Raw genomic sequence first — 230,686 nt, forward strand, 5'->3', positions numbered from 1 at the left:
AATACCCTGCCGTAACGGGTAATTGATTTTGTCCCGCACGTTTTATAAACACCTTAAAAAAGAGGAGCAACGAATATTTCATAGAATGATTTAACCTTGAATTTCAACCAATATTGGCATTATATGTAAAAATTTAAGAGAAAACGACCGCTTATCAACATTAAATCTTGACCTTGTTTTTATTCCTTGCTTTAATGAACGACCGATTTTAGATTTTTGCATTTGTATAAAAAAGAGGCACATTATGGCAGAAAGTTTTAGCGTAACTCGTCGTTACTTCGATGATAAAAATTACCCACGTGGTTTTGCTCGCCACGGCGATTATACTATTCGTGAAGCACAAACCTTAGAACAATATGGTCAAGCATGTTTAGCATTAGAGACCGGGGAACGTAAAGCTAAAACCGCTGAAGAAGAACGTTTTGTTGCTGTGATGAAAGGCGATGAAATCGCAGAAAGCATTATTGAGAAAGCGTGGTTAAAATATCGTTCTCTAACCAGTAAATCTAAACGCATTTACACCCTTTCCGGTAACGCTGGTAGCGATGCTGGAGATGATTTCAGCGCAGCTGAATAAATTTGTTTTTCTTGAAGATAGGGTGCATTTTTGCACCTTGTTTTTTTATTAAATACCGCAATTCCATTTTTAATATGACCTTAGCAACCGAACAATACGCCGATTTACTTGCAAAAAAAGTAGCAAATTTAACCGCTTTACTTTCTCCCTTCCAAGCACCTGAATTAGAGGTTTTTGCTTCAAAGCCACAGCATTTCCGTATGCGTGCTGAATTTCGTGTTTGGCACGATAAAAATGAAAAAGGGGAAAACGAGCTATATCATATTATGTTCGATCCTGAGACCAAACAGCGTTATCGTGTTGATCAATTCCCGATTGCCAATGAACTCATCAACAAAATGATGAAATCACTTTTAGCAGAAATTCAAGGCAACGAATTACTGACCCATAAACTGTTTCAGATCGATTACCTCAGCACTTTAAGTGGGGAAATTGCGGTTTCTTTGCTTTATCACAAAGCACTTAATGAAGAATGGGTTGAACAAGCACAATTATTGAAACAACGCCTTACTGAACAGGGATTTCGTGTTCAACTGATTGGGCGAGCAACCAAACAAAAAATTGCCCTTGATCACGACTACGTTGAAGAAGTACTCCCTATTCACGGCAAAAATTATGTTTACCGCCAAGTTGAAAATAGCTTTACTCAACCTAATGCGGAAATGAATATTAAAATGTTGGAATGGGCAAGAAGTTGCACACAAAACAGTCAAGGCGATTTGCTTGAGCTTTATTGTGGAAATGGGAATTTCTCAATTGCATTAGCCGAGAATTTCAGAAAAGTATTAGCTACCGAAATTTCAAAATCTTCGGTACAATCAGCTCAGTATAACATTGAGCAAAATGGTATTGATAACTTACAGATCATCCGAATGTCTGCCGAAGAATTTACCCAAGCGATGAATGGCGTTCGAGAATTTAACCGCTTAAAAGGCATTGATCTCAAAAGCTACGATTGCAACACGATCTTTGTTGATCCACCAAGAGCAGGACTTGATCCGGATACGCTAAATATGGTTCAAGGTTATGAGCGTATTTTATATATCTCTTGTAACCCAAATACGTTGGCAGAAAATTTACAACAACTTTCTCAAACTCACCGTATTGAACGAGCTGCATTATTTGATCAATTTCCGTTTACCCATCATATTGAAAGTGGTGTTTGGCTCATAAAACGAACCTAGGTTCATTTTAACGCTCAAAAAAATAGCAATTGAATAAATGCAACCAATTTTTGCTTGACCAGAGAGAAATAAACCGATAATATTTTGCTCGTTTTCAACGGAGGAATGGTCGAGTGGTTGAAGGCACCGGTCTTGAAAACCGGCGAGGGTTTACGCCCTCCGTGAGTTCGAATCTCACTTCCTCCGCCATCAAATTCTAACCGCCTGTTATTGCAAAATAACAGGCGGTTTTTTTATTTTAAAGATATCTAAATGAAAATAAAGGCTACTATGATTACTTAATCATAATAGCCTATTAACTTACAACCACCCTTTCCGTTTAAAATAAATATACGGCGTTGCAGCGGCGCAAATCATCAGTCCGATTGCCATTGGGTAACCATATTCAAAATGCAATTCCGGCATAAATTCAAAGTTCATACCGTAAGTGGAAGCCACCAATGTTGCCGGTAGGAACATAACCGATACGACCGAGAAGAATTTCATAATTTTATTCTGCTCAATATTGATATAACCCATTGCCGCTTGCATTAAGAAGTTTACCTTTTGGAACAGCGACTCATTATGCGGTTGGAGGGATTCAATATCTCGCATAATATCTCGAGCTTGTTCTAGCTGGTTATTTGGCAAACGTGTTTTACGAAGTAAGAAACTTAACGCACGTTGAGTATCCATCAAGCAAAGACGAACTTTAGAACTCACGTCTTCTAATTCTGTTAAATCAGAAAGTGCTTCATTTAGGCTGTTACCTTCCTGTTTGCCATCTAAGATAATGTGGCTGAAATTCTCTAAATCTGCATAAACGGTTTCAATAACATCCGCTAACTGCTCAATTTTTGTTTCAAAAAGATCGAGTAATAATTCATAAGCGTTACTATCCAGTAATTTTGCTCGGCGAGAACGCATACGATATAAACGAAAAGCCGGCAAATCACGTTCACGTAAAGTAAATAAACGCCCATCGCGAATGGTAAATGCCACCGTTGCAATGTCGGCATAATCGTCATCATCTAAACAGTAGAAAAATGAGTGAAGGTGTAAACCATCTTCATCTTCAAAAAAACGCGCGGAAGCCTCTAAGTCTTCCAATTCGTGTTCTTCAGCGAGGGTTTGGTCTAATCCGAGTTTTAAGACACTCCGTTCATCATCACTTGGATCAATTAAATCAATCCAAATAGAATCATTGAGTTGGTCTTTAGAAGTTTCATCAACACTGACTAAGCGTGCGTTATCTAATGCAAATGCACGAATCATTTTGTTTCTCCATTAGGTTAGGAGGCGATGAACAAAAAGGAACAAAAAGATACTAGACAAAAGTTACCGACCAAGTCGGCAACCTGAGGGTTGGACAAGGCGGGTTAATTCATAAAGAAAATTGACGAGTATCGACTATGACTGTCCAAAATGTGTAATCCTCAAGTAAAAATAGTGTGCGAATGGTACAGATTTCAAGAGATATAGTCAAGCAAGCATTGGCTTACAAAGAGGCTTTCCTGATATTTTTACCCCATCTACCAATTTCAAGGAGATTTCTTTTTTTTGAATTAGGGGTATAATGGACAAGATTTAATTTTAACCGACCTAAAAAGAGGAATTTATTATGGGTGGCATTAGCATCTGGCAATTACTGATTATCGTCGCAATTATTGTATTACTTTTCGGTACAAAAAAATTACGTACATTAGGTACGGATTTAGGCGAATCTGTTAAAGGCTTTAAAAAAGCAATGGCTGACGATAAGAAAGATGCTGAATTTGAAAAAGTCGAATCAAAAGCGGCAGAATCAACAGAACAAAAAGCAAAAGATAAAGAGCAGGCATAATCCGTGTTTGATATTGGTTTTTCTGAATTAGTGCTGATATTTATTGTGGGCTTAGTGGTTCTCGGCCCACAAAAAATGCCTATTGCGATTCGCACCGTAATGGGGTGGATTCGCACCATTCGGGGGCTGGCAGCTAACGTGCAAAATGAATTAGCACAAGAGCTTAAATTGCAAGAGCTTAAAGACAGCATCAAAAAAGCTGAGGCATTAAACTTATCTTCCCTTTCGCCTGAATTAAGCAAAACGGTCGAAGAACTTAAACAATCTGCTCAACAAATGCAAGAAAGTTTAAATACAGCTAAAAACGATATTACCAAATTAACCGATGAGCAAGTCGCGGATATTCAGGCAAAAATTTCGGCTGAAAGTGAGCAACTTGACCAAACTTCTGAAAATCAAGTCGCAGAAAGTGCGTTGCAAAAAAATACAGAAAACGCACCGCTTGCATCAGAAAATGAAGCCAAGGAACTTTCACCAGCAGAACTGGCTGAAATGGCTGAATTAGATGAAGAAAAATTAAGCGAGCAACTCTCTGCTTATTATCCGCCTGATGATGAAATTTCTCCGGCAACAAAGAAGGAGAAAAGCAATGCAAGCTGATCAATCCCAACCACTTATTAGCCATTTACTTGAGTTACGCAATCGTTTATTGCGTTGTGTCGTTTGCGTATTAGTGGTTTTTTGTGCTCTTGTTTATTGGGCAAACGATATTTACACCTTGTTAGCGACACCGCTGACAAGCAACTTGCCGGAAGGGGCAACAATGATTGCAACCAATGTTGCGACACCATTTTTTACCCCGATTAAATTGACGATTGTCACGTCCATTTTTCTCTCTGTGCCTTTTATTTTGTATCAAATATGGGCTTTTGTTGCACCGGCGCTTTATAAACATGAAAAGCGTTTAGTTTATCCGCTATTAGTATCCAGTACTTTATTGTTCTACTGTGGCGTTGCTTTTGCTTATTATGTTGTCTTCCCATTAGTTTTTGGTTTCTTAACCAGCACAGCGCCAGAGGGTGTGCAAATGGCAACAGATATTAGCAGTTACCTTGACTTTGTTTTAACCATCTTTATGGCGTTTGGTATCTGCTTTGAAGTGCCGGTTGCGATTATTTTACTTTGCTGGGCAGGCGTAACAACACCGGAAGATTTACGTGAGAAACGCCCGTATATTATCGTGGCAGCATTCGTGATCGGTATGTTACTTACCCCTCCGGATGTTTTCTCTCAAACACTGCTTGCCGTGCCAATGTGCTTATTATTTGAAGTAGGTGTAATTTGCGCCAAATTCTATAAGCCAAAAGAAGAGAGCGAGGAAACCGCTTAATTTACGATAACTAGCCCGCTTACAAGCGGGTTATTTTTTCCATTTTTTTGCAATTAAGGACATATTATGAGTCAATACCTGAACACAGCTTTCCCACAACGCCGTATGCGCCGTTTACGTAAACATGATTTTAGCCGCCGTTTAGTCGCTGAAAATCAATTAACGGCAAATGATTTAATTTATCCTGTTTTTGTTATTGAAGGCGAAAATGAACGAGTGAAAGTGCCTTCCATGCCGGGCGTTGAGCGTTTGACGATCGATCAGTTATTAGTCGAAGCAGCTTTATTAGTGAAGTATGGTGTACCCATGATTGCCATTTTCCCTGTTGTTGGCGATGCCAAAAAATCACTAATGGCTGAAGAAGCTTATAACCCTAACGGGCTTGCGCAACGTGCCGTAAAAGCATTAAAAGCAGCTTATCCTGAATTGGGGGTCATGACTGATGTGGCGCTCGACCCTTTCACAACCCACGGTCAAGATGGGATTATTGATGAAGAAGGCTATGTCCTTAATGATGTCACAACAGAAATTCTGGTTAAACAAGCCCTCTCTCACGCTGAAGCAGGTGCTGATGTTGTTGCACCAAGTGATATGATGGATGGACGTATCGGCGAAATCCGCAAAGCCCTTGAGGAAAAAGGCTTCATCAATACCCAAATTATGGCTTATTCGGCTAAATACGCCTCAAATTATTACGGACCTTTCCGTGATGCGGTTGGCTCTGCCGGTAATTTAAAAGGCGGAAACAAATATACCTACCAAGTTGATCCGGCAAATGGCAATGAAGGTTTACACGAAGTGGCAATGGATATCCAAGAAGGTGCTGATATGGTTATGGTTAAACCCGGAATGCCTTATTTAGATATGGTTTGGCGTGTGAAAGAGACCTTTGGTGTGCCAACTTTTGCCTACCAAGTATCCGGCGAATATGCGATGCATATGGCAGCTATTCAAAACGGTTGGCTAAAAGAGCGTGAATGTATTATGGAAGGTTTACTCTGCTTTAAACGTGCAGGTGCAGACGGTATTTTAACCTACTTCGCCAAACAAGTCGCGGAGTGGTTATATCAAGATAGCCATAAGTAAGCAGTTGAAAGGCTATTCATTGCAATAGCCTTTGTTTTTACAAGCGGTCTAATTTGGGAGATTTTTTGCAAAATCCCTCAATTTCAAGGATAATACGCCCATTTTTGCAGACGAATTAAGAGAAAATATGTCATTAAATAACTACCCTCAAGAAGTGAATAAACGCAGAACCTTTGCGATTATTTCTCACCCCGATGCCGGTAAAACAACCATCACCGAAAAAGTGTTACTTTACGGAAACGCCATTCAAACGGCAGGTTCAGTAAAAGGCAAAGGCTCGCAAGCGCACGCCAAATCCGACTGGATGGAAATGGAAAAACAACGTGGGATTTCGATTACCACCTCCGTAATGCAGTTCCCTTACAATGATTGCTTGGTGAACTTACTTGACACGCCGGGACACGAAGACTTCTCGGAAGATACCTATCGTACCTTAACGGCGGTGGATAGCTGTTTGATGGTGATCGACAGTGCTAAAGGGGTTGAGGAACGTACCATTAAATTGATGGAAGTCACCCGCTTGCGTGATACGCCGATTTTAACCTTTATGAACAAGCTCGACCGTGATATTCGTGATCCGATGGAACTGTTAGATGAAGTCGAGAGCGTGTTGAAAATCAACTGTGCGCCGATCACTTGGCCGATTGGTTGCGGTAAGTTGTTCAAAGGGGTGTATCATCTCTATAAAGACGAAACCTATCTCTACCAAACAGGGCAAGGACATACCATTCAGGAAGTGCGTATCGTCAAAGGGCTAAACAATCCAGAGTTAGACCAAGCCGTAGGCGATGACTTAGCTCAACAACTACGTGACGAATTAGAGCTTGTACAAGGGGCAAGCCACGAATTTGAACTGGACGCTTTCTTAAACGGCGAATTAACCCCTGTTTTCTTCGGTACAGCATTAGGTAACTTTGGGGTCGATCACTTCTTAGACGGCTTAACCGAATGGGCGCCAGCTCCGCAAGCCCGTGAGACTGATTTACGCAAAGTGGACGCAAACGAAGAAAAATTCAGTGGCTTTGTGTTTAAAATCCAAGCGAATATGGATCCAAAACACCGCGACCGTGTTGCCTTTATGCGTGTGGTATCGGGCAAATATGAAAAAGGAATGAAGCTCAAGCACGTTCGTATCGGCAAAGATGTGATCATTTCCGATGCCTTAACCTTTATGGCAGGCGACCGTTCCCACGCAGAAGAAGCCTATGCCGGCGATATTATCGGCTTACACAATCACGGCACAATCCAAATCGGCGACACCTTTACCCAAGGGGAAAACTTGAAATTCACGGGTATTCCGAACTTCGCCCCTGAATTGTTCCGCCGTATCCGCCTAAAAGATCCGCTCAAGCAGAAACAGTTGCTTAAAGGTTTGGTACAACTATCGGAAGAAGGTGCGGTGCAAGTGTTCCGTCCATTGATGAATAACGACTTAATCGTTGGTGCAGTCGGTGTACTTCAGTTTGATGTGGTGGTTTCACGCCTGAAAACCGAATATAACGTCGAAGCGATCTATGAAACCGTCAATGTGGCGACAGCCCGTTGGGTGGAATGCAAAGATGCGAAGAAGTTTGAAGAATTTAAACGAAAAAACGAGCAGAATTTAGCCTTAGACGGTGGCGATAACTTAACCTATATTGCCCCGACAATGGTAAATCTCAACTTGGCTCAAGAGCGTTATCCTGATGTGGAGTTCTTTAAAACGAGAGAGCATTGATTTAGACATTTCTACAAGCGGTCAATTTTTGATGCCATATTACAAATCATCGGTATTATGTAGCAGTTTCACAAAGAATCATTTAGCTCAAAGACCTTCGCTCCCTCCGTTTACGGAGGGAGCTGCCGAAGGCTGAGGGAGGGGAAATAATATAACGAGTGAAAGTTAAATTTTTCCCTCCCCCCTATCCCCCCTCCGTAAACGGAGGGGGAGAAATTAAATAAAATTTTGAGTAACTGTTCCATAATACCGTAAATCATCGAAAAAATTGACCGCTTAACTTTTTATTCTTTCTTGAAAATTTCCTCAAAATACCTATATAAAGCGCACTTATTGAGATAAATCTTGCCAAAATAGGCGGAAAAAATGGTATAATCCACTACTATTTTTTTGCCTGCTCAAAAACGGAAATCATTATGGAACAACACGTAGATCAACAATTAGAACAACAATCTCAAATCGAACTTCTGATTGCTCAAGGTCGTGAACAAGGCTACCTTATTTTATCTGAAGTCCACGACCACTTACCTGAAGAATTGGTTGATGCAGAGCAAATTGAAGACATTATTCAAATGATTACGGATATGGGGATCCAAGTTTTAGAAACCGCCCCAGATACCGATGAGCTAATGCTTGCCGAAAATATTACCGATGAAGACGTGGTAGAAGAGGCAACAAAAGTGCTTTCTACCGTAGAGTCTGAACTCGGTCGTACAACTGACCCTGTGCGTATGTATATGCGTGAAATGGGTACGGTTGAACTTTTAACTCGTGAAGATGAAATTCAAATTTCAAAACGTATTGAAGAAGGGATTAACGAAGTACAATGCGCTGTGGCTGAATACCCAGAGGCATTAGTGGGCGTATTAGAATGTTATGCACAAGTTGAAGCCGGCGAAATGCGTTTAGTCGATCTGATTAGTGCTTTTGTTGATCCAAATGCACAAGAAGAAGCTCCGATTGATGAAGATGCTCATTTAAATGAGGATGAAGAAAGCGATATCGTTGCTGATGTTGATGATGAATCTGAAGACGAAGATGGCGATAGTGGTTCAGATAGTGCTGATGATAGCTCAATTGATCCAGAACTAGCTCGTGAAAAATTTGCGGCATTAAAAGCTCAACACGAAAAAGCATTACTGGCGATTCAAAAACACGGACGTACGCATGCAAAAGCGAAAGAACAAATTAATGCGCTTTCTGATATTTTCCGTGAGTTCCGTTTAGTGCCTAAACAGTTCGATTTACTGGTAGGCTCAATGCAAAAATTGATGAAGCAAGTTCGTGCGGAAGAACGTCAAATTCAACGTTATGCCGTTGAATATGCTGGCATGAAAAAAGCAGATTTCTTGAAAGCATTCCAAAATAACGAAACCACTGAAGCTTGGATCGAGAAAGCCATTAATGCTAAAAAAGGTGGTGCGCCTAAATTAGCTAATTATGTGGAAAAAATCCGCATTAATATTGTGAATTTACAAAATCTTGAGCAACAATCCGGCTTAACGATTGCACAAATTCGTGAAATTGGTGGACGTATTGCCAATGGTGAACTTAAAGCTCGCCGTGCGAAAAAAGAGATGGTGGAAGCAAACTTGCGTCTAGTGATCTCAATTGCGAAGAAATATACCAACCGTGGTTTACAATTCCTTGATTTAATTCAAGAAGGTAACATTGGTTTGATGAAAGCGGTTGATAAATTTGAATACCGCCGTGGTTATAAATTCTCAACCTATGCAACTTGGTGGATTCGTCAAGCGATTACCCGTTCAATTGCAGATCAGGCTCGTACAATCCGTATTCCGGTGCATATGATTGAAACGATTAACAAATTAAATCGTATTTCTCGTCAATGCTTGCAAGAAATGGGGCGTGAAGCAACGCCGGAGGAGCTAGCTGAACGTATGAATATGCCGGAAGACAAAATCCGTAAAGTGCTGAAAATTGCGAAAGAGCCAATCTCAATGGAAACCCCAATTGGTGATGACGATGATTCACATTTAGGCGACTTTATTCAAGACGAAAGCCTTGAGTTACCATTAGATTCTGCCACAGCGGAAAGTTTGCGCATTGCGACAAATGAAGTTCTCGAAGGCTTAACACCACGTGAAGCAAAAGTATTGCGTATGCGTTTTGGTATTGATATGAATACCGACCATACACTTGAAGAAGTGGGCAAACAGTTTGATGTTACCCGTGAGCGTATTCGTCAGATTGAAGCCAAAGCATTACGCAAATTAAGACATCCTAGCCGTTCAGAAACATTACGCAGTTTCTTAGACGATTAGTTCTAAATCCTCAGTCTTTGGGCTGGGGATTTTTCTCATTAGCGATAAGGAAAATAACAATGAAAAAATCACGCTTAGCGATATTGCTTACCATGACTTTTATCCTCGCCGGTTGCGATGATGCCAATTTATCCCAAAAAGTGATTGAAACAGAAAAGCAATTCGTTCAATTACAGACTGATTACAAAAAATCACAGGCAGATTTAACCGCCAAAGAAAATGAATTTAATGCGCTTAAAGCCGATTATACAAAATTGCGTGCTGAGTATGATGAGCTACAAAAACGTACCGCCTCATTCCCAGCATTGCAAGTTGAAATCACGAAGTTGATTGATAAATCCGAAACGTTAAAATTTCCGAAAGATCCCAAAGATGAATTTGCTCGCGAAGAATCTAAAGTGAGTGTTTTTGTAAATACCGCCATGACGCATATTGAGTGGTTAGATCAACTCTTATTACAAGAGTTATTAAAGCTTTATCTCACAAAAGATGAATCGGAGAAAGTGAACCTTACCGCAGTAAAACCACAAGATATTGTTGAACGCTTTGAAAAAATATACCAAGAGTTGGAAAAAGATGCGAAAGAGTATAAACCTTTTGCAATGGAAGAAAGCGTCTATACTCAATATTTAGGACAGCGTAATCATATTGTCTCTTTTACGCAGAGTACTTACACCTTTACCGGTGGCGCTCATGGTACAGGCTATACAAATTATCTTAACATTGATACGAACAAAAAAGCATTGATTACACTTAATGATGTGGTCAGCGAGAAAAACCAAGCAAAACTTAAAGCGCTTTTATGGGAAACATACACCTCAGAGCGCAGTGGTGAAGGGCAAACCCCATTGTTTGTCGAGAAAAAAGATTTCCGTATTTCTGACAATTTCTACTTTAGCAATGATGGAATTGTTTTTGTGTATCCGGTATATGAATTAAGGGCTTATGCAGAAGGTGAAATTGAGTTAGCCATTAACTACTATCAACTTAATGAGCTACTTACCCCAGAATTCAAACAAACTGAAAAAGATGGGTTTTATACCTTTCCTGAAGGTCAATAAGTTCTTTCCCTAGTTCAAAAATCCGTAGGCTTCCTTCATTAGCGAAGGGAGCCACGACTTTGCCTTACATATTCAAATAAAATTCCCTCGTAAAATGCTTAAATGCTTCACTGTATTGCTGATCTTGTTGATAAATCGTTAAGTGTTCTTCCTGACAAGGCGCAAAAGTCGGGCTAAAGGTTACAATCATACGTTTAGGTAAACTATTGACTTTAGGGCTAATTAACCAACGAGAAATGCAATGAAGTGTTGTCTCTTGAATCAATTTCTCGCCAGCATCAACGGGCAAAATAAACGTGATTTTACCTGTTTCATTTAACCATTCTTTTGCCTGATTAAGCCAATCTAAATGGCTTTGTACCACAGTACGTGCTAAATCGCGCTGTGGGTTGCGTGTAGCCAAACTTTGTGAAAAATAAGGTGGATTAGACACAATTAAATCAAATTTTTCTGAGAAAACCGCATTCATCACATCGCCATGAACAACGTTAATTCTCGCAGACCATGCAGAATTTTTCACATTTTCAACCGCTTGTTGGTAAGCATTTTCCTCTAATTCTAATGCTGTAATTTGACAACGTTCTTCTGTTCGTTGCGCTAACATAAGCGCAACCAATCCCGATCCTGTGCCCATATCTAAAATGCGTTGAACATTCGAAATATCTGCAATGGCACCTAATGAAATGCCATCGGTATTCACTTTCATGGCACATTTATCATGTGCTACGCTAAATTGTTTAAATTGAAAAGGTGCTGATTTTTTCATTTCTACATACAAATTTGATTTGAGATACGCTATAATCTCATTGTTTTTTTACCTCTACAACAGAAGGAAATCAAAATGGGCTTAGAAAACGTACCAGCTGGTAAAGAATTACCAGATGATATTTATGTTGTGATCGAAATTCCAGCGAATTCAGATCCAATCAAATACGAAGTGGACAAAGAAACTGGCACTTTATTCGTAGATCGCTTTATGGCAACAGCAATGTTCTATCCGGCAAACTACGGTTATGTGAACAACACGCTTTCTTCAGATGGCGACCCGGTAGATGTATTAGTACCAACACCATACCCACTTCAACCAGGTTCAGTGATCCGCTGCCGTCCGGTTGGTGTATTAAAAATGACTGACGAAGCAGGTGGCGATGCAAAAGTAGTTGCAGTTCCACACACAAAATTAAGCAAAGAATACGATCACATCAAAGATGTTGGTGATTTACCGGCATTATTAAAAGCACAGATCCAACACTTCTTCGAAAGCTATAAAGCATTAGAAGCAGGTAAATGGGTTAAAGTTGAAGGCTGGGAAGGCGTTGAAGCTGCTCGCCAAGAGATCTTAGAATCTTTCGAACGTGCTAAAAAATAATCTTTAACAAAGAAATGAAAATGCCAGAGTTTTGCTTTGGCATTTTTTATACTTCATTGAGGATATAAAAATGAAAATGATCAAGCGCCTTGCCCTTTCTGCTTTTATCGTTACTGCGATTGCAGCTTGTGTGAATACACAACAAATGAACGCAAAAGCATTACAAGGTTATGCACAAATGAAGCAACAAAATGCCAAAGCTATTGATACCTCATCATCAACAGCTAAGCGCATTCATGCTGTCTTTAATCGCATGAAGCCTTATGCGGAAAAAGCCAATAAAACCGGCGTACCTTTTAGTTGGGAAATTACCGTCTTTCGTACAAATGAGTTAAATGCCTGGGCAATGGCCGGCGGAAAAATGGGGTTTTATACGGGGCTTGTTGAAAAACTCAAAATGACAGATGATGAAATTGCAACGGTAATGGGGCACGAAATGGCTCATGCCTTGGAAGAACATAGTAAATCGTCTTATAATTTTGAAATGACTACTGGTATTTTGGGCTCCATTGCAGATGCTGCCGCAACTGCAGCATTAGGTGTTGATACTGGGGGACTTCTCAGCACAGGAACAGACTTGATCGCTAATAAACCATTCTCTCGTAGTCAAGAAACGGAAGCAGATGAAATCGGTTTAATGTTAATGGCACAAGCGGGCTATAATCCTTCAGCTGCTCCAAATGTATGGGTAAAAATGAGCCAAGCAAGTGGTGATTCAGGCTTATCCATTTTCTCAACTCACCCATCAAATGCAGATCGTAAAGAAAATCTAGAACGCTTAATTCCTGAAGCGATGAAGGTATATCAAGCGAATAAACGCTAATTCAAGCGGTCAAATTTGACAGATATTTTACTATCGTAGAAACCAATAGGGGCAATTTGAAATTGCCCCTTTATCTTTTTAAAGCATAACTTTTAATGCCTCTGTCAATTTCTGATAACGTTGGTATTTAGCCTGATATGCTGCGTAATGATTTGGATTTGGCTCAAACACTTTCATTTCTGAGGTCAATGCTTTTAGCTCCGTGGTTTTTCTGCCCGTACCTTGCATCGCCATCATTGCTGCTCCTAAACAACCCGTTTCTTCGACTTGTGGGATTTCTAACCTCATACCACTAAGATCCGCTAACATCTGCATCCAAACAGCCGATTTTGCCGGTCCACCGGTTACCCGTAAAATATTTGCGTGAGGAAAACGTTGTAACATTCGGTTTAAATGGTGCATTAAACTAAACAAAACGCCTTCATAAATCGCTTGCAGTAAGTGCATTTGCGTATGATGAGCTTGTATGCCGTAAAAGCTCGCTTGCATACCCAAACCAGCATTTGAGCCATACAAAAACGGTACAAATAAGATCGAGCTACTTGCCGGCGCAAGTTTAGTAATACCTTCATTGATTTGCTGGTAACTGAGATCGCTCCATTGTTTTAAAAACCATTCTAAATTTGCGGCAGAAGTCGGGCTGGCTTCGTGAACGATAAATTTATTGGCTTCTACGTAACGTCCATAAACAAACGGAAGTGTCTGTGTTTCATCAATATGATCTGTAATACCACTTACTACCGACCAAGTTCCTAACACCACATTTAATTTTGTTTCATCATCTAAGCCTGCACAATAAGCGGTAGAAACTACATCAAACAAGCCCCCTACCACGGGCGTGCCTGCTGCCAGTCCTGTTTGTTGTGCGGCTTGCTCGGTTACATAGCCTGCAATTTCATTCGGTTTAATCACAAGCGGTAATTTTTCTAAGATATTTTGCAAGCCTAACCGTTCGGCTAAGGCAGGATCATATTTTCCTGCGGACATATTATAGAGATTACTCTCTGAAATGTTTGTTTCTTCGCAATGTAATTGCCCTGTTAAACAAAAACGCAGATAGTCGTGCGACATCAGCACTTTATCAATTTTCGCATAACGCTCCGGTTCATTTTCTTGAAGCCATTTTAAGATCGAAACAGGATGCCCCGTCCAAAGTGTTTGACGTGTAAGAGGATATAACTGTTGAGGGATTTCTTCAGCCTGCCAACGTTTTACATTCTCCAACGAACGTTGATCCGAAGATAAAATGGCTCGCCCAAGTGGTTGCTGTTCTTTATCCAGTAAGAAGGCTCCCTTTCCTTGTGCCGAAATGCCAACCCCTTTAATGTCTTCAGCATTGATTTTACTTTGAATGATGACGTTTTTAATCACATTGGCACATACGGCCCATAATTGCGACATATCGCGTTCCGCATAGCCAGCTTGCTCGCTGATAACGGAAACATTTTCTCGAGCAAGACTTTGTACGATGCCTTGTTCATCAAACAGTGCGGCTTTCACAAAAGTACCGCCGCAATCAATACCGAGATAGTAGTTCATAACAGTTCCTTTTCTACAAATCAAAATACAGAAAAGAAAAGCGGTCTGATTTTGCAAAAATTTCGCAAAATCTAACCGCTTGTCTTGCCATTATTGTGCTAATGCATCCACTTTTTTCAACAGCTCATCGCCGTGTTTTTCCACAAAACTTTTACGTACTTGTTCTTCAATAACCGCTTTAAACGGCTTAGTATCCACTTGTTCAATCACTTCGATACCTTGTTTACGTAAATTCGCAATGATCTCTTGCTCGTTTTTCACATTAAGATCACGTTGGAACTGCCCGGCTTCTTTTGCTGCTTCAACAATAGCGGTTTGAAGTTCTGGTGCTAAGCTATCAAATTTGGCTTTGTTCATTACCACAATTAACGGAGTATAGCCGTGGTTGGTTAAGCTTAAATGTTTTTGTACTTCATACAATTTTGAAGACCAGAAAATCCCGATTGGGTGCTCTTGTGCGTCCACTGCACGGGTTTCGAGTGCGGTATAAAGCTCCGCCAATGGCATTGGCACAGGGTTACCACCTAACAATTTGAAGGCTTCGATGTACATTGGGTTTTGGTTAGTACGAACTTTTAAGCCTTTAATATCTTCCGGTTTTGTTACTGGGTGTTTTGAGTTAGAGAATGCACGGAAGCCAACGTCCCAGAACGCTAAACCTTTTAAGCCTTGTGCTTCAAGATCTTTCAATAAACCTTGTCCAATTTCGCCATCTAACACTTTATAAACGTGAGCACGATCTTTAAAAATAAATGGAATATCAATCACATTTAATTTTGGCTCAATGCCTGTAAAGTTTGGTGAACCAGACATCTCAAGATCAATGGTACCGCCACGCACACCGCTAATCATCGTTTGTGCATTACCTAAAGTGCTATCTGGGAAAAGTTTTAACTTAACTTCGCCTTTGGTTTTTTCATTTAATAAATCATTGAATTTTTTGGCTGCAATATGCTGACTATCACTACGTGGTGCTTCATAACCAAAACGTAATGAAACTTCTGCTTGTGCGACACCAGAAAATGCAACCGCTGATACCACTACAGCAGCTAATGTTTTTAAAGCTGAATTTACAATCCAAGTGCAACAAAAAAAGAAGTACTCATCAACTAGAATATAATTTTGTTTCCACACAAAAACCACTTCCAAATGATGAGTACTTCCTACCGACATCTTACAATAAACGAGCGAGAAAAGATAATGATTTTACTCGCACAGGGCAAAAAACAAGCAGAAATTGCCAAAGCACTGGGACGTAGCTCCAGCACCATTTCTCGCGAGCTGAAACGACACGCTCTAGAAAGCTACAGTGCAACGAACGCACAAAACAGCTATTTGAAGCATCGTCAAAATAGCAAAGCACAGCGCAAATTAGAGCAGCCTGAATATTTCAATTTGGTGCAAGAAAAGTTTCTGACAGAAAACTGGTCGCCCGAACAAATCAGCGCACGATTAAAATTGGAAAAATCTGAATTATCCATTAGTTATTCAACCATTTATCGTGGTATTTATTCAGGGTTGTTTGATATAGGCGAACGCAAAGCCAGTCGCAAACTGCGCCACAAAGGCAAAACACGGCATACAAAAAATCATCATGAAAAACGTGGCAAAATTCAGATATCCAACCATTTGAACGACCGTCCCATTTCGGCGCAAAATCGCAGTCGCTTTGGACATTGGGAAGCCGATACCGTACTGGGTAAAGCGGGTGGAGCTTGTTTGCTGACGCTGACGGAACGCAAAAGTCGTTTTGAGTTGGTGAAGAAAATTCCTGCCAAAAAAGCCGAAGCAGTCCAAAAAGCCATGATTGAATTGCTGGATTCACATATATTGCGGTCAATTACGCCAGACCGTGGTAAAGAATTTGCCCAACATCGTTTGGTAACAGAAGCACTGGGTGTAGAATTTTACTTCCCCGAGCCGCATCAACCGTGGACACGGGGAACGAATGAAAATACAAATGGGTTACTTCGTGAATACTTTCCGAAGCACCAAGACATCAATCAGTGGAGCGAAGTTGATATTCAACAGGTGATCAATAAACTGAATTTACGACCACGTAAATGTTTAGGTTGGAAAACACCTTATGAAGTTTACTTCAAAAAATCGTTGCACTTGGTTTGACAATTCAAGAATTAAAGAATGTTTTCATAGAGTTCTCCTATGGATTAGTGTTTTTATTATCCCTTATGAAAACATAAGGGATACTTTGTAAAATTTTTGCGAAAGCTGACCGCTTGTTATTGCATCCATTGTAATGGTACTAACACCAACTCTGGTACAAAAACAAAGGCAAGTAATAACGCAATCATCATCATTAAATATGGGAATACCCCTTTCGCTGCCTGATCAAACGGTAATTTTGACACACCGGTAATGACGTTTAATACGTTGCCGACCGGTGGTGTAATTAAGCCGATAGAGGTATTTAAGATAAATAACACACCAAAGTAAACAGGGTCGATACCAGCCTCTTCAACAAGTGGCATAAGCACAGGGGTTAAAATCAATACCGTCGGGGTTAAATCCATAACCATACCAATAACAAATACTGCTAGCATAATCACAAGCAATAATGTTGTTGGGCTTTCAATGAGAGGTTCTAACAACTCTGTAAGCATAGTCGGTAATTCAGCCACGGTAATTAACCAGCCTGTTACATTAGCAGCTGCCACCAAGAACATCACCACAGCGGTTGTTTTTGCTGCCGCTAAGATCACTTTATATAAATCTTTGATTTTGAGTTCACGATAAACAAAGAGCGAAACCACAAGAGCATAGAAGGTTGCAACAGCACCGGCTTCCGTTGGGGTAAACATACCTGAACGGAACCCACCAATGATGATGACAGGGAGTAATAATGCCCAAATACTGTTTTTAAATGAAATACAAAGTTCTTGTTTCGTTGCTTTAGAGAAGGTCATCAAGTCAAGGCGTTTTGCTTGCCACCACCATAATGCGGCTAAACAGATCCCCATCATAATGCCTGGGAAAATACCGGCTAAGAATAATTTGGTAATGGAAACACCGCTTGCTACACCAAACACGATAAACGGAATGGAAGGTGGAATAATCGGCGCAATAATACCAGCTGTCCCAATCAGACCGGCTGAACGATCTAACGGATAGCCAGTGGTTTTCATCATTGGTAGCAACATTGCCGCCACTGCCGCTGTATCCGCTACTGCTGATCCTGAAAGGCTTGCCATAATCATTGCCGCCAAAATGGCAACAAAACCTAAGCCACCACGTTTATGACCCACCAATTTCATTGGTAAGTCAATAATGCGTTTAGAAAGCCCACCTTCATTCATAATTTCGCCGGCAAGAATAAAGAAAGGAATTGCCATTAACGAAAAACTATCTGCACCGCTCACAATTTGTTGCGCAAGAATTTGTGCATCGAAGAGGTCTAAATGAAGCATTAACGCTACGCCACAAATCAATAAGGCGAAAGCAACAGGCACACCAAGAAGAATAGCACCTAATAATACTGAGAGGAAAATAGCAACGGTCATTGTGCTTCTCCTTTTCCAAGGCTAACAATGGTTGTAAACATTCTCGCCACAATTAAAATACCGATTAAACTACCTGCAATCACGCTGGCTAAATAAGTAATTCCCTGCGGTAAACCGGAAATCGGGGCAAGATTATTGAGGTTTAATTGAAATTGGATCCAGCTTCCATCAATAATAAGGTAGCAACAAAACAGCATTGCAGCATCGGTAACGAGACGTAATAATGAGCGACCTACCGGCGATAATTTATCGGTTAAAACCGTTACGCTCACGTGCTGATTTTCGCTAAAAGCTAGAACCGCACCTAAAAATGCCAGCCAAACAAACATATAGCGAGAGACTTCTTCGGTTATGCTGATACTACTATTAAAGCCGTAGCGTAAAACCACATTCACAAAAACTAAAATAGACATTGCGGTAAGAATAAGCACACATAGAGCTTCAAGTGCTTTTCCAACCAGTTGAGCCAGAGATTTCATAAATCACTCCTCAATTTCGCTCATCGCAATTTTGACGACAATTTTTCGGATCATCTCCGTACCATCATAAATTGCGGTTCTATGGGTATCTTCAGGAAAAAAGACAGCAAAATTACCACTCACACAACGGAATTCATTTTCGTTTTCCGCTGTGGCGTAGTATTGAATATCACGAGTTTCATCATATGCCTGTGCAATCGGGTTTGTGCCTAAATCCGTTGCCGCCGCCATCACTTCTTTCCCTTTGTGTAGATATTGCACATCAAGATAACGGCGATGAACTTCCGGCTGAAATGCCGATTTAGGTTGAGTTACCAAGTCTAAAACTTGAACAAAAATTTCACGTCCTTTTAACTCATATACACCGGCTTCCATCTTATCAAAATCGGTCTTTTTCAGATAATCTAAAGCAAAGGCGATTGCTTTTGGATATTGTTTGGGATTGTAATTTGAGATATGACCAAAAAACATCATTTGCTCCTTTGTGAAGCCGATTTGCAAAACATTTCAATATTTTGACCGCTTGCGCATCGGCTTTTCACACTTCCGTTATAAAGATTTCAATTTCGCCCAAACCGTATCATCAACAGGAATACCGTTTGCTTTGTTATCCGCTAAAATGGTCGTAAATTCGTGCCCCGGTAAACGCACTTCCACATTTGGATCTGACGGTTCAGCTGTTTTCACATATTCCATAATGCGGTTAAGTTTTTCCTCTTTTGTTTTACCATCAATCAAACGATCAACTTCAATGGCAATAAAGACTTGCGATACACAATACTCATCACTTTTATCTTCTGTCACTGCGGCTGTGGATTCGCCGTTTGAAAGCAATGTTGCAATCATATCCAACACAATAGATAAACCCGAACCTTTCCAGAAGCCCATCGGTAATAAACGGCGATTTTTCTCAACCGTTGCTGGATCACGGGTTAAATGACCATCATCATCAAAACCGGCATCAACAAAAGTTTGGCGACCGGCTAAACGATGTACTTCTAACATACCGTAAGAGTACATTGAACAAGACATATCCACCATGGTAATTGGCGTTGTCGGCACTGCGATAATTAACGGGTTCGTCCCAATACGGCATTCTTTTGCGCCCCAAGGTGGCATAACCGCAAGTGCATTCGTCCAACAAATGCCGATATAACCTTTTTCTGCTGCTTGCCAGCCATAAGAACCACCACGCATCCAATGGTTTGCATTTCGTAATGCGACCACGCCAATACCATTCTGTGCCGCTAATTCCATTGCACGATCCATCATTTTCTTCGCCGTTAAATTCCCAATGGCTTGATGTGCATCCCATTGCTCAATTGCACCTAAACTTAATACTTTGGTAGGCTCGGCTTCAGGGACAATATCGCCGTTTTCAAGCTGCTGAATAAAACGAGGAAAGCGGTTTACTCCGTGCGAATAAGCACCGGCTTGTGTTGTGTCAGTAAAAACCGTTGCACATTCTTCTGCGATCTCTTCACGAACTTGGCGAGCAAGTAATACACGTTTAAACTCCGCTTTTAATTCATCATAGGATACACGAATAGTCATAATGGCTCCTTTTAGGCTATAATTTCATTTTATGAAATGCTATTTCATATTTGAATATTAGAGGGTTATTTATTAGACGTTAAGCGGGAAAATTCAATTTTGTGAGATCCCTCACATTTTGAATTCTAAAAGTGTGAACTCCATCACATTTTTTATTCGGAAATTCTCTTTTAATAAAAAAGACTAATCAAAAATCAGTACGGAATGGATATGACAGAAGAAAAAGCAAACGGAAATCAAAGCTTAATTCGAGGGCTAAAATTACTGGATATTTTAAGCAATTACCCCAATGGTTGCCCTTTAGCACAATTGGCGGAAACAGCAGAGTTAAATAAGAGTACAGTCCATCGCTTACTGCAAGGGCTACAACAAGAAGGGTTTATTCAACCAGCGACCACGGCAGGAAGCTATCGGCTCACGACAAAATGCCTTTCGATTGGGCACAAAATGTTTTCGTCACTCAACATTATTCATGTTGCTGCTCCTTACCTTGAGCAACTTAATTTAAAAACGGGTGAAACGGTCAATTTTTCAATGCGAGAAGATGATCATGCCATCATGATTTATAAGTTAGAACCAACAACGGGCATGCTACAAACTCGTGCTTATATCGGGCAACGCCTCTCGCTGTATTGTTCGGGTATGGGGAAACTCTATCTTGCTTACGATAAAAATTCACTCGATTATTTAGAAAAATACTGGGAGAGTCATCAAGAGATTATTCAACCGCTCACGTGTAACACGATTACGGATATCAATGCAATGCAAAATGAACTCGAGGAAATCAAACAGCAACATTTTGCACTCGATAAAGAAGAAAATGAAATTGGTGTAACTTGCATCGCCTATCCCATTTTTAACTTTAAAGGCGAAGTTAAATACGCCCTCTCGATTTCAACATCGGTATCAAGGTTGCATCAAATTGGCACAGATTTCTTACATCAAGAAATTAAACAAACCGCTTTAGCGATTTCAAAAGAACTAGGGTGGGAAAAAGCCGGTACTATGTAGCAATTGCACAAAAGTCAATTTTAAGAAGATTTAATGTAGGGGCGGGGATAAACCCCGCCCCTACGAAAATATTAAATATTTGTGCAAATGCTACATAATACCGTAAATCTGCAAAATTCTAGAAAAAACGACCGCTTGTAAAAGGTATAACAAGCGGTCAAATTTTTATAATGGAAAGAAAATCGGCACAAGGAATACCGTGGCGAGCATAACCAAAATGGTAAACGGCACGCCGATTTTGACAAAATCCATAAAGCGATAACCGGCAGGACCAATGACCATGGTATTGACCGGTGATGAAATTGGGGTCATAAAGGCGGCGGAGGAGGCAATTGCAATGACCATTACCAATGCCGTTGGCGAATAACCCAGCTGTTTGGCAACTTCAATGGCAATCGGTGCCATCAAAATTGCCGTTGCCGTATTTGAAATAAATAAGCCGACCACCGCGGTTAAAGCAAATAAGCCTAATAGAATAAAATAAGCATTCGTCTGTGCACCACCGGTTATGCGGATAAACTCTTCAACCATCAAACTTACTCCGCCCGTTTTTTGCATGGCGATGGAGAACGGCATCATGCCGACAATCAAAATCAAACTCGGGAAATGGATAGAATCATACGCAGATTTCATATCAATACAGCGGAACTTGCCGAGTAACAGACAGGCAATTAACGCCGCAATCACGTTTGGTACAATACCGGTAATCATCAACACCACCATCAAAAACACGGAAAAGAGTGCATGTGGCGCTTGGCTTGCTGCCGGTACTGCCAATTTGCTCTCTTTTGGCAAGCCTAATAGAAAGAAGTCTTTACGTTCTTTGGCAAGCGTTTCAATTTTCGACCAGATCCCCATAACAAGTAGAATATCGCCCGATTGGATCGTTTCGCTTAATAGATCGTTGTGTAGAATGTTTTTCTCACGCTTAATGCCAATAATGCTTAATCCATAAGAAGAACGAAAACGTAATTCAGGAATTGTGCGACCAATGGTCTCCGTTTCCGGCATGACCGCAAGTTCTGCCATGCCAACGGATTTCGCTTGCGTTGAGAAATAGCTACCTTTTAATTCAATTTGTTGAAGTTTAAAGAGTTCGCATAATTCAAGAAAACGAACTTCATCGACACCAATATCAACCAATAAAATATCTTTTTTCTGTAACTGATCGTTGCCATAAGCCGCAATCGTAATATGGCGGAAATTCTTAAAACGCTGAATGGCGATAATGTTCATTTGATAAACCGAACGAAGTTTTAGCTCATCAATCGTTTTACCAATCAGCGGTGAATCCTCTTTTAGAATGACCATTTTTGCCCGACCGTTAAGTCCATATTCTTCGATCAATTTCGCCATCGAATCTTCGTTGCTATTGTTCACATTATTTGCAACCCCATCATCTAACCAACGACGAGCAACTAACATATACAAGATACCCAAACCAAGAACTACGATACCGATCGGCGTAAAACTAAAGAAATGAAAGCCTTGATAGCCTGCTTTAACTAATTCTGAATGGGTAACCAAGTTCGGTGCGGTGGCAATTAATGTCATCATACCGCTAATTAACCCCGCCACACTTAACGGCATCATTAAACGGCGAGGGGAAATATTCATGCCGGCACAAATCGCTAAGACCACCGGAATAAAAATCGCCACAATGCCGGTTGAACTCATAAAAGAGCCAAGCACACCAATGGATAACATCAACAAAACAAGAACTTTCGTTTCGCTCGCGCCAGCTACTCGCATAAGCCAATCGCTGATACTATTTGCTACGCCGGTTCGAGATAAAGATTCGCCAATGATGTAAAGTAATGCCAACAAAACGATATTTGGATCGCTCAAACCGGCAAAGATTTCTTGAGTGGTTAAAATGCCACTTAAACTAAAGCCAAGCATTACTAATAATGCCACTACGTCCATTCTGAGCTTGTTTTGAATGAAAAGAATAATGGCGACAGCAAGGAGTGCCAACACAATAAATAAAGGTTGGAATACCATATCAGGCAGGTAAGAAGAAAGAGAATTTAAGGTATTCATAGCCACCTCAATTGCAAAATATTTGAAAAATTAGACCGCTTATCCACTTAGGTCTTTTTCTTTCTCGCTCTAGGATGAGCCGCATCATATACTTTTGCTAAATGTTGAAAATCCAAATGGGTATAAATTTGCGTGGTTGCTAAACTACTATGCCCTAGCAATTCTTGCACGGCACGTAAATCGCCCGAGCCTTCCAACATATGGGTCGCAAAAGAGTGTCGAAGTTTGTGAGGGTGTAAATGCGTTTCTAACCCTTGCTTTCTCCCCCACTTTTCCATAATGAGCTGAATTGAGCGATGAGACAAACGTCCGCCTCGATTATTAAGAAAAACCGCATTATCCTGAGGATTAAAACTCATACGCACCTCAAGCCAACGATGTATCGCTTCAAGTGCTTTCGAGCCAATTGGCACAATACGCTCTTTATTTCCTTTACCGAGTAAACGTACTTCTCGGGTGGCTAAATCCATGCAGTCAAGATCCAACCCTTGTAATTCGGAAAGTCGTAACCCTGAGCTATACATCAGCTCCATCATCGCCAAATCACGAATTTCTAAAGGCGTGGTCGCTTCCGTATTTAATAATTGAGCGACCTGCTCGGCATCCACATTTTTAGGTAAATGTCGCCCTACTTTTGGGGCTTTAATCCCAAGAGCCGGATTTGCCGGCAGTTGTTCGTGTTTGACTAAATAAGCAAACCACTGTCGCAATGCGACTAGCCTTACACCGATACTTTTAGCGCCTAAACCTTGTTTATGGCTTTGGCTCAAAATCCAGCGAATAACCGAAGCATCCACCTCTTGCCACGAACTGATTTGATGCTGCTTTAACATCGCACAGACAGCTTGTAGCTGGCGTTGATAGTTACTCAACGTATGGGGACTAACTTGTTTTTCTGCTCGAAGATAATCCCAATAAGGCTGAATTTGAGCGTAAAGCGTATTGTCCATCACAAATTAAGCTAAACCTAATTGCCCAATTTTTACGCCGACATTACCTAATGCCACGGGGCTTAGATACTGTCCTAAGAACTCAAATAATTCATCTAAATCCGTAAATTCACGTTGCACTTTAATATCATCTTCTACTTTACGTACAAATGAATAGATCGTTTTTGCTGATGAAATATGTGCTTCAAGAGTAATATACACCGTTTCAAAAAAGTGATTTACATTGCCTTCTTCGCCTGGGTCACTCACGCGAACATTCCAATGATTACTAAATAAAACTTCGGTTTTAATTGACATGTTTACCTCTTAGTATGTTGTGTTAAATATCGATATTATCTAAACCAATAAATTTCGCTTTCGGAAAATATTGTTGTAAATAATTTAATAAATATGCTTCTGTATTTTGACTGATCAGAGAGTCTTGATCAAGATAACGATTATAAACCAATGCTTCTAAAGGAATTTGGTATTGCTGGCACGCCATCAAACTGAGTAACGTGTGATTAATACTGCCTAATTTACCTGAACTAACCAAAATTAGCGGATATCGCTGTGTTTTCAAATAATCTAAGGTGGTTCTCGTTTCGGTGTAAGGCACAGCCAGTCCGCCGGCGCCTTCTAACAAGACATAATCATATTTCTGTCTTAATTGATGAACCGCGCGGTTAATTTTATTTTCATCAATTTCCGTATGCGCTAAACGCGCCGCTAAATGTGGCGAACAAGGATAAGGAAAAACATAAGGGCAAGTCAAACCTGCTTTATCTTCAGGCAATAAATCAATGCCTTGAATTTTGCGATGCACTAAAATATCGGCCGCAATCCCTTCACAGCCGGTTTGAATCATTTTTTGCGTAATGACGGAAAATCCCTGTTCCAGCAATTTCTTAGCATAAAAACCTGTTGCAATGGTTTTCCCTACATCGGTATCAATACCCGATACAAAAATCACTTTACCAAGCATGTTATTTCCTTTTTTTACGAGCCATTACATAAAGTGGCGTATAAGTTAATGTAACGCCTAAATTCTGCTGAAATCGCGTACGATAACGCTGTTCAAACTGAGTTAGACGTTTGTCCGACCATTTAGAGGGATCAATAATGCTTACCCCTGTTTTATTTAAATGGATCAATACTGACAATGCCGAATCAAAATAGAGTGGGATTTTGTCTGTTGTTAAAACAAGAACTTCAAATTTATCGGCTAATAATTTATACCATTCGTCTTCGGTGGGATAAGTTAATCCTGTTTTAAGCAGACACTTAATTTCATAAAGATTTTTAGGAGAAAATGTATTAAACAATAAAATGCCGTCATCATTCAGCATGTTGACCGTCTTTTTCAGGAAGTTCGCTTCGTTTTCAAACCATTGAACCGAAGAAGCGGAAATCACCAAATCATAACCCATGCCGAAATTTTCTCGCTCCGCGTCACCGAAGTGATAATGCACCGAAGAATAAGGTAATTTTTGGCGTAAAGCAGGCTCATAATCGCGACAAAGATCGTTTAGTACCAAACGCTCGAAAGAGCATTGCGATACAAGTTGTTCACTTAACATACCTGTGCCGCAACCTATTTCAAGTATTTTGCCAAAAGCTTTGCCTTGGATTGCGAGTAACGCCATCAGCTTTTGTACAATACATTGTTGAGCAATCGCATTATTATCATATTCCGATTTTGCTTGTGAAAATCGGATAGCGACTTGCTGTTTATCCACTAACTGCACGCGGTATCCTTAAGCAGTTCTTGCCAACCGGAAAAGTGATTAAAAAGATAATGCTCCGCATCAATAAGCTGAATTTTGGTTTGCGGTTGATTTTGCCAGTACTCAAGCTGATTTTGTGTTGGAATAATTTTATCTTTGTTGCCAATAATAGCTTTTTGCCACACTAGCAACCCCGTTCGATTATCTTGCATAATACAATCATTTAAGTGCGCTAACTCTTGTTTTACTTCTGTGAAATCTCGCTTTTCAGGTAACAAGCGGTAATTTTCTAGGGCAATTTTACCGCACATTCTGCGTTCAAATTTTGCAAGATTTTCTTCGCTTAAAGACGCAAGCGTACCGTCAAACACTGCCGTTGGAATGCCAAATTGATCGTGTTTAGGTGCCCCCGTTCCATTGATCGCCACAGCGTGAGTCAAAGGAATAGCATGTAAAACACGTTCAGCCACCCAAACGCCTAGAGACCAAGCCACCACATAAATTTCTTGATAGCCCGAAAAATCAAATTCAAGATGCAAATCTCGGTAATCGTAACAAATCAGTAAATCGAAATCGTTCGATAATTCCAAGTATTTCGCAATACTGATTGGCGTTCCCCAGCCGGAAAAATACACAAGCAATTTACGCTGTTGGCGTGCAATATGTTGATAGCGCACTTAATTCTCCTTTTATAAATATGCGATTAAGCCTTTTATTTCTTGTTCGGTTAAATCTGCGGTTAATGAAAAACGCAAACGTGCCGTGCCTTTGGGTACTGTTGGCGGACGAATAGGTAAGCAATAATAGCCTTGTTTTTGCAAATAATCGGCTTTTTCCACCGCTTGCTGATTTTTACCTAAGATATATGGCACGATGCAAGTTTCGCTTAACAGCGGAAATTCACTTCTTTTCGCCACTTCAGTTCGCAAGATTTGGCTTAATTTCTCAAGATGATGACGCTTTTCGGTAAATTGCGGTAATTGTTCAAATAAAAAGTAAGTCCAAGCAACATTAATCGGTGGAAGTGCGGTAGAAAAAATTAAAGGACGCATCGTATTGATTAAGTATTCTCTTATCTCGCTATCACAAACAAGATAAGCCCCCATAGATGCCAATGCCTTACCAAAAGTCCCCACTAAAAAGTCAATCTCTTGAATACAGTCGAAGACTTCTGCCATTCCCAAGCCTTGTTGCCCGTATACACCTATGGCGTGGGCTTCATCAACATACAGTAGCACATTGGTGTAACGTTTTTTGAGTGCAACTAACTGTTGAAGATCCGCAATATCGCCGTCCATACTAAAAACACTTTCTGTAACAATAATCACTTGTTGGTAGCGCTCTGAATGTGTCTGCAATAGCAGCTCAAGATGAAGATAATCATTATGCTTATAACGGAAAAAATCCGCCCCGGAAAGTCGAATGCCGTCAATCAGACTGGCATGAACAAATTTGTCGGCCAAAATTAAGGTTTGTTTATCAGCCACTGCAGGCAAAATACCAATATTGGCGTGATAGCCGCTATTAAATAATAGAGCGGATTCTCGCTGAAAACGTTGTGCTAATAGCGTTTCAAAATCCTGATAAATCGGGAAATTGCCCGTTAATAAACGAGAAGATGATGATGTGAGCGGTTGATTTTTACCGATAGATTGCAAAAATCTTTCCACCTGTTGTGCATCATTTGCCAAACCCAAATAATCGTTAGAGGATAAATTCAACATCGTCAGACCACGAGCAACAACAAATTTTCCCTGATGTTCAATATCAGGGAATTGGCGTTTCTGCCCAATTTCATCTAATTGCTGAAGATGTTGAGTAAATTTATTCATCATATTCCTCTTTAACTACGGCTAATAATTGCTCGGTTAAAAAGCTTAATTGGTTAGGTTCGATAATAAAAGGCGGCATAATATAAATAAGTTTACCAAAAGGACGAACCCAAATGCCCTTTTCTACAAAGCGTTTTTGTAAAGAAACCATATTGACTGCTTCACGCATTTCCAGCACCCCAATCGCCCCTAGAACACGGACTTCAGCAACGGATTTAAACGCTTTAGCCGGTGCAAGTTCAGCCTTGAGCTGCGCTTCAATTTGATGGATTTTATGTTGCCAATCGCTTTCCAGTAAAAGTGACAGAGATTCATAGGCTACCGCACAAGCCAGTGGATTCCCCATAAACGTTGGACCGTGCATAAAGCATTTTGCCTCGCCTTCACTGATGGTATGAGCAATATACTCGGTAGTAATGGTTGCCGCTAATGTTAAGTAACCGCCGGTTAATGCTTTGCCGATACAAAGAATATCCGGCACAACATTGGCATATTCTAAAGCAAATAATTTGCCTGTCCGCCCAAAACCTGTAGCAATTTCGTCAAAAATCAGCAATACACCATGTTGATCGCAAAGTTCTCTCGCTCGTTTTAAATACATTGGCGAATAGAAATACATTCCGCCGGCGCCTTGCACAATGGGCTCTAAAATCAATGCGGCAATGTGGTGTCCTTCCTGAGCAAGCAATTCTTTCAATGGTTCAATCGCACTTTCTTGCCATTCTTCATCAAATTTAATCGAAGGTTGGGGTAAAAAATGTTGAATCGGTAAGCGGTGGCGGAATAAGCCGTGCATACCCGTAACAGGATCGCAAACAGACATGGCGTGCCAGGTATCGCCGTAATAGCCCGAACGCACGGTGGCAAATTGATTTCGCTCTTCCCCTTTCGCTTGCCAATATTGCAATGCCATTTTCAATGCCACTTCCACCGCAACAGAACCGCTATCGGCAAAAAATATTTTGTTTAATGATTGGGGTAAAATGGTCAGCAATTTTTCCGTTAATTTTACCGCCGGTTCGTGCGTGATACCGCCGAACATAATATGGCTCATTTTGGCTAATTGTTCAGTGATTGCGTTGTTTAAGCGTGGGTGGTTATAACCGTGCAAAGCTGCCCACCAAGACGACATACCGTCAACCAGCACACGACCGTCTTTAAGATAAATTTCAACGCCCTTTGCACTTTCCACCGCATAAACGGGTATAGGTTGCGTCATTGATGAATAAGGATGCCAAATATGCGCTCGGTCAATCTCAATTAATTTGTCTAAATCCATTTTACCACCATAAAAAAGCCCTATTTTGTGAATAGGGCTTCATCATTGTCATTATTGCAGTAACGAAATATCCGCAACCTGTAAGAACAAGTTACGTAAGTTGTTCAGAATTGCTTGACGGTTTTGGCGAAGTTTTGGATCTTCGGCATTAACCATCACTTTATCGAAGAAGTTATCCACCACTTCACGTAAACCGGCTAAGCGGTCAAGTGCGGTTTGATATTCGCCTTTTTCAAATAGTGGTGCAAGCTCTGCTTGTAATGCAATTACTTGTTCTGCAAGGGCTTTTTCTTCCGCTTCCACTAATAAAGTGCGGTCGATTTCTGATGAGATTTCGCCTTCTACTTTCGCTAAAATGTTGCTCACACGTTTATTCGCTGCCGCCAACGCTTCTGCACTGTCTAAAGTGCGGAAATGCGATACCGCACGCACACGAGCGTCAAAGTCTGCTGGGCGAGTTGGACGGCGAGCGAGAACCGCTTGGATAACATCCACCGCAATGCCTTCATCTTGATACCACGCACGGAAACGACCGAGCATAAAGTCCACCACTTCTTCCACAACGTTGCTGTTGGTGAGTTTGTCGCCAAACAATTTTGCAGAAGTCGCCACTAAATCGCTCAGATCAAGCGGTAAGTTTTTCTCTACAATAATGCGTAACGCACCGAGTGCCGCACGGCGTAAAGCGAATGGGTCAGCACTGCCTTTCGGTTGCTGACCGATACCGAAAATCCCTGTGAGCGTATCAAATTTATCCGCCAATGCAACAGAACTTGCCACCAGCGATTTCGGCAATTCATCGCCTGCAAAGCGTGGCATATATTGCTCGTTTAACGCCACCGCCACTTCTTCATCTTCGCCATCGTGACGAGCATAGTGCATACCCATTACGCCTTGCGTATCGGTAAATTCAAACACCATATTGGTCATTAAATCACATTTCGACAACAAGCCGGCACGTTTCGCTTTGGCTTCATCAGCACCGATTTGTTTTGCAATTTCGCCTGCAAGTTGTTCAATGCGAGCGGTTTTGTCACGCAACGTGCCAAGCTGTTGTTGGAACAACACGGTTTCTAAACGTGGTAACTGATCTTCCAAACGTTGTTTTAAGTCGGTTTTGAAGAAGAATTCCGCATCGGTCAAACGTGGACGCACCACTTTTTCATTCCCTTCAATGATTTTGCTTGGATCTTCAGGGTTGATGTTCGACACAAAGATAAAGTGCGGTAAAAGTTTTCCGTCTTTATCATAAATCGGGAAGTATTTTTGGTCGCCTTTCATTGTGTAAACCAAGGCTTCCGCAGGCACGGCAAGGAAACGCTCTTCAAACTTCGCCGCTAACACGTTCGGATATTCCACTAAAGACGTCACTTCGTCTAACAAGTCTTCTTCAATATCCGCCACGCCACCTAAAGCGGTCGCTTTTTCTTGAGCTTTTGCAAGAATTAATGCTTTACGCTCGTTGAAATCCGCAACAACTGAGCCTTTTTCTTTTAACAACGCAGGGTATTGATCCGCGTGGCTGATTTGGAACTCACGCTCGCCTAAGAAACGGTGACCACGAACGGTTGTACCGCTGGCTACGCCTAAAATTTCGCCTTCGATTAGCTCATCGCCTAACAATAAGGTTACAGTGTGGACAGGACGCACGAACTGTTCGGTTTTATCGCCCCAACGCATTGTTTTTGGAATAGGCAATTTTGCCAACGCTTGGCTGATAATGCCCACCAACAAGTTTTTGGTCGGCTGACCTTCGATCACCGCACGGTGAACCAGCCATTCACCTTTATCGGTGGCAATACGCTCCGCCTGCTCAACGGTAATGCCACAGCCTTTCGCCCAGCCTTCCGCCGCTTTGGTCGGCTTACCTTCCGCATCAAACGCCGCCGACACCGCCGGACCACGTTTTTCCACTTCTTTGCTTGGCTGTGCTGTCGCAAGCCCCAATACTTTCACCGCTAAACGGCGTGGTGCTGCAAACCATTCCACTTTGTCAAAGCTCAAACCCGCTTGGTTTAATTCCGCTTCAACATTCTCCGCAAATGCGGTCGCTAATTTTTTGAGTGCCTTCGGTGGCAACTCTTCTGTGCCGATCTCGGCGAGGAAGTTTTGTGTTGTCATTTTTCTATCTCATTGTAGGGTGCGTTTTAACGCACCGTTTGATTTTAAATTGAATCTTTTTCAATAGTAGCTTCACATTTCACAGGGAAATTGAGTGAGTTTGCAATAAAGCATGCCTGATGTGCATTTTTGTGTAATGCTAATGCTTTATCTACATCCGACTCTTTCGAAATTCGCACACGAGGTTTTAATGTCGCTGAAAGGAAACGCCCTGCTTGTTCGGAACTGCCTTCATCCATCACTGCGATTGCCTCATCACAATATTCCAACACAACTATGTTATTGACCGCACAAAAATGTAAATACCATAATTTATGACAGGCGGAAATGGATGCCAATAACATATCTTCGGGATTCCAACGAGTTTTGTCGCCACGAAAAGCAGGATCAGAGGAACCTAAAATATTGGGTTTATGAGGTGCCGAAACAATAAAATCTCTCCCATAGGTAGTATAAGATGAGGTACCCGAGCCTAAATTTCCAACCCATTTCACAATAACTTGATAGAGATGTTGTTTCATTATTTCTTTCCTTTAAAACCCCGATAATACTCAGCAGAGTAGGACATTATCATTTTGAATTTTTACAAATTTCAGACAAAATCTGACCGCTTGTTACTTCCCCCATACTGACGTATGGGGTTATGCATAGTGCGGTTGCTCCGCAACCTATTAGCTTGTCGCAGAGCGACAACACTATGCTTAACCTAGTACGTCAGTGCTAGGGCTAACTCAGCTAAATCCAACACCACTCTCTCATCTTCCAACACTAACGCTGGAATACCGATATAGCCATTTGCTTTGGCATCATCAAAAGCAGGGTGGCGATCACGCAATCTGAGAAAGGGTTTAAAATTTGCACCGCTTTGGGTAATATCCACCGCTTCGTAGTCCACGCCTAAACGTTGTAATTCAGCGACAAACGGGGCGGTGTCTGGGCACCAATGGGCGAAATATAAAACGGGTTTGGTCATCTTGAACTCCATTATTTTTCCACTTTAGCCTTTAAACTGTTCTGCAAAATTTGTTGGAAGCGGTCATATTCACATAATCCTTTGCTATCCAATGAACAATCCGTTAATTCTAATCTTGCTCGATAAGGAGGTGTAGATAAATTTAACGGAGTAAGGTTTATTAGTTGTTCTGTTGTTTGATAAACGTACTCTAAGCGAAATTTTCTCTGTCCGCTATTCTTATGTTTCCAAACTTCAAAGAATAATTTTCCACCGATTGGAATATTTTCCAATGAATTTTCCAATTCATAAGGCTTTACATTTAATGCTGCAAGTAAAGCCACTATATTAGAGTCATGTCCCACCAGTAAAATAATTTTATTTTCGCTGTTTAATTGTTGCTGAATAAGTTGTAAAAGTGGCTGAGAAACATTTTGTGCTAGAGCCTGATTTCCTTTAAATAAGGTTCGATAATAAGCATTTTTGATTTCGTTAATCGCTTGCCATTTCTCTTGAGTATCGATATTCCCATGGGCAATATCAGCACTAGGTTTACCAACATAATGAGCAAGAAGTAATGCACCCACAATTTTCTTTGCGGTACTAATTGACCCTGTAATTTTTACCGATTTATTATCTTGGATACTATATTCACCAGATTTTTCGCCTAAATCACACTGATTTTTTTGGAGACAATTCGTTGAATGGCGGTAATCAATCAGTTCACTTAATAAGGCATAATGTGGTTTCAGTTGCTGTTGTAATGCAGTTAAATCAATATTACGCTTAGCTTGTTCAATAAGCATTTCATCTGGTTGATGAGCCACAGCATCAAAAATGGGATCTTTTTCTGTCCCCACTTCGCCTTGATGTTGTAAATTAACAGAACAACCTGAAAATGCTCCAGCAACAATAGCTTGTCCAGTTGCAACAGTACGTTGCACGCTATTAGCATAAGCCCAAATTCCTTTACCCGTTGCACAGCGTTCTGTTGTCAGTAATGCTTGTTGAGCTAGCCATTGTCCAATATATTGCCCAAAGTAAGTTTCTAAAATGGTTCCTTTAGCCGTTAAATAGCCCGAAGGTACATCCCATTTAGCCCAGGAATAAGGAGAATACTTCTCCATTTCTTTAGGATCTTTTTCTACTGGGGAACGCAATCCGTGTCGGCTAAAGATCAACACTTTATCCAGCTCATATTCATCTAATGATAAATCATTTAGCTGTTCGGCTACGACACTATTTGCCAACACAGATGTGCAGAAAATAGCGGTCAAATATGGAAATACTTTTGTAAGATAACGCTTCATCACTAGACTAGCCTCTTTATATACTATTCAGATTTCGCCGCCAATGCTGTTGGGTTTGGCGTAGGTTCTGCAATTTTAGTCAAACGGTTACGATCTGTATGATGGAACGGTTCAGGATAATTCGGGATAATCATTACCGTATCTTGTTCATAAGACCAAGTACCATCATCATTGATTTTTACCTTAATGGTATAGCTTTCAGTCGTAAAGTTCTGTTCAATAAATGGGTTTGAAATAATGCCATTTGTCAGCGAGCCGCGTACGGCTTTCACGGTAAATTCTTTCGCATCCGCTGGCGCATTACCTGTTGCCATGAGCGTTTGTCCACGAGGAATACTGAGCGTGAAAAGAATATTGCCTGTTGCAGGCTCCCATAACCAATAACCAACTTGATCGTGGAATGTTTCCACCTCATTTGGCTGCACAATACGAGTATGATAGCGTAAGCCATAAAACAGTTGAGGGCCGTTTGTTTGAGCATCAATAGGCTGTAATTCAACATGCTCAATATAAGGATCTTTTTCTGGTCCCTCGGCTTTTGGATTAACATCTAGCCCACGCTTACCTTCCCACACGCCAGCCATTGCCGTTAAAGGACCTAAATTGGCTAAGGTGTTTACATCCGGTTCCGCTTCTGTGTAAATATCTTTTGGGTATTGATAGTCTGCCATTTCTTCCTCTTTTGGTTCTTTTATCTGTGCTTATAAAGTCGGTTTAGTTGCTTGCAATGCAGGATATTTCTCATTCATCATTGCCGCCCAAGCGGTCAGATTTGGGAAATCTTTTGCTAAATCATAACCTGTATTATCAGGGCGGAACTGCCACCAATCAATTAAGCAAACGGCGGTTAATGTGCCGATATTTAACTCATCGCCAAATTCTGCCAGCTTTTCTTCAAGCTGTTTAAAGCTACGAATATTGCGATCCATCAACTGTTGATGGCGAGCTTTCCACCACTCATTTTCAGGGCGAAAACGGCGTTCGGTAACAATGGTTGGGGTGGTATTTTCCAAGATACCTTCAACCAATGCGTGCAAACTTAATACACGCCAACGTTTTTCATCTTTTGGAAATAATGTGGGTTGCGATCCCATTTCATCTAAATACTGGCTGATCAGAAAACTGCCAAACAGCCATTCGCCGTTTTCCATTTGTAACGCAGGAATACGCCCTAACGGATTATCCTTGTTATGTGGCGAGTCGGGGTCAAATGAATTAGTAATACGCAACATCTCCACTTGATTTTCCAGTTGATGATATTTCAATGTCGCCACCGCTTTGCGTGCGAACGAGCTCGTTGTTGAGTACCAAAGTTTCATTTTCTCCCCCTTTCCTTATTTTTTACAACCTGGGAACCCTAACGCTTCACGGCTTGCATAGTACGCTTCCGCCACGCCTTTGGTTAAGGTGCGAATACGTAAAATGTAGCGTTGGCGTTCGGTGACAGAGATCGCTTTGCGTGCATCAAGCAAGTTGAAACTGTGTGCCGCTTTTAAGATACGCTCGTAAGCTGGCAATGGTAACGGTTTTTCTAATGCTAATAACTCTTGAGCTTCTTTTTCGTATTGATCGAAGCAGTAGAATAAGAAATCGGTATTCGCATATTCAAAGTTGTAAGTCGATTGCTCCACTTCGTTTTGGTGGAACACATCGCCGTAAGTGGTTTTGCCAAGCGGACCGTCCGACCAAACAAGATCGTACACGCTATCCACGCCTTGAATGTACATTGCTAAACGTTCTAAGCCGTAAGTAATTTCGCCCGTTACCGGTTTACACTCTAAACCGCCCACTTGTTGGAAGTAGGTAAATTGAGTGACTTCCATACCGTTTAGCCACACTTCCCAACCTAAGCCCCACGCGCCTAGCGTTGGGTTTTCCCAGTTGTCTTCCACAAAGCGAATGTCGTTTTGCGTTGGGTCGAAACCTAACATTTTCAGGCTGTCTAAATAGAGTTCTTGAATGTTATCCGGTGATGGTTTGATTACCACTTGGAATTGATAATAGTGTTGTAAACGGTTCGGGTTTTCGCCATAGCGACCATCAGTCGGACGGCGTGAAGGCTGAACGTAAGCAAACGCCATCGGCTCAGGACCTAAAGCACGCAAACAAGTCATCGGGTGAGATGTCCCCGCGCCGACTTCCATATCGAATGGCTGAACTACGGTGCAACCTTGGTTTGCCCAGTAATCTTGCAGAGCTAAAATCATACCTTGGAAAGTTTTAACGTTAAATTTCGATGTCATTGTCTTTTTCCTAAAATCATTCTAAAAAATACCGCTATTATAGCCTGTAAGCGGTCGGTTTTTGTGATTTTTTTGCAAATTTTCATTTTGGTTATGCTTTTATCCACAAAAATTTGCGATCTACCCCTCATTTTTTGTAATCTTTCCGTGAATTCTTTGTAAAACCTCGCTAGAATAAAGGTATTCATCACTCTAAGAAGGAACGCCTTATGAACATTCCATTCTGTTTGCCCGAAAACATTTCTGTTCAAGATTTTTTGCAAAATTATTGGCAAAAACGACCGCTTCTAATCCGTAATGGGTTACCACAAATTGTCGATCTCTTTGAGCCGAGCGATATTTTTGATTTGGCTTTAGAAGAAGAGGTTACTGCTCGCCTTATTCAATGCCACGATGAGCAATGGTCTGTCAAAAACAGCCCGTTTGAGCCAAGTGATTTAGAAAATCTTGCTGAACAATACTCTATTATGGTGCAAAACTTAGAGCAATGGTCACCGGAACTCGGGGCATTATGGCAAGCCTTTAGCTATATTCCACAATGGCAACGAGATGACATTATGGTTTCTTGCTCACCAAAAGGCGGTACTGTCGGTAAACATTATGATGAATATGATGTATTCCTTGTTCAAGGCTACGGACAACGCCGTTGGCAAGTGGGCAAGTGGTGTGATCCTTCCACAGAATTTAAACCTAATCAGCCGATCCGTATTTTTGACGATATGGGCGAATTAGTAATTGATGAAGTGATGAACCCAGGCGATGTTCTTTACGTACCTTCACGTATGGCGCATTATGGTGTGTCTGAAAGTGATAGCTTAACCTTCTCTTTCGGCTTACGTTACCCAAATGCGGCGGACTTATTGTGTAAATTCACGCAGGCGCTCGATCAACATAATGAAGCGATGGCGACATCAGAATTTAATATTCCGTTCCGTCTATCGCCAAATGAACAACCGAATGCGTTGCTCGATCCGAAAATGGTCGCAACATTCAAACGCCAATTGATTAACTTGTTGCAAGATTCCGAGCAATTTGATGCGATTTTTACCCACGCAGTTGCTTCTGCGGTAAGTTCTCGCCGTTATGAATTGTTGCAAACCGAAGGCGAAAATTATCCTGATGAAATCCAAGAAATTTTGGAAGAAGGCGGCTGGATTCAACAAGATGCAAACGTAAAAATTCTCTATACCGAAAATCCACAGCGCATTTACGTTAATGGCGAATGGATTGATGAGTTAAATGAAGCTGAAGCCAATTTGCTGATTCGAATTGCAAACGGCGACTCGATTTCTTGGAATAAACTGGCTTCAAAAGCCAAAGATCAAGAAGAGCTAGAATTATTGCTTGATACACTTTGCGATTGGCTCGATTCCGGTTGGGTTATTCTAGAAGAAGCAGAATAAGCAATTTGCAAGCGGTAAGATTTTTTCTACCGCTTGCATTTTTTATATCTAATACACATTGCATAAATTGCAACACAAACTCTCAATATTATCAATTTACGCAACCAACCGTTTGCGTTATACTGCGCCTAATTTAATCAAACCCTATTTTTAATCATAAGGAATAAAAAATGGCTAACTATTTCAACACATTAAACTTACGTGAAAAACTTGACCAATTAGGTCGTTGTCGTTTTATGGATCGTAGCGAGTTCGCGGACGGTTGCAACTTTTTAAAAGGCAAAAAAATCGTGATCGTAGGTTGTGGTGCGCAAGGTTTAAACCAAGGTTTAAATATGCGTGATTCTGGTTTAGATATTGCTTACGCATTACGTGCAGAAGCGATTGCAGAAAAACGTGCATCATTTACTCGTGCATCTGAAAATGGTTTTAAAGTTGGCACATACCAAGAGTTAATCCCAACCGCAGATTTAGTGATTAACTTAACCCCAGATAAACAACACTCTAAAGTGGTAGCAGATGTGATGCCGTTAATGAAACAAGGCGCAGCATTCGGTTATTCACACGGTTTCAACATCGTTGAAGAAGGTGAGCAAATTCGTAAAGACATCACCGTTGTGATGACGGCACCAAAATGCCCAGGTACAGAAGTGCGTGAAGAATATAAACGTGGTTTCGGTGTGCCGACATTAATCGCAGTTCACCCTGAAAACGACCCGAAAGGCGAAGGTATGGCGATTGCAAAAGCGTGGGCAAGTGCAACAGGTGGCGACCGTGCAGGCGTGTTAGAGTCTTCATTCGTAGCAGAAGTAAAATCTGACTTAATGGGTGAGCAAACCATCCTTTGCGGTATGTTACAAGCAGGTTCTATCGTGTGCTACGACAAATTAGTGGCAGACGGTAAAGATCCGGCATATGCAAGCAAATTAATTCAATACGGCTGGGAAACCATTACCGAAGCATTAAAACAAGGCGGTATCACATTAATGATGGATCGTCTTTCTAACTCAGCGAAAATCCGTGCCTTTGAATTAGCGGAAGAAATCAAAGCACAGTTAAACTTCTTATATTTAAAACATATGGACGACATCATCAGCGGTGAGTTCTCATCAACAATGATGGCAGACTGGGCAAACGGCGATGCAAACTTATTAAAATGGCGTGAAGAAACAGGCAAAACAGCCTTTGAAAACTCACCAAAAGCAGACGGTATCAAAATTTCTGAACAAGAATACTTTGATAACGGCGTAGTAATGGTTGCAATGGTAAAAGCAGGTGTTGAAATGGCATTTGATGCAATGGTTGCAAGCGGTATCTACGAAGAGTCTGCATACTATGAGTCATTACACGAGCTTCCGTTAATTGCAAACACTATCGCTCGTAAACGTTTATACGAAATGAACGTAGTAATTTCAGATACAGCGGAATACGGTAACTACTTATTCTCACACGTTGCAACGCCAATCTTAGCTGAGAAATTAATCCCGATGTTACAAAAAGGCGATTTAGGCGAACCAACACCAACCGTTGAAATCGACAATGTGTACTTACGTGATATTAACGATGCAATCCGCAACCACCCAGTTGAGTTAATCGGTCAAGAATTGCGTGGTTATATGACTGATATGAAACGCATCGCTGTTGGCGACTAATTTTTAGTGATAGAAAAGCCTGCTATGGAAATAGTGGGCTTTTTGTGTTTTTTATTAAGGATATTATTGATATGAGAAAATTAAAATTATCTGCGGTTTATACTGCTTTAATTGCGAGTGGGTTAGCGGTCAGTTCTGCGGAAAGTTTTGCAAGAAATTGTGATCTAGACACTAATGTTATTAACCAGACTAATGCAATATTGGACAGCTGTACCACTTCTTTTAGCTATAATGGGAAGGAAGAAACCTATCTAGTTGATTTAATGGATAGCACATTAAATGTTAGTGCAAGTAATGTAGGTTTTACATCTACGGATGAATCATTTCCACACGATATTTTTCGTGCCAATAACTCAACACTCAATATCCAAAATAGCGATGCTCATCTTAATGCTAAATTAGGCGATATAATCCAGCTTACTAATTCAAGTAGTACGCTTAAAAACAGTAGTCTAGGAGCAAAAAATGGCGCCAATAATATTTCCCTTGAGAATAGCACTATTACGATAAATGATGGTTGGATTTGGGGTTCTGATGATGGCGTTATCGTTGAATTATCAAAAACAGGAAATACCGTTAATTTTAATAATGTCAGTATTCCTCGTTCTACCACGGTTTTTGGACAAATAATCAAAAGTAATGATACTGCTATTAAGGCTAAGATAAACCTAGACAATACTAAGATTCAAAGTAAATTCTTAATTCTAGCAGGCAGTAATGATGATGCGGGTCTTACCAATCCATTAAATGAGGAATACGATCTTACTGCTACAAATTATTCTAGACTATCAGGCACAATATCCATTATTCCTGATAGTATGAGTAAAGACCCAACGATAAATCTTACTCTCAATAATTCTGAATGGACTGTTTCTACATTCACAGACACAGAAGAAAACATAAAATACGAGAATGCCATCACAAACTTAGCTCTTAATAACGGTACTGTGAATATACAAAAAGAGACACCATTTCAAACTCTAACCATCGGTAACTTAACGGGAAGTGGTACTTTTATTGTTAATACCGATATTGCAGAGCAAAATTCAGATAAAATTGTGATTACTGGTTCGGCAGAAGGCAGCCATTCTCTTCGTGTTAAAGATACCTATAAGGAACCTAATACGTCAGATGGAAAAGTTATCTTAGTAAAAATATCTGGAAAAGGAGATGCAACCTTTGGTTTATTAAATGGCGACTACATTAATGCTGGAGCTTACCGCTACTATTTAGGTAAAGATGGAAATGATTGGGTTCTATCTCATAAAGTGAGCCAACCAGAAAAACCTGTTGAACAACCAAAACCAGTCGCACCAGTAGAAGAGCAGCCAGAACCGACTACACCTCCAACTTCGGAACAAACAACAGAAGTCAGCCCAACACCACCTGTTGTGCCGGTTATCCCAACGGAACAACCTGAACCAACAACGCCAGAATCTGTTGTTCCGCCAATGGTTGAAAAAGCTCTCAGTGAAAAATCCAATGCCCTTGTTTCACTCCGCCAAGCACAACTTGCCTTAGTGGAAAGCAACCTTGAAGGCTTACATCAACGTTTAGGCGAATTGAAAAACGGCGAAAAAGGCAATGTGTGGGTGCGTAATGTGAACTCTCGCAACGATTTCGCTTCAACCCGTACTGCTAGCGATTCGCACTCATCAGGCTTTGAGCAAGATGTTCACAGCGTTCAATTAGGCGCAGATGCTGCTTTAACTGATAATATCCGCTTAGGTGGCTTTGTGGGTAATGCTCGCTCTGATGTGGATTTTGATGGCGAATATGGTTCAGGCAAAGTGAAAACTCAATCACTCGGTCTTTACGGCACTTACCTTGCCAGCAACGGTTTCTATTGGGATAACGTGGCAAAATATGAATACGTGAAATCAGAGTCGGCAAGCACTGGCAAACGCAAATACAATGCTTATACCCTTTCTACTGAAGTCGGACGTATTCATCAGCTAGGTCAAGGCTGGACGGTTACCCCACAAATTCAAGCAGCGTGGACAAGATTATCCAGCCAAAGCGATGAAGAACGCTTATCCGCTCTAACTGCCCGTGCCGGTGTGCGTGTGGCAAAAGCCATTGAGTTTGATGGCTGGAAACTTCAACCTTATGCGGAAGTGAATGGTATTACTACGCAAACCAACCAAAGTACGGTGCGTGTAAACCAATATCTGTTTGATGTCTCTGAAAGCAAAGGACGTATTCAAACGGCTTTAGGTATTAACGCTGCCGTAGGCAATCATAGATTAGCCTTAGAAGGCTCTGTAACCAACGGTAAATACTTAGATCAGCCGTATAAAGTCCAAGCGGTTTATCGTTATAGTTGGTAGATCAAACGATAAAGGGGCAAGATACTTTGCTAATTTGCCCCTTTATACTAAGAAATTAAATATTTATTCAATTACTACATAATGCCGTATTTTTTATTAAGGATATTATTGATATGAAAAAATTTCAACTTAGTGCAATTACAGCAAGTTTAATGTTTGCTTTTTCAAATGCTTATGCAGCAGACATTAATCATACTTGTAATGTTCAAACACAGTGTAATTATGGGTTGTTCTATAAGGGATATACAAACCTATCTACAAATGAACGTAGAACTGAAAGATATTGGATTTTAAATAGTAATACAGAAGCCCCATTAGGTGTCTATGAAGATAACTTAAAAGTTAAGGTTGTTCCACAGCACTATCAAAATACAGCGGCAACAGAGTCCACTACTACTCCTAGTTCTTCTACCCATTTAATTTCTGTTTCAAATTATGCAGAATTTAATCCTATCACGAACAAAAGGGAAGATACTCTAAATAACGCATACATTACTATTCCAACCGGCACAACAGCAACATTATCAGAATTATCAGGAAATGGAGATATTTTGAATCTTGCTAATGTGAATGCCGTCATAGAAAAAGGGGTAAAATTTACTTTAGAGCCAAACTTTGAAGAAAAATATAATTTAGGAGATAGTTATTTTTCAAATGCTATTCATGCCACCGGTAAACATGCGAACGTAACTACTTCTGCTGATATTATTGTTAATGCGCCCGAAGCAACAGGTATTGATATAGATAACGAAGCAAAATTAACTGCAAAAGATCACATCATTACACTCAATAGTGCTGAAGCTTGGGGCGTTGAAATTAATAGTGGTGCACAAGCAATTATTAATAATGTTCGTATCTCTGGCAGTAATTATAGCCAATCAGGTATTGGTATAGGATACCCAAACTCTTACGTTCAAGTAAATAATAGCTCAATTTCCTTAACTAACGATAGTTTAACTTCAGGCATCAACTTATATAGCGGTAAAGCTGAAGTAAATGATAGTCAAATTGAAGCACAATATGCAATTACCGCCGATGCTTTTGGTTATACAGGACAAGATCGTTTTATAACAGGCAATCATAATGTTATTAACATTACAAACAGCACATTTACTGGGCGAAATGCATTACTTTCAGTTAATCCAGATACAGATGAAAACCCTGATGTGGATCAGTTTATGACACATAGCACAACATTAAATGCTGAAAATAGTAACCTTTACGGTGCCGTCAGAACAAATACCTATTCCGATGATATTCAAACACCAGAATGGTTTAAAAATAATGTGTCAATGACTCTGAAAAACAGCCAGTGGACAATCAACAACGATAGCGAAGTTGATCTTCTTGCTGTATCTAAATCTAACATTACATTTGAGCCATCTAGCTCTGCTTTTAAAACATTAGCAATTACTGATCTCATCGGCAATGCAAACTTTACATTGAATACCGATCTTGCTAACCAACAATCGGACAAAATTGTGGTAACTGGCTCTGATAGCGGTTCATTTGGTTTAAACATTAATGATTCAGGTAATGAACCCAATGCAGCAAATGGTAAAGTAACCCTTGTCGAAACCGTAACAGGCACAGCTCAATTTGCCCTGTTAGGTAAAGATTATGTCGATGCCGGTGCGTACCGTTATCGTTTAAATCAAGAAGGGAATAACTGGGTGCTTTCTAATAAAGCTGGCGAATCATCAAAAACAACAACTCAACCAGAAAAACCTGTTGAGCAGCCAAAACCAGTCGCACCAGTAGAAGAGCAGACAAAACCGACTACACCTCCAACTTCGGAACAAACAACGGAAGTGAAGCCAACACTGCCTGTTGTACCGGTTACACCAACGGAACAACCTAAACCAATAACGCCAGAATCTGTTGTTCCGCCAATGGTTGAAAAAGCTCTCAGTGAAAAATCCAATGCCCTTGTTTCACTCCGCCAAGCACAACTTGCCTTAGTGGAAAGCAACCTTGAAGGCTTACATCAACGTTTAGGCGAGTTGAAAAACGGCGAAAAAGGCAATGTGTGGGTGCGTAATGTGAACTCACGCAACGATTTTGCTTCAACCCGTACCGCAAGTGACTCGTTCTCATCAGGCTTTGAGCAAGATGTTCACAGCGTTCAACTCGGTGCAGATGCTGCTTTAACTGATAATATCCGCTTAGGTGGATTTGTGGGTAATGCGCGTTCTGATGTGGATTTTGATGGCGAATATGGTTCAGGTAAAGTGAAAACTCAATCACTCGGTCTTTACGGCACTTACCTTGCCAACAACGGTTTCTATTGGGATAACGTGGCAAAATATGAGTATGTAAAATCTGAGTCAGCAGCCACTGGCAAACGCAAATACAATGCCTATACCCTTTCTACTGAAATCGGACGTATTCATCAATTAGGTCAAGGCTGGACGGTTACACCACAAATTCAAGCAGCGTGGACAAGATTATCTAGCCAAAGCGATGAAGAACGCTTATCTGCCTTAACCGCCCGTGCTGGTGTGCGTGTGGCAAAAACCATTGAATTTGATAGCTGGAAACTCCAACCTTATGCTGAAGTGAATGGTATTACTACACAAACAAATAGCAATCAGGTTCGTGTAAACCAATATCTGTTTGATGTTGCTGAAAGCAAAGGGCGTATCCAAACAGCTTTCGGTATTAACGCTGCCGTAAGTAATCATAGATTAGGCTTAGAAGGCTCTGTAACCAACGGTAAATACTTAGATCAGCCGTATAAAGTCCAAGCGGTTTATCGTTATAGTTGGTAATCATCAAGCGGTCAGAATTGCGAAATAATTTGCAAATCTGACCGCTATATTTATATTTTTGCCTTAAAACAAAAATCTCGCCAAAGTAAGAGTGGTAAACCTTTATTTTACCTGTGCTAAAAATTGATAAATCGCAGCCATATCCACTTCACTTAAACCAGCGTCATTTGCCTGATTGTAGCTAGTTGCGGCTTGTTCGATAAGTGGGAACGATCGACCTTGTTTTAACATTTCTGCTTTAGCTAAATTAAAATCTTTCGTCATATGTTTCATCATAAAAGCTGGGCTAAAGTCGTCTTGTAGATACATTGGTACTTTCGCTTGGAAAATAGCTGTGTTCATTGCTGAACCTGAGATCATCTCGATGACTTTTTCTTTAGGGATACCATACTGATCTGCAAATACAAGGGCTTCGCCATAGGCTTGAATGAAAATACCTAATAATGAGTTAATCATTAATTTCATTCCACCTGCTTTTCCAACTTCGCCGTAATAAAAAGTCGTGGTGCTAAACGCTGAGAATAATGGTTTAAGCTGCTCAACAATTTCCTCTTTACCTGCAGCTAAAACTAACAATTTACCTGCTTCAGCAACCTTGCTTGATCCAGAAACCGGCGCCTCCACAAATTCTGCACCATATTGTGCTAATAATGCTTCCACTGCTTGGTTTTGAACAGGCGAGATCGTGCTCATATTCACAATGAGCTTCCCTTTTAATGCTGATAAAACCTTTTCGTCTAATACCTGCTGTACCGCTTGATAGTCTGCAATCATTAAAAAGATTATCTCATTTGCTTGCACTAATTCTAAGACGGAATCGTAAGCCGTTGCACCTAATGCCACAACTGCTTCACATTTTGCTTTGCTACGGTTATAAACACCTACTTTAGTGCCTTGATTTAATAAATGCTTAACCATAGGCTCGCCCATTTGACCTAAACCAATCCAGCCAACTTGATTTGTATTAAATTTTTGCATAATTTTCTCCTTTATTATTGAACTATGCATTTCCTTGATTAAGGGCTTTCGCAAATCGCTATACCGTGAGGATTTGCTGATAGCACTATAACATAATCGATATCGTCATCTCAAAATTTGTACAAATTTGTTGCAAATCAATGCGATTGGTCAAAAACAATTATTAAGTGAGGGTAAAGAGTATTTTTACTGAAGAAGGGTTTATCCTCATTATACTTTTTATTAAAATGACTTAACTTTTTTATCCCGTATTTTATTTAAAGAGGAATCCGATTATGGCAAAACAAATCGCCGTACTTATTGGTAGCGCAAGCAAAACATCAGCAAGCCGACTTGTTGTTAAACACTTACAAAAATTGCACCGGCAAGCATTCAGTTAAATATCGTTGAAATTGGCGATTTACCACTTTACGACCGTGATTTAGATGAAAATTCTCCGGCAGAATATACTCGTGTTCGTGAAGCTGTGGCAAATGCGGATGGCGTACTTTTAGTTAGCCCGGAACACAATGCGGCAATTTCAGCAATGTTAAAAAATGCGATTGATGTTGTTTCTCGCCCAATGGGTCAAAGTAAATGGATTGGCAAACCGGCTGGTATCGTAACCGTTGCGGCAGGTATGGCTGGCGGTGTGCGTGTCGCAGATCAATTACGCGCTATTGCATCAGGTACTTTTATCAACATGCCTGTTTATTCACAAAATGCGTCTGTAGGTGGTGTATTTAATGGCGTGTTTAACGAACAAGGCGAAGTAGTACTTGAGCCTGTTGTTCAACTGTTAGAGAGCTTTATCCAAGGCTACGCAAAATTTGTTGAGAAATTTTAATTTTCTTCGATAAAACAAGCGGTCGTAAATCATCAGAAATTTACGACCGCTTGTTTTTTTACGCTAAAGTTTCTGTACTTAACTGCCACCCCATTTGGCGATATTGCTTATAACGTTCACGCGCTTGTGTTTTGTCCGCTTCATGAATCGGAACAAACTCAATCACTTGCGTAAAACTCGCTACATATTCTGGAATATCTTGTTGCAGCGAAATCAGCAGATCTCTGCGCTGTGCGTTGCGTTTTCCTTTCCAAGAAATCTCGATAGGCGTAGCGTATTGTGTTACTTCACCAGACAAATTGTGTGGCACAAAGGAATCCGGTTCTCTCGCCCAAAGCCGTTCGTCAATTTCAAACGCTTGCTGTTCCGTTTCACAAGCAATAAGTACTCGTTTTCCTAATCGCCATGCTTTTGCAGCTAAATCGCAAGTGTGTTCATAAATGTTATCTTGGGTTAAAACATAAAATTGTACTTGTTTCACATCATATTCCTTCAAGCGGTCAGATTTTTATCTTTTTTTACCACGTTTTAAAATCCCCCTATCCCACCCATTTTTACTTCAATCAATACAGGGTTGTACAAATTACACGGTTACTTTACGCTTTAACTTGTACGGAGCTACACAGTATATCAATGAAGCTGCTCTTCGCTTCTGTACAATTTTCGACGCTATATAACCTTAAGCGAGGTTTTGTATTCGCCTTGAAGTAAAAATTACCCTTTTAAATTAAAGATCGTTTAGCCAGTTAGCTTGCTGGATTTGTGTATCAAGTTCTCGATGTTGTTTTGCAATGTGATCAATGCGTTTACGCAGCTCTTTAACATCGATCGCAGATAACATTTTGATTTCACTACGGCTATAACGATCAAAGGTTGGCGTTGCGGCGTTTGCTAATTCTACTAACATAGCATGTTCATTTTTCAATCTGTCTCGTTGTGCAAGTGCAGAGACCATCAACAAGCCATTTTCTAAATAAATGCGATGGTTTGCCATATTGATTTTAGTCACCATTTGCTCTAATAACAGCGTAATTTGATGATATTCATTAAGCAAGCTATTCGGATCTTCAGTAGGTTGCTCGCCTTCTTGATATTGAGCATTTTGGCGTAATCTTTGCTTTAATTGTTCTAAACGGCGTTGTAAATCTGCGCGTTCAATCAAGGCTTCTGCTAATTTCATCATTTCTCCCTGAACTAAATTGATTTACAATACTCTAACATAAGAGCTACATCATTTCGATGAAATGATGTTAAAATTTACTTTCCAATTAACCTAAACATGAGGATATGAAAATGGGTTTATTTGATTTCGCCGCAGATATCGGTCGCAAGTTATTTACAAAAGAAGAGGAAGCATCAAGTGCAGTAACAGAACATCTTGCACAAGATAATCCTGGTGTTGAAAATGTACAAGTTACCGTTGAAAACGGCGTAGCAAGTTTAAGTGGTGTTGCTTCAACAGCGGCGGCAATTGAAAAAGCAGTATTAATGGCTGGTAACGTAGCGGGTATTGATACCGTTAATATTGATAATGTCCAAATCGCAAATGGCGAACAAATTGCCGGTGATGATGAATTCTACATCATTGCTAAAGGCGATACCTTATGGAAAATCGCAGAAAAAGCTTACGGTAACGGTGCAAAATATACAGCAATCGTTGAAGCTAACAAAGAAGTTATTAAAGATGCGGATAAGATCTTCCCAGGTCAAAAAATCCGTATTCCAAAAGGTCTTTAATCCTTAAAATATCAAAATGGAGAATAGTATTTCACTATTCTCCATTTTTTATCACACAAACCTTGCGATTTCCTCTCGACAGATCTCTGATAGATCGCTACAATGTTCGTCTATTTCTCTATCTTTTATATACTCAAATTGAGGTTTAAGAATGTCAATTTCTATTGAAACTTTAGAAGGCTTACAACGCCGTGTAACAATTACCGTAGCAGCAGATAAAATCGAAGCTGGTTACAAAGAACAATTAAAAGGCTATGCAAAAAATGCTCGCGTAGATGGTTTCCGTAAAGGTAAAGTGCCACACTCAATCATCGAGCAACGTTTTGGTTTAGCGGCTCGTCAAGATGTATTATCTGAAGAAATGCAACGTGCATTCTTTGATGCGGTTATCGCTGAAAAAATCAACCTTGCAGGTCGTCCAACTTTCACACCAAACAACTACCAACCTGGTCAAGATTTCTCATTCACAGCAACTTTTGAAGTGTTCCCAGAAGTTGAATTAAAAGGCTTAGAAAACATCGAAGTTGAAAAACCGGTTGTTGAGATCACAGAAGCTGATTTAGACAAAATGGTTGATGTGTTACGCAAACAACAAGCGACATTCGCAGAAACGGCTGAAGCCGCAAAAGCAGATGACCGTGTAACAATCGACTTCGTAGGTTCAGTAGATGGCGAAGAGTTCGAAGGTGGTAAAGCATCTGATTTCGTATTAGCAATGGGTCAAGGTCGTATGATCCCTGGTTTTGAAGAAGGTATCGTAGGTCACAAAGCGGGCGAACAATTCGACATCAACGTAACTTTCCCAGCAGAATACCACGCTGAAAACTTAAAAGGTAAAGCTGCGAAATTCGCAATTACCTTGAAAAAAGTAGAAAACACCGTTCTTCCTGAATTAACAGAAGAATTCGTGAAAAAATTTGGTTCTGCAAAAACCGTTGAAGAGTTACGTGCAGAAATCAAGAAAAACATGCAACGTGAGCTAAAAAATGCATTAACTGCTCGTGTGAAAAACCAAGTAATCAACGGTTTATTAGCAAACAACGAAATCGAAGTACCGGCTGCAGCAGTTGCGGAAGAAATTGATGTATTACGTCATCAAGCGGTTCAACGTTTCGGTGGTAAACCTGAAATGGCAGCACAATTACCGGCTGAATTATTTGAAGCGGATGCAAAACGTCGTGTTCAAGTAGGTTTATTACTTTCAAGCGTGATCGCATCTAACGAATTAAAAGTAGATGAAGCACGTGTTGAAGCGATGATCGCAGATATCGCATCAGCTTACGAACAACCAGCGGAAGTTGTTGCTCACTATGCGAAAAACCGTCAATTAACTGAAAATATCCGTAACGTGGTATTAGAAGAACAAGCGGTAGATGCAGTGTTAGCAAAAGCGAAAGTAACTGAAAAAGCAATGTCATTTGATGAAGTAATGGCACAACAAGCTTAATCTCTTTAAGTTTAAAAGGTGGGCAAATGCCCACCTTAAAAATAAATGGTCAATGACACCAATTTTTATTTGATAAGACTTAGAGAATTTAGCTATGGAACAACTTACTTTTACTCAACAACTTCAACAATTCATTTCAGCACACCCTGTACTTGTGGCAGCGTGGGTTGCGGTTTTTGTTGCGGTTCTGTTTAGCCTGTACAAAGGCTTAACCAGCAAATTTAAAGTGGTTAATAACGCACAAGCAACTGAATTGGTAAATCGTGATAATGCCGTTTTCTTAGATATTCGTTCTGATGAAGAATTTAGAAATGGACATATTGCTGAAAGCCACAGCATCCACCCAAGCGATATTAAAAGCGGTAAAATCAATGCCATTGAGAAATTTAAAACTCAACCCGTCATTGTTGTTGATGGCAACGGTTTTAATGCAAACTCATCGGCAGAACAACTTACCAAGCTTGGCTTTGCTAAAGTTTATGTGCTAAAAGAAGGGCTTTTAGGCTGGAGATCAGCAAACCTTCCAACTGTAAAAAAATAAGGAAATCGTATGTCTGAAGAAAATCAAGTTGCGACTCAAGAAACAGAAGTACCTTTTGAGTTTCAAATTCAACGTATTTATGTTAAAGATGTTTCTTTCGAAGCACCAAACTTACCTAACATTTTCCACCAAGAATGGAAGCCACAATTAGGTTTTGAACTTGATACTGAAACACGTGAATTAGGCGAAGATCTTTATGAAGTTGTGTTACATATCAATGTTTCTACAACCTTAGAAGACAGCGGTGATACAGCCTTCATTTGTGAAGTTAAACAAGCCGGTGTATTTACCATTAAAGGTTTAGAAGGTATCCAATTAGCGCATATGCTTGCGGCACAATGTCCGGAAATCCTCTACCCTTACGCTCGTGAGTTAATCGCAAGCCTCGTAAATCGTGGCACATTCCCAGCGTTAAATCTTTCTCCGGTAAACTTCAACGCTTTATTTGCGGATTATCTTGCTCGTCAAGAAGCAGAACAAGCTGAACAAGCAGTAAACTAATTACGCTCAGAAAAAATAGGTATGTGAAAGCATGCCTATTTTTTTATTTTTGACTATGGTATAAAGCGGTCTAATTGATCTTATTTTTTGCAAAGGAATATCTATGACATCAATGTATTCGGCACCTGTTACAATTTTAGGCGCAGGTTCTTACGGCACGGCGCTCGCCATTGCGTTATCACGTAATGGGCACAAAACTTACTTATGGGGTCATCAAGCCGAAGCGATGCAGGTATTAGCTCAAGATCGGGAAAATAAAGCCTTTCTGCCAAATATTCCGTTCCCTGAAGCACTCGAAATCGAGAGTGATCTCGCGCAAGCCCTTTCAAAAGCGAAGGATTTATTGATCGTGGTACCAAGCCATGTATTTGCTGATGTTTTAAAAACAATGAAGCCCTTTATTCGCCCGGAACACCGTATTATGTGGGCAACAAAAGGGTTAGAGCGAGATACAGGGCGATTACTTCAAGACGTTGCTTTGCAAATTTTAGGTAAAAATCATCCGCTTGCTGTGCTTTCCGGCCCGACTTTTGCGAAAGAATTAGCAGAAGGCTTACCGACTGCGATTTCTTTAGCTTCAAACGATCCTCAATTTGCGGATGAAATGCAGCAACGCATTCACTGTTCTAAAGCATTCCGTGTCTATCTTAACACCGATATGATCGGTGTACAGCTTGGCGGCGCAATTAAAAATGTGATTGCGATAGGTGCAGGTATTTCAGATGGGATGGGATTTGGTGCAAACGCACGCACCGCTTTAATCACCCGTGGCTTAGCTGAAATTAGCCGCTTAGGACTTTCTCTCGGAGCCGATCCTAAAACCTTTATGGGCATGGCAGGACTTGGTGATTTAGTGCTGACATGTACCGATAACCAATCACGTAACAGACGTTTTGGGCTCGCCTTAGGGCAAGGCAGAAAAGCGGAAGAAGCCATTGCCGAAATCGGGCAAGTGGTAGAAGGCTTTTACAACACCAAAGAAGCCTATTTGTTAGCCCAAAAACAAGGGGTTGAGATGCCGATTGTTGAACAAATCTATCAAATGCTGTTTGAAGGAAAAAGTGCAACAGATGTTGCCAAAGAGCTACTTGGTCGTGAACGTAAAGGAGAGTGAGCCGTATGAAAAACGAAAAAGCACAACAGATTTGGCAAGAAATCCGTAAAGAAGCTCAAGAGCTTGTTGATAATGAGCCAATGCTAGCCAGCTTCTTCCACGCAACGATTTTAAAACATACCGATTTAGGCAGCTCTCTTAGCTATATTTTGGCAAACAAATTAGCAAATGCAATTATGCCTGCCATCGCATTAAAAGAAATTATTGAAGAAGCCTATCTCGCCGATCCGCAAATTATTAACAGTGCCGCCAGCGATATTGAAGCGGTACGAACACGCGATCCTGCTGTGGATAAATGGACCACGCCACTTCTCTACCTCAAAGGCTTCCATGCATTACAAAGCTATCGTGTGACCCATTACCTTTGGCAACAAGGACGTAAAGCCTTAGCGATTTACTTACAAAATGAGATCTCGGTGGCATTTGATGTCGATATTCACCCGGCAGCCCGTGTCGGCTGTGGCATTATGTTCGACCACGCAACGGGGATCGTTGTTGGCGAAACGGCTGTTATTGAAAATGATGTGTCCATCTTACAAGGGGTTACCTTAGGGGGAACAGGAAAAGAACACGGTGATCGCCATCCTAAAATTCGAGAAGGGGTAATGATTGGGGCGGGTGCCAAAATTTTAGGTAATATTGAAATCGGTCAATATGCCAAAATTGGGGCAAACTCTGTCGTATTACAACCCGTTCCTGATCATGCAACAGCCGCAGGGGTTCCGGCTCGTATTATCAGTAAATCGTCAGAACAAAAACCGGCATTTGATATGAACCAATACTTTGAGGATATCGAAGGCACCTACGGAGAAGGGATTTAGCATAACCGCCAAGTTATGAGGCTTGGCGTGTTTTAATCGTTCTAATACGAAAGAAGAAATACCAATACTGAAATAAAACGAGAAGAATTAACGCACCCCTTGCCCAAATGCTATTTGTCGTTAAGAAAGCAAAAAGACAAAATGGAAAAGCAATGGCTAAAATTGTGAATTTTTGTCTCATGGTCATCGCTCGTTTTTCATCAAATTCCTTTAAATACTTTTGATAAAACAGGCTATCGACAAACCACCGATGTAACCTTTCTGAACTACGGCTAAAGCAGAATAGTGCCAGTAACAGAAACGGCGTGGTTGGAAGAACAGGCAAGAAGATCCCCAAAATCCCCAAGCCAAGTGCCAAACCACCTATTCCCATATAAATCCACTTCTGCATCCTAGCTCCATTGCAATTTGACAGGTCGAATACCCACCTCATCACTGTTCAACCCTATTTTTAATTGGTTAATCTGATGACAAATCTGTGCCGTAACTGCTTCAGCTTGCGCTATTTTTTCTGGTGTAACACCCTTTGGCTGTGTGCCAAATAACAGCGCATCGAGTAACCTTTCCGCATGCATACCTTCTCGGCAATAATGCAAGACACCAACATCTTGAAAAGCGGTAGCAACTCTAGCCACTTTTGTGGTAGCGATCCCCAATGCCCCATCTTCTCCGCCTAATTCTCGGAACAGCGCATGTTGTGGAAAACCGCCACAGGCTAAGAAAAAAGCACGGCGAAAAACAACGTTGCCGCCACAGGTCATTCGCATATGTTGCCAAGCGAAATCAAAGTCAGCGTGGGAAGCATAACGCTCCGGAATCCCCACCGGTTTTAATTCTAAGCGAACAACAGCCGTTTCAGGTTGGAACTCAAAAATCGCTTTGGCGACTTGTAATGCTCCATTTTCGTAAGCATCATCCGCATCCAAAAATGCAATAAACTCCGCCTCACTTTGCAAAGCTCCCCAATTTCTGGATTTTGCAACACCACCATTTTGCGGCATTTTCTCCACCCGAATTTTATCAGGGAGTTGCGCCTCAAAAGATTTTGCAAGCGCAAAAGTCTGATCCGTTGAGCCATCATCAACAATCCACAATAGACCTAATTCAGGCTGATTTAATACGCTCTGCACAGCACGCTGTAATGTCGTAGCTGCGTTATAACAAGGAATAACAACATCAATCATATAAATTCCGCCCCTTGCTTATCCACTTTCAGAATAGAAGCATAATCTGCTTTCCAATCGCCTAGCACAATTCTTGTAAAATCAGGTTCAAAATGCACCGCTTGTCGGTGGGTATGCCCATGAATCAGTTGTGTGGCATTAAATTTTTTTACCATATTGGTCGTAAATGCAGCATTAACATCCATAATCGTGTTGGATTTAGTCTGCTTATCAAGCTGGCTTTTCATTCGGATTTTCTGGGCAATTTTTAATCTTAATGATAATGGCAAGCGTAAAAATAACCATTGACGCCATTTTTGATGCACTTTTTGCCGAAATTGTTGATATTTCACATCATCAATACAAAGAGTATCGCCGTGGCAAAGTAAGGTGCTTTTGCCATAGAGTTCGATGCAATGATAATCCGGAAGCAATATCATACCTGTCTCATTCGCAAACCGCTTACCAATTAAAAAATCACGATTTCCGCAAATAAAATAGCATTTCACACCGCTTGCGGTAAGCGTTTTAATGGCTGACTTAACCTTGCTAATCAACGCAGATTGTTCATCATCGCCAATCCAAAAATCAAATAAGTCTCCCAAAATATAAACCGCCTCTGCAAGCGGTGCTTTTTGCTGCATAAATTGCAAAAAAAGCTGCGTCATCTCAGGTTGAGATTCATTAAGATGAAGATCGGAAATGAAATAAATCATAGGTATTATTCGCTAATCATGGAAATACTCTAATTTAGCGAAAAGTAGGTAGGGTTGCAAATAAAAATCTAACTATAAGAGAAACTCTATTTAAGTAGAGTTTCTCAAGGAATGGATCTAAATATTTTTTATATGTTGATAAAGTTCTATAAATTTTTGCCGTTTCTGTTGGTAATAATTATAACGATGCATATTCGGTTGATACACCGCCTCAAGCACTAAAGGCTGGCAGAACTGAGCAATATCCTGCTTTGGATTTAACGCTATTTGGGCTAGTTTTGCTGCACCTAATGCAGGTCCAACATCACCGCCAGTGCGATACTCGAATGTTTTACCCGTAATATCTGCAAGCAGTTGTCGCCAATAAGCACTTTTTGCTCCGCCACCAATTAGGGTGATTTGATTTGCTTGTACGCCAGTTTCGTGCAATACATCAATGCTGTCAGCTAAAGCAAAACTTACCCCTTCAATCACGGCTTTGGCTAATGTTGCTTGGTTATCATTATGGGTTAATCCCCAAAAAACACCTTTGGCATAAGGATCATTATGTGGAGTGCGCTCACCTGATAGATAAGGTAAAAAAATCACATCAGAATTTACCGTACTTTTTTCGGCTAGTTGGAACAAGGTTGGAATATCACTAATCCCCGTTATTTTTTGCGCCCAATCAACAGCAGATGCTGCGCTTAAAATCACCGACATTAAATGCCAACAATTTGGTAAAGCGTGGCAGAAACTATGTACTGCTTTTTGTGGGTTTGCGGTAAATTTATCTGTTACCACAAAATAAACCCCAGAAGTCCCTAGCGACAACATCGCTTGCCCACTTTGATATAACCCCACACCAATCGCCCCAGCCGCGTTATCGCCACCGCCTGCAACCACAGGCACGGAGTTCATTTGCCATTGCTGTGCAACCTCTTTACGCAAATAGCCTGTAATTTGATTACCTTCAAATAGTTTTGGCATATTGTTGAGATCTAAGCCACAAGCATTCAGTAGCGGTAAGTTCCAATCTCTTTTTGCCACATCAAGCCACATTGTACCTGAGGCATCTGACATATCTGAGGCATATTCCCCTGTCATCAATAAACGCAGATAATCTTTTGGTAATAGTACTTTGGCGACTTGCTCTGCAATTTGAGGTTGGTGCTTATCTACCCACTTTAATTTAGGTGCGGTAAAACCAGGCATCATTAGATTGCCTGTGATTTCTCGGCTGTTTGGGACTAACTGTTCAAGCTCAGCACACTCAGCAAAACTGCGACCATCGTTCCATAAAATAGCGGGTGAAAGCACATTATCCGCCTTATCTAGCAAAGTTGCGCCGTGCATTTGCCCTGTTAAACCAATCGCTTTGACTGCTCGTAAATCATATTGGCTGGCAAGTTCTTGCATCGCTTGATTGGTTGCATTCCACCAATCCTGTGGGTTCTGTTCTGACCAAAGTGGCTGTGGGCGAGAGATAGGTAGTGCGCGGCTAGCCGTTGCGATAAGACGTTGATTTTCATCTAATAAAATAGCTTTTACGCCTGATGTGCCTAAGTCGATTCCGATATACATACGAACTCCTTGAAAGAGAATACAAGCGGTCGGAAATTGCAAATTTTTTGCAAAAAACGACCGCTTGTAACATTAACGATAGATATAGCTATTCACTAAATTTTCTAGATATTCTTGCTGACCTGAAATCGGTTTCGGATCTAAGTTTTGGCTTTCAACAACTTTTGCAAGATCTGCGAGGCTCGCTTTACCTGTTAAAATCTGCTGACCTAATTCCCCCTTCCAACCTGCATAACGTGTATCAACAACATTTTGGAGTTGTTGATCTTCAATCATTTTAGCTGCGCGTTTAAGTGAAAGCGCCAACACATCCATTGCACCAATATGAGCGTGGAATAAATCATAAGGATCGGTACTTTGACGACGAATTTTAGCATCGAAGTTAAAGCCACCTGTGGTAAATCCACCTGCTTTCAAAATTTCATACATCACAAGGGTATTTTCTTCCACACTGTTTGGGAATTGATCGGTATCCCAACCTAATTGTGGATCGCCACGGTTCGCATCAATTGAGCCGAAAATGCCTAATGCTGTTGCGGTTGCAATCTCGTGTTGGAAAGTATGGCCTGCAAGGGTTGCGTGGTTTGCCTCAATATTCATTTTGATCTCATTTTCTAAACCAAATTGTTTGAGGAAACCATAAACAGTTGCCACATCATAATCATATTGATGTTTAGTTGGTTCTTGTGGTTTTGGTTCGATCAATAACGTCCCTTTAAAGCCAATTTTATGTTTATGTTCTACAACCATTTGCATAAAACGACCAATTTGTTCACGCTCACGTTTTAGATCTGTATTCAGTAAGGTTTCATACCCTTCACGGCCACCCCATAATACATAATTTTCACCGCCTAAACGTTTAGTTGCGTTCATTGCTGTAAATACTTGTGCCGCAGCCCAAGCAAAAACCTCAGGATTTGGATTGGTTGAAGCCCCTGACATATAACGTGGATTTGTAAAGCAGTTTGCCGTTCCCCATAGGAGTTTTACCCCTGTTTCTGCTTGTTTTTGCTCTAAAAGATCGACAATGGTATGAAAATTCTGTTGATATTCTTTAAATGAATTACCTTCAGGGGCAACATCAACGTCGTGGAAACAGTAATAAGGCACACCTAATTTGGTAAAAAATTCAAAGGCAATTTCTGCTTTTTGTTTTGCTCCCGTTAATAAATCCCCTGTTTTTTGCCAACTACGATCAAGGGAACCCACACCAAACATATCATTTCCCGTCCAACAAAATGTATGCCAATAGCACACTGCCAAACGTAAATGTTCCGCCATTGTCTTTCCTAAAATCACTTCATTAGGATTATAATGCTTAAAGGCAAATGGATTTGTTGAGCTTGCACCTTCATATTGTACTTTCTCAATTTTGTCGAAATAGTTAGACATATACTTTCTCCTATGAATATTGGAAATATTGAGGTCGAAAGCATAATGCGAGAAATCAAAAAGCCATTCAATTACGTTATTTCGTTTTTTAATTTCGATTATTGGTTAATGTGATATTAGTCACAAAAGTGAAAAAACATAATATAAAAAAACATTTTTAGAAATTGATAGAAAAGAAATGGTATGAAAAATACATAAATGCATGATTACAAAATCTATTTAAGGAGATTAATAATGTCTGCACCGAAAATAAATATTTATGTTATGAGTATAACCTTAATAGCAACTTTAGGTGGCTTATTATTTGGTTATGATACTGCAGTAATATCAGGTACTGTTGCTTCGTTAGATACCGTGTTTATTCAACCCAAAGGGCTACCAGAAATATCCGCAAATTCATTATTAGGTTTTTGTGTTGCCAGTGCATTAATTGGATGTATCATTGGTGGAGCTTGCGGAGGTTATCTTAGTAGTAAATTTGGACGAAAAAAAGCATTGCTAATTGCTGCAATTCTCTTTCTAATCTCTGCGTTGGGCTCAGCATATCCTGAATTCGGTTTACGAGATATTGATGAGACAGATATTCCTACCTATTTAAGTAATTTCCTCACGGAATTTGTCATTTACCGAATTGTTGGAGGTATCGGTGTAGGTATTGCATCCATGGTTTCTCCTATGTATATAGCTGAGATTGCACCAGCTCATATACGAGGAAAAATGGTTTCTTTTAACCAATTTGCCATCATTGCTGGACAACTAATAGTTTATTTTGTGAACTATTTTATTGCCTTAAGTGGAGACAATACATGGCTAGATACTGTCGGTTGGCGTTATATGTTCTTATCAGAAGTAGTTCCTGCTGGTTTATTTTTAGTCCTTCTATTTTTTGTACCGGAAAGCCCTCGTTGGTTAGTACTACAAAATAAATTCTCTCAAGCCGAAATTACGCTATTAAAACTATTAGGCGAACAATCAGGTAAAAAAGAATTACAGAATATTGTAACATCTTTAGAACATAGAGTAGTTAAAGGAGTGCCATTACTTTCATTCGGTATTAGCATTATCATAATTGGTATCTTACTCTCCGTATTCCAACAATTCGTAGGTATTAATGTTGCGCTTTATTATGCACCTGAAATTTTTAAATCACTCGGCTCAAGTACTAATAGTGCTTTACTCCAAACCATTCTAATGGGTGCAATAAACCTTTCGTGTACCTTAATAGCTATTTTTACAGTGGATAAATATGGTCGTAAACCATTACAAATTATTGGTGCATTAGGTATGGCTATTGGTATGTTTGTATTAGGTACCGCATTCTATGCCAACCTTTCTGGGGGTATCGCTCTCACTGGTATGCTATTTTATGTTGCATCCTTTGCGGTATCTTGGGGACCGGTATGTTGGGTATTACTCGCTGAAATTTTCCCGAATGCTATCCGAAGCCAAGCACTAGCCATTGCTGTCGCAACACAATGGATTGCCAACTATCTGGTGTCATGGACATTCCCTATGATGGATAAAAGCTCTTACTTAGTAGAACATTTTAACCATGGTTTTGCATATTGGGTTTATGGTGTAATGAGTGTGCTAGCAGCATTATTTATGTGGAAATTTGTACCTGAAACAAAAGGAAAAACATTAGAAGAATTAGAATTACTTTGGAATAAAAATTAGCCATCTTAAATAACAAGCGGTCACATTTTTGCAAAATTTTGTAACTATTTGACCACTTGTTATTTCTCTCTTTCTCCATTTCTTTTATAGTAAGCTAAAAGAAGGAGAAACACATGGAACAAAGATTTAAAGTCGCTTTGCTATTTAACGCAAATAAGATTTACGATCGCGGTGTAATTGAAGGCATTGGGCAATATATCCAAGCCTCACAATGTACTTGGGATATTTTTATGGAAGATGAATTTATCTATCATAAAGATACCATTCAACATTTATCTATTGACGGCATTATTGCCGATTATGACGATTTAGAAACCGTTGAGTTATTAAAAAATATCGAAGTTCCCATCATTGCCGTAGGCAGTTCTTACCAAAATCCTGATTATTACCCGAATGTTCCCTATATTGCCACAGATAATACCGCATTAATTGAAAGTGCTTTTTTACACTTAAAACAAAAAGGTATCAACCAGTTTGCCTTTTATGGTTATCCTACTGAACATAACAAACATTGGTCTGTGGAACGTTTGAATGCCTTTATCCAATTAATGGAAAAGTATGAACACGAACCCAAATTTTATTTAGGCGATCAAATTCACTCACAAAATTGGGGTGCTTCACAAGAAAAACTTTGTGCTTGGTTAAAAACATTACCTATTCATACAGGGATTATTGCTGTAACAGATGCAAGAGCTAGACATTTACTCCAAGCCTGTGAATATTTAAGAATTGCTGTACCTGACGAACTCTGCATTATTGGTATTGATAATGAAGAGCTGATCCAATATTTATCTCGCGTATCCCTTTCTTCCGTAGTTCAAGGAACCAAACAAATCGGATACCAAGCAGCCAAGCTATTACATCAAAAATTGATTGGAAAAGCCGTACCACAAAAGCCTATTCTTATTCCACCTGTTAAGGTTGAAGAGCGACGTTCTACGGACTATCGTTCTTTACAAGATCCTCTTGTTATCCAAGCTATGCACTTTATTCGACATCGTGCTACACAAGGAATAAAAACAGAACAAGTGTTAGATCATCTACGCATTTCACGCTCCAATTTAGAGCAGCGTTTTAAAGGAGAAATGAATAAAACTATCCATCAAGTCATTCATGAGGAGAAATTAGAAAAAGCAAAATATATGCTGCGTTTTACTGATATTCCAATTCAAGAAATTGCTAATATTTGCGGTTACCCTTCGTTACAGTATTTCTACGCGGTAATGAAAAAAGAGCTACAGCAGACTCCTAGAACATTCAGAGAAAAATAGTCGTTATATCAACAAATTAGCCCACTTATCAAAGCGGGCTAATAGATAAAGCAACTTATTCTTTGCGGAAAATACCACGAATCAGTTGAACAGAAAGGAAAAAGAGTAATGCGATTACCGCATAAAGCACATAGCTTACAATCGGGCGAGAAACCGTTTCATCGGCTTGCAGCGGCTTAATTGAAACAATGTTTCTAAACTCATTTAACCAGTTAATCCGCCAACCGTAGTATTTAATTTGCACACGTTGGTGCTCATTAGCATAGGCTTGCGCTTTGGCTTGAATATCCGCTGAACCAAATTTGAAATAAGGCGGTAAGCCCCAGCCGGTATCTTCATTACGGTAAACCATGATTTTTTTCGTTTCAGGGTTTTCTGTAAAAAGGAAATAAACATCACGAACTTCGCCATCTGCCGGATTGGATTTGCTGATAACGCCGTCTTTATCCATACGGCGAACTTCCATACCGGTAACAACCGTATCTTCATAACTTGGCATAGCGTAATTAACCGCGCCACCTAAGACGATGAAGAAAGAAAGCGACACTAAAATCAGAAAATATTTAAGGATAGCTTGCATAGTAAATGTCCTTATAAGTTAATTTTGAATAAGTTTTGCACATTTTGCGTGGTAATGCGAGCAAATTCTTCCGTTGAAACCCCTTTGAGGGTCGCAACATATTCACAAGTTTCACGCACATAAGCCGGTTGATTTGGTTTTCCTCGATAAGGAATCGGTGCCAAATAAGGCGAATCCGTTTCAATCAATAAACGATCAAGCGGTATTTTTCTCGCTACATCTCGCAATTCTTCTGCATTACGGAAGGTAATGATCCCAGAAATCGAGATATAAAAACCAATATCTAATGCCCGTTTTGCCATGGCATAATCTTCGGTAAAACAGTGCAATACGCCGCCACATTTTTCTGCGCCGTGTTGCTCTAGCATATCCATTGTATCTTGACGCGCTGAGCGGGTGTGAATAATAAGAGGTTTATTCACTTTATTTGCTACTTCAATTTGTTGAGCAAATAGCTGCTGTTGCAGGGCTTTTGTTTCAGGCGTGTAGTGATAATCTAATCCCGTTTCACCAATCGCCACCACTTTTGGATCTTGTGCATATTGCCATAATTTTTCGTAGTCAAACGGTTCCTCTTCCACATTCAATGGGTGTACGCCACAACTTAACGACACATCATTACGATGAGCGGTTAATTGCTTCATGGCTTCAAATCGCCCTAATGTGGTACACACAGAAAGAATATGCTGTACGCCCCGTTTTTTGGCGTTTTCAATGACTTCGTCCACATTTTTATGACGCGTTTCATAGTCTAATGCATCTAAGTGACAGTGGGAGTCAATAATAAATAAATCGTTCAAAATGCTTTCCTAATCTCACTAAATTGGTTTGGCATTATACCGCAAATTCCTTAGTAAAAACTTAAGAAAATGTGACCGCTTGCAAATAAAAAATGCGGTTAAGCAACCACATTTTTCTCATCTATACTAACCGTTAGAATGAATAACGTACGCCAATTTTATTTTCTCACTCGAATAACAACACCAATTTGCTCATTTGGCTGTAATAATTGGCTAAGGCGTGCAGTTTCAACACAAACCATAGTTCGGTAACCCTGCTCGTTCATTCCGCTCATTGCTTTATGCCACGGGTTCCAAACAACAATTTCGCTCGCATGTTGGTGCGCAACCTCAATTTGTCGCTGATATCCGATATCTTCAATATAGCTATCGCCTTGTGCAAGGTAAATTTCATCGACTAACTCTGCAATTTTTCTTGGAGAATCAACCGCTTGTTGCCGTTTCGTTAAGGCATTAAAGACTGTATTAGGTAAACCAAAAAGTTCGGTCTTTTCAATATCTTGAACATAGAAATAACTATGTAATGCTGCTTGAGCAGGCTCTTTACCAAGATGGGTAAAGCACAGTTCACAGGTTTCGCCCAACGCCATCTCCATTTTAGCTTCTAGGTTTTTGTTTTCATCAAACAAAGAAAATGTAAGTTTAACATTCTCTTCTTGCTCTACATAATCGGTAAGTTCCCATAAGCGATTGCGAGCAGTACCATGAGCCGGCTGTTTGGCTGCTCCAAACCAAGGATAGCAAATCGGCACACCACCTCGAATCGCCTGACCAAGGCTAAAAGGTTCAACCTCACTTAACCAGAATACATCTTGATTAGCATGAGCTGGCTTCCAGCTTAATAATTGAGCGCCTTGTAGCGAAATTTTTGCACTCATTAAAGCATGCTTAATTTCAAGAACAGGAATATCGTTATAATTCACGAATTGGCATGTTGGTGGTAGGGTTAATGTTTTCATAAAATTTCTCCTTTAAATAATTAGAATTTATTATTCATGCGCGTTGCTTTATTCATCACACGAATGCAACATAATAGGGCTGTTTTAAAAGCAAATTTAGCTAGGTATTATGCTAACATGGAAAAAAATGAGCTTCTATGATCGAAAGCTGAATCTGTGAAGTGTGTCAAAATTTTAAAATAAACCCGCTTTTTCATTAAGATAAAAGCGGGTTTACATCATATTACTCTGCAGTTGGTGCAATCTCTTCTGTCGGAACAGCTTGTTGTTCTTCCGGCACCTCGGCTTTAGTATTTTCGGTTTGAGGTTTACTTAAAGAAAGTGCTTCCAATACTGTTGGTTTTTCAGCCTCAATAACAGCACCTGCGGAAGTGCAATAACGCTGTCCTCGATCTCGCCACATTGGGATTTGGCGGCTGTTATCGCAGTTAATACTGCCATAACTATTGATCCCCACCCATTGAATATTTTTCGATTTTGGCAGGCTGAATTTTGTCGGCGATGCACGTTTTAAGTACTCTTTATAAACATACAATGCCCCACTTGAACCGGTTAAATAAGTATCGGAGTTGTTATCCTTCCCTAACCACACAGTAGTTACATTTTCGCCGTCAATACCCGCAAACCATGTATCACGTGCATTATTAGTCGTACCCGTTTTACCGGCAAGACGTAAATGAGCAAACTCATTTTGTAAGCTACGTGCTGTTCCTCGCTCAACCACTTGTTGCATTGCATACAACGTTTGAATGGTCGCTTCTTCAGGTAATACTCGTTCGCTTACGGCGTCAAGGTTACGTTGATAAAGTGGTTTACCATCATGCCCTGTAATGGATTCAATCGTGGTTAAAGGCACTTTTAAGCCATTATTTGCCAGTACTTGGTAAGATTTTGTCACATCATAAGGCGAAATAGAGTATGAACCGAGCAACATTGCGGGGTACGCTGGGATTTCAACTTTATCCCATCCCATTTCTTTTTGTTTTTCAATGACCTTTTTCAAACCATACTTCATACCAATATTTACCGTTGGGATGTTCAATGAGCGCACTAAGGCATCCATCAACATAACAGAACCACTAAAACGCTTATCGTAGTTTTTTGGTGACCAAGGTGCTGAGCCTTTGGTATAAATTGTAATCGGTTTATTATCAATTGGCGTATTTAAACGGAAGCTTTTTGGATTCGATAACGCAATCGCATAAATGGATGGTTTGACTAAAGAACCAATTTGTCGCTTCGTTTGAATCGCACGGTTAAAGCCGGCAAACTGTGTTAAGCGGTCGCCCACAATAGCACGCACTTTCCCCGTTTTATATTCCGCTACAACAATCGCCGATTGTAAGTCTTTGATTTTCTTATCACTATTTTCTAAATCTTCTAAACCGTTAATGACTGCTTGTTCCGCGGAACGTTGCTGCTTACGATCTAAGGTCGTAAAAATCTTCGCCCCCGATAATAATGCAATACGATTCTCACCTAGCTCATTTTTAAGGTCTAAATTTAAGGCTTGCATAAAGGCAGGCTGTTGGCGATAAATTGTGCCTTTTTCTTTAACCCCAAGCGGTTGCTTAATTAAAAATTCATAATCGCTTTGCGTAATCGCATTATTTTCTTGGAGTAATTTTAGCACCACATTACGGCGCTCAATCGCTGCCTGTGGGTGTCGCCATGGGTTATACAACGAAGGACCTTTTACCATTCCAACTAACAACGCCATTTGTGAAGGCGTAATTTCTTGAATTGGACGACCAAAATAAAATTGGCTGGCAAGCGCAAAACCGTGAATTTGATAACTTCCGTTTTGACCTAAATAAATTTCATTGAGGTAAGTCTCTAAAATTTTATTTTTATCGTAACGTGCATCTAAAATTAGCGACATTAACGCTTCATTCACTTTTCGGCTTAATGATTTTTCACTGCTTAAAAAGAGGTTCTTAACCAATTGTTGGGTTAAAGTACTCGCCCCTTGCACTGTTCTACCGGCTTGGTAGTTTGCCACCAAAGCACGTGCAATCCCCATTGGGCTGATACCATCATGCTGATAAAAACGTTTATCTTCCGTTAAAAGTAACGCTTGAATCAAAAAATAAGGATATTGCTGTAAACGAAGCGCTTGGCGTTCTTCATCACTTTCAGAATGGATCATTGCAATCAGTTTAGGATCCAAACGGAATTCTTCCACCAACTTTTGTTGCACAAGATCTTCTATATACGTTAAACGATCATTTTGAAAGCGAAGTCTTAATACTCGCTGTGCTTCCGGCGTTTCAGGAAACGGGAAAGCTCGGCGTAACATCACAATATTATTTTCTTCGATTTTGAAGTCGCCCGGCGTTGCGATTTGAGAAACTTGACGATAGCCGTTATCTAATAGTGCGGTTTTTGTTTGTTCTAGCGTTAGGTTATCTTCAATCCGGATACTTTCAATACGTGCATAAACCTCCGCAGGCAGTTGCCACACTTGCCCGTCCATTTTCGTCCGTATCTTACCGTCTAGATAAATGGCGTAAAATGCCATAAAGCTGGCACAAACCAGCCCCACTTTTAAACCTGTCGCCATAAAGCTCGAAAATATCGATCTTTTTTCAGGCGCTTTTTCTTGTTGTTCCAATTCAGGATTTGACATGATTTCAAACCAAAAAGTAAAAGCGGTGAGATTTTGCAAAAGATTTACGAAATATCACCGCTTGCTTCGTATGGATTATGGATTGCGTTTAAACTTACTAAAGTCTGGGGCGCGTTTTTCGTTAAATGCGTTACGACCTTCTTGGCCTTCTTCTGTCATGTAGAACAACATCGTTGCATTACCTGCTAATTCTTGAAGACCCGCTTGTCCGTCACAGTCCGCATTTAACGCTGCTTTTAAGCAACGTAATGCAATCGGGCTGTTGCGTAGCATTTCACGACACCAACGCACCGTTTCTTTTTCCAAATCTGCATAAGGCACAACGGTATTTACCAAGCCCATCTCTAAGGCTTCTTTCGCATCATATTGACGGCATAAAAACCAAATTTCACGCGCTTTTTTCTGCCCAACGATACGCGCCATATAACTTGCACCCCAACCGCCATCGAATGAACCCACTTTCGGGCCTGTTTGACCGAAAATCGCATTTTCTGCGGCGATGGTTAAGTCACAAAGCATATGTAAAACGTGACCGCCACCAATCGCATAACCCGCCACCATTGCCACCACAGGCTTCGGACAGCTACGAATATCACGTTGGAAATCCAATACGTTTAAGTGATGTACGCCACTATCGTCTTTATAACCGCCGTAGTCGCCACGTACTTTTTGATCGCCGCCAGAACAAAATGCTTTTTCACCTTGACCTGTTAAAACAATCACACCGATTTTTTCGTCAAAACGTGCATCAGAGAAAGCTTGAATCATCTCTTTTACTGTTTGCGGACGGAATGCATTACGCACTTCAGGACGATTAATGGTAATTTTTGCGATACCATCTGTCGATTTGTGATAAAGAATATCAGTATAACCTTCGCTATGATCCACCCATTCAACAGGGGCATAAAGAACATCATCTTTTGGATTTTGCATTTTTTGTTCCTTTCTAATCAAAAATAAAAAATTCGATCAATTATAGCCGAATTCAGTTTGATGAGAAGAAAAAGCGGTCAAATTTGCAAAATATTTTACAAACTTGACCGCTTATTACGATGATTTGGCTAATTTTTAATAACCTTCACAACACCATTCAGTTTCATTAAACGCTGAATAACAACATAAAGGTGTGCATTGTCCGTCACTGAAATTTGCAATTTGACTTGGTAATTTCCATTCTCTTTTGGCTGGCTATGAACCGCACCAATGTTGCTATTTAAGGCGGCAATGGTATTCGTCAGACTTGCTAAAACACCCGGTTGGTTCTTAATTTCAAGCTCAATATCGACATCTTGATTTTCCGGTTTTTCTTCTTCCACCAAAATTTCATCAAGACTTTCAAGATGTTTTAGTGCCTGTTTGATTTTAGAACGGGCTTTTGCGCTCACAACAAAGCTGAGCCAAGAAGGGCTTGGGCGTTTCCCTTCTTCTGTTAAAATTTCAATGGTTTGCCCTGATTGTAACGGTTGTGAAATCGGGTAAGGTTGTCTATCCACAATCGCCCCCACACAACGATCACCAATATCAGAGTGAACTGCATAGGCAAAATCAATCGGTGTTGCCTTAGCCGGTAACTCAACAATGCGTCCTTTCGGTGTAAAGACATAAATATCATTTGAGAAAAGATCCGATTTGACATTTTCGATAAATTCTTCGGAATTGCCAGCGCTTTGTTGCAACTCAATAATGCTTTGTAGCCATTTTTGTGCTTTTTGTTGCACAGTGGTTGCTTTAAGTGGTTCATCGGTATAGCGCCAAAATGCCGCAACGCCTAATTCCGCCATTTGATCCATCTCTTCTGTACGGATTTTCACTTCAATCGGTAAACCTTTATGTCCAATCATTGACGTGTGAAGAGATTGATAGCCGTTAGTTTTCGGCACCGCAATATAATCTCGTACTTGGTAAGGACGAGGTTTATATAAAGCGTGAACTTGTCCTAACGCACGATAGCAATTATCAACATTTTCAACCACCACGCAAAACGCATAAATATCTAAAATGGAGCGGAAACGTTGATCACGCTGACGTAATTTGTGGTAAAGAGAATAAAGATGTTTCTCACGACCGTAAATACGGGCTTTAATACCGAACTCCATTAAACGGCTTTCAATTTCGTGAGAAATTTTCGCTAATAAATCCTGACGTGTCCCTCGCGCCATATCAATTGCCATACGAAGCACGTTATAACGATGCGGATACATCGCTTTAAAACAAAGATCTTCTAATTCATTTTTAAGGTGGGTAATCCCCAAACGGTGCGCAAGAGGGCTATAAATCTCAAGCGTTTCTTTCGCAATTCGCATTCGTTTATCCGGGCGTAAAGCACCAAGTGTACGCATATTGTGAGTACGGTCGGCTAATTTGATTAAAACGACACGAATATCTTTGGTCATCGCCAAAATCATTTTGCGGAAATTTTCCACCTGAGCTTCTTGGCGAGTACGGAATTTTAATTTATCTAACTTAGAAACACCTTGCACAATTTCTGCCACATTTGAACCAAATTCAGCAGCAAGCTGTTCTTCTGTATAGGGGGTGTCTTCAATAACATCGTGCAATAATGCCGCCATAACAGCTTCATGATCAAGCTTCATCTCTGCAATGATGCCGGCAACCGCCACCGGATGCGTAATATAGGGTTCGCCACTTGAGCGGGTTTGCCCTTCGTGAGCATCTCGTGCGATGACAAAAGCACGTTTGACTAACTCTATTTTATCTGCCGGTAAGTAAGTTTGAATAATGCGATCTAAAGGTTCAAAAAGATACACGCTACACCCCACAAAAGATAAAAAAACGGATAACGAACAATTTGCAATATTTTCGGTTAATGTAACCGCTTGCTTTTAAATTGTCCATTATCCATTTAAAAGATAATAAATTAAGCTTTAGCTTGAACGTCTGCTAAGAAAGAAATGGCTTCTTTTTCTGCAATATCTTGTTGAGCCGCTTGGTGATTATCAAATTGATCCATAATCTCGCTGTTGATTAAACCTTCTTCGATCTCACGTAATGCAATCACTGTCGGTTTATCGCCTTCTTCCGGCACTAACGGTTCACGAGTGTGAAGTTGGATTTGTCTTGCACGACGTGCTGCAGTTAAAATTAAATCAAAACGGTTGCCGATTTTTTCTGCGGCAGCTTGAACGGTTACACGAGCCATTTTATTACTCCAAAGGATTTTGCAAAATTCATTCTTCTAAAAGATCGGAGATTATACAAAAATTCCCACATTCTGACAATGAAAAGCAAAGGATCTGTTTGGTAAAATATTTTTACATCATTTGCTATTTACTCATTTTTCAGCAAGAAAACCCCATGCCCAGAGAAATGAATATAGGCTTCAGTAATATGCGTATTAAAATGTTCGGGATTTGCATTGATGAGTAATTCTTTACTTCCCCATTCAGCGATAATTTCCCAATGATTTCCCATATAAACTGCATTTTTTATTTTACAATACTGTGCTTTTTCGCCATGTGTTTGTAAACTAATCGCTTCAGGTCTAATACCGACTAAACATTTTCCATCATTTAAGCCGAATTGTTCACTATTTGGTAAGGCAAACTGATAGCCTTGAACAGAAACCACCCCATGTTTGAGCTCTCCTTCAAAAATACTACTTTCTCCCATGAAATTCGCCAAAAAGAGAGAATTTGGTCGGAGATATAATTCTTTAGCTGGTGCTTTTTGCATAATTTTACCTTTATGCATCACAATAACTTCATCGGATACAGCAAACGCTTCTGTTTGATCATGGGTAACATAGAGAGAGGTAATACCTAAGCTTTGTTGTAATTCTCGGATTTTTTCTCGCATTGCTCGTCGTAAATTCGCATCTAAATTACTTAATGGCTCATCAAAAAGTAATACCTTAGGTTTAAGCACCAATGCTCGAGCTAATGCAACACGTTGTTGCTGTCCCCCTGAAATTTGATCGACATAACGATCTTCAAACCCAGCTAAATCAACCAGCTCTAATGCTTCTTTCACTCTCTGCTGAAGCTCCGGTCCTTTTACGCCTTGCATTTTTAGTCCATAACCTACGTTATCGCCAATAGACATATGCGGAAAGAGTGCGTAGGACTGAAACACAATACATATATCTCGATTTTGAATAGAAGATTTTGTTACATCTTGTCCATCAATAAATATTTGACCTTCTGTCGGGCTTTCCAGCCCTGCAACAAGACGTAATATTGTCGTTTTTCCACAACCAGATGGACCTAATAAAGTGACCATTGTGCCACGTTTAATCGTTAAATCTAAGTTATCAATAACTACCGTTTTACCGAAAGATTTTGTAATGTTTTTTAATACTAAGAAATTGTTGCTCATATAATTACCTATCAATATTGTTATTGTCTTACCGTATTTTTTATCATTTTCTCTAATTCATTTTCTTGGCTTTAGATCGAGATATTCTCGTCTCTCCAACAATCCAATCAAACAGTAATATAATCGCCATCATGACAACAATTAAGATTGATCCATAAGCGATAGCCACCCCATATTCACCATCTTCAACTCGATTTAGAATGTAAGAAGTTGCAACTCGAGTATCTGCAGTGACTAAGAAGACGATAGCACTCACCGTTGTCATTGCTCTCACAAAACTTGTTACTAAGGCAGATAAAAGTGCTGGTTTTAACAGTGGAAATACGATAAAAACAATGGTTTTGAACGAACTACCTTTTAATGATAAAGAGGCTTCATCTAAAGACTTATCTAATTGCCCTAAACCTGCAATAGCAGCTCTCATACCTACAGGCATATTTCTCATAACCATAGACAAAATGATAATAATGCTTGTTCCTGTAATGTAAATAGGTGCATCATTAAACGCTAAAATATAAGATACACCAGCTACTGTTCCCGGTACCGCAAAGCAAAGTAATGTTAAAAACTCTAACGTTTTTTTACCTTTAAAATCTCTTCGTACCGTAATGTAAGCAATAAGTAAGCCCAAAATTGCTGTAATTGGTGCCGCACTTGCAGCAAAAATAACAGTTTGAATTAAAGATGGCCATGCTCCATCACTAAACCCTTGCCCAAATAGGGTAATATAATTTTTGAGTGTTAAGGTATAATCAACCCCCCAGTTTACAGTAAAACTTCCATAGAAAATACTTCCATAAAGCACTGTATTAAATAGAACCCAGAAGCAAAGTAGAAAGATAATCATGTATTTCATCAATTGTGGAAGGTCTTGAACATCTCCTCTGTATGATTTTCCTGATACTGTGACATATGATCGATTACCAATCCAAATATACTGAATAATAAAAATGGATAAAGAGAAAATAAGTAATAAAGTCCCTAATGTACTCGCAGATGCATAGTCTAATTGTGAGCCTGCGATATAAAAATAGATTTGAGATGAAATAACATCAAAACTTCCACCAAGAACTAATGGGGTACTAAAGTCTGCTAAAGATTGAATGGCAACCACTAAAAAAGAATTTGCGAGAGCAGGCTTTAAGAGTGGGAATATAATATTAAAAAACGTTTGATAGCGGTTTGCTTTCAAAGTATAAGAAGCTTCTTCAACTGACGGATGAATAGATTTTAAAGCCCCTTCTAAAAGCATAAAAGACATGGGCGTTAAAGCAAGGGTATGAGCAATAACAATACCCGTAAAACCATAAAGCCAATTATTATTAAACCCTAAATACTCCACAAGGAAATTTGTTACATAGCCCGATCTTCCCAACATTAAAGTAACACCTAGCCCAACAACAAAGGGCGGAGTAACAATAGGAAGAATTGAAAAGATTTTACCAATAAATGCGGTCTTTTTAGCAATACGAGTCGTATATAATGCAAAAATAAGCCCAAAAAGTGTTGATAAAATACCGACTGTGCCTGCAACACTTAATGAGTTCATAATAATTCGTAATATATAGGGTTGCTTAATAATCGTCAGTACTTGGCTTGGTACAAATTCACTCCCGTCATAAAACATGGAAATAAAAATGGCAAATGTCGGATAAACAATAAAGAAGAATATCAGTAAGACTATGCTAATGAGAGAAGCGATAATAAATTTGTCGCCCTGCATTATTTTCATTTTGGCAAGTGCGTTCGTAGCTAAAGCAATTAGCGTGATCAATAAAATAAGTATTGCATAACCTAAGCTGATTTTGGCTACGATTGCAGAAATAAAGATGAATCCAAAAATAATAACTGTGATGCAGAACTCGAAAACACCTTGGATATATTCATTTTTATGTTTTAGAAGTTGAGAGACAGTGGGAACGAGAAGTACTGAACTAAACCATAACCAACTAAGATTAGGAGAAGACCATCCCATAGATTGCCATATTTCATCGTAAGTGGAATTAAATATTCCATAATAGAGTGCTGTTGATGGAAGAAAGATAAAACCCAATAACGAAAATAAAATCCAAAATAAGTTTGTACTGAAACATGGTGTCCACTTTCGCATAATACCTCCATGAGAGCTTCATCTAGCAAATTTGACTTCCATATATCAAAAGCGGTAACAAATTTTATGAGTACTACAGTTATAAAAATCAAACCGACTAAACTAAACTCATCAAGTTCTAAAATATAAATATGATGCCTATTAAAATCGTTAAGCAGCAAATATTGTGTAATTAGCGTAAAGCTTAGGTACTTTACGCTAAAAATATTTGAAATTTATTTTGCTAATTTAACGTCATCAACCCATTTTGTAATTAAGCGTTTACGTTCATCAGCAGATCCATATTTTTCAAAATTATAATTTATCAGTTTTAATTTTGTCGGTTCAAATGCGACAGGAGATTGCTCCGCTGTTTTATTTGTCAAAATTTGGAGAGCTTTGCCTTTTTTCCATGCTAATTCTTGACCTTCTTTAGATAAAGCCCAATCAACAAATAACTTCGCATTTTCCATATTACGAGCATTTTTTATGATACTTACCCCACCTAATTCATACCCTGTACCTTCACAAGGCACGATTAATTCAAGTGGAGCACCTTGAAGTTTTTCTTGAGCATAATCATGTAAAAAGCCTATACCTATAGCCGTTTCGCCTCGTGCTGCATTACGTGATGGTGCAATACCTGACTTGGTATATTGGGAAATATTAGGGTGAAGTTGTTTAAAGTAATCAAATGCAGCATCTTCTCCCCATAACTGAACAAAAGTTGCTATTGCAGTGTATGCCGTTCCTGAACTTTGAGGATCTGCGATTTGGATTTCACCTTTAAAACGTGGATCGGTTAAATCTTTCCAGCATTTTGGTATATCAGTAATACCTAGCTTTTTCAAACGCTCCGTATTTACACCAAAACCTAAAATCCCCATATAAATAGCGGATGTGTAATTCCCTTTTATTTTAGCTGGATCTTGGAATTGTTCGACAATTTGATCTACGTTTGGAGAACGGTAGGCTTGTAGTAGCCCCAAATCCCCAGCTTGAGATTGCGGATCAAGTGTTCCACCATACCAAACATCTGCTTGAGGATTATTTTTCTCAGCTTCAATTTTAGCAAATGTACTACCTGAACCATTGCGAATAAAGGAGGCATCTACGTCGTATTTCTTACCAAACGCATTCGTTTCAGCCTCACACATATCATTCGTTGCACTGCAATATACAATCAAGCGACCTTTTGCTTGAGCTAATTGTGGATGTAATAACACACTCGCACCAAGAAACATCGTTGAAATAACTAAAGAAACAGCTTTCATCTTCATCATAGAATCTCCCTTATTTTTAATTAAAATGTATTTCCCATGTTAATTTTTACATCTTATATGATATAAAATTAATCAATTAAAGCAGTGGGTAAAGTGTATGCTATAAAAATAAGAAATACTGTGAGCAGGTTCACAAAATAAGAAGTTATTTAAATATTTGGGAATATTTCTGCTAATCGCTATGCTTAAATCAAACCAATCTATAAAAAATTACTCGTTTTTAACCGCTTACATTAAGAATAATCTAAACCCGAAGAAGATAAGATGTGATGAATAGAATTCACTCACTAAGTATTGAAAATAAGAAAAATATAAGTATAAAAAAATCTGCACTTCAATTTGTGCACTTAACACAACATTTGGAGCGCAGATTATCTTAGATAGCGTTATTAATCTAAAAATGGCAAAACTTTTTACAAATCAGACCGCTTTCAAATTATTGTGCAATATCGAATGTTAAAGTCGCATAATGTTTGGCTTTTTGACATTGTGCCGGATCTTTAAATGGTACATCGTAAACAACAGATGCCTTCCAGAAACCTGCTTTCAACGGAATAATATCCACTGTGCCATCTTCGCCTGTTACATCAGAAAACGCTTGAGCTTCAACTTTATGCGTGTGATGGTTGTCGCTATTATCAAAACCTTTGAAGGTTGCTGTGAGTGTAGCATCCGCAAGGGGTTCGCCTTGATATAACACAACCACTTTAAAGCGTTCTCCCACTTTGATATTAGCAGGGTTTTCCATTGGCACTATTTCCAATTCGTGCCCAACCACTTCAGCAACAGAGGCTTTATCCGCCACATTTCCGATATTAATGATATTTTTGCCGTACATTGCTGTTTGCTCACAATAACTGGCGTTTGGCGTGTTTTTCATATCGGCTTGCTTCCAACCTTCCGCATTTTTAGACCAAAATGTTGGCTTATATTCTGCGGCTAAAACATAGCTTCCTTCTTTTATAGGAGCTTTGCTTTCAAAGTGATAATTTTTATCGCCTTTTTGTGCGAGTTGCTGCTTCCCTTCGCTATTTACCAACACCATTCCTTTATCAAAGAAGTGAAGACGTTTTTCAGAAATTTGTTCTAATGTCGGAAATTCTCCATAGCCGAGATCCGCTTTTAAAATTTCATTCGGTTTTGTCGGCTCACTTTGTACCCAAACCCGATGCGCTTGTGCCGAAAATGCCACAGAACAAATCGCTGTTGCCAATAGTAGTTTTTTCATTTGCTTTCCTTATCTTTGCCGTGCTTTGAAACGTGGATTGCTTTTACAAATCACATAAAGTTTGCCTTTGCGGCGTACAACCTTACAATCTTGATGACGTGTTTTTGCACTTTTTAATGAATTTAAAATTTTCACATTGTCTCCTTTTATTTACGAGTAACGAGGCTCGCCATACCTTTAAATTTATCACTGAACTTACTTGCTCGCCCTTCGGTATTGGCTTCACGGCGTTTACCGGTATAAACCGGATGAGACGCTGAAGAGGTATCTAACGGATAAAATGGATACTCTTTACCATCTGTCCATACCATTGTCTTTGTTGTTGCCGCACAAGAGCGAATAACCCAACCCTGCTGAACAGAGCCGTCATAAAATAATACCTCACGATAATTTTCAGGATGAATACCTTTTTTCATTTTGTCCCCTAAATAATAACCATTATTAAATTATGGAAATATCATACAGGAAAGATTTTTTATTTCAATAATTTTTTTATGGTTTTATAAAAGATTTTAATTTTGAGAGATTGATCGCGTTATTCCGTACATTTTTATGTTAGGCTATAGCTACTTGATTGGTAATAAGGAAAACTTTATGGCTCAACAACCTTTTCTCATTGCACCTTCGATTTTATCTGCAAACTTAGCCAAGTTAGGCGAAGATGTAAAAAACGTCCTCGAGGCTGGAGGGGATATTATTCATTTTGATGTCATGGATAATCACTTTGTTCCTAATTTGACCTTCGGTCCAGCAATTTGTCAGGCATTACGTGATTATGGTATTACCGCTCCGATTGATGTTCATTTAATGGTTAAACCGATTGAACGTCTCATTCCGGAATTTGCTAAAGCGGGGGCGAACTACATTACGTTCCACCCTGAAGCAACGGATCATATCGACCGTAATTTACAACTGATCCGTGAATTAGGCTGTAAAGCCGGATTAGTATTCAACCCTGCAACACCACTACATTATCTTGACTATGTAATGGATAAAGTCGATATGATTTTATTGATGGGGGTAAATCCCGGCTTTGGCGGACAAAAATTTATTCCGGCAACATTAAATAAATTACGCGAAGTCCGTAAACGTATTGATGCGAGCGGATTAAGCATTCGTTTAGAAGTTGATGGCGGCGTGAAAATTGACAATATTGCTGAAATTGCAGAAGCCGGCGCAGATACTTTTGTTGCGGGTTCAGCTATCTTTGATTTGCCGGATTATAAAGCCGTCATTGATAAAATGCGTGCGAAATTAGCAACAATCTAACCCGTTTTTGATTAAATTCTAGAAAATTTTAGTCTTTCAAACGGCTTTTAATGGATAAACCTCAGACATAATGGTAGAATACTAAGGCTTTTTGCTTACACCCTGTAAGTAAACCTTTTAACTAGTGTATTTTAAAATTGCCTGGTTTGACCTTGCTTATTGGGCTTGAATTTCGCAAAATTTAGATTACACTAATTAACTCTCGCATTAAGCGATTTTATATAGGAAACAAAACATGAGCATTGAAGAACGCGTAAAAAAAATTATCGTTGATCAATTAGGTGCAGACGCTGCACAAGTTAAACCTGAAGCTTCATTCATCGAAGATTTAGGCGCTGACTCTTTAGACACAGTTGAGTTAGTAATGGCTTTAGAAGAAGAATTCGATATCGAAATTCCAGATGAAGAAGCTGAAAAAATCACAACTGTTCAATCAGCGATTGACTACGTGACAAAAGCTAACGCATAATAAAAAGTGAGGCGGTATAAACCGCCTTATTTTTTATCTTTTCTAACTAAAATAAACAAACCTCATACATTTTATCAATCACTTCCTCTAAATAGCATTTTCATTATTTTCCTTACTTTTTTATAACTACTATGCCATGCCTACAATAAACAAAAAGCACTTATCATACATGATAAGTGCTTTTACTAATAAAATTCTTAAGATTATTTCAATCCTAATTTTTTTTCAAGGTAGTGGATGTTTGTTCCACCTTTACGGAAATTCTCATCTGCCATAATTTGATGATGGAGTGGAATATTTGTTTTAATACCATCCACAATAGTTTCTGATAAAGCATTTTCCATACGGCGAATAGCAATATCACGATTTTCAGCAAAAGTAATCAATTTACCAATCATTGAATCATAATGTGGTGGTACTGAATAGCCTGCGTAAATATGAGAATCCCAACGAACACCTAAACCACCCGGCACGTGTAAACGATTGATTTTACCCGGAGAAGGCAAGAAGGTATTTGGATCTTCAGCATTGATACGACATTCCATCGCATGACCTTTCACTTTAATATCATCTTGTGTGATAGAAAGCGGTAGGCCAGCTGCAACACGGAGCTGCTCTTTTACTAAATCAACGCCGGTAATCATCTCTGTAACAGGGTGTTCAACTTGCAAACGGGTATTCATTTCAATGAAATAGAATTCACCATTTTCAAATAAGAATTCAAAAGTACCTGCACCACGATAGCCAATTTCACGACACGCATTCGCACAACGTTCACCGATAAATTTACGTAACTCAGGTGTAATTCCCGGAGCTGGTGCTTCTTCAACCACTTTTTGGTGACGGCGTTGCATTGAACAGTCACGCTCTGCTAAATAAACAGCATTACCATGTGTATCGGCTAACACTTGGATTTCGATATGGCGTGGATTTTCAAGGTATTTTTCCATATACACCATATCATTATTAAATGCTGCTTTCGCTTCAGCTTTCGTCATTGCGATGGATTCTTCAAGATCTTTCTCGTTATAAACCACACGCATACCACGACCACCGCCGCCGCCCGATGCTTTAATAATCACCGGATAGCCAATGCGTTTTGCAATTTCTTTATTTTTTCTTGCATCGTTACCCACCGGACCATCAGAACCCGGAACACAAGGTACACCTGCTTTTTTCATTGCATTGATGGCTGAAACTTTATCGCCCATTAAACGGATAACATCTGCAGTCGGACCAATAAAGATAAAACCTGATTTTTCTACCTGCTCGGCAAAATCTGCATTTTCAGATAAGAAACCGTATCCAGGGTGGATAGCATCTGCACCTGTTACTTCCGCTGCCGCAATGATAGCCGGAATATTTAAATAACTTTTTACTGATGGCGCTGGACCAATACAAACCGTTTCATCAGCTAATAGTACGTGTTTTAACTCACGGTCTGCCGTAGAATGAACCGCAACCGTTTTAATACCTAACTCTTTACACGCACGTAAAACTCGCAACGCAATTTCGCCACGATTGGCAATGACCACTTTTTCTAACATTGCTTGTTCCTTTTGGAAATGACTTTATTTTCCTACGATAAAACTAGGAAACTTAAATTATTCAATAATTACTAATTTTTGATCAAATTCAACCGCTTGTCCGTCATTCACAAGAATTGCTTTAACAACACCAGCTTTATCTGATTCAATTCGGTTCATCATTTTCATTGCTTCAACAATACAAAGTGCATCGCCAACTTTTACTTGCTGACCAACTTCAATAAATGGTTTCGCATCTGGGCTAGGGCTACGATAGAAAGTTCCCACCATTGGAGAAAGTACAGCGTGTCCAGACACTTCTGATGATGAAGCTGTCGTTTCAACTGCTGATATAGCTTGTGGTGCAGGAGCTGCCGGTGCTACAGTCTGTTGTGGAGCTGCAACATATTGTACCGTTGCTGGAGAAGCAACCGGTGCAGCACGACTAATACGTACTGTACCTTCTTCTTCAGAAACTTCTAATTCTGTGATACCTGATTCTTCAACTAATTCGATTAATTTTTTAATTTTGCGAATATCCATAGTGAAATTCCGTTATGTGAGACAAAAATAGACCGCCCGCTTATAAAGATAAGCAGACGGATAATCAAGATGTGCGTAGATTACCCGATTTTCGCTAATTTTGCGAATAAAATCTTACAAATTTAACGATTTTATAAGAACTTAGACCACTTGAAAATAGATTGATTCCAACAAATAAACAAAAAGGCTCATCTTTCGATGAGCCCTCTTTCGCTTTCATAGCGTCAAATAATCAATCTAATTATTTGATAATTTTCGCTACAACGCCCGCACCTACTGTACGACCACCTTCACGAATCGCAAAACGTAAACCTTCGTCCATCGCGATTGGGTGGATTAAGCTTACTGTCATTTTGATGTTATCGCCTGGCATTACCATTTCCACGCCTTCCGGTAACTCGATTGTACCTGTTACGTCAGTTGTACGGAAATAGAATTGTGGACGGTAACCTTTGAAGAATGGAGTATGACGACCACCTTCTTCTTTTGATAATACGTAAACTTCTGATTCGAAGTCTGTGTGTGGTGTGATTGTACCTGGTTTCGCTAATACTTGACCACGTTCGATTTCTTCACGTTTTGTACCACGTAATAACGCACCTACGTTCTCACCCGCACGACCTTCGTCTAATAATTTACGGAACATCTCAACACCAGTTACTGTTGTTTTCGTCGTTTCTTTGATACCTACGATTTCAACTTCTTCACCTGATTTGATGATACCACGCTCAACACGACCTGTTACTACTGTACCACGACCTGAAATTGAGAATACGTCTTCGATTGGTAATAAGAATGGTTTATCAATCGCACGCTCTGGCTCTGGGATGTATGTATCTAAGTGGTTTGCTAACTCAAGAATTTTCTCTTCCCACTCCGCTACGCCGTTTAACGCTTGTAACGCTGAACCACGTACGATTGGTGTATCATCACCTGGGAAATCATATTGTGAAAGAAGTTCACGAACTTCCATCTCAACTAATTCTAATAACTCTTCGTCATCTACCATGTCGCATTTGTTTAAGAATACGATGATGTATGGTACACCTACTTGGCGACCTAATAAGATGTGTTCACGAGTTTGTGGCATTGGGCCATCTGTCGCTGCTACTACTAAGATAGCACCGTCCATTTGTGCCGCACCCGTGATCATGTTTTTAACATAGTCCGCGTGTCCTGGGCAGTCAACGTGTGCGTAGTGACGTGTTGCTGTATCGTACTCAACGTGTGAAGTGTTGATGGTGATACCACGCGCTTTTTCTTCTGGCGCGTTATCGATTTGGTCGAATGCACGAGCTGCACCACCGAAGTGTTTCGCTAATACAGTTGTGATCGCTGCTGTTAAAGTTGTTTTACCATGGTCAACGTGGCCGATTGTACCCACGTTAACGTGCGGTTTTGTACGTTCAAATTTTTCTTTAGACATTTTTAAAAAGTCCCTCTAAACAAACACGGTTACGATGGTACTTTACCACATTAACCAAATGTAGAAATTAATTACTAACTGTTTCAAGGAAAAGATGAAGATAGAAAAGGTAAGTGGTGCTGATAGGCGGATTTGAACCGCCGACCTCACCCTTACCAAGGGTGCGCTCTACCAACTGAGCTATATCAGCGTTTGGAGCGGGCAGCGGGAATCGAACCCGCATCATTAGCTTGGAAGGCTAAGGTAATAGCCATTATACGATGCCCGCTGTTCTAAATTCGTCTGTCCCATAGGAATTCAATTAAAGAAATGGTGGAGGGAGAAGGATTCGAACCTTCGAAGGCTGAGCCAACAGATTTACAGTCTGCCCCCTTTGGCCGCTCGGGAATCCCTCCACGATAATTGAATACTCGTTTACGCTAAGCTAGAATGGTGCCGACTACCGGAATCGAACTGGTGACCTACTGATTACAAGTCAGTTGCTCTACCTACTGAGCTAAGTCGGCGTTGCGTTGTCGTAAGCAAGTGATGTGCATTATAGGGATTTTTAAAAACCGTGCAAGCATTTTTTTCAAAAAATTTAAAAAAAACGCTCTTTCGATTATTTAATGATCCAAATGTTGAATTTTTGTAACTTTTTAGGCTTTTTCTTTGAATAAAATCCCCTAAAATCCCTTTTATATTGTATAGTTCGCACCATTATATTTGCGAATAAACCGCAACGTTTTCATTACAAAACAGAGATTTTGGCCATGAGCCTTGAAAAAAATAACAAAATAACGCCTTTTTTAACTTTTAATCGTGAACAATGGGCTGAACTTCGGAAATCGGTGCCATTAAAACTCACAGAACAAGATTTAAAACCTTTATTGGGATTTAACGAAGATCTTTCTTTAGAAGAAGTACGCACGATTTATTTACCGCTTGCCCGTTTAATTAACTACTATATAGAAGAAAACTTAAAGCGTCAGACAGTATTACATCGCTTCCTTGATGTTGAATCGCCTAAGGTTCCTTATATTATTAGTATTGCAGGAAGCGTATCGGTCGGGAAAAGTACCTCTGCACGTATCTTACAAGCACTGCTTTCGAATTACCCTAACGAGCGTAAAGTCGACTTAATTACCACGGATGGCTTTCTTTATCCATTAAAAACATTAGTCGAGAAAAATTTACTCAAACGCAAAGGCTTCCCTGAGTCTTATGATATTCACCGTTTAATTGAATTTGTTTCCGATCTAAAATCAGGTAAAACACAAGTCAAAGCGCCTATTTATTCGCATTTGACCTACGATATTGTTCCGGATCAATTTAATGTTGTTGAACAACCTGATATTGTGATTTTAGAAGGCTTAAATGTTTTACAAAGTGGCATGAATTATCCTTCTAGCCCACACAATGTCTTTGTTTCTGATTTTGTGGATTTCTCTATTTATGTTGATGCAGATGAAGATCTCTTAAAACAGTGGTATATTGATCGCTTCTTGAAATTTCGCCGAAGTGCATTTTCCGATCCAAATGCTTACTTCCACCACTATTCAAAACTTTCGGAAGATGAGGCGATACAAACCGCTTCAACTATCTGGGATGAGATTAATGGGCTAAATCTCAAAAAGAATATTTTACCAAGCCGTGAGCGTGCGAACCTGATTTTAGAAAAAGGGGAAAACCATGCCATTCAAACGGTGAAACTGCGTAAATAATTTTGTAAAAATATCACTAAAAACAACCGCTTATACGATGAAAAAGAAATTATTACTTCCTTTAATTATCTTCTTAGCACTTGCCATTACTCTAATGGTTCAATTAACCCGAAATGCGCAAGGTGAAGATCCGAAAAAATTAGAATCCGCTTTAATTGGCAAAAGCGTTCCTGCTTTTAATTTAGAATCCGTACAAGATGAAAAACAATTCATCGACCAAAATGTACTTAAAACAGGTTCGCCACGTTTATTAAATGTTTGGGCAACTTGGTGTCCGACTTGCTATGCGGAACACGAATACCTAACGCTTTTAGCGAAACAAGGGGTTGAAATTGTTGGTGTTGATTATAAAGATGAACGCCCTAAAGCCATGAAATTTCTGATGACTTATGGCAATCCTTATAAAGCGATCATTTACGATCCAAAAGGTTCGTTAGGCTTAGATCTTGGCGTATATGGCGCACCTGAAACCTTTATTGTGGATGGTAATGGTATTATTCAATACCGCCACGCCGGTGATGTGAATGAGCGAGTATGGAATGAAGTGTTAAAACCGATTTATGAAGGGTTAAAGTAAATGTTACCATTCAAACCATATAGACATAGAAAAAATAATGATTACTTAAAAGAATATAATATTATAAATAGTACTGTTGGAATCCTTGCCATTACAGCCATAATTACAGGTATTCTAACAAATGCTTTTATATTAAAATATTTAAAAGAAATAGATTCCTCTGAGTTATTTATAGAATCTATTTCTAATAATTTCTCAGCAATTTTTATTCCTATATCAATAGTTATTTTTTACTCTCTATTCTTAATGAATTCACTACCAATTAGATCATTTTTTGCAGTAAAGAGAAACAACAACTACTCAAAAAATAGACTCTATATAGAAATAATCTGTTTAATGGAAATAATTTTCATTCCATTAATATCTATAGTATTAATAAAAGGGGGATGGGAATTATTAATTATAACATTACCTATAATATCAACATATTTTTTCCTACTTCATTCTATAAGACAGTCAATCGAATTTTTTCCATATTTTTGTTTTACCATATCTATTTTTCTTATATCTCCGATTATAATCATAATATTTGATGGGGATATCAATAATCTAACTATAGAGAAAATGGCATTTCTCTATTTTATTTTTATGGGGTTTAGTTTTTTTCTAAATAATACGTATCTGCTAAATATAAAGAAACATAAAAGAGCTCCTGTCCGTTTTTACCTATTATCATCCGTTACCATTATATTTGCTGTTTCTACATCGCCATTTGAGATTTTTAAAATAGATATTGTGAGAAATTCATTGAGATCTATTGGCATTATAGATAATAATAGTAAGACTTATTTTATAGAAAAAACATTTATACAAAAGTCCCTTAAAAACACACATAGTCTAACTAATACTAAACCAACAAATACAGAGCAATACAAAGCTTACTGTGGTAAAATTTACTGGAAAAGTAATACTGAAGTTGTCTTTAAACAAATGAATGATAATGAGTATATTAGGATTCCTAAAGACAAAGTATATGAATTTCAGGGAAAACACATTTTGTGTGAGATAGATTTTTTAATCACTAAGTAATAGATTATTATTTAATATGAAAAAACAACTATACATTCTACTTTTTGCCAATTCTCTTACCCTCGCTGCCCCTGTGGAATTCAACCAATTCGATAATCCACAACAAGAAGCAGATTATAAAACGCTCATCGCAGAGCTACGCTGTCCGCAATGTCAAAATAATAACATTGCAGATTCCAATGCGACCATTGCAACCGATATGCGAGCAAAAACGTTGGAATTGCTGAAACAAGGGAAAAGCAAAGACGAAGTCGTTTCTTATATGATTGAGCGATATGGCAATTTTGTGACCTATAATCCTCCAATCACGCCTGCGACTATTTTGCTGTGGGTAATGCCTGTCTTGCTGATTTTATTTGGTATCGGGCTGATTTTAAGCCGTAAGAAAAAGACACAAGCGGTCGAAAATCGACAATCTGTTGCAAAATCAACAATCGATCAAGCCCGTTTAGACAAAATTCTGAATAAGGACGAAAAATGACATTTTGGATCATCATTGCTGTTATTACTCTTATTGTTTGCCTCGTAGGTTTTTACCCTTTATTCAGAAAAAATACACTCGAGGCAACACACCAACGTGACCTGTTAAATAAAACGTTTTATCTGCATCGTTTAAAAGAGACAGAACGTGAGGTTGATGAAGGTATTATTGAAGATCATTCGCAAACCCAACTTGAGCTTCAACAAAGTTTATTAGAGGATATTCCTGAAACGGCGACAGCCCCTTCAGAAAGTAAAACGGTAATCCATAAAGCATGGTTTATTCCCCTTTTTATTGGGGTTGCCGCAATCAGTACCGCCTCTTATTTTACCGTAGGTTCATGGCAGGCAACTTCAATGATTGAGATGACGCATAAAAAACTCGACTATTTTTATGAGCGTATTAAAGATGAAGAAACCAATCCGCTTTCAGAAGCAGAACTCAATCAGTTTGCCATTGCCTTACGAGCGGAGCTACAAGAAAATCCGACCAATGCCAAAGGTTGGTTTATGCTCGGTCAGGTTGGCATGGCAAAAGATGATGGACAACTTGCTTATGAAAGCTATGGTAAAGCTGCTCAACTTGAGCCCAAAAATTTGCAATATAAGTCAAGCTACGCCCAACTTTTAATGCTTTCGCAAGATAAGGCGGATAAAGAAAAAGGGAAAGTCTTACTCAAAGAGTTGATTCGTGAAGATCATACAAATTTAGATGCATTAAGTATGTTAGCTTTTAATGCCTTTGAGGAAGAAGATTTTAAAATGGCTGCCATGACTTGGGGTATGATGTTAAAGCTGATCCCCGAAGATAACCCTAGACGAAAAACCGTTGAAAAGAGCATTGATATGGCAATGCAAATGATGAAAGCGCAGGAAACGCCACCTCCTGCACCAGAGAAAAAATAATCATAGGCGGAAATCTTTTCCGATATTATGTAGCAGTTGTACAAACCTTAATTTTTGTAGGGTGGACGTAAGTCCACGCATTAAGATCATTATTTTAAGCGTGGACTTACGTCCACCCTACGCGACTTCTTAAAAATTAACTTTTATGCAAATACTACATAATACCGATCTTTTCCGCCTCATTTTTAACTGCAAAAGAAGTAAGAAAAATGACCGCTTTAAGTAAAGATAAATTAAAAATTGGTTTAGTTTCCGTCTCAGATCGTGCCTCTCAAGGCATCTATCAAGACCAAGGCATTCCTGAATTACAAGCATGGTTAGAAAGCGCTTTGACCGCCCCTTTTGAGGTTGAAACCCGCTTAATTCCTGATGAACAAGCCGTTATTGAGCAAACACTCATTGAGCTTAGTGATAAACATGCTTGCCACTTAATTCTTACCACAGGTGGAACAGGCCCGGCAAAACGTGATGTTACGCCCGATGCAACCCTTGCCATTGCAGATCGTGAAATGCCCGGTTTTGGTGAGCAGATGCGTCAAGTGAGCCTACACTTTGTCCCTACGGCAATTTTATCTCGCCAAGTCGGTGCTATTCGTGGCGAAACGTTAATCTTAAATCTCCCAGGGCAACCGAAAGCCATTAAAGAGACGCTTGAGGGCGTAAAAGATGAGCAAGGCAAGACCTTAGTCCGTGGCATTTTTGCTGCTGTGCCTTACTGTTTACAGCTCTTAAGTGAAATTTATATCGAGACAGACCCAACGGTTTGTGAGAGCTTTAGACCCAAATCAGCAAGAAGATAAATACGCATGACATTAAGATCGCTATTTTATGGTTTATTCGGGCTGTGGCTCTCTACTGCTGCCCTTGCGGATACAGCAACCTCACCAAAAGAGGTAACTTCAAATTTGCAAAATTCCACTGAAAAAGAACCGCTTTTCAAAGACGGGAAAGGCTTTTATACCTATAAAAAGCCGTTAAACATTACACTACCTAAAGATGGAAAAGTGTTAATCCAATACTTTTATCAATATGGTTGTGAAGTCTGCTCCCATGGTTTGGATTATCTCAAGCTGTACGCAGAACGAAATAAAGATAAGGTAATTTTGCAATACTCGCCGAGTTTTGCGAAAGGCAATGCGTTTACCGGGAAAATGCATGCGACTTTTTCGGAATATGGTCGCCCTGAATTAAGTGAACTCTATTTATTTGACAGCCTTGATCGTAAAGATAAAGAGAGCCTGACAGAGAATAATGAGGCAATCCAACGTTGGCTCAAGCGAAATGGTATTGATATTGCTAAGTTCTACCAACTCTTTACGTCAGCTCAAGTTGAAAAACGTATGGAGCAAGATCTAAGCGTTTATCGTCAATACGAACCGCCACCCTTTACACCCATTGCGGTTTTAAATGGTCACTATGTGTTATTAAAAAATACACTGTATAACGATGACTATACTTATGCGGTGTTAGATTTTTTAGTCGAAAAATTACAACAAGAAAAATAAGAGGAAAAACATGAAAAGTAAAATTGGAATTATTGGCGCAATGCCTCAAGAAATTGAAATTTTGCGTAGTCTGATGATCGAGCCTAAATTAACCGAAATTGCCGGTTGTAAAATTTTTGAAGGTAAAATCAATAACCGTAACGTTGCGCTATTACAATCCGGCATCGGTAAAGTTGCTGCTGCAGTCGGCACGACATTACTATTAGAACTTGCCAAACCGGATATGATTATTAACACAGGCTCAGCCGGTGGATTAGATCGCCAATTAAATGTGGGCGATATCGTGATTTCAAATGAAGTCCGCCATCATGATGTAGATGTAACCGCCTTTGGCTATGAAAAAGGACAACTGCCTGCTAACCCTGCAGCCTTCTTACCGAATATGCAATTAGTGGAAGTTGCCCAAAAAGAAGCACAAAAAGCAGGAACCAATGCAGTTATCGGTCTTATTTGTAGCGGTGATGCATTTATCAATGGTGCAGAAAAACTTGATCAAATTTGTTGCGATTTCCCAACCGTTGCTGCCGTTGAAATGGAAGCAGCCGCCATTGCACAAGTGTGCCATGCCTTTGGTGTACCATTTGTTGTTGTGCGCGCCATTTCTGATGTTGCAGACAAAGCTTCTCATCTTTCTTTTGATGAGTTCTTACCGCTTGCGGCAGAAAAATCCTCTGAAATTGTACTTGCTATGTTAAATACATTAAATTAGTACTTCTATCTTCAGAAATTTACAAAACTTTATGCAAAATTGACCGCTTATTCTCACATTTTTACGCCAAGTTTTGTAAAATAACCCAACTGAATACCACTACGTTATGTAGTGGTCTTTTTGATCGATCAATTTATTATTTTTTATGACGAATTCAACTCCCAATATTGGTTTTATTAGTCTCGGTTGCCCTAAAAATTTAGTGGATTCCGAGCGTATTTTGACTGAACTCCGTTCAGATGGTTATAACATTATTCCAAGCTATGAAGGTGCGGATCTTGTGATTGTAAACACTTGCGGCTTTATTGACAGTGCCGTGCAAGAATCACTAGAAAGCATTGGCGAAGCCCTAGAAGCTAATGGCAAAGTGATTGTAACAGGCTGTTTAGGTGCGAAAGAAAATCAGATTCGTGAAGTACATCCTAAAGTTCTAGAAATTACCGGCCCACATAGCTATGAAGCGGTCATGAAGCACGTTCACAAATACGTGCCTAAACCAGAATACAATCCGTATGTGAATTTAGTACCAAAACAAGGTGTTAAATTAACACCTAAACACTATGCCTATTTAAAAATTTCGGAAGGCTGTGATCACCGTTGTACGTTCTGTATCATTCCTTCTATGCGTGGGGATTTAGATAGCCGTTCTATCGTTCAAGTTTTAGATGAAGCAAAACGTCTTGTGGATTCTGGTGTAAAAGAGTTATTGATTGTTTCACAGGATACTTCTGCTTACGCCTTAGATAAGAAAAAAGAAGAAGGCACCAAAACCGTGTTCTGGAATGGCATGCCAATCAAAAATAATCTTATCACGCTTTGTGAGCAATTAGGCTCAATGGGCGTGTGGGTTCGTTTACATTATGTTTACCCTTACCCACATGTAGATGACCTTATTCCACTGATGGCGCAAGGCAAAATTTTGCCTTACTTGGATATTCCGCTACAACACGCAAGTCCAAAAATTCTAAAAGCGATGAAGCGTCCCGGTTCCATTGAACGAACGCTAGAACGTATTAAAAAATGGCGTGAGATTTGCCCTGAACTAACATTGCGCTCAACATTTATCGTTGGTTTCCCGGGGGAAACAGAAGAAGATTTCCAAATGTTATTAGACTTCTTAAAAGAAGCGCAATTAGACCGTGTTGGTTGCTTTAAATTCAGCCCTGTTGAAGGTGCTGTGGCAACAGAAATGGCAGACCAAGTACCAGAAGACGTTAAAGAAGAACGCTTCCACCGTTTTATGCAATTACAACAAGAGATATCAGCACAACGTCTACAACAAAAAATCGGTAATACATTAGCCGTGATTGTTGATGAAATTGATGATGAGGGCATTATTGGCCGTTCAATGGCAGATGCGCCTGAAATTGACGGCGTAGTCTATGTCGATAATCTTTCAGAAATGGAAGTTACGGTAGGACAAATTATTTCTGTAACAATTACCAACGCAGATGAATATGATCTGTGGGGAACTTGCTAAATATTATAAGGACTTATTATGTCAGAAAATAACAAACCAAGCGTGATTCGCTTTGAAAAAGCTGTAGAAACAAAAAATTATGAAGAGGCTTGTAGTCAATTGCTTGCTATATTAAGTCAAATTGATAGCAACTTTGGTGGCATCCAAGACATTGAAATCAACATTCCTGAGCAATTAACTAACTTAGAAAAAGAACGCACAGTATATTTCTGTACTCGTATGGCTGTAGCTATAACTCAATTATTTGAAGATCCTAAGTTAGAAATTTCAGACTCAGGAGCACAACGCTTTTTTAGTTTACAACGTTGGATCGGCTTAATTTTTGCTAGTTCTCCTTATGTTAACGCCGATCATATTTTACGCTCCTATAACAAAAGCGTAAATGAACAAGATATAAACAGTATTCAAATCGATGCAAGCAAGTCTGCATTGATAAAATTCTGCATCATGTATCTACCCGAATCAAATATCAATTTGAACTTAGATACTATTTGGCAAATGAATCCTCTAATCTGTGCATCATTATGCTTTGCTCTACAGTCTCCTCGTTTTATTGGTACTCCAGCCGCATTTGGGAAACGTGCAGCTATTCTACAGTGGTTTCCAGAAAAACTAGCTCAGTTTCAAAATTTAAACCATATTCCGAGCAGTATCTCTCATGATGTGTATATGCATTGTAGTTACGATATTTCACCAAATAAACATGACGTTAAAAAAGCACTCAATCAGGTAATTCGTCGCCATTTACTTGAAAGCGGATGGACTGATAGAAATATTCAACATATTGGCTATAAAGATGGAAAAGCCGTTATGGTAGTACTCTTGGAGCATTTTCATTCGGCTCATTCAATTTATCGTACTCATTCAACATCAATGGTTGCAGCCAAAGAACATTTTTACCTAATTGGCTTGGGCGGCAAAGCGGTAGACAAAGCTGGACAAGATGTTTTTGATGAATTTCACCTTATCCAAGGTAATAATATTTTTGAGAAATTAACATTCATTAAAAATCTTTGTGAACAACATGGAGCATCAATATTTTATATGCCAAGTATTGGTATGGACTTATTACCTATTTTTGCAAGCAATACTCGCTTAGCACCAATTCAAGCGATTGCATTAGGACACCCTGGTACAACTCACTCTGATTTTATTGAATATGTTATTGTAGAAGATGATTACGTTGGATCTGAAGAATGTTTTAGCGAGACCCTATTACGTTTACCTAAAGATGCGTTACCTTATGTGCCATCTGCACTTGCACCAACAAATGTAGAATATCGTTTACGTGAAAATCCTGAAGTAGTAAATATTGGTATCGCTTCAACAACAATGAAGTTAAATCCATATTTCTTAGAGGCACTAAAAGCAATTCGAGATCGTGCAAAAGTAAAAGTCCATTTCCATTTTGCATTAGGTCAATCAAATGGAATTACGCATCCTTATGTAGAACGATTTATTAAAAGCTATCTAGGAGATAATGCAACTGCACATCCGCATTCACCATATAACCATTATCTATCAATCTTACATAACTGCGATATGATGGTAAATCCATTCCCATTTGGAAATACTAACGGCATTATCGATATGGTAACGTTAGGTTTAGTGGGTATTTGCAAAACCGGCCCTGAGGTGCACGAACATATTGATGAAGGATTATTCAAACGATTAGGCTTACCAGAGTGGCTTATCGCGAATACTGTTGATGAATATGTAGAAAGAGCAATCCGTTTAGCAGAGAATCATCAAGAACGTTTAACATTACGCCGTCATATTATTGAGAATAATGGACTGAACACACTCTTTAGTGGTGATCCTCGTCCAATGGGGCAAGTATTCTTAGCAAAATTAAAAGAATGGGCTAAAACAAATAAAATTAAGCTAGAGATTACATCGAAAGAAACTCCAAAAGAAAAGCCTCGATCAACAAAGGCTAAAACAACGGCTAAAAAAACAACTGTTAAAAAGGATTCTTCTTCAAAAGAAACAACTAAAAAGCCCAAAAAGAAATAGGTAAATACCTTATAATAAGCTATTCACTAAAGCACCAAATACATTTGGTGCTTTTTTACTCCTATAAAGAATGTAAAACAAGCAAAGAAATATCATCAATTAGAACTTCTTAAAGAAAAATTCGTCTTAGTAATGCATTTAATGCATATCAAAAATCATTGATGAGGTATTTTATATGAAAAAAGTAACCACAATTATTACTGTATTAGCAATGGCAGTGGGACTATCTGCTTGCAACGGATTAAGTAAAAGCCAACGTAATACAGCTATCGGCGCAGCAATTGGTGGCGTAGCTGGAAATATGATTGGTAACTCAACCGGTGCAACATTAGGTGGTGCCGCACTTGGTGGCGTCATTGGAAGCCAAATCAACAAATAACACAAAGCCGTTTGAATCGCTCAAACGGCTTTTTTATTGCAAAAAATTAAACAAATTTAACCGCTTATTCCCAATAAAAAACCTAGTCAAATTTGACTAGGTTTTTAAACTTAATTGCGGTTAATAATTAGAAACGATAACCTACACTTGCACCACCCATATAGTGACCAGAGTTATTCACACTACCCGTCACTTTTAAGATGATTTTACCGTTATCTGATACTTTCGAATAACCTAATGCTAATGCAGAAGATCCACGGTAAGTACCACCACCTACAGCTAACAAGCTATCGCTTGGATTATATGCCTGAACAAGAGAACCAATCGCAACAGCTCCAGCAATACCACTACGTAGTTTCTTATCTACAGAGTGAATTCTATTATTTACTTTACCAATTGCATCATCTAATTGATTCATATTTGCAGCATCGTTCGTCCCAACACGACCTGGCGCAACATTTGTGATACGCTTATTATTCATATCAATACCATTCGCATTGATTGATGGACCATTAGCGATATTCACTTCATCAGCAGTCACTGACTTCGCTGTAACTGAGCTAAATGTTGGTGTATCTGATGTTGCAATATTGATATTTTTGCCTGAACCGCTAATTACAATATTACGTCCCGCATTTACCGATACAGTATCTCCAGCTTTAACTTTATCGCCACCGGTGTAGCCACTTGCATTACCATTAGTACCTTCTACTTTGCCAGCTTTAACCGCCCAAGAAGCATTATTTACTGCTTTAGCGACATCGCCTGCTGTTGCCACTTTGGTTTCATCGCCAGAAGTAACTTCCACTTGGCCATTAGAATTTGTACTAATATCTCCTGTAACAACTTCTAAACCATTTGAACCGTTACGGATTGTTGCACCATCAGTTTTCACTGAAATATCGTAGTTATTGCCTGATGATACTACAGCGATAGAACCATCTTTTGAGGAAACCGTTGTCTTAGATGCTGTAATAGTGTCTGTTAATTGTTTCACATTAACTGCATCAGTATCCGCAGTCCCCTCTGCAACACCAGTAATTTTCGTATTACCAGCATTAATGCCATTTGCATCAATATTTACGGTATCGCCTACTTTAAACGTATCGACAGCAATATCTTTTGCAAGATCAACGGTAAACTCTTTACCACCTGTGCTATTAGTACTTTCACTCACAACAATATTGCTACTTCCTGCTTTCACAGTTTCTTCTTTCGCAAGTTGTTTCTTCGTGTCCGCATCTAAATCCAACATATACGTTGTTGTATAGTTGTCTGCATCTGTTGTTGCCGTAACAGTTAAACCAGAGTCAGCTTTTGCTTCTACAACAGATTTATCTGCATTTACAGTGTAAATAGATTGACCGTTATTACCTGTTTCTGAAGTAACAGTTGTATTTTTACCTGCAACGACTTCTGTTTTAGCGGCTTTCGCGGCTTCTTGTACTTGGTATAACTGGCTACCATTTACTGCATCTGTGCTAGTTGATGAAATATCACCTGCTGCCACACCAGTGATTTTTTGGTCACCAGCATTGATACCTGATTTAGTAACGCTTGGTCCACCATTAATGGTTAAACCATTGCTGTTTAACACCGTATCGCCCGCCGTAATCGTATTTACAACAAGATCTTTCGACGTCGCGACCGTGTACACCGTTTGACCGTTTGTACCCGTTTCTGAACTTACCTGAATATTCTCGCCTTCTTTCACTTCGGTCTTCGCCGCTTTAGAGGCATTGTTAATCGCGTTCGCAACATCGCCTGCTGTCGCAAAACTGTTGCCGGTATCACCCGCTGTAACATTACCATCTGTCGTGGTTAAGTTCGTGGTCTTGATATCAAAGGTAATATTACCGTTGTCATTACGAGCCGTCGTCCCCGTTCCGTTTACAAAACCAACATCATTATTGTCTTTGCTAATGGTTTCAACATTGACTCCATTCACGCTTGTTGTGAATGTTTGTAATGCACTGTCTGCCACGGTTTGTACCGAGTATAGCTGACTACCATTGACCGCATCTTGGCTATCCGCTGATACTGTTCCATTGGTTACATTGGTAATTTTATTATCCGCCGCATCAATACCACTTGTCGTAATACTTGGACCATTGTTAATGGTTAAACCTGTACTGTTTAATACCGTATCGCCTGCCGTAATCGTATTTATAACGAGATCTTTCGACGTCGCGACCGTGTACACCGTTTGACCGTTTGTACCCGTTTCTGAACTTACCTGAATATTCTCGCCTTCTTTCACTTCGGTCTTCGCCGCTTTAGAGGCATTGTTAATCGCGTTCGCAACATCGCCTGCTGTCGCAAAACTGTTGCCGGTATCACCCGCTGTAACATTACCATCTGTCGTGGTTAAGTTCGTGGTCTTGATATCAAAGGTAATATTACCGTTGTCATTACGAGCCGTCGTCCCCGTTCCGTTTACAAAACCAACATCATTATTGTCTTTGCTAATGGTTTCAACATTGACTCCATTCACGCTTGTTGTGAATGTTTGTAATGCACTGTCTGCCACGGTTTGTACCGAGTATAGCTGACTACCATTGACCGCATCTTGGCTATCCGCTGATACTGTTCCATTGGTTACATTGGTAATTTTATTATCCGCCGCATCAATACCACTTGTCGTAATACTTGGACCATTGTTAATGGTTAAACCTGTACTGTTTAATACCGTATCGCCTGCCGTAATCGTATTTACAACGAGATCTTTCGACGTCGCAACCGTGTACACCGTTTGACCGTTTGTACCCGTTTCTGAACTTACCTGAATATTCTCGCCTTCTTTCACTTCGGTCTTCGCCGCTTTAGATGCATTGTTAATCGCATTCGCTACATCACCTGCTTTCGCAAAACTATCGCCTGTCGCATCGCCTGCTGTTACGTTGCCTGCTGCATCTGCTGTTAAGGTTGTCGTCTTGATATCAAAAGTAATGTTACCACTGTCATTACGTGCGGTTGTACCTGTACCGTTTACAAAACCAACATCGTTGTTATCTTTGCTGATGGTTTCTACATTTACTCCATTCACGCTTGTCGTGAAAGTTTGGAGCGCACTTTCTGCCACGGTTTGTACCGAGTATAGCTGACTACCATTGACCGCATCTTGGCTATCCGCTGATACTGTTCCATTGGTTACATTGGTAATTTTATTATCCGCCGCATCAATACCACTTGTCGTAATACTTGGACCATTGTTAATGGTTAAACCTGTACTGTTTAATACCGTATCGCCTGCCGTAATCGTATTTACAACGAGATCTTTCGACGTCGCAACCGTGTACACCGTTTGACCGTTTGTACCCGTTTCTGAACTTACCTGAATATTCTCGCCTTCTTTCACTTCGGTCTTCGCCGCTTTAGATGCATTGTTAATCGCATTCGCTACATCACCTGCTTTCGCAAAACTATCGCCTGTCGCATCGCCTGCTGTTACGTTGCCTGCTGCATCTGCTGTTAAGGTTGTCGTCTTGATATCAAAAGTAATGTTACCACTGTCATTACGTGCGGTTGTACCTGTACCGTTTACAAAACCAACATCGTTGTTATCTTTGCTGATGGTTTCTACATTTACTCCATTCACGCTTGTCGTGAAAGTTTGGAGCGCACTTTCTGCCACGGTTTGCACTGAATATAACTGGCTACCATTTACCGCATCTTGACTATCCGCTGATAGCGTTCCATTAGTTACATTGGTAATTTTGTTATCCGCTGCATCAATACCATTTGTAGTGATACTCGGACCGTTGTTAATCGTTAAACCATTACCATTTAATACCGTACCGCCTGCCGTTACGCTCGTAAACGTTGGGTTCGCTGACGTTGATACATTGTAAATCGTTTGACCGTTTGTACCTGTCGCACTCGTTACTTCAATGTTGTCGCCCGCTTCTACTTCCGTTTTCGCCGCTTTAGATGCATTGTTAATCGCATTCGCTACATCACCTGCTTTCGCAAAACTATCGCCTGTCGCATCGCCTGCTGTTACGTTGCCTGCTGCATCTGCTGTTAAGGTTGTCGTCTTGATATCAAAAGTAATGTTACCACTGTCATTACGTGCGGTTGTACCTGTACCGTTTACAAAACCAACATCGTTGTTATCTTTGCTGATGGTTTCTACATTTACTCCATTCACGCTTGTCGTGAAAGTTTGTAATGCACTGTCTGCCACGGTTTGCACTGAATATAACTGGCTACCATTTACCGCATCTTGACTATCCGCTGATAGCGTTCCATTAGTTACATTGGTAATTTTGTTATCCGCTGCATCAATACCACTTGTAGTGATACTCGGACCGTTGTTAATCGTTAAACCATTACCATTTAATACCGTACCGCCTGCCGTTACGCTCGTAAACGTTGGGTTCGCTGACGTTGATACATTGTAAATCGTTTGACCGTTTGTACCTGTCGCACTCGTTACTTCAATGTTGTCGCCCGCTTTCACTTCCGTTTTCGCCACTTTAGATGCATTGTTAATCGCATTCGCTACATCGCCTGCTTTCACAAAACTATCGCCTGTCGCATCGCCTGCAGTTACGTTGCCTGCTGCATCTGCTGTTAAGGTTGTCGTCTTGATATCAAAAGTAATGTTACCATTGTCATTACGTGCGGTTGTACCTGTACCATTCACAAAACCAACATCGTTGTTGTCTTTTGTAATCGTTTCAACAGGTGTTCCGTTCACGCTTGTCGTAAAGTTTTGAATTGCTGTATCTGCTTTTGCTAATTGATCTTTAGTTGTTTGGCTTAAATCTACCGCATAATCCGTTACGCCATTCGCATCTTTTGTGCCCGCCGTGACAGTTACTGCATTTGATCCTGCACTTGCAGTGGTTTTTTCCGCATCAACTTTATAAACAGTCTCGCCATTAGTTCCTGCGATTGGTGTTACCGTTGTATGGTTACCTGCTTCAACAGATACCCCTTTAGGTAATGCACTTGCATTAACAGTAAGTTTGCCGTCACTGCCTACATTGATCGTTTTACCATCTACATTAACATCAAAGCTAACATTCGCACCCGTTACATTAGATACCGTACCACTACCATTCACGAAATTAACTTGATCACCAAATTTAATTTGTGCGGTTTCCGTACCTACGTTGTTACCGACTTTCCAATAACCTTTACCAATTGCATCCGCCACATCTTGCGTTGTAGCCACACCATTAGTTGCTGATGAAACAACGCCATTATTTGTTGCCAATGTTCCTTGAGTTAGGCTCACTTTATAATCGGTTACTGTTGCATTTCCGACTGTTTTTGAGCCATTTGCCGCAACAGTTAATAAGCTACTATCTGTTGAAACGCTTGCGCTAGTATCGTCTGCATTAATGGTATAAGTTGTACCATCTGCACCTGTGGTATTAGTAACTGTTGTATTTTTACCTGCAACCACTTTAGTGGTATTAGCTTTTAACTGCGACACATTCACCGCATCTGTATCATCTGTACCAGCCTCCACATTCTGGACTTTGTTACCGCCCATATCTACAGTTTGTGTACCATCAACCATAATGCCGCCTTGGAAGACAGATTCACCTGCGACAGATAGCTCACCGCCTACAGAAATACCACCTGTTGAATTTACACTGCTAAACGTTGGACTTTCTGCAATTTGAACTTCTACTTTATCCTGAGTGACCACGGTTTTAACATTCGCAGAGCTATAAGTACCAGACGTAGAAGCATCACCACTAATATTTAATGTCGAACCAAGTTGTTGTTCTGTCGTTCCTGTATTACCCGCAAAAGTAAGAGGGCGATTAGCTAATGCGGCAGTTGCATTTAGTTGTTGTAAATTAACCGCATCGGTTGGATTTGTACCATTAGCAAGATTAGTAATTTTGCCATTTGTCATATCAAGATTACCACCTATCGTTGCATCCCCTGTTGTAGTAAGCATTGTAAAGGTTGGCGTCATTGATGTAGCGACAGTAATGTTATTACCTGATTTTGTGACAAGGATATTATCACCTTGTTTAAAGTTTACTGTATCGCCTGATTTAACAAATGAATTCGTTGCCCCATTCGCTTGTAAATTAAAGCCTGTATTGTTAACCGCGTTTACTACATCAGCAGCAGTAGCCAAACCTGCTGTTGTACCAGATACCGCTGCAACACCATTTGCTGACGTAATAGCTTGGTTTACTACATTAAAGACAACTTTTGAGCTATTTGCACCATCCGTCACGCTCGCGGTAGTATAAGTGCCGTTGGCAAAGTTGATGATATTGTTATTATTAATACGCGATTTCGCCGTACCATTTTCTTGAATATTAAAACCAACATTAGTTACCACATTATAAAGCTGGCTACCGTTGATCGCTTCCGTAGATGTTGCTGTTACCGCCCCAGCTGCGAGATTAATAATTTTGCGCTGATATGTACCATTACCAACAGAAACAACAGAGTCTGCTTTATCTTTTTGAGCGCTAGCTGCAACAGTTGAGCCTGCATCATTTGCAAAGTTATAGCTTAAAGTTGTAGCTGGAACTGATGTGCCCGTTATGGAATTATTACCCAATGCAACTGAACCAGCTAATGTCGCATTTGCATTTGCACCAATAGCAGTACTATTTTCAGCGGTAGAGGCATTTGCACTAGGACCAATAGCTGTTGAGTAATTTGTATTAGCTTTTGACTGAGCACCAATTGAAACTGCGCTTGTTGCATTTGCACTTGAGCTTGAACCAATCGTAATAGCACGTGCTCCCGTTGCATTTGAGTAAGAACCAAATGCCATTGAGAATTTACCTGTCGCATTTACTCCATTACCAATAGCAACCGTACTTGTAGAAGAAAGCGTGCTATTTACCGTACCATCCGCATTTAAGACTTGTTTACCAGAGGTAGTAGCATGACCAATCGCAATAGAAGAATCGCTTAATGCCTTAGAATTAAAACCGGTTGCAATAGAATTTTGCTCAGAGGCAGCAGCATTAAGACCTGTGGCTATTGCTCGATCTCCTGTAGCCGTTGCGTTCATACCTATAGCAATGGTTTGCCCCTTAGTTGCTTGTGCATTCAAACCTGTCGCAATAGCTTGTCCACCACTTGCTGTCGCATTTGCACCGATTGATGTTGCGTTGGCACCACTAGCTTTAGCATCTACACCGATAGCTGTCGTAAAGTCAGCCACCGCTGAACTATTAATACCCAGAGCTGTAGAACTATTGCCACTTGATGTTGAGTTTACCCCTCCGGCAAAACTACCAATACCAGAAGCATTTGAGAATGTACCTAAAGCAGTTGCGCCTTCTGCTACAGCTAAAGCATTAGAACCATATGCCGAAGAAAAATTGCCCGTTGCTTTTGCTAAAGAACCCACTACAACAGCAGCATGTCCACTTGCTGTAGGTGATACATAAGCAGAATTACCGTTACCTTCAATAGTAAATGTTTTGCCTGCAACGGTGTAACTTGTTGCTGTACCAATATCATCCCCACCAATAACAATTGAACCATATCCTGAAGCATTTGCATTATTACCAATTGCGGTACTTTGAGGTCCGCTTGCATTAACTGAAGATCCTAATGCAACGCCTTGAGCGCCTGAAGCCTTTGCTTCTGTACCTAATGCTACTGATGTTTCTCCACTGGAAGTTGAATTAAATCCATAAGCTGAAGATAAATACCCACTTGCAGTTGAGTTTGAACCAACCGCAGTAGTATCTCTATAAATTGCAGCTGAAGCACCTCTACCTATTGCTATTGCATTAAGTTGTGTCGCTGTAGAACCAACTCCAATTGCAATTGAGTTTAGTCCTGTTGCCGAACCGCCATCCCCGGTATATGCTCCCCATGCATTCGCAGATAAACCTAATAATACAGATAAAGTACCTATCGACCATAAACTCTTATCTGAACGATTTACTTCTACACTAACTTCAGATGTTGTTGATGATTTTACCCTGCCCTTTGCTAATTCAGATACAGCAACCCATGTTTGAGTAGATTGGTTCCAAATTACTCTAAAAATTTGATTCATTAAATTTCTCTTCCTCTATAAAACAGCAAAATATTGCATTGTCTCGTTTTTAATCAAATGGAGTGATTATAGTACATCAATGGTAAATAAGTTGTTGAATTATTAAATAAATGTAAATTTTTAATATTACGTAAATTAAATATCAAATAAAGAAAAAGACCTATTTTTAATAGGTCTTTTTAATAGAATAGGTAAGGGCTAAAATAACTATTTTAAATGACGTGAAAATAAGCTAAGCCATGTTTCAGCCGTTTCATCATGTTCAAAATTACTTGAAACATTAATACGCTCAGATTCACAAACTTGCTGAGCACCTTTCGCTTTAAGCGTATTCTCAACGATGTTTACTGCATTACAGAAAGTGTCATAATCACGGCTACCTAACCCAACAACGCCGAATTGCATTTGGCTTAAATTTAAATCGCTTTGTTCAAGCTCATCAAACAGTGGCTTAATGTTATCAGGCAGCTCACCTGCGCCATGTGTTGAGGTCACTACCAATAAAATTTCTTGTGATTGAATGTCGTTTAATGTTGCGTGATTAAATAAGGCAACCTCAAAACCTTGGTTAGTTAAGCAGCTTTCAAGGTGATCAGCGACATATTCCGCACCACCTAAGGTACTTCCGGTAATAATACAAATTGATTTGGTCATAGAATTGAAATATGAATGGCGGAAGGGCATGGGAGTCGAACCCACCCGAGAACGCTGGCGTCCTCAACAGGATTTGAAGTCCTGCCACCTCACCGGAGATGACGCCCTTCCATTTGAAAATGTAGCTATATTCTACTTTATTTATTAAAATTGTCCAAAATTTCTAGCACTTTTTTAGGGTGTAATCTTTATGCAAATGCTTTTTCGTCAAATTCCTTCCCTCGATCGCTTACTAAAACAGCCACAAGCGGTCGAATTTATTGAAAAATTTGGATATTCTGCGGTGGTTAAAACACTTCGCCTTTTACTTGAACAGGCACGCGTTTCCATTCAACAAACCCAAACCCTGCCTTCTTTTTTCGCTGACGAAACAACCTTATTTACGCAACTCGAACATCAACTTACCCAATCACAAAAAGTTGAACTGCGCACGGTGTTTAATATGACCGGGACGGTTCTGCATACTAATTTAGGGCGAGGTTTATGGTCTGAAAAAGCCGTTGAATCCGCAACCAATGCGATGCGAAATAATGTCGCTTTAGAATTTGATATTGATGCCGGTAAACGTTCTCATCGTGATCTTTATATTTCCCAATTACTTCAGCAATTAACAGGCGCAGAAGCTGCTTGTATCGTCAATAATAATGCTGCAGCCGTGCTTTTAATGCTTGCGACTTTTGCGAAAGATAAAGAAGTGATTGTTTCTCGAGGCGAATTAGTGGAAATCGGCGGCGCCTTCCGTATTCCGGATATTATGGCACAAGCAGGCTGTAAATTGGTTGAAGTCGGCACAACGAACCGCACTCATTTAAAAGATTATCGCAACGTAATCAACGAAAATACCGCCTTTTTAATGAAAGTTCACACCAGTAATTATCAAATTCAAGGCTTTACTTCCAGCGTGAGCGAAGAAGAGTTGGTTGCACTTGGTCAAGAATTTCATTTGCCGGTAATCAGTGATTTAGGTAGCGGCTCTCTGACCGATATGAAGTTGCTCAATCTCCCCGCTGAGCCGATGGTGCAACAAAAGGTCGCAGCCGGCGTTGATTTAGTTTCGTTTTCTTGCGACAAACTTTTAGGCGGCCCACAAGCCGGTATTATTGTCGGAAAAAAAGCCTTTATTGATCAGCTTCAATCCCATCCGCTCAAACGTGTGCTACGCTGTGATAAAGTGATTTTATCGGCATTAGAAGCAACGCTTCGCCACTATTTGTTCCCTGAACATCTGTGCCAAGATTTGCCAACGCTGCATTTATTAACCCAATCTTTGGAGAATTTGCAAGAAAAGGCTGAATGCTTGAAAAATACATTAAGCAAGCGGTTAGATTCTCGTTATATTTTGCAAATTGAGGTAAGCCAAGCACAAATTGGCAGTGGTGCGTTACCAACGGAGCGATTACCTTCACTGGCATTAACCATCACAAGCGAAAAACAGAGCGATTTGCTGGCATTAGAAAAACAGTTTAAATCGCTCCCTTGTCCGATTATCGGGCGTTTTTCCGAACAAAAATTCTGGTTAGATTTGCGTTCTGTGGCGCAATTCGACCAACTCATTGAAATGCTTTCACTTAATCCTTAAGGAGACTTTATGAAAAAACTACTTACTACCTTATTTGCCCTTTCTGCTGTCAGTGTTGCTGTGGCTAAAGAGGTAAACATCAAATTTTTAGGGACTTCAGACGTACACGGGCGAATTGTTCCGTGGTCTTATGGTGCAGATGTGGAAGACAAATCCGGTTCCTATGCGCAAATAGCCACTTATGTGAATGAAGTACGTAAAAACGCTAAAAATGTGATTTTGGTTGATATTGGCGATGCCATTCAGGACAACCAAGTAGAAGTGTTTGCGAAAAGTGAAAAATACTACAAAGACAATCCTGTGCCGAAAGTATTAAATGCGATGGGTTACGATATTTTTATTTTAGGTAACCACGAGTTTAATTTTGGGATGACAGCGTTAAATGAAATCCTCAAAGATATTCAAGCAAAAACATTAACAGCGAATTTTTACCATAAAGAAAACGGTAAACGTTATGTTGAACCAACCATGATCGTAGAAAAAGAAGGGGTAAAATTAGGGATTATTGGGTTAACGACCCCAATGTCGGCAATCTTTGAAAAAGATACCGGACATTTAGATAAAATGACCTTCTCTTCACCAAGTGAAGAAGCGAAAAAACAAATTGCTGCCTTAAAAGCGCAAAATGTCGATGCTATCGTGGTGTTAGCCCATATGGGAATTGAAAACGAAAATAATATCGCTGACACAGGCGTGGCGGATTTAATTCAAAATGTAGATGGCATTGATGTCATTATCGCAGGACATATGCACAAAAATGTGTCATCTGAAACCATTAAAAATACGGTGATTACCGAACCGCATCGCTACGGAACGGTTGTTTCTGAAGTGGATATGATCTTTGATGTCGATCCACAAGGTAAAGTAAAACTGTTATCAAAAACAGCCAAAACCGTGCCGGTTAATAAGTTAGATGCCGATCCAAACATCGTTAAAATTTATCAACCTTATCACGATGAGCTACGCCGTTTAAATAACGTGAAAATTGGCGAAACCGCAAATGAGATGATCCCTCAAGGCAAAAATCACGGGGTCTCTATTGCCTTCTCTCAAGATACGGGTATGTCCTCTTTCATTACTGATGTTATGCAACATTATAGCCACGCAGATGTTACCGCTTTTGCTTTCGATTATGAAACCGTGCGTTTAGACAAAGGGGAGATTAAGAAAAAAGATGTTATCTATAACTACCGCTATGCCGGTGGCGATGTATCTGTTTATGAAGTAACTGGAAAGCAGCTTAAACAATATATGAATTGGGCGGCGGACTATTTCGATACCATTCAAGAAGGGGATAAAGAATATCGTTATAATGCCGAACGTAAAAAATCAAAATACGTGACTTTTGATATTTTCGGTGGGGTAAAATACAACATTGATTTACGCAAACCAAGCGGTGAAAAAATTGTTGATTTAACCTTTGCCGATGGTCGCTCTATTACCGATGACACCAAAATCAAACTCGGTATGAACTCTTATCGCTTTGGGCAACTTATCAAAAAAGGTGGCATTTGGGCAGGACAAACTATTCCAACCTTATGGGAATCTAAAGTCGCAATGGGTTCAGAAAGCGGCACAATCCAAAATATGATGGTAGATTACATTACTAATGTGAAGAAAGGTAAGATTGAAGGGTTATCACATAACCGTTGGAAGATTGTAGGTCTGTAATTTTCAATACAAGCGATAGGATTTGCATATCTTTTTGCAAATCCTATCGCTTATTCTTTTCCTTTGGATAGATATAACGTAAATCCTACTCCAAAACACAAAAGTCAAAAAACAGTCCCAACACAAAATATACAAAAGCAAAAACCCCGAGCCTATCTCTAAGCTCAGGGTTCCTCTTTATTCAATCCGGCGATGCCCTACTCTCACATGGGGAAGCCCCACACTACCATCGGCGTTACGGCATTTTACTTCTGAGTTCGGAATGGAGTCAGGTAGAACTACCGCACTATGGTCGCCAGAATATCCGGTCGATGATTGTTATCTCTTTTCTTTTGTTCTTTCTTTAATCTTAATTCGAAACAAGCTGTCTGAGTATCTTTATTCGTTTTTTGTTTAGTTCGTTTAAGCTTTTCGCTTATCAACTCTCTCACGTTCCTTCCAAAAACGCTTGAGGTTGTATAGTTAAGCCTCTCGGGCAATTAGTACACGTTAGCTCAATGTATCACTACACTTACACACCATGCCTATCTACGTCGTAGTCTCCAACAACCCTTACAGTCTTATAGACTGGGAGAACTCATCTCAAGGCAAGTTTCGTGCTTAGATGCTTTCAGCACTTATCTCTTCCGCATGTAGCTACCCGGCAATGCGTCTGGCGACACAACCGGAACACCAGGGATGCGTCCACTCCGGTCCTCTCGTACTAGGAGCAGCCCCTTTCAATTCTCCAACGCCCACGGCAGATAGGGACCGAACTGTCTCACGACGTTCTAAACCCAGCTCGCGTACCACTTTAAATGGCGAACAGCCATACCCTTGGGACCTACTTCAGCCCCAGGATGTGATGAGCCGACATCGAGGTGCCAAACACCGCCGTCGATATGAACTCTTGGGCGGTATCAGCCTGTTATCCCCGGAGTACCTTTTATCCGTTGAGCGATGGCCCTTCCATTCAGAACCACCGGATCACTATGACCTGCTTTCGCACCTGCTCGACTTGTCTGTCTCGCAGTTAAGCTTGCTTCTACCATTGCACTAACCTCACGATGTCCGACCGTGATTAGCAAACCTTCGTGCTCCTCCGTTACTCTTTGGGAGGAGACCGCCCCAGTCAAACTACCCACCAGACACTGTCCGAACACCCGATTAGGGCGCCTCGTTAGAACATCAAACGTTAAAGGGTGGTATTTCAAGGACGCCTCCACAATCACTGGCGTGACTGCTTCTAAGGCTCCCACCTATCCTACACATCAAAATTCAATGTTCAGTGTCAAGCTATAGTAAAGGTTCACGGGGTCTTTCCGTCTAGCCGCGGGTACACCGCATCTTCACGGCGATTTCAATTTCACTGAGTCTCGGGTGGAGACAGCCTGGCCATCATTATGCCATTCGTGCAGGTCGGAACTTACCCGACAAGGAATTTCGCTACCTTAGGACCGTTATAGTTACGGCCGCCGTTTACTGGGGCTTCGATCAGGAGCTTCTCTTTCGATAACACCATCAATTAACCTTCCAGCACCGGGCAGGCATCACACCCTATACGTCCACTTTCGTGTTTGCAGAGTGCTGTGTTTTTAATAAACAGTTGCAGCCAGCTGGTATCTTCGACCGGTTCAACCTTCATCCGCGAGGGATTACAATCTACGCCGGCGCACCTTCTCCCGAAGTTACGGTGCTATTTTGCCTAGTTCCTTCACCCGAGTTCTCTCAAGCGCCTGAGTATTCTCTACCTGACCACCTGTGTCGGTTTTCAGTACGGTTTAGATAAACCTGAAGCTTAGTGGCTTTTCCTGGAAGCGTGGTATCAGTTACTTCATCTCCGTAGAGACTCGTCATCACTTCTCGGTGTTAAGGAAGTCCGGATTTGCCTAAACTTCCCACCTACCGGCTTAAACAGACATCCAACAGTCTGCTAACCTAACCTTCTCCGTCCCCACATCGCAGTTTATCCAAGTACGGGAATATTAACCCGTTTCCCATCGACTACGCTTTTCAGCCTCGCCTTAGGGGCCGACTCACCCTGCCCCGATTAACGTTGGACAGGAACCCTTGGTCTTCCGGCGAACGAGTTTTTCACTCGTTTTATCGTTACTTATGTCAGCATTCGCACTTCTGATACGTCCAGCAAACCTCTCGATTCACCTTCATCCGCTTACAGAACGCTCCCCTACCCAACAGTCTTTCGACTGATGCCGCAGCTTCGGTGCTATATTTTAGCCCCGTTACATCTTCCGCGCAGGCCGACTCGACTAGTGAGCTATTACGCTTTCTTTAAATGGTGGCTGCTTCTAAGCCAACATCCTAGCTGTCTAAGCCTTCCCACTTCGTTTCCCACTTAATATAGACTTTGGGACCTTAGCTGGCGGTCTGGGTTGTTTCCCTCTCCACGATGGACGTTAGCACCCACCGTGTGTCTCCTGAGTATCACTCTTCGGTATTCGCAGTTTGCATCGGGTTGGTAATCCGGGATGGACCCCTAGCCGAAACAGTGCTCTACCCCCGAAGGTGTCCGCTCAAGGCTCTACCTAAATAGATTTCGGGAGAACCAGCTATCTCCGGTTTGATTGGCCTTTCACCCCAGCCACAAGTCATCCGCTAATTTTTCAACATTAGTCGGTTCGGTCCTCCAATTAGTGTTACCCAATCTTCAACCTGCCCATGGCTAGATCACCGGGTTTCGGGTCTATACCTTGCAACTCAACGCCCAGTTAAGACTCGGTTTCCCTTCGGCTCCCTTATTCAGTTAACCTCGCTACAAAATATAAGTCGCTGACCCATTATACAAAAGGTACGCAGTCACCCTTTTGGGCTCCCACTGCTTGTACGTACACGGTTTCAGGTTCTATTTCACTCCCCTCACTGGGGTTCTTTTCGCCTTTCCTTCACAGTACTGGTTCACTATCGGTCAATCAGGAGTATTTAGCCTTGGAGGATGGTCCCCCCATCTTCAAACAGGATTTCTCGTGTCCCGCCCTACTTGTCGTCAGCTTAGTACCACAATAATGTTTTCGAGTACGGGGCTATCACCCTTTATTGCTGAGCTTCCCAACTCATTCCTCTAACAAAACTGCTATTACTGACAGGCTCTTCCACTTTCGCTCGCCACTACTCACGGAATCTCGGTTGATTTCTTTTCCTCGGGGTACTTAGATGTTTCAGTTCTCCCGGTTTGCCTCACTTGCCTATGTATTCAACAAGTGATAGTAGATTCTTCATCTACTGGGTTTCCCCATTCGGACATCTTGGATTAAACGCCTCTTATCGACTCATCCAAGCTTATCGCAGATTAGCACGTCCTTCATCGCCTCTGATTGCCAAGGCATCCACCGTGTACGCTTAGTCACTTAACCATACAACCTCAAACATTTTTACTTTCTTTATCTTAAAGAAAGATAAGACATTCGAGACTGATATTAACTACTAAACACTTAACTGCTTTTGTTCAGTTAAGATTTTTTACTACTCAGACTTTTCTTATTTATCAGCAGAATCATTTGCTTATTCATCGCTGACTTGAAAAATCTCTCAGTTTTTCAGCTTGTTTCCAATTTTTTAAAGAACAATTTAGACAACAAAAGTCATCTTTAAATGGCGTCCCCACGGGGATTCGAACCCCGGTTACCGCCGTGAAAGGGCGATGTCCTAGGCCTCTAGACGATGGGGACAACATTTAAAGATGCTCTCAACGACGTCCATTTATTTAGGAGCAATATTCTAATGAATACCACTCTTTTTGTCAATCTTTATCAAACAATCTGTGTGAACACTTGCAGTCGCTTCATTTTGGTAAGGAGGTGATCCAACCGCAGGTTCCCCTACGGTTACCTTGTTACGACTTCACCCCAGTCATGAATCATACCGTGGTAAACGCCCCCGTTTCCGTTAAGCTATCTACTTCTGGTACAACCCACTCCCATGGTGTGACGGGCGGTGTGTACAAGGCCCGGGAACGTATTCACCGCAACATTCTGATTTGCGATTACTAGCGATTCCGACTTCATGGAGTCGAGTTGCAGACTCCAATCCGGACTTAGACGTACTTTGTGAGATTTGCTCCATGTCGCCATATTGCTTCCCTCTGTATACGCCATTGTAGCACGTGTGTAGCCCTACTCGTAAGGGCCATGATGACTTGACGTCATCCCCACCTTCCTCCAGTTTATCACTGGCAGTCTCCTTTGAGTTCCCGACCGAATCGCTGGCAACAAAGGATAAGGGTTGCGCTCGTTGCGGGACTTAACCCAACATTTCACAACACGAGCTGACGACAGCCATGCAGCACCTGTCTCAAAGTTCCCGAAGGCACAAACTCATCTCTGAGTTCTTCTTTGGATGTCAAGAGTAGGTAAGGTTCTTCGCGTTGCATCGAATTAAACCACATGCTCCACCGCTTGTGCGGGCCCCCGTCAATTCATTTGAGTTTTAACCTTGCGGCCGTACTCCCCAGGCGGTCGATTTATCACGTTAGCTACGGGCACCAAGCTCAAAGCCCAATCCCCAAATCGACAGCGTTTACAGCGTGGACTACCAGGGTATCTAATCCTGTTTGCTCACGCTTTCGCACATGAGCGTCAGTATATTCCCAAGGGGCTGCCTTCGCCTTCGGTATTCCTCCACATCTCTACGCATTTCACCGCTACACGTGGAATTCTACCCCTCCCTAAAATACTCTAGCGACCCAGTATGAAATGCAATTCCCAGGTTAAGCCCGGGGCTTTCACATCTCACTTAAGTCACCGCCTGCGTGCCCTTTACGCCCAGTCATTCCGATTAACGCTCGCACCCTCCGTATTACCGCGGCTGCTGGCACGGAGTTAGCCGGTGCTTCTTCTGTGACTAACGTCAATCAAGTAAGCTATTAACTTACCTGCCTTCCTCATCACCGAAAGAACTTTACAACCCGAAGGCCTTCTTCATTCACGCGGCATGGCTGCATCAGGGTTCCCCCCATTGTGCAATATTCCCCACTGCTGCCTCCCGTAGGAGTCTGGACCGTGTCTCAGTTCCAGTGTGGCTGGTCATCCTCTCAGACCAGCTAGAGATCGTCGGCTTGGTAGGCCTTTACCCCACCAACTACCTAATCCCACTTGGGCTCATCTTATGGCAGGTGGCCCGAAAGTCCCACCCTTTAATCCGAAGATATTACGCGGTATTAGCTACAGTTTCCCGTAGTTATCCCCCTCCATAAGCCAGATTCCCAAGCATTACTCACCCGTCCGCCACTCGTCAGCAAAGAAAGCAAGCTTTCTCCCTGTTACCGTTCGACTTGCATGTGTTAAGCCTGCCGCCAGCGTTCAATCTGAGCCATGATCAAACTCTTCAATTCAAAAAGTTTAATCGCTCAATAAACTGCTTAGCTAAAGTTTACATATTACTTTTAAGTAAAAATGAATTTCTAGTTTAAGCACCTATTAAGACTTCAAAATTAAATAATATTTTCAAATAAAGTCAATCAACAAGTGCCCACACAGATTGTCTGATAAGTTGTTAAAGAACAAAAAAGAACGACGCACTGCTAATCAATTTAACTTACTCACAACAGTGCGTCGTTGTGTGTGGTGCATTATAGAGAAAAATAAAAACCTTGCAAGTACTTTTTTCAAAAAAAGTGATTAAAACATTAAATTTTAAGCAACAAAATCAATAACGCATTGATTTTAAAGAAAATTATAAAAACTATATTTCAAGTACTTTTAAGCTTTTAAAGCCTAATTTGTGCATCATCACTTCTCGATTTTTGAAGTTTTCTGTCAATTCAGTGCAAAAAGCGGTATTTTCCCTTTCTTTCTCTTGCGAGTGATGATGATTTTCCAGCAATAAACTTTGAACACGCTTTGCAATCGCTTCGCCTGAATCAACAAAATAAGTTACCTGAGGCAATAACTGTTTTAGCTCTTCCTTCAATAATGGGAAATGTGTACAGCCTAAAATAACCGTATCTAATGTCGGATGATTAAGCCAAGGTTCAACACATTCTTTCAATGAAGGTAGATCTACCGTGCCTGTTAATAATTTTGTTTCGGCTAATTCAACAATTTGGGTATTGCCAATTTTTTCAACCTGACAATCTTTTGCATAGCGGTGAATGAGATCCAAAACATAAGGTCGTTTAATCGTGCCAACAGTTGCTAATAAACCGATTGTTTTTGTTTTAGAAATTGCCGCAGCAGGTTTAATTGCCGGTACAGTTCCCACAATTGGAAAATCAAAATGTTCTCTCAATGCCGGTAAGACCACCGTGCTTGCGGTATTACAAGCAACCACCACAAGATCAAGCGGTTGTTTTTCTGCAATTTTTTGTACAATTTTGACCGCTCGTTCAATAAGCGCTTGTTCTGATTTTTCTGAATAGGGGAAAAAGGCGTTATCGAAACAATAAAGATAATGGGCATTTGGCAGCACTTTGCGAACTTCATCATAAATCGTGAGCCCCCCCATTCCGGAATCATATAAAAGAATTGTCGGTTTCATAATATAAACATAAAGAAATACTATGTAAAATGCTACTCTCTTCTTTATATTCATTCAAGTATAAATAAAAAAGCGAGCCATTTAGCCCGCCTTTCTCTCTGTTTTTATTAAAGAATGTTCTCAAATTTCTCTAACATTTCTTTTGGCCATACGCTAGATTGTACTTCGCCAATATGTTTTTTACGAAGTAAGAACATCGCCATACGTGATTGACCGATACCGCCACCGATAGTTAAAGGTAACTTACCTGCTAACAGATCTTTATGCCAATCCATTTCTAAACGATCTTGATCGCCTGTGATCTCAACTTGTAAACGAAGTGCTTTTTCATCAACACGGATCCCCATCGAAGAAAGCTCGAATGCTGAACCTAATTGTTCGTTCCAAACTAAAATATCGCCGTTCAAACCTTTGTAGCCATTTTCAGATTCTGTTGTCCAGTCATCGTAGTCTGGCGCACGACCATCGTGTGGTTTACCATCTGATAATTTACCGCCAATCCCGATTAAGAATACAGCACCATACTCTTTACAAATCGCATTTTCACGCTCTTTGCCTGATAAATCCGGATAGCGTTTCACTAAGTCTTCACTATGTACAAAAGTGATTTGTTTTGGTAAAATAGAAGGAATATCAAAGCGCGCTTCTACCGCCAATTCCGTTAAGCGAATTGCTTTATAAATTTCATTTACCGTTTCTTTTAAGTAATCAAAATTACGGCGACCTGCCGGAATCACTTTTTCCCAGTCCCACTGATCCACATACACAGAGTGAGTTGGATCTAATGAGTCTTCATCTGGACGTAATGCCTTCATATGCACAAACAAACCTTCGCTTTCTTGGAAGCCAAAACGCGCTAATGTATGGCGTTTCCATTTTGCGAGAGAGTGAACAACCTCGTAAGTCGCATTTGGAATACATTTCACATGTACTTGTACCGCTTTTTCAATCCCCGACAAATTATCTTGCATACCGTTGCCGACTTCACTCAAGATAGGACCTTGAACTTCAATTACGCCTAATTTATCAATTAAATACTGTGTAAAGGTGTTTTTAACAAAGCTGATTTCGTTTTGTTGTAAAATAAATGACTTTTTCATTTTAATTCCTTAATTTCAATTTGCTTTCCCGTCAAATGCGGTATGTGTATAATTTAAAGGAACGCATAAATTTTTCAATCTTTTCGCTAATAAATTCTAATTTAATTATCTTAATGATAGATATTGTTTAAATAAATATAGTATATTTAAGATAATATCTAATAATTCGTAAAACCGGAGGAAATTTTGACCGCTTCCCACTCTCGTCAAACTATCGATAAACTCGATCAAATGATTTTAAGAGCCCTCATTCAAGATGCGAAAACCCCCTATGCAGAAATGGGTAAACTTTTTGGTGTAAGTGCCGCAACTATTCACGTTCGTGTCGAGAAAATGCGTCAATCCGGCATTATTGAAGGCACCAAAATTAAAGTGGATGAGCGTAAACTTGGCTATGATGTTTGCTGCTTTATCGGCATTATTTTGAAGTCTGCCAAAGATTACGAAAAAGTGATTGCAAAATTGGGAGAATTCCCTGAGGTTGTTGAAGCCTATTACACAACGGGTAACTATTCGATTTTTACTAAAGTGATGACACATACGATTGAAGAGCTACACCAAGTACTGGCAGGTAAAATTCAAAGCATAGATGAAATTCAATCTACCGAAACACTCATTTCAATGCAAAATCCGATCTTGCGGGATATTACTCCCTAACAAAAAAGAGAAGTCTTTGCTTCTGCCAAATCTCCCCTAACCCCTCTTTGCTAAAGAGGGGAATAAATCGAGCAAATATTAGACAATAAAAGCAAAATTTAACAAGAAAGCTCCCCCCTCTTTTGTAAAGAGAGGCTGGGGGGAGGATTTAAAATCATCAGCCCTAAGACAATATTATTTAGGGCTTGTCATCAGTCTGATGAGAAGCTCTCACTTCTCTTTTTTAAAACACGTCTAAAACCAATTTGGTCAGAGCGCTTGCTAACATTAATTCCACATTAACCGCATTTACTTCTCGTAAGTCTTGCTGTGTTTCCTGCAAAATTTGATAGCCTTTTAGCAACTGGACGGAAGAAAGTTGTTGGCTAAACTGCACAATGCCTTGATATAAATCCGCATTCATCCACCCCATAGAAATCTGCATTTTGGCTTTTAGTGCATCACTAAAGAAACTTTCCAACCACTCTAATTGTTCGTAAACCTGAACCGGCTCTTTCTCAAAAGCAGAAAGTAACAGGAAAACATCTCGGCTTTTAAAGAAACGCCAAAAGGTTTGCAAGAAGGCTTTACGAACCGGTAAGCGGTCATTTTCTAAAAACGTTTTGCAAATCAGCGGACGTTGATGACACAACCTTAACGCAATCATCGCCTCTTCTTCGGAAGCCTGCGGACAATGAGCTTGTAGCCAAGGCAATGCCACCGAAATTTCAGGGGCGTGTACCGTCCAAATTTGACAACGACTTTGAATTGTTGCCATCATTTTGGCTTGCAATGCTGTTTCTAGCAGAAAATAAACGCCTTCTCGTGGCTCTTCAAGCGTTTTCAGTAAAGCGTTCGCTGCAGCTTCGGTTAAACGTTCTGCACCACGAAGATAAACCACCACATTACCTGATTGTTGTGCAAAGGTTTGAAGCTTCAAAGTCATCTCACGAATTTGATCAACACCGATATCCTTATTCTCTATCGGGGCAAGAAGATGAAGATCGGGATGATTGCCACTCTGTAACAACAAACAACTTTTACATTGGAAACAAGGCTCCTCAACGTTTTTCTGCTGGCAAAGAAGCCATTGCGCTAAATGTTGAATTAATATCTCGGTGCCTAAACCAATATCCGTTTTAAACAATAAAGCGTGATGCCCCCGACCTTGTAAAAAGGTCGAGGTAATTTGTTGATAAGTTTGTTGAAGCCAAGGATAAAGGTTCATCATACTATTTTGCAAACTTTAAGAAATTTTCAACCGCTTGTTGAATATCAGCTGCGACTTTTTCAATCGGCTGTTCGGCATTGATAATCACCGCTTTATCATTATTTTGCGTAAGTTCTAAATAACGCTGGCGTGTACGGTAGAAAAAATCCAAACTTTGTTGCTCAATACGATCCAATTCGCCACGTCCACGAGCACGCTCTAAACCAATGGCAGGGTCAATATCTAAGTAAATGGTTAAATCGGGTTCAAAATCGCCTAAAATCGTCTGTTTTAATGTTTCAAGTAATTGACGATCTAATTGACGTCCACCGCCTTGATAAGCCTGTGAAGACATATCGTGGCGATCACCTAATACCCATTTCCCTTCTGCCAGAGCTGGTTTTATCACATTCTCAACCAGTTGAACACGTGCTGCATAAAGCATCAATAATTCAGCCTTATCATTCACGGGCTCTTCCAAATCGTGTTTAATCAAGTGACGAAGTTTCTCCGCCAAGGGTGTACCACCCGGCTCACGAGTTTGAACAATGTGATGAATACCAGCGGCTTCTAGTTGCGCTAAAATTGCCTGATGAGCGGTTGTCTTGCCTGCACCTTCTAATCCCTCAAGCACAATAAATTTACCACGCATTATTTCTTTTCCTCTTGCTTCGCTTGCTTACGCTCACGTTCAATTTTAATCCAATTTTTGACCGCTTGATTATGTTCATTCAGCGTTTGGCTAAATTTGTGTCCGCCACTACCATCTGCAACAAAATAAAAATAAGCCGTACTATCTGGTTGAGAAACTGCCTTAATCGCAGCTTCGCTTGGCATTGCAATCGGTGTCGGTGGCAAGCCATCAATCACATAAGTGTTATAAGGCGTAGGTTCAAGTAGATCTTTCTTACGGATATTGCCATCATATTTATCGCCCATACCATAAATGACGGTTGGGTCGGTCTGCAATTTCCAGCCATTTTTCAAGCGATTGATAAACACCGATGCCACTTGCGGACGTTCATTCGCCACGCCCGTTTCTTTTTCGACAATTGAAGCCAAAATTAGCATTTCATAAGGGCTTTTAAGCGGTAGATTTTCCGCTCTATTTTGCCAAGCTTGTTCTAAAGTTTTTTGTTGCTTTTGATAAGCACGCTTTAGTAGCTCTAAATCTGTGGAATACGGCACATAATTATACGTTTCCGGTGCAATCCAGCCTTCTAATTTATCTGAATTGATCCCCAATAATTGAGCAATTTCAGCCTCGCTTTTCCCTTTCAAGGTATGTTCTAAATAACTCGCTTTTTCAAGTTGCTCACGAAATGTTTTAAAGGTTTTCCCTTCAATCAATTTCACATTAAGCTGCACTTCTTTACCGGAATTCAAGTGCTTCAATAAATCTTGCACGGAGTGTAAACCATTTAATGAATAAACCCCTGCTTTAAATTGGGAAAATTCAGGTTTAATGCGAATAAGATAAGGTAAAAGCTCAACATCACTATGCGTAATAATGCCTTGTTCTTCTAATTGTTTAGCAAGTTTTTGAGCGGATGTTCCTTTTTCAAGGATAAAAAACTGGTCTTCTCGTGTTGTTAGTGGGTGTTCAGCCAATGAAATCATTTTTTGATAGCCATAAAAAGCACCACCTGCGGCAACAACACCAACCAAACCGAGTGAAATTAAAAATTTTTTTAACATAAAATCAAAGAGTAAAAGAAATAGGGATAAATTTTACTATAAAAACCGATGAAAAAGAAAAATAAACAAGCGGTTAATTTTTTATTTTTAATTGCTAGATAAGAAGAATAAATGGTGGGTCGTGAAGGATTCGAACCTTCGACCAACGGATTAAAAGTCCGCTGCTCTACCGACTGAGCTAACGACCCATTTGGGAGTTGAATTCTAAAGTGGTGGGTCGTGAAGGATTCGAACCTTCGACCAACGGATTAAAAGTCCGCTGCTCTACCGACTGAGCTAACGACCCTTTAGAAAGGTACGCTGATTAAGTGGTGGGTCGTGAAGGATTCGAACCTTCGACCAACGGATTAAAAGTCCGCTGCTCTACCGACTGAGCTAACGACCCTTAATGTTGCGTAACGAGGGCATATAATACTTGTTTTTTAAATAAGATCAAGCACTTTTTCTGAGATTATTTTCGTTTGTATGCTTTGTAGTCTATTTGGTTAGAATACAACTAAAAAATACAAAAAGAAAACTAAACAAAAGCCTTGGGTTTCCCCAAGGCTTTCTTTTTGCATTAACGCATAAGCGAAAATTATTCGCCAAGACGCTCTTTGATACGTGCAGATTTACCTGAACGCTCACGTAAGTAGTAAAGTTTAGCTTTACGTACCGCACCTTTACGTTTAACAGCAATGCTGTCAATCGCTGGTGAGTGAGTTTGGAATACACGCTCAACGCCTACGCCGTTTGAAATTTTGCGTAAGGTAAATGCAGAATGCAAGCCACGGTTACGAATTGCAATAACCACGCCTTCGAACGCTTGCAAACGTTTTTTACTACCTTCTACTACCCATACCTTAACTTCTAATGTGTCACCTGGACGGAAGCTAGGTACGTTTTGTTTTAACTGTTCTGTTTCAAGTTGTTTGATGATGTTACTCATTTTAAAAACCTTCTAAATCCTAGAATTAACTGATTTTGTGTTGTTTCTTAATTTTATTCAACAACACGCGTTGTTCGTCAGTCAGAGCTAGGCTATCCAATAGCTCAGGGCGTCTTAACCACGTGCGTTCCAGCGACTGTTCTAATCGCCATTTGCGAATTTGCTCGTGATGACCAGACATCAGCACTTGTGGTACAGGTAAGTCATCTAATACTTCAGGGCGAGTATAATGTGGGCAATCTAATAAACCTTCTGCGAAAGAATCTTCCAACGCTGAAGCCTGTTTGCCTAATACTCCGGGAATAAACCGTGCAACAGCGTCAATTAACGTCATTGCCGGGAGTTCCCCCCCTGTGAGAACGTAATCACCGATTGACCATTCTTCATCAATTTCAGTTTGAATCAATCGCTCGTCAATGCCTTCATAACGCCCACAAACCAAAATCAATTTTTGATTTGTTGCCAGCGTTTGTACGCCTGCTTGATCGAGTTTACGTCCTTGCGGTGAGAGATAAATCACTTTAGCTTCTACACCGTCTTCCTTACAAGCGGTCGCTTTTGCTTCATGAATTGCATCACGAAGCGGCTGCACCATCATCAACATACCCGGCCCACCACCATAAGGGCGGTCGTCCACCGTTTTATGTTTATCATGCGTGAAATCTCGGGGATTCCAACATTGCACTTGCAAGAGATTTTGTTTTACTGCTCTACCTGTTACCCCAAAATCAGTAATTGCTTTAAACATTTCGGGAAAAAGGGAAATAATACCAATCCACATATTGTTACCTACGAAATGCGACTGCTAAAGCTCACTGCATACCTGAGGTTAGAAACCAGCGTCCCAATCCACCGTAATGGTTTTGGTGGTGAGATCTACTCTTTTAACTACTTGTTCATATAAGAACGGAATTAATCGTTCTTGTTTGCCAAAAGCATCTTTGCTATTTGCTTTTATCACTAACACATCATTTGAACCTGTTTCCATCATTTCGGTTACTGTTCCCATTGTATAGCCTTCAAGGTTTACCACTTGGCAACCGATCAAATCGTGCCAATAATAATCCCCTTCTTCCAATGCCGGAAACACGGCTAAATCCACACCGATTTCGGCGTTGGTTAATAGCTGTGCGCTCTCACGGTCTTCAGTCCCTTTTAACTTCACAATCAAATCATTGCTGTGATAACGCCAGTTTTCTAATTCAATCGGCTGCCATTGCCCTTTAATTTTTAAGAACCACGGCTGATAGTCAAAAATACTTTCTGCTTCTTCGGTGGATGAATAGAGGCGTAACCAGCCACGGATACCATAGGTTGAACCTAATTTTCCGACAACTTCAATTTTTTGTTCGCTCATACTACTCACCTACTTTTGCAAAATTTTAAATAAATTAAGCCGCTTTACGTGCTTCTTTTACTAAAGTTGCAACACGGTCTGAAAGTGAAGCACCTTTAGCAACCCACGCATCAACTTTAGCCACGTCTAAACGTAAACGTTCAGCTTGACCTGCTGCTAATGGATTGAAGAAACCGATACGCTCGATGAAACGACCGTCACGAGGTGAACGGCTGTCCGCTACCACGATTTGATAGAATGGGCGTTTTTTAGCTCCGCCACGAGTTAAACGAATGGTTACCATAACCTTCCTCTAATTTGTTGATAGTAAAAAATAAAACCCTCGTTCGAGGTGAGGGTACTGCAAACTTATTCTATCTAAAGAGAGAATAAGCGGTGGAATTATACTGATTTTTCATAAAAAAGCAAGATAATAGGATATTACATAAGCAAAAACACCGCCTAACAAGCGGTGTTTTTTTAAGCAAGAAATGCTATTTCTAAGATAAAATCTCTGAAAGCTCAACACGGCGTTTTTCTTTTGCTGATAACGTACAAGCATCTGCCGTTGCAATGGCTGCTCTTGCTGCCTCACCCGTGAGTAATTTGATAAACTCTTCACAAGGTTCCATGCCATGTAAGATATCATTCAAGTATTTTAGTTCTTTCTTCATAATTGAACTGAGCCACATTGGTGTGCGATCCCCTGGTTTACCGTATTGAATTGCACCATTTGTTTCCTTTTCCGTATAAATACGTGTTCTGTCATCGTCTTCTTCTTGGCTTTCATGTATCAAAAAGAAACTCTCTTTTCCATCGACACGTAATGTCCCTTTACAGTGATATAAATCAAGCTTAATTGCACCTTTACTACCTTGAATCAGCACATAATGCTCTCCCCAACGAAATGCCGATCCCCATTCTAAAACTGCAAAACGATTATCATCAAATTCAAGGTTAGCAAACAGCATATCATCTTCATCACCAAATTCTGGTGTATTATGCGCAACATTTGCCGCATTCATATAAACAGATTTTGGCATTCCGCCCATTAAGAACTGCACACAATCGAGTTCGTGGATATGATGATATAAATGCCCTCCTGATTTAGATCGCATCTTTTTCCACGAAACCGTTGATTTGACCTCTTCCCAACCGGTACGAACAGCATGACAATATAATACTTTTCCAATAACACCTTGATTGATCAAGGCCTTTGCATGATGTACACCGTTAAAGAAATTCATCACATGACCTGCCATAAAGATAACATCGTTTTCTTCGCAGGCTTTTACCATTTCATCACAATCTTGGTAACTAAGCGCAATTGGTTTTTCACAAAAAACATGCTTCTTATGTTTTGCAGCTAGCAGCACCGGCTCTTTATGCAAATAATTAGGCGTAGCCACAATAATGCAATCAACATCCTCTCGAGCGACTAACGCTTCCATGCTCTGTGCATCAACACACTGAAGCTCCTCAGCGATAGCTTGCCCATTTACGGGATCATAAACAGCCGTTACTGTCGCATTATCTAATTCATTAAGAATACGAGCTAAATCCGCACCAAAATAGCCGACACCAATAACACCATATTTCATCATTTGTTGTCTCCTTTAGTTTCTGATTTTATATTCAGATATTGTTATATTTTATAGTTAGCAAGATCAATTTCTTCATCGGCAAAATGAGTTAATCCTTGCTGGTGAGAAATAAAGATCACTGAAGATTGAGGCAAATACTGCTTAATGAGGTGGAACATTTGCCAAGCAGATTCTTCATCTAAACTACTTGTCGCTTCATCTAAATAAATGACTTCAGGCTTATTCAATAAGATGCGTGCAAATGCTATACGTTGTTGCTCTCCACCTGATAAGGTATGATACCAAGTATGTTTTTCATTTAATCGATTTTGCCATTGCGATAGCCCCACTAATTCTAGCACCAAATTCATTTCAGTGTCTGAATAACGGTTTACCGCTGGATAGCTTAACACCTCTGCCAAATTACCCTCATTTAAATAACTCCGCTGTGGTACTAATAAGGTGGATTTCTGTGGCACTTTATATATGCCATCATAATAATCCCAAATACCACTCAGTACCCGTAATAATGTTGATTTACCTAAACCACTTTTGCCTTTTAATCTAATCCATTTATTATGATCGATTGCAAGGGATAAATTACTAAACAAGCGGTTATTTTCAGGGGTATAAATTGCTAAATTTTCCGTATGCAGGGCTTTGTCGGTACGTTCTACTTCTGATTTAATGATCTCATCGAGTGCCGCCATTTCTTGTTTTAATTGGCTTAAACGTTTGATTGCCGCCGTCCATTTTGGTAAGCGAGAATAGGCAAAGATAAACCAGCTAAATGAGTTAAACACCACACTGAAAGCCGTTCTGATCTGCATAATGCCACCGAACGTAATCACTTTTGCTGCCAACAGTGGAATAGAGAATAAGACGGGCATCAATAAAGCAAAGCGGTCATAACCAACGGTAAAGAAGCTTAAATGTTTTTCTTTATCCATCAGTAAACGCCAGTTTTTCACAATTTCCTTAAACTCATCAAAAAGTGAAGCTTTCTCGACTTGCTCGCCTTTATACAGTGCGATCTGCTCGGCGTTTTCTTGCTTGCGAATTAAACTGGTACGGAAGTTTGCTTCAAATACTTGTTGTTGGTAGTTAAGTTGGTGGAGTTTGTTTCCGATTAAATGCGTGATGATCGTACCGAGTGTCGCATAAATTGCCGCCACCCAAACAAGATAACCATCAATCACAAAGGTTTTACCAAAGAGCGTAAATTCAGGGGACTTGGCTAAATTCCATAGCACCATAAAGAACGCCCAAAGCTGAATAACATTGAAGATAAAGGATACGCTTAATTCAATGGTATATTCAATAAAGATACTAATATCTTCAGCAATACGTTGATCGGGGTTATCCATTTTTTTGCGATGAGCAAGGCGATAATAGATTTGTTTAGAAAACCATTCATCGAGGAATTGTTTTGTCATAAATTCGCGCCAACGGATAATCAATAATTTACGAAACCACGTTCGGTAAACGTTGATCACAATAAAAATGGCAATATAGATAAAATACTCACTTAATAAGGAGTAAGATTTTTCAATCTCAAAATTTGAGAGTGCATCATAAAAGCCTTTTGACCAATCTGAAATTCTGACATTAAGATAAGTAATCACCGAGCCAATGCCCACCACGACAATAGCAAGCACCCACGCCAGCCAGTTTGATTTCTTTCCCCAAAAAGGCTTGGAAAGCATATAGAAATTTTTGATAAATTGTTTCATTGAGAGTCCTGTAAAAATATACCGAGTCCATTTAGTAGGGACTCACTGCGTGTGTCCATCATAATTTAAATTGGCTTGATATATAAAATATAAGACAAGCGGACACACGCAGTGTGTCCCTACGCTTAAGGAGTAGTCTTCGGCATCGTAATAAACACCTTGTCATTCTCTACGTTATAAATTTGCCCTGCGATAGCTTTAGCTTTCTCTAATGTAATCTCATCTGCGAGTGATTGCATCTCGGTGAGATAACGCGGATCACCAAATTGTGTTTCACTTAATACTAAGCGAGAAAGCCACGTTCTGGCATCTTTCAAACGCTCCTGCTCCGCTTTAACAAATGTATTTCTAGTCTGTTTAAGCTCTTCTTCGCTAATTTGATTTGGTAAATCCAGTAACACTTGGCGAGCTTGTTCAATGAGTTTATCCGCCATTTCAGGGTTAGTAACAAAACTGAGTTCTGTTTCAATTCGCTGTGTTTCAGGGTTTAATGTACTCTCAAAACGTAAGCTATAGACACCCAGTTGTTGATCTCGCAAGCGATTTTTGAGCTTGTTACTAGCGATGTTTTTCACTAAAGCCACCAACATTGCATCTTTGCCTTGCCACTGATGCGGCGTGAAGCTCCATAAACGTACATCTGATCGTGGCTCAGGGTTCATTGCAAATTTTGCTTCGTCTTTGCCGGCTAAGGCGAGTTGTTGGGTTGAAGTAAGAGCTTGCTTGCGTGGTAGATCTGCCAAGAAGTTGCTTACCAGCGTTTTCATCTCTGCTTCGTTCATATCATTAACAAAGTAGAAGGTAGTGGGGGCAACCACCATTTTTGCCCATTCGTCATTAAGCATCTGTTCAGTAAGCGAACTCAATGAGGCTTTGTTAGGTAAAAGGTTATTCACTTCTTCAAGGTTAAAACGTAACAGTGAAAGTGCTTTTAATCGCTCTGTCTCATCACTCTTTTGACTTTGCAGATCAATAGTGCGAGCGATCGCTTCTTTCGCTTCATCTAAGCCATCTTTGACTTTCGTTTCCGTTTGATAGGCATAATATAAACGCAATAAATCCGCCAATTTGCTGTTTTCTACCGAGCCGTCAAAAGTCAGCTTGGTTGCGGTTTGATTGATTGAAAGATTTACTTTCTTCTGCTCTTTCCAATGTTTCAGCTGTTCAACCTCCCAATCAAGCGGTGCATTTTGGGCAATAAGTTGCGAAGCGATTTGTGCTTGCCAAGGTTGTATCCCCTGTGCTTTAAAGCCTGCGGAATTTTGCGCAAGGAAAAGCGTACGATCTTTGGCTAATGGCGATTTCAGCCATACTACCTTATCACAATTGGATAAGATCCAATGTTTGACATTTTGTGCGTTAAAATCGACCGCTTGTTCGATCTTGCCTTTGCCTGAAACCGTATTCAGCGACATCGGTACAATCTCTTTGGCTTTTTGTGGCTCAGTAATCTCTGCTTTTTCCACCTCTGCTTTGAGCTGATTAACCATCGCTTCAGTAATCGGTTCGATCTCGGTTTTTCGTGGAGGCTGATAATTGACTAAGCGATCTTTGGCTGAGAACCAATCTGAAATACGCTGATTGACTTCCGCCACGGTGATTTTTTGCAACATTGGTTCGGTAAGTTTGGCAATTTCAGGTTGAGTGAGATAAGGCTTATCAACGAGTACCGTTTCTACCATCACCTGTACCCATTTAGCAAACTCACGATCCCCATCGTGTTTTTTGGCATTTTCAATTTGGGCAAAAATCAGATCTTTCTGCTTATTCAGCTCTTCTTCCGTGATCGGATAACGTTTAATCCGCTCAATTTCGCTGAAAATCTGCTTTAAACCTAATTGATGCGAAGTCGGCTCAACACTGGCAAACAAACCAAGTACCACGGTATTACGCCCAATATCTGCTTTTCGAACCACTACCGCAGAAACACCTTTTGGCAAGGTTTCTGACTGGTTACGCAGGCGTTGTGTAAGTAAAGCAAGGGCAAGGCGATCCACTAAGCGAGCATAACGCCCTGCTTCTGTTTGTTCACGATGTTTGCTTTCATCAAAACGGAACACATAGGCAATTTGGCTCACGCCACTGCGTTCATCTTGAATTTTATTGATCAGCAAGCGATCACTTAATTTCGGTTCGAGATAATCACGCTTCGGCAAGGTTTTCGCTTTCACATTGCCAAAATAGCGTTGAATCGCCTGTTTTGCCTGTGTGGGTTGCACATCGCCCACTAGCAATAGATGCATATTATTCGGTACATACCAACGTTGGTAGAACTGTTGCAGTTGAGTAGCCGGCATTGATTGAATGCTCTCGGAAGTGCCAATCACACGATGGCGAGTATAGCGAGAGTCGGCTCGCACGGCGGCGGTTCGTTGTTCGTTCATTGTTGCCCCAACACCCAAGCCTTGTCGCCACTCTTCCATAATGATTTTACGTTCATCATCAAGATCTTGTTGAGTAAGTTTGGCGTGGAAGACCATTTGAGAAAGGGCTTCAAAGCTCTGATCTAAACTTGCAACAGTCGGTGGAGTGAGCATATAAGTGGTGCTATCTACCGTGGTAACCGCATTGTAATTTCTTGCTCGAACCCATTTTTGACTGTGTAAGTAAGGCATTAGTCCATTCGGATAGGCTTCTGTACCACGAAAGACTAAATGCTCCACCATATGAGCCACGCCTGCTTGGTCATCATTTTCATCAACGCTACCCGCATTAACTCGCAAACGTATTTCAATATGCCCTTTTTCATCGTGTAACGGCAAAATGGTATATTTAAATCCATTCGCTAATTGCCCCAAAATAGGCTCACTCTTTTCTGCATAGCTGAATGTCGGTATTGCCAACAAAATCAATGCTTTTAAGATAAAACGCATTTTCTCCCCTAAAAATAAAAATGCTCTCGCCCGAAATAGGCGAGAGAAAATTGATAGTAAGCGGTTAAATTTGTGCTATTTTTTGCAAAATTTGCTGTAAATTAAACCGCTTGTAACTTACCAGTTATAGCTTGCACCAAGCCAGAAGTTACGCCCTTGTTTATACACTGAAGTACCACTACTTGATTTGGATAATGCTTTTTTGTTTAGCACATTATTCACATCAAGTGTGATTTCAAAAAACTGATTTTGGAATGTCGGTTGTGTATAGGTAAAACGCCAATCCACGTTAAACATACTGCCCGTTTCTAGATCTTCATATAACGTGGCATTACCAATATAGTCGCCACAGATTGAAGCGTATCGCCCACCCGTATATGCACCATTACACGCAATTTCGCTATCTGAAGTACGCTGTTTTTTACCTCTGGTATAGCTAAAACTCTGATCCCAAGAAAGATTTAAACTTGGGAATGATGTATGTAAATTTGCGGTAGCAGACCAAGGGGTATTGAAATCAGACGGTGGCAAATCAACCGCATCAATTAACTGGTTATTGTAGATAGCTTTCTGATTGGCATAAGCTGATGTGTCATACCACTTATTATTCGTTTTCTGACGACTAATACGAACGCCTACATCCCAACCAATCGTTGCATGTTTAAATTGATGCTCTTTTACTGGGGAAACAGATAATGTAAAGGTGTCATTTTTTGACCAACCATTATTATTTAGCACACGATATGCCGAACCATCAACCACTCGAAGATCGCTAGATAATTGATCTCGGCTATTACGATGTACCCATTTGAAAGTCCATTTTGTTCCATATAACTTTTGCGATAAACCTAATACTTGTTCATCGCTGTATGGTGTTTTGACTTTCGTCATCAGATATTTGGTTGGTGCATTTGAGATATTAGCCACTTCCCAATCGCTCAATGAGCCATCGCTATTTAAGGTACGAGTTTCTCTGTTTGCTTCGCCAATGCCTTGACGTAGTTTAAATGCCAACATTGATCGACCATAATAGCGGTTTATCCCCCCAAATAGCGTCGTGTCGCCATTACCCCAAATATCGTACGAAGCAGAAATACGATGTGCTAAATTCGTATTCCCTAAGAATTGGTTATGATTTAAATGAGCCCCTAACGAGAGTTCAAGGCGTTTCCATTTTATTGTGTCTTCTAAATAGGCCGCATAATCATTATCGTTGGCGTGTACGCTTTTAGCCGAGTAAACATTGCGACTATTGGCATATTGATCGCCACTAATACAAGCTGATGCAGTACCACAAATAATATTGGTATTTTTGGTATAGTAGTAAAGAGCATTGGTATTATCTCGTTGATATTTCGCTTTCGATAAATTTGCGTTCCAACCAAAAATAACTTTATGCTCCATATTCGCCCAGTCGAATGGTGTTAAGCTATAGTCTTGTTTTACCGTATAGATTTCATTTTGGGTATAAACCTTACCATAACCACCATATTGGGAATAAGTGCCATTACTTGTCCAGTTGAGATTATCAGACGACATAAAACGGTGATAATTTTCTTCATCATAATCAATGGTATCGCCCGTTTTCTTATAGCCGAGATAGCTCTTCATTTGACCCCAGTCAAAGCGTTTTTCCCATTCTAAATTTGCTTGAATACCGCCACCAACCGAAGTATATGAGCTATTTTCGGTATTAGAACGGAATAATTTTGCACTATGAGGCGAATAAATGACCGTACCACGCCATAAGTCGCCATTTTCAGGCAAATACACACCACGCAATAAATAGGTTTCGTTGGTGCGTTTTTGCTGTGTCGCAATTGGTTGATCCAAATTTGCGGTATAACGCATTGTAGAATGTGCGTAGTCAATTTTTGATTGATTTTTCTTATAAGAGAAGAGAATCGCAAAATTATCCGCTAATTTTTCACTGGCGTGTAAACCAAACGTTTGTTTGACAAAACGAGGGTGGAAATCAAGGCGTGTTGCTTTATTAAACGCTTCTTCTCGACCTTCTTGAATATAAAAATGCGTCCAATCATCACGTGTGGTGCGGTAATAAATTTTACCCGTACGGCGTTCAAAACTTGGATCTTTCAATTCGGCATTGATCACACCGCCCGTGAAATTCCCGTATTTTGCCGAGATATTGCTATCAAAGGCTTCTACGCTTTTCAATAAGCTAGCATCAATCCACATTGATTGGGTATTCCCATTCGGTAAATCATACGGGTTTGAGCCTATCGGCTCACCATTACGTTCAATGTTACCGCTTGGGTTAATGTTATCGTTGTTCGACATACCATCTAAAATGAAGTTATTGCCGTAATATTTTTCACCGTGAAACGACACTTCATTCGGGCGAATTTCCCCTGCGTTGGTGGAAAGATCAGCATTGTTTGAAAAGCGAACATTCGGGTTTGATTTCAATAAATCCGTAATCCCACCATTTTTGGTTGGTCGGCGTTTAATCTGTTCTTCGGTAATTTTCTGTGTACCGATTTGTTGGCTAAACGAAGAGCCTGACACAATCACTTCATCTAATTGTTCAACGGTATTTTCAGCGTAAGCAGGATAAGAGAGTGCTAACATTACGCTTGTGTATAATAAAGAATGCTTATATTTAGTCATCTTGCTTCTCCTTATTTTGCCCCTGCAAATGCACCTTGAATAGATGTGGCTTTTTCTGTGCTATCGGTTTCAAATGTCCCGACTACTTCTCCAGCTTTTGAACCCACAAACACACCTTTGTAAGTGCCTAATCCTGCGTTATGCTGGCTAAAATCGGCAACACCATTAAAACCGACAACGCCATTATTCACACTGATATTACCCTCTTTTAAGCCAACAAATTCCGTGGTTTTGCTTACCCCTTTTGAATTTACCGTGGTTTGATATACCGAACCTGATACTTTGTCGTCATTCACTGTTAGAGTGAAATCACGCGTTAATACAGCCGGACCATTCGTGCGAGAATAAGATGCTTTACCTGTATAAGTCGCATTGGTTACCGCCGCTCTGTCTGTGGTTAAATCACTCTCTTTAGCTAATGCGACAAAGGAATTGGTTGGGTTTACGCCGTCTGCATCATAAGTTTCACGCAATACCGCATAGCTTGAGTAGGCTTGGTTATAATTCACCACCACAGAACCTCTTTCTACATCTTTATGACAAGTTGAAGACTTACTATTTGCACAAGAAGCCGGGGCATTTGTTCCTGTTTTTTGCACTTGAGCAAGCAGTGCTTCACGTTTAGTTTGGTCTAGGTAGTCTTGCACAATGGAATCTTCACGGTTATATGAAGCAGCTGTTGTGGCTTCTTTTTCACGAGCCACTCGAACATTTAACGCTTCATTCGCTTTGGTTAAATTCGCTTCCGCTTGGCTAACTAATGTTTGAAGCTGATCTGCAGCTGCTTGGGCTACGGTTGCATCCGCTGTTGCAGCACTTGAGATTGCTGCTGCATTTTTAGCAGTATCTGCTGCTGCTTGGGCAGAAGTTGCGGCTGTTTTTAAGCTTTCTAATGATGTCGCAACGGGTGCTAATGCAGCTTGCACCGCTTTGGCAGAAGTTGCTGATGTTGCTGTGTTTGTCGCAGTGGTAATACCGTTTGAAATGGATGTGGCTTCTGTTAATTGTGCTTCCGCATTTTGACGAGCCACTGCAGCATCGCTATTTGCTTTTGCGATTTTTGCGGCTTCTTCTCGGGCAATCCCCTCTTCTTTTGCTAATAATTCTGATGCAACCGTATTCGCTTGATTTGCTGCGGTTTGTGCGGCAGTTGCAGCTTCTTGTGCCTGTTGAGCCAGTTGTGCAATCGTTGTTGAATTGCTTGCTTCAGTTGCTTTCTTAGCTGCTTCATTTGCTGCAGTAAGTGCGTTATTCGCCGCTTGCTGTGCTTCTGCCGCCGCTTTTAATGCTTCCACTGATGAGGTTGCATTTTGTGCCGCTGCCAATGCTTGTTTTGCCTGTGTTAATTGTGCTTGTGCTGTCGTTAATTGGGCATTTACCGCTGTTTCTACACTTGCGATACGAGCCGCTTCTTCAGCTTCCGCTTTAGCAAGCTTATCTTTCTCTATGGCAACATCAAAAGCGTTGTTTGCTTGAGCTTGGATTTCGGTTATTTCAGTATAAATTGCATCAACTTTTGCTTTCATTTCGGCAATCTGTTGCACATCACTTTCTGCTGTTGAAGAAATTTTAGACGCACTCGAAACATAACTTGGTGTAGAGCTTGCGATATAAGCAATCTCTGCAACCGCTGTTGTAACTGTAGTAAGTGCATCGTTGATTTTTGCACTGATATCAAAGATCTCACCTGCTGAATCAGTCGATAATACTTCGGCTAATGCCGCTTTTGCATCGGCTAATGCTTGCTCTGCTTTATCTAAGTGTTCTTGAGCAGAGGTTTTATTGGTTTCAATCGTGGTTACTGCAATTTTTTGTCTATTTTCTTCAACAGAAATCCCCGGTTGCGCTCCACTACCACCCGATGAGCAAGCCGCTACACCTAATGACATCAATACCGCAACGGCGGTATTCAAAACACGTTTGTTTAAAATTTGTTTGTGCATAAAATTACCTAAGGTTAAAAGTTAAAAGGCTTTCTCAAATAAAAACGTGATACTTTTATCCGAGTAAGAGTGAAGTGTTGAAAAATTACTACGTTGTTTTTTCCAACGATAATGAAGTTTTGGCGTAATGCCGAAAATATGCCAATCTCGTTTCCAAGCGGTCACATTTAGCTGATAAATTTCATCTTCTCGTTTTTTATCAAAATGAAATACCGAGCCGAGTGAAAAATTATCTTTATATTGACGTTTTGATACAGAAAGGCTGATACGAGAAGAAATTCCCCATAACCATTCTTGCCCCCAACCTAAACGCACCGTGGTTAAGTCATAACCATAGCGGCGAATGGCGGTACGCTCTTGGATATAATCTATCCCTGTATAGAAAAAATAGCGTGGTGTTGGTCGCCAAAGTAATGTGCCTGACGCTAATTTACTTGTGCCATTTAGATTCGGATTCTCCGCATAAAAATTGCGACCATATTCCAATGCCGTTGAAATCTGCCAATTTGGATTTAGCCAGCGGTTAAATTCTGCTCGTCCCCCAACGGTTCGTTTATAACGGTGATTGCTATACCATTGCTGTTCATAAAAAGGCAACAACGCTACTCGCTGGCGTTCTGTTTTATAGGTATAACCTAAGTACAAGCGATTAGTGATTTCATCAAAATCGTGATTATCCCAATAGCTTTTCCCATATAGATTATTTTCAATATGAAGATAATGCGAGCCGCTTAAATTAAAGTCTCGAGTGAGATCCAAAGCGTAGTTAACACCATTTGCCTTTTGGGGCAACATTGATGGATTTTTCTTGAAAGGTGTATTTTCAATATAGTGATCGCTTGATGCATTATTTACATTGGTTTCTCGTAAATAACTCGCACTGAAAGAAATCTGCCAACGATTGCGATTTTTTAAAGCCTGTTGGTATTGTTGGATAAGTAAAGCAATATCTTGCGGAAGAGCCTGATCGCTCAATGCCTTTTCAAACTGCTCACGAGCGGCATTGTCTTGCTGAATCGTAAAAAGTGAAATCGCCAGTTGAATTCGCACGGGGGTAAGCTCTGGGCGGATAGCAAGAATGTCTCGATATAAACGAATAGCATCATCATAACGCTGTTGCTTCTTGGCTAATTGTGCTTCGGCAAAAGTCACTAAAATAGTATCGAAATGAGAAAATTGGCGGTAAATTGGTAATAAATACTGAATAAGCGAAATATTTCCCGTTTCAATCGCTTGATTTAAAAGGTATTCTGTTAATGATTTATCTTGCCTTAATTGTTGTTCTGAAACAGTAATTTGCTCAGGGGAAGAGTTATTTGTGTCGGGTAATTCTGGCGTTCTCTCCAACGGTTTGGCAACTTCTACACTCTTTTCTGGGATTACTTGATGATTGGCATAAGCAGGCAATCCAAAGGAACTTAATAAAACAGTATAAGAAAGGATTAATTTTGAGGTACAACGTTTGAATTTACTCATTCCTTGAAAAACACTTATCTTCACACAGAACTTCACGGTAAATTCATCATATCATATTCGCCACAATTATCAATGATAATAATTCTTAACACTATTTGGTATAGACTTCAAAAAAAACACCGCCTCATAAGCGGTGTTTTTTGACTTAAATTTTGCAATTAGCAATCTTGACTGCCATATTGTTCTTGACGAAGAATTGCACGCACGCTTTCATCAAACTGTGCTAAAACTTCTTCTGCATTTTTCGGATCAGTGCCACGCGCATCTAAGTAGAATTTGATTTTCGGTTCTGTACCTGATGGACGAGCGATTAAACGGCTACCGTTTTCAAGCACAAACACTAAAATATCGCTTTGGCGATCTGTTTTCGTATGGTCTAAGAAAGTCGCCACTTTAAAACCACCCACTTCACTTGGTGGGTTATTGCGTAATGCGGTCATTAACTTACCAATCGCAGATAAATCGCTTACACGGATAGAAATTTGACCGCTTACATAAGCACCAAATTCTTTTGTGAAATCATCTGCATAGTCAGCCAACGTTTTACCTTGTTTTTTAAGGTAACGAACTAAGTCTAAGAACATAATTGCCGCAGAAATACCGTCTTTATCACGCACTTTATCCGGATCGACTAAGTAACCTAATGCCTCTTCGAAACCGAATAATAAGCCATCAACTTTACCGATATATTTAAAGCCTGTGAGCGTTTCTTCTGACTCAAAACCATATTTCTTCGCAATTTCTGCTAACGCTGGAGAGGAAACTAATGAGCAAGCTAATACACCTTTTTTACCTTGAGCATGATATTGTTTCGCTAAATACCAACCTAAGAAACAACCAATCACGTTGCCGTGAAGTACTTTCCAATTACCTTGAGCATCAGGCAATGCAACGGCTAGACGGTCTGCATCAGGGTCATTTGCGATAATGAATTCTGCATTTTTCTCTTTAGCTACTTTAATTGCTAAATCTAGCGCCCCTTTCTCTTCCGGGTTCGGGAAGTTTACCGTTGGGAATGTGCCGTCCGGCCATACTTGTTCAGCAACGATAGAGGGTTGCGGTAAACCGGCTTTGGCTAATGTCTTGCTTAATACTTCATAACCTACGCCGTGCATTGCCGTATAAACATAGTTAATATCAACTTGTGGCTCTTTAGCGAGGCTTGCTGTTTTTGCAATATAGGCATCAACAATTTCATCATCTAATACAGTGTAATTTTGACTGCGTGGTAAGTCTTTGATACTGCCTTGAGCGACTTTATCAATGCAAGCCGCAATTTCTTGGTCTGCTGGCGAGACAATTTGACCACCGCCGTTTGCTTTACCTAAATAGACTTTATAGCCGTTATCTTCAGGTGGGTTATGGCTTGCTGTAACCATCACACCTGCGGTAGTGTCAAAGTACTTGATTGCATAGGCAAGCACTGGCGTTGGTAATTTTCTTGGAAGAAGGTAAGTTTTAATGCCTGCTGCTGCCATAATTTCTGCAGTATCACGTGCAAACACATCTGAATTTTTACGTCCATCATAACCTAACACGATAGATGGCTCTTTGTCATAGCTTTTGAGAAATTCTGCTAAACCACCCGCTGCTTGAGCGACAAGCACTCGGTTCATACCCATTGAACCTGCTTGTAAGCGGCCACGTAAGCCTGCCGTACCGAATTGTAAGCGGCCATCAAAACGGCTCGCTAATTCAGCTTGAGCTTTCGCATCATTTGCTTTTGCTTGCGAAATTAATTGCTCTAACTCTGCACGAGTTTCTAAATCAGGATCTTGATTTAACCAATTTTGGGCGACTTGAAAGAGAGTTTCCATAGTGCATATTCCTTTTATGAAAATAAACAATAAACGTTCATAGACTAACGGAAAAGCGGTCAAATTTAAATGATTATTTGCGAAAATTTGGTGGTTATTTGATATGAATAAAAGACAAACGATTGCAATAAAAAAAGAAAAGAAAAAAGCCCGATAACTATCGGGCTTTTATGGAGATTATTCCGCAGCTGCTTCTGCAACTTCTGGGCGATCTACTAACTCAATGTATGCCATTGGAGCATTGTCACCTGCACGGAAACCACATTTTAAGATACGAGTATAACCACCCGCACGTTGTGCAAAACGTGGACCTAATTCATTGAATAATTTAGCAACTGTTTCAACGTTGCGAGTACGAGCAAAAGCTAAGCGACGATTTGCAACGCTGTCTTCTTTTGCTAAAGTAATTAATGGTTCAACTACACGACGTAACTCTTTTGCTTTAGGCAAAGTTGTTTTAATGATTTCATGTTCAACTAAAGAACTTGCCATATTGCGGAACATCGCTTGGCGATGGCTGCTGTTACGGTTTAATTGACGTCCACTCTTACGATGGCGCATAACCTATTCCTTCTTAGAAAATCTAATACCTAAAATTAGTCTTCAGCAATACTTGCTGGAGGCCAATTCTCAAGGCGCATACCCAGTGATAAGCCACGAGAAGCAAGCACGTCTTTAATCTCTGTAAGTGATTTCTTACCAAGATTAGGCGTTTTTAATAACTCAACTTCTGTACGCTGTACTAAATCACCGATATAGTGAATTGTCTCTGCTTTCAAACAGTTAGCAGAACGTACTGTTAATTCTAGGTCATCAACCGGACGAAGTAAAATTGGATCAAACTCTGGTTTTTCTTCTTTCACTTCTGGCTGACGAACATCACGCAAATCAACAAATGCGTCTAACTGTTCAGCTAAAATCGTTGCAGCACGACGGATGGCTTCTTCCGGATCAATCGTTCCGTTTGTTTCCATCTCAATAATGAGTTTGTCTAAGTCTGTACGTTGTTCTACACGCGCTGCTTCAACATTGTAAGCAATACGGTCCACTGGACTAAAACGTGCATCAACAAGTAAACGACCAATAGGACGATCATCATCTTGAGCATGTACACGAGCAGATGCTGGTACATAACCACGACCACGTTGTACACGAATACGCATATTGATAGACGCATTCTTATCTGTCAAATGACAAATCACGTGGTCAGGATTTACAATCTCAACATCACCATCATGTGTAATGTCGCCTGCAGTCACAGGGCCAATTCCAGATTTGTTAAGTGTCAAAACAACATCATCTTTGCTTTGCACTTTTACCGCTAGACCTTTAAGGTTTAACAATACTTCAAGAATATCTTCTTGTACGCCTTCTTTGCTGCTGTATTCATGTAATACACCATCAATTTCAACTTCAGTTACGGCACAACCTGGCATTGACGAAAGTAAAATGCGACGAAGTGCGTTACCTAATGTATGTCCGAAACCACGTTCTAACGGCTCTAGGGTCACTTTTGCGTGAGTTGAACTAATTTGTTCAATATTCACTAAGTGCGGCTTTAAAAATTCTGTCACAGAACCCTGCATTTTATCCTCTCTTTGTTTTTAAGCTTACTAATACTAAATAATATAATGTTAAGAAATTAACTATTATTTAGAGTAAAGCTCAACGATCAGATGTTCATTGATGTCTGCTGATAAGTCAGAGCGTTCAGGAGTACGTTTAAATACACCTTCCATTTTAGTTGCATCAACTTCTAACCAAGTTGGTTTTTCACGTTGAGTAGCTAATTCTAATGATGCTTTAATACGTGCTTGTTTTTTAGATTTTTCACGAACAGCAACTACATCATCAACAGAAACTTGGAATGAAGGAATATTTACTACACGACCATTTACTACGATAGATTTGTGGCTCACAAGCTGACGTGCTTCAGCACGAGTTGCAGCAAAACCCATACGGTAAACTACGTTGTCTAAACGACCTTCTAATAATACTAATAAGTTCTCACCGGTATTACCTTTTAAGCGGTTAGCTTCTTTGTAATAATTACGGAATTGACGCTCTAAGATACCATAGATACGGCGAACTTTTTGTTTTTCACGTAACTGACTACCGTAGTCAGATAAACGTGGCTTACGAGCACCGTGTTGACCTGGTGCTACATCAAGTCTATTTCTACATTTTGATTCAATCGCACGAACGCCTGATTTTAAGAATAAATCAGTACCTTCACGACGGCTTAGCTTGAGTTTAGGACCCAAATATCTTGCCATTTTCTTTCTCCAATTATTCTAACGTCAATTATACGCGACGTTTTTTCGGTGGACGACAACCGTTATGAGGAATCGGAGTCACATCTGTAATGTTCGTGATACGGAAACCTGCTGCATTTAATGCACGGATTGTTGATTCACGACCTGGACCCGGACCTTTAACCATAACTTCCAAATTCTTTAAACCAAACTCTTTAACCATTTCTGCACAACGCTCTGCAGCAACTTGAGCAGCGAATGGAGTTGATTTACGAGAACCACGGAAACCTGAACCACCTGCTGTAGCCCAAGCTAAAGCGTTACCTTGACGGTCAGTGATGGTTACGATTGTGTTATTGAAAGATGCGTGGATATGAGCTACGCCATCTGCAATCTGTTTTTTAACGCGCTTACGTGCGCGAACTGGTGTTTTAGCCATTATTTATCTACTCCGATTATTTTTTGATCGGTTTGCGTGGACCCTTACGAGTACGCGCATTAGTCTTAGTACGTTGACCACGTACTGGTAAACTACGACGATGACGTAAACCACGGTAGCAACCTAGGTCTAAAAGACGTTTGATGCTTAAAGTTACTTCACGACGTAAATCACCTTCGACAGTAAATTTACCAACTTCTTCACGCAGTTTTTCAATCTGCTCTTCAGACAATTCTCTGATCTTTACATCTTCAGCAATACCCGTTGCAGCACAGATTGCTTTAGCACGAGTTTTACCGATACCGTAAATTGCAGTTAATGCGATTACAGTGTGTTTTTGATCAGGAATGTTAATGCCTGCAATACGGGCCACTATGCACTCCTATTTTTAAAGTTTATTGATATGCTGATCTTGAAAAGCCCGTTTCAGGATACTCAAACAGCATATCAGGACGAATGAGCTGAGTAGTATACCTACTCAGCGGGTTCTTTGCAAGAAATATACGATTAACCTTGACGTTGTTTATGTTTAGGGTCGCTACAAATTACGCGAACAACGCCTTCACGTTTAACAACTTTACAGTTACGGCACATTCTTTTAACTGAAGCACGAACTTTCATTGCTTATCCTTTTTCTAAGGGCTTATTGCCCTAAGCCTTTCAAATTGGCTTTCTTCAACACAGAATCATATTGTAATGACATCATATGACTTTGTACCTGTGCGATGAAATCCATAATAACTACCACTACGATCAGTAAAGACGTTCCACCTAATTGGAATGGTACTTTCCATAGTGATGTAATGATATAAGGAACCAAACAAACAAAAGTAATATATAACGCACCGATTAAGGTTAAACGCGTCATTACTTTATCGATATAACGAGATGTTTGTTCGCCTGGTCTATAACCTGGTACAAACGCACCTGATTTCTTTAGATTATCCGCTGTATCTCGTGGATTATACTGCATTCCAGTATAAAAGAAAGCAAAGAAAATCACAGCCATCGTAAATAATACGATATATAAAGGCTGTCCTGGCTGTAGTAACTGAGATAAATCAAATAACCATTCAAATCCTTCGCTACTTTGACCAAACCACTGCGTAATACTTGCAGGGAATAAAATGATACTAGATGCAAAGATTGCAGGAATAACGCCTGCCATATTCACTTTTAATGGTAAATGAGATGTTCTTGCAGGTGCCATCATTCTACCTTGTTGGCGACTTGCATAGTGTACTACAATTCTTCTTTGTCCACGTTCAACAAAGACAACGAAATATGTTACTGCAAAAGCAATGACTGCTATTAATAATAACACAAGGAAAGAAATCTCACCTTGTCTTGCTTCTTCAATCGTTTGTCCAATCGTTGCTGGAAGATCTGCAACAATACCGGCAAAGATAATTAAAGAAATACCGTTACCAATCCCACGCTCAGTAATCTGTTCACCTAACCACATAAGGAACATCGTTCCTGTTACCAAACTAATTACTGCTGTGATATAGAATAGCATATTTGGATTAGGCACTAATCCAGATAGCATATTAGGAAGGGCTACGGAAATACCAATAGATTGAATAAATGCTAGTAACAATGTTGCATAGCGAGTATATTTGCTAATTTTACGACGTCCAGCCTCGCCTTCTTTTTTCAATTCAGCAAGAGGTGGATGAATGGCAGTCAATAATTGAATAATAATTGATGCCGAAATATAAGGCATAATACCTAACGCAAATATAGACGCTCGGCTTAATGCACCACCAGAGAACATGTTAAACATATCAATGATGGTGCCTTGTTGTTGTCGAACTAACTCGGATAAAACAGAAGCATCAATGCCAGGAACAGGTATAAAAGAACCGATTCGGAAAACGATTAACGCACCTAAAACAAACAATAATCTTGATTTAAGCTCGCCAGTTCCTTTTTGTGTACTACCTTGGTACCCTGGTTGCTTTGCCATTTATTATTCCTCGATAGAACCACCAGCAGCTTCGATAGCAGCTTTAGCACCTTTAGTTACACCTAAGCCTTTAACTTTAACCGCTTTTTCAATTTTACCTGCTAAAATTACTTTTGCAGATAAGATATCTTTAGTGATTACGTTAGCTGCTTTTAAAGCTTCTAAAGTTACAACATCGCCATCTACTTTTGCTAAGTCGTTTAAACGAATTTCAGCTACGTGTAATGCTTTAAGAGAAGTAAAACCAAATTTTGGTAAACGACGGTATAAAGGCATTTGACCACCCTCGAAACCACGACGAACACCGCCGCCTGTACGAGATTTTTGACCTTTATGACCACGACCACCAGTTTTACCTAAACCAGAACCAATACCGCGACCTAAACGTTTAGCGCTGTGCTTAGCACCTTCAGCTGGAGAAAGAGTATTTAAACGCATTCTATTACTCCTCCACTTTAACCATATATGACACTTGATTAATCATACCGCGTACTGCTGGAGTATCGATTAATTCAACTGTATGACGAATATGACGAAGACCTAAGCCTTTTAACGTTGCTTTATGTTTCGGTAAACGAGCGATAGAGCTACGAGTTTGAGTTACTTTAATTGTTTTTGCCATATTCAATTACCCCAAAATTTCTTCAACGGTTTTACCACGTTTAGCAGCAACCATTTCAGGTGATTTCATATTTGCAAGTGCATCAATTGTTGCACGAACAACGTTAATTGGGTTGGTTGAACCGTATGCTTTTGAAAGTACGTTGTGAACACCAGCAACTTCTAATACTGCACGCATTGCACCACCTGCGATGATACCTGTACCTTCGCTAGCCGGTTGCATGAATACGCGTGAACCAGTGTGTGAACCTTTAACTGGGTGTTGTAATGTACCTTCATTTAAAGCTACATTGATCATATTGCGACGAGCTTTTTCCATCGCTTTTTGGATCGCTGCCGGAACTTCACGTGCTTTACCGTAACCAAAACCTACACGACCATTACCATCGCCCACTACTGTTAAAGCAGTGAAACTCATGATACGACCACCTTTTACGGTTTTAGACACACGGTTAACCGCGATTAGCTTCTCTTGCAGTTCACCAGCTTGTTTTTCGATGTTTGACATCTCAAATTCCTCTATTAGAACTGTAGACCAGCTTCACGAGCAGCGTCTGCTAATGCTTGCACACGACCGTGGTATTTGAAACCAGAACGATCAAATGCAACCGCTTGAATACCTTTAGCTAAAGCACGTTCTGCAACTAATTTACCAACTACTGCAGCTGCGTCTTTATTACCAGTGTATTTAACTTGCTCTTTAATTACTTTTTCAACAGTTGAAGCTGCTGCTAGTACTTCTGAGCCATTAGGTGCAATTACCTGCGCATAAATATGGCGAGGTGTGCGATGCACAACTAAACGTGTTGCACCTTGCTCTCTCATTAAATGACGTGCACGGGTTGCACGACGGATACGAGCTACTTTCTTATCCATAGTGTTACCTTACTTTACTTTTTCTTCGCTTCTTTAGTACGTACAACTTCATCAGCGTAACGTACACCTTTGCCTTTATAAGGCTCTGGACGGCGATATGCACGAATATCTGCTGCTACTTGGCCAATTAACTGTTTGTCCGCAGACTTAAGAATAATCTCAGTTTGTGATGGACATTCACCAGTTACGCCAGCTGGCAACGTATGTTCAACCGGGTGTGAGAAACCTAAACTTAAAGCAACTACGTTACCTTTCATTTGTGCTCTGTAACCAACACCGACTAATTGCAATTTCTTCGTAAAGCCTTCAGTAACACCGATAACCATAGCATTAACTAATGCACGTGCTGTACCAGCTTGTGCATCTGCATTCGTGATACCTTCACGAGGTGCAAACGTTAATGTATCAGCTTCGTATTTTACTTCAACTGCATTATGAATTTCGCGAGATAACTCGCCGTTTTTACCTTTTACTGTTAATAGCTGACCGTTCAAAGTTACTTGAACACCGGCAGGAACATTAACAGGTGCCTTTGCAACACGAGACATTTTTCCTACCTCTCTATTATGCTACGTAACAGATGATTTCACCGCCGAGGCCTGCTTGACGTGCAGCACGGTCGGTCATAACACCTTTTGATGTAGAAACAACAGCGATACCTAAACCACCCATTACTTTTGGTAACTCGTCTTTACCTTTGTAAATACGAAGACCAGGACGGCTTACGCGTTGGATACTTTCTACTACTGGTTTATTTTGGAAATATTTTAAAGTGATTTCCAACTCAGGTTTTGAACCTTCAACAACTTTGAAGCTCTCAACATAACCTTCTTCAGCTAAAACGCTTGCAATAGCAACTTTTAACTTAGATGAAGGCATACTGATTGCAACTTTATTCGCAGCTTGACCGTTACGAATACGGGTCAGCATATCTGCGATTGGATCTTGCATGCTCATGTATTTACTCCCATGATTCCAAATTAAAAGAGGTTATTACCAGCTTGCTTTCTTAAGGCCTGGAATTTCACCGCGCATTGCAGCTTCACGCACCTTAATACGGCTTAAACCAAACTTACGAAGTACACCGTGTGGACGACCAGTTTGGCGGCAACGGTTACGCTGACGAATTGGACTTGAATCGCGTGGAAGTGTTTGTAATTTTAACACTGCCGCCCAACGATCTTCGTCTGAAGAATTTACATCAGAAATAATTTTCTTTAATTCTTCACGTTTAGCGTAGAATTTATCAGCTAATTTCGCACGTTTTACATCACGTGCAATCATTGATTGTTTTGCCACGATAACCTACCTTATTTACGGAATGGGAAATTGAAAGCCGCTAATAAAGCTTGACCTTCTTCATCACTTTTCGCAGTTGTGGTAATAGTAATATCTAAACCACGTACACGATCTACTTTATCGTAGTCGATTTCTGGGAAAATGATTTGTTCACGAACACCCATACTGTAATTACCACGACCGTCGAAAGACTTCGCACTTAAACCGCGGAAGTCACGGATACGTGGAACAGCGATAGTAATCAATCTTTCAAAGAACTCCCACATGCGTTCGCCACGTAGAGTTACTTTACATCCGATTGGATATCCCTGACGGATTTTAAAGCCAGCAACTGATTTACGAGCTTTAGTAATTAAAGGTTTTTGACCGCTGATTGCTGTTAAATCTGCTACTGCGTTGTCTAACAGTTTTTTGTCGGTCAATGCTTCACCCACACCCATATTCAGGGTAATCTTTTCGATTCGTGGGACTTGCATGACAGATGAGTAGTTGAATTTTGCTTTTAATTCATTAACTACTGTATCTCTGTAGTAATCATGCAGTTTCGCCATCGCATTACTCCAGTTTTAATTAAATAATTTCATTATTAGATTTGAAGAAACGTACTTTTTTACCATCTTCGAATCTAAAACCTACACGGTCAGCTTTGTTTGTTTTCGGGTTGAAAATTGCAACGTTTGAACCATCGATTGCAGCTTCTTTTTTCACTAAGCCACCAGCTTTACCTAAAGCAGGAACTGGTTTTTCGTGTTTAGTGATGATGTTGATACCCTCAACAACTACTTTACCGTTTGGTAACACTTGAGTTACCTTACCACGCTTACCTTTATCTTTACCGGTAAGAACAATTACTTCATCATTTTGACGGATTTTAGCAGCCATTACATTCCCCTTACAGTACTTCTGGAGCTAAAGAGATGATCTTCATGAATTTCTCAGAACGAAGTTCACGAGTCACCGGTCCAAAAATACGAGTACCGATTGGTTGCTCAGTGTTATTGTTTAAAATTACACAAGCATTGCCATCGAAACGAATAACTGAGCCATCTGGGCGACGAACACCCTTCTTGGTGCGCACAACAACTGCTTTTAACACATCACCTTTTTTAACTTTACCGCGTGGAATTGCTTCTTTTACAGTAACTTTGATGATATCGCCAATAGCAGCGTAACGACGGTGCGATCCACCTAGAACCTTGATACACATTACGCTACGAGCCCCTGAGTTATCAGCAACATCCAGCATAGTCTGTTCTTGGATCATATTAGTGCTCCGTTAAATAAAAAAACACCCTTTCGGGACGAACCTGCTTGCCCTATGCAAACAGTCTGCAAAATATATCAAATTCAGGATAAGAAATCAACCTGATTTTTTCATTTCCTGCTCACTTTGCAAAAGCAAAAAAAGAGATGAAAAAAACCGACCAAGCGGTCGGTTTTCTTAAACATTTGCAAAATTCAATTATGCTAACGCTTTGATTTGTGCTGCTAATTTAGATTTGTGGTTAGCTGCTTTGTTAGCGTGAATTAAGCCTTTAGATGCCATACGGTCTACTACTTTTTGCATTTCAACGAAAGCTGCTTGTGAAGCTGCTTTATCGCCAGTTGCTACTGCTGCATATACTTTTTTGATGAAAGTACGCATCATTGAGCGTTGGCTTGCGTTATGTTGGCGGCGTTTTTCAGATTGAACCGCACGTTTTTTTGCTGACTTGATATTAGCCAAGGTCAAACTCCTAAGATATCTAGTGTTAAAAAATTAAAACATAAACTAATGTTTATGTTGCTATCGATAGTTTTTAATTCATTTTCAACGAGACACGTGCTTGAAAATAACACCGTTTTTCTACTAAAGAAAACGATAGGGCGAGATTTTAACAGTTTTTTTCTCATTTTCCTATAAAAAAACTGCTAAAATCTCGATCAATTTTTATGATCGTATGGCAAGCGGTCGATTTTCACTACTTTTTTGTAAATCTTATGAGTAAAAAACTTCTTAAATCCGGCATTTTAGTCAGCGGACTTACCCTTGTTTCCCGTATTTTAGGGTTAATTCGAGATATGATTGTGGCAAGTGTATTAGGCGCGGGGGCAATGTCCGATGTTTTCTTATTTGCAAACCGTATCCCTAATTTCTTACGGCGCCTTTTTGCCGAAGGCGCATTTTCTAAAGCCTTTGTACCCGTTTTAGCTGAATATAATGCAGACAACGATCTGAATAAAACACGTGAATTTGTTGCCAAAGTATCCGGTTCTTTGGGTGTTATTGTTTCTATTGTAACATTAGTTGCAATGGTCGGCTCTCCGGTTATTGCAGCTCTATTTGGTACAGGTTGGTTTGTCGATTGGCTCAATAACGGAGCAGAAGCCGAGAAATTTACCCAAGCCTCTTTTTTATTGAAAATTACCTTCCCCTACCTTTGGTTTATTACTTTTGTTGCCTTATCTGGCGCTGTACTAAATACATTAGGTAAATTCGGGGTAATGGCATTCTCGCCCGTACTACTCAACGTTGCCATTATTGCTATGGCACTTTTTGGTAGCGATTATTTCAGCAGTCCGGATATTGCCCTTGCGTGGGGGATTTTTTTAGGGGGCTTACTCCAATTTTTATTCCAAATCCCTTTTATGAAAAAAGCCGGCTTACTCGTTAAACCACGATGGGCGTGGAATGATGAAGGGGTTAAGAAAGTCAGAACATTGATGCTACCGGCATTATTTGGTGTTTCTGTTACCCAAATCAACTTACTGCTTAACCAGATTATCGCCAGTTTTTTAGTAACAGGCTCAATCACTTGGCTTTACTATTCCGACCGCCTCATTGAATTTCCATTAGGCATTTTTGGCATTGCTATTTCTACCGTGGTATTACCAACCCTTTCTCGTATTGCGAAGAAAAAAGACATTGATGAAAACCAGCGTAAAGTTGAATTCCAATCAACGATGGATTGGGGGGTCAGAATGGTACTCTTGCTGGGAATTCCAGCTATGATTGGGATTGCCATGCTTGCCCAGCCGATGATTATGACCATTTTTATGCGAGGTAAATTCGGGCTTTCTGATGTCATTGCTTCCAGTCATGCCTTGTGGATTATGTGCTTTGGTTTAAACAGCTATATGCTCATTAGTATTTTAGCCAACGGTTTTTATGCCAATCAAAATACCAAAACGCCGGTTAAAATCGGTTTAATTGCAACAGTAAGCAATATGTGCTTCGGTGTATTAGCTATTCCTTTCGGTTATTTAGGACTTGCAATGGCATCAGCACTTTCTGCCGCAGTGAATGCCGGCTTGCTTTACCGCCAGCTATCCAAACAAGCGATTTACCATATTTCACGCAAAACCGTCATTTTTGTGCTAAAACTATTAATTGCCGGACTAATAATGGGCGGGGTTGTTCATTACTTCTGCCCAGATTTACAAAGCTGGTATGCAATGAGTACACTATTAAAAGTGTATTGGTTGCTATGGTTAATTGTGCTTGCAGCAATCTGCTACTTTGCGATGCTGTTGATTTTAGGTGTCCGTAAACAAGATTTAAGAGGTTAATGCCTCCTATCTATAGGGGCTAATTACATTAGCCCCATTTCCTCAATAGTTGTTTTGGGGCAAATGTAATTTACCCATACAATATATCGCTATTCTTACAAACTCTGATACAACTTAAACGCTTGTCCGTCCGACATACTTGCTAAATAATCACAAATCACTCTCGGCTGATATTGCACCTCGGTTTGTATCCACCATTCTGCAACCGATTTAGGCAATAAGCGAGTAGGGTCGCAACTTAACATATCAAATAAATCCATTAAAATGCGTTGCCCTTTATATTCCACTCGCTGTGTTTTAACATCACAAATCACGTATTGATACACAAAGGTTTTCAGCACTTCCAATACCGCTTGCACCTCATCGGGTAAAATTGCATTAAAACGTAATAATGGCTCTTCAAAATTGGCGGTTTCTGCCCATTGTACATTCGTAACAAAATAATTAACCAGTGCACCAATCACATCTTTACGTTCATAACGGTGGCTAGAAAAGAGCTTTTGGCTTATCGTAGGTAACATTTTCTGCAACCAGACCGATTGGCATTGAGCCAGTGCTTGTTCTGCATTTTGCCAAGATTGCGGCGTAACCATTCCGCCTACAATCGCATCTTCTAAATCGTGTACGCCATAAGCAATATCATCGGCTAGTTCCATAATGCTGCAATCTAACGATTTATAACGTGTTTTATGTGGCTGTTGCGGATCTGAACTGACCTCAATTTGCTGAAATAATGCTTTATCTTCCGCTGAAAGCGGCTCCATTACCCACTCAAAAAAACGAGCGTCTTCCCGAAAAATCCCTTTACTTGTCTTTAGATCGTGCAAATTGATATAACGGCTATCGGGAATGTTTTTCGGATTTTGCGGCTTCGTGAGATCAATAAAAGTCGGGTATTTAATAATCCCCAGCAAAGTACGGCGTGTCAAATTCATTCCTGCATTCTGCGTATAAGGCTCTAATTGCGTTACAATCCGAAAAGATTGTGCATTCCCTTCAAAGCCCCCAAATGCTTGCATTTTATAATTCAACGCCATTTCGCCACCGTGTCCGAAAGGTGGATGACCAATATCGTGAGCGAAGCAGAGCGACTCCGTCAAACTACGAGAAGGCAATAAAGCGGTCAAATTTTCCTGAAATTTTGCAAATTGTGGTGCAGAACAGACCGCTTGAAAACCTATTTTATCTTCTGCTAATTTGGCTCGTAAACTGCTCCCAATTTGGGCAACTTCAAGAGAATGAGTTAAACGTGTTCGATAAAAATCGTCTTCGCCGACAGCGTGAATTTGCGTTTTTGCCTGCAAACAGCGAAACGCCTCTGAATGTAATATCCGCCCCCGATCTCGTTGAAACGGCGAACGGTGATCTTGTTCCCGAGGTGTATCCGCTAAAAAACGTGCTTGCCAAACCGATTTCATTTTGTCCTCCTCGCTATAATTTAGGCTATAGCTATAATTTAGGCTATAGCTATAATTTAGGCTATAATAACTGATAATTTTTACAAGCGGTTATTTTTCAGAAAAACTTTACCTTATGAGCAATCAACTTTTAGACGGTGTGCCTCTAACTGCCCTCTCGGGGGTCGGTGCCGCCATTGCGGAAAAATTAGGAAGAATTGGCATTCACAATGTACAAGATTTGCTTTTTCATCTGCCAATGCGATATGAAGATCGGACACGTATTACGCCGATAGCCGACATTCGCCCGGAAAGTTTTGCCACCATTGAAGGTTATGTCCAACTCGCTGAAGTGCAATTTGGACGCCGCCCGATTTTATCGGTCACGCTATCCGATGGCACAAGCAAAATTATGCTCAAGTTTTTCAATTTCAATGCCGGTATGAAAAATAGCTTTGCTACGGGTGTTCGTGTGAAAGCCTTTGGGGAGATCAAACGTGGACGCTTTATGGCAGAAATCCACCACCCCGAATATCAAATTATTCGCAATAATCAACCGCTTGAACTCGCTGAAACCTTAACACCGATTTATTCTACGACTGAAGGCTTAAAGCAAGCCTCGTTACGTAAACTTACCGAACAAGCCTTGGCGGTGCTGAATAATGTACAAGTGGCAGAGTTGTTACCCAATGAATACAACCCTCATCAATATAGTTTGAAAGAGGCGCTTCAACTTTTGCACCGTCCACCACCATCTATTACGCCCGAAATGCTCGAAAAAGGCGAACATCCGGCACAAAAGCGGTTGATTTTTGAAGAGTTGCTAGCACACAACCTTGCAATGCAACAACTTCGCTTAGGCGTAAAACAGCAATTTGCCGAGCCACTTCACTATCAAACAGATTTAAAAAGCCGTTTTTTAGCCGCTTTACCGTTTCAACCGACCCAAGCACAAAGCCGAGTCACGGCGGATATTGAACGTGATCTTGCTCAACATTCTCCAATGATGCGTTTGGTTCAGGGCGATGTAGGTTCGGGCAAAACATTAGTTGCGGCTCTTGCGGCACTGTTAGCCATTGATAATGGTAAACAGGTGGCGTTAATGGCACCGACTGAAATTTTAGCGGAACAGCACGCCAATAACTTTGCCAACTGGCTACGTCCTTTTGGTATTGAAGTAGGCTGGTTAGCTGGAAAAGTGAAAGGAAAAGCCCGTAATGCCCAATTAGAAGCCATTAAAAACGGCGATGTTCAAATGATTATCGGCACCCACGCTCTCTTTCAGGAAAATGTTGAATTTCACGATCTTGCTCTTGTGATTATTGATGAGCAACACCGTTTTGGGGTACATCAACGTTTAACGCTCCGTGAAAAAGGGGCGAAAGGTGATGTTTATCCGCACCAATTGATTATGACCGCAACGCCAATTCCTCGAACCTTGGCGATGACGGTTTATGCGGATTTAGATACCTCGATTATTGATGAACTACCACCGGGACGTACGCCGATTACCACCGTTGTTATCTCAGAGGAGAGACGGGCAGAGATTGTCCAACGGGTTTATCAGGCGTGTAAAAACGAAAAACGACAAGCCTACTGGGTGTGTACTTTAATTGATGAGTCCGAAGTTCTGGAGGCACAAGCCGCTGCTGCAATTGCCGAAGATCTACAACGAGCCCTACCGGATTTACGGATTGGATTAGTCCACGGACGAATGAAACCACAAGAAAAGCAAGCCATTATGGCTGAATTTAAAGCGGCAAATTTAGATTTATTGGTCGCAACAACCGTGATCGAGGTCGGGGTCGATGTGCCTAACGCAAGTTTGATGATTATTGAAAACTCCGAACGCTTAGGCTTAGCACAACTTCATCAGTTACGTGGACGTGTCGGGCGAGGTTCGACTGCCTCACATTGCGTACTAATGTATAAACCACCGCTCGGCAAAATTTCCAGCAAACGCTTACAAGTGATGCGTGATAGTCAAGACGGTTTCTACATTGCTGAAAAAGATTTAGAAATTCGAGGCACCGGCGAAATTCTAGGCACAAAACAAACGGGAATGGCGGAATTTAAAGTCGCGGACTTAATGCGAGATCGCAAAATGATCCCATTAGTGCAACGTTACGCCAAGCAAATTATTGTAGAAAATCCACCGCTTGCAGAAGCACTTATTAAACGCTGGTTAAATGATAAGACGGAATATACGAACGCTTAAAAAGAAAAGTCGGGAAATCCCGACTTTGTCCTTTAATTTAGCTTGAGAATTCAATCAATCCGCTGACTTTACCATGATCGTCTAATGCAATCAGAGAGTGAATATGCAATGCTTTCATCTGCTCTTCGGCCTTCGCTAAGAAGGTGGAATCCTTAATGGTTTTTGGATTGCGTGTCATAATTTGCTCTGCCGTTTTATTCAAACTTTCCGCCCCAAATTTTGCCAATGCTCGGCGAATATCGCCATCGGTAATAATGCCTTCAAGTTGATCGCCTTGCATAATGACCGCAACGCCCATTCTACCCTCATTCATCACAGATAAACATTCACTAAAACTGGTTGATGGAGACGTAATAGGTACTTTTGGATTCATCACATCACGTACACGGCAAAGCAATTTACGTCCTAAACTGCCGCCCGGATGGAATCGTGCAAAATCCTCTGCTCGGAAGTTGCGAGCATTAATTAACGCAATCGCTAAAGCATCCCCTAACGCCATTGTGACTAAGGTTGAAGTAGTCGGGGCAAGATTATTTGGGCAAGCTTCACGTTCTACATTGATATTCAACACAATATCAGCGTGCTTCCCTAACGTAGAATGAGGATTACCGGTCATCGCAATAATTTTATTGCCGAACCCTTTTAAACTCGGGATAAGTTTATTGACATCATCCGTTTCTCCGCTATTTGAGATTAAAATCACGATATCAATAGCTTTCAACATCCCCAAATCGCCGTGGAAAGCTTCTGTCGGGTGTAAGAAAAAACTTGGCGTGCCTGTTGAGGCCAACGTTGCCACCATTTTTTTACCCACTAAACCAGACTTACCAATCCCAGCAACGACAACCCGTCCTTCACAGTTTAAAATCATTTCGACCGCCTGATTGAATTCTTCATCAAGACGTTGATTTAAACGCTCTATTTCATAAGCGTAGCGAGTAAGCGTTTCTTTTGCACTGGTTAAATAATTCATTTGTCTTCTCCAGAGAGAAATTTTGCGGGCATTATATCCTATTTTTAAGGAAATCATATCAATAACAAGCGGTTGAATTTATTAAATCTTTTACATATAAAAAATCCCAAACGCTTCCGTTTGGGATTAAAAGCAAAGAAACTAAAGCTTTAACGATAACTTCAGTAAACGAGCCACGTTTTCTGCACTTGAAGTCAAATTCTCTTGACCTTTTGCTAAGGTTTCCGAAAGTGGGCCTAAGTTACGAATAATAGGGAATACCGCATCAATACCATGCTGATACACAACTTGGTAATCTTCTCTCAAGCAACCTACGATAGCAATAACCGGTTTTGCAAATTGTTTTGCGGTTCTTGCTACGCCTACGGGCGTTTTACCCGCAATACTTTGAGCATCCATTCGCCCCTCTCCTGTAATAACTAAATCCGCATCTTTTACATGTTCAGCTAATTTGGTTGCCTCAATAATAATCTGTACACCCGCTTTAAGTTGCGCATTTGGGAGTAATAATAAACCGCCCCCCATTCCACCTGCAGCTCCAGCGCCCGCTTTATCTAAAATACGAATTCCTAGTAGCTCTTCAACCTTACGAGCAAAATGCGCTAATCCATTATCTAACTCAACCACCATAGAAGGTGTAGCTCCTTTTTGTGGACCAAATACCGCAGAAGCCCCGATAGAACCACACAGTGGATTATTAACATCACATGCCACTTCAAGCACTATTTGTGATAAACGCGGATCTATTTTATCTGTTGCAATTGTTTCAATTTGAGCTAAAGCGCCACCACCCCATTGAATTTCTTGACCTTGAGAATCCAAAAAAGACATTCCTAGAGCTTGTAGCATACCAACGCCCCCATCATTGGTTGCACTACCACCAATACCAAGCAAGATTTTTTTTACGCCTAAATCAAGGGCTTTCTTAATCAATTCTCCCGTACCATAACTGGTCGTTTTAAGCGGATTACGTGCTTCCGGTGGTACTAAGTGTAGCCCTGAGGCAGCAGCCATCTCAATAAAAGCTGTTTGTTTATCACCGGAAATGCCTAAAAATCCCATAACTTGATTGCCTAAAGGAGCCGTCACATTTACTTCAATGAGTTCACCATGAGTCGCATCGACAAGAGACTGAACTGAACCTTCTCCACCATCTGCCATCGGTACTTTGACATATTCCGCATTCGGATAAATTTGTTTAAACCCTACTTCAATTGCATTCGCAACTTCTAGTGCAGTAAGACTTTCTTTAAAAGAATCTGGGGCAATAACAATCTTCATTTTTTACTCCTAAAATAAACCAAACACACCAAAAATTAAGGTAGAAATTACTGTCATGATGAAACCAATTGCAGTTTCATATGGAATAAGTTTTAAACGCTCACGAATATCCATATTTACGCTTCCGCCTGTTGCATGGAAGAAAGAGCCGTGAGGCATATGATCAAATACAGTTGCCCCTGCATGAATCATTGCGGCTCCTGCTAATGCGGAAACACCCAACTCTAATAGTGTTGCACTAAATACATTAGAAGCTACAACTGTACCTGCCGTTGTAGAAGCTGTTGCAAGCGACATTAATGACCCTGAAATAGGTGCTAATAAATAAGATGGTAAGCCTGAAGCTGTAAGCGCTTCAATCAAGACGTCTTTTAAACCAGAATTAGCAATAATACCTGCCAACGCTCCCGTGCCTAATAACATAATGGCAACTGGAGACATCTTAAGCAAACCTGATGTTGCAAATTGATTTATTTGCTTAATTTTACCCATTACTATTGCGCCAACTAAACCACCTAGAGGCAATGCAATTAACGGATCGACTTTAATATCTGCAATAGGACGGAGTGCTAATAAGATAATGGCACATAACGGCGCAGAAACAGCAGGCAAGAAAGCGGGTAAATTTTCGCTACGATTTACAGAAATTTCTGCATCAACCACTTTTGAACCTTTATTGATCAGTTTTTTTGCTAAAAAATAAGTTAAAACTAAGCCAAACAATGCTGGAATAATTCCTGCAGCCATTACTGAAGTTAAAGGAAGATGAAATGCGTCTGATGCTGCAATCGCATTTGGATTTGGAGACATAATATTTCCAGCCTTACCTCCTCCAATCATTGCTAATAAAATAGCGGGTTTAGAGAGATCTCCTCGTTTTGCTAAAGCAAGAGCAATTGGTGATACTGTAATAACTGCTACATCAACAAACACGCCAACTGTCGTCAAAATCATGGTAGAAATAACGAGAGCCAATAAAGCTCGTGTCTCACCTAACCGTTTTACGATGGTTTCAGCTATCGTATTCGCTGCGCCAGATTCAATTAACACACCAGCTAAAACGCCTGCTGCTAAAATTCTCATAACTGCCGTAGTAATATTTTGAGCACCTCCAATCATCAAACTAACGGTTTCAGATACATTGGCACCACCAACCAACCCACCTATCAATGCGCCAATCAACATCCCGTAAGCAGGTGGTACTTTTTTCAGAATCAAAATAATGGCAACAGAGAGAGCAGTAATTGCCCCTAAAGCTGTAATCGTAACCATAACAAGCTCCTTAATAATTAAATTAGATGAAACGTATTATGATCATTTCTTTTTAAAACGCTTTAGATAAAAAGACAAAAAAGTGATGAAAAACCATCACTTTTTTGTCTTATAATACAATTTACCTGATAAGCAACGTAGCAAGATACAAAATACTCTTATCCTCTATCTTATTGAAAGATAAAGAGGTTATCTGAGTAATTCGCTCTAACCGATAACGTAAAGTATTTGGGTGAATAAATAATTTTTTTGCTGCGTGATCAAGATCACAATTTGAGAAAAAATATTGTTGCAAACTTTTCATTAACACCCATTTCTTATCTTGCTCTATGAGTTGATAAATAGGTTTAAATAGAATTTTTGCTTGCCAACTTTGTGCAAAATCAGCCAATAAAGCTGGCATCCGATATTCTTCGAAAAAGAGTAATTGCTTTCTCAAATGCATTTTTTCTGCATATAACAATGTTTGCCAAGCATTCTGATAAGAATACTGCATGTCTATTAACGAGCTGACTTCATTACCTACGATGATCTGACAACTTTCCTCTGCAAATTCTGGTGGTAAATAACTTTTCCAAAACTTTGTTTTTTTGAGTATCTCATGTTGATCTAGCGGTTGAAAAATAACAATTTTCTGCAAATCAACTATCGCCGTAGCCACTTTAGGATGATAATGAGAAAGATAGGTCAATAATAATTGGAGTTTTTCCGCTGTGGATTCTGCAAGTTTGATCAATACAGCTATATAAGGAACATCATATCGTAAACCGAAAAATGTAGATTGTTGCGCTATTTGCTCTGCAGTGAGAGTCGCCTTAGCAACCCCTAACACAAACTCCTCTTTATAACGGCTTTGCCAACGCTCCTTTTCAAGCTGTGCAGCTTGTTCTACAATGAGTTCAGCCGCCATCTTAACTAGCTTGGCATATTCTCTGACAAGCTCTGGCTTTCCTGAAATACCAATTACGCCAATATTATTATTTAAATAAGTGATAGGGACATTAATGCCTTGTTTAACCTCAAAATGCCACTGTTTTTCTAGTTGTTCATCAATTTCAATTATTTGATTTTTTCTCAGTACCTGAACTGCGCCAAGATGCCGTTGCCCTAATCGACAAATATCGCCAGAAGCAATAATTACACCATTTTCATCCATCACATTAACGGAATAAGGAATAATTTGCATCGCTCGCTTTACAATACTTTGTGCTAAAATATTATCTAACTTCACAATAGCCTTTCACAAAAGAGTTTTTTCATATTTTAGCATCTACCAATCTCTTTATAGAAACTTCTTTTTCCCCTTTCACTTTTGCATTACAATCTCCTTATCTTTTTTTCAAAGGACATCATATGAAAAATTTAAAAAAATGCGTATTGCTTGCAACATTAGCTACTTTTCTTACCGCTTGTGGTGTGAAAGGTCCGCTTTATTTCCCTGAAAAAGCACCGGCTGAACAAAAACAAGCGAACTAATTTACTCTTTATTCTTATAAAAATAATGACATTTCAACAGGACAGCGAATGAACCATTTTGAATATAAAAACCAACAACTTTTTGCAGAAGACATTGCCGTTTCAGACATCGTGAAAGAATACGGCACGCCTGCATATATCTATTCTCGTGCCACACTAGAGCGTCATTGGCATGCTTTTGATAACGCTTTTGGCGATCATCCTCATCTAATCTGTTTTGCCGTTAAATCTAACTCTAATATTGCGTTACTCAATATCATGGCACGTTTAGGCTCTGGTTTTGATATCGTTTCTCAAGGTGAACTTGAGCGTGTTTTAGCCGCAGGTGGCGATCCGAGTAAAGTGGTGTTTTCCGGTGTGGCTAAATCACATACTGAAATCGCACGTGCACTTGAGGTGGGGATTCGTTGCTTTAACGTTGAATCCATTTCTGAACTCCATCGTATCAATGAAGTTGCAGGACAGCTTGGCAAGATTGCACCAATCTCATTACGTGTGAACCCGGATGTCGATGCCCATACCCACCCTTATATTTCAACCGGTTTAAAAGAAAATAAATTTGGTGTAAGCGTACAGCAAGCCCGAGAAGTTTATCGTTTAGCGAGCCGTTTACCCAATGTAAAAATTACGGGAATGGATTGCCATATCGGCTCTCAATTAACCGAGTTACAACCATTCTTAAATGCCACAGATCGCTTAATTATTTTAATGGAGCAATTAAAAGAAGACGGCATTCTTTTACATCATTTAGATTTAGGCGGTGGCTTAGGTGTGCCTTATCACGGCGAAGAACCACCTCATCCAACCGAATATGCCAAAGCATTGTTGGAGAAACTCAAAGACTATCAAGATCTTGAGATTATTCTTGAACCAGGTCGTGCCATCACGGCTAATGCAGGTATTTTAGTCACGAAAGTCGAATACCTAAAAACAAATGAAGATCGCCGTTTTGCGATTGTGGACACCGGCATGAATGATATGATCCGCCCTGCATTATACGAAGCCTATATGGAACTAACCGAAGTGGATCGCTCACTCCCTCGTGAAAAAGCCGTTTATGATGTGGTGGGTCCTATTTGCGAAACGTCTGATTTCTTAGGGAAGGAACGTGAATTGGCTATTGCTGAAGGCGATTTAGTGGCAATGCGTTCCGCCGGTGCTTATGGCGCAACAATGTCATCAACGTATAACTCTCGTCCACAAGCGGTCGAAATTATGGTAGATGGTGCAAATTGCTATTTAATTAAAGTGCGTGCTTCATTCGAAGATTTATGGCGTTTAGAAAAATGTTTACCTTAAAAATGGGGGTACTTCGGTACCCCTTTTTCTTTGTCATTTTGTGATCTATATCATAAAAACGAAAGAAATTGATAGCTCATAAAAAAGCAAAAGTTTACTATATCAATATACCTATAAATTGTTAGGTCCTTTTATTTTATAACATCAAATGGAGTATTTTATGGAATTCCGTATCGAAAAAGATACTATGGGCGAAGTGCAAGTACCGGCAGACAAATATTGGGCAGCACAAACTGAGCGTTCACGCAATAACTTCAAAATTGGACCAGAAGCATCAATGCCAAAAGAAATCATTGAAGCATTCGGTTATTTGAAAAAAGCTGCCGCTTATGCAAACCACGATTTAGGCGTACTTTCTGCTGAAAAACGTGATTTAATCGCTCAAGCCTGCGATGAAATCCTAGCAAATCAATTAGATGATCAATTCCCACTCGTCATCTGGCAAACAGGTTCAGGTACACAATCTAATATGAACGTGAATGAAGTGGTTTCAAACCGTGCACACGTTTTAAATGGCGGTAAACTTGGCGAAAAATCGATTATTCACCCAAATGATGATGTGAACAAATCACAATCTTCAAACGATACTTATCCAACAGCAATGCACATTGCGGCATACAAAAAAGTGGTTGAACATACCCTTCCTTGTGTAAAACGCTTACAAAAAACTTTAGCGGACAAAGCAGCGGCATTCCAAGATGTGGTTAAAATTGGTCGTACTCACTTAATGGACGCAACGCCATTAACATTAGGTCAAGAGTTCTCTGCTTATGCTGCACAATTAGCTTTCGGTATCAAAGCATTAGAAAACACGTTACCGCACTTAGCAGAATTAGCGTTAGGCGGTACAGCGGTAGGTACAGGTTTAAATACGCCAAAAGGCTACGATGTGAAAGTCGCAGATTACATTGCAAAATTCACCGGTTTACCGTTCGTAACCGCACAAAACAAATTTGAAGCACTCGCAACACACGATGCCATCGTTGAAACTCACGGTGCATTAAAACAATTAGCGGTTTCACTTTACAAAATCGCTAACGACGTGCGTTTATTGGCTTCTGGCCCACGTTCAGGTATCGGCGAAATCTTAATCCCTGAAAATGAACCAGGCTCATCAATTATGCCGGGTAAAGTAAACCCAACCCAATGTGAAGCAATGACAATGGTTTGCGCGCAAGTGTTAGGTAACGATGTGACAATTTCATTTGCTGGTACACAAGGTCACTTCCAATTAAACGTGTATAAACCAGTAATGGCGTACAACTTCTTACAATCTGCACAATTATTAGGTGATGCATGCGTATCATTCGATGAACACTGTGCAATCGGTATTGAACCGAACTATCCACGCATTAAACAGCAATTAGATCAATCTCTCATGCTTGTAACTGCATTAAATACCCATATCGGTTATGAAAACGCAGCGAAAATTGCGAAAACTGCACACAAAAATGGTACAACACTCAAAGAAGAAGCGATCAACTTAGGTTTAGTGACCGCTGAACAATTTGATGAGTGGGTACGCCCTGAAGATATGGTGGGAAGTTTGAAAAAGTAAATTTAATTTTTTAATTAATCAACTTTCAGGATGAACTCTAAAAATCGCCTGATTCAGGATTAGATTTAAGATTAAATATTTTTATTTAAAGAGAAAGGCTGAAGTTAATATAAACTTCAGCCTTTTATTTTAGTTAAGAAACTATTCTTAATAATTTGGCTTACAGAATTTAGAAATTAATTCTAATACCCGCAGTAACTACATTATTATGCCCTTTATTTTTAGACAATTTTAAATCGTAGTTAGTATATAAGGCTATATTTTTATTTACTTGTGTAAGTACTCCTACCCCTGCCCAAGTTTTATTCCTAGCCAATGAAATACCCTTCACATCAAATTTAGCCTCAGATAAACCAGTATAGCTTGCTCTAAAACTCAGGTCTTGTTCTTTAAACGCTCTATGATGGTTTACGTAACCTTGGATTGTCGTTTTCATTCCTTTCCAATCAATATCAAATGCTGTACGTAGACCGACTAAACCGCTTGTTTGTTCATAAGTGGTTTTATCTGCTGTAAGACCAAATTGACTATTTTGTTCACTAAATGCTCCGCGTTTAACAACATCGTGTGTTAAACCCACGAATGGTGTTAATAACAAGTCATTCATTCTAAAGTCATACCCAGATTCAATATATGCAGAGAAGACCTTATCTTTATGATTAATTTTTGCAGTACTGAACTTATTATCAGACAAGATAATACTACGCTCAACATCTGAATTAACATGTCCAAATCCTAAGCGACCTTGTAGATACCAAGGTGTCTGATGTTTATTGCCTAAACGAGCATATAAAGAAGCACCTATTCCATCAGCCTGAGAATTACCACCATAACGATCAAATTCTATTTTTGATTTAGAATAATTAAAAGCGGCACCTACAATAAGATGATCAGCGACTTTCCGATCAATACCTAATTGACCAGCATAAGTATTTGTTTTACCTTTACCGAACCCGGTCTCTTTCAAGGTTCCATCGCCATAGATACCGGTAATCCATACTCCTGCATTATCCCCGACATGATCTAATGTTCCTAACATAACAAGGCGGTTAGATAAATCTTTATTTACCGTTTCTGAATTCTCAAATGTCAAAGCTTGAGCAGAAGCATAAATTTGTCCAGATAAGCTATTTAAAACTGTATCTTTTACATTAATATCAGCAATACTATTTTGCAAAATAGCAGCATCTTCAACAAATGATTTATTAATTAAATCAGAATTCTCTTCTGAATCAATTTTCGAGTCCAATACAGTAAAACTATTTTCTAATGCCGTTGCAACATTCTCCCACATTTTTTCGTTTGGTGCAGTCTCATTTACATAGTCAACAACATTAGCACGACTTACCGTTGTCGTTATTTCATTAGCATTAGCATTGACTGCTTTTACACGAAGTAATCCCAAAGATTCTACTTTAGCAAAGTTGCCTTTTATAGTACCTTCAGCAGTTAATGTACGGTTTGTTAACCCTTTCTCTGTTACATACTCTGACTTATCTCCCTTATAAGTCGTTAAAGTTAGTGTTGAGTTATTTAAATCAACATCTCCTTTTACATTGAGAGTAGAGCCTAAAGATGATACAAATTTACTTGATGCAGAAGCTTCATAATCATTTTGAATAGTTGAATTACCTTGGTTTATAAAAGTACCTTGGTTACTCACTTTATTTTCTAACGTTGTATTATTAGCAACGAGAGTACCATTTTCTCCCACATTAACCTTAGACGCATAACTTCTTCCATTAATCGTAATTGCCCCCGTATTTAATGTAGTATCTCCAGTGAAACTACTATCTCCTGATAAGATTAATTCACCAGAACCGTCTTTTACTAACCCAGCATCTCCATCAATATCGTTTTCGAAAATATAGCTCCCATTTGGAATATTAACCATCACGTTATCTGATTTCGTGAGACGTTTATCAAAACGAGCAGGCCCTTTAACCGCTTTCTCAACATTGAGTAACCCCCAACCATAAACATCATCAACACCTCGCTCACCAATATCCGTAGCTGTTGTTAATATTGATTGTTTAATTAAGTTACCATCCATCCAAGGATATTTTTGTTTCACTAAAGCAGCCGTACCTGTAACTGCCGGGGACGCGAATGATGAACCACTAGCAACAACATCCCGTTTTCTTAAATTAAAAACATAATCGCCAATGGCAGATATTGTCCAGTTCTTTGCCACCCCAGCTTGTGAATAAGGCAATAAATTAGTCCACTCAACATTACCGAGATCAGCATTTGTTCGAGTTGCTAACGCTGCAACAGCAATCCATCCCTTTTCCAGTTCGGGAACATAATGCGGTAAACCTGCTTGCAAAGTAGGATTTTCATCTCCTCGCGTATTACCAGCTGCCCAAATAAATAATCCGCCTTGATTTACTTTATCTTTATACCAATTTAAAAGTGACGAATCTATTTGGTTTGCATAATAATAAATAGAATTTGGTCTATTATTAAAATAAGTTAGAGGTTTAGGGATACCATATGATTGGTTATAAATTCTTGCTCCACGATTCCATAAATCATTATATATCGCTGTGGTTGCTAATAACCCAGTCCCATTTATACTAACTTTCGTAATATCAGATAATAGTAATGTAGCTCCTGGAGCGACACCATTAGATGTACTACCACCAACCATTTCAGCAACCATAACTCCATGAGTTGCTGTAGATGGAGCAGTGCGCCCAGTCTCAAGAATAATACCTCTATTACCAAACTTATTAGTAATATCGTTTGTCATCGTACTATTTTTAAACCCACTGTCCAGAATGCCAACAATAACATCCTTTCCATCTAAATTAACGGCCTGCTTATTATTAGGGTCTTCTGGATTATAACCTCGTGTTACATCATTCCATTGAATTCCTCTTGCCGGTATATTTTCAGCAACAACTACTGGTCGATTAACAATAGGAGTAGGTTTAATAACGATAGGTTTAGTATCAACTACTGGCTGAGTTGGTGTTTCTACTACCGGTTTGGTATCAACTACTGGTTGCGTTGGTGTTTCTACTACCGGTTTGGTATCAACTACTGGTTGCGTTGGTGTTTCTACCACCGGTTTGGTATCAACTACTGGTTGCGTCGGTGTTTCTACTACCGGTTTGGTATCAACTACTGGTTGCGTTGGTGTTTCTACCACCGGTTTGGTATCAACTACTGGTTGCGTCGGTGTTTCTACTACCGGTTTGGTATCAACTACTGGCTGCGTTGGTGTTTCTACTACCGGTTTGGTATCAACTACTGGCTGCGTTGGTGTTTCTACCACCGGTTTAGTATCGACTACTGGTCTCACAGGAGATGTAATAATTGGAGTTCTGACTGTAGAAGTAATCACTCGGACCGTCGTTTTTCCATTAATAGTTGTATATACTTTAGTAATAGTTACCCCATTTACTGTTGTAGTAACAGTTCGGGTAGTTATTCCAGAGTAATATGTTGGTTGATACCAAGATGAATAGTTATTTCTGTATATAGATGAATAGTTATTTCTGTATATAGATGAATATTTATAATAACTATCTATTGCAGCAGGATAATACCTTGCTGTAGTTGCAAGCTGATTAGACATTTGGCTTGCGTTAGCCTCTACTGAAAGGGCCGGTAGCATTGCTAATGCAATAACTAAGCTTTTTTTCTTCATGGTTTTGATTTCCTTTTAAAAAAAATAATGCCCCATTAATTTCTAACATTTACTATAATATAAATCTTAGAATAATAATGGGGCTAAAATTAAAACAAAAAAAGCTAGTTAAATCAATATACTCTACAAAAGTATACTTAAATTTAATCTTTGAAAAAATATCTCCAATTCATTTAAAATATACATCAATTAATATTCTTAACAGAGTATTTTATATTAAAAAATAATTTTATAACTATATTAAAAACTATTATCTCTAACCATATTATTTACGCCCTAAAATATTTCCTAAGCCACCGAGCCCACCGCCCATCATACCTTTCATTCCACGCATCATTTTCGCCATTCCGCCTTTACGCATTTTTTTCATCATACGTTGCATTTCATCAAACTGTTTGAGCAGTTTATTAACATCTTGCACTTGCGTACCTGAACCCAATGCAATACGGCGACGGCGTGAACCTTTGATAATATCTGGGTTTGCACGCTCTTTCAGGGTCATTGAATTGATGATCGCTTCCATTTTGATGAACATTTTATCATCGACTTGATTTTTAACGTGATCCGGTAAGTTTTTCGCCCCCGGTAATTTATCAAGCATCGACATCATACCGCCCATTTTTTTCATTTCCACCAGCTGTTCACGGAAATCATCAAGGGTAAAATCATCGCCTTTCTTGAATTTTGCCGCCATTTTCTCGGCTTTTTCCTGATCGACAGAACGCTGTAAATCTTCAATCAACGACAGCACATCGCCCATACCTAAAATGCGTGAAGCGATACGATCAGGGTGAAACGGCTCAAGGGCATCAGTTTTCTCACCAACCCCTAAGAATTTAATCGGTTTGCCGGTAATTTGACGAATAGATAACGCCGCACCACCACGCGCATCACCATCGACTTTGGTTAAAATCACCCCTGTGAGTGGCAAGGCTTCGTTAAAGGCTTTGGCAGTATTTGCCGCATCTTGACCCGTCATTGCATCGACAGTAAACAAAGTTTCAATCGGATTTAACACCGAGTGAATTTGCTGGATCTCTTCCATCATCTCGCCATCAACGTGTAAGCGACCTGCGGTATCGACAATTAACACATCAAAGAAATTGAGTTTGGCGTGTTTCAATGCCGCTTCTGCAATCTCAACCGGTTTTTGAGACGTTTCTGTCGGGAAGAAATCAACTTTTAACGCTTCAGCCAACGTTTGAAGCTGTTTAATCGCCGCCGGACGATAAACGTCGGCAGACACCACAAGCACTTTTTTCTTATGGCGTTCTTTTAAGAATTTCGCCAATTTACCGACAGATGTGGTTTTACCCGCACCTTGTAAGCCCGCCATTAAAATTACCGCCGGCGGTTGTGTGGCAAGGTTCAACCCTTCGTTTGCTTCGCCCATCGCTTTTTCAAGCTCGACTTGCACGATTTTCAGGAACTCTTGCCCCGGTGTTAAGCTCTTATTAACTTCTTCACCAATGGCACGCTCTTTGACTTTATTGATAAACTCACGCACCACAGGCAGAGCCACATCGGCTTCTAGCAACGCCATACGCACTTCACGCAGGGTATCTTTAATATTATCTTCGGTTAAACGCCCTTTCCCCGTAATATTTTTCAGGGTTTTAGACAGTCTGTCGGATAGGTTCTCAAACATAATCTTTTCTCTATTTGCAAAATGCTATTTAAATCTGACCGCTTGTAAGCGACAAATGAGGGCATTATACAAAAAAATCCACCTCTTTGGCGGATTTTCAAGAATAAAAAAAGCGACATCACGCAATGTAATGTCGCAAAATTGACGATATTCGAGGAATCATTATTGTAATTTGTTTACCCATAATGATACTCTTTTTGTTCTGATAAAGTGAAGCAAAATTTCATTTTTTTCTCAACTTTGAGAACTAGATCACAAAATGAAAAATTATTACTAGAAAAGCAAAACCCCGATGATTTCTCATCGGGGCTTCTTAATATGGCTCCTCCTGCGGGACTCGAACCTGCGACATATGGATTAACAGTCCACCGTTCTACCGACTGAACTAAGGAGGAATTGATGGTGCCTCGAGGCGGAATCGAACCACCGACACGGGGATTTTCAATCCCCTGCTCTACCGACTGAGCTATCGAGGCAACTCGTCGTTTACGGGGTGCATTATGCAGTTTTTTTTAAATGTCGTCAAACGTTTTTTTCAAAAATTTAAGAAATTCTGTTTGAACGATCTTTTTTTGCGCTAATTGTGTTTTTTAACAACAATTTAACGAATGCTTGTGTATTTTTCCCGAGCTTTCGATACTTTTTTCAGATAGTTACGAGCCTGTCCAGATGGATGAGCGGTGGTTAAAATACGATAAACCGCATCTGGCGATAAGTCGTTAATACGATCAATCGCTGCATATTTATCATAGTCGAATACTTTTAATACCGCACCCGCACCACTGTTATAAGCAGAAATCATTGCATAACGTTTTGAAACAGGATCAGTAATTCCATCAAGATACTCATCACGTAAGATGGTTAAATACATTGTTCCGCTATCAATGTTTTGTTCAGGGTTATATAAATACTCTCTATCCGGCTGTCCACCAAAACCTTTACGTGCAAAAATATCTCGACCGGCTGTACGAGGTACAACTTGCATTAAACCGATCGCATTGGCATAACTTACCGCATAAGGGTTAAATGCCGATTCGACTTCCATAATCCCTAAGATTAAACTTGGTTCAATATCATAACGTTTCGCCATTTTGCGTACCAATGGAAGATATTGTCTTGCACGAACTTCCACGTGTCCTTCCACCATTTTAATTTGCACATAAGTGACAGTACGACCGTTTTTCAAACGGCGTGTTTGCGCTTTCTGTAATAAATAAGTCGCAAAGTCATTTGCAATGGCTGTATTTGCAACATCACGACCATACTGGTCTCGAACCTGCCCCATCAAGAACGGGTTTGAACTGATTGGTGTATCGCCCGATGCAAATAGGTCAATCCCTTTCGGGTCTGATCCCATCAATAGCGTATGAATAATTGCGTTACGTAAGCGATTTTGATCTGCGAGCGTTTCAATGGTAATAGCACCATCTTCAAAAGAAATATGGCTACGTGTATAAAATTGGTCAGTATATTTTACGTAATCTTTACGGCTTGCCACTAATAGTTCATTACTTCCCCAAATATCATCAATATTATGTGAAAATTGCCCTGTTAAAATATCTAAACCATTGGTATCTTTATAATCTACCGTTTTTTTAGTCGTACGTTTTTTAGTCGTCTTTTTTGAGCTGCTCCCACAAGAGACTAAAAAAGGGATAATTGCCAATAAAGGCAAATATTTCATATACTTTTTCATTTTATTTACTCTTATTCCACCGGTTTATAGCCGTCAATCACAATCTCTTTACCTTCGAATAAGAAATTGACCATTTCTGTTTCTAAAAGTTTACGATGTTCCGGGTTCATCATATTCAATTTTTTTTCATTGACTAACATCGTCTGTTTTTTGATCCACTCGCTCCACGCTTGTTTACTGATGCTATCAAAAATACGTTTACCTAATTCGCCTGGGTAAAGTTGAAAATCTAAACCATCAGCCTCTTTTTTTAAATATTCACAAAATACAGTACGAGCCATTTTCTAATCCTTTTTATTCTCGATAAGTGAGAGATAATTCATCTAAAATCCGCTTCACGGGTGTTGCCAACCCAATTTCATTCGGCGATGTGAGATCATACCAATAATTCGCCTTTGAAGATACAGACGGACGATAATTTCCACTATTTTCCGCCACTTTAAGCGGTAAAGTTTCGTCAATTTTTTGCAAATCCAACTCTACTAAAATCGGGGTGATATCTAGATGAAAATGACTAAAAGTATGACGAAAAGCGGTTAATTGCTGTGAAATTTGCAAATTCTGTGAAAAAACAAACCGCTTAAGTGTGTCAAAATCCTCAAATTGAGGAAAGACATACAAGCCACCCCACAATCCTTTTGCTTCCCGTTTTTCTAATAAAATGTCCGTTCCACGTTTTAAAATCAAGAAATAGCTTTGCTTTTCCGGTAACGCCTTTTTCGGTTTTTTGGCAGGAAAATCAGCCCAAGCTTGTTGAGCATTTGCCTGACAGCTTTTTTCTAAAGGACAAAGAGAACATTTTGGTTTAGAACGAGTGCAAATCATCGCCCCTAAATCCATCATTGCCTGATTAAAATCAGCAACTTGCGAAGTGGGCGTAACCGCCTCCGTCAATGCCCACAATCTCTTTTCAACCGGCTTTTCGCCCGCCCAACCTTCCACCGCAAAATAACGAGAAAGCACTCGTTTAACATTCCCGTCTAAAATCGGATGGGGCGCATTCAGCACCGAAGATAAAATCGCCCCAGCGGTGCTTCTCCCCACGCCGGAAAGCGCCAAAACATCAGCAAAATCGGTTGGAAATTCGCCCCCAAACTCATCTCGAATTTGCTGCGCCGCCTTGTGTAAATTTCTGGCACGAGCGTAATAACCAAGCCCCGTCCACAAATGCAACACCTCATCAATAGAGGCATTAGCCAAATCAACTACAGTAGGAAAGCGTTGCATAAATCGCTCAAAATAGGGAATGACCGTGACTACTTGGGTTTGTTGTAACATCACTTCCGATAACCACACGCCGTATAAACTCTTATTTTGCTGCCAAGGCAGATGTTTACGCCCATATTGTTGATACCATGCCAATACTCTTTTCACAAAAGGGGCTTCAACGGAAGATTGCGCCAAAGGAAATTCGTTTTTTTCTTTTTTCATTGAGATACATTAAAATTCACATTAAAAACAAATAGTAACCCAAGCGGTCAAATTTAGCGAAAACTTTGCAAAAATTTAAAAAATACGACCGCTTATCTAAGGACAAATTATGACACCTATTCTCGGTTTTCATCATATTGCGTTAATCGTATCAGACTACGAGAAATCCAAGCATTTCTATACGCAAATTCTCGGTGGGGATATTCTTGCCGAAACCTATCGTGCAGAGCGTCAAAGCTACAAACTGGATTTACGCTTTGCAGATGGCTCCCAAATTGAATTATTTAGCTTTCCTAACCCACCTCAACGCATAAATTCCCCTGAAGCGTGTGGGTTACGTCATCTTGCTTTCCGTGTTCCAAATATGGAACATGCTGTCCAATATTTAGCAACATATGGTATTGAAGCCGAGCCTATCCGAATAGATGAATTGACAGGAAAGAAATTTACCTTCTTCCGTGATCCCGATGATCTTCCATTGGAATTTTATGAGGTAAACGAATGATCTTCCCTCCACTTTCTTCTGGGATTTTGATCCAACGTTACAAACGTTTTTTAGCCGATGTTCAACTTCCTAGCGGCGAAAAAATTACCATTCATTGCCCAAACACAGGGGCAATGACAGGCTGTGCCAATGTCGGCGATACCGTTTGGTTCTCAACTTCAGATAATCCTAAACGAAAATATGCTTACACGTGGGAACTTACTCAAACCCAAATGGGAGATTTTATTTGTGTTAATACGCAACGAGCCAATCAACTCGTGGCAGAAGCATTAAGTCATAAATGGATCCGTGAATTGGCAGATTACGATAATATTTTACCGGAGCAAAAATATGGCGAGGAAAAAAGTCGGATTGATTTTTTACTGAAACAGCAAGGATTGGCTGATTGCTTTGTGGAAGTGAAATCAACCACGTTGCTTACAGAAAGTGGAGTAGGAATGTTTCCCGATGCAAAAACCGAGCGAGGACAAAAACATCTCAGAGAATTGATTACCATTGCCCAGCAGGGACAACAAGCGGTCATTTTCTTTGCAGTTTTACATACCGGTATCAAACAATTTGAAGTGGCAAAACAGATTGACCCTAAATATGCTGAACTCTTGAGCCAGGCTCGCCAAAATGGCGTGTTAGCTTTAAGTTATAAAGCGACCATTGAATTAGCACAAGGCATACCCGTGGCAATGAATTTGCAAAATTCTATAAAAATCTGACCGCTTGGGCTTGAAAAGAATAACGCGCTCCCCAATTTAATAGAAAATTTTCCCTAAAAAAGGTTTAAAAATGACAACAATCGTATGTGTTCGCAAAGATGGCAAAGTCGCTATCGGCGGTGACGGACAAGCAACTTTAGGTAATTGCGTAGAAAAAGGTACGGTGCGTAAAGTTCGCCGTTTATATAAAGATAAAGTGGTAACAGGCTTTGCAGGCTCAACGGCTGATGCCTTTATTTTGCGTGATCTGTTTGAGAAAAAACTTGAGTTACATCAAGGGCATTTAGTCAAATCTGCGGTTGAACTTGCAAAAGAATGGCGTACCGAGCGTTCACTTCGCAAATTAGAAGCGATGATGATCGTTGCAAACGAAAGTGAGTTTTTGCTGGTTTCAGGTAGCGGCGATGTAATTGAGCCTGAATTTGATGTATTAGCTATCGGTTCGGGTGGTAACTATGCAAAAGCGGCGGCTCTTGCTCTATTAAGAACGGAAAATAATCTTTCTGCTAAAGAAATCGTGGCAGAAGCGTTAAAAATTGCTGGGGATATTGATATTTACAGCAACCATAATCACGTGATTGAAGAGGTTTAACACTGACCACTGCCTAGGGCTACTCGCCCTAGGTTAGGCATAAATTAGCTCCTACGGAGCTATATGGAAAACTAAATGAGTTACACCAAACTTCTCTATCATATTATTTTTCGCACCAAATATAGTGAACCCAGTATTTGTTTTGAAAATGAAGAACATTTATATCGCTGTATTTGGCATTTTGTAAATGAGAAAAAATGTGTACTTCATCGTGTAAATGGTATGCCTGATCATATACATTTATTAGTTGAATTGCCTGCAACTTATGCAGTTTCTGTCTTTGTGAGAGAATTAAAAAATACAACGCATAAATTCATTGATGATCACAAACAACTATTTCCCACTTTTTATGCTTGGTCGGTTGGTTACTGTGCATTAACTTACAGTAATAATGAAAAACAGAAAATTATTGAATATATTAAAAACCAGAAAATTCATCATCAAACCATCAATTTTGAAGATGAAATAAAACAGCTTTTACAACAAGCTCAAATAGAGCATTCTCCTGAATACTTTAATTTATAAAGCTCCGAAGGAGCTTATTTATACTTAACCTAGGGCGTGCAGCCCTAGGCACAATAAGGACTAACTATGTCAATGACCCCTCGTGAAATTGTGTCTGAATTAGACGCACATATTATCGGACAAAATGAAGCTAAACGTGCGGTGGCGATTGCTTTGCGTAACCGCTGGCGTCGTATGCAGTTGCCTGAAGAACTGCGTCAAGAAGTTACCCCGAAAAATATCCTGATGATCGGCCCAACGGGTGTGGGTAAAACTGAAATTGCTCGCCGTTTGGCAAAACTTGCCAATGCACCTTTTATCAAAGTGGAAGCAACTAAATTTACCGAAGTCGGCTATGTGGGTAAAGAAGTGGACTCGATTATTCGTGATCTTGCTGATGTTTCAATGAAATTGGTTCGCCAACAAGCGGTCGAAAAAAATCGTATGCGTGCACAAGATGCGGCGGAAGATCGCATTTTAGATGTGTTGTTACCGCCTGCGAAAGATCAGTGGGGTAACATACAAGAGAGCGATAACACTTCTACTCGCCAAATCTTCCGCAAAAAATTGCGTGAAGGTCAGCTTGATGACAAAGAGATTGAAATTGATGTCGCAGCACAAGTAAGTGTTGAGATTATGACCCCACCAGGTATGGAAGAGATGACTTCACAACTGCAATCTCTCTTTGAAGGCATGTCGCCAAACAAAACCAAAAAACGCAAAATGAAAATCAAAGATGCGTTAAAAGTGATGGTGGACGAAGAAGCGGCGAAGTTGGTAAATCCTGAAGAGTTGAAACAGCAAGCGATTGAAGCGGTTGAACAGCACGGTATCGTCTTTATTGATGAGATTGATAAAATCTGTAAAAAAGGCGAACACAGCGGCGGCGATGTAAGCCGTGAAGGCGTACAACGTGATTTACTACCGATTATCGAAGGTTCGACAGTCAATACCAAACACGGTATGGTAAAAACCGATCACATTCTCTTTATCTGTTCTGGTGCGTTCCAAGTGGCTCGTCCGTCTGATTTACTGCCAGAATTACAAGGTCGTTTGCCAATTCGTGTAGAGCTTAAATCGCTTAATAAAGAAGATTTTGAGCGTATTTTAACCGAGCCGAATGCGTCTTTAACCTTACAATACCGTGAGTTAATGAAAACCGAAGGCGTGGATATTGAGTTTACCAAAGACGGTATCAGCCGTATCGCCGAATCTGCATTCCGTGTAAACGAAAAAACCGAAAATATCGGTGCAAGACGTTTGCACACCGTGTTAGAACGCTTAATGGACGGTATTTCCTTTGATGCCAGCGAACGTTCAGGCGAGAAAATCGTGATTGACGAGAAGTATGTATCTGATGCGTTGAATGATGTGGTTGAGAATGAAGATTTGAGTAGATTTATTCTTTAATTAAATGAAAGCGGTCATATTTTGCAAAGATTTTGCGGAATATGATCGTTTTCATATCACGGGAAAGAATAAATATGATCTTGTTACAATTTATCTTACAAGTACTATTTAATTTCTGCCTTATTGCTATAACCCCGATTATTTATTTCTGTATAACTGAAGAACATAAATACTGGCTTATACCTTTATTTACCTTCTTGATAATTATTGTCTCTAGGTTGTTGAAGTTATTTTTCCTACTTAGAAAAGATAGTTATAAGAAAGCAAAAGGGATACTCAAATTTATTGAGTTTATAGGATATTGGCTAAATAGATTAATTCCATCGTTAATATTACTACAAGCTTTTTCTTTATGGATGAACATCCATTTAAAACAAGAAAGCACTGATAAACTTGCTATTTTCTTCGATAAACTTATTGTATATGTAAAAACTATTCTGAATGAAGCAATATGTAATTGTAATGGTTTAGATAAAGGGTTAGATATTATAGGAATATCCATATTCTTTATAATTCTTTTTCTCCCATTATATTCCATATATAAAACATCAAATAAACTATTTGATAAATCTTATGATGTTTTTAAGTATTATAAGTATCTTTATGAATTCAAAAGTGATAGAAATAACTATTAGAATACTTCGATTGCACTCGCAGCAGACGAGCACTATCACTCAATAAACCACAAGCGGCCAAATCTGCAAAAAACCTTGCAAACTCAACCGCTTGTCTGTTTTTATGAAGATTATTTCTTCTCACTCCCCTGATACATCGCTTCAATATAGTGATGATAGCGTTCCATAATCACTTTACGGCGGAGTTTCAGGGTTGGGGTAATTTCCTCAAACTTCGTGCTGAATGCCTGTGGCAAGAGGGTAAATTTCTTCACTTGCTCAAAATGTGCCAGTTCTTTCTGTAAATTTTCAATACGCTTTTCAAACATCTGCAGAATTTCTGAGTGTTTAATCAGCTCCAAACGATCTTGGTATTTGATATTCAGCTGTTTCGCGTAGGCTTCAAGGCTATCAAAACACGGGACGATCAACGCAGAGACATATTTTTTCGCATCGGCAATCACGGCGATTTGCTCGATAAATTTATCTTTCCCCAGCGTGCCTTCAATATATTGCGGAGCAATATATTTGCCGTTAGAGGTTTTCATCAACTCTTTTATGCGATCCGTAATATAAAGATTTCCCTCTACATCAAACTCACCAGCATCGCCTGTTTTCAAAAAGCCATCTTCGGTAAATGCGGAAGCCGTTTCCTCTGGCTTTTTGTAATAACCACGCATAACCATGCCGCCACGCACGAGAATTTCATTATTCTCGCCAATACGCACTTCCGCATTTGGCATCAATTTACCGATGGATTTAACATTAAAGCCGTCCGCCTCCCAGCACGATACGGTTGCGGTAGTTTCTGTCATACCATAACCTAGCTTGATGTTAATGCCAATCGCTTGGAAAAATGCACCAATGGCGGGTTCTAATTTTGCGCCACCACAAGGCATCATTCGGATATTACCGCCCAACAATGCTCGCAATTTGCTTAGCACCAGTTTATCGGCTAATTTGAAAGCGAGGCCTTTTCGACCTTTTTGTGCCGTACGAATTGCCCAATGAAACAGTGCTCTACGATGAAGTGGTGCTTGGTTTACTTTATCCCAAATAGCGGTGTACATTTTTTCGTATAAACGAGGCACGGCACACATTAAGCTCGGTTTTAGTTCTATGAGTGCTTGGCGCACTTCATTGGTATTTTCTAAATAACATATCGTTGCACCGCGATGTAACATGTAGGCAACCCACGCACGCTCAAAAATATGCGAGAACGGTAAAAATGAAAGAGTGCTGTCTTTTTCATCAATATGAGGTAAAGCCAAATCGTGTGCAGTCAGCTGATGGGCAATATTGGCAAAATCCAGCATAACGCCTTTCGGTTCGCCGGTGGTGCCTGAAGTATAAAGAATTGTGAATAAATCTGATAATGAACGCTCTGCCAAACGTTCCGCCAAAATAGCAGAAAAATCCGTATTTTTAACCGCTTGTAAATCGTCCCAAGAAATTACTCGTGGGTTATCTGCGGATAAATTGGGCTTCATTAGCACAATTTTCTCTAAATGCGGACAATTTTCTGCAATGCTTAACACTACGTCTAACTGTTCTTGATCGCCAACAAAGATGATTTTTGCTTCGGAGTGATTTAGAACATAAGCGGTTTGATTTGCGTTGTTCGTTGCATAAATCGGCACGGTAATCGCACGAATTTGTAATACAGCTAGATCTGTAATGGTCCAATTTGGCATATTTTGAGCAAATATCGCCACACGATCTTGCACATTCACGCCATAAGCTAACAATGCTTGAGAAAGTTTATCAACTTGACTTTGGAAGGATTGCCAAGAAATATCTACCCATTTGCCATTTTCTTTATGGCGTAATGCCGTAGTATGGGCTAATTTTTTTGCTTGCTCGCGAAAGCGAGAGATAAGATGAAGATCAGATTTCATAGATAATATTTTTTAGTGTACAGTTGTTCGCTAATATAAATTCTTTTAACGAAAATGCAAGAGTAACAAGCTAAAAAAAGGTACAACCGTTCTCTGAAAAACAATTCCCATATTAAATTGTACATCTTTTGAAATTTGAATAACATAGTAGAAATATATAGGGACGCCAGCGTAGCGTCCCTACTTATCCTTTACGAAATTAAAGATTTGTGAGTTTACAACATAATACCGCTTGCACCTTAAACGCCCTTCGGCTTACTGACCATTATCTCAATCACCTGGCGGTCGGTATATTGCATACTTCTTGAGGCAATCGCACAGAGATTATTGATTGAGCGGTCAATTTGGTGTTCGACAATCCCTTCGTTGCCGGTAACTTGAGTATCATCAAGTGCCATTAAAATCGATTTATAGCTTGAACTTACGCTGGTAGAAACTTTCATCGCACAGCTGTTTGCCGCTCCATCGCAAATAATGCCGCTAATATCGCCAATCATACTGCTGATTGCCATACTGATCGCCTCAAATTTGCCGGTAAGCAACCACGCTACGCCGGCACAACTGCCCATGGCGGCTGTCGTTACGGCACAGAGTGCGGAAAGTTTTGGTAATTTGCTGTGAATATAAATCGCCATTAAATGTGAAAGGAATAATGCGCGAATTTGTTGTTCTTCACTGGCTTGCAAATGACGAGCCACAACCACAACCGGCATGGTTGCCGTAATGCCTTGGTTGCCCGAGCCTGAATTACTCATTGCCGGTAAATTTGCCCCGCCCATTCGAGCATCACTCGCCGCAGTCGTTTCAATCACAATGCGGTTAAGCAAATCATCGCTAATCAGACCTTTACCAATCTGTTTTTGTAACGTTCTGCCGATATGTAAACCGTAATCGGTGCGTAATCCTTCCTGTGAAAGCGCCGAATTAAGCTTAGCGGCTTCTTGAATAAAACGGATTTTGTCTAGCTCCACACTTAATGAGAAGTCATAAATATCTTTTGCCGTTAAATGTGCAAAAACGCTATTGGCATTTTCACTTTCCACCAAACAAGGTACGGAGAAAATGACCTCGCCGTTTTTCTCAATATAAATCACGTTTGTATGATGCGCTGCAATTCGCACGGTAACTTGTTGATCAGCAGCGAATAACGTGGCTTCTGAATACAAAATATGTTCGGTATCGAAAATCGCAACATTGACTTTCTGTTCGCTCATCATCTGTTTAGCAAGCACAACCTGCTCGGCACTGATATTTTTTAGCACTTCCAAACCGGCTGTGGGATCACCGCCAATCGCACCGATGGCTGCCGCCATGGTTAAACCGACTGTGCCGGTGTTGGGAACAGTTACCCCCATGCCATTTTTCATTAAATTCGGCGAAACTTTCGCCTCAATACGTTCAGGCAATTGCCCTAAATAGTGACGTGCCGTTGCTGAAGCGAGGGCAAGTGAAATCGGTTCTGTACAACCCAATGCCGGCACAACTTCTTGTTGAACAACACGTAAAATATCGTTTTCAGTTTGATGATCAAAGGTTTTCATTTTTCTGCTCTTGTTTATTAAATAATCACTCAAATCAACTTCATTAAAAATAATGAACTTACTCTTTGCTAACCAGTCTTATTTTACAGTTTTTTTCATCATGATTAACCTCTAAATTACCCCTATAAGGATTTTAAATGAAAGCATTAAAAACATTATTAGCATTAGGCGTTGCAATGACTGTATCAGCAACTTCATTTGCAGATACGACTAACCCATTAACTTCGTTAAAAGATACCGCAAAAAGTGCAGCAACCAGCCAAGTAAATGCGGTTAAAGAGTCTGCGGCATCTGCTGTAACGAATGCAAAAACCACCGCTTCATCTGCTGTAAGCAATACAAAATCATCAGCAACAAGCGCATTAACAAATGCAAAAAGTAATGTGACAGAAAAAGTCACTTCGGCAAAAACAACTGCAACAACGGCTCGTGATACATTAAATTCAGCAAAAACAACCGCAACTGAAAAAGCAACCTCTGCGAAAACAGCTGTAACAGAAAAAGCAACTTCAGCTAAAGCGGCAGCAACAGAGAAAGCAACAAGCGTAGCAACGAAAGTAAAAGCATCATCAAAAGTGAATGTGAATACTGCAGATGCAGCAACATTACAAAGTTTAAGCGGTATTGGTGAAGCAAAAGCGAAAGCGATTGTTGAATACCGTAATAAAGTAGGCAAAATCAAAAGTGCATCAGAATTATCAAACATTTCAGGTATCGGCGATGCAACAATTGAAAAAATTACGCCTTACTTAACATTCTAAGCATAAACAATCCCTCAATAAGACCTCAACAAGCGGTGAATTTTCTACAAGAAATTGTAAAAATGAGCCGCTTTTTTCATATTATGGGTTGATTTTACAAAATTCTCCCCCATAACTATGCCGTCTTTATATAAACAAAAGGAAAACAATAATGGCTTTAGATTTCAACTCAGTTTCATTCGATAGCGTAGAAGCAAAAGGTGGTTACGGTATCGGTTTACAAATTGGTCAGCAACTTTTAAGCAGCGGTATGGACGTTGATGCCGAAGCGGTAGCACGTGGTATTTATGATGTATTAAACCAAAACCCACCGGCAGTGGATTTAAACGAAGTAACCAAAGCATTACAAGAGTTAGGTCAGCGTGCAGAAGAAGCACAAGCGGCAGCGTTCAAAGCAATTGAAGAAGAGAACAAAGCATTCTTAGCAGAAAACCAAAAAGCAGCAGGCGTGAAAGTAACCGATAGCGGCTTACAATACGAAGTTTTAACCGAAGGCACCGGTGCAAAACCAACCGCAGACAGCAAAGTACGTGTTCATTACACAGGTTCTTTAATTGACGGCACAGTCTTTGACAGCTCTGTAAAACGTGGTACTCCGGCAGAATTCCCGGTAGGTGGCGTTATTAAAGGTTGGACAGAAGCATTACAAATGATGCCGGTAGGTTCAAAATGGCGCTTAACCATTCCACACGAATTAGCTTATGGCGAACGTGGCGCAGGCGCTTCAATCCCTCCATTTGCAACTTTAATTTTTGAAGTTGAATTATTAGATATTCTTTAATCTAAAACTCAAAACCCTAGTGTAAAAGCTGGGGTTTTGTTATATAAACCCACCAAAAATGAAGCGGTCTGATTTTGCAAATAATTTACAAATTCAGACCGCTTTACTTCACACACAACAAAGGGCATCATTTCTTTTTATTTGCAATATATAACCCTACAAGAATAATAAACATTCCTAAGATTTCTTTAAACGATAAATTTTCGTTAAAAATAAAATAGGCATAAAGTGCTGAAATTACAGGTTGAGTTAGAACAAGTAAAGAAGCATAACTTGCTTTGATTTTACCTAAGCAATAACTCAAACCACCTTGTCCTAAAATTTGAGATAGTAATGCCAACCCAATTAAAGGATAGAAATCTTTAAATGTATAAGGTATATATATTCCTTCTAGGATCAGTGATACGGGCAAGAGTATAATTAAACATCCTATGCTAGCATAACTCATAAGCTGAATAGTTGATACCTTGGTTCTTAATTTATATACTGTTGCAATAAATAAACCATAAAATATAGATGTTAATATAGCTAGCCCATCTCCTTTAAAATTATTTAAAGTAGGATTTACTTTTCCACCCATCAATACAATAATGCCAATAAAAATTATACCTCCACCTAAAATAAATTCCCTTGAGATTTTTTCTTTGTAGATAAAATATGAAATTGGAATAACAGTAAATGGGACAAGATTAGCTAATAAATTCGCATTTGCTACCGTAGTATATGAGAAAGAGATATTCCATAAAATGAGATCTAGAGCAAGAAACACACCTGCGCAGATTGCTATCATTTTTTCTTTACTATTCATAACATATTCATATTTATTCACTTTTGTTAATAAAAAGAATATTGGTAATGAAAATAAAACCCTATACATTCCTGTTGTTATTGCTGGAAATTGACTTAATTTAACAAATATACCGCCTAAAGCTAAGCAACAAATAGATAATAATACAAATAATAGATAGCGATTCATTTTAACTCCGTATAATTTGATTTTCCGATTTTAGTAATACAGAATGGTTAGCAGGAATATCTTCAGTTACCATACAATTAGCACCAATAAATACATTATCACCTATATTTATAGGGCCGAATAATTTAGCAAAAGATCCTATTTGTACATTATTTCCCAGTTTTGGGTGTCTAGCTTCTTTAGGGTTTCCTGATATACCTCTAGCCCCAAGAATTACCCCTCCTAAAATATAATTATCATCGCCGATTTCCGCTGTTTCTCCTATAACAGTCCCTATACCATGATCTAATACAAATCTTGCGCCAATTTTTGCAAAAGGATTTATTTCAGCACCTGAAAGAAGCTTTCCTTTAGCAGATAACATCAATGCATATTGATATTTCTTCTCATTAAAAGAAAAATCATCCGTATTTATCAATAAAATAGAATGGGCAATTCTATAATATAAAATAGCTTTATATGATGTATAACCATATAAGATATTTCTCGGTTTTCCTTTGGCAGCAGGATCCTTCTGTGCAAAAGCTAATAAATCACCTAGAATATCTTTTAATAATTTTTCTCTATCTAATGCATTAGATAGTACCTTTATAAAGGCATTATCTGTGATTTTATTAAGAATCTCAGTCAAAATAGAATCTAGTTCCTGTTGAAGGTTTTTCATAATGTCTCCTATTAGCTAAAATGTGGAAGGTAACTCTTACCACTATCCGGTGCTACAGTAACAATATTACAAGTATTAGGATATTTTGTAGCTAGCTTCATCGCAGCCAAAATATTGGCTCCTGAAGATAACCCTACAAATATACCTTGATTTTTTGCTAACCAATTTATTAGCTCTAAAACTTCTGAATATTTCACAGATAACATGCCGTTTAACATACATTTATCAAAAAATACTGATTCAATTCCTACACTAATAGCCTCGATTTTATGGGGAATCGTTTTATTATGAATATAATCACATCCCTCAGGCTGAACCCCATAGATCGATATATTTGGATCAAACTCTCTTAATCTTTTACTAACTCCTCCTATGGTTCCACCGCTACCTATACCAGCAACAAAGCATTGAATATTTCCATTCAACTGAGATAATAGTTCTTCCCCTGTTCCTAAATAATGTGCTTTAGGATTTGATAAATTATGAAATTGATCTAAATGATAATATTCTTTATTTTCTTCTAATAATTTATTAGCTAAGCGAATATGAGAACCAACCCCCGTTGTATGATCAGATAAAATTATTTGAGCACCATACTGTTTCAATACATTAATTTTTTCTTTGCTAAAATTATCAGGTATAACTAAAGTCAAATTATACCCTCTTATAGCTGAAATAAATGCTAATCCCATTCCTGTATTCCCACCAGTAGCTTCTAGTAAATACATTCCTTTCTTTAACTTTCCTTGCTCTTCAGCATCAACAATCATTTGATTAGCTACACGTGATTTTATACTACCTGCAGGATTAAACTCTTCTAGTTTCACATAAACATTAGCGTAGCCATCTCCCAATATATTTTGAACCTTCACTAATGGTGTATTACCCATATACTTTTCTAATTTATACATTTTTTTCTCCTATAAGATGTTGTAAAGCATATTTACTATACTAAAAAATACCAATACACTACCTATACAATCTGTACATATAAAAAATAACTGTGCAGATAGATTTTCTATACACTTTTAGTGAGGAGTAAAATTTGAAGAAAAAAACGAGAGTTCAAGAAGTTTGTGATTGGGTTATTGATAAGATTGAAAGAAATATTTATTTACCTAGACATAAAATTCCATCAATTCGACAATTAGCACTAAAACTGAACATATCAACTTTTTCAGTAGCTCAAGGTTACGATTTACTCGTATCTATGGGGTATATCAAATCATTAAGTGGTTCTGGCTTTTTTGTCTGTGAAAAAGTTGATATTTCTGATGAAATTAATTTAGCGCCATCCCTTATAAATAATGTATTAGATACAGGGTGGTTAATGAGCCATTTATTTAGTGAACTACCAAAGAATAAGGCTCCTGGAAGTGGATTATTGCCTGATGAATGGCTATTAGATTCAGAAATTATTTCAAATGCCATTAGAAAATCTGCAAAAGAAGCATCCGAATTTATATACTCCTATGGACATATTCAAGGTTATCAACCACTAAGAGAATTATTTTCAAAACAACTAGATGAACTAGGCATTAAAGTAAATCCGAGTACAATAATTACAATGCCTGGGGTATCCTCTGCGATTCAAACGGTACTAAGAGCCTTAGTTAAAGAAAATGATTATGTTATTGTTGATGATCCTAGCTGGTTTTGGCTACTTGGCTGTTTACACCAATTAAATTTAAAAGTATTAAGCGTACCTAGAGATTCAAATGGTCCTGATATTGAAAAATTTGAGAATATATTGAAAGAGTATAATCCTAAGCTCTATATAACTAACAGCACATTAAATAATCCAACCTCCTATAATATTTCTCCTTCTGTTATGTATAAAGTATTAAATCTACTTCATAAATATGATGCTTATTTATTAGAGGATGATATTTACAGCCATCTTGAAGAACCTAGAAAAACGCTACGATATGCCTCTTTAGATCAATTAGAACGAGTATTTTATACAACTGGTGTATCTAAAGTGCTTGGTGCAAATTGGCGAGTTGGCTTTTTATGTACTCCAAATAACTTTCTTGAAAAAATATTAAGACAGAAGATGTTATCTAATATGACCAGTACAGAATTAACAGAAAGAGCAATCCATAAAATATGGTTACATCCAAGTTATAAAAAACATATTGATGAGATGAAAATTAAATTAACTAGAAAACATGAAAAGTTAAAAAAAGAACTAGAAAAAATAGGTCTTGAATACCCCAAAGATTGTAATATTGGTATATTTTTATGGATCAATACTCATTTAGATACTACTCAAATGGCGATAGAAGCAAGTAAAGAAGAATTCCTATTGGCACCAGGATATTTATTTTCTCAACATTCGGATTTTTCTACATATTTACGCTTGAATGTTACTCGTACCAATGAAGAATTTATATCATGGCTAAGTACCTACAAATTAAGGAATTATAAAAAGATTGACTAGTTCCTTTTCAATATAAAGCACTAATATAACAGCAAAAGCGGTCTGATTTTGCAAATAATTTACAAATTCAGACCGCTTTACTTCACACACAACAAAGGAAATTACGGTATTACGTAGCAAATGCACTATTATTAATTTGGTAAAATAGCATAGAAGGGACGCCACGCTGGCGTCCGTCATAAATATAGCATAAGTAAGCAATTCCACATCTACAAAGCGACAGTCATACTGTCAATAATATATTTTTGTTAGGATGCTCTGAAACGGACGCCAGCGTGGCGTCCCTACGTATATCTTGTACAACTGCTATATAAACTGGAAAATTATTGTCCGTAGTAGGCATTTTTGCCGTGTTTACGTAAGTAATGCTTATCGAGCAACTCTTGTTGCATTGAACCGATATTCGGGCGGATTTGATGGCTGACAAAATTCATATACGCCACTTCTTCTAATACCACAGAATTATGCACCGCATCGTGCCCGTCTTTACCCCAAGTGAAAGGCCCGTGGGAGTGAACCAGTACACCCGGCACCATAGAAGGTTCAATGCCACGTTTACGGAATGTTTCGACAATCACTTTACCGGTTTCGAGTTCATATTCGCCTGCAATTTCTTCCGGGGTCATACGGCGTGTACAAGGGACGGAGCCGTAGAAGTAATCGCCTTGAGTGGTGCCAAGTGCCAAAATATCTTCCCCTGCTTGTGCCCAAGCGGTTGCATGGCGAGAATGTGTATGTACAATCCCCCCAATTTCAGGGAATTGGCGATAAAGCTCTAAGTGGGTTGCGGTATCTGAAGAAGGTTTTTTGCTACCATACACACGGTTGCCTTGCAGATCGACAATCACAATATCTTCAACGGTCATCGCATCATATTCCACGCCTGATGGCTTGATGGCGACTAATCCCGTTTCGCGGTCGATTTCACTCACGTTACCCCAAGTAAAAGTGACTAATTTATACTTTGGTAAATCTAAGTTAGCCTTTAAAACACGCTCTCTTAATGCTTGTAATACCGGTGTTAATTCAATTTGGTTCATAGCTCAAATCCTCCTTCTTCCATCTTTTGTTCAATCCAGCGACGAGCATTGATGATCTCTGCTACAGGATCTTCAGATTTTTCAGTCCACATTTCTATTAAAAATGCACCTCGATAATTCAATTCTGCAAGAGTTTTAAAGCAACCAACAAAATCTACACAACCACTTCCAAATGGTACATCACGGAATTGACCTTTACAGGTTTCAGTAACTTTATAAGTATCTTTTAAGTGAATAGCCGAGATCTTATCGATACCGAGTTTAAGCTCTTCGGCGACATTGTCATTCCACGCAGAGAGATTGCCTAAATCAGGATAAACAGTAAACCACGGCGACTTGATGATCTCATCCAATTTTTTCCAACGAGAAATCGAACTCATAAATTGGGTATCCATAATTTCAACAGCAATAGTCACTTGATTACTTGCCGCTAACTCAACCGCCCACTTCAAACCCTCTTGGAAGCGCTGAATAGTACCCTCATCCTGTTCTTCATAATAAACATCATAGCCTGCAAGTTGAATTGTCCTAATCCCAAGATCCACTGCTAATTGAATAGCCTTTTCCATAATTTCATAGGCTTTTTGGCGAGTCGCTTTATCTCTGCTGCCAAACGGGAAACGGCGATGCCCAGATAGACACATTGATGGAATAGTTACTCCCGTATTAATTATGGCTTTAACTAAATCCATTCGTTCTTCTTTAGTCCAATCAAGACGCGCTAAGCGCTCATCTGTTTCATCAACTGACATTTCTACAAAGTCAAAATCACAGGTTTTAGCGATAGAGAGTCTATCTTGCCAACTGATATTTTTTGGCAAGGCTTTTTCATAAATACCTAATTTATGCTTTCTCATTTTTAATCCCCTTAAAGCGATTTAGTTAAGCTAAAATCACTTTTAACCCTTTTTCTCTTAACTGCTTAATAATATTTGGATCGGCTTCTTGCCCTGTAATCAAAAGATCTATTTCAGCTATCTCACTGAATAGCATTCCTACCTGTTTACCTAACTTCGAGCTATCTACTAATGCAATAAGTTTATTCGCTTTTTTTGCCAACGGCTGTTCTGAGTTAGCAATTATCATATCTGTTTTATATAATCCCTCGCTCGTAAACCCCTTTCCACTGGTAAACATCACGTCTGCAAAATAGGTACATTCTTTTTGATTGCTTAATGAGAGAGTTACACACTTATTTTTATTATATTGCCCTCCCATAATCACTACATTATCATGTTGATGGTCAATAAGATCATTAGCAAGCGGTAGAAAATTTGTAATAATTTGCAACGGTCTTCCACAAAGCACTTTACCTAACATTTGCATTGTTGAACCTGCTGTTAAAATTACGCTTTCACCATCATTACAAAATTGGCTTGCAATTTCTGCAATTCGTTGCTTTTCATCAATATTGTTAATTTTTTTATCTGCAGCTAGAGTAAAATCATAGCTCATAGCTTCAGCACCATTACGAACTTTCCGTAGTTTCCCTTGCTTATTTAATTTATTAATATCGCGACGAGCCGTTGCAGGCGAAATCCCCAATAATTCAATAATTTCCGAAGTTGAAAGAATCTGTTTTTCTTCTAACACCGAGAGTAATTGTTTGTGTCGATACGTTTCGTTCATTGCAGTTCCTTATGAAATTTAATTCAATTCAATGAACTGTTTATCTATAGCGATGAACGGCACAAGCACTATCTTGTGCCGTTCATCGTTTACAGCATTGATTTGAATTGAATATTTGGTTCTTGCTCGAAGCAATCATCAAAACCGCGTGGGTGATGATATTCAATTAAGTCTTTATCTTGTGGATAAACATATTTTCCGCCCACTTCCCAAATAAATGGATGGAATTTGTATTGTAAGCGATCTTTACGCATACGCCATAATTCAATAATTTCTTGCGTACTTGCCATAAAGTTTGTCCAGATGTCATGATGAACTGGAATAATCACTTTACAACGTAAACATTCTGCCATACGTAGTAAATCCACAGAAGTCATTTTATCGGCAATACCGACTGGGTTCTCACCATAATTGTTTAATGCCACATCAATGTCAAATTGTTTACCATGTTTCGCAAACTGAATTGAGTAGTGAGAGTCTGCACCGTGATAAATGTTACCGCCAGGGGTTTTGAACACATAGTTCACTGCTTTACGACCCATTTCTTCATCAGACGGGCAAAGACCGGCTAATTCTCCGCCTTGTTCTTCTGCGCCTTCCACCGGTAAGGTAACTAAACAGGTACGGTCAAATGAGTCTAAGGCATGAATTTCAACGTCTTTTAATTTCACCACATCGCCCGGTTTTACAATGATGATACGCTCTTCCGGCACGCCCCATTTTTTCCAAAGTTCTGCACAGTGCCACGGGCCAACAAATTTCACGTGATCTAATTTTGGATTATTTACAATCGCTGCCGCCACATTCACATCAATGTGGTCACTATGGTAGTGAGAAGCCAAAATGAAATCTACTTCATTGATTGCAAATGGATCTAACACCATTGGTTGCGCACGAAGGTTTGGTTGTAACTTGCGAACACCTGCCATATTTGCCATTTGGTGACCACGCACCATATCTTTGACTTTCTTCGTGCTTTTACCTCGACCGCACCATAAGTCCATACAAATGTTTGCACCTGCTGGGGTTTTAATCCATACACCTACACAACCAAGCCACCACATTGCAAAGTTACCTTCCGGTACAACTTCGTTTTCAATCTCTTCGTTTAACCATGTTCCCCATTCTGGGAATGTTGATAAAATCCAGCTTTCACGAGTAATTTCATTAACTTTAGCCATAATATGTACCTACCTCATTGTTTTTAGGAGAAACCATAATTCAATCAAATACAATCATAAATAATCATATTTTTTTGTAAAATAGTTTTTGTTGATTTTGTGATCTAGGTCTCATTTTAATTAAGCTATATACCTTTATTTTATTTAAAAAAACCCTATTTAGCCTCTCTATATTTTTTCAGGAAATGAAATAAAAATAAAATGTGATCAACCTCACAAATAATCAAAAATAATCTTTTCCCTTCAAAAAAGAGCGATTATTATTCGGTCGGATAGCGATTTTTATCGATACAAATATTCAACTTTGCTGTTGATTACATTTTTCAAAAATATATAAGAGGTACTCTTATGGAAATACTTACAGATATTCTGCTCTTTTTAAAAGATCAGGTGTTAAATAAAGCACCATTCTTACTTGGTATCGTAGCCTGCTTGGGTTACATTCTTCTGAAAAAAGACACCACCACCGTGATTAAAGGCACAATCAAAACCATCGTTGGTTTTATGATTGTACAAGCGGGTTCGGGTTTCCTTGTAACCAACTTCAAACCTGTTATCGAAGGTTTATCTAAATTCCATAACCTAACAGGTGCGGTCATCGACCCTTACACCAGTATGCAAGCCACCATTCAAACCATGGCAGATAACTATGCTTGGGTTGGTTATGCGGTAATCGGTGCATTACTTTTAAATGTTTTACTCGTAGTATTTAGACGCTTCACGGGTATTCGTACCATTATGCTCACTGGTCATATTATGTTCCAACAAGCAGGTCTTGTTGCCGTGTTCTATATGATCATCGGTGCTTCTATGTGGGAAACCATTATCTATACTTCTGTGTTAATGGCACTCTACTGGGGTATCTCTTCTAACATTATGTATAAACCGACACAAGCGGTGACCGGCGGTGCAGGTTTCTCTATCGGTCACCAACAACAAATCGCGTCTTGGATTGCAGTAAAACTTGCACCGAAACTCGGTAACAAAGATGACTCTGTTGATCATATGAACCTACCAAAATGGTTACATATCTTCCACGACAGTATCTCTGCAACTGCATTAGTGATGACAATCTTCTTCGGTATCATCTTACTTTCATTCGGTTTAGATAACTTGCAACAAATGGCAGGTAAAACCCACTGGTTTATGTACATTCTTGAAATGGGCTTGAAATTTGCGGTAGCCATTCAAATCATCGTAACCGGTGTACGTATGTTCGTGGCAGAGCTTTCTGAAGCGTTTAAAGGTATCTCTGAACGTGTGATTCCAAACTCAGTACTTGCAATCGACTGTGCGGCAATCTATGCCTTCTCACCAAATGCGATGGTATTCGGTTTTATGTGGGGTGCAATCGGTCAATTCGTGGCGGTAGGTATCTTATTAGGCTTTAGCTCACCGATTTTAATTATCCCGGGCTTTATCCCAATGTTCTTCTCTAACGCAACAATCGGTGTATTCGCTAACCAATTCGGTGGTTGGAAAGCCGTGATGAAAATCTGTTTCGTGATGGGTATCATCGAAGTGTTAGGTTCTGCGTGGGTAATCCAAATGTTAGCAAGCCAAGGTACAACCTTCAACGGTTGGATGGGTATGGCTGACTGGGCATTATTCTTCCCTCCAATCCTACAAGGTATCATTAGCGTACCAGGCTTCTTCTTCATCATTGTTGCTTTAGCGATGGTTTATATGTTCTTCGCCTCTCGCACCTTACGTGCTGAAGAAGCAGAAGCAGCCGCAAAAGGTTTAACTCTTGAACAACTAGACGGTTACGGCTTAGATGAAGTTGAAACCAAACAAGAAACCAAAGTTGAAGAAACAACAACGCAAAGTGATGCAACACCGGTGCGTATCTTAGCGGTATGTGGCTCAGGTCAAGGTTCATCAATGATGATGAAAATGAAGATCAAAGGCTACCTAGATAAACGTGGTATTCCAAACATTATGGACTCTTGTGCGGTAACGGACTACAAAGGCAAATTAAATGAAATCGACATTATCGTTTCATCTCAACACTTAGCTGCTGAAATTGAAGTGCCGGAAGGCAAAGCATTCCTAGGTGTGAAAAATATGTTAAACCCTAACTCATTCGGAGACGAACTCATTGAGTTAATTAACAAACATAATGCAAAATAATTCTAAAAATTAACCGCTTGCTCTCTCACGTTTTTCTTTAGAAGGCTGTGAGAGGGCAAACTAGAGGAAACTCACAATGAATTTAAAACAATCTTTAATTGAAAATAACTCAATCAAACTCAACCAATCAGCAAGCACTTGGCAAGAAGCCATCAAAATTGCCATTAACCCTTTAATTGAATCAGGCGCAGTCGAACCGCGCTATTATGATCGCATTATTGAATGTATCAATGAAATGGGGCCTTACATCATTCTAGCGCCAGGCTTAGCAATGCCACACGCTCGCCCTGAAGATGGCGTAAATCGCACCGCTTTTGCACTTGTTACGCTAACCCAACCTGTTGTTTTTGAAGGTGAAGATGAACCTGTTGATGTTTTACTTGCCCTTGCCGGCAGCGATTCAGATCAACATATGCAAGGCTTAATTGAAATTACCCAAGTGCTTGATGATCCGGATAGCGACACAGGTGTTGATTTAGATAAAATCCGCTGCTGCAAAACCGCAGAAGATGTCTATGCCGTGATTGATGCCGCATTAAACGGTTAATTCATACAAGCGGTTAAGAAAACAGTACTTTTTGCAAATTTTCATCTTTAAAAGGAAAACAATATGTCAAAACCACTTCTCCAAATTGCCCTTGATTCTTTAAGTTTAGAAAAAGCGGTGGCAGATGCTAAACAAGCTGAAGCCGTTGTCGATATTATCGAATGTGGCACAATCCTAGCTTGTGCAGAAGGCATGAAAGCGGTTTCAACGCTTCGAGCATTACACCCAAATCACATTATCGTCTGCGATCTAAAAACCACCGATGGTGGTGCAATCCTTGCCAAAATGGCATTTGAAGCAGGGGCGGACTGGCTTACCGTTTCAGCGGCTGCACACCCTGCAACCAAAGCAGCATGTAAAAAAGTGGCTGATGAATTTAATGCGGCTCACCCTGAATTAAAAGTGAAAAAAGAAATTCAAATCGAAATCTACGGCAACTGGACTGTTGAAAAAGATGCACAAGAATGGGTTGATTTAGGCGTAAAACAAGCCATTTACCACCGTTCGCGTGATGCGGAATTAGCAGGTAAAGGCTGGACAGCAGAAGATATTGAGCTGATGAAACAACTTTCTGCAAAAGGTTTAGAATTATCGATTACAGGCGGTATCGTGCCTGAAGATATCCACCTTTTCAAAGAAGTAACAAATGCCAAAGCCTTTATTGCCGGCCGTGCATTAGTGGGCGAAAAAGGTAAAGCGACCGCTGAAGCAATCCGTGCGGAAATTGATAAATATTGGGCATAATAGCGTTATTTCATTTAATCTCTCTCCCTCCGTAAACGGAGGGAGCAAATATTTCTGCGCTAAATTGCTTTTTAATCAGAAGCGACATCATATCGCAGCCCTTTGCAGATCCAGCCGCTTTTTTTTGAGATTTTTTTGAGCTACGTTTCATTTTAGATTATCATTTAGGCAATTTTATAAAACGGTAATAAAACAATGAACAAACTCAACTATCTCCTCCCTACTCTTTTTATTTTTTCGTCCTCCTATTCCTTTGCCGAAGAAACAGAAAATACTTGGGCTGACGAACAACATAAAAATGTGAAAGAGACCCTTCACTCTTGGTCAAATAATATCAATGATTGGTTAGGCGAAACCGATCCGAATAAACCAGCTTCTGCAAGCCTACGAGTGATGATGGATATGGAATGGTCTAAACATCATCATTTTTCTTACAAACCACGCGTACGTGGGAAAATCAAACTCCCTGTTCTCAAAAAACATCTAAGTGTTGTATTCGGTGATGAAGATTTAGAAAACCAAGCTCGAGATAAAAACCGTATTGGTAGCAACTACTCTAATCTTGACCCTAACAAGAATTATGATGCCCGCCAAGCTCGTAATGATAATGCGTCCGTCGGTTTACGTTGGTCAAATGAGGTTAAAAAACTGGGGATTGATAGCGACCTCGATGCGGGTTTACGCTCCGGAGGGGATATCTTTGGGCGTTTACGTTTAAGCAAAAAATGGGAATGGACAGAAACACTGAGCACTCGTTTAGAACAAATTTATCGTTATGGGACAAACAGTAAACACTATCTACGTACTAACTTGGAAAACCGTTATTGGGATAGTGCAAATGCCTTTATCATGAACCACACCTTCCTACAATATACCCACGATGTTGATGAAGAAACAGGTTGGGGAAATAGCTTATACCGCCAACATAACTTTGAGAATAATAAAACGCTAAGCTATGGGCTATTTGCCGGTGGGCGATTTGACCATGAACTTCATAAATTTAATTCTTGGGGGCCTTTTGTGACCTACCGCCAACCTATTTTACGTAAATGGGTGTTCATCCAGCCGGAATTAAGTTTTTATAACGATAAAGACAATGATCGTAGCCATTATTTAAGAGGCTTCTTGCGTGTAGAAGCGATCTTCTAATAAAGCACAAGCGGTTAAATTCCAACAAAATTTAACCGCTTATTCGTTCGTTTAACCGTGCTTCACGCCCGTAATACGACACCACTCTTCTTTTTCAACCACCGGGTCAAGCGTAAAATCCGGCGCATAGGCTTCGCAAACAGATTCCGCTTGTGTTGCTAAAATGCCCGATAACCCCAAATCGCCTTGTGGTTTAACCAACGTAATGATATTTGGTGCCAACTCTTTTAACGGACCGGCAAGAATGTTTGCTACCACCACATCTGCTAATAAATCTTTAGGCTGATCTTTAGCAAGGAAGAGCTCTAATCGATCCGCAACGCCATTTGCCTCAGCATTATTGGTTGAAGCTAAAATCGCTTGTGGATCAATATCAATCCCAATAGCACGCTTCGCCCCAAGTTTTAACGCAGCAATCGCTAAAATGCCTGAACCACAACCAAAGTCAATTACCGTTTTGCCGGCTAAATCCAAACCATCTAACCATTGCAAACAAAGTGCAGTTGTCGGGTGCGTACCTGTACCGAACGCTAAACCAGGGTCTAACATCACATTTACCGCATTAGGATCAGGAACCTCACGCCAACTTGGGCAAATCCATAAACGCTTACCAAATTGCATTGGGTGGAAATTATCCATCCACTCACGTTCCCAATCTTTATCTTCAATTTGCTCAATTTTGTGAGCAAAATCTTCCGCGACTAACTGGCTTTCAATTAACGCAGACACAACCGCTTTCATATCGGTTTCTGCATCGAACAAGCCCACCACATCGGTATTTCCCCAAAGACGGGTTTCGCCCGGAAGCGGTTCAAAAATTGGCGTATCTTGGCTATCCATAAAAGTAACCGAAACCGCACCAATCTCCTCTAAAAAATCGCTGATCTGCTCAGCGTGTTTATCTGTACTATTTAAACGAATTTGTACCCAAGCCATTTATTATTCCTTCTTTTTAAAAACGTTTTATTCTATCGCTTTTTCAACAAAAAACGGTAAGTTTTTTCTGAAAACTTACCGCTTGTCGTCCTCTTCTTTAATTCATTTTCATCATCATCTCATACGCCATTCTCTTGCTTTCTTGAAGAGATAATATTTCGGACTTCGTCAGCATTCTTACGCGAGTTGAGGATAAATCTTGCTTCCCATTCGGTAAGTTTCGAGAAGTCGTAGCCGAATTCGGTTTCCCACCATTTTTCAATGTCGCCATAGTTTTGCCTCAATGTTGATAATGTATCTTTTGATAATCTTAATTGTACAGAATATTGTTTCCCTGTTAAAGCATAACAACCTATTACTTTACCACCTAAGTGTTCAATATAACCTTTAATACTCGCTAATGTCCCCCCTTGTGTTTGAGTATCGTCTAAAATAATGGCTTTTTGCCCTCGTTTAAAAGTCCCATAAAACTGTGGTGAATATGCCAATCTATGCCAACCATCACCTCCTGTACGAGAAACTTTAGTTGCTTGAACAATAGATAATTCTACGGGGATATTTAATTTTTTCCCAATAACAGTCGCAGTTGCAACAGGGATCATATTCCGCCCAACAGCTTCTTCAGCGTGAACAGGAACTATCATTACATCTTGCGAACCAATAATTTGACGTAGTTTTTCCACTGCTTCATCTGTTACTAAATCTTTCGCTAATTGATAAGCCGCCTCGACATTACCTGCTTTAGCCAGCTCATATAAAGGGTGTGATGTTGCCTCCCCAAGTTTACGGTCAATAATCGTATCAGGAAAATCATCCGCCCATTTACTTCGCATAACGCCTCCGATAAAAATATCATTAGCGTTAATATATTCTTTTATCATCTTTTTTCTTTCTCAACATTTGATATTTTCGAAGCTGATCGCAAAAATAATTTAAGCGGTCTTATTCTTACAACAAAAAACGGTAAGTTTTTTCTGAAAACTTACCGCTTGTCGTATTACTGTGATAATTTCTCTACCATCTTCTGCAATGTTTCGAGTTGTGATTTTTGTAAAGCTATCAACTCATTTTTTGCAGATAACATCTCTTGTTGATGAGAAATCGTTTGTTTGAGTTGGATAATCTCAGAGGCTAAATCTTGAGAGGTGGGGTTGATGATATTTAAGCTATGGTTATTTCCACTTTCTTGAAAATAAACAACATTTCGTTCGCCAAGCGACATTAACTCCAAAATATCCGTATCAAACACTTCAACAATTTGTTCCAATTTAGGAATAGTTAAACGCGTTTCACCGCGTTCAATTTTTGCATAACCATTTGTGGACATACCTAAACGATCCGCCATTTCATCTTGCGTTAAACTTTTGCTTTCTCTTAAAAAACGGATTTTTTCATTGATTTTCATATATACCCACAAATTCGGAAGAAACCACAACTGGGGGTTGATTGTAATATAACAGCCAAATAAATACAATTTTCATCAAATTTTAATCAATTATTTAAGGGATTTTAATATGTCGGAACTTCCTGAAAACAATAAAGAAGCACTTTCTAACGAAGAATATAGCAAAAATTTCTCCGAAGAAGGATTTTGGGATAAAGCTAAAAAATATGCCAAAAAAGCCGGACTAAAAGTGATGGAACCTTCGCTAAAGATGTACTATGCAGCTCAAGATTCTGATACCCCAGTGTGGGCTAAAGGTATTATTTATGGCGCTTTAGGTTATTTTATCTTACCTATTGATGCTATCCCTGATGTAGCTCCGGTTGTGGGTTATACAGATGATCTCACAACTATAGCTGCTGCATTAGCTACTGTTGCCACACATATTAAAGATGAACATGCAGAAAAAGCAAAAGAAACCATTAAACAGTGGTTTAAATAATCCAACAAAAACATTAATAAAACTGGGTATTGTTTATAAAGCAACCAAATCCATTGTAAATAATCTATTTAGAAAACAAGTAACACCTAAATTCGGTTCAGTCGTTTATTGTGATTTGGCGTTTGGTATTGCAGAGCATTCGGGAATATATGTAGGCAATAATTCTATTGTACATTTAAATAAAGATGGCTTAATTGAAAGAGTATCATTAAATGATTTCATTAAAAATACTCCATCAATCACTATTTACGTTTCAAGCAAAAATGGGGAGGCAGTTGGAAGTGAAATTATTGGTCATTATGCTTTAGCACAATTAGGAAAGCGTGTTAAATATGATGTATTTAGGAGAAATTGCCACCAATTTTCGAGTGGTTGTCTAACCCAAGATTTTGATAATGCAGATCTATTTCTAATAAAACTAAAACGTACAACTCAACAAATACTAGGAGCAAATGAATGGCGAGTATTGGCACAATAGCAGCAATCATTTTAATTATTATGATTGTATCTTATATTGTAAAAAAATAAGTTCTAGGAAAAACACCATGGAAAAGACGTATGAATTTAAAGTTTTAGCTCAAATGGCAAAAACACATACAACAACATCAATGTATATATTTGTTGCAAGAAATGAAAGAGAAGCAAGAAATATGTTTAAAGCCAGTTTTCCTAATGCTTATAAAATAGTTTCATGTGTTCGTGGTTGTGAAAGAACAAAACCACAAATAAAACAACCTGCAAGTTCTTCAAACTCTAATGCTGTTGGGACTGTTTTACTAGGTGCTGCGGCAGTAGGAGGGTTTATTTTCTCGAAACTTTTAGGTAGTAAGAAATGATTTAAACCCTGCACGGTATAATCGTACAGGGTTATGTATAGGTTAATCTCTTAAAGATCGCTATGCCTTAGCATGCAAGGCTTACCCCCTTCCCCCCACAGTGATCTTGTCTAATTTTACCGTAGGTTGCCCAACACCGACAGGGACGGATTGTCCTTCTTTACCGCAAGTGCCGATGCCCGGGTCGAGTTCCATTTTTTTGCCGACCATTGAAACTTGTTGCATCGCTTCAATACCGCTGCCGATAAGGGTTGCACCGGTAACCGGTTGGGTGATTTTCCCTTTTTCAATGAGATAGGCTTCTGCGGTTGAGAACACAAATTTCCCCGAGGTAATATCGACTTGTCCACCACTGAAATGAGGCGCATATAAACCGTATTCAACCGACTCAATCATTTCCTCAAAATCATGGTTACCTTCCGTTAAATAGGTGTTTGTCATACGAGGCATTGGCAAATGCGCATAAGACTCACGGCGACCGTTGCCCGTTGGTACAACGCCCATTAAACGTGCATTCAGTTTATCTTGAATATAACCTTTTAAAATCCCGTTTTCGATGAGGACATTGCGTTGGGACGGTACGCCTTCATCATCAACGGTCATTGAACCTCGAGCATCTTGAATGGTGCCGTCATCGACGATGGTACACAATGGCGAGGTAACCAATTCGCCAATTTTACCGGTAAAGAGTGAAGACTCTTTCCGATTGAAATCGCCCTCTAAACCGTGTCCGACGGCTTCGTGAAGTAAAATCCCCGGCCAACCGGCACCCAGCACAATCGGCATTGAGCCTGCCGGAGCCGGCATTGCCCCTAAATTCACTAATGCCATGCGCACCGCTTCTTTCGCCAAATACTCCGCACGGTTATAGCCAACCATTTCGCCGTTGATAACCTTCGGTTCAAAAAACCAATTTAAGCCATAGCGTCCACCTGCACCTGCCGAACCTCGTTCACGTTTACCATTTTCTTCCACCAAAACAGAAACAGATAAACGCACCAAAGGGCGAATATCTGCGGCTAAAGTGCCATCACTTGCGGCAACTAACATCTCTTCATAGACGGCTGAAACATTTGCATTCACTTGGATTACCCTTGGGTCTTCCGCACGAGCCACTTTATCAACTAAGTGGAGTAATTCGACTTTTTGCTCACGGGTTAGCGTATCAAGCGGATTGAGCGAAGGGTAACGTTTACAAGCGGTCGTTTCTTTGAAATTTTTTACCAATAATTGACCGCTTTCTTGTGTGATACTGCGAGCCGCCACTGCACATTGTTCAAGCTGGTTGAGGCTAATTTGATCGGCATACGCAAAGCCTGTTTTTTCGCCTGAAACGGCACGAACGCCAAAGCCTTTATCGATGTAAAAACCGCCTTCTTTAATAATGCTGTCTTCCAACGCCCAGCTTTCATCCATACTGAGTTGGAAATAGAGATCGGCATAATCTATGTGTCGGGTGGCGAAATGATCTAATACTTGTGATAAGTGTGAAAGCTCAAGCCCACTTGGTGCTAATAAGCTCTCTGAAACCTGTTTTAACATATATATTCCTAGAAATAAAAATCGGTAAATTTTAACATAAATTTGACCGCTTTATAGAAAGGAAAACGCCACAAAAGTGGCGTTTCAAACGTAAGGATATTACAAATTATTTAACTATCTCACCTTTAGCTTGGAGGTCGGCGTGATAAGAGGAGCGTACAAAAGGTCCACAGGCGGCATGTTCGAAGCCCATTTTCTCTGCTTCTGCACGGAACATATCAAATTCTGCCGGTGGGACATAACGTTCTACTTTTAAGTGATGACGGCTCGGTTGTAAGTATTGTCCGATTGTGAGCATTGTGACACCGTGATCACGTAAATCTTGCATTACTTCTAAAATTTCTTCATTGGTTTCGCCTAAGCCGACCATTAAGCCCGATTTGGTTGGAATGTTCGGGAATTCTTGTTTGAAGATTTTAAGTAATTCTAACGACCACTTATAATCAGCACCTGGGCGGACTTCACGATATAAACGTGGCACATTTTCTAAGTTATGGTTGAACACATCTGGTGGATTTTGCTTCAAGATAGCCACCGCTTGTTCAACACGACCACGAAAATCCGGCACGAGAATTTCCACTTTGCAATCGGGATTGAGTGCTTTAATTTCTCGTACGGTTGCGGCAAAGTGTGCTGCACCACGGTCAGGTAAATCATCACGATCCACTGAAGTGATAACCACATATTTCAATTTCATATCTTGCACGGTTTCTGCCACTTTACGCGGTTCTTCCGGATCAAGCGGTAAGGGTTTACCGTGTGCCACATCACAGAATGGACAACGACGGGTACAAATCGCTCCCATGATCATAAAGGTTGCGGTTCCGTGGTTAAAACACTCGTGTAAATTTGGGCAAGAGGCTTCTTCACACACTGAGTGTAAGCCGTGTCTGCGCATTCCGTTTTTGATACTGTCAATTTTTGCCGAGCTTGCCGGGAGCTTAATTTTCATCCATTCCGGTTTTTTCAAAAGTTCTTGATCGGGGTCGATATTGCGAACTTGAATGATAGATGTTTTGGCAGCATCACGATATTTTACGCCCCGTTCCATTTTGAACGGTTCTTTTTTTACAGGCGTTGTCATAACAATGTTATTTCCTAACTGTTAATAATTTGTTGCATATTATAGCCTAAAATCTCGGTAAAGTGGGCAACCAATTTTGGCGAGACTTCATCACAAGTTAAATCATTACGATTGATTAACTCACTTAATTGGCACATTTCTAACCCTGCATAGCCACAAGGGTTAATGTTTAAGAAGGGCTGTAAGTCCATATTGATATTCAACGCCAAACCGTGAAATGAACAACCTTTTCGAATACGCAAACCGAGTGAGCAGATTTTTCGTCCATCAACATAAACCCCGGGCGCGTCTGCCTTAGGGTAACCGTTCACGCCGTAATCTGCCAAGGTTTTTACCACGCATTGTTCTAGAGCAGTAACCAACTCTCTGACTGAAATCTCTTTGCCATTTGCTTTTAACCGCTTAATGTCAATCAGCACATACATTATCTGCTGTCCTTCGCCGTGGTATGTAATTTGCCCGCCTCGATCGGTCTGAACCACGGGAATTTGGGTTGGGTTTAGTAAATGCTCGGGCTTACCGGCTGAACCTTGGGTAAACACGCTGGGGTGTTGGACAAGCCAGATTTCATCGGGGGTATTTTCATCACGATGATCGGTAAAAGATTGCATTTCGTGCCAGATTTTTTCGTAGGGCTGCGTCCCTAATTGGCGGATAATAAGGCTGGTCATTTTGATCTCTTTACTTGGGGCTGTTGAAAATCGTTATTTAACCCTCTCCCCTTGTGGGAGAGGGACAGATTTTGCTTCGTTGAGAAGCAAAATCAGGGAGAGGGGTAAAACATTCAAAGGTAAGATTATAACACCATTCTTACGCCTTGAATTTTCGCCAGTTCTTCATAAAGCGTTTCAACTTGGTCGATATGTTCTGCAATAATATCAATGGAAACCGAGTTATAAGTCCCTTTTGAGCTACGTTGTTCACGCGGGTTATAATCGCCTTTTGCGTGAATTTGCGTGACGGCAACCACATCATCAATTAAATCATCACGATGCGTGCCGACCACTTTGAAAGTAAATGCACATGGGAATTCTAATAAGTCTTTTAATTTTGCTTGTGGAAGATCTTGAAGATTTACTGTTTTATTTTGAGTCATAATATTTTCCTTATCTTAAATAATACGGAAGCGGTGGAATTTAGCAAAAAATTTGCGAAATCCCACCGCTTGCTATCTTGTCCCTATATATGGGGATTGATTTTTAAATTACAAGGCCTGTGAATTAGTTGAACAAACTCTTTACCGTTAGCACCAACCAATCCCACGCTTTACCAAAGATACCGGCTTCTTGAACGTCTTGTAATGCTTGGAGAGGACTGCTCGCCACATCTTTACCATCAAGTTGATAAATCACTTTACCTACCACTTGTCCTTTTGCTAAAGGCGCTTCTAGGCTTTTACTGTCTAACTCATAACGGGCTTTTAAATCGGCTGTTTTTCCTTTCGGAATGGTAATAAAGCTATCTTGAACAGAACCAAGTTGGACTTTATTCGCATTACCGTAATATACACTTTCTTCTTTGATCGCTTGACCCGCCGGTAATGATTTTACCGTTTCAAAATTCGCAAAGCCCCATTGAAGTAGCTTCTTACTTTCAACTTCACGGCCTTTATAGGTTGGTACGCCCATTACCACCGAGATTAAGCGAGTATTCGCATTCGTTGCAGAAGCGACTAGGTTATAACCTGCTTTATCTGTATGACCTGTTTTCATACCATCTACGTTCATCGTTTTGTCCCACAATAAACCGTTGCGGTTTGGCTGTGGTTTTTTGATGTTATATTTAAACTCTTTTTCTGCGTAGATTTTATATTCTTCCGGTTGATCACGAATCACATGTGCGCCAATAATCGCCATATCATGTGCTGAAGAGAATTGGTTCGGATCATCTAAACCGTGTACGGTAGTGAAATAAGTATTTTTTAAACCAAACTGTTGTGCATATTTATTCATTTGGTCAATAAATGCTTGCTGTGAACCTGAAGTATGTTCCGCTAAGGCAACCGCTGCATCATTACCCGAAACAATAATCAGCCCCTTCATTAAATCGCCCACCGAAACTTGCGTGTTTAAATCTAAAAACATTAATGAAGAACCTGGGAATTTTTGCGCCCAAGAATTTTCGGTCACGGTTACCATATCGCTATTGCGAACTTTACCTTGTTTAATCGCATCGCCCACAACATAAGCTGTCATCATTTTGGTTAATGAGGCAGGATATTGACGTTGATCCGGATTTAAACTCGCTAAGACAGCACCCGAGTTATAATCCATGAGAATATAGGTTTGGGCATTTAATTGCGGTGCACTAATGCCAAAATCTGTATTCACATCTGCGTAAGCAAAAGAAGAAAGCGCCATAGCACAAAGGCTAACCGATTTTAATAATGTTTTTTTCATATTAAAGATTCCGAACTGTTTAAATTTAATTTTATAAAATAACGATAAAAACTAAGGGCTTGTTGGTAACCAACAACCCCTTAAATAAACCGGCTTCAGAAAAATTAAATATCTTCTTCCTGAATTTCAGTCGATTTTTTATTTTTATTCAAGATCGCTAATTTAACCTTAGCTGTGCCTGAATGATGCATGCCTAATTGACGCGCTGCTGTTTTCGATAAATCAATGACACGTGCATGGGCATAAGGACCACGGTCATTTACTCGCACGACCACTTTTTTACCATTACGCATATTCGTCACTTCAACTAACGTCCCGAAAGGTAATGTTTTATGGGCGGCGGTCATTGCAGCGTTATTAAAGGTTTCGCCATTTGCGGTACGGCGACCGTTAAATTTGTCTGCATAATAGCTCGCAACACCAGATTGGAAATGCTGACGAGCGACTTTTTTCTGTAAGTCTTGTTTGGCTTTCACGGCTTTTTTCGCAGATTTTTGCGAAGATTTAACCGCTTTTACCGTTTGTTTTGATGTTTTAACTTTAGCAACAACCTTCTTTTTGGCTACTACTGTCGTTTTCACACTTGTTTTTGCGTGTTTAGTTGCTGCAACAGAATTCAATGATCCGAATGTTAAGAATCCAGCTAACAACAGGGTTACAATTTTACTTAATCGCATAAGTATGTATTCCTCATTTAGATATCGTTTCGTTTGTAACGATGTTTGTATTGCCCATCACGCTTAGAAAGAATGATGGTTGGCTGTTAATCTCTAATAGATAACTGCTCTTGTATGTGCTTTTTGATACCGCAAAAAAGCAAAAGTTTAATTTTAATGCAAAAATTATTTAAGTTTACTATAAGGATTGTTGTCATTTGCTCGTTTTCTATGCACGTAGCTTGACATCATCAACCCAAAAGCCGCCATAAGTGTAACATAAGATGTTCCCCCATAGCTAAACAGTGGTAAGGGTACACCAACTACGGGTAAAATACCACTTACCATACCAATGTTTACAAAAACATACACAAAAAAGAGTAATGCTGTGCCACCAGAAAGAATGCGCCCGAATGCATTATCCGATTTTGCGCCAATCATCAGCCCTCGTGCAATAATAAACAAATAGATGGCTAATAAGATCAATACCCCAATTAAACCATGCTCTTCACTTAATACCGCAAAGATAAAATCGGTATGTGGCTCAGGCAAAAATTCAAGTTGAGATTGCGTGCCTTCCATCCAGCCTTTTCCGTGTAGTCCACCTGAACCAATCGCAATTTTTGACTGAATAATATGGTAACCCGCACCCAGCGGATCTTTCTCTGGGTCGATCAATGTCATTACCCGTGTTTTCTGATAATCATGCATCAAAAAGAACCACATTATCGGAATAAATCCGGCAAGAAATACCACGCCGGCGCCAATTAACTTCCAACTCAATCCGGCTAAAAACAGAACGAAAATCCCTGCTGCACAAACAAGAATTGAGGTTCCTAAGTCCGGTTGCATCGCAACGAGCAAGGTTGGAAAAACAATAATGGCTAAAGCAATAAAGGTATCTCTGAAACTCGGTGGTAACGGGCGATTACTTAAAAAGGTGGCCACCATCAAAGGCACCGCTAATTTCGCAATTTCCGAAGGTTGAAAACGTACAAAGCCTAAATTGAGCCAACGCTGTGCTCCTTTACTGGTTTCACCAATTAAATCTACTAGTACCAACATCACTATCGTGACTGCATAAAGATACGGCGAAACTTGTTTATAGACTCTTGGTGGAATCATTGCCATGACAAACATCACGCCTAAGCCTAATGTGACTTGGACAATTCGGTTGGTAAACATTCGTTCACTCGCACCACTTGCGCTATATAACACAAGTAAACCATATCCGGTAATCGTTAATAATCCGAGCAATAACCATACATCAAGAGAAAAGACTTTCCAAAAGAGTTTCTTAAAGCCATTATTCATTTACTTCGCCCTCTGGCATTGTTTCAAGCGGTTGAATTTGCTCATTTTTTTGCAAAGGTTGAGCGCCCTCATTTTTCAATGTATTGGATAACGCAAAATCAAAGACTTTACGTGCAACCGGAGCTGCCACACTACCACCACCGCCGGCATTTTCTAAAATGATGGCAACCACCACCTTAGGATTATCATAAGGGGCATAGCCCATAAACCACGCATGGTCGTGCAACTCTTTTTTCAAGGCGTTTTTATTATATTTACCGCCTTTTAAGTTAAACACCTGTGCCGTCCCTGTTTTTCCGGCGGCACGATAGAACGAGCCACCCGCTTTCTTACCCGTACCATTGCCGGCATTGATTACGTTATACATGCCCAGTTTCGCCACTTGCCAAAAACGCTCTGGCACACCGGTGATATCTTCATAAAGCGCAGGGTCTTTGTAAGGCTCTACTGCTTTTGCACTCATCACTTCTTTCATTAAATGAGGCGTATTAACCCGACCATTATTGATCAACACCGAAGTCGCCTTCGCAAGTTGTAGGGGGGTGGCAATCCAATAACCTTGCCCAATCCCAACCGGAATGGTATCCCCTTGCACCCAAGTTTTTTTATAGCGAGCCATTTTCCACTCTTTGCTTGGCATAACACCGGCTGACTCTTCAAAAAGGTCGATACCGGTTTTCTGTCCAAAACCAAATTTTTTCATCCATTCAGACATCTTATCAATGCCCGTATCGTATGCCAGCTGATAGAAAAAGGTATCCGAAGACTCGGTAATCGCTTTATTGACATTCGTTGCGCCGTGCCCGGATTTTTTCCAGTCACGATAGCGTTGTGTCGTTCCCGGCAAAATCCAGTAGCCTGGGTCAAAAATGGTGGTGGTTGGCGTAATTTTCCCTTCGGCTAACCCCATCACAGCGTAAAAAGGTTTCACAGTCGATGCTGGTGGATAAGTCCCCTGCGTTGCCCGACTATAAAGCGGACGAGCAGGGTCTTCCAATAATGCTTTATAATCCTTACCGGATACACCACCTACAAACAAGTTATTATCATAACTTGGGTTGGTTACCATCGCCAAAATACTGCTATCACGAGGATCCATCACAACCACTGAGCCACGCTGATTACCCAATAAATTCTGAATATATTGTTGTAATTCCACATCAATAGTTAAACGAATGGAACTGCCTGCCGCACCTTCTTGATCACGTAATTTCCGAATTACCTTCCCTCGGTTATTGATTTCTACCTCTTCAAACCCTGTTTGCCCGTGCAGCTGATCTTCGTAGTACTTTTCAATACCCAGTTTTCCCATATCGTGAGAACCCGCATAATTACCGAATTTACCCTCTTCTTCGAGCTTTTTCTTATCTCTTTCGTTAATTTTCGCGACATAACCCAAAATATGCGTTAGCGTTTCGCCATAAGGGTAGTTACGTTTGTAGTAGGCTTGCACATCTAAACTCGGGAAGCGATATTGATTAACGGCAAAACGTGCCATTTGTTCTTCGTCTAAATTGCCTTTCAACAAAATCGGGGTATAACGTGAAGTCCGCTTTTTCTCTTTGCGGAAATTCTCAATATCTTCATCGGTTAAACCCACAACCTCTTTAAGATCGATTAAGGTTTGTTCTAAATCCTGCGTTTTTTCCGGCACGATGAATAAACCAAAATAGGTAATATTTTCTGCCAACACTTTACCGTTGCGGTCATAAATCAAGCCACGCGTTGGCGGAACAGGCAATAATTTAATCCGGTTGCCATTCGAACGGGTTTGGTAATCCTCATAACTACTGATTTGGAGATGGTACAGATTAGCAATCAACACGCCGGTTAAAGCGAGTACGCCGACAAAAGCCACGACCGCACGGCGAGCAAATAAATTACTCTCCGCTTGCCCGTTTCTCACTTTTTCATGAGGCTTAGCCGACATCAATTTTCCGAGTTTACCAAACATACTTATCTCAAATTGCAAAATTTTCTTTAAATCACACCGCTTGTTTATTCACGATGATAAGGGTGGTTAGTGCTTAAAGACCACGCACGATATAAACTTTCAGCGACCACAACACGCACCAAAGGATGTGGCAACGTTAAAGGCGAAAGTGACCAACTCTGTTCAGCGGCTTGTTTACATTCCGGCGATAACCCTTCTGGCCCACCAATGAGCAAACAAACATCTCGCCCATCATTTTTCCAACCTTCTAGTTGCTTCGCCAACTGCTCGGTTGTCCACGGCTTTCCGGGAATATCTAGCGTAACGATTTTCCCTTTACCGGCTGCGGCTAACATCGCCTTCCCTTCTTGCTCCAGAATACGTTTAATATCCGCATTTTTGCCACGTTTACCGGCTGGAATTTCAATCAATTCGAAGGGCATATCATTCGGAAAACGGCGTTGGTATTCTTCAAAACCGACTTTTACCCAATCAGGCATTTTTTGCCCTACGGCAATTAATTTAATCTTCATTACGACCAAAGTTTCTCTAATTGGTACATTTCACGGGCATCCGCTTGAAGCAAATGCACGATAGCTTGTCCGAAATCCACAACAATCCAATCCGCCACGGCTTTACCTTCATCGCCAAACACCTCAAAACCGGCTTGTTTTGCTTCTGCGGCTAATTTGTCCGCCGTTGCCGCAACGTGACGAACCGAAGTCCCTGTTGCGATAATCATCGTATCAGTAATACTTGATTTACCACGAACATCAATAGCTAAAATATCTTGTGCTTTTAAATCATCTAAAGTGGTTGTTAAAAATTCGACTAATTGTTTTTCCACGTTTCTTTTCCATTCATAATTACTAAAAACGGGGAATTTTAACACAGATTAGAAAGGGATAAAAAAATAAGCGGTAGGAATTTGCAAATTTTTTACAATGACAGGTAAATGAGCTTTGGATAAAAGAAGCGGTAATGGTGTAATCGTGGCCTAAACTTTCGATTTTTGTAGGGGCGGGGTTTATCCCCGCCCGTTAAAAAGAAATCGGGTGGGGATAAACCCCACCCCAACAAATCTTTGAGGAAGGTTCTTTATCAAATTGAGAATTTTTATATTCTCTCTCCCCTACCTCTGCAACGCTTTTAAACGATACAGCACTTCTAACGCTTGTTTAGGGGTAAGTTCATCGGGATCAACTTCTGCAAGGGCTTTTTCGACTTCGCTTTCAATCGCAACAAGCGGTGGGATTTCTGCGCTGTTTTGCAAATCGTTGGAAAATAACAAATCCGCTTGCGGATTTTCTGCGCCCACTTTGGTTTGTTCAGAAATCGTTTCTAAATGTGCTAACCGCTGTTTCGCTAACTGAATAACCGCTTTAGGTACGCCGGCAAGCGCCGCCACTGCTAAACCATAGCTTTTACTCGCTGCCCCTTCTTGAACAGAGTGCATAAACACAATCGTATCGTTATACTCCCTTGCATCTAAATGCACATTGGCAACGCCTTTTAAAAGATTAGGCAAGCTGGTCAATTCAAAATAGTGTGTCGCAAACAACGTGAGCGATTGGCTTTTCTTCGCCAGCCATTCAGCACACGCCCACGCTAATGAAAGCCCGTCATAAGTTGAAGTACCTCGCCCAATTTCATCAATTAACACCAAGCTATATTCAGTGGCTTGATGAAGAATATTCGCCATTTCGGTCATTTCCACCATAAAGGTTGAACGTCCGGAAGCTAAATCATCGCTTGCGCCAATACGGGTAAAAATGCGATCGACAATGCCGATTTCCGCACTCTCTGCCGGCACAAAACTACCGATGTACGCCATAAGCGTGATCAACGCAATTTGACGCATATAGGTGCTTTTTCCCCCCATATTCGGCCCCGTTACCACCAATAAATGTCGTTGCCCATTCAAATAAACCGGGTTCGCAATAAAAGGCTCTTTTAGCACTTGCTCAACGACTGGATGACGACCGCCTTTGATATTGATGATACGTTGAGGGCTAAAGGTTGGTTTGACATAACCCAGATTTTCCGCACGTTCAGCTAAATTGGTCAAAACATCCAGCTCCGACAATGCCATTGCCGCTAACTGTAATTCGCCTAAACGAGGAATCATAAAATCAAACAATGCTTCGTAAAGTTGTTTTTCCAACGCCAAAGAAGCTCCTTTTGCTTTTAACACCTTATCTTCATAGGTTTTTAGTTCAGGAATGATATAACGTTCGGCATTTTTTAGGGTTTGGCGGCGTACATAGTGAATAGGTGCTTTATGTGCCTGCCCTTGGCTAATTTGAATATAGTAGCCGTGAACAGCATTAAAACCGATTTTAAGCGTATCAATGCCTGTGGCTTCTCGTTCTCGTTGTTCTAGATTTTCTAAGTATTGAGTTGCCCCATCGGCTAAATCACGCCATTCATCTAATTCTGCGTTGTAGCCTGCTGCAATGACCCCGCCATCACGAATAAGCTGTGGTGGATTTTCAATAATCGCTCGTTCTAACAAATCGTGAAGTTCGCTAAAATCACCGATTTGGTACAGTAACTGATCTAAACTTGCAGTTAAATGTTGCGAACTCTGCACGATGTCAGGAATTTGCCCCAATGCCGAACGTAAACGGGTTAAATCACGAGGGCGAGCCGAGCGAAGTGCCACACGAGCTAAAATACGCTCCATATCGCCCACGTTTTGTAGCAAAGATTGAAGCGGTTGAATTTGTCCATTTTTTTGCAAAGCATCAATCGTCTCTTGACGCTCTTCCAACTTTTTCATCTGGCGGATAGGTTGGTGGATCCAACGTTTAAGCAAGCGACTTCCCATCGGCGTAACGCATTTATCCAACACTGCGGCTAACGTATTTTCCGTCCCACCGGCAAGGTTTTGCGTTAATTCCAAATTGCGGCGTGTGGCGGCATCTAATAACACTGTATCGTGATTTTGAGCCAGATGAATGCTGTTGATGTGAGGCAGTGCCGTACGTTGTGTTTCTTGTGCATAATGCAACACACAACCTGCAGCACAAAGTGCAACCACCGCTTTTTCGACCCCAAACCCCGCCAAACTTTGCGTACCAAATTGACGGTTTAACAGTTGAATTGCCGTCACTAACTCAAATTCCCATACCGGACGGCGGCGTAACCCTTTGTAATTATTTAAAATTTGTGCATAACCAAAATCTTCAGCATAGAGAATTTCTGCCGGGCTAACCCGTTGTAATTCAGCCGCGAGCGCTTCTTTATTTGGCAATTCACTGATTAAGAAACGACCTGATGTCATATCTAACGTTGCAATCGCAAAAGTACCTTTCTCCTCATAAATGGCTGCCACAAGGTTATCTTGTCGCTCGGGTAAAAGCGCTTCATCACTAACTGTGCCAGGTGTAACGATGCGTACCACTTTACGTTCAACGGGCCCTTTACTCGTGGTTGGATCGCCAACTTGCTCACAAATTGCCACACTTTCGCCCAAAGCCACCAATTTCGCCAAATAACCTTCAACGGCGTGATAAGGCACGCCTGCCATAGGAATAGGCTCGCCTGCAGATGCGCCTCGTTTGGTTAAAGAAATATCTAATAACGCAGCCGCTTTTTTCGCATCGTCATAAAACAACTCGTAAAAATCGCCCATACGATAAAAAAGCAAAATATCGGGATTTTGGGCTTTAAGTTGCAAATACTGTTGCATCATCGGCGTATGATTTGAAAGTTCTTGGGTCATAACATTCTTTGAGTAAATAAAAAATTAGACGTAGTTTATCAGATTGCCCCACCCTGTACAAAATCACGGAGGCTCACTATAATTTGAGGAACTTTTCTTAAGAGGACAAAACAATGAAATTATATGGATTACCGGGCTCTTGCTCATTTGTTCCCCACGTTGCATTAGAGTGGATTAAACAAAAAACCAATACCCAATATGAATATCAAGCAGTTACACGTGAATTTATTAAATCGCCTGAATACCTTGCATTAAACCCACGTGGTGCCGTGCCGGTATTAGTGGACGGCGATCTTGCGCTTTCACAAAACCAAGCGATTTTGCACTATTTGGACGAGGTTTACCCAGAGGTTAAACTTTTTGGTAGTAAAACCGCTCGAGATAAAGCAAAAGCAGCACGCTGGTTAGCGTTCTTCAACGGCGATATTCACAAATCTTTCGTGCCATTATTCCGCTTACCAAGCTACGCAGCGGATAATGAAGCCTTAGCAAACGCCATTCGCCAACAAGCGGCAGAGCAGATTTTAGACCAATTAACCACAGCAAATGAACATTTAGAAACCCACGCTTTCTTTGGCGAGACGATTTCTGTTGCGGATGTTTACCTATACACCATGTTAAATTGGTGCTATTTACTTAAACTCGATTTTAGCCACTTATCGCAACTTGCCCCATTTATGAAACGTGTTGAAGCAGACAGCAGCGTACAGCAGGCTCGTGAGCAAGAGGGTTTGAATAAATAAAACTCCTGTTATTTAGCAAAGAGAAGAGGAATACACGCAAGCGTATTCCTTTTTTCTTATTTAAAGAAGACCACAAAAGAGCTAAAACAATATAAAAAAGATAAAAAAGGTTTAAAAAAGATCTTTTCAATATCAAAAGGTTCATATATGATTCATATCAATATAGATTTAGTTAAATCAGACCATATATAGACCATGAATACATTAACTTCTCAACTTGAAATGCAAATTGATGCATTAAAAACATTACAAAAAGAAGTCATTGCTTATGAACAAGCACAACGGCAGCAATTACATGCTAACAAAATTCATAGCATGACAGCATTTGGTCAATTACTTAATGAAAAACGTAAAGCATTAGATATTGATCTGCATACGCTTGAGTTACAAACGAATGTTTCTGTTTCGACACTTAAGCGTTTATTTCAAGACCCAAGCCAAGTACGGTTTTCAACCGTATTATTGGTTGCTGAAACATTAGGAATTTCATTATGCACGCTCTAAAACGTATTGGTAATGTCTATTTATATGAAGAACTAATCGGGCAACTCGTACAAGATTCACAAGGTTTTCATTTTTATTATGATGAAAATTATCAGGGAATTTCGATTTCGCTTAGCCTTCCAATTTCACAGCGAGCGTTTCATTCTGAGCATCTTTTCCCTTATTTTGCTTCACTTGTCCCCGAGGGTTGGTTAAAGGAACGTTATTCTACCTTGCAGAAGATTGATGAAAATGATCTCTTCGGATTACTCCTAAATAATGGAAAAAATTTACTTGGCGCCACACAAATTTTTGAGGTGAAATGATGTCCGTTTGTCGAATTACATTACAAGCACTCACAAACAGTGAAGAAAAAACAGGTTATAGCACAAAGGGGCTTTTGGCTTTAACCGGCAATGAAAAATTTAATCCAATGCTTCCATTTAGCCGGCAAGAATTCACTTTCTCTACGCCTCAAAAGCAAAAAGGCATGAGTATTTCAGGTTATCAACCCAAACTACAACTGATTATTCAAGATAACCAGTTTACAAGCATTGATCAGCAAGGATTATATATTCTCAAACCCTCTCCGGCGGATTACCCAAATTTGGCGGAAAATGAACACGCCACGATGCAATTAATGAAAAAATTAGGTTTTTGTGTGCCTGAAAATGGCTTGATTGCTTTTAATGCAAGTGAATTAACCGCAGAAAAAGAATTTGCTTTTGTGATTAAACGTTTTGATCGTACCGAAGAAGGCAAGCCCATTCATAAAGAGCAACTTGATGGTGCAATGAATGTCCGTGAAAAATATGGGAAAATTGGCAACGACAACGAGCAATATATTAGCTATGAACAAGCGGTAAAATTTATTCTTACTCATACCGAAAACAATTTAAGCCAAAGGCAAGAATTATTTAGACGAATCGTTTATGCCTATCTTCTTGGAAATAATGACTTACATCTACGGAACTTCTCGCTAATTCATTCAAAAGAAGGAACAATTACACTTGCACCTATTTATGATTTTGTTTCCGTAGCCCCTTATTCTGAACTATTTCATAGCTCAATTTTAGCTTTACCACTATTAGCAAAAGAGGAGGGGGGAAAAGAATTGGCTCACGGTTTCGATACACAATATGGCGAATATATCGGGCAAGATTTTATTGAATTTGGAGAGAATATCGGACTAAGTAAAAGGCTGATTATCGAAAAACTTCTTCCAGAAATAAAGGATGAAGCTAAAATGGTAGAACAAGTGTATCAGACCTCTTTTTTACCCGAAAAACATAAAGAACAGATATTAAAGGCATATTTAAGAAGGCTTAACTTGCTTTTTATTTTAAACGAGGAGAAATTACTTAAATAAAAACAAACAGGTATTATGTAGCAAATGCACAACTCCTTGATTTGTCCAAATGACCTAGTAGATACCATAAGACACAACAAATTTTATTTCATAAATGTATCTAAATTAAATGCCGTCTGTTTTTGCAATACAGCCTGTGCAATAGTGACTAATTTACGCATTAAAGCAGTGATAATTACCATTTTAGGCTTACCACACTCAAGCAACCGCAATACAAACGAGCGATATACGCTATTTTTGTAGCAGCCAAAGGCAAAATTCATTGCAGGACAAAAGAGCGCCTTGCGAATGTCGGATTGCCCGATTTTTGAGATACCAATAACGGTATTTAAACTTTTCCCCGAACTTTTAATCATCGGGGTTAAGCCTGTAAAAGTGGCTGCAGCTTTTGCATTTTTAAAACGATTGCCATCACCTAAATGGGCAATCAGTTGAACGGCGGTTGCAAAGCCAATAGCAGGAATAGTGCAAAGCAATTTTACATTGTTTTTCAATGTGTTATCTGCATTAACGCACTGTTTAATCGTTTTCTCCAAAGCATTAATCTGCGCTTTGATGAAGGCAATCATCTGCTGTGTTGAAGCAATGCAATCGCTATCAATCAACATCGTTAGCCGTGTTTTTTCTTGTGCCAACTGTTTTTTCAGGTGGTCAAGTTGGCGATTTTTACGCAACAATTCCCGTTGAGCAGGGGAAATTGGCTGATAAATCGGTAATTTATGACGCTTTTCATCGGCATAATCGGCAAGCATTTTGGCGTCGATTTTGTCGGTTTTAGAGCGTAAATTATCGGTTCTCGTGAAATTTGCACTACATTTAGGGTTAATTACGCTAACGGTGATTTGCTGTTGAAACAGAAAATCAGCTAGGGCTTCGTGATAAATATTGGTGGCTTCCATTACGCAGTGAAAAGTTTCACCAAATGTATTGAGCCACTGCATAAGTGATTGAAATCCTTCCGGATTATTTTTAAACACTTTATGCTTATGTTTGCCGTTTTGTAATTTAATGGCAACATCAAATTTAGCTTTGGCAATATCAATGCCAACGTAATATAATGGGTTATCCATTTGACCTCCAAACCTTGTGAATGCGGGCTACGGAAAACGTGCCTGAGATACCATTCGGGGTGATAGTGGATGAGGAAGTAGGCTTATATCTACACTACGTGCTTAATAGCACTAGGGACGCCACAACTCTACTTTCTCTTTAACCCCATTATGATGGTACTCGTAATGGGGTTTTCTTTTACCCATATTCTAATACAAGGGACGCCACGCTGGCGTCCATCATAGCCATAAATGCAACGTAGGTAAACAATTCGAAATCTATAAAATCACAGTCATACTTTTAATAATGTACGTTGTCGAAATACTTTATGGACGCCAGCATGGCGTCCCTACGTATACTTTTGTGCAACTGCTAAATAATACAGAAACAAGCAGTTATTTTTCTTACGCCATTTGCAAAATGGTTCGAGAAAATAACCGCTTGTCATCTTAATCACGAGTTCTCAGTATTATAACAATAGCGCCGATCCCCATTTAATAATATCAAAGAAAAACTTGTTTTCATTGGTGGCAACGCCATCGCCTTTTTGTTTGTCATCAGACTTAGCTTCTTCCACCATACCGCTTTTATATTGCCCTTTGACCACCGCCAAATCATCACGAGCTTTCGATCTTAACGTTTCGCATTGCTTTTTCGTTAATTCCTTGATTTCACTAGGATTTTCTTTAAATTTCTTAAATTGGTATTGCGCATATCCCATAGATTTCTCATCTGCTTGCACAATTTTCACATATTGCTCGCCAATGACTTTTTCTAACGGATAGAAAAAGACGTATTGTGAGTGAATATACGCATCTTCTTTAGAAAAATGATCCTGTTGAATCCGTGTGAGATTAGGATAAATACATTCCGCCGCTTGATTGCTTTCTGCCACCCAGCGCTGAGCATCTTGATCCGATAAAATATAATCTGCATCGGCAAACTCGCCAGGGAAAGGCGAGTTTTGCTGAGAAGATGAACAGCTGAGAAGGACAACGGAAAAGGTTATGAGAGCAAAAAAATTTTTTAGCATTTGTCTGTCCAAATTAAACTATATTCTTCAAGTTAAAAAATTACATAGAAACTCATTCACTAGATAAGCACTCAAAAACAATATTTTTCCATTTTACATTTCCATTTTGCGCTAAATACGGACCCATTCTTAAGAACCTATCTTTAGATAAAATAATTAACTCTACATGTTCCCATTTTCCCCCTTCAAGACCTAGTTCTTCAGCTCTTAACACTTTAGATAATATAGCGTCTTTATGCCATAGCGTAAATTTACTCTTATGGGCTCGAACTAAAAAAATTGCATCATCTTCTAACTTCTCTAAATTTCTAATAAATACATCGAAAGACAATTTGTATTTAAAATATGAATTATTTCTTCCACCAATTTCTATAGGTAAGCTATGCAGTTGGTTATATACTGGCTTCACTTCACCATTCACATTTATAGATATTTCTTCATCAGAAATATTAAACAATGTATTTCTATTATGATTCCAAATATTAATAGCATTAAGTAAATTCCATGAAGGGACTTCTTTAGCTTTTTTTGTTGAACTTAGCTCCGATATTAATCGGCTAGAACTAAAACAAGCCAACTGATCTACATGTTTTATTTTCTTATTAAATACATTATTAAACAATTTCACTATAAAATCTTCATAATATTTTTTTTCAAAATGTAAAGGATCTAAACCATGTGTATGTTCTTTTGTTGCTATATAACCATATCTCAGATCCAGATAGTCTAAGTTATATTTGGCTATAGCATAAGAATCAAACTTTTCCCATACTTTATTTCTTAATGAAAGATCAAACTTAGAATCTAAAGAACGAATTTCTCCATCTAAGTTTTGCAATTTAGCAAATCTAGCACCTGTAATAATTACTTTAGTATTCGGTAAATATGTTTTCATAAATTCCATAAAATTAGCTAAGTTTTTCTTCCATATCTTGAAATACTCTTCAAATGATATAGTTGGCTCTAAAGTGCTTGAAACAGACAACTCATTAAATGCTTCTATTTTCTTATACCTCCAACACTTATTAGTAATGATGGAATCTTGTATATATGCAATGCCAAAATGTACATCTGGATAAAAGTCTATAATAAGAATATCTGGGTTAGAAGCAACTAGATTATTTAGACCATCTTTTTCTAGCTCACTAACTAAATGTTCTTTTGCATATTCGTCATCCTTTCCTCTAAACTTAGAGTAATCATACTTTACAGGTTTTGAAAAAATTGAAATTAAAGATGTATGAAATTGATATTGAATCACATCAAAAAACGGTTTGTTTTCAGGTATAAAATCTGATCTAAATGCTAATCTAGATACACAACTACCAATAATTCCGACTCTTAGTGCCATAATAAGATATTCCTAAATTAACTCTAATAATTCCCAAGCTTTAATTTCTGTAGCCGAGAAAGATACTTTTCCTTGAGGGGTTACTGAAAGATATTTACCATTATAGCCAACAGCAAATTTATTATTTTCTAATCTATTCAAAGTAAACAATTGCGCATTATTTGAACTGAACCCCCTGACAAAATTATATTTGTCTATATAAAAATAGAAAAGAGCTTGTTTATGTCTTACCCAAAAGTAAATTACCTGATTAATACCATCTCCATTTCTAGATAATCGGCATTCTAATTTAGAATATCTATCTCCATATTGTTCTAAAACAACATCTTTAATGGCAACAATGATATTTTTTTCAAAATCATTAGGGCTATCTAAGAATAAAAAAATTTCAGAAACACCAATATTTAAATAATACTGAATAAAATAATTAATACTGTCAGGAGTAGACTTAACTGTAAGTATCACAGACCAAGATGGTTTCATTTTATTTTCCTTTTATAATAGATATAAAACATAGGTTCTATAATTATTAATAGAACCTATAATTAAATTATTTAGAAAATACTTTACTATAAAACATTTGCAAAGCACTCTTTTGATAAATATTGTAATCAAAATGAGAGAATGATAATTTTCCTTCTATAAAATCAACAAGTCCTTCATATATTCCATTTTCATTATTTGGAACCAAATGCCCAGAACGACCTTCTAAAGCACTTCTAGAACCTACAATATCAGTAGATATAATCGGCTTATCTAAAATCATTGCTTCGAATAAAGTCATAGGTTGACCTTCATGATTTGAAGATAATACGAAACAATCAGCTCGTTTCAAAAATGGGAATGGATTAAATCTAATACCTACTAAATATACATTTTTCTCTAGTGATAACTCTTTAATAAGGATATTCAAATCATTATAAAGAGGTCCATCACCAAGAATTAATAATCTAGAATCAGGATAATCATCTACAACCTTTCTAAAGCTACGAATTAATTTTGCTTGATCTTTCTCTGGAGAAAGCCTTGCTAAATTAATAAATATCTTCCCTTTACAATCATTGAAATATTTTTCATCCTCAGCGGCTAAAGGTTCTTTAGATCTTTTAATTGTTAATTCAGGATCTTGAACATTATCACAATAATCAAACTTATTAATGTCTAAGTTAAAACGTTCCCAAAGATTCTCGATATTTAGTTCCATTGTAGGTTTTGATACCGACATTAAATGATCATACATATAATAAATACTAAATGTATTTTCTAAATGAGGAAAACGTAAGGTCCACTCACCATATTTATCATTATGTTGGTAAATTGTTTTTACTACATTTTTAACTTTTGCTGAACCAAATAAATAAGCCCAGAATCTGCTATATCCAGTGAATTCAATCAATGCATCAAACTTAGAGTATCCAACCATACGTCTAAATTCTTTATTATAGGCATGTTCAAAATAAGGGCGCATATTAGCTGGCAAAAACTTATATTGATTAGCTTTTGCTTCAATCCAGTCATCTTCAATACTACGGTTCATTCGCCCAACTCTAGGTATAATATTCACATAAGGAGATACTCTAGCAAATTGTGCTAAACGTTTTTCCTCTCTAGAAATAGCATTTGGGTCAATAACTAAAGAAACTGCATATTTAGTATAATCAATATTATTTAATAGATTGATTATTGATGTAGTAATTCCATTTGGTAAAAACTCGCCACCAAAAATCAATAACGATTTTTTATCATTTAAGGCAATCTTCTCATTAGGATCTTCTTTACCATTGATAAACCAATTAACAACTCTAGCAGATACATTTCCATTTTCATAAGGTGTAAAGTCTTGCTGAGCTTGTTTATATAGTGGATGTACATCAGATTTATTAATTTCCTTGAAAACCGCATCTTTTAATTCAGTAATATTTTCTGCCATGGCTCCTGGTAGTCTAGAATTATCGAAATATAAACCTCTGTCACGCTCATACTCCTCGTAATCATCAATATAATAAATGATTGGATTACCTGTAGCCATATAATCAAAACCAATGCTAGAATAGTCTGTAATTAGAATATCAACGATTGATAATAATTCATTAGTATTAATATATTCAGGAACAATATATTGACTTACACCACCTTCATAAGCATTTTTTTGAACGAAATAATGTCCTCTAAATAGAAGATTAATATTTAAATCTTTTAATGCTTTAATTTCAGAAATTAATTTATCCGCTTCAACTTCTGGAGAACCTAAAGTCCCTCTCCATGTCGGGGCATATAAAACTACTTTCTTGGATGAATCTATATTTAAGAGTTTTCGTAGTTCGTTCTTTCTCGTCTCACTTGTATTAAGGGTTAAATCTATCCTAGGATACCCAGCTTCTAATACTTTTCCTGTATATATTTCTTTAATATCATAACGGTCAATTAAAACCCACGTTGTATGAGGATTTGGGCTTAATAAATGTGTACTTTGTAAAAAATTCCTTTGAGAATTTTTTAGCTCCATAAAGCTATTTTTAATATCTTTCCCTAAAGTTTTCCATGGTGTTCCGTGCCATGTATTTAAATATCTTTGTTCTTTCTTTCTTGTAAAATAAGGAGGAAAAGTTGCATTATTAACTAAATATTTTGCAGAACATAGATACCTTAAATATAAATCAGAATCTTTTCGTACAAATACAACGTTTTCTAATTTTTTAAACTCTTCACTTACAGAGGAAAAATCATTAATCACCCAAACAAAAAGAAAATCATCAAATTTCTCTTGTTTTTGCATTTCTAAGAAAATAGCTAAAGGATTGCAAGACATTGCAACACCAGAAAAACTTTCAAACAGTACGATTTTCTTACTTACACCTAATACATCATAATATTCATTATAAATTGCAGATTGTCTAAACCCTTCATCAGTGTTAAATTTTTTATCAGGAACACCATAAAGTTTCTGAATTTGGCGAATACTCTTTAAAAATCTTGTAGCTCTTTTAAAATTACCTAATTTTGCAAGAATCAATCCATATTTATAGTATAGATCACTATCATACTCATTAGTTCTTAGTAGTATTTGATAATATACTTTTTCTGCATTTACAATATCTCCACGAGAAAAATAAATATTTCCAAGCTCATTCCAAACTTCTAAATCCGTATAATCTAATACTAACTTGTTATATAATTTTTTTGTAGTTTTATCATTAGGAAAAACTGTTAACTTATCAAACCAAATAGACTCCTCATTAAAAGACCTTTTTGTTTTCAAAAAGGCTAATGTGGCTTCTTTGTATTTATTAACGTTTGTTAAACATAAGCCTAGTCTATAATACCAATAGGAAGTATATTTTTTACTTATTGCAATTTGATAATATTCTGCTGCTTCTAAATATTTTCCCTGTTTCTCTCTAACAAAACCAACTTGATAAAACCAGTTAGGATTAGAACTATTCAGTTTAAGAGCTAAAAGATAATATTTCTCTGCATTTGCCCAATCATAGCAACGTTGATATGCAAAACCTACTCTATAACATAATTCACTATTTGATGGAAATTTTTGAAATGAATCCAAATATGCATTAACAGCATCAAGCCATAGTCCTTTTCTTTCATGAATAGAGCCTATGCCAAGCACCTTAGACTCATTTAACTCATCTTTTTCAATAGCTTTTCTATATGCATCTAATACTTCTCTTGTTAAGCCATTAGCCTTTTCTAGACAATACCCAAATTTATAAAATAGTTCATAATCTGCTCTATTGCCTTTTAAATGGATGGCAGTTTGATAAGATACCGATGCTTCATCATACCGCTTCATTTTTTCTAAAGAATTACCTAATCTTGCATACAAATCTGCATTTTTTGAATTTAATTCGACAGCATACTTTAACGACTCTACTTCTTGCCAAACTTTTCCTTGTTTATTAAGTAATTCAGCTAATCGACTATACAATTTAGCTGTTGGTATCTCTGTTTCCAAGCGTTTCCGAATCAATGCTTCTTCAATAGCAGACGCAGAAGTAGTCAATTTTACTCCTTGTGTATCACTTGCTTTTAACTGCGATTGATATAGTTGTACTTTCCACTCCTCTTTATTAGGTAATAAAGAAACTGCATTACTAATATATTGATAAGCAAGACTCCATTTATGTTGTTTAAAATAACACATTCCCAATTTAAAATTACTTTGAGGATGTTCTGGTTTTCTACTTACTGCTTTTTCAAAAAATAGTTGAGCTCTAGCCCAATCTCTATTTTTATAAAACTTCATGCCATTCCAATAACTAAGAGGATAACGAGTAAGCTCTAATAACTTTTTAAAATTTCTCATAATATTCCTATTGAAAATTTTTTCTATATTTATAAATTTCCATTTCAGTTTCATTAAATACTTCCATATTAGGAGTATCAAATGCACTATCAAACTGTGTTTTAGGCGTGCGCCAATCACCATAATTTTCCGTTAAATATAAATCATAATTCTCTGGAATGAGATAATTTCCTCCAAGAAATGCTGTAGTTGTTAGATTAAACGGTAAATTATGCCATTTAATTTTTACACCGGCATGCCAATAATCATTAGGTTCACGATAATGAATGAACACATCTATCACAATACCATTCACATGTCTTAATGTTATAAGATGTTTTGTTCGAGTAGGCACGATATAAAAATATCCCGACGTTGATAAGTAATGTTCTAATTCCTCATAGTTATATTCATCCCAAACCCCTACATCAATATCTTTATCATGCCCCAATAATTTCCCTTCTCGAATGCAGCCTAAAAGCGTACCACTAATTAAGAAAAAAGGTATCTGATGTTGATCTAATGTCTTTTTTAAATCCTCTAAGGCTTTTTCTGCCAACTTGTCTGTAAAGTTAGAAGGGGCTTTGTTTTCTACTTTAGAGGTTTGGGTCTGTTGCTTTGCCAGCTCTAGCGCTTCATTATTTAAACCTGCTCGCAAAGCAGCATTTATTCTAGGATGAAAAATGGGATCATTTTTTAAGAAATTCGTTGTATTTCTTACATATTGAATATGCTCTTCTAAATTTACAAAGTCCTTTGTATTCTCAACCAAATTGGCAAGATAAATCCAGACTTTCTTCCGACTATTTTCTAAAGCACACTGAGCAAGTGTGCGCCAAGCATCTTGTTTTCTATGCTGTTTAACTAAAATATCTGCATATAAAAAGATAGCTTCCGGCATTTTTGTGAAATTTGAGATTTTTTTAACCGCTTGCTCAGCAAGATGATATTCTCCACATAAGAAGTAACTTTGCGCGAGATAATAGTTCCCGATGCTAATACCTTTTTGTACCAGTTTATTAGATAAACATCTAACCTTCTTATGTTGAGCATTTGTCAATGCTTTTGCGATACGGTAGCCGTACCAATAGGCTAATGGCGAATATTTACAGTTAGCTTCCCTTAATACTCGCCTTAGAGATTGCATTTGCATTGAAAAAAAAGCAGACATAAATCTTACTCTTCCTCTTTTTCATGAATCTGTTTTTGATCTTTTGTTAAATCTTTTTCCGCAAGCATTTTTTTAACTTTCGTTGTTGAAATATCTGGTGTGCGAGGTAAGTAAACAACTTCACAATACTCTTGTAGAAAATCAAAATGCCCCTCCCAATCATCTCCCATGACAAAAACATCAATCTCATGGTTTTTTACATCTTCTATTTTTTGCTCCCAGTTCGTTTCAGGAATAACTTTATCTACATAACGAATAGCCTCTAAAATATGTTTACGCTCTTCATAACTATATGCGCAAATCTTATTTTTACTTTCTAAATTAAATTTATCCGTAGAGATCGCGACAGTTAAGTGATCACCTAACGCTTTTGCTCTCTCTAATAATCGAATATGTCCGTGATGTAATAAATCAAATGTTCCATAAGTTAAAACTTTACGCATTGCTTATCCTCCTAGATTAGTTATGAAAATATTTTTTAGATATCCGCTTTATATATTGTAATTTACCCTTCTTTGCCTTCTTATGTAACATCTTCTCAATATACAATTCTTTTACTGTATGTCTAACATAAAGCTGTTGTTGAGATAAACAATATATTCCTGATATTAGGTTCTCTAGACACCGTATCGCTTGTTTAGTTGCACATTGAGTATCATAATATAATTTATTATATAATTCTTTATCTGCATATTTCTTTTCAAGAAATGCCTTCCCCACTGTTGTTACAAGCTTAGATGGGTGCAAAACCTCTATCCCCAACCTATCACGGTGAGTAATTTCTAAACTGAACTGATCCAATTTTTCATTTTGTATGTTGGGAATAGAAAGTAAAACAAGCGGTTTTTTACAAAAAACGGCATCAAAAATAGCACCGCTATAATCAGATATTACCATATCCGAAACACTCATAAGCGATAACAAGTCTTCCTTTTCATAAAAGAAATGTAAACTTGGGTAAGTTTTTTCATAGTGCGTAATTTTATCGGAAAAAATGACTGTATTATGATGTAATTTCACTATCACATTATACGCTGTCGCTAGTTTAGCTAATTCATCAATATATAAAGAAAAACTGGAAAGCTCTCCCCAACTGGGGGCATAAAGTATAGTTTTCTTTAACGGATCAAGAATATCTTGATAATTCTCTTTTGCTTTTTGATGGAATTCTGGAAGATACCAGCTGTCATATCTTGGACATCCAACTATTTCTGTTGGGGAAAAATAGGATATTTTATGATAGGCATAAGGACCATACACAAGATTAAGATCAGCTAAAGATCTCCAAGCTCCATAGTTGTGAGGCTCTTTTGCATAACCATACTGTAACATCGCAATTTTTGTATGTTTAAACAAATAAAGTTGTTCAAACACTGTTTGCGTAACAATAACATCAAAAACACCATCAATTTTTTCATGGAGTTGAGACTGTTTCACATATGCGATATTGTTATTGATATCTTGTAGTATAGATTGCCCAATGACTACACTTTTTTTCTTTTTTTCTATTATTAAAGTAGCATGAGGTAAAGCTTTAAGTAGAGGTTTGAAATGCAAAACCTGAAAACTATTCCATGCAATAAATGCTATTTTCACATGAACACCTCTAGAGAGAAAAGATTTACGTAATTTTATAACAATCCAGAAACTTTTTAATCTGTTTTTGATAAAATATTAACTTATTGAACTATTGTAATAAGAGAACATTATGAAACCACGATTCATTAATAAAGTTATTCATTTAACGTTTATTAGTATACTCTCTGCTTGCTCAACACTTCCGACTTCAGGCCCAAGCCAAAACGATGTGATTGAAACTAATCAGAATATCCCTGTACAGTCGCAAGTTAATGTAATTGAATTAAACAATGCTGTCGTAAATCAGCTCTATCGTCAACAAGAGAGTCAGCTCTTTTCCGGCTTTGATGGATTACAAGGTAGAAGTGGATATGCTGGCACAGCGAATATTGGCGATGTACTAGAAATTTCGATTTGGGAAGCACCTCCTGCTGTTTTATTTGGTGGTACCTTCTCTTCAGAAGGGCAAGGTAGTGGGCATTTAACCCAACTCCCAGCCCAAATGGTCAATAATAATGGAACAATTAATGTCCCTTTTGTTGGAAATTTTCGTGTAGCGGGTAAAACGCCTGAGGCAATTCAATCTTACATTGAAAAGGCCTTAAAACGTAAAGCTAACCAACCACAAGTATTGGTAAAAATTGCAAATAATTACTCTACCGATGTGACTGTTGTTCGCCAAGGTAGTGCTATTCGTATGCCTTTAACAGCAAATGGCGAGCGAGTATTAGATGCTATTGCAGCTGTCGGTGGCGCAACAGAAAATATTGAAGATATTACAGTTCAACTTACTCGTGGAGCACAAGTAAAAACATTAGCTTATGAAACTCTTATTGCAGATCCTACACAAAATATTGCGTTACGATCCGGTGATGTTATTGCGCTATTAAATACACCATTTAAATTTACAGGATTAGGCGCTGTAGGCAGTAATCAACAACTCCGTTTCTCAAGTAAAGGCATTACTCTTGCTGAAGCCTTAGGAAAAATGGGGGGGCTGATTGATGATCGTTCCGATCCTCGAGGTATATTTATCTTCCGTCATGTTCCTTTTGGTCAATTATCAATGGAACAACAATTAGAATGGGAAGCTAAAGGGTATGGAGCAGGCATGGATGTCCCTACTGTATATCGAGTAAATCTACTAGAGCCTCGTTCTATGTTTTTAATGCAACGATTCCCGATTCAAGATAAAGATATTGTTTATGTATCAAATGCACCACTGGCTGAATTTCAAAAATTCTTGAGAATGATTTTCTCAATTACATCGCCAATTTCAAGTGCAACGAATACGATTAGATCGTATTAAAAATATAAATTTTCATGAGGAACATAAATATGAGTTCAAACAAAAAAGGTTTGTTAAAACGATTGAAACCTTTGTTATGGGTAACAACCATTATTCCAACGGCATTATCAACATTTTATTTTAGTTCTGTTGCTTCTGATGTTTATATTTCAGAATCGAGCTTCGTAGTTCGCTCCCCGAAAAATCAATCATCGATGACTGGAATTGGAGCTTTATTACAAGGCTCTGCCTTTAGCCGTTCACAAGATGATACTTATACGGTGCAAGAATATATGCATTCTCGCACAGCGCTTGAACAGCTTCAAAAAGCATTACCCGTAAGAGAATTTTTTGAAAACCGAGGCGATGTGATTAGTCGATTTAATGGCTTTGGTTTCAATGATTCTCAAGAGGCTTTTTATAAATATTTCAGAGAGAAACTTGGCGTGAGTTTTGATGCTGTTTCTGGTATTGCAACACTTCGTGTGAGAGCATTTAATGCAGAAGATGGCCAACGAATCAACCAACAACTCCTACAACAAGGTGAAGAACTTATTAACCGTTTAAATGAACGAGCAAGAAAAGATACGATTTCTTTTGCTGAACAAGCGGTTAAAGATGCAGAAGAAAATGTAAATTCGACCGCTTCTGCCCTTAGTAAATATCGCGTTAAAAACAAAATTTTTGATTTGCCTGCACAATCAGGCGTCCAACTGAGTTTAATTTCAAGTTTGAAAAGTGAGTTAATTCGTGTTGAAACCCAATTAGCACAATTGCTTTCAATTACGCCGGATAACCCTCAAGTTGAAGCATTACAAATGCGTCAAAAAAGTTTGAAAAAAGAGATTGAAGATCAGTCAAAACAACTCTCAGGTAATACATCAAGTTCCATTGCTGCACAAACAGCAGACTATCAACGCCTTGTGTTAGCAAATGAATTAGCACAGCAACAATTAACGGCTGCATTAACTTCTTTATACAATACAAAAAATGAAGCAGATCGCCAACAGCTTTATTTAGAAGTGATTAGCCAACCAAGTAAACCAGACTGGGCACAAGAGCCTTATCGTTTATATAATATCTTAGCAACATTCTTTATCGGATTTATCTTATATGGAGTGTTAAGTTTATTATTAGCAAGTGTAAGAGAGCATAAAAACTAATGCAATATGGAGATAAAACCTCTTTCCGCCAATCATTAGCCATTCAAGGAAGGGTTATTTACGCCCTTCTGATGAGAGAAATTATTACTCGCTATGGGCGACAAAATATAGGGTTCTTGTGGCTTTTTGTTGAACCTCTTCTTATGACGTTATTCATTACTATTATGTGGTCATTTGTACGAGCAAGCCAAATATCCAGTTTAAATATTGTTGCATTTACTATTACGGGTTATCCACTCATGATGATGTGGCGTAATGCATCAAATCGTGCAATTGGGGCAATTTCTTCAAACTTAAGTTTGTTATACCACCGTAATGTACGTGTATTAGATACCTTATTTGCAAGAATGCTATTAGAAATAGCTGGAGCAACTATTGCACAAATCTTAATTATGGCACTATTTATTGCAATTGGATTGATAGATATGCCACAGGATATTTTTTATATGCTAATGGCATGGGTCTTAATGGCGATTTTTGCCATTGGTTTAGGATTAATCATTTGCTCTATTGCTCAAAAATTTGAAGTCTTTGGTAAATTATGGAGTACAATTAGCTTTGTCTTTATGCCACTTTCTGGCGCTTTTTTCTTTCTTCACTCTTTACCACAAACTGCACGGGAATTTTTCCAATGGGTTCCTATGGTAAGTGGCACAGAAATGTTCCGAAAAGGCTATTTTGGTGCAAGCGTAACTACTTATGAAAATGTAGGTTTTTTGATTATCTGTGACTTAGTTCTACTCTTTATTGGTTTAGTCATGGTAAGAAGCTTTAGTAAGGGAGTTGAACCTAGATGATTAGCGTTAAAAACGTAAGCAAAAAATACCATACAAATAAAGGGTGGAAAACCGTATTACAAGATATCAATTTTGATCTAAATAAAGGAGAAAAAATTGGTATTTTGGGAAGAAATGGTGCGGGTAAATCAACCCTTATTCGTTTATTGAGTGGAGTTGAACCCCCTACAGAAGGGACCATTGAACGAAAGATGTCTATTTCATGGCCATTAGCTTTTAGTGGAGCATTCCAAGGTAGTTTAACTGGGATGGATAATTTACGATTTATTTGCCGTATTTATAATGCAGATATTGATTATGTTAAACATTTCACTGAAGAGTTTTCCGAATTAGGGGATTATCTGTATGAGCCCGTAAAAAAATATTCTTCAGGAATGAAGGCTCGACTTGCATTTGCTTTATCACTTTCCGTTGAATTTGATTGTTATTTAATAGATGAAGTCATTGCTGTAGGCGACTCACGATTTGCAGAAAAATGTAAACATGAGCTTTTTGAGAAACGCAAAGATCGCTCAATTATCTTGGTATCTCATAGTCCTTCTGCAATGAAAGAATATTGTGATAATGCAATGGTTCTAGATAAAGGAATTATGTACAAATTCGAGAATATGGATGAGGCATACAAATTCTATAATTCTACACTTTAATAGTATCAAGAAGGGCATATTGCCCTTCTTTTATTTACAACGTCACAAATCCATCATAAATATGGGTTGCATCACCTGTCATATAAAGTGGGTGCCCTACGCCTTCCCATTCAATCATCAGTGAACCACCCGGCAAATCCACTTGGACTTTACTATCAAGTAAGCCTTGCATAATGCCGACAGCAACCGCACCACAAGCACCACTTCCACATGCCTGTGTTTCGCCTGCACCGCGTTCAAAAACACGTAGCTTGATATGATTACGGTTAATCACTTGCATAAATCCTATATTGGCTCGCTCAGGGAAGCGTTCATGATTTTCCAATAAAGGACCTAACTCATTCACGGGGGCTGTTTGAATATCTTCTACCTGTAAAACGCAATGCGGATTTCCCATTGAAACAACACCGCACAATACCGTTTGTAACGAAGTACGAAGAATATAATTTTTCTCGAATTTATTGGCAGTAAAAGGAATTTGCGCCGGCTCCCAAATCGGTTCGCCCATATTCACTCTCACTTGACCATTTTCTTTCAGGCTCAGTACCATTTTCCCTTTTGCAGTACTGACATGAATATCTTGTTTATTCGTTAAACCTTTTAACGTGACAAATCGAGCAAAACATCTTGCACCATTACCACATTGTGAGACTTCGCTCCCGTCCGCATTAAAAATACGATAATGGAAATCGAGTTCCGGATCATAAGGCGCTTCAACCAATAATAATTGGTCAAATCCGATACCACGGTGGCGATCGGCGAGTTTTTGAATAATCTCTTCGGTTAAAAACACATTCTGTGTTACACCATCTACCACCATAAAATCATTGCCGAGTCCGTGCATTTTTGAGAATTGCATATTTTTTTCCTAATTTTTTGATTTTTATTAAATCTTATTATAGAGATTAGAATAGCTTATTGATATAGTACAGCCAATTTTAAAAATCTGATTTTTTTAATCTTATTCCTCACAGTATGAGGGCATTTTTCTTAAATTACAATGGAGTATTAAAATATGTCTGCAATGTTTATCTTGCAATTTGCCATTGTTCTACTTTGTATCTTAATCGGTGCACGAGTAGGCGGTATTGGCTTAGGGGTCTTTGGTGGTCTGGGTTTAGCTATTCTTTCTTTTGGATTTGGCTTAAAACCGGCAGGTTTACCGATTGACGTAATGTTTATGATTATGGCAGTCGTTTCTGCTGCTGCGGCAATGCAAGCTGCCGGCGGTTTAGATTATATGATTAAAATTGCGACCAACATTTTACGCCGTAATCCGAAATATATTACCTTTATCGCACCGCTTGTAACTTGGACATTTACTGTGCTTGCAGGTACGGGTCACGTAGCTTATTCTGTATTACCGGTTATCGCGGAAGTTTCTCGCCACAACGGTGTTCGCCCGGAACGTCCGCTTTCAATGGCGGTTATCGCTTCTCAATTTGCGATCGTTGCAAGCCCAATTGCAGCAGCGGTGGTTGCAGTGGTTGCGTTCTTAGAACCTCAAGGGGTAACGTTAGGCGATGTATTATTGGTTACTATCCCTTCAACCTTATTAGGTATTATGTTAGCTTGTGTGTTTGTGAATAAAATGGGTAAAGAGTTAAAAGACGACCCACATTATCAAAAACTACTACAAGATCCTGAATACGTAAAAGTGAACCACACTGATACAAATCCATCAGAAGTAGTGATTAAACCAACAGCAAAAATGTCTGTCGGCTTATTCTTATTTGGTGCGTTATTAGTGGTGTTATTAGGTGCTGTGCCTAGCTTACGTCCGGTATTTGACGGTAAACCAATGGGTATGGCGCATGCAATTGAAATCGTAATGCTGACTGTTGGTGCATTAATCATCTTCTTCTGCAAACCGGATGGTGATGAAATCACAAAAGGCTCTATCTTCCATGCCGGTATGCGTGCGGTCATTGCTATCTTTGGTATCGCATGGTTAGGCGACACCTTAATGCAAGCTCACATGACTGAAGTGAAAGAAATGGTATCAGGCTTAGTTGAAGCGGCACCATGGGCATTTGCATTAGCGTTATTTGTACTTTCTATCTTAGTAAACAGCCAAGGTGCAACCGTTGCAACACTCTTCCCATTAGCAGTGGCAATTGGTATTCCGGCACCTATTCTTATCGGGGTATTTGTGGCGGTAAATGGTTACTTCTTCATTCCAAACTATGGTCCGATTATCGCTTCTATCGACTTCGATACCACAGGTACAACTCGAATTGGTAAGTACATCTTTAACCACAGCTTCATGCTTCCTGGTTTAATCAGCATGGCATTCTGTTTAGGTTTAGGCTTGCTGTTCGCACAAATCTTCCTATAAAAACAAAGGGGCGTTTTAAACGCCCCATACTATTTATAAAGATCAATGTTATTTTACTTGTAGGGGCGCCACGCTGGCGCCCATTAATGTGAATTGAGCTCCACCTTTACGGTGGACGCCAGCGTGGCGTCCCTACAAATTAACTTTGCGATTAATACCAAAACTGTTTTGTTTACTCTATCTAACATCTTACCCACCACAACCCAAGCAAAGTAAAACTAATACCACCCACTAAATGTAATCCCAACACTCCCATGGCGATGCCATATTCTCCGGCTAATAATTTCTCACTTAATTCCGCTGAAAAACTTGAAAACGTGGTAAAACTGCCTAAAAAGCCCGTGATAAAAAGTAACTTTTGCTGATCGTGTAATTGTAAGCCCATCGCAATACCAATCAGAAAACAGCCTAACCAGTTTGCCAATAATGTTCCGAACGCAAATTGGCTAAAAAAAGGATTTAACCATACGCCTAACTGCCAGCGAGCAATTGCCCCACCGACAGCCCCCAAAGAAATGAACAAAACATTCATCTTACGCCACCAAGAAAAGATGAGGAATTAAATTCATCACAACCACCGTTGCCATGGAAAGCAACAAGCGTGATGAACCAAAAATAAAGCCTCGATTTGTGCCATTATCAAACTTCACGAGTAAGTTTGCCATCGCCGTTAAAGCATACACCTCAATCACGGTAAAGATCACTAAATATAAATACGCCGTATAAACCGATAAAAAATGCAAGGTAACAAACCATGGCACAATAATGCCGACTGCCAATAACGGTGCAACCCATTTCGTTTGTTGGGCGGTTAAATTGATTTTGCGAGAAAAGCTGCTTTGCAATAACACCGTCAATAATCCATTTACAAATAAAGCAATCGGCGAGTGCTCCGGCATGCCCAGTTTGTTATCAAACAAAAATGGGAAAATCACAAAAAAGGATGTCGCAATAGATAACGGCAAAAACAACATCAAATGCACAAACAGAAATTCCTTAGTAATAATTTCTCGGATTTGCGCAAAACGAAATTTCACCAACGTTTGTACCGTTTGAATTTGATAAAACGGTTTTACCATTAACACAAATAAAACTGCTTCAATCGCAAAGCAGACCCAAATCAGCAGTTCAATCTGTTCGAATTGAATAAAAGGCACAACAAGTAAAGGTGCAAACATGGAAGACATCGAAGTTACCTTCAAGTACTTTCCTTGTAAGCGAGTTTTTTCAGCATATTCCTCCCCTGCAAGCGCCAATAAGCACGCCTTAGCATTGGTACCGAATAGACAACTGCCCAGTCCAAAACAGGTGGTTGCTAACAGCAATAGCCCATAATGATCGGCAGATAAAAAGAAAATATATGCCAAAACGTCCAATAAACAGCCGAGCAACATCATTTTTGCCAAACCGTAGCGGTCGCCCCAAATGCCGGCAAAAATCGCTAACGCCTGATTACAGAAAAATAATAAAGATAACGAAAAAGCAATTTCACTGTTGCTTAACCCCTTTTTCTGCAAATAAATAAAAAAGACCGTTTGCATAGAAAAGAAAGCCAGCGTAGAAAAAAATCGCCGAATTAATAACAATTTTTGAAGATGCATAAATGTAAAAAAATAAAAAAAGATAACCGCTTGTCGATAAGTTAATAATGAGGAGGAGGGGTTTCCTCGGCACGAGAAGCCACATTACTCGCCGAAATCCCTTTAAATTTTTCCGCCAAATGACGAATTTGTGTCTGTAATTTATCTAAGGCAAATTGTTGCTCAATTAATGCCTGATTGAGTTCCTCAATGGTAACCTCTTGGAAAGCCACTTTGCTCTCTAATTCCTCAATTCGAGTAAATAATTCTTGGTTTGTCCGCATTTTTTCATAAAAAGGTTGTCTAAAAAGAAAATACACTTTACCCTATCCAACCGGATATTAACACTATTTTTATAAGGAAACGTTATGTCAAAAATTAAATTATCTATGATTGCGGTACTCGCTTCTTCCGTTATGTCTACCTCTGTTTTTGCAGAAGCACAAAAAGCAGACACCAAATTTGTAGATGATTCTTCTTATGCCATCGGTGTGTTGATGGGCAAAAATATTGAAGGCGTGATTGAATCACAAAAAGATATTTTTACCTATAACCAAGACAAAATTATTGCCGGTGTTCAAGATACATTGAAAAAAAGCGGTAAATTAACCGATGAAGATTTACAAAAACAGCTTAAATCATTAGATAGCTACCTTTCTTCACAAGAAGAAAAAATTACCGCCGAAAAGAATAAAGCAACCGTAGCAGAAGGCGAAAAATTCCGTGCTGACTATGCGAAAAAAGACGGCGTGAAAAAAACAACATCCGGCTTACTTTATAAAATCGAAAAAGCAGGCGAAGGTGCAAGCCCGGCTAAATCAGATATCGTGAAGGTGCATTATAAAGGAACACTCCCAAACGGCACGACATTTGACAGCTCTTACGACCGTGGCGAACCGATTGAATTCCAATTAGACCAACTGATTCCGGGCTGGATTGAAGCAATCCCAATGTTGAAAAAAGGTGGTAAAATGGAAATCGTTTTACCACCGGAGTTAGGTTATGGTAACCGCCAAGCAGGAAAAATCCCGGCAAACTCAACATTAAAATTTGAGATTGAATTATTAGATTTTAAACCGGCAGATAAAAAATAATATGTATAGGGGCGGAACATCTCCGCCCTACGCCAATATTCTTTAATGATAAACAATGACAACCTTTACCCCTTTTTCAGATGAAGACCATGCCATTTTGGCATCTTATTTTCCTGTGGTGGACGGAATCGCCGCACTCCTAGGCGAACATTGTGAAATCGTCCTTCACTCTCTCGAATTTTTAGAACATTCCGCAATCTATGTCGTGAATGGGCATAATACAGACCGCAAAATTGGCTCGCCACTTACCGATAAAGCATTACGTTCTTTGCATAATATGCAAACAGATAGCGTATCCAAACCTTACTTTACCCGCTCTAAAGGTGGTGGCGCCTTAATGAAATCGGTCACGATTGCCATCCGTAACCGCAAACAGCACGTAATCGGCTTTATTTGTATTAACGTCAATTTAGACGTGCCGGCATCACAATTCTTAAACAGCTTCTTCCCACCCAAAGAAGAAACGGAAAATGCGGTTAATTTTGCCAGCTCTGTGGAAGACTTAGTAGCGCAAACCATTGAGCATACCATTGAAGAAGTGATGGCGGACAGAAACGTTTCAAATAACAATAAAAATCGCCAAATTGTGATCTCATTATTTGAAAAAGGCATCTTCGATATTAAAGAAGCGATCAACCAAGTGGCTGAACGGCTTGATATCTCTCGTCATACCGTTTATCTCTATATCCGCCAAACGAAGCAGGAGACCGAGGAATAATGCAATACGTACTGGCGATAAAATCGGAAGGGTTTGGCTCCCAAGGTGCTACACTCGCTTATCAATTTGCGGAGCAGCTGTTACTCAGTGGACATGAAATCAGCCAAATTTTCTTTTTTCAACAAGGCATACACAATGCCAATAAATGGATTTCGCCGGCAAGCGATGAACTCAATCTACTTGAAAAATGGCAAAGTTTAGCCAAAACACACCGCTTGTCATTACACCTTTGTATCTCGGCGGCACAACGTAGAGGCGTGGTTGAACAAAATCTTGCCGAGCCTTTTGTCCTTGCCGGTTTAGGCGAATTCAGCCATGCGGTTTTAAAAGCCGATCGATTACTGACATTTTAATATGAAATATAAACTTGCCATTTTATTTACCCAGCCCCCGTTTGGTTCTGCCACCAGCCGAGAAGGCTTAGATGCCTTACTGGCAGCGAGTGCCTTTTGCCAAGAAGAGGAAATCCTAATTCTCTTTCTGAATGATGGCGTATTTAATTTACTGAAAAACCAACAACCTGCGGAAATCCTACAAAAAGATCACATCGCCACCTTTAAACTGATTGAATTGTATGATTTAACGGAATGTTTTGTCTGCCAAGAAAGCGTTGCCGCACGAAGATTAGAAAATGCAGAATGGATATTTTCCGATATCCGTTGGTGTTCTCAAGATGAGATGTTTGCCAAATTACAGCAAGCTGAAAAAGTTTTAACCTTTTAAGGGGAGTATCATGCTTTATACCTTATCCAAAGCACAATATGATGCCCAAGAATTAGCGACAATCCTTGAACAAATTCGCCCAACCGATGCCCTCCTTTTATGGCAAGACGGCGTGTTACAAGCGGTCAAAAATCCACAATTATTTACCAACATTGACCACGTTTTTGCGCTAAAAAATGATGTTCAGGCAAGAAACTTGCCTCTCACACTGCCACAGCTCTCACTGGCGGAAGTCGTTAAATTAACCGAAGACTATGCTCCCCATGTTGCATTATAAGTGCTTCATTTTATATAGAAAGGACGCCTAGTTGGCGTCCATTGAATACTAACTTTGTATAAAACTAAACTTAGGCGCTCTCCACCCCGAACGAAATAACCTCTTTGATATGTTCTGCACCAAGGGCAAGCATAATCAAACGATCAACACCTAAAGCCACCCCTGAGCAATTTGGAATACCGGCTTCTAATGCTGCAAGAAAACGCACGTCTAAGGCTTGAGGCGGTAAGCCCATTTTCTCACGCTCAACATTATCAGCGTTAAAACGGCGGATTTGCTCTTGTGCATCATCTAATTCATGAAACCCATTGGCTAATTCAAGCCCTTTATAATAAAACTCAAAACGTTCAGACACTCGATGATCTTCGCTACTCACTTGTGCCAACGCTGCTTGTGTTGAAGGGAAATGATATACCGCCGTTGGACGTTCTTTGCCGATATTAGCCTCTACGATTTCGCTAAATAAGAATTGTAGTAGCGTATCTCGGTTTTCATCGTCATCACATTGCAGACCATGCTTACGGGCTTTTTCGACCAACTGCGATTTCGTGGCAGAAAGTGGGTCTAATCCAACATACGTTTGGAAAACAAATTGATAGCTATATGACTCCGCCGGCTCACAATCTAAAATTTGCTGGAGCAAATCGTCCACTTCATTGATTAAACGATACATATCAAAATAAGGGCGATACCACTCTAACATGGTAAATTCAGGGTTGTGTCGCTTACCGGCTTCTTCGTTTCGGAACACTTTGCATAATTGATAAATCGCTCCCGAGCCTGCCGCTAATAAACGCTTCATGTGATATTCCGGGCTCGTCATCAGATAGAGCGGTTTTGCCTCACGCTCAAACGGTGAGAGAAATTGCGTACTGAACGTGGAAAGATGAACATCCGTTACCGAAAACTCACTTAATACCGGCGTTTCAACTTCTAACACACCACGATCTGAAAAGAACTGACGGATTTCTTTCATAATTTTGGCGCGCTTTAATAGGTGTTCAATTGAAGCCGTAGGTTGCCATTCTATTTTTGTTAAATCTAATTGTGTCATGGTTTTGATGTATGAAAAAATTTGACCGATAGAGTAAACCAGCCACAAAGGCTTTTCAAGCACTCTAAAAAGACAAGCGGTTGAATTCCTGAGATTTTTTGCAAAATTCTCTCGAAATTCAACCGCTAAAAGAGTTATATACCCCGTTCATAAACGAGCCGTAATATTCGGGTGGGGATAAACCCCACCCCTACACACTTTATCGTAAAAGTCAGCTAATGACTCAACCGTGCAATTAAATTAACACGTTAGCTAAGGCGATACCTACACAACACGCCACCACAACACCGACAAGACCCGGTGCCATAAAGCTGTGGTTGAAGTAGTATTTACCAATTTTGGTTGTACCAGTTACGTCAAAGTTCACCGTTGCGATATCTGACGGATAGTTCGGGATAAAGAAGTAAGCATAAGTTGCCGGCATTAAACCGACTAATAATGGTGCCGGTAAACCAATCGCAATACCTACCGGTAATAACATTTTCGCTGTTACTGCTTGGCTGTTTACCACCACAGACACCGCAAATAATGCGAAGGCGAATGTCCAAGGTTGTGCTTTAATCATTTCAGTAATACCGGCTTTGAATGATGGCATTGCATAGTTGAAGTAAGTATCACTCATCCACGCAATCCCGAAAATCGCAATAGTTGCCACCATACCGGATTTGAATACCACGCCATTTGGTACTTTTTTCACATCAGTTTTGGTTAGCACTAAAATTAAACCACCGAAGGTAAGCATCACGATTTGGATAATTTTATCCATACCGGCTGTTTTGCCTGTATCTGCCATAACCGGTTTAAGTGATGGGATCATCGCAACAATCACGATAGTTGCAATCGCTGCCAAGAAGAGATATACCGAGTTTTTCGCACTAGCAGGTAATTGCTCATCAAGTGATGTTGAACTGGTTTCTTCAATTTGTTTACGCATCACAGGATCTTGCATACGGCGTTGGTATTCCGGATCATCCTCTAACTCTTTACCACGGCGTAAGCTATATAATGAAAGTGCTAACACACCACAGAAAGTCGCTGTCATCGTAACCGCAACCACATTTAATAAAGTTACGCCTTCAAAACCCGGCAATTTTGTGATTTCTGTTAAATAATAAGCAACCGCCGCAGAAAGAGGACTACCTGTAATCCCTAATTGTGATGCCACAGAAGCCGCTGCCATTGGACGTTCAGGACGGATTTTATTTTTTAACGCGATGTCGCCAATGATTGGCATAATAGAATAAACTGAGTGCCCTGTTCCTAACATTAATGTCATAACGTAAGTTACAATCGGGCCTAAAATCGTAATACGTTTTGGATTGCTACGTAAAATACGTTCAGCGATTTGTAACATAAATTTCAAACCACCTGCCGCTTCTAACACAGAGGCACAAGTTACCACCGCTAAGATAACTAACATTACGTCAATCGGGGCTTTCGATAATGGCATACCGAGGAAAAAGACTTCCACAAACAAACCAATACCAGACACAACACCAAGACCGATACCGCCATAGCGACTACCGGCATATAAAAATGCTAATAAAAGCAAAAATTCAAAATAAAGCATAAAACGCTCCTAAAAAATAAACAAAATTTACTGTGTAAAAGTGTACGCCTCTCATTTTAAGAAAACTTTGCACTTGATCAAAAATACCTCCTAATGGGTAATATTTTCGTTAGATGCTGAAGATTTGAGCGTATAGAAAAAGTTTATAAAAAATTTTCAGCGCTCTAAAAAACGCCTTTTTGTTGAAAATAAAATCATATTAATCAAATAAATAAAAGCCATTATCATTCACTCCACTCACGAAAATTCTAAGTTTGAGATAGATCATAAAAGCGGTTATTTTTTGTTAATTTTTTGTAAAACAGTCTTTCGTCAATACCTCTAAGGTGGCAAAATAGAGCCATACAAATCGTTTTTGTTTGACCCATTTACTTATTTTTTTGGAGTGTATATGCAAAATCTTAATTTTGACGTAGCCATTGTGGGGGCTGGTGGCGGCGGTTTACGAGCAGCAATCGCAGCAGCGGAAGCAAACCCAAACCTTAAAATTGCCTTAATCTCAAAAGTGTATCCAATGCGTAGCCATACTGTAGCTGCAGAGGGTGGTTCAGCCGCAGTAATTAAAGATAATGACTCTTTTGATAACCACTTTAATGATACTGTAGGTGGTGGCGACTGGTTATGTGAGCAAGATATCGTTGAATATTTCGTAGAACACTCTCCTATCGAAATGACGCAATTAGAGCGTTGGGGCTGTCCTTGGAGCCGCCGTGAAGATGGTGAAGTAAACGTACGTCGCTTTGGTGGTATGAAAATCGAACGTACTTGGTTCGCAGCAGATAAAACCGGTTTCCATATTTTACATACCCTTTTCCAAACCTCGATGAAATACCCTAACATCGTGCGTTTTGATGAGCATTTTGTATTAGATATTTTAACCGACAACGGCGAAGCTCGTGGTTGTGTGGCAATGAATATGATGGAAGGCACACTTGTTCAAATCAATGCACCGTCAGTGGTTATCGCAACAGGTGGTGGTTGCCGTACTTATCGTTTCAATACCAATGGCGGTATCGTAACAGGCGATGGTTTATCTATGGCATATCGTCACGGTGTTGCCTTACGTGATATGGAATTCGTTCAATATCACCCAACAGGCTTACCAAACACCGGTATCTTAATGACTGAAGGTTGCCGTGGTGAAGGCGGTATCTTAGTGAATAAAGACGGTTACCGTTACTTACAAGACTATGGTCTAGGACCAGAAACACCAATCGGCAAACCAGAAAATAAATATATGGAATTAGGCCCTCGTGACCGAGTTTCTCAAGCATTCTGGCAAGAATGGAAAAAAGGCAATACCTTAAAAACAGCAAAAGGCGTTGATGTTGTTCACTTAGATTTACGTCACTTAGGCGAAAAACACTTAACAGAACGTTTACCGTTTATCTGTGAATTAGCACGTGCTTATGAAGGTGTTGATCCGGTTACTCAACCAATCCCTGTTCGCCCGGTTGTTCACTATACAATGGGTGGTATTGAAGTGGATATGAACGCTGAAACTTCAATCAAAGGTTTATATGCTGTCGGCGAATGCGCTTCTTCAGGTTTACATGGTGCTAACCGTTTAGGTTCTAACTCTTTAGCGGAATTAGTGGTATTCGGTAAAGTTGCCGGTGAAAATGCAGCACGTCGTGCATTAGAAGCAACACCTGCAAACCAAGCACTAATTGATGCGCAAGCAAAAGATGTGGTTGCTCGCTTAACCTCATTAGCAAACCAAGAAGGTAACGAATCTTACTCTGATATTCGTAACCAAATGGGTGATGCAATGGAAGAAGGTTGCGGTATCTATCGTACCCAAGAAGGTATGGAAGGTGCGGTAAATAAAATTGAAGAGCTTAAAGAACGTTATAAACGCATCAGCGTAAAAGATAAATCAAGCGTATTTAATACCGATTTACTCTATAAAATCGAACTTGGCTTTATTTTAGATGTAGCACAATCTATCGCATGTTCAGCTGTTGAACGTAAAGAATCTCGTGGTGCTCACCAACGTTTAGACTACACTGAACGTGATGATGTGAACTACTTAAAACACACACAAGCATTCTTTAATGCAGACGGTAAACCAACCATCAAATACAGCGATGTGAAAATTACCAAATCTCAACCTGCAAAACGTGTGTATGGTGCTGAAGGTGCAGCACAAGATGCAGCGAAAAAAGCAGCAGAACAAAAATAGGGGATAGCTATGGAAAAAATGACGATTGAAGTGCTTCGTTATAACCCGGAACAAGATAACGAACCACATTTAGAAAAATTTGAAGTACCGTTTGATGGTCAAACATCATTATTAGATGCGTTAAACTACATCAAAGATGAATTACAACCAGAGCTATCTTACCGTTGGTCTTGCCGTATGGCGATCTGTGGCTCGTGCGGTATGATGGTAAACGGCAAACCGAAACTGGCTTGTAAAACATTCTTACGTGATTATAGTGGTCATATGCGTATTGAACCGCTTTCAAACTTCCCGATTGAACGTGACTTAGTCGTAGATTTAAGCCACTTTATCGACAGCCTTGAAGCGATCCAACCGTATATCATTGACAATAAAGCACCGGAAGGTCAGCGTACAAAACAAACTCCGGCACAACTTGAGAAATACCGTCAATTCTCAATGTGTATCAACTGTGGTTTATGTTATGCCGCTTGCCCTCAATTTGGTTTAAACCCTGAGTTTATCGGTCCGGCAGCCTTAACATTGGCTCACCGTTATAACTTAGATAACCGTGATAACGGCCGTGAACAACGTATGAAACTGCTCAGCAGCCAAAATGGTGTTTGGAGCTGTACTTTCGTTGGTTACTGTTCTGAAGTATGTCCGAAACACGTAGGTCCTGCTTCTGCGATCAACCAAGGCAAACTTGAAAGTGCAAAAGACTACGTTATCTCAATCTTAAAACCAAAAGGCTAGGGGGAAAGTATGACAACAAAACGTAAAGCCTATGTGCGCGAAATGAATGCAAACTGGTGGACAAAACTTGGCTTTTACAAAGCATATATGGTACGTGAAGCAACCGCCATTCCTACCGTTTGGTTCTGCTTAGTATTACTTTATGGATTAATTAGCTTAGGAAACGGGACATTCGCAACGGATTTCTTAACATTCTTAAAAAATCCACTTATCGTTATCTTTAACTTGGTAAGCTTAGTGGCAATGTTATACCACGCCAAAACACTCTTTATCATGACACCACAAGTGTTAGATATCATGGTTAAAGGCGAAAAATTACCGGTTGAGAAAGGTGCCAAAATCATGTGGGGCATCACTGCTGTTATCAGCGTTATTGTTTTAGCCCTTGCGTTATAGGAGAAGAAATATGAGCAAACAAGATGTTATCAACAAAGCGGTAAAATCAAATGAACCGCCAGTTTGGTTACTATTTAGTGCCGGTGGTTCTGTAAGCGCATTCTTTTTCCCTGTTGTGATTTTAGTACTTGGCGTATTATTACCGTTCGGTATTGTTGATGTAGAAACTCTCATCAGCTTCGCCCACACTTTCATTGGTAAATTAGCGATTTTAGTACTCACAATTTTCCCAATGTGGGCAGGTATGCACCGTATTCATCACGGCTTACACGACTTAAAAGTTCACGTACCGGCAGGTGGATTTATTTTCTACGGCTTATCAACGCTTTATACGTTTGTCGTGTTATACCTTACTTTCGGTTTATAATTCGAACAAATTTTACCTTCAAAGCTACCCGTTTGGGTAGCTTTTTTCTTACCTAAAAACTTTTTTGTAAATTTTTCTCACGCAAACCTTTGCTTTTCAACACCCTACCGACAAGCCGATAAAGAACAGGTAAAATAGCCAAAATAATTTAACTCACTGAGGATTTTTAAATGAACGCTATTGAATTATTAGGCTATGTCGCCATGATTTTAGTTGCTTGCTCTTTCTTATTAAAAGATATCGTGAAATTACGTCTAGTAAACGCATTAGGCGCTTTATGTTTCGTAATTTACGGTTTCTTAATTAACTCACTCCCCGTTGCCGGTTTAAACATCTTCGTGGTATGCGTGAATGTTTATTACATTTGGAAAAGCTTTCAACCGGTGGACGTTGCAGCCTAACAAAAAGCGGTTTAATTTTGCAAAAAAATAACAAAATTAAACCGCTTATTTTTTATCTAAACGTCACTTATTTTTTTAATAAATCACGAATTTCTGTTAATAATTTTTCTTCTGCTGTTGGTTCAGCCGGAGCTTCAGGTGCTGGCGCTTTTTTCAGAGAGTTGATCACTTTTACCATACCGAATACTGCAATTGCAATGATTAAGAAATCGAATACGTTTTGAATAAACGCACCATATTTTAACATTACTGCTTCTGCACCTTCTTTAGCCGGGGCAATTTCAATCGCTAAATCTTTGAAATCTACGCCGCCGATTAACCAACCGATAGGTGGCATTACAACATCACTTACTAATGAAGACACAATTTTACCGAATGCACCACCGATGATCACACCGACAGCCATATCTACTACGTTACCTTTAACCGCAAATTCACGGAACTCTTTTAAAAGACTCATATTACTTTCCTTTGGAAATGATATTAAATAACCCTCTGTTCAAGAGAGATGATTTAAGTGCCTTTATACTTGAGGAGAATAAAATACCCTTAAATATACCTCTTTACTATTAGAGGAAATAGGAGACGAATTATACTCGTCATGTTAAAAAATTGTAGCGAATTTACGTCAATTTACTTAATTTTTGTGCAAATAATTCAACCTGCTGCCAATCCGTGTATTCATACTCTTTCGTGGCATCGGTTTCGCCTTTGGTAATATGCATAATAAATTGAATCATCACACGGTCAAACCAGCGGTAGCGAGGATAAAGCAATGCGCCTGCCATCACTTCAACCACGGTTGGGCGCCATTGAATTTTGGCTAAAAATTTTCGCACATAAGGGTTGGTTTCTGCGGTTTTGCGATTAGCCTTGCGAGCGGTTAAACCCACACCATAAAATGCAGAAGGCTTGCTGTTTAGCTGTTCGGCATATTGAGCAACAAATTGATAAACCTGCGGATTAAAATGCCCATAACGCACGGAAGCCCCCACTACAATTTGATCGGCATTTGCCATTTTTTCTGCAAAATTGACCGCTTGATCTTGGATAGAAACTAATTCGACCTCGTGGTTAATCTGTTCAGCCAATTTCTCCGCAATCTTTTGGGTTTGACCATCGGTAGTAAAATAGAAAATAACGGTTTTCATTTATCAATCCTTCCAAAAAACAGGGCTTAAAATCACAAGAAGCGTAAATACTTCTAAACGTCCGCAAACCATCGCAAAGGTCATTACCCATTTTGCGCCGTCCGGTACTTGCGTAAAGTTACTGCTTACACTCCCCAATGCCGGCCCTAAGTTGTTCAAGCTGGCAAGCACGGCGTTAAAGGCGTTGAACGACTCCATACCGCACAAAATCGCCATCAGCCAGCAAAGAATAAACACAAAAATATAGGCGGAGAAAAATGCCCAAATACCTTCTTCAATGCGGTCTGAAAGCACCGAACGACCAAGTTTAATCGGCTTCACCGCATTCGGGTGAACGAAGCGGTGGATTTCTCGGTTCATTTGCAAATAAAGCAATAATACCCGAATAACTTTTAAACCGCCTCCCGTTGAGCCGGCACAGCCGCCGATAAACGAAGCTAAAATCAAGAGTGTCGGTAAAAACGAAGGCCATTGGCTAAAGTCATTCACGCCAAAACCGGCGGTCGTAGAAATCGACACCGATTGAAAGAGCACTTGTTCAAAGCGAATATTGGCTGTCGTGAAATAGTCATACGCCCACATCACAAGCAAACAAAGGGCAAATAAAACAAACTGAATAACCAAAAACGAACGGAATTCATAATCTCGCCAGTACAAGCGGGTTAAAACACTGTTTTTCCGTTTCTCTTTCGGGTCTTTTAATTGATGAAACAACGTGAAATGCAGCGCAAAGTTACAAGATGAAATCAGCAAAAAAAAGACGGTAATGTAGTTAATGGATGCACTATTAAAATAACCGATACTCGCATCGTGGGTAGAAAATCCGCCAATCGAAATGGTCGCAAAACTGTGCGAAACCGCATCAAACGGTGTCATCCCTGCCAACCAATAAGCCAAAGCACAAAGCACGGTCAAAGAGAAATAGATTTGCCATAGCATTTTTGCTACATCTGCAATTCTCGGTTGCATTTTCTCGTCTTTCATCGGGCCGGGCATTTCTGCACGATAGAGTTTACCTAAACCCATCATGGGAATAATCGCAATCGCTAATACGATGATCCCCATTCCTCCCAACCATTGCAAAAATTGTCGATAAAACAAAATGGCTTTCGG

Annotated in this window: 214 protein-coding genes, 12 tRNA genes, 3 rRNA genes and 1 pseudogene (2 of these 230 running past the window's edge); 82 read left to right on the forward strand and 148 right to left on the reverse strand. The window is 39.6% G+C overall.

Translation table 11 applies throughout. The annotated features are described in order from the left end of the window. Positions 1–82, reverse strand: the 5' portion of a protein-coding gene (locus DDU33_RS01475) for a virulence factor BrkB family protein (protein ID WP_108922716.1). It extends 773 nt beyond the left edge of the window; the window shows 82 of its 855 coding nt (coding positions 1–82); it begins with the start codon at positions 80–82; its stop codon lies beyond the left edge, outside the window. 162 nt (positions 83–244) lie between these two features. On the opposite strand from DDU33_RS01475, the gene DDU33_RS01480 reads away from it, so the two are divergent. From DDU33_RS01480 to DDU33_RS01490, 3 genes are all read left to right on the forward strand, one after another. Then, on the forward strand, positions 245–577 hold the full coding sequence (locus DDU33_RS01480) for a MaoP family protein (RefSeq protein ID WP_005817821.1): 333 nt from the start codon (positions 245–247) through the stop codon (positions 575–577). Between the two features lie 74 nt (positions 578–651). Then, on the forward strand, positions 652–1,761 hold the full coding sequence (gene trmA, locus DDU33_RS01485) for a tRNA (uridine(54)-C5)-methyltransferase TrmA (RefSeq protein ID WP_108922718.1): 1,110 nt from the start codon (positions 652–654) through the stop codon (positions 1,759–1,761). A 99-nt stretch (positions 1,762–1,860) separates the two neighbouring features. Continuing rightward, a tRNA-Ser gene (locus tag DDU33_RS01490) sits at positions 1,861–1,950 on the forward strand. 111 nt (positions 1,951–2,061) lie between these two features. Here the strand turns inward: DDU33_RS01490 and corA are convergent. After that, the gene (gene corA / locus DDU33_RS01495) at positions 2,062–3,015 is read right to left on the reverse strand and encodes a magnesium/cobalt transporter CorA (protein WP_005819163.1); all 954 of its coding nucleotides are present in this window, start codon (positions 3,013–3,015) and stop codon (positions 2,062–2,064) included. A 346-nt stretch (positions 3,016–3,361) separates the two neighbouring features. Between corA and tatA the strand changes: the two genes are divergently transcribed. The 7 genes from tatA to DDU33_RS01530 all read left to right on the forward strand — a co-directional run bounded on the left by tatA (position 3,362) and on the right by DDU33_RS01530 (position 11,062). Continuing rightward, the gene (gene tatA / locus DDU33_RS01500) at positions 3,362–3,583 is read left to right on the forward strand and encodes a Sec-independent protein translocase subunit TatA (protein ID WP_005819161.1); all 222 of its coding nucleotides are present in this window, start codon (positions 3,362–3,364) and stop codon (positions 3,581–3,583) included. 3 nt (positions 3,584–3,586) lie between these two features. Beyond that, positions 3,587–4,183, forward strand: a complete 597-nt coding sequence (gene tatB, locus DDU33_RS01505) for a Sec-independent protein translocase protein TatB (RefSeq protein WP_108922720.1) — start codon at positions 3,587–3,589, stop codon at positions 4,181–4,183. After that, complete coding sequence (tatC, locus tag DDU33_RS01510; protein WP_005819157.1) at positions 4,173–4,913, forward strand: twin-arginine translocase subunit TatC; 741 nt, start codon at positions 4,173–4,175, stop codon at positions 4,911–4,913. Before tatB ends, tatC begins: the two co-directional genes overlap by 11 nt. 66 nt (positions 4,914–4,979) lie before the next feature. Then, positions 4,980–5,999: a porphobilinogen synthase gene (gene hemB / locus DDU33_RS01515; RefSeq protein WP_108922722.1), complete on the forward strand. Its 1,020-nt coding sequence runs from the start codon at positions 4,980–4,982 to the stop codon at positions 5,997–5,999. A gap of 127 nt (positions 6,000–6,126) precedes the next feature. Next, entirely contained in the window at positions 6,127–7,716 is a 1,590-nt protein-coding gene (gene prfC, locus DDU33_RS01520) for a peptide chain release factor 3 (RefSeq protein WP_108922724.1), read from the forward strand. Between the two features lie 416 nt (positions 7,717–8,132). Beyond that, entirely contained in the window at positions 8,133–10,001 is a 1,869-nt protein-coding gene (gene rpoD, locus DDU33_RS01525) for an RNA polymerase sigma factor RpoD (RefSeq protein ID WP_108922726.1), read from the forward strand. A gap of 59 nt (positions 10,002–10,060) precedes the next feature. Beyond that, complete coding sequence (locus tag DDU33_RS01530) at positions 10,061–11,062, forward strand: DUF3298 and DUF4163 domain-containing protein (RefSeq protein WP_108922728.1); 1,002 nt, start codon at positions 10,061–10,063, stop codon at positions 11,060–11,062. Positions 11,063–11,126: 64 nt separating this feature from the next. Here DDU33_RS01530 and DDU33_RS01535 read toward each other — a convergent pair whose 3' ends face one another. Next, entirely contained in the window at positions 11,127–11,828 is a 702-nt protein-coding gene (locus DDU33_RS01535; RefSeq protein ID WP_005819147.1) for a tRNA1(Val) (adenine(37)-N6)-methyltransferase, read from the reverse strand. Between the two features lie 75 nt (positions 11,829–11,903). Here DDU33_RS01535 and ppa point away from each other — a divergent pair, with 75 nt between their 5' ends. Next, positions 11,904–12,431, forward strand: coding sequence for an inorganic diphosphatase (gene ppa / locus DDU33_RS01540; protein ID WP_005823469.1), 528 nt, complete (start codon positions 11,904–11,906; stop codon positions 12,429–12,431). 70 nt (positions 12,432–12,501) lie between these two features. Beyond that, on the forward strand, positions 12,502–13,254 hold the full coding sequence (locus DDU33_RS01545; RefSeq protein WP_005819142.1) for a M48 family metallopeptidase: 753 nt from the start codon (positions 12,502–12,504) through the stop codon (positions 13,252–13,254). Between the two features lie 78 nt (positions 13,255–13,332). Here DDU33_RS01545 and DDU33_RS01550 read toward each other — a convergent pair whose 3' ends face one another. Both DDU33_RS01550 and DDU33_RS01555 read right to left on the reverse strand, forming a co-directional pair. Further along, positions 13,333–14,793 carry an FGGY-family carbohydrate kinase gene (locus DDU33_RS01550; RefSeq protein ID WP_108922730.1) on the reverse strand — a complete coding sequence of 487 codons (1,461 nt, stop codon included), beginning with the start codon at positions 14,791–14,793 and terminating at the stop codon, positions 13,333–13,335. A gap of 90 nt (positions 14,794–14,883) precedes the next feature. Beyond that, positions 14,884–15,834 carry a TRAP transporter substrate-binding protein gene (locus DDU33_RS01555; protein ID WP_244175340.1) on the reverse strand — a complete coding sequence of 317 codons (951 nt, stop codon included), beginning with the start codon at positions 15,832–15,834 and terminating at the stop codon, positions 14,884–14,886. Positions 15,835–15,942: 108 nt separating this feature from the next. Between DDU33_RS01555 and DDU33_RS01560 the strand changes: the two genes are divergently transcribed. Beyond that, positions 15,943–16,917, forward strand: a complete 975-nt coding sequence (locus DDU33_RS01560; RefSeq protein WP_012478345.1) for an IS30-like element ISApl1 family transposase — start codon at positions 15,943–15,945, stop codon at positions 16,915–16,917. A gap of 116 nt (positions 16,918–17,033) precedes the next feature. On the opposite strand, the gene DDU33_RS01565 is transcribed toward DDU33_RS01560, so the two are convergent. From DDU33_RS01565 to yiaK, 4 genes are all read right to left on the reverse strand, one after another. Continuing rightward, on the reverse strand, positions 17,034–18,311 hold the full coding sequence (locus DDU33_RS01565; RefSeq protein WP_108922732.1) for a TRAP transporter large permease subunit: 1,278 nt from the start codon (positions 18,309–18,311) through the stop codon (positions 17,034–17,036). After that, positions 18,308–18,790, reverse strand: a complete 483-nt coding sequence (locus tag DDU33_RS01570; RefSeq protein WP_005820363.1) for a TRAP transporter small permease — start codon at positions 18,788–18,790, stop codon at positions 18,308–18,310. Before DDU33_RS01570 ends, DDU33_RS01565 begins: the two co-directional genes overlap by 4 nt. Before the next feature lie 3 nt (positions 18,791–18,793). Then, entirely contained in the window at positions 18,794–19,261 is a 468-nt protein-coding gene (locus tag DDU33_RS01575; RefSeq protein ID WP_108922734.1) for a NanQ anomerase/TabA/YiaL family protein, read from the reverse strand. A 78-nt stretch (positions 19,262–19,339) separates the two neighbouring features. Then, a complete protein-coding gene (gene yiaK / locus DDU33_RS01580; RefSeq protein WP_039895944.1) occupies positions 19,340–20,338 on the reverse strand; it encodes a 3-dehydro-L-gulonate 2-dehydrogenase in 999 nt (332 codons plus the stop codon). 216 nt (positions 20,339–20,554) lie between these two features. Between yiaK and DDU33_RS01585 the strand changes: the two genes are divergently transcribed. Further along, entirely contained in the window at positions 20,555–21,355 is an 801-nt protein-coding gene (locus DDU33_RS01585; RefSeq protein ID WP_108922736.1) for an IclR family transcriptional regulator, read from the forward strand. A gap of 165 nt (positions 21,356–21,520) precedes the next feature. On the opposite strand, the gene DDU33_RS01590 is transcribed toward DDU33_RS01585, so the two are convergent. The 15 genes from DDU33_RS01590 to glyQ all read right to left on the reverse strand — a co-directional run bounded on the left by DDU33_RS01590 (position 21,521) and on the right by glyQ (position 35,791). Further along, positions 21,521–23,398, reverse strand: a complete 1,878-nt coding sequence (locus DDU33_RS01590; RefSeq protein ID WP_108922738.1) for an SLC13 family permease — start codon at positions 23,396–23,398, stop codon at positions 21,521–21,523. Between the two features lie 47 nt (positions 23,399–23,445). Beyond that, a complete protein-coding gene (gene xerC, locus DDU33_RS01595) occupies positions 23,446–24,348 on the reverse strand; it encodes a tyrosine recombinase XerC (RefSeq protein ID WP_108922740.1) in 903 nt (300 codons plus the stop codon). A gap of 6 nt (positions 24,349–24,354) precedes the next feature. Beyond that, positions 24,355–24,645, reverse strand: coding sequence for a DUF5377 family protein (locus tag DDU33_RS01600; RefSeq protein ID WP_005820375.1), 291 nt, complete (start codon positions 24,643–24,645; stop codon positions 24,355–24,357). 22 nt (positions 24,646–24,667) lie between these two features. After that, entirely contained in the window at positions 24,668–25,312 is a 645-nt protein-coding gene (gene bioD / locus DDU33_RS01605; protein WP_108922742.1) for a dethiobiotin synthase, read from the reverse strand. Between the two features lies 1 nt (position 25,313). Beyond that, positions 25,314–26,075, reverse strand: a complete 762-nt coding sequence (bioC, locus tag DDU33_RS01610) for a malonyl-ACP O-methyltransferase BioC (RefSeq protein ID WP_108922744.1) — start codon at positions 26,073–26,075, stop codon at positions 25,314–25,316. Beyond that, complete coding sequence (locus DDU33_RS01615; RefSeq protein WP_108922746.1) at positions 26,066–26,731, reverse strand: DUF452 family protein; 666 nt, start codon at positions 26,729–26,731, stop codon at positions 26,066–26,068. The genes bioC and DDU33_RS01615 overlap by 10 nt, the downstream gene beginning before the upstream one ends. A 12-nt stretch (positions 26,732–26,743) precedes the next feature. Then, complete coding sequence (locus tag DDU33_RS01620) at positions 26,744–27,886, reverse strand: 8-amino-7-oxononanoate synthase (RefSeq protein ID WP_108922748.1); 1,143 nt, start codon at positions 27,884–27,886, stop codon at positions 26,744–26,746. Next, a complete protein-coding gene (gene bioA, locus DDU33_RS01625; protein WP_108922750.1) occupies positions 27,879–29,165 on the reverse strand; it encodes an adenosylmethionine--8-amino-7-oxononanoate transaminase in 1,287 nt (428 codons plus the stop codon). Before bioA ends, DDU33_RS01620 begins: the two co-directional genes overlap by 8 nt. A 51-nt stretch (positions 29,166–29,216) precedes the next feature. Next, a complete protein-coding gene (gene glyS, locus DDU33_RS01630) occupies positions 29,217–31,286 on the reverse strand; it encodes a glycine--tRNA ligase subunit beta (protein WP_108922753.1) in 2,070 nt (689 codons plus the stop codon). Positions 31,287–31,330: 44 nt separating this feature from the next. Continuing rightward, complete coding sequence (locus DDU33_RS01635) at positions 31,331–31,807, reverse strand: OsmC family protein (protein ID WP_005820388.1); 477 nt, start codon at positions 31,805–31,807, stop codon at positions 31,331–31,333. A gap of 185 nt (positions 31,808–31,992) precedes the next feature. Then, positions 31,993–32,259 carry a hypothetical protein gene (locus DDU33_RS01640; protein ID WP_039895947.1) on the reverse strand — a complete coding sequence of 89 codons (267 nt, stop codon included), beginning with the start codon at positions 32,257–32,259 and terminating at the stop codon, positions 31,993–31,995. Positions 32,260–32,270: 11 nt separating this feature from the next. Continuing rightward, entirely contained in the window at positions 32,271–33,548 is a 1,278-nt protein-coding gene (locus DDU33_RS01645; RefSeq protein ID WP_108922755.1) for a histidine-type phosphatase, read from the reverse strand. A 23-nt stretch (positions 33,549–33,571) separates the two neighbouring features. Continuing rightward, positions 33,572–34,219, reverse strand: a complete 648-nt coding sequence (locus DDU33_RS01650) for an FABP family protein (RefSeq protein ID WP_005820393.1) — start codon at positions 34,217–34,219, stop codon at positions 33,572–33,574. Between the two features lie 30 nt (positions 34,220–34,249). Then, positions 34,250–34,867 (reverse strand): glutathione S-transferase family protein, encoded by a 618-nt coding sequence (locus DDU33_RS01655; RefSeq protein WP_005820395.1) that lies wholly within the window; start codon positions 34,865–34,867, stop codon positions 34,250–34,252. Positions 34,868–34,882: 15 nt separating this feature from the next. After that, positions 34,883–35,791, reverse strand: coding sequence for a glycine--tRNA ligase subunit alpha (gene glyQ, locus DDU33_RS01660; RefSeq protein ID WP_005820397.1), 909 nt, complete (start codon positions 35,789–35,791; stop codon positions 34,883–34,885). A gap of 209 nt (positions 35,792–36,000) precedes the next feature. On the opposite strand from glyQ, the gene DDU33_RS01670 reads away from it, so the two are divergent. From DDU33_RS01670 to DDU33_RS10970, 4 genes are all read left to right on the forward strand, one after another. Then, on the forward strand, positions 36,001–37,194 hold the full coding sequence (locus DDU33_RS01670; RefSeq protein ID WP_108922759.1) for a ribosomal protein uL16 3-hydroxylase: 1,194 nt from the start codon (positions 36,001–36,003) through the stop codon (positions 37,192–37,194). Positions 37,195–37,364: 170 nt separating this feature from the next. Further along, entirely contained in the window at positions 37,365–38,846 is a 1,482-nt protein-coding gene (gene ilvC, locus DDU33_RS01675) for a ketol-acid reductoisomerase (protein WP_005820405.1), read from the forward strand. Positions 38,847–38,917: 71 nt separating this feature from the next. Beyond that, positions 38,918–41,176: an autotransporter outer membrane beta-barrel domain-containing protein gene (locus DDU33_RS10965; RefSeq protein WP_167390531.1), complete on the forward strand. Its 2,259-nt coding sequence runs from the start codon at positions 38,918–38,920 to the stop codon at positions 41,174–41,176. A 113-nt stretch (positions 41,177–41,289) separates the two neighbouring features. Next, a complete protein-coding gene (locus tag DDU33_RS10970; RefSeq protein WP_244175324.1) occupies positions 41,290–43,947 on the forward strand; it encodes an autotransporter outer membrane beta-barrel domain-containing protein in 2,658 nt (885 codons plus the stop codon). 102 nt (positions 43,948–44,049) lie between these two features. Here the strand turns inward: DDU33_RS10970 and DDU33_RS01690 are convergent, their stop codons facing one another. After that, positions 44,050–44,925, reverse strand: a complete 876-nt coding sequence (locus tag DDU33_RS01690) for an NAD(P)-dependent oxidoreductase (protein ID WP_108922761.1) — start codon at positions 44,923–44,925, stop codon at positions 44,050–44,052. 275 nt (positions 44,926–45,200) lie between these two features. On the opposite strand from DDU33_RS01690, the pseudogene DDU33_RS01695 reads away from it, so the two are divergent. Next, positions 45,201–45,751, forward strand: a pseudogene (locus DDU33_RS01695) (NADPH-dependent FMN reductase). A 58-nt stretch (positions 45,752–45,809) separates the two neighbouring features. On the opposite strand, the gene DDU33_RS01700 reads toward DDU33_RS01695, so the two are convergent. Continuing rightward, positions 45,810–46,232 carry a DNA polymerase III subunit chi gene (locus tag DDU33_RS01700; protein WP_108922765.1) on the reverse strand — a complete coding sequence of 141 codons (423 nt, stop codon included), beginning with the start codon at positions 46,230–46,232 and terminating at the stop codon, positions 45,810–45,812. A gap of 246 nt (positions 46,233–46,478) precedes the next feature. Next, positions 46,479–46,931 carry a DIP1984 family protein gene (locus DDU33_RS01705; protein WP_108922767.1) on the reverse strand — a complete coding sequence of 151 codons (453 nt, stop codon included), beginning with the start codon at positions 46,929–46,931 and terminating at the stop codon, positions 46,479–46,481. A 113-nt stretch (positions 46,932–47,044) separates the two neighbouring features. Here DDU33_RS01705 and lysM point away from each other — a divergent pair, with 113 nt between their 5' ends. The 6 genes from lysM (at position 47,045) to cysE (ending at position 51,912) form a co-directional block, all read left to right on the forward strand. Continuing rightward, positions 47,045–47,488 (forward strand): peptidoglycan-binding protein LysM, encoded by a 444-nt coding sequence (gene lysM / locus DDU33_RS01710; protein WP_005823455.1) that lies wholly within the window; start codon positions 47,045–47,047, stop codon positions 47,486–47,488. Positions 47,489–47,639: 151 nt separating this feature from the next. Continuing rightward, entirely contained in the window at positions 47,640–48,935 is a 1,296-nt protein-coding gene (gene tig, locus DDU33_RS01715) for a trigger factor (protein ID WP_108922769.1), read from the forward strand. A 94-nt stretch (positions 48,936–49,029) separates the two neighbouring features. Next, positions 49,030–49,476 (forward strand): rhodanese-like domain-containing protein, encoded by a 447-nt coding sequence (locus DDU33_RS01720; protein WP_108922771.1) that lies wholly within the window; start codon positions 49,030–49,032, stop codon positions 49,474–49,476. 9 nt (positions 49,477–49,485) lie between these two features. Next, positions 49,486–49,977, forward strand: a complete 492-nt coding sequence (gene secB / locus DDU33_RS01725; protein WP_005820422.1) for a protein-export chaperone SecB — start codon at positions 49,486–49,488, stop codon at positions 49,975–49,977. Between the two features lie 103 nt (positions 49,978–50,080). After that, the gene (gene gpsA / locus DDU33_RS01730) at positions 50,081–51,091 is read left to right on the forward strand and encodes an NAD(P)H-dependent glycerol-3-phosphate dehydrogenase (protein WP_005820424.1); all 1,011 of its coding nucleotides are present in this window, start codon (positions 50,081–50,083) and stop codon (positions 51,089–51,091) included. A 5-nt stretch (positions 51,092–51,096) separates the two neighbouring features. After that, entirely contained in the window at positions 51,097–51,912 is an 816-nt protein-coding gene (cysE, locus tag DDU33_RS01735) for a serine O-acetyltransferase (protein WP_108922773.1), read from the forward strand. A 13-nt stretch (positions 51,913–51,925) separates the two neighbouring features. Here cysE and DDU33_RS01740 read toward each other — a convergent pair whose 3' ends face one another. From DDU33_RS01740 to xylA, 5 genes are all read right to left on the reverse strand, one after another. Further along, positions 51,926–52,303 (reverse strand): YbaN family protein, encoded by a 378-nt coding sequence (locus DDU33_RS01740; protein ID WP_108922776.1) that lies wholly within the window; start codon positions 52,301–52,303, stop codon positions 51,926–51,928. A gap of 1 nt (position 52,304) precedes the next feature. Continuing rightward, positions 52,305–53,096 carry a glycosyltransferase family 2 protein gene (locus tag DDU33_RS01745; protein WP_108922778.1) on the reverse strand — a complete coding sequence of 264 codons (792 nt, stop codon included), beginning with the start codon at positions 53,094–53,096 and terminating at the stop codon, positions 52,305–52,307. After that, positions 53,093–53,791, reverse strand: a complete 699-nt coding sequence (gene lpxH, locus DDU33_RS01750) for a UDP-2,3-diacylglucosamine diphosphatase (protein WP_108922780.1) — start codon at positions 53,789–53,791, stop codon at positions 53,093–53,095. Before lpxH ends, DDU33_RS01745 begins: the two co-directional genes overlap by 4 nt. A 117-nt stretch (positions 53,792–53,908) precedes the next feature. Further along, on the reverse strand, positions 53,909–55,354 hold the full coding sequence (gene xylB, locus DDU33_RS01755) for a xylulokinase (RefSeq protein WP_108922782.1): 1,446 nt from the start codon (positions 55,352–55,354) through the stop codon (positions 53,909–53,911). A 72-nt stretch (positions 55,355–55,426) separates the two neighbouring features. Continuing rightward, positions 55,427–56,746 carry a xylose isomerase gene (gene xylA, locus DDU33_RS01760; protein ID WP_108922784.1) on the reverse strand — a complete coding sequence of 440 codons (1,320 nt, stop codon included), beginning with the start codon at positions 56,744–56,746 and terminating at the stop codon, positions 55,427–55,429. 234 nt (positions 56,747–56,980) lie between these two features. Between xylA and xylE the strand changes: the two genes are divergently transcribed. Further along, complete coding sequence (gene xylE / locus DDU33_RS01765; RefSeq protein ID WP_108922786.1) at positions 56,981–58,423, forward strand: D-xylose transporter XylE; 1,443 nt, start codon at positions 56,981–56,983, stop codon at positions 58,421–58,423. A 113-nt stretch (positions 58,424–58,536) separates the two neighbouring features. Next, complete coding sequence (locus DDU33_RS01770) at positions 58,537–59,694, forward strand: XylR family transcriptional regulator (RefSeq protein ID WP_108922788.1); 1,158 nt, start codon at positions 58,537–58,539, stop codon at positions 59,692–59,694. 55 nt (positions 59,695–59,749) lie between these two features. On the opposite strand, the gene DDU33_RS01775 is transcribed toward DDU33_RS01770, so the two are convergent. The 13 genes from DDU33_RS01775 to DDU33_RS01835 form a co-directional block, all read right to left on the reverse strand. Beyond that, positions 59,750–60,274, reverse strand: coding sequence for a DUF1523 family protein (locus tag DDU33_RS01775; protein WP_108922790.1), 525 nt, complete (start codon positions 60,272–60,274; stop codon positions 59,750–59,752). An 11-nt stretch (positions 60,275–60,285) separates the two neighbouring features. Beyond that, positions 60,286–61,074, reverse strand: coding sequence for a TatD family hydrolase (locus tag DDU33_RS01780; RefSeq protein WP_005820712.1), 789 nt, complete (start codon positions 61,072–61,074; stop codon positions 60,286–60,288). A 158-nt stretch (positions 61,075–61,232) separates the two neighbouring features. Continuing rightward, the gene (locus tag DDU33_RS01785) at positions 61,233–62,033 is read right to left on the reverse strand and encodes a D-hexose-6-phosphate mutarotase (RefSeq protein ID WP_108922792.1); all 801 of its coding nucleotides are present in this window, start codon (positions 62,031–62,033) and stop codon (positions 61,233–61,235) included. A gap of 223 nt (positions 62,034–62,256) precedes the next feature. After that, positions 62,257–64,662, reverse strand: a complete 2,406-nt coding sequence (mrcB, locus tag DDU33_RS01790) for a penicillin-binding protein 1B (protein WP_108922794.1) — start codon at positions 64,660–64,662, stop codon at positions 62,257–62,259. 75 nt (positions 64,663–64,737) lie between these two features. After that, positions 64,738–65,595, reverse strand: a complete 858-nt coding sequence (menB, locus tag DDU33_RS01795; protein WP_005822501.1) for a 1,4-dihydroxy-2-naphthoyl-CoA synthase — start codon at positions 65,593–65,595, stop codon at positions 64,738–64,740. A gap of 128 nt (positions 65,596–65,723) precedes the next feature. Further along, positions 65,724–67,430 carry a RelA/SpoT family protein gene (locus tag DDU33_RS01800; protein ID WP_108922796.1) on the reverse strand — a complete coding sequence of 569 codons (1,707 nt, stop codon included), beginning with the start codon at positions 67,428–67,430 and terminating at the stop codon, positions 65,724–65,726. Between the two features lie 110 nt (positions 67,431–67,540). Continuing rightward, positions 67,541–67,822, reverse strand: coding sequence for a DNA-directed RNA polymerase subunit omega (gene rpoZ / locus DDU33_RS01805; protein WP_005820700.1), 282 nt, complete (start codon positions 67,820–67,822; stop codon positions 67,541–67,543). A gap of 128 nt (positions 67,823–67,950) precedes the next feature. Then, positions 67,951–68,997 (reverse strand): ferric ABC transporter ATP-binding protein, encoded by a 1,047-nt coding sequence (gene fbpC / locus DDU33_RS01810; protein ID WP_108922798.1) that lies wholly within the window; start codon positions 68,995–68,997, stop codon positions 67,951–67,953. A 52-nt stretch (positions 68,998–69,049) separates the two neighbouring features. Beyond that, positions 69,050–71,107, reverse strand: a complete 2,058-nt coding sequence (locus tag DDU33_RS01815; protein ID WP_108922800.1) for an ABC transporter permease — start codon at positions 71,105–71,107, stop codon at positions 69,050–69,052. Positions 71,108–71,322: 215 nt separating this feature from the next. Next, complete coding sequence (locus DDU33_RS01820) at positions 71,323–72,366, reverse strand: ABC transporter substrate-binding protein (RefSeq protein WP_108925220.1); 1,044 nt, start codon at positions 72,364–72,366, stop codon at positions 71,323–71,325. 439 nt (positions 72,367–72,805) lie between these two features. Beyond that, entirely contained in the window at positions 72,806–73,597 is a 792-nt protein-coding gene (locus DDU33_RS01825; RefSeq protein ID WP_005820687.1) for a DUF4198 domain-containing protein, read from the reverse strand. A 9-nt stretch (positions 73,598–73,606) separates the two neighbouring features. Continuing rightward, the gene (ykgO, locus tag DDU33_RS01830; protein ID WP_005820685.1) at positions 73,607–73,732 is read right to left on the reverse strand and encodes a type B 50S ribosomal protein L36; all 126 of its coding nucleotides are present in this window, start codon (positions 73,730–73,732) and stop codon (positions 73,607–73,609) included. An 11-nt stretch (positions 73,733–73,743) separates the two neighbouring features. Continuing rightward, positions 73,744–74,013 carry a type B 50S ribosomal protein L31 gene (locus DDU33_RS01835; RefSeq protein ID WP_005820683.1) on the reverse strand — a complete coding sequence of 90 codons (270 nt, stop codon included), beginning with the start codon at positions 74,011–74,013 and terminating at the stop codon, positions 73,744–73,746. 178 nt (positions 74,014–74,191) lie between these two features. On the opposite strand from DDU33_RS01835, the gene rpe reads away from it, so the two are divergent. Beyond that, complete coding sequence (rpe, locus tag DDU33_RS01840) at positions 74,192–74,866, forward strand: ribulose-phosphate 3-epimerase (RefSeq protein ID WP_005820681.1); 675 nt, start codon at positions 74,192–74,194, stop codon at positions 74,864–74,866. 235 nt (positions 74,867–75,101) lie between these two features. Beyond that, positions 75,102–75,335 carry an acyl carrier protein gene (gene acpP, locus DDU33_RS01845; protein WP_005707420.1) on the forward strand — a complete coding sequence of 78 codons (234 nt, stop codon included), beginning with the start codon at positions 75,102–75,104 and terminating at the stop codon, positions 75,333–75,335. Positions 75,336–75,538: 203 nt separating this feature from the next. Here the strand turns inward: acpP and accC are convergent, their stop codons facing one another. The 7 genes from accC to DDU33_RS01880 all read right to left on the reverse strand — a co-directional run bounded on the left by accC (position 75,539) and on the right by DDU33_RS01880 (position 79,336). After that, positions 75,539–76,882, reverse strand: coding sequence for an acetyl-CoA carboxylase biotin carboxylase subunit (accC, locus tag DDU33_RS01850; protein WP_005825402.1), 1,344 nt, complete (start codon positions 76,880–76,882; stop codon positions 75,539–75,541). Between the two features lie 57 nt (positions 76,883–76,939). Continuing rightward, positions 76,940–77,404, reverse strand: coding sequence for an acetyl-CoA carboxylase biotin carboxyl carrier protein (accB, locus tag DDU33_RS01855; protein WP_108922802.1), 465 nt, complete (start codon positions 77,402–77,404; stop codon positions 76,940–76,942). A 241-nt stretch (positions 77,405–77,645) separates the two neighbouring features. Further along, positions 77,646–78,830 (reverse strand): elongation factor Tu, encoded by a 1,185-nt coding sequence (gene tuf / locus DDU33_RS01860; RefSeq protein WP_108922804.1) that lies wholly within the window; start codon positions 78,828–78,830, stop codon positions 77,646–77,648. 114 nt (positions 78,831–78,944) lie between these two features. Beyond that, positions 78,945–79,020 (reverse strand) — tRNA-Thr (locus DDU33_RS01865). A gap of 3 nt (positions 79,021–79,023) precedes the next feature. Beyond that, positions 79,024–79,098: transfer RNA gene (locus DDU33_RS01870), tRNA-Gly, on the reverse strand. Positions 79,099–79,140: 42 nt separating this feature from the next. Beyond that, a tRNA-Tyr gene (locus DDU33_RS01875) sits at positions 79,141–79,225 on the reverse strand. Positions 79,226–79,260: 35 nt separating this feature from the next. After that, positions 79,261–79,336 (reverse strand) — tRNA-Thr (locus DDU33_RS01880). Positions 79,337–79,582: 246 nt separating this feature from the next. Here DDU33_RS01880 and coaA point away from each other — a divergent pair. The 11 genes from coaA (at position 79,583) to DDU33_RS01935 (ending at position 89,614) form a co-directional block, all read left to right on the forward strand. Further along, entirely contained in the window at positions 79,583–80,533 is a 951-nt protein-coding gene (coaA, locus tag DDU33_RS01885; protein ID WP_005819493.1) for a type I pantothenate kinase, read from the forward strand. Positions 80,534–80,570: 37 nt separating this feature from the next. Continuing rightward, on the forward strand, positions 80,571–81,110 hold the full coding sequence (locus tag DDU33_RS01890; protein WP_005819495.1) for a DsbE family thiol:disulfide interchange protein: 540 nt from the start codon (positions 80,571–80,573) through the stop codon (positions 81,108–81,110). Further along, entirely contained in the window at positions 81,111–82,139 is a 1,029-nt protein-coding gene (locus DDU33_RS01895) for a hypothetical protein (RefSeq protein ID WP_005819497.1), read from the forward strand. It begins immediately after the preceding gene. A 16-nt stretch (positions 82,140–82,155) separates the two neighbouring features. Then, on the forward strand, positions 82,156–82,620 hold the full coding sequence (locus tag DDU33_RS01900) for a cytochrome c-type biogenesis protein (protein WP_108922806.1): 465 nt from the start codon (positions 82,156–82,158) through the stop codon (positions 82,618–82,620). Then, positions 82,617–83,525, forward strand: coding sequence for a c-type cytochrome biogenesis protein CcmI (gene ccmI / locus DDU33_RS01905; protein WP_108922808.1), 909 nt, complete (start codon positions 82,617–82,619; stop codon positions 83,523–83,525). The genes DDU33_RS01900 and ccmI overlap by 4 nt, the downstream gene beginning before the upstream one ends. Before the next feature lie 209 nt (positions 83,526–83,734). Further along, on the forward strand, positions 83,735–84,325 hold the full coding sequence (gene mog, locus DDU33_RS01910; RefSeq protein WP_108922810.1) for a molybdopterin adenylyltransferase: 591 nt from the start codon (positions 83,735–83,737) through the stop codon (positions 84,323–84,325). Between the two features lie 6 nt (positions 84,326–84,331). Further along, complete coding sequence (locus DDU33_RS01915) at positions 84,332–85,030, forward strand: thioredoxin domain-containing protein (protein WP_108922812.1); 699 nt, start codon at positions 84,332–84,334, stop codon at positions 85,028–85,030. 10 nt (positions 85,031–85,040) lie between these two features. Continuing rightward, positions 85,041–85,739 (forward strand): 5'-methylthioadenosine/S-adenosylhomocysteine nucleosidase, encoded by a 699-nt coding sequence (gene mtnN / locus DDU33_RS01920; protein WP_005821200.1) that lies wholly within the window; start codon positions 85,041–85,043, stop codon positions 85,737–85,739. A gap of 145 nt (positions 85,740–85,884) precedes the next feature. Next, entirely contained in the window at positions 85,885–87,219 is a 1,335-nt protein-coding gene (gene rimO / locus DDU33_RS01925) for a 30S ribosomal protein S12 methylthiotransferase RimO (RefSeq protein WP_108922814.1), read from the forward strand. A gap of 18 nt (positions 87,220–87,237) precedes the next feature. Beyond that, on the forward strand, positions 87,238–89,235 hold the full coding sequence (locus DDU33_RS01930; RefSeq protein ID WP_005821204.1) for a UDP-glucose:protein N-beta-glucosyltransferase: 1,998 nt from the start codon (positions 87,238–87,240) through the stop codon (positions 89,233–89,235). A gap of 175 nt (positions 89,236–89,410) precedes the next feature. Beyond that, complete coding sequence (locus DDU33_RS01935; protein WP_005821206.1) at positions 89,411–89,614, forward strand: glycine zipper 2TM domain-containing protein; 204 nt, start codon at positions 89,411–89,413, stop codon at positions 89,612–89,614. Positions 89,615–89,741: 127 nt separating this feature from the next. On the opposite strand, the gene DDU33_RS01940 is transcribed toward DDU33_RS01935, so the two are convergent. The 3 genes from DDU33_RS01940 to DDU33_RS01950 form a co-directional block, all read right to left on the reverse strand. Next, a complete protein-coding gene (locus DDU33_RS01940; protein ID WP_108922816.1) occupies positions 89,742–97,622 on the reverse strand; it encodes an ESPR-type extended signal peptide-containing protein in 7,881 nt (2,626 codons plus the stop codon). A 207-nt stretch (positions 97,623–97,829) separates the two neighbouring features. Then, positions 97,830–98,276, reverse strand: coding sequence for an FMN-binding protein MioC (gene mioC, locus DDU33_RS01945; protein ID WP_108925222.1), 447 nt, complete (start codon positions 98,274–98,276; stop codon positions 97,830–97,832). A gap of 16 nt (positions 98,277–98,292) precedes the next feature. Beyond that, positions 98,293–98,387: transfer RNA gene (locus DDU33_RS01950), tRNA-Sec, on the reverse strand. 79 nt (positions 98,388–98,466) lie between these two features. Here DDU33_RS01950 and selA point away from each other — a divergent pair. Beyond that, positions 98,467–99,855 (forward strand): L-seryl-tRNA(Sec) selenium transferase, encoded by a 1,389-nt coding sequence (gene selA / locus DDU33_RS01955; protein ID WP_108922818.1) that lies wholly within the window; start codon positions 98,467–98,469, stop codon positions 99,853–99,855. A 9-nt stretch (positions 99,856–99,864) separates the two neighbouring features. Beyond that, positions 99,865–101,526: a bifunctional metallophosphatase/5'-nucleotidase gene (locus DDU33_RS01960; RefSeq protein ID WP_108922820.1), complete on the forward strand. Its 1,662-nt coding sequence runs from the start codon at positions 99,865–99,867 to the stop codon at positions 101,524–101,526. Positions 101,527–101,710: 184 nt separating this feature from the next. Here the strand turns inward: DDU33_RS01960 and rrf are convergent. The 6 genes from rrf to asnA form a co-directional block, all read right to left on the reverse strand. Next, positions 101,711–101,826: ribosomal RNA gene (gene rrf, locus DDU33_RS01965) — 5S ribosomal RNA — on the reverse strand. Between the two features lie 158 nt (positions 101,827–101,984). After that, a 23S ribosomal RNA gene (locus DDU33_RS01970) occupies positions 101,985–104,876 on the reverse strand. 239 nt (positions 104,877–105,115) lie between these two features. Beyond that, positions 105,116–105,191: transfer RNA gene (locus tag DDU33_RS01975), tRNA-Glu, on the reverse strand. 122 nt (positions 105,192–105,313) lie between these two features. After that, positions 105,314–106,852, reverse strand: a 16S ribosomal RNA gene (locus DDU33_RS01980). The 16S, 23S and 5S rRNA genes sit together here with 1 tRNA gene alongside, the layout of an rRNA operon. Before the next feature lie 350 nt (positions 106,853–107,202). Then, entirely contained in the window at positions 107,203–107,997 is a 795-nt protein-coding gene (murI, locus tag DDU33_RS01985) for a glutamate racemase (protein ID WP_108922822.1), read from the reverse strand. 107 nt (positions 107,998–108,104) lie between these two features. Then, entirely contained in the window at positions 108,105–109,097 is a 993-nt protein-coding gene (asnA, locus tag DDU33_RS01990; RefSeq protein ID WP_108922824.1) for an aspartate--ammonia ligase, read from the reverse strand. 183 nt (positions 109,098–109,280) lie between these two features. On the opposite strand from asnA, the gene asnC reads away from it, so the two are divergent. Further along, complete coding sequence (gene asnC / locus DDU33_RS01995) at positions 109,281–109,754, forward strand: transcriptional regulator AsnC (protein WP_208620301.1); 474 nt, start codon at positions 109,281–109,283, stop codon at positions 109,752–109,754. Between the two features lie 223 nt (positions 109,755–109,977). Here the strand turns inward: asnC and DDU33_RS02000 are convergent, their stop codons facing one another. From DDU33_RS02000 to rpsT, 35 genes are all read right to left on the reverse strand, one after another. Next, positions 109,978–110,964, reverse strand: coding sequence for a DNA polymerase III subunit delta' (locus DDU33_RS02000; RefSeq protein ID WP_108922829.1), 987 nt, complete (start codon positions 110,962–110,964; stop codon positions 109,978–109,980). A gap of 1 nt (position 110,965) precedes the next feature. Beyond that, positions 110,966–111,595 carry a dTMP kinase gene (tmk, locus tag DDU33_RS02005; protein WP_005820978.1) on the reverse strand — a complete coding sequence of 210 codons (630 nt, stop codon included), beginning with the start codon at positions 111,593–111,595 and terminating at the stop codon, positions 110,966–110,968. Continuing rightward, entirely contained in the window at positions 111,595–112,641 is a 1,047-nt protein-coding gene (gene mltG, locus DDU33_RS02010; RefSeq protein ID WP_108922830.1) for an endolytic transglycosylase MltG, read from the reverse strand. The genes tmk and mltG overlap by 1 nt, the downstream gene beginning before the upstream one ends. Positions 112,642–112,753: 112 nt before the next feature. Further along, a tRNA-Lys gene (locus DDU33_RS02015) sits at positions 112,754–112,829 on the reverse strand. A gap of 22 nt (positions 112,830–112,851) precedes the next feature. Beyond that, positions 112,852–112,927 (reverse strand) — tRNA-Lys (locus tag DDU33_RS02020). A gap of 23 nt (positions 112,928–112,950) precedes the next feature. Beyond that, positions 112,951–113,026 (reverse strand) — tRNA-Lys (locus DDU33_RS02025). A 192-nt stretch (positions 113,027–113,218) separates the two neighbouring features. After that, positions 113,219–113,569, reverse strand: a complete 351-nt coding sequence (gene rplS / locus DDU33_RS02030; RefSeq protein WP_005818726.1) for a 50S ribosomal protein L19 — start codon at positions 113,567–113,569, stop codon at positions 113,219–113,221. A gap of 25 nt (positions 113,570–113,594) precedes the next feature. Further along, the gene (gene trmD, locus DDU33_RS02035) at positions 113,595–114,350 is read right to left on the reverse strand and encodes a tRNA (guanosine(37)-N1)-methyltransferase TrmD (protein WP_108922832.1); all 756 of its coding nucleotides are present in this window, start codon (positions 114,348–114,350) and stop codon (positions 113,595–113,597) included. A 48-nt stretch (positions 114,351–114,398) separates the two neighbouring features. Then, the gene (gene rimM, locus DDU33_RS02040; RefSeq protein WP_108922834.1) at positions 114,399–114,926 is read right to left on the reverse strand and encodes a ribosome maturation factor RimM; all 528 of its coding nucleotides are present in this window, start codon (positions 114,924–114,926) and stop codon (positions 114,399–114,401) included. 34 nt (positions 114,927–114,960) lie between these two features. Next, positions 114,961–115,209: a 30S ribosomal protein S16 gene (gene rpsP / locus DDU33_RS02045; protein ID WP_005706116.1), complete on the reverse strand. Its 249-nt coding sequence runs from the start codon at positions 115,207–115,209 to the stop codon at positions 114,961–114,963. Positions 115,210–115,405: 196 nt separating this feature from the next. After that, positions 115,406–116,509: a Gfo/Idh/MocA family protein gene (locus DDU33_RS02050; protein ID WP_108922836.1), complete on the reverse strand. Its 1,104-nt coding sequence runs from the start codon at positions 116,507–116,509 to the stop codon at positions 115,406–115,408. 41 nt (positions 116,510–116,550) lie between these two features. Beyond that, positions 116,551–118,221, reverse strand: a complete 1,671-nt coding sequence (locus tag DDU33_RS02055) for an ABC transporter ATP-binding protein/permease (RefSeq protein ID WP_108922838.1) — start codon at positions 118,219–118,221, stop codon at positions 116,551–116,553. A 125-nt stretch (positions 118,222–118,346) separates the two neighbouring features. After that, on the reverse strand, positions 118,347–121,094 hold the full coding sequence (locus tag DDU33_RS02060; protein WP_108922840.1) for a M16 family metallopeptidase: 2,748 nt from the start codon (positions 121,092–121,094) through the stop codon (positions 118,347–118,349). A 117-nt stretch (positions 121,095–121,211) separates the two neighbouring features. Further along, entirely contained in the window at positions 121,212–123,725 is a 2,514-nt protein-coding gene (locus DDU33_RS02065) for a TonB-dependent receptor plug domain-containing protein (protein WP_108922842.1), read from the reverse strand. Between the two features lie 11 nt (positions 123,726–123,736). Then, on the reverse strand, positions 123,737–125,668 hold the full coding sequence (locus DDU33_RS02070) for a hypothetical protein (RefSeq protein WP_108922844.1): 1,932 nt from the start codon (positions 125,666–125,668) through the stop codon (positions 123,737–123,739). A gap of 21 nt (positions 125,669–125,689) precedes the next feature. Then, on the reverse strand, positions 125,690–127,144 hold the full coding sequence (locus DDU33_RS02075; protein ID WP_108922846.1) for a surface lipoprotein assembly modifier: 1,455 nt from the start codon (positions 127,142–127,144) through the stop codon (positions 125,690–125,692). Positions 127,145–127,302: 158 nt separating this feature from the next. Continuing rightward, on the reverse strand, positions 127,303–128,961 hold the full coding sequence (locus DDU33_RS02080; protein WP_108922848.1) for a phospho-sugar mutase: 1,659 nt from the start codon (positions 128,959–128,961) through the stop codon (positions 127,303–127,305). Between the two features lie 177 nt (positions 128,962–129,138). Beyond that, positions 129,139–129,522, reverse strand: coding sequence for a 50S ribosomal protein L17 (rplQ, locus tag DDU33_RS02085; protein ID WP_005818715.1), 384 nt, complete (start codon positions 129,520–129,522; stop codon positions 129,139–129,141). A gap of 35 nt (positions 129,523–129,557) precedes the next feature. After that, entirely contained in the window at positions 129,558–130,547 is a 990-nt protein-coding gene (locus DDU33_RS02090; RefSeq protein ID WP_108922850.1) for a DNA-directed RNA polymerase subunit alpha, read from the reverse strand. Positions 130,548–130,610: 63 nt separating this feature from the next. Continuing rightward, positions 130,611–131,237: a 30S ribosomal protein S4 gene (rpsD, locus tag DDU33_RS02095; RefSeq protein ID WP_005705947.1), complete on the reverse strand. Its 627-nt coding sequence runs from the start codon at positions 131,235–131,237 to the stop codon at positions 130,611–130,613. A gap of 28 nt (positions 131,238–131,265) precedes the next feature. Then, the gene (gene rpsK / locus DDU33_RS02100; RefSeq protein WP_005705959.1) at positions 131,266–131,655 is read right to left on the reverse strand and encodes a 30S ribosomal protein S11; all 390 of its coding nucleotides are present in this window, start codon (positions 131,653–131,655) and stop codon (positions 131,266–131,268) included. Between the two features lie 16 nt (positions 131,656–131,671). Continuing rightward, a complete protein-coding gene (gene rpsM, locus DDU33_RS02105; protein ID WP_005599322.1) occupies positions 131,672–132,028 on the reverse strand; it encodes a 30S ribosomal protein S13 in 357 nt (118 codons plus the stop codon). Positions 132,029–132,162: 134 nt separating this feature from the next. Next, the gene (rpmJ, locus tag DDU33_RS02110; RefSeq protein ID WP_005705974.1) at positions 132,163–132,276 is read right to left on the reverse strand and encodes a 50S ribosomal protein L36; all 114 of its coding nucleotides are present in this window, start codon (positions 132,274–132,276) and stop codon (positions 132,163–132,165) included. Between the two features lie 22 nt (positions 132,277–132,298). Beyond that, complete coding sequence (secY, locus tag DDU33_RS02115; RefSeq protein ID WP_005818711.1) at positions 132,299–133,624, reverse strand: preprotein translocase subunit SecY; 1,326 nt, start codon at positions 133,622–133,624, stop codon at positions 132,299–132,301. 3 nt (positions 133,625–133,627) lie between these two features. Continuing rightward, positions 133,628–134,062 (reverse strand): 50S ribosomal protein L15, encoded by a 435-nt coding sequence (rplO, locus tag DDU33_RS02120; RefSeq protein WP_005818709.1) that lies wholly within the window; start codon positions 134,060–134,062, stop codon positions 133,628–133,630. A 4-nt stretch (positions 134,063–134,066) separates the two neighbouring features. Further along, a complete protein-coding gene (rpmD, locus tag DDU33_RS02125) occupies positions 134,067–134,246 on the reverse strand; it encodes a 50S ribosomal protein L30 (protein WP_005599315.1) in 180 nt (59 codons plus the stop codon). A 6-nt stretch (positions 134,247–134,252) separates the two neighbouring features. Then, positions 134,253–134,753 carry a 30S ribosomal protein S5 gene (gene rpsE, locus DDU33_RS02130; protein ID WP_005625147.1) on the reverse strand — a complete coding sequence of 167 codons (501 nt, stop codon included), beginning with the start codon at positions 134,751–134,753 and terminating at the stop codon, positions 134,253–134,255. A gap of 14 nt (positions 134,754–134,767) precedes the next feature. Continuing rightward, complete coding sequence (rplR, locus tag DDU33_RS02135) at positions 134,768–135,121, reverse strand: 50S ribosomal protein L18 (protein ID WP_005818706.1); 354 nt, start codon at positions 135,119–135,121, stop codon at positions 134,768–134,770. Between the two features lie 14 nt (positions 135,122–135,135). After that, entirely contained in the window at positions 135,136–135,669 is a 534-nt protein-coding gene (gene rplF / locus DDU33_RS02140) for a 50S ribosomal protein L6 (protein ID WP_005818703.1), read from the reverse strand. Between the two features lie 16 nt (positions 135,670–135,685). After that, entirely contained in the window at positions 135,686–136,078 is a 393-nt protein-coding gene (rpsH, locus tag DDU33_RS02145; RefSeq protein WP_005822398.1) for a 30S ribosomal protein S8, read from the reverse strand. A gap of 36 nt (positions 136,079–136,114) precedes the next feature. Continuing rightward, positions 136,115–136,420 carry a 30S ribosomal protein S14 gene (rpsN, locus tag DDU33_RS02150; RefSeq protein WP_005708075.1) on the reverse strand — a complete coding sequence of 102 codons (306 nt, stop codon included), beginning with the start codon at positions 136,418–136,420 and terminating at the stop codon, positions 136,115–136,117. 11 nt (positions 136,421–136,431) lie between these two features. After that, on the reverse strand, positions 136,432–136,971 hold the full coding sequence (gene rplE / locus DDU33_RS02155) for a 50S ribosomal protein L5 (protein WP_005818698.1): 540 nt from the start codon (positions 136,969–136,971) through the stop codon (positions 136,432–136,434). 19 nt (positions 136,972–136,990) lie between these two features. Next, complete coding sequence (gene rplX / locus DDU33_RS02160) at positions 136,991–137,302, reverse strand: 50S ribosomal protein L24 (RefSeq protein ID WP_005818696.1); 312 nt, start codon at positions 137,300–137,302, stop codon at positions 136,991–136,993. Between the two features lie 10 nt (positions 137,303–137,312). After that, positions 137,313–137,684, reverse strand: a complete 372-nt coding sequence (rplN, locus tag DDU33_RS02165) for a 50S ribosomal protein L14 (RefSeq protein ID WP_005619403.1) — start codon at positions 137,682–137,684, stop codon at positions 137,313–137,315. Positions 137,685–137,882: 198 nt separating this feature from the next. Then, positions 137,883–138,146 carry a 30S ribosomal protein S20 gene (gene rpsT, locus DDU33_RS02170; protein WP_005818694.1) on the reverse strand — a complete coding sequence of 88 codons (264 nt, stop codon included), beginning with the start codon at positions 138,144–138,146 and terminating at the stop codon, positions 137,883–137,885. A 254-nt stretch (positions 138,147–138,400) separates the two neighbouring features. Here rpsT and murJ point away from each other — a divergent pair, with 254 nt between their 5' ends. Continuing rightward, positions 138,401–139,969: a murein biosynthesis integral membrane protein MurJ gene (gene murJ, locus DDU33_RS02175; RefSeq protein ID WP_108925224.1), complete on the forward strand. Its 1,569-nt coding sequence runs from the start codon at positions 138,401–138,403 to the stop codon at positions 139,967–139,969. Positions 139,970–140,064: 95 nt separating this feature from the next. Here the strand turns inward: murJ and DDU33_RS02180 are convergent, their stop codons facing one another. Further along, positions 140,065–141,387: an anti-phage deoxyguanosine triphosphatase gene (locus tag DDU33_RS02180; RefSeq protein WP_108922852.1), complete on the reverse strand. Its 1,323-nt coding sequence runs from the start codon at positions 141,385–141,387 to the stop codon at positions 140,065–140,067. A gap of 115 nt (positions 141,388–141,502) precedes the next feature. Here DDU33_RS02180 and recG point away from each other — a divergent pair, with 115 nt between their 5' ends. Next, complete coding sequence (recG, locus tag DDU33_RS02185) at positions 141,503–143,584, forward strand: ATP-dependent DNA helicase RecG (protein ID WP_108922854.1); 2,082 nt, start codon at positions 141,503–141,505, stop codon at positions 143,582–143,584. 37 nt (positions 143,585–143,621) lie between these two features. Here recG and DDU33_RS02190 read toward each other — a convergent pair whose 3' ends face one another. The 4 genes from DDU33_RS02190 to DDU33_RS02205 form a co-directional block, all read right to left on the reverse strand. Next, positions 143,622–144,557 carry a KpsF/GutQ family sugar-phosphate isomerase gene (locus DDU33_RS02190; protein ID WP_005818756.1) on the reverse strand — a complete coding sequence of 312 codons (936 nt, stop codon included), beginning with the start codon at positions 144,555–144,557 and terminating at the stop codon, positions 143,622–143,624. Positions 144,558–144,698: 141 nt separating this feature from the next. Beyond that, on the reverse strand, positions 144,699–145,838 hold the full coding sequence (locus DDU33_RS02195; RefSeq protein ID WP_005818754.1) for a glycerate kinase: 1,140 nt from the start codon (positions 145,836–145,838) through the stop codon (positions 144,699–144,701). Between the two features lie 9 nt (positions 145,839–145,847). Beyond that, the gene (locus DDU33_RS02200) at positions 145,848–147,110 is read right to left on the reverse strand and encodes a GntP family permease (protein ID WP_005818753.1); all 1,263 of its coding nucleotides are present in this window, start codon (positions 147,108–147,110) and stop codon (positions 145,848–145,850) included. Between the two features lie 121 nt (positions 147,111–147,231). Continuing rightward, positions 147,232–148,341 carry a CdaR family transcriptional regulator gene (locus tag DDU33_RS02205; RefSeq protein WP_108922856.1) on the reverse strand — a complete coding sequence of 370 codons (1,110 nt, stop codon included), beginning with the start codon at positions 148,339–148,341 and terminating at the stop codon, positions 147,232–147,234. 122 nt (positions 148,342–148,463) lie between these two features. Here DDU33_RS02205 and lptM point away from each other — a divergent pair, with 122 nt between their 5' ends. From lptM to fumC, 3 genes are all read left to right on the forward strand, one after another. Further along, a complete protein-coding gene (gene lptM, locus DDU33_RS02210) occupies positions 148,464–148,586 on the forward strand; it encodes an LPS translocon maturation chaperone LptM (RefSeq protein ID WP_039895565.1) in 123 nt (40 codons plus the stop codon). Positions 148,587–148,634: 48 nt separating this feature from the next. Continuing rightward, complete coding sequence (gene lysA / locus DDU33_RS02215; protein WP_108922858.1) at positions 148,635–149,885, forward strand: diaminopimelate decarboxylase; 1,251 nt, start codon at positions 148,635–148,637, stop codon at positions 149,883–149,885. Positions 149,886–150,045: 160 nt separating this feature from the next. Beyond that, positions 150,046–151,443 carry a class II fumarate hydratase gene (gene fumC, locus DDU33_RS02220; protein WP_108922860.1) on the forward strand — a complete coding sequence of 466 codons (1,398 nt, stop codon included), beginning with the start codon at positions 150,046–150,048 and terminating at the stop codon, positions 151,441–151,443. A 169-nt stretch (positions 151,444–151,612) separates the two neighbouring features. Here the strand turns inward: fumC and DDU33_RS02225 are convergent, their stop codons facing one another. The 7 genes from DDU33_RS02225 to mutY form a co-directional block, all read right to left on the reverse strand. Beyond that, positions 151,613–155,101, reverse strand: a complete 3,489-nt coding sequence (locus DDU33_RS02225) for an autotransporter domain-containing protein (RefSeq protein WP_108922862.1) — start codon at positions 155,099–155,101, stop codon at positions 151,613–151,615. A 265-nt stretch (positions 155,102–155,366) separates the two neighbouring features. Beyond that, positions 155,367–156,749, reverse strand: coding sequence for a signal recognition particle protein (gene ffh / locus DDU33_RS02230; protein ID WP_108922864.1), 1,383 nt, complete (start codon positions 156,747–156,749; stop codon positions 155,367–155,369). Between the two features lie 319 nt (positions 156,750–157,068). Continuing rightward, positions 157,069–157,144, reverse strand: a tRNA-Asn gene (locus DDU33_RS02235). Positions 157,145–157,149: 5 nt separating this feature from the next. Further along, positions 157,150–157,225 (reverse strand) — tRNA-Phe (locus tag DDU33_RS02240). A gap of 125 nt (positions 157,226–157,350) precedes the next feature. Further along, complete coding sequence (gene mltC, locus DDU33_RS02245; protein ID WP_108922866.1) at positions 157,351–158,445, reverse strand: membrane-bound lytic murein transglycosylase MltC; 1,095 nt, start codon at positions 158,443–158,445, stop codon at positions 157,351–157,353. Positions 158,446–158,456: 11 nt separating this feature from the next. Beyond that, positions 158,457–158,726, reverse strand: coding sequence for an oxidative damage protection protein (locus DDU33_RS02250; protein WP_108922868.1), 270 nt, complete (start codon positions 158,724–158,726; stop codon positions 158,457–158,459). 13 nt (positions 158,727–158,739) lie between these two features. After that, positions 158,740–159,876: an A/G-specific adenine glycosylase gene (mutY, locus tag DDU33_RS02255; RefSeq protein ID WP_108922870.1), complete on the reverse strand. Its 1,137-nt coding sequence runs from the start codon at positions 159,874–159,876 to the stop codon at positions 158,740–158,742. Positions 159,877–159,982: 106 nt separating this feature from the next. Between mutY and gloA2 the strand changes: the two genes are divergently transcribed. The 5 genes from gloA2 to hslU all read left to right on the forward strand — a co-directional run bounded on the left by gloA2 (position 159,983) and on the right by hslU (position 163,597). Then, positions 159,983–160,381, forward strand: coding sequence for an SMU1112c/YaeR family gloxylase I-like metalloprotein (gloA2, locus tag DDU33_RS02260; RefSeq protein WP_208620302.1), 399 nt, complete (start codon positions 159,983–159,985; stop codon positions 160,379–160,381). Next, complete coding sequence (gene sfsA / locus DDU33_RS02265) at positions 160,378–161,091, forward strand: DNA/RNA nuclease SfsA (RefSeq protein WP_108922874.1); 714 nt, start codon at positions 160,378–160,380, stop codon at positions 161,089–161,091. Before gloA2 ends, sfsA begins: the two co-directional genes overlap by 4 nt. A 70-nt stretch (positions 161,092–161,161) precedes the next feature. Beyond that, positions 161,162–161,683, forward strand: a complete 522-nt coding sequence (gene hslV, locus DDU33_RS02270) for an ATP-dependent protease subunit HslV (protein WP_005713804.1) — start codon at positions 161,162–161,164, stop codon at positions 161,681–161,683. 75 nt (positions 161,684–161,758) lie between these two features. Then, a complete protein-coding gene (gene tnpA, locus DDU33_RS02275) occupies positions 161,759–162,208 on the forward strand; it encodes an IS200/IS605 family transposase (protein WP_005819533.1) in 450 nt (149 codons plus the stop codon). A gap of 66 nt (positions 162,209–162,274) precedes the next feature. Continuing rightward, entirely contained in the window at positions 162,275–163,597 is a 1,323-nt protein-coding gene (gene hslU / locus DDU33_RS02280; RefSeq protein WP_108922876.1) for an HslU--HslV peptidase ATPase subunit, read from the forward strand. 745 nt (positions 163,598–164,342) lie between these two features. Here hslU and DDU33_RS02290 read toward each other — a convergent pair. Together DDU33_RS02290 and DDU33_RS02295 are read right to left on the reverse strand one after the other, a co-directional pair. Beyond that, a complete protein-coding gene (locus DDU33_RS02290) occupies positions 164,343–166,109 on the reverse strand; it encodes an AMP-dependent synthetase/ligase (RefSeq protein ID WP_108922880.1) in 1,767 nt (588 codons plus the stop codon). 239 nt (positions 166,110–166,348) lie between these two features. Continuing rightward, positions 166,349–167,650, reverse strand: coding sequence for an L-cysteine desulfidase family protein (locus DDU33_RS02295; protein ID WP_108922882.1), 1,302 nt, complete (start codon positions 167,648–167,650; stop codon positions 166,349–166,351). A 137-nt stretch (positions 167,651–167,787) separates the two neighbouring features. On the opposite strand from DDU33_RS02295, the gene DDU33_RS02300 reads away from it, so the two are divergent. Next, on the forward strand, positions 167,788–168,411 hold the full coding sequence (locus tag DDU33_RS02300) for a ComEA family DNA-binding protein (protein ID WP_108922884.1): 624 nt from the start codon (positions 167,788–167,790) through the stop codon (positions 168,409–168,411). A 151-nt stretch (positions 168,412–168,562) separates the two neighbouring features. After that, positions 168,563–169,192, forward strand: coding sequence for a BamJ family beta-barrel-assembly machinery protein (locus tag DDU33_RS02305; RefSeq protein ID WP_005820891.1), 630 nt, complete (start codon positions 168,563–168,565; stop codon positions 169,190–169,192). A gap of 127 nt (positions 169,193–169,319) precedes the next feature. Here the strand turns inward: DDU33_RS02305 and DDU33_RS02310 are convergent, their stop codons facing one another. The 3 genes from DDU33_RS02310 to DDU33_RS02320 are packed head-to-tail and all read right to left on the reverse strand — an operon-like array spanning position 169,320 to position 171,743. Next, entirely contained in the window at positions 169,320–170,168 is an 849-nt protein-coding gene (locus DDU33_RS02310; protein WP_005820889.1) for a DMT family transporter, read from the reverse strand. Position 170,169: 1 nt separating this feature from the next. Further along, positions 170,170–170,832, reverse strand: a complete 663-nt coding sequence (locus DDU33_RS02315) for a serine O-acetyltransferase (RefSeq protein WP_108922886.1) — start codon at positions 170,830–170,832, stop codon at positions 170,170–170,172. Positions 170,833–170,843: 11 nt separating this feature from the next. Beyond that, positions 170,844–171,743 carry a PLP-dependent cysteine synthase family protein gene (locus tag DDU33_RS02320; protein WP_005820885.1) on the reverse strand — a complete coding sequence of 300 codons (900 nt, stop codon included), beginning with the start codon at positions 171,741–171,743 and terminating at the stop codon, positions 170,844–170,846. 134 nt (positions 171,744–171,877) lie between these two features. Between DDU33_RS02320 and DDU33_RS02325 the strand changes: the two genes are divergently transcribed. Continuing rightward, entirely contained in the window at positions 171,878–173,275 is a 1,398-nt protein-coding gene (locus DDU33_RS02325; protein WP_108922888.1) for an aminotransferase-like domain-containing protein, read from the forward strand. Between the two features lie 323 nt (positions 173,276–173,598). On the opposite strand, the gene araD is transcribed toward DDU33_RS02325, so the two are convergent. The 4 genes from araD to ulaG form a co-directional block, all read right to left on the reverse strand. Then, on the reverse strand, positions 173,599–174,315 hold the full coding sequence (gene araD / locus DDU33_RS02330) for an L-ribulose-5-phosphate 4-epimerase (RefSeq protein WP_108922890.1): 717 nt from the start codon (positions 174,313–174,315) through the stop codon (positions 173,599–173,601). Then, positions 174,312–175,172 (reverse strand): L-ribulose-5-phosphate 3-epimerase, encoded by an 861-nt coding sequence (locus tag DDU33_RS02335; protein ID WP_005820879.1) that lies wholly within the window; start codon positions 175,170–175,172, stop codon positions 174,312–174,314. The genes araD and DDU33_RS02335 overlap by 4 nt, the downstream gene beginning before the upstream one ends. A 25-nt stretch (positions 175,173–175,197) precedes the next feature. Continuing rightward, on the reverse strand, positions 175,198–175,944 hold the full coding sequence (gene ulaR / locus DDU33_RS02340; protein ID WP_005820878.1) for an HTH-type transcriptional regulator UlaR: 747 nt from the start codon (positions 175,942–175,944) through the stop codon (positions 175,198–175,200). A gap of 89 nt (positions 175,945–176,033) precedes the next feature. After that, entirely contained in the window at positions 176,034–177,125 is a 1,092-nt protein-coding gene (ulaG, locus tag DDU33_RS02345) for an L-ascorbate 6-phosphate lactonase (protein ID WP_005820876.1), read from the reverse strand. A gap of 348 nt (positions 177,126–177,473) precedes the next feature. Here ulaG and DDU33_RS02350 point away from each other — a divergent pair, with 348 nt between their 5' ends. The 4 genes from DDU33_RS02350 to DDU33_RS02365 all read left to right on the forward strand — a co-directional run bounded on the left by DDU33_RS02350 (position 177,474) and on the right by DDU33_RS02365 (position 181,698). Beyond that, positions 177,474–179,258, forward strand: coding sequence for a PTS ascorbate-specific subunit IIBC (locus tag DDU33_RS02350; RefSeq protein ID WP_108922892.1), 1,785 nt, complete (start codon positions 177,474–177,476; stop codon positions 179,256–179,258). 76 nt (positions 179,259–179,334) lie between these two features. Next, the gene (locus tag DDU33_RS02355) at positions 179,335–179,805 is read left to right on the forward strand and encodes a PTS sugar transporter subunit IIA (protein ID WP_108922894.1); all 471 of its coding nucleotides are present in this window, start codon (positions 179,335–179,337) and stop codon (positions 179,803–179,805) included. 63 nt (positions 179,806–179,868) lie between these two features. Continuing rightward, positions 179,869–180,549, forward strand: a complete 681-nt coding sequence (locus tag DDU33_RS02360; protein WP_005820872.1) for a 3-keto-L-gulonate-6-phosphate decarboxylase UlaD — start codon at positions 179,869–179,871, stop codon at positions 180,547–180,549. Between the two features lie 195 nt (positions 180,550–180,744). Next, entirely contained in the window at positions 180,745–181,698 is a 954-nt protein-coding gene (locus tag DDU33_RS02365; RefSeq protein WP_108922896.1) for a hypothetical protein, read from the forward strand. 51 nt (positions 181,699–181,749) lie between these two features. Here DDU33_RS02365 and prmA read toward each other — a convergent pair whose 3' ends face one another. From prmA to DDU33_RS02380, 3 genes are all read right to left on the reverse strand, one after another. Continuing rightward, positions 181,750–182,634, reverse strand: a complete 885-nt coding sequence (prmA, locus tag DDU33_RS02370) for a 50S ribosomal protein L11 methyltransferase (RefSeq protein ID WP_108922897.1) — start codon at positions 182,632–182,634, stop codon at positions 181,750–181,752. Positions 182,635–182,753: 119 nt separating this feature from the next. Then, on the reverse strand, positions 182,754–183,467 hold the full coding sequence (locus DDU33_RS02375; RefSeq protein ID WP_244175327.1) for a phosphoribosyltransferase: 714 nt from the start codon (positions 183,465–183,467) through the stop codon (positions 182,754–182,756). Between the two features lie 164 nt (positions 183,468–183,631). Further along, positions 183,632–184,039 (reverse strand): helix-turn-helix domain-containing protein, encoded by a 408-nt coding sequence (locus tag DDU33_RS02380; protein ID WP_005820299.1) that lies wholly within the window; start codon positions 184,037–184,039, stop codon positions 183,632–183,634. A 109-nt stretch (positions 184,040–184,148) separates the two neighbouring features. Between DDU33_RS02380 and DDU33_RS02385 the strand changes: the two genes are divergently transcribed. From DDU33_RS02385 to DDU33_RS02395, 3 genes are all read left to right on the forward strand, one after another. Continuing rightward, entirely contained in the window at positions 184,149–184,520 is a 372-nt protein-coding gene (locus DDU33_RS02385) for a YkvA family protein (RefSeq protein ID WP_005820300.1), read from the forward strand. Beyond that, on the forward strand, positions 184,477–184,998 hold the full coding sequence (locus tag DDU33_RS02390; RefSeq protein ID WP_005820301.1) for a lecithin retinol acyltransferase family protein: 522 nt from the start codon (positions 184,477–184,479) through the stop codon (positions 184,996–184,998). Before DDU33_RS02385 ends, DDU33_RS02390 begins: the two co-directional genes overlap by 44 nt. Positions 184,999–185,065: 67 nt before the next feature. Beyond that, complete coding sequence (locus DDU33_RS02395) at positions 185,066–185,356, forward strand: hypothetical protein (protein WP_005820302.1); 291 nt, start codon at positions 185,066–185,068, stop codon at positions 185,354–185,356. A gap of 81 nt (positions 185,357–185,437) precedes the next feature. Here the strand turns inward: DDU33_RS02395 and tldD are convergent, their stop codons facing one another. From tldD to mutS, 11 genes are all read right to left on the reverse strand, one after another. Beyond that, on the reverse strand, positions 185,438–186,898 hold the full coding sequence (tldD, locus tag DDU33_RS02400) for a metalloprotease TldD (protein ID WP_108922899.1): 1,461 nt from the start codon (positions 186,896–186,898) through the stop codon (positions 185,438–185,440). 106 nt (positions 186,899–187,004) lie between these two features. Further along, positions 187,005–187,982 carry a lipoyl synthase gene (gene lipA / locus DDU33_RS02405; protein ID WP_005821611.1) on the reverse strand — a complete coding sequence of 326 codons (978 nt, stop codon included), beginning with the start codon at positions 187,980–187,982 and terminating at the stop codon, positions 187,005–187,007. A 14-nt stretch (positions 187,983–187,996) separates the two neighbouring features. Next, on the reverse strand, positions 187,997–188,653 hold the full coding sequence (gene lipB, locus DDU33_RS02410) for a lipoyl(octanoyl) transferase LipB (protein WP_005821609.1): 657 nt from the start codon (positions 188,651–188,653) through the stop codon (positions 187,997–187,999). Positions 188,654–188,778: 125 nt separating this feature from the next. Next, positions 188,779–189,078, reverse strand: coding sequence for a DUF493 family protein YbeD (ybeD, locus tag DDU33_RS02415; RefSeq protein ID WP_005820454.1), 300 nt, complete (start codon positions 189,076–189,078; stop codon positions 188,779–188,781). Positions 189,079–189,202: 124 nt separating this feature from the next. Then, on the reverse strand, positions 189,203–190,381 hold the full coding sequence (locus DDU33_RS02420) for a serine hydrolase (RefSeq protein WP_108922902.1): 1,179 nt from the start codon (positions 190,379–190,381) through the stop codon (positions 189,203–189,205). A 104-nt stretch (positions 190,382–190,485) separates the two neighbouring features. Continuing rightward, the gene (locus tag DDU33_RS02425; protein ID WP_005820450.1) at positions 190,486–191,058 is read right to left on the reverse strand and encodes a septal ring lytic transglycosylase RlpA family protein; all 573 of its coding nucleotides are present in this window, start codon (positions 191,056–191,058) and stop codon (positions 190,486–190,488) included. 165 nt (positions 191,059–191,223) lie between these two features. Further along, a complete protein-coding gene (rodA, locus tag DDU33_RS02430; RefSeq protein ID WP_005820448.1) occupies positions 191,224–192,351 on the reverse strand; it encodes a rod shape-determining protein RodA in 1,128 nt (375 codons plus the stop codon). Then, positions 192,344–194,305, reverse strand: coding sequence for a penicillin-binding protein 2 (gene mrdA / locus DDU33_RS02435; protein ID WP_108922904.1), 1,962 nt, complete (start codon positions 194,303–194,305; stop codon positions 192,344–192,346). Before mrdA ends, rodA begins: the two co-directional genes overlap by 8 nt. 44 nt (positions 194,306–194,349) lie before the next feature. Further along, complete coding sequence (gene rlmH / locus DDU33_RS02440; protein ID WP_005820444.1) at positions 194,350–194,817, reverse strand: 23S rRNA (pseudouridine(1915)-N(3))-methyltransferase RlmH; 468 nt, start codon at positions 194,815–194,817, stop codon at positions 194,350–194,352. Further along, positions 194,817–195,131 carry a ribosome silencing factor gene (gene rsfS / locus DDU33_RS02445; RefSeq protein ID WP_108922906.1) on the reverse strand — a complete coding sequence of 105 codons (315 nt, stop codon included), beginning with the start codon at positions 195,129–195,131 and terminating at the stop codon, positions 194,817–194,819. The genes rlmH and rsfS overlap by 1 nt, the downstream gene beginning before the upstream one ends. 285 nt (positions 195,132–195,416) lie before the next feature. After that, positions 195,417–198,011, reverse strand: coding sequence for a DNA mismatch repair protein MutS (gene mutS / locus DDU33_RS02450; protein ID WP_108922908.1), 2,595 nt, complete (start codon positions 198,009–198,011; stop codon positions 195,417–195,419). A 113-nt stretch (positions 198,012–198,124) separates the two neighbouring features. Between mutS and DDU33_RS02455 the strand changes: the two genes are divergently transcribed. The 4 genes from DDU33_RS02455 to DDU33_RS02470 all read left to right on the forward strand — a co-directional run bounded on the left by DDU33_RS02455 (position 198,125) and on the right by DDU33_RS02470 (position 200,606). Then, complete coding sequence (locus DDU33_RS02455; protein WP_108922910.1) at positions 198,125–198,754, forward strand: glutathione S-transferase family protein; 630 nt, start codon at positions 198,125–198,127, stop codon at positions 198,752–198,754. 195 nt (positions 198,755–198,949) lie between these two features. Then, a complete protein-coding gene (locus DDU33_RS02460; RefSeq protein ID WP_005820437.1) occupies positions 198,950–199,258 on the forward strand; it encodes a helix-turn-helix domain-containing protein in 309 nt (102 codons plus the stop codon). Next, positions 199,246–199,563, forward strand: coding sequence for a HipA N-terminal domain-containing protein (locus DDU33_RS02465; RefSeq protein ID WP_005820436.1), 318 nt, complete (start codon positions 199,246–199,248; stop codon positions 199,561–199,563). The genes DDU33_RS02460 and DDU33_RS02465 overlap by 13 nt, the downstream gene beginning before the upstream one ends. Beyond that, positions 199,563–200,606: a type II toxin-antitoxin system HipA family toxin gene (locus tag DDU33_RS02470; protein ID WP_108922912.1), complete on the forward strand. Its 1,044-nt coding sequence runs from the start codon at positions 199,563–199,565 to the stop codon at positions 200,604–200,606. The genes DDU33_RS02465 and DDU33_RS02470 overlap by 1 nt, the downstream gene beginning before the upstream one ends. Before the next feature lie 83 nt (positions 200,607–200,689). Here DDU33_RS02470 and DDU33_RS02475 read toward each other — a convergent pair whose 3' ends face one another. From DDU33_RS02475 to DDU33_RS02510, 8 genes are all read right to left on the reverse strand, one after another. Beyond that, positions 200,690–201,676, reverse strand: a complete 987-nt coding sequence (locus tag DDU33_RS02475; RefSeq protein ID WP_108922914.1) for an IS110 family transposase — start codon at positions 201,674–201,676, stop codon at positions 200,690–200,692. Between the two features lie 449 nt (positions 201,677–202,125). Then, complete coding sequence (locus DDU33_RS02480; protein WP_108922916.1) at positions 202,126–202,689, reverse strand: DUF5358 domain-containing protein; 564 nt, start codon at positions 202,687–202,689, stop codon at positions 202,126–202,128. Between the two features lie 52 nt (positions 202,690–202,741). Next, on the reverse strand, positions 202,742–204,040 hold the full coding sequence (locus tag DDU33_RS02485) for a DUF6270 domain-containing protein (RefSeq protein WP_108922918.1): 1,299 nt from the start codon (positions 204,038–204,040) through the stop codon (positions 202,742–202,744). A gap of 12 nt (positions 204,041–204,052) precedes the next feature. After that, a complete protein-coding gene (locus tag DDU33_RS02490; protein ID WP_108922920.1) occupies positions 204,053–204,523 on the reverse strand; it encodes a hypothetical protein in 471 nt (156 codons plus the stop codon). Between the two features lie 67 nt (positions 204,524–204,590). Then, positions 204,591–208,415: a CDP-glycerol glycerophosphotransferase family protein gene (locus DDU33_RS02495; protein WP_167390532.1), complete on the reverse strand. Its 3,825-nt coding sequence runs from the start codon at positions 208,413–208,415 to the stop codon at positions 204,591–204,593. After that, positions 208,369–209,511, reverse strand: coding sequence for a CDC27 family protein (locus DDU33_RS02500; RefSeq protein WP_108922924.1), 1,143 nt, complete (start codon positions 209,509–209,511; stop codon positions 208,369–208,371). Before DDU33_RS02500 ends, DDU33_RS02495 begins: the two co-directional genes overlap by 47 nt. 5 nt (positions 209,512–209,516) lie before the next feature. Continuing rightward, on the reverse strand, positions 209,517–209,954 hold the full coding sequence (gene tagD / locus DDU33_RS02505; RefSeq protein ID WP_108922926.1) for a glycerol-3-phosphate cytidylyltransferase: 438 nt from the start codon (positions 209,952–209,954) through the stop codon (positions 209,517–209,519). A gap of 16 nt (positions 209,955–209,970) precedes the next feature. Further along, positions 209,971–211,107, reverse strand: a complete 1,137-nt coding sequence (locus DDU33_RS02510) for a CDP-glycerol glycerophosphotransferase family protein (RefSeq protein WP_108922928.1) — start codon at positions 211,105–211,107, stop codon at positions 209,971–209,973. Between the two features lie 112 nt (positions 211,108–211,219). On the opposite strand from DDU33_RS02510, the gene DDU33_RS02515 reads away from it, so the two are divergent. From DDU33_RS02515 to DDU33_RS02530, 4 genes are read left to right on the forward strand one after another with little or no spacing between them, the layout of a single operon-like run. After that, on the forward strand, positions 211,220–212,398 hold the full coding sequence (locus tag DDU33_RS02515; RefSeq protein WP_108922930.1) for a polysaccharide biosynthesis/export family protein: 1,179 nt from the start codon (positions 211,220–211,222) through the stop codon (positions 212,396–212,398). Between the two features lie 29 nt (positions 212,399–212,427). Further along, positions 212,428–213,540: a capsule biosynthesis protein gene (locus DDU33_RS02520; RefSeq protein ID WP_108922932.1), complete on the forward strand. Its 1,113-nt coding sequence runs from the start codon at positions 212,428–212,430 to the stop codon at positions 213,538–213,540. Beyond that, the gene (locus DDU33_RS02525) at positions 213,540–214,337 is read left to right on the forward strand and encodes an ABC transporter permease (RefSeq protein ID WP_108922934.1); all 798 of its coding nucleotides are present in this window, start codon (positions 213,540–213,542) and stop codon (positions 214,335–214,337) included. Before DDU33_RS02520 ends, DDU33_RS02525 begins: the two co-directional genes overlap by 1 nt. Continuing rightward, positions 214,334–214,984, forward strand: coding sequence for an ABC transporter ATP-binding protein (locus DDU33_RS02530; RefSeq protein WP_108922936.1), 651 nt, complete (start codon positions 214,334–214,336; stop codon positions 214,982–214,984). Before DDU33_RS02525 ends, DDU33_RS02530 begins: the two co-directional genes overlap by 4 nt. A gap of 34 nt (positions 214,985–215,018) precedes the next feature. On the opposite strand, the gene dapF is transcribed toward DDU33_RS02530, so the two are convergent. Continuing rightward, positions 215,019–215,843 carry a diaminopimelate epimerase gene (gene dapF, locus DDU33_RS02535; RefSeq protein ID WP_108922938.1) on the reverse strand — a complete coding sequence of 275 codons (825 nt, stop codon included), beginning with the start codon at positions 215,841–215,843 and terminating at the stop codon, positions 215,019–215,021. A gap of 156 nt (positions 215,844–215,999) precedes the next feature. On the opposite strand from dapF, the gene DDU33_RS02540 reads away from it, so the two are divergent. Continuing rightward, a complete protein-coding gene (locus tag DDU33_RS02540; protein ID WP_108922940.1) occupies positions 216,000–217,322 on the forward strand; it encodes an anaerobic C4-dicarboxylate transporter in 1,323 nt (440 codons plus the stop codon). Between the two features lie 181 nt (positions 217,323–217,503). Here the strand turns inward: DDU33_RS02540 and DDU33_RS02545 are convergent, their stop codons facing one another. Genes DDU33_RS02545 through DDU33_RS02555 form a run of 3 tightly spaced genes read right to left on the reverse strand, consistent with a single transcriptional unit; the run spans position 217,504 to position 219,186 of the window. Next, positions 217,504–217,854, reverse strand: a complete 351-nt coding sequence (locus DDU33_RS02545) for a CrcB family protein (protein WP_108922942.1) — start codon at positions 217,852–217,854, stop codon at positions 217,504–217,506. Position 217,855: 1 nt separating this feature from the next. Further along, the gene (locus DDU33_RS02550) at positions 217,856–218,923 is read right to left on the reverse strand and encodes an MFS transporter (protein WP_108922944.1); all 1,068 of its coding nucleotides are present in this window, start codon (positions 218,921–218,923) and stop codon (positions 217,856–217,858) included. Between the two features lie 41 nt (positions 218,924–218,964). Then, on the reverse strand, positions 218,965–219,186 hold the full coding sequence (locus tag DDU33_RS02555; protein ID WP_005820251.1) for a SlyX family protein: 222 nt from the start codon (positions 219,184–219,186) through the stop codon (positions 218,965–218,967). Positions 219,187–219,270: 84 nt separating this feature from the next. On the opposite strand from DDU33_RS02555, the gene fkpA reads away from it, so the two are divergent. The 5 genes from fkpA to DDU33_RS02580 are packed head-to-tail and all read left to right on the forward strand — an operon-like array spanning position 219,271 to position 221,714. Next, the gene (gene fkpA / locus DDU33_RS02560) at positions 219,271–219,996 is read left to right on the forward strand and encodes an FKBP-type peptidyl-prolyl cis-trans isomerase (protein WP_108922946.1); all 726 of its coding nucleotides are present in this window, start codon (positions 219,271–219,273) and stop codon (positions 219,994–219,996) included. 55 nt (positions 219,997–220,051) lie between these two features. Next, on the forward strand, positions 220,052–220,714 hold the full coding sequence (locus tag DDU33_RS02565; RefSeq protein WP_005820247.1) for a helix-turn-helix transcriptional regulator: 663 nt from the start codon (positions 220,052–220,054) through the stop codon (positions 220,712–220,714). Next, the gene (gene tusD / locus DDU33_RS02570) at positions 220,714–221,067 is read left to right on the forward strand and encodes a sulfurtransferase complex subunit TusD (protein WP_108922948.1); all 354 of its coding nucleotides are present in this window, start codon (positions 220,714–220,716) and stop codon (positions 221,065–221,067) included. The genes DDU33_RS02565 and tusD overlap by 1 nt, the downstream gene beginning before the upstream one ends. A gap of 1 nt (position 221,068) precedes the next feature. Beyond that, positions 221,069–221,437 (forward strand): sulfurtransferase complex subunit TusC, encoded by a 369-nt coding sequence (gene tusC, locus DDU33_RS02575; RefSeq protein WP_108922950.1) that lies wholly within the window; start codon positions 221,069–221,071, stop codon positions 221,435–221,437. Between the two features lie 10 nt (positions 221,438–221,447). After that, the gene (locus tag DDU33_RS02580) at positions 221,448–221,714 is read left to right on the forward strand and encodes a DsrH/TusB family sulfur relay protein (protein ID WP_108922952.1); all 267 of its coding nucleotides are present in this window, start codon (positions 221,448–221,450) and stop codon (positions 221,712–221,714) included. Positions 221,715–221,784: 70 nt separating this feature from the next. Here the strand turns inward: DDU33_RS02580 and epmA are convergent, their stop codons facing one another. Next, entirely contained in the window at positions 221,785–222,768 is a 984-nt protein-coding gene (gene epmA / locus DDU33_RS02585) for an elongation factor P--(R)-beta-lysine ligase (RefSeq protein WP_005820240.1), read from the reverse strand. A 235-nt stretch (positions 222,769–223,003) separates the two neighbouring features. Further along, entirely contained in the window at positions 223,004–224,338 is a 1,335-nt protein-coding gene (locus DDU33_RS02590) for an anaerobic C4-dicarboxylate transporter (RefSeq protein ID WP_108922954.1), read from the reverse strand. Between the two features lie 391 nt (positions 224,339–224,729). Here DDU33_RS02590 and frdA point away from each other — a divergent pair, with 391 nt between their 5' ends. The 5 genes from frdA to DDU33_RS02615 all read left to right on the forward strand — a co-directional run bounded on the left by frdA (position 224,730) and on the right by DDU33_RS02615 (position 228,422). Beyond that, positions 224,730–226,523: a fumarate reductase (quinol) flavoprotein subunit gene (gene frdA, locus DDU33_RS02595; protein ID WP_108922956.1), complete on the forward strand. Its 1,794-nt coding sequence runs from the start codon at positions 224,730–224,732 to the stop codon at positions 226,521–226,523. A 9-nt stretch (positions 226,524–226,532) separates the two neighbouring features. Beyond that, positions 226,533–227,258 (forward strand): succinate dehydrogenase/fumarate reductase iron-sulfur subunit, encoded by a 726-nt coding sequence (locus DDU33_RS02600; RefSeq protein WP_108922958.1) that lies wholly within the window; start codon positions 226,533–226,535, stop codon positions 227,256–227,258. 9 nt (positions 227,259–227,267) lie between these two features. Next, on the forward strand, positions 227,268–227,654 hold the full coding sequence (gene frdC / locus DDU33_RS02605; protein WP_005821529.1) for a fumarate reductase subunit FrdC: 387 nt from the start codon (positions 227,268–227,270) through the stop codon (positions 227,652–227,654). Between the two features lie 10 nt (positions 227,655–227,664). Further along, positions 227,665–228,021 (forward strand): fumarate reductase subunit FrdD, encoded by a 357-nt coding sequence (gene frdD / locus DDU33_RS02610; RefSeq protein WP_005821531.1) that lies wholly within the window; start codon positions 227,665–227,667, stop codon positions 228,019–228,021. A gap of 170 nt (positions 228,022–228,191) precedes the next feature. Next, positions 228,192–228,422, forward strand: a complete 231-nt coding sequence (locus DDU33_RS02615; RefSeq protein WP_005821533.1) for a YgjV family protein — start codon at positions 228,192–228,194, stop codon at positions 228,420–228,422. A gap of 67 nt (positions 228,423–228,489) precedes the next feature. Here DDU33_RS02615 and mscL read toward each other — a convergent pair whose 3' ends face one another. The 3 genes from mscL to DDU33_RS02630 all read right to left on the reverse strand — a co-directional run. Beyond that, positions 228,490–228,882, reverse strand: a complete 393-nt coding sequence (gene mscL / locus DDU33_RS02620) for a large-conductance mechanosensitive channel protein MscL (protein ID WP_005821534.1) — start codon at positions 228,880–228,882, stop codon at positions 228,490–228,492. Positions 228,883–229,045: 163 nt separating this feature from the next. Then, positions 229,046–229,573: a menaquinone-dependent protoporphyrinogen IX dehydrogenase gene (hemG, locus tag DDU33_RS02625; RefSeq protein WP_108922960.1), complete on the reverse strand. Its 528-nt coding sequence runs from the start codon at positions 229,571–229,573 to the stop codon at positions 229,046–229,048. 3 nt (positions 229,574–229,576) lie between these two features. After that, on the reverse strand, positions 229,577–230,686 hold the 3' portion of the coding sequence (locus DDU33_RS02630) for a TrkH family potassium uptake protein (RefSeq protein WP_108922962.1). It continues 369 nt past the right edge of the window; 1,110 of the gene's 1,479 nt are visible here — the last part of the coding sequence; its start codon lies beyond the right edge, outside the window; its stop codon occupies positions 229,577–229,579.

The organism is Actinobacillus porcitonsillarum (genome assembly GCF_003101015.1).
GTDB classification, from domain to species: domain Bacteria; phylum Pseudomonadota; class Gammaproteobacteria; order Enterobacterales; family Pasteurellaceae; genus Haemophilus_A; species Haemophilus_A porcitonsillarum.

Excerpts from the sequence above, each read along its gene's own strand:
- corA (WP_005819163.1), bottom strand. The coding sequence starts at position 3,015 with ATGATTCGTGCATTTGCATTAGATAACGCACGCTTAGTCAGTGTTGAT.
- epmA (WP_005820240.1), bottom strand. The coding sequence starts at position 222,768 with ATGACACAATTAGATTTAACAAAAATAGAATGGCAACCTACGGCTTCA.
- frdA (WP_108922956.1), top strand. The coding sequence starts at position 224,730 with ATGCAAAATCTTAATTTTGACGTAGCCATTGTGGGGGCTGGTGGCGGC.
- DDU33_RS01915 (WP_108922812.1), top strand. The coding sequence starts at position 84,332 with ATGACATTAAGATCGCTATTTTATGGTTTATTCGGGCTGTGGCTCTCT.
- DDU33_RS02050 (WP_108922836.1), bottom strand. The coding sequence starts at position 116,509 with ATGATGAAATATGGTGTTATTGGTGTCGGCTATTTTGGTGCGGATTTA.
- rpsK (WP_005705959.1), bottom strand. The coding sequence starts at position 131,655 with ATGGCTAAAACACCAGTTCGCGCACGTAAGCGCGTTAAAAAACAGATT.
- DDU33_RS01620 (WP_108922748.1), bottom strand. The coding sequence starts at position 27,886 with ATGAATAAATTTACTCAACATCTTCAGCAATTAGATGAAATTGGGCAG.
- lysA (WP_108922858.1), top strand. The coding sequence starts at position 148,635 with ATGAACCATTTTGAATATAAAAACCAACAACTTTTTGCAGAAGACATT.
- DDU33_RS02080 (WP_108922848.1), bottom strand. The coding sequence starts at position 128,961 with ATGGAAACTCTCTTTCAAGTCGCCCAAAATTGGTTAAATCAAGATCCT.
- DDU33_RS01560 (WP_012478345.1), top strand. The coding sequence starts at position 15,943 with ATGATGAGTACTTCCTACCGACATCTTACAATAAACGAGCGAGAAAAG.
- acpP (WP_005707420.1), top strand. The coding sequence starts at position 75,102 with ATGAGCATTGAAGAACGCGTAAAAAAAATTATCGTTGATCAATTAGGT.
- DDU33_RS01640 (WP_039895947.1), bottom strand. The coding sequence starts at position 32,259 with ATGACCAAACCCGTTTTATATTTCGCCCATTGGTGCCCAGACACCGCC.
- rplO (WP_005818709.1), bottom strand. The coding sequence starts at position 134,062 with ATGCGTTTAAATACTCTTTCTCCAGCTGAAGGTGCTAAGCACAGCGCT.
- lysM (WP_005823455.1), top strand. The coding sequence starts at position 47,045 with ATGGGTTTATTTGATTTCGCCGCAGATATCGGTCGCAAGTTATTTACA.
- DDU33_RS02070 (WP_108922844.1), bottom strand. The coding sequence starts at position 125,668 with ATGCACAAACAAATTTTAAACAAACGTGTTTTGAATACCGCCGTTGCG.
- rplQ (WP_005818715.1), bottom strand. The coding sequence starts at position 129,522 with ATGCGCCATCGTAAGAGTGGACGTCAATTAAACCGTAACAGCAGCCAT.
- mutY (WP_108922870.1), bottom strand. The coding sequence starts at position 159,876 with ATGAAAAAAGAAAAAAACGAATTTCCTTTGGCGCAATCTTCCGTTGAA.
- DDU33_RS01740 (WP_108922776.1), bottom strand. The coding sequence starts at position 52,303 with ATGCAGAAGTGGATTTATATGGGAATAGGTGGTTTGGCACTTGGCTTG.
- DDU33_RS01545 (WP_005819142.1), top strand. The coding sequence starts at position 12,502 with ATGAAAATGATCAAGCGCCTTGCCCTTTCTGCTTTTATCGTTACTGCG.
- rlmH (WP_005820444.1), bottom strand. The coding sequence starts at position 194,817 with ATGAAGATTAAATTAATTGCCGTAGGGCAAAAAATGCCTGATTGGGTA.
- frdC (WP_005821529.1), top strand. The coding sequence starts at position 227,268 with ATGACAACAAAACGTAAAGCCTATGTGCGCGAAATGAATGCAAACTGG.
- ccmI (WP_108922808.1), top strand. The coding sequence starts at position 82,617 with ATGACATTTTGGATCATCATTGCTGTTATTACTCTTATTGTTTGCCTC.
- DDU33_RS02000 (WP_108922829.1), bottom strand. The coding sequence starts at position 110,964 with ATGATGAACCTTTATCCTTGGCTTCAACAAACTTATCAACAAATTACC.
- DDU33_RS02530 (WP_108922936.1), top strand. The coding sequence starts at position 214,334 with ATGATTAGCGTTAAAAACGTAAGCAAAAAATACCATACAAATAAAGGG.
- DDU33_RS01900 (WP_108922806.1), top strand. The coding sequence starts at position 82,156 with ATGAAAAAACAACTATACATTCTACTTTTTGCCAATTCTCTTACCCTC.
- DDU33_RS01960 (WP_108922820.1), top strand. The coding sequence starts at position 99,865 with ATGAAAAAACTACTTACTACCTTATTTGCCCTTTCTGCTGTCAGTGTT.
- DDU33_RS01535 (WP_005819147.1), bottom strand. The coding sequence starts at position 11,828 with ATGAAAAAATCAGCACCTTTTCAATTTAAACAATTTAGCGTAGCACAT.
- xylB (WP_108922782.1), bottom strand. The coding sequence starts at position 55,354 with ATGTATATCGGAATCGACTTAGGCACATCAGGCGTAAAAGCTATTTTA.
- rplF (WP_005818703.1), bottom strand. The coding sequence starts at position 135,669 with ATGTCTCGTGTTGCAAAGGCACCTGTTAATGTTCCTGCCGGTGTTCAA.
- DDU33_RS02300 (WP_108922884.1), top strand. The coding sequence starts at position 167,788 with ATGAAAGCATTAAAAACATTATTAGCATTAGGCGTTGCAATGACTGTA.
- selA (WP_108922818.1), top strand. The coding sequence starts at position 98,467 with ATGCAAATGCTTTTTCGTCAAATTCCTTCCCTCGATCGCTTACTAAAA.
- tmk (WP_005820978.1), bottom strand. The coding sequence starts at position 111,595 with ATGCGTGGTAAATTTATTGTGCTTGAGGGATTAGAAGGTGCAGGCAAG.
- DDU33_RS02075 (WP_108922846.1), bottom strand. The coding sequence starts at position 127,144 with ATGAGTAAATTCAAACGTTGTACCTCAAAATTAATCCTTTCTTATACT.
- DDU33_RS02520 (WP_108922932.1), top strand. The coding sequence starts at position 212,428 with ATGAGTTCAAACAAAAAAGGTTTGTTAAAACGATTGAAACCTTTGTTA.
- DDU33_RS01690 (WP_108922761.1), bottom strand. The coding sequence starts at position 44,925 with ATGCAAAAATTTAATACAAATCAAGTTGGCTGGATTGGTTTAGGTCAA.
- ybeD (WP_005820454.1), bottom strand. The coding sequence starts at position 189,078 with ATGACTCAAAATAAAACAGTAAATCTTCAAGATCTTCCACAAGCAAAA.
- bioD (WP_108922742.1), bottom strand. The coding sequence starts at position 25,312 with ATGCTTGGTAAAGTGATTTTTGTATCGGGTATTGATACCGATGTAGGG.
- recG (WP_108922854.1), top strand. The coding sequence starts at position 141,503 with ATGAGCAATCAACTTTTAGACGGTGTGCCTCTAACTGCCCTCTCGGGG.
- rpsP (WP_005706116.1), bottom strand. The coding sequence starts at position 115,209 with ATGGTAACCATTCGTTTAACTCGTGGCGGAGCTAAAAAACGCCCATTC.
- DDU33_RS02290 (WP_108922880.1), bottom strand. The coding sequence starts at position 166,109 with ATGAAATCTGATCTTCATCTTATCTCTCGCTTTCGCGAGCAAGCAAAA.
- tnpA (WP_005819533.1), top strand. The coding sequence starts at position 161,759 with ATGAGTTACACCAAACTTCTCTATCATATTATTTTTCGCACCAAATAT.
- DDU33_RS01650 (WP_005820393.1), bottom strand. The coding sequence starts at position 34,219 with ATGGCAGACTATCAATACCCAAAAGATATTTACACAGAAGCGGAACCG.
- DDU33_RS02315 (WP_108922886.1), bottom strand. The coding sequence starts at position 170,832 with ATGAAAAACCTTCAACAGGAACTAGATTCTATTTTGACTGAGATTCTT.
- mltC (WP_108922866.1), bottom strand. The coding sequence starts at position 158,445 with ATGAAAAAGTATATGAAATATTTGCCTTTATTGGCAATTATCCCTTTT.
- rpoD (WP_108922726.1), top strand. The coding sequence starts at position 8,133 with ATGGAACAACACGTAGATCAACAATTAGAACAACAATCTCAAATCGAA.
- DDU33_RS01935 (WP_005821206.1), top strand. The coding sequence starts at position 89,411 with ATGAAAAAAGTAACCACAATTATTACTGTATTAGCAATGGCAGTGGGA.
- araD (WP_108922890.1), bottom strand. The coding sequence starts at position 174,315 with ATGAACCAAATTGAATTAACACCGGTATTACAAGCATTAAGAGAGCGT.
- mioC (WP_108925222.1), bottom strand. The coding sequence starts at position 98,276 with ATGACCAAATCAATTTGTATTATTACCGGAAGTACCTTAGGTGGTGCG.
- DDU33_RS02555 (WP_005820251.1), bottom strand. The coding sequence starts at position 219,186 with ATGCGGACAAACCAAGAATTATTTACTCGAATTGAGGAATTAGAGAGC.
- rpsE (WP_005625147.1), bottom strand. The coding sequence starts at position 134,753 with ATGTCAAACATCGAAAAACAAGCTGGTGAACTGCAAGAGAAGCTAATC.
- tusC (WP_108922950.1), top strand. The coding sequence starts at position 221,069 with ATGAAATATAAACTTGCCATTTTATTTACCCAGCCCCCGTTTGGTTCT.
- DDU33_RS02305 (WP_005820891.1), top strand. The coding sequence starts at position 168,563 with ATGGCTTTAGATTTCAACTCAGTTTCATTCGATAGCGTAGAAGCAAAA.
- DDU33_RS02320 (WP_005820885.1), bottom strand. The coding sequence starts at position 171,743 with ATGTATAAATTAGAAAAGTATATGGGTAATACACCATTAGTGAAGGTT.
- DDU33_RS01745 (WP_108922778.1), bottom strand. The coding sequence starts at position 53,096 with ATGATTGATGTTGTTATTCCTTGTTATAACGCAGCTACGACATTACAG.
- DDU33_RS02200 (WP_005818753.1), bottom strand. The coding sequence starts at position 147,110 with ATGGTTACGATTACAGCTTTAGGGGCAATTACTGCTCTCTCTGTTGCC.
- ilvC (WP_005820405.1), top strand. The coding sequence starts at position 37,365 with ATGGCTAACTATTTCAACACATTAAACTTACGTGAAAAACTTGACCAA.
- mog (WP_108922810.1), top strand. The coding sequence starts at position 83,735 with ATGACCGCTTTAAGTAAAGATAAATTAAAAATTGGTTTAGTTTCCGTC.
- DDU33_RS02365 (WP_108922896.1), top strand. The coding sequence starts at position 180,745 with ATGAACAAACTCAACTATCTCCTCCCTACTCTTTTTATTTTTTCGTCC.
- DDU33_RS01940 (WP_108922816.1), bottom strand. The coding sequence starts at position 97,622 with ATGAATCAAATTTTTAGAGTAATTTGGAACCAATCTACTCAAACATGG.
- bioA (WP_108922750.1), bottom strand. The coding sequence starts at position 29,165 with ATGGATTTAGACAAATTAATTGAGATTGACCGAGCGCATATTTGGCAT.
- DDU33_RS01565 (WP_108922732.1), bottom strand. The coding sequence starts at position 18,311 with ATGACCGTTGCTATTTTCCTCTCAGTATTATTAGGTGCTATTCTTCTT.
- rpmD (WP_005599315.1), bottom strand. The coding sequence starts at position 134,246 with ATGGCAAAAACAATTAAAGTAACTCAAACTCGTAGCTCTATCGCTCGT.
- DDU33_RS02565 (WP_005820247.1), top strand. The coding sequence starts at position 220,052 with ATGACAACCTTTACCCCTTTTTCAGATGAAGACCATGCCATTTTGGCA.
- DDU33_RS02420 (WP_108922902.1), bottom strand. The coding sequence starts at position 190,381 with ATGAAAAAAACATTATTAAAATCGGTTAGCCTTTGTGCTATGGCGCTT.
- DDU33_RS02375 (WP_244175327.1), bottom strand. The coding sequence starts at position 183,467 with ATGCGAAGTAAATGGGCGGATGATTTTCCTGATACGATTATTGACCGT.
- DDU33_RS01930 (WP_005821204.1), top strand. The coding sequence starts at position 87,238 with ATGTCAGAAAATAACAAACCAAGCGTGATTCGCTTTGAAAAAGCTGTA.
- DDU33_RS02225 (WP_108922862.1), bottom strand. The coding sequence starts at position 155,101 with ATGAAGAAAAAAAGCTTAGTTATTGCATTAGCAATGCTACCGGCCCTT.
- DDU33_RS02480 (WP_108922916.1), bottom strand. The coding sequence starts at position 202,689 with ATGCTAAAAAATTTTTTTGCTCTCATAACCTTTTCCGTTGTCCTTCTC.
- accB (WP_108922802.1), bottom strand. The coding sequence starts at position 77,404 with ATGGATATTCGCAAAATTAAAAAATTAATCGAATTAGTTGAAGAATCA.
- mscL (WP_005821534.1), bottom strand. The coding sequence starts at position 228,882 with ATGAGTCTTTTAAAAGAGTTCCGTGAATTTGCGGTTAAAGGTAACGTA.
- hslU (WP_108922876.1), top strand. The coding sequence starts at position 162,275 with ATGTCAATGACCCCTCGTGAAATTGTGTCTGAATTAGACGCACATATT.
- fumC (WP_108922860.1), top strand. The coding sequence starts at position 150,046 with ATGGAATTCCGTATCGAAAAAGATACTATGGGCGAAGTGCAAGTACCG.
- cysE (WP_108922773.1), top strand. The coding sequence starts at position 51,097 with ATGAAAAACGAAAAAGCACAACAGATTTGGCAAGAAATCCGTAAAGAA.
- hemG (WP_108922960.1), bottom strand. The coding sequence starts at position 229,573 with ATGAAAACCGTTATTTTCTATTTTACTACCGATGGTCAAACCCAAAAG.
- mutS (WP_108922908.1), bottom strand. The coding sequence starts at position 198,011 with ATGACCCAAGAACTTTCAAATCATACGCCGATGATGCAACAGTATTTG.
- DDU33_RS02190 (WP_005818756.1), bottom strand. The coding sequence starts at position 144,557 with ATGAATTATTTAACCAGTGCAAAAGAAACGCTTACTCGCTACGCTTAT.
- DDU33_RS01785 (WP_108922792.1), bottom strand. The coding sequence starts at position 62,033 with ATGAAAACATTAACCCTACCACCAACATGCCAATTCGTGAATTATAAC.
- DDU33_RS02495 (WP_167390532.1), bottom strand. The coding sequence starts at position 208,415 with ATGAAACTGAAATGGAAATTTATAAATATAGAAAAAATTTTCAATAGG.
- hslV (WP_005713804.1), top strand. The coding sequence starts at position 161,162 with ATGACAACAATCGTATGTGTTCGCAAAGATGGCAAAGTCGCTATCGGC.
- glyQ (WP_005820397.1), bottom strand. The coding sequence starts at position 35,791 with ATGACATCGAAATTTAACGTTAAAACTTTCCAAGGTATGATTTTAGCT.
- DDU33_RS02055 (WP_108922838.1), bottom strand. The coding sequence starts at position 118,221 with ATGAAACAATTTATCAAAAATTTCTATATGCTTTCCAAGCCTTTTTGG.
- prmA (WP_108922897.1), bottom strand. The coding sequence starts at position 182,634 with ATGGCTTGGGTACAAATTCGTTTAAATAGTACAGATAAACACGCTGAG.
- gpsA (WP_005820424.1), top strand. The coding sequence starts at position 50,081 with ATGACATCAATGTATTCGGCACCTGTTACAATTTTAGGCGCAGGTTCT.
- asnA (WP_108922824.1), bottom strand. The coding sequence starts at position 109,097 with ATGAAAAAGTCATTTATTTTACAACAAAACGAAATCAGCTTTGTTAAA.
- DDU33_RS01770 (WP_108922788.1), top strand. The coding sequence starts at position 58,537 with ATGGAACAAAGATTTAAAGTCGCTTTGCTATTTAACGCAAATAAGATT.
- rpoZ (WP_005820700.1), bottom strand. The coding sequence starts at position 67,822 with ATGGCTCGTGTAACCGTTCAAGCTGCCGCAGAAAAAATCGGCAACCGT.
- ppa (WP_005823469.1), top strand. The coding sequence starts at position 11,904 with ATGGGCTTAGAAAACGTACCAGCTGGTAAAGAATTACCAGATGATATT.
- DDU33_RS01655 (WP_005820395.1), bottom strand. The coding sequence starts at position 34,867 with ATGAAACTTTGGTACTCAACAACGAGCTCGTTCGCACGCAAAGCGGTG.
- ffh (WP_108922864.1), bottom strand. The coding sequence starts at position 156,749 with ATGTTTGAGAACCTATCCGACAGACTGTCTAAAACCCTGAAAAATATT.
- DDU33_RS01530 (WP_108922728.1), top strand. The coding sequence starts at position 10,061 with ATGAAAAAATCACGCTTAGCGATATTGCTTACCATGACTTTTATCCTC.
- lipA (WP_005821611.1), bottom strand. The coding sequence starts at position 187,982 with ATGACAACGCCTGTAAAAAAAGAACCGTTCAAAATGGAACGGGGCGTA.
- DDU33_RS02455 (WP_108922910.1), top strand. The coding sequence starts at position 198,125 with ATGAAATTATATGGATTACCGGGCTCTTGCTCATTTGTTCCCCACGTT.
- DDU33_RS02485 (WP_108922918.1), bottom strand. The coding sequence starts at position 204,040 with ATGGCACTAAGAGTCGGAATTATTGGTAGTTGTGTATCTAGATTAGCA.
- DDU33_RS02515 (WP_108922930.1), top strand. The coding sequence starts at position 211,220 with ATGAAACCACGATTCATTAATAAAGTTATTCATTTAACGTTTATTAGT.
- mtnN (WP_005821200.1), top strand. The coding sequence starts at position 85,041 with ATGAAAAGTAAAATTGGAATTATTGGCGCAATGCCTCAAGAAATTGAA.
- lpxH (WP_108922780.1), bottom strand. The coding sequence starts at position 53,791 with ATGATTTATTTCATTTCCGATCTTCATCTTAATGAATCTCAACCTGAG.
- DDU33_RS02395 (WP_005820302.1), top strand. The coding sequence starts at position 185,066 with ATGGAAAAGACGTATGAATTTAAAGTTTTAGCTCAAATGGCAAAAACA.
- glyS (WP_108922753.1), bottom strand. The coding sequence starts at position 31,286 with ATGACAACACAAAACTTCCTCGCCGAGATCGGCACAGAAGAGTTGCCA.
- DDU33_RS02385 (WP_005820300.1), top strand. The coding sequence starts at position 184,149 with ATGTCGGAACTTCCTGAAAACAATAAAGAAGCACTTTCTAACGAAGAA.
- secY (WP_005818711.1), bottom strand. The coding sequence starts at position 133,624 with ATGGCAAAGCAACCAGGGTACCAAGGTAGTACACAAAAAGGAACTGGC.
- DDU33_RS01590 (WP_108922738.1), bottom strand. The coding sequence starts at position 23,398 with ATGAATACCTTAAATTCTCTTTCTTCTTACCTGCCTGATATGGTATTC.
- DDU33_RS10970 (WP_244175324.1), top strand. The coding sequence starts at position 41,290 with ATGAAAAAATTTCAACTTAGTGCAATTACAGCAAGTTTAATGTTTGCT.
- DDU33_RS02060 (WP_108922840.1), bottom strand. The coding sequence starts at position 121,094 with ATGCGTTTTATCTTAAAAGCATTGATTTTGTTGGCAATACCGACATTC.
- DDU33_RS01890 (WP_005819495.1), top strand. The coding sequence starts at position 80,571 with ATGAAAAAGAAATTATTACTTCCTTTAATTATCTTCTTAGCACTTGCC.
- tuf (WP_108922804.1), bottom strand. The coding sequence starts at position 78,830 with ATGTCTAAAGAAAAATTTGAACGTACAAAACCGCACGTTAACGTGGGT.
- rpmJ (WP_005705974.1), bottom strand. The coding sequence starts at position 132,276 with ATGAAAGTTCGTGCTTCAGTTAAAAGAATGTGCCGTAACTGTAAAGTT.
- ulaR (WP_005820878.1), bottom strand. The coding sequence starts at position 175,944 with ATGAACGAAACGTATCGACACAAACAATTACTCTCGGTGTTAGAAGAA.
- DDU33_RS01815 (WP_108922800.1), bottom strand. The coding sequence starts at position 71,107 with ATGCGAAAGTGGACACCATGTTTCAGTACAAACTTATTTTGGATTTTA.
- rplN (WP_005619403.1), bottom strand. The coding sequence starts at position 137,684 with ATGATCCAAGAACAGACTATGCTGGATGTTGCTGATAACTCAGGGGCT.
- rplS (WP_005818726.1), bottom strand. The coding sequence starts at position 113,569 with ATGAGTAACATCATCAAACAACTTGAAACAGAACAGTTAAAACAAAAC.
- DDU33_RS01575 (WP_108922734.1), bottom strand. The coding sequence starts at position 19,261 with ATGTTTTTTGGTCATATCTCAAATTACAATCCCAAACAATATCCAAAA.
- DDU33_RS02195 (WP_005818754.1), bottom strand. The coding sequence starts at position 145,838 with ATGAAGATTGTTATTGCCCCAGATTCTTTTAAAGAAAGTCTTACTGCA.
- xylE (WP_108922786.1), top strand. The coding sequence starts at position 56,981 with ATGTCTGCACCGAAAATAAATATTTATGTTATGAGTATAACCTTAATA.
- tagD (WP_108922926.1), bottom strand. The coding sequence starts at position 209,954 with ATGCGTAAAGTTTTAACTTATGGAACATTTGATTTATTACATCACGGA.
- DDU33_RS02335 (WP_005820879.1), bottom strand. The coding sequence starts at position 175,172 with ATGAGAAAGCATAAATTAGGTATTTATGAAAAAGCCTTGCCAAAAAAT.
- lptM (WP_039895565.1), top strand. The coding sequence starts at position 148,464 with ATGAAAAATTTAAAAAAATGCGTATTGCTTGCAACATTAGCTACTTTT.
- tusD (WP_108922948.1), top strand. The coding sequence starts at position 220,714 with ATGCAATACGTACTGGCGATAAAATCGGAAGGGTTTGGCTCCCAAGGT.
- tatC (WP_005819157.1), top strand. The coding sequence starts at position 4,173 with ATGCAAGCTGATCAATCCCAACCACTTATTAGCCATTTACTTGAGTTA.
- xylA (WP_108922784.1), bottom strand. The coding sequence starts at position 56,746 with ATGTCTAACTATTTCGACAAAATTGAGAAAGTACAATATGAAGGTGCA.
- DDU33_RS02545 (WP_108922942.1), bottom strand. The coding sequence starts at position 217,854 with ATGAATGTTTTGTTCATTTCTTTGGGGGCTGTCGGTGGGGCAATTGCT.
- DDU33_RS02460 (WP_005820437.1), top strand. The coding sequence starts at position 198,950 with ATGAATACATTAACTTCTCAACTTGAAATGCAAATTGATGCATTAAAA.
- DDU33_RS01600 (WP_005820375.1), bottom strand. The coding sequence starts at position 24,645 with ATGTCAATTAAAACCGAAGTTTTATTTAGTAATCATTGGAATGTTCGC.
- DDU33_RS02350 (WP_108922892.1), top strand. The coding sequence starts at position 177,474 with ATGGAAATACTTACAGATATTCTGCTCTTTTTAAAAGATCAGGTGTTA.
- DDU33_RS02490 (WP_108922920.1), bottom strand. The coding sequence starts at position 204,523 with ATGAAACCATCTTGGTCTGTGATACTTACAGTTAAGTCTACTCCTGAC.
- dapF (WP_108922938.1), bottom strand. The coding sequence starts at position 215,843 with ATGCAATTCTCAAAAATGCACGGACTCGGCAATGATTTTATGGTGGTA.
- DDU33_RS01775 (WP_108922790.1), bottom strand. The coding sequence starts at position 60,274 with ATGCAAGCTATCCTTAAATATTTTCTGATTTTAGTGTCGCTTTCTTTC.
- DDU33_RS02525 (WP_108922934.1), top strand. The coding sequence starts at position 213,540 with ATGCAATATGGAGATAAAACCTCTTTCCGCCAATCATTAGCCATTCAA.
- rpsD (WP_005705947.1), bottom strand. The coding sequence starts at position 131,237 with ATGGCAAGATATTTGGGTCCTAAACTCAAGCTAAGCCGTCGTGAAGGT.
- DDU33_RS02550 (WP_108922944.1), bottom strand. The coding sequence starts at position 218,923 with ATGCATCTTCAAAAATTGTTATTAATTCGGCGATTTTTTTCTACGCTG.
- DDU33_RS01550 (WP_108922730.1), bottom strand. The coding sequence starts at position 14,793 with ATGAACTACTATCTCGGTATTGATTGCGGCGGTACTTTTGTGAAAGCC.
- DDU33_RS10965 (WP_167390531.1), top strand. The coding sequence starts at position 38,918 with ATGAGAAAATTAAAATTATCTGCGGTTTATACTGCTTTAATTGCGAGT.
- xerC (WP_108922740.1), bottom strand. The coding sequence starts at position 24,348 with ATGGACAATACGCTTTACGCTCAAATTCAGCCTTATTGGGATTATCTT.
- murJ (WP_108925224.1), top strand. The coding sequence starts at position 138,401 with ATGAGTAAAAAACTTCTTAAATCCGGCATTTTAGTCAGCGGACTTACC.
- DDU33_RS02615 (WP_005821533.1), top strand. The coding sequence starts at position 228,192 with ATGAACGCTATTGAATTATTAGGCTATGTCGCCATGATTTTAGTTGCT.
- DDU33_RS02390 (WP_005820301.1), top strand. The coding sequence starts at position 184,477 with ATGCAGAAAAAGCAAAAGAAACCATTAAACAGTGGTTTAAATAATCCA.
- rodA (WP_005820448.1), bottom strand. The coding sequence starts at position 192,351 with ATGAATAATGGCTTTAAGAAACTCTTTTGGAAAGTCTTTTCTCTTGAT.
- DDU33_RS02355 (WP_108922894.1), top strand. The coding sequence starts at position 179,335 with ATGAATTTAAAACAATCTTTAATTGAAAATAACTCAATCAAACTCAAC.
- DDU33_RS01635 (WP_005820388.1), bottom strand. The coding sequence starts at position 31,807 with ATGAAACAACATCTCTATCAAGTTATTGTGAAATGGGTTGGAAATTTA.
- DDU33_RS01835 (WP_005820683.1), bottom strand. The coding sequence starts at position 74,013 with ATGAAAAAAGGTATTCATCCTGAAAATTATCGTGAGGTATTATTTTAT.
- DDU33_RS02500 (WP_108922924.1), bottom strand. The coding sequence starts at position 209,511 with ATGTCTGCTTTTTTTTCAATGCAAATGCAATCTCTAAGGCGAGTATTA.
- frdD (WP_005821531.1), top strand. The coding sequence starts at position 227,665 with ATGAGCAAACAAGATGTTATCAACAAAGCGGTAAAATCAAATGAACCG.
- tatA (WP_005819161.1), top strand. The coding sequence starts at position 3,362 with ATGGGTGGCATTAGCATCTGGCAATTACTGATTATCGTCGCAATTATT.
- tldD (WP_108922899.1), bottom strand. The coding sequence starts at position 186,898 with ATGTTAAAACAGGTTTCAGAGAGCTTATTAGCACCAAGTGGGCTTGAG.
- DDU33_RS02180 (WP_108922852.1), bottom strand. The coding sequence starts at position 141,387 with ATGAAATCGGTTTGGCAAGCACGTTTTTTAGCGGATACACCTCGGGAA.
- prfC (WP_108922724.1), top strand. The coding sequence starts at position 6,127 with ATGTCATTAAATAACTACCCTCAAGAAGTGAATAAACGCAGAACCTTT.
- mrcB (WP_108922794.1), bottom strand. The coding sequence starts at position 64,662 with ATGTCAAATCCTGAATTGGAACAACAAGAAAAAGCGCCTGAAAAAAGA.
- DDU33_RS02065 (WP_108922842.1), bottom strand. The coding sequence starts at position 123,725 with ATGACTAAATATAAGCATTCTTTATTATACACAAGCGTAATGTTAGCA.
- DDU33_RS01895 (WP_005819497.1), top strand. The coding sequence starts at position 81,111 with ATGTTACCATTCAAACCATATAGACATAGAAAAAATAATGATTACTTA.
- rplR (WP_005818706.1), bottom strand. The coding sequence starts at position 135,121 with ATGGATAAGAAAGTAGCTCGTATCCGTCGTGCAACCCGTGCACGTCAT.
- DDU33_RS01570 (WP_005820363.1), bottom strand. The coding sequence starts at position 18,790 with ATGAAATCTCTGGCTCAACTGGTTGGAAAAGCACTTGAAGCTCTATGT.
- coaA (WP_005819493.1), top strand. The coding sequence starts at position 79,583 with ATGAGCCTTGAAAAAAATAACAAAATAACGCCTTTTTTAACTTTTAAT.
- mrdA (WP_108922904.1), bottom strand. The coding sequence starts at position 194,305 with ATGTTTGGTAAACTCGGAAAATTGATGTCGGCTAAGCCTCATGAAAAA.
- DDU33_RS02310 (WP_005820889.1), bottom strand. The coding sequence starts at position 170,168 with ATGAATCGCTATCTATTATTTGTATTATTATCTATTTGTTGCTTAGCT.
- DDU33_RS01670 (WP_108922759.1), top strand. The coding sequence starts at position 36,001 with ATGAACATTCCATTCTGTTTGCCCGAAAACATTTCTGTTCAAGATTTT.
- DDU33_RS01820 (WP_108925220.1), bottom strand. The coding sequence starts at position 72,366 with ATGAAGATGAAAGCTGTTTCTTTAGTTATTTCAACGATGTTTCTTGGT.
- secB (WP_005820422.1), top strand. The coding sequence starts at position 49,486 with ATGTCTGAAGAAAATCAAGTTGCGACTCAAGAAACAGAAGTACCTTTT.
- DDU33_RS01585 (WP_108922736.1), top strand. The coding sequence starts at position 20,555 with ATGACAGAAGAAAAAGCAAACGGAAATCAAAGCTTAATTCGAGGGCTA.
- DDU33_RS02590 (WP_108922954.1), bottom strand. The coding sequence starts at position 224,338 with ATGCTTTATTTTGAATTTTTGCTTTTATTAGCATTTTTATATGCCGGT.
- mltG (WP_108922830.1), bottom strand. The coding sequence starts at position 112,641 with ATGTTAAAAAAATTTTTAATTTCACTCGGTTTGGTTGGTGTTGTTGCC.
- DDU33_RS01720 (WP_108922771.1), top strand. The coding sequence starts at position 49,030 with ATGGAACAACTTACTTTTACTCAACAACTTCAACAATTCATTTCAGCA.
- rimM (WP_108922834.1), bottom strand. The coding sequence starts at position 114,926 with ATGAGCGAACAAAAAATTGAAGTTGTCGGAAAATTAGGTTCAACCTAT.
- lipB (WP_005821609.1), bottom strand. The coding sequence starts at position 188,653 with ATGACCAGCCTTATTATCCGCCAATTAGGGACGCAGCCCTACGAAAAA.
- tig (WP_108922769.1), top strand. The coding sequence starts at position 47,640 with ATGTCAATTTCTATTGAAACTTTAGAAGGCTTACAACGCCGTGTAACA.
- DDU33_RS02465 (WP_005820436.1), top strand. The coding sequence starts at position 199,246 with ATGCACGCTCTAAAACGTATTGGTAATGTCTATTTATATGAAGAACTA.
- DDU33_RS02425 (WP_005820450.1), bottom strand. The coding sequence starts at position 191,058 with ATGCGATTAAGTAAAATTGTAACCCTGTTGTTAGCTGGATTCTTAACA.
- DDU33_RS02470 (WP_108922912.1), top strand. The coding sequence starts at position 199,563 with ATGTCCGTTTGTCGAATTACATTACAAGCACTCACAAACAGTGAAGAA.
- trmA (WP_108922718.1), top strand. The coding sequence starts at position 652 with ATGACCTTAGCAACCGAACAATACGCCGATTTACTTGCAAAAAAAGTA.
- rpe (WP_005820681.1), top strand. The coding sequence starts at position 74,192 with ATGGCTCAACAACCTTTTCTCATTGCACCTTCGATTTTATCTGCAAAC.
- DDU33_RS02540 (WP_108922940.1), top strand. The coding sequence starts at position 216,000 with ATGTCTGCAATGTTTATCTTGCAATTTGCCATTGTTCTACTTTGTATC.
- murI (WP_108922822.1), bottom strand. The coding sequence starts at position 107,997 with ATGAAACCGACAATTCTTTTATATGATTCCGGAATGGGGGGGCTCACG.
- sfsA (WP_108922874.1), top strand. The coding sequence starts at position 160,378 with ATGATCTTCCCTCCACTTTCTTCTGGGATTTTGATCCAACGTTACAAA.
- DDU33_RS02250 (WP_108922868.1), bottom strand. The coding sequence starts at position 158,726 with ATGGCTCGTACTGTATTTTGTGAATATTTAAAAAAAGAGGCTGATGGT.
- DDU33_RS02360 (WP_005820872.1), top strand. The coding sequence starts at position 179,869 with ATGTCAAAACCACTTCTCCAAATTGCCCTTGATTCTTTAAGTTTAGAA.
- DDU33_RS02380 (WP_005820299.1), bottom strand. The coding sequence starts at position 184,039 with ATGAAAATCAATGAAAAAATCCGTTTTTTAAGAGAAAGCAAAAGTTTA.
- fkpA (WP_108922946.1), top strand. The coding sequence starts at position 219,271 with ATGTCAAAAATTAAATTATCTATGATTGCGGTACTCGCTTCTTCCGTT.
- fbpC (WP_108922798.1), bottom strand. The coding sequence starts at position 68,997 with ATGAGCAACAATTTCTTAGTATTAAAAAACATTACAAAATCTTTCGGT.
- trmD (WP_108922832.1), bottom strand. The coding sequence starts at position 114,350 with ATGTGGATTGGTATTATTTCCCTTTTTCCCGAAATGTTTAAAGCAATT.
- DDU33_RS02580 (WP_108922952.1), top strand. The coding sequence starts at position 221,448 with ATGCTTTATACCTTATCCAAAGCACAATATGATGCCCAAGAATTAGCG.
- hemB (WP_108922722.1), top strand. The coding sequence starts at position 4,980 with ATGAGTCAATACCTGAACACAGCTTTCCCACAACGCCGTATGCGCCGT.
- accC (WP_005825402.1), bottom strand. The coding sequence starts at position 76,882 with ATGTTAGAAAAAGTGGTCATTGCCAATCGTGGCGAAATTGCGTTGCGA.
- DDU33_RS01705 (WP_108922767.1), bottom strand. The coding sequence starts at position 46,931 with ATGAAATTAGCAGAAGCCTTGATTGAACGCGCAGATTTACAACGCCGT.
- ulaG (WP_005820876.1), bottom strand. The coding sequence starts at position 177,125 with ATGGCTAAAGTTAATGAAATTACTCGTGAAAGCTGGATTTTATCAACA.
- DDU33_RS01825 (WP_005820687.1), bottom strand. The coding sequence starts at position 73,597 with ATGAAAAAACTACTATTGGCAACAGCGATTTGTTCTGTGGCATTTTCG.
- DDU33_RS02475 (WP_108922914.1), bottom strand. The coding sequence starts at position 201,676 with ATGGATAACCCATTATATTACGTTGGCATTGATATTGCCAAAGCTAAA.
- DDU33_RS01480 (WP_005817821.1), top strand. The coding sequence starts at position 245 with ATGGCAGAAAGTTTTAGCGTAACTCGTCGTTACTTCGATGATAAAAAT.
- rpsH (WP_005822398.1), bottom strand. The coding sequence starts at position 136,078 with ATGAGCATGCAAGATCCAATCGCAGATATGCTGACCCGTATTCGTAAC.
- rplX (WP_005818696.1), bottom strand. The coding sequence starts at position 137,302 with ATGGCTGCTAAAATCCGTCAAAATGATGAAGTAATTGTTCTTACCGGT.
- rplE (WP_005818698.1), bottom strand. The coding sequence starts at position 136,971 with ATGGCGAAACTGCATGATTACTACAGAGATACAGTAGTTAATGAATTA.
- rimO (WP_108922814.1), top strand. The coding sequence starts at position 85,885 with ATGACGAATTCAACTCCCAATATTGGTTTTATTAGTCTCGGTTGCCCT.
- DDU33_RS02600 (WP_108922958.1), top strand. The coding sequence starts at position 226,533 with ATGGAAAAAATGACGATTGAAGTGCTTCGTTATAACCCGGAACAAGAT.
- DDU33_RS02090 (WP_108922850.1), bottom strand. The coding sequence starts at position 130,547 with ATGCAGGGTTCTGTGACAGAATTTTTAAAGCCGCACTTAGTGAATATT.
- DDU33_RS01645 (WP_108922755.1), bottom strand. The coding sequence starts at position 33,548 with ATGAAGCGTTATCTTACAAAAGTATTTCCATATTTGACCGCTATTTTC.
- menB (WP_005822501.1), bottom strand. The coding sequence starts at position 65,595 with ATGCAAAATCCAAAAGATGATGTTCTTTATGCCCCTGTTGAATGGGTG.
- DDU33_RS02295 (WP_108922882.1), bottom strand. The coding sequence starts at position 167,650 with ATGAAAACCTTTGATCATCAAACTGAAAACGATATTTTACGTGTTGTT.